The following is a 224,551-nucleotide window of genomic DNA, read 5'->3' as shown; positions in this document are numbered from 1 at the left end:
AGCGTACGGGCCGTGCGCACGTCGCCCTCGAACGTGTCGGTCCCCTCCCTGTCCATGGAGCGCGGCGGGGCGGCGCCGCACGCGGCGGCGAGCACGACGAGTGCGACGACGATCAGAGCACGGGTCACGGGCCTCACGCATCCCAAGGGTGAACGGGTTCGTCGGTGTGCATGCGATCGATGGGGACGGGGGTCACGGGCAGCGGCCGCCGCGAGGTCGGCTCGGCCGCCCCCACCTCCCCGCGCCCCGGCCGGCGGAGGCGCGTGCCGAGCCCACCGGGCCACGACGTCGGTCACGGACGGCCCGGCGGGCAGGACTCGGTTCTCCACGCGCACATGCGGTACCCCGTCCACGGCCGCGTACACCGGCCGGCGCCACCGGTGGATCGTGCGTCGCCGCCGGCGTCCACGGCGGTCGTCCCCACGGAACGCGAGCGCCGGAACGTCCCTGCCCATAGGTGGAAATGTCGCACGCCACGGCCGACCGGGCCAGAGCCCGAAAGCAAGCGCGGACCGAATCGGCTCCCGCTTCCACAAGTCGCGGGTGACCGTACCGGGCGATAAACCCCAAACCGGACGCAGGAAAGCGGAGTTGTCCACAGGCCCGCTCACGCCATGGTCCGCCGATGGTTAAGGTGCGGGGATGCGCGTTTTGATTACCGGCGGGGCGGGTTATATCGGGAGCACGATCGCGTCGGCCTGCCTCGACGCCGGCATCGCCCCCGTGATTCTCGACAGTCTCGTGACAGGGCGGCGGGAGTTCGCCGAGGGGCGGGTGTTCTATGAGGGGGATATCAGTGACGGGCCACTGATTGACAAGATATTCGCGGAATATCCGGATATCGAGGCCGTCATCCACTGCGCGGCGCTCATCGTGGTCCCCGACTCGGTCTCCGACCCCATCGGCTACTACCGCGCGAACGTCACCAAGAGCCTGGAGTTCGTCGACCACCTGCTGCGCAACGGCTGCACCCGGATGATCTTCAGCTCCTCCGCGTCCATCTACCGCGCCGGTGACGACCACACGGTGACCGAGGAGTCGCCGCTCGACCCCCAGAGCCCCTACGCGCGGACGAAGGCGGTCTGCGAGGGCATGTTCGCCGACGTCGCCGCAGGACGGCCGATCAGGATCCTGTCCCTGCGGTACTTCAACCCGATCGGTGCCGACCCCCGGATGCGTACGGGCCTGCAACTACGCCGCCCCAGCCACGCCCTGGGCAAGATGATCGAGTCGTACGAGGAAGGCGTCCCGTTCCGGATCACCGGCACCGGCTACGCGACCCCCGACGGCACCGGCATCCGCGACTACGTCCACGTGTGGGACCTGGCCACCGCCCACGTGGCGGCCCTGGAACGGTTCGACGAGCTGGAGACCGACGTCATCAATCTGGGCACCGGCGCGGGCACCACGGTCCGCGAACTGGTCGAGGCGTTCAACCGGGTCGTTGAGCGTCCCGTCGAGGTCGTCGAGACCCCCGCCCGCCCCGGTGACGTGGCCGGGGCCTACACGCGCAGCGACCGGGCCCGCCGCCTGCTCGGCTGGCAGGCACGGCACTCGGTCGAAGACGGGATCAGGCACTCACTCGAATGGGCGAGCCTGCGCGACTCCCGGCTCGCCTGACCACCCACAACCACGCCCCCCACCCACGACCACAACCACAACCAGGGCCACAACCATAACCAGGGCCGCTGCCGTCCCGGCCGACCCGTCGGCCGGGGAGACCCTCTCCCGCCGAAGCGACGGGAGAGGGTCGAAGCGGCCGTTCCGCCCGAATCAGGCCGGGGCCGCCGAAGTGCCCGGAGGGCCTGGTCAGCCAGCCAGGCTGCCCAGCGGGATGGGCAGCTTGGAGATGTCGTCGCCGCCGTCCTTGAACTCGTCGGCGACCTCGTTCGTCGGCGCCTTGATCGACACGGAGGTGCCCCAGTTGGTGTAGCGCGTGTCCACGCTGATGCTGCCATCACCGCCGATGACGGAGCCGGGGAACGTCGTGACCAGCCGCGTCGGCAGGCCCGCCGAGTTCACCGTGATCTTCCACGAGATCGAGCTTTTCTTCGCCTTCGCGGTGGGCTCGCTCAGCCAGGTGGAACGCAGCCAGGGGGACGCCTTCCAGATGTCCCCGACCTTGGTCGTGCCCGCATAGCCGCTCGCGGTGGTCTTGGCGCCCTTGAGCAGGGTCTTGATCGTGGCGGGCTCGGCCAGGTTCAGCGGCTGCCCGAACGTGCCGGTGAGGCCGCCGGTCGGGCCCTTGGGGGCCTTGAACCAGGTCTCGCCCTCCGGGAGCAGGCCCTCCCACATGCCGCCCGACAGGTACGACGTGGTGCCGATCCTGATCGTGCGCTCTTCCCTGGCCAGCGACTTGATCATCTCACCGGTCTCGCCCTCGGGCAGCTCGCCGAGCTGGCTCAGGGAGATGTTGAACCTGCCGGTGCTGTCGGAGGCGGCGATCCCCGACTTGCTGAACTGCAGGGTGCCGCTACGACGGACGAAGATCTCGCGCGTCGTCCCGTCGATGATCGTGGTGCGCTCGCTGAACTTCACGCCCTTGCCGGGCTTGAGCTGCTTCTTGACGGCGACCGCCGGATCCTTCGGCGCGGCGGCCATCGCGGGCGTGGCGGTCACCAGAGCGGCGGTCGTGGCTAACGCCACGCCCGTGAGGATTCGCTTCATACGGATTCTTCCTTTGTTGTTGAGGGGGAAATACTGCTGTTTCCCTGGCACGTCGAAGCCGGCATGCGGCCCCGTGGAGCGGCTCGGCGGGCCCGGTAACCTACTGGGCCCCGCCGAGCGAGTTCAGCGAGCCGTTCGGGATCTCCTGCGGCACCTGCGTGTCGGCCCCCAGCTCGCTGAAGTCGACCACCTCGTCGGCGGGGGGAGCCTTGATCGTGATCTTGGCCCCCCAGCCCGTGAACCGGGTGTTCACCGTGGAGGTGGTGGATCCGAGCACACCGAAGTCCATCGTGTACTGGCTGCGGATCCGGTCGACCAGGCCCTTGGAGTTCACGTCGAGAACGTAGTTGATCTTGATTTCGGCGAACTTCCCCGGAACCTTCTCGCCGCTGAGCTTGCCGAGGTCGCCGAAGTCGATGACGCCTTGGTACGTTCCGCCCTTGAAACTCTTGGCCTTGGAGACGAGCCTCTTCAGCACCTTGGAGTCGAAGATGTTGAGCGGCTGGCTGGTGTAGACAGGGGCGCCTTCAGAGGTGTAGCGCACCCACTTCTTGCCTTCGGGCAGTTCTTCGCTGAACAGCCCGCCCTGGGCATAGGTGTCCTTGCCCACCGTGATCATCCGCTGCGGCAGCAGGCCCGCAGCGTCCTTCGGCCCGGTACGCAGGTCCGCGGCGACGACCCCCGAGCCGCCGAACCCGAAGGTCCCGTTCCTGGTCATGGACGTGCTGGTCTTGCTGTCAGTCACCGTCTTGACGCTCTCCGAGACCCGAACCCCGTGCCCGGTGACGTACTGCTTCTTCAGCGCCTTCACCGGATCGACGGGAGCCGCCTGCACGGGCGCGGCGGTCATGAGCGCGGCGGACGACGCCAGCGCCAGGCCCGCGAGAATTCGCTTCATAAAGGTTTCCTTCGGCATTTCAGCAAGAACGGAGGGTAAGCCTGCCATTTGAAGATCACGAGGATATATCGAGTGTTGGGTCTTATGCGGGCTAATCCGTGCAATTTCCGTGCAGGAGCCGTCCTGAAGAAGTGAGATCACCGTCACACCGCGGGAGAACCGTGACCCGATGACCTGGGCAGGTCAAGCTTCGGGCTAGGCTTCACTGGCGGAAACGCCCTGGCACGCGTCCCTGAGCGTAGGAGCTCGCCGTGAGAGAGCGACGAACGGAGCCACCGAACGGCGATGCGGACCGCGACCATCAGCGCAGATGCCCGGGCCGTCGAACATCAGTCGGACAAGCAAGGACGGACCCTCGTGGACCTGTTCGAACATCAGGCGAAGGAGCTCTTCGCTGACTACGGCATCCCGGTGCCACGCGGCATCGTCGCCCACACCGTGGAGGAGGTGCGGTCGGCGGCTCAGGAGCTGACCGGCCGCGTTGTCGTCAAGGCCCAGGTCAAGACCGGCGGCCGGGGCAAGGCCGGGGGCGTGAAGGTGGCCGACGACGCCGCGGACGCCGTCGCCAAGGCCGAGGCCATCCTCGGCATGGACATCAAGGGCCACACGGTCCACAAGGTGCTCGTGGAAGAGGCCAGCGCGATCGCGGAGGAGTACTACTTCTCCTTCCTGCTCGACCGCGCGAACCGTACCTTCCTCGCGATCTGTTCCGCCGCGGGCGGCATGGACATCGAAGAGGTCGCCCACACCTCGCCGGAGAAGGTCGCCAAGGTGCCGGTCTCGGCGCTGACCGGCATCGACCGCGCCAAGGCCCGCGAGATCGCGGTGGCCGGCGGCCTGCCGGAGAAGGCGCTCGACGGCGCCGCCGAGCTGATCGAGAAGCTCTGGTGCTGCTTCGTCGACGAGGACGCCACGCTCGTCGAGGTCAACCCCATGATCCTGTCGGCCGACGGCCAGGTGAAGGCCCTCGACGGCAAGGTCACCCTCGACGAGAACGCCGGTTTCCGCCAGACCGACCACGAGGCGCTGGCCGACAAGGCCAGTGAGGACCCGCTCGAGGCCAAGGCCAAGGAGAAGGACCTCAACTACGTCAAGCTCGACGGCGACGTCGGCATCATCGGCAACGGCGCGGGCCTGGTCATGTCCACCCTCGACGTGGTGGCCTACGCCGGCGAGGCGTTCCCCGGCAAGCCGTCCCCCGCCAACTTCCTCGACATCGGCGGCGGCGCGTCGGCTGAGGTCATGGCCGCGGGCCTGGAGATCATCCTCTCCGACCCCAGCGTCAAGTCGATCTTCGTGAACGTCTTCGGCGGCATCACCGCCTGCGACGCCGTCGCCAACGGCATCGTCTCGGCGTTCAAGCTGCTGGAGAGCCGTGGCGAGGCCGTGACCCACCCGCTGGTGGTCCGCCTCGACGGCAACAACGCCCTGCTCGGGCGGCAGATCCTGGCCGACGCCGCGCTCCCGCGGGTCGAGCTGGTAGACACGATGGACGAAGCGGCCAAGCGCGCCGCCGAGCTCGCTGCGGTAGGTGCGTGACCCATGGCCATCTGGTTGACGGAAAACAGCAAGATCATCGTTCAGGGCATGACCGGCGGTGAGGGTACCAAGCACACCCGCCGCATGCTCGCCTCCGGCGCCCGCGTCGTCGGCGGCGTGAACGCCCGCAAGGCCGGCACCACGCACGAGGGCCTGCCCGTGTTCGGCACGGTCAAGGAGGCCATCGAGCAGACCGGCGCCGACGTGTCGGTGGTGTTCGTGCCGCCGGCGTTCACCAAGGACGCGGTCATCGAGACCATCGACGCCGAGATCCCGCTCGTGGTGGTGATCACCGAGGGCGTGCCGGTGCACGACTCGACCGCGTTCTGGGCGTACGCGGTGGACAAGGGCAACAAGACCCGCATCATCGGCCCCAACTGCCCCGGCATCGCCTCCCCCGGCGCCTCCAACGCCGGCATCATCCCCGCCGACATCACCACCGCCGGCCGCATCGGCCTGGTCTCCAAGTCCGGCACGCTCACCTACCAGCTCATGTACGAGCTGCGTGACTTCGGCTTCTCGACCGCCGTGGGCATCGGCGGCGACCCCGTCATCGGCACCACGCACATCGACGCGCTGCAGGCGTTCCAGGAGGACCCCGGCACCGACGCGATCGTGATGATCGGTGAGATCGGCGGCGACGCCGAAGAGCGGGCCGCGGCCTACATCGAGCAGAACGTCACCAAGCCGGTCGTGGCCTACGTGGCGGGCTTCACCGCGCCCGAGGGCAAGACCATGGGCCACGCGGGCGCCATCGTGTCCGGCTCGGCCGGCACCGCGCAGGCCAAGAAGGAGGCCCTGGAGAAGGTCGGCGTACGCGTCGGCAAGACCCCCTCCGAGACCGCGCGGCTCATGCGCGAGATCATGCAGGCTCGCTGACCGCTTCTCCCGGTCGGGCAGGAGGCCCCGTGCCGCGCGGACGCACGCGCGGTGCGGGGCCTTTCGCTTGCCCGCGACTCCGCCCCGCCCCCAATTTGCGGTGGACCTCGGCTGGGATGAACCTTTCACCCCCGGGCCGATGCCCTCTCAGCCCGTGGGGACGACCTGGAAGGCTTCCGCGTAGCGGTCTTCGCCGAGCCCGGCCTCCTTCGCCCACGCGGCGAAGCGGCTCCTGACGAAGTCGGCGAAGCCCTCGACGTGGGAGACCTGGCTCACGTGTGACCGCAAGGCCGCGAGCTTGCGGTCGATGGTCTCCGTGATGTCCACCCAGTGGTCAGGGGTGGCGCCGCCGTTCAGCCACACCTCACGTACGGTCCACGCCTCCAGCCCCTCCTCCTCGATCAGCTCCGGGAACGCGTACGGATTGCGCGCGTCCGGATACACCGCGTCAAGGGTCGCGCCGCCCACGGCGCGGTGGTCGGGGTGGCTGGGGGCGATGGACCTGTAGTTGCGGTCGGGGTGGTGGGTGATGACGAGGTCGGGCCTGACCTGGCGGATCACTCGGGCGATGGCCTTCCTGAGCTCCAGGGACGGCACCACCCGGCCGTCGGATTGACCGAGGAAGCGTACGTCGCTCACGCCCACCGCCTTGGCGGCGGCCAGTTGCTCGGACCTGCGCAGCTCCGCCATGCCGGAATTGTCCAGGGTGCGCTCGTTGCCGCCCGCGTCGCCGTCCGTGACCAGCAGGTACGTGACCTCCACGCCCCGGTCCACGAACAACGCCACGGTCCCCGCCGAGCCGAAGTCGGCGTCATCGGGATGGGCGGTCACGACCAGCACCCTGTTGATCTCGCTCTCCGGCAGCATGACTCCCCTTTCCCGGCCTTCCACCGATCACAACCGGCCGCCCGCCGACGGCATTCCGGGCAACCGCCGATGGCATTCCGGGCGCCGATTGTCGGTGGAGCGTCTTAACCTAGGTAGGTGCCGACCCAAGTCTCTGTTGACCACCCCTTGCTCGACGGTCTCAACCCGCAGCAGCGCGAGGCCGTGATTCATCATGGCAGTCCGCTGCTCATCGTGGCGGGGGCGGGATCCGGGAAGACGCGGGTGCTGACGCACCGCATCGCCTACCTGCTGGCCGAGCGTGAGGCGCATCCGGGCGAGATCCTGGCGATCACCTTCACCAACAAGGCCGCCAAGGAGATGAAGGAGCGCATCGACAAGCTGGTCGGGCCGCGTTCCAAGGCGATGTGGGTGATGACGTTCCACAGCGCGTGCATGCGGATCCTGCGGCGCGAGGCCAAGCGGCTGGGGTTCCCGTCGAGCTTCTCGATCTACGACCAGGCCGACTCGCAGCGGCTCATGGCCATGGTGTGCCGGGAGATGGAGCTCGACCCCAAGCGTTACCCGCCGCGCTCGTTCTCGGCGCAGGTCAGCAACTTCAAGAACGAGCTGGTCGACTACGAGACGGCGCTCGACAGGGCGGGCTCGCACCTGGAGAAGACGCTCGCGCAGGCGTACAAGAGCTACCAGCTCAAGCTGACCGAGGCCGGCGCGATGGACTTCGACGACATCATCATGAACACGGTGACGTTGTTCCAGCTCTTCCCCGAGGTGGCCGAGCACTACCGGATGCGGTTCAGGCACGTGCTGGTCGACGAGTACCAGGACACCAACCACGCCCAATACATCCTGATCAGGGAGCTGGTGGGGCATCCCGAGCTGCGCACGGCCGACGGTGAGCTGGTGCGCTCGGGCGGCGACATGTCCGAGCTGTGCGTGGTGGGCGACGCCGACCAGTCCATCTACGCCTTCCGGGGCGCGACGATCCGCAACATCCTGGAGTTCGAGCGCGACTATCCCGACGCCCGCACGATCCTGCTGGAGCAGAACTACCGCTCGACCCAGAACATCCTGGCCGCCGCCAACGCCGTGATCGCGCGCAACGAGTCGCGCAAGCCCAAGAACCTCTGGTCCGACCAGGGCGACGGGCCCAAGATCGTGGGTTACGTGGCCGACAACGAGCACGACGAGGCCATGTTCGTGGCCCAGGAGGTCGATCGGCTCAGCGACGAGGAGGGCGTCAAGCCGGGCGAGGTCGCGGTCTTCTACCGCACCAATGCGGCCTCCCGGGTGTTCGAGGAGATCTTCATCCGCACCGGGCTGCCGTACAAGGTGGTCGGGGGCGTGCGCTTCTACGAGCGCAAAGAGGTCAAGGACCTGCTGGCCTACCTGCGGGTGCTGGCCAACCCGGCCGACGTGGTGTCCCTGCGGCGCGTACTCAACGTGCCCAAGCGCGGCATCGGCGAGCGGGCCGAGGCCATGATCGAGGCGCTGTCCTCGCGCGAGCGCATCTCGTTCTGGGACGCGCTGCGCCGCGCCGACGAGGCCTACGGGATGGCCACGCGCTCGCTCAACGCCGTACGCGAGTTCGTCGCGCTCGTCGAGGAGCTGATCGCCAAGGCCGCGGGCGTGCCGCCGTCGGCGCTGGCCGAGGAGGTGCTGGTGGCCACCGGCTACCGCGCCGAGCTGGAGGCGTCGGAAGACCCTCAGGACGAGTCGCGCCTGGAAAACCTCAACGAGCTGATCTCCGTCGCCTCCGAGTTCGAGGAGGCCAACCCGGAGGGCACGCTGGTGGAGTTCCTGGAGCAGGTGTCGCTGGTGGCCGACGCCGACCAGATCCCCGACACCGACGGCGGGCAGGGGGTCGTCACGTTGATGACCCTGCACACCGCCAAGGGGCTGGAGTTCCCCGTGGTGTTCCTGACGGCCATGGAAGACGGCGTGTTCCCGCACGTCCGGTCGCTGGGCGAGCCCAGAGAGCTGGAGGAGGAGCGGCGGCTGGCCTACGTCGGCATCACCAGGGCGCAGAAGCGGCTCTACCTGACCCGGGCGGCCGTGCGCAGTTCCTGGGGGGCGCCCTCGTTCAACCCCGCCTCGCGGTTCGTCAACGAGGTGCCCGGGCAGCTCATCGACTGGCGTACCGACCCGGAGAAGTCCGCCTGGAGCGCCGCCACGCGGCGCGAGCCCGCCCGCACCCCTCCGGCGAAGAGCGGCGGCGGCGGAGGGCGCACGATGCCGAGCCTGACGCCCGGCGACCGGGTCTCGCACGACGCGTTCGGGCTGGGCACGGTGGTGTCGGTGGACGGGGTCGCGGAGAAGACCAAGGTCAAGATCGACTTCGGCAGTGACGGGGAGAAGACGCTGCTGCTGGCGTACGCGCCGCTGGAGAAGCTCTAGGGTCCCCTGAAAACCGTCACCCCCGGCATATGGGAGGGGCCGCTCCCCTTGGCGGAGGAGCGGCCCGTGACCGTACGCGCGGGTCAGCTCTTCAGCGCGCTGCCCTTCTTCCACTGGGTCCAGTTGAGCTGCCAGTAGCTCCACCCGTTGTTCCACTGGAGCTTGCGCTTGGTGCCGGTGATCTTCACGACGTCGCCGCGCTGGGCGATCGTGTAGAACCACTTGGCCCCGGCAGGGGTGGCGCGCACGCAGCCGTGGCTCTGGTTGGAGCGGCCGAGATACTGGTAGTACCCGGCGCTCTGGTGGACGTACTCACCGCTGTCGGAGATGCGTACCGCCCACGGGATCTCCTCCTTGTAGTAGCGCGGGTCCTTGGGGTCCGTCACGCCCATCCACGAGGAGGTCATCGTCTCCACGGCCTTCTTGCCCATGGTGAGGTGAACGCCGCTGGTGGTGAGATAGACGTCCACCCCGTTCCTGACCAGTCCGCCCTTGCCGGCGCTGATCGGGATCTTCTTGGCCAGCTTGCCGTTGCGGTAGACCTTCATCGTGTGCTTGCGGGTGTCGACCACGGAGATGTTCTTCGCGCCGACGGCGAAGCGGCGGGAGACGTCCTTGGCGGCGCTGTTGCCGGGCAGTCCGGACAGCCGCGCGCTGAAGAGCACTTTCTGGTTCGGCTGCCAGTACGTCTTCGTCCGGTAGATCACCTTGCGCTTCGACACCCAGCGCCAGGCCCCTTCCACCGGTTTCTCCGGCTCGACTTCGAGCAGCGCCTCGACGGCCGCCTGGTCTTTGACGTCACGGTCGAAGGTGACGATGATCGGGAAGCCTACTCCGACTTTCTCCGTCTTCTCCCCCATAGGGGTTATGTCGGCTATGCCCAGATTGGCCTTCGCCGGCGGTTCGGTCGGGGCCGCCGCCGCGGCGAGGGTCGCGGGCTCGACCTGTGCCTGTACGTTGACCTGCACCGGGACCTGTGCCCTGGCGGGCGCCTGGGCCACAGGTGCAGAGGTGCTCTCGGCCGCGCAGGCTGTCGCGGTCACGAGTGCGATCAGTGCCGGAAGCATCCGGGTGACGCGCTTCAAAGGGGTTACTCCTGGACTTTGTGCTTCGACTACCTCCTTATGTGACAAATGTTGAGGATGATTTGTGCGCGATTAGCCGATAACTATCTCGTAACGGTCCAATCCACACCAAACAAGGATCTACACCGGACCGAACGGACGCAGTCAGATGTCAGTCGCCAAATAGGGCCAGGAGCCCCCATATAGGACCAGACGGGGTCAGACGAGGCGGCGGGCGGTGGCCCAGCGCGACAGCTCGTGGCGGTTGGAGAGCTGGAGCTTGCGCAGCACCGACGACACGTGGGTCTCCACGGTCTTGACCGAGATGAACAGCTCCTTGGCGATCTCCTTGTACGCGTACCCGCGCGCGATCAGCCGCAGCACCTCCCGCTCCCGCTGGGTCAGCGAGTCGAGCTCGGGATCGATGGAGGGCGCCTCGGAGGAGGCGAACGCGTCCAGCACGAACCCCGCCAGCCGCGGCGAGAAGACCGCGTCGCCCTCGGACACCCGGCGGATGGCGTCGGTCAGCTCCTTGCCGCTGATGTTCTTGGTCACGTAGCCGCGGGCGCCGCCCCTGATCACCCCGATGACGTCTTCGGCGGCGTCGGACACCGACAGCGCCAGGAACCGGACCTGCGACCCCGAGCCCAGCACCCGGCGCAGCACCTCCTGACCGCCGCCCCCGGGCATGTGCACGTCGAGCAGGACCACGTCGGGCTGGTGCTCGGCGATCGCCTGGACGGCCGTCTCGACGTCTTCGGCCTCGCCGACCACCTCGATCGAGTCGCCCAGCTCGGCGCGTACGCCCGATCGGAACAACCGGTGGTCATCGACGATCAGTACGCGCGTCATGCCTTCTCCACCTTCATCGTCAACATCACTTCCGTGCCCTCACCCGGCGAGGTGCGCACCCGGGCCGAGCCGCCGTGACGTTCCATTCTCCCGATGATGGACTCCCTGATGCCCATCCGGTCGAGCGGCACCGCCTCGAGGTCGAACCCCTTGCCCCGATCCTTCACGAAAATCGTGACCTCTTCACCCTCGACTTCCGCGTACACGGAAATGGACGGACTCTCAGAGTATTTGGCCGCGTTGACCATCGCCTGCCTGGCCGCCTTCAACGTGGCGGCCAGCCTGCCCGCCGGGTCGAGGGCGAGGTCGCCGACGCAGACGACCTCGATGGGCACGCCGTGCGCGTCCTCCTCCTCCGCCGCGATCCGGCGTACGGCCGCGGCGACCGTGGCGTCGGCGTCCTGGGCCGGCTGGTAGAGCCAGTTGCGCAGCTCACGCTCCTGCGAACGGGCCAGGCGGGACACCTCGCGCGGATCGTGGGCGACGCGCTGGATGAGGGTGAGCGTGTGCAGCACGGAGTCGTGGACCATGGCCGCCACCTCGGCCCGCTCCTCCTGCCTGATGCGCTCGCGGCGCTCCTGCTGCAGCTCTTTCCACAGGCCGGCCAGCCAGGGGGCGGCGATCACCGCCAGGCCGCCGACCACCACGACGGTGAACAGCAGGCTGTCTCTGACCTGGGGCAGCTCGCCCTCCGCGGCCAGGAAGCCGATCGCGCCGATCACGACCAGGACGATGCCGAGCAGCGTACGCACCCGGTTCTTGCGCATGCTCAGCGTCGCGCCGCTCATCCAGCTCCGGCGGCGGTCCGGATCGGCCTGTTGCCAGAGGATCAGCGCGCCGATCCCGATCACCGCGAACGGCAGCAGGCCGATGCCTCCCTGCGAGGCCCCGGTCAGCCAGTTGAACGCGAACAGCGCCACCCCGATGGCGCTGAACGCGGCGAGCTGGCTCCAGTCGCGTTGCGGCGGACTCCCCTCGTGCGGCTCGCGCGGCGTGATCATCCACAGCACCGCGTACGCCACCGCACCGGCGCCCTGGACGACGGTGAGCAGCACGAACATCAGCCTGATCACCACGGGGTCGAGCTTGAGCTGCGTCGCCAGGCCCTGGGCGACACCGCCGAGCAGCCGCCCTTCCATCGGGCGCATCATCCGGCGGAAGGGCTTGTCGCCGCTCTGCTCGGCGAGTGTCTTCTGGTCAGCCATAACATGGACATAGTCACATGTCGGCGGGCATGCGAGCATCAGGGAACAACCCCCGGGTCAGGTCAGGGGTGTCCCGGATGCGGCGCACGGCGGGTTCGTCCACGATGGTAGCCATGACAGAAGCTCCGCCCCGGCAGCCGGCCGCTCCCCCCCGAGAGCTGCGACGTAGCGGTGAGGGACGCATCCTCATGGGGGTCTGCGCCGGGCTCGGGCGGCACACGGGGATCGATCCTGTGGTGTTCCGGGTGGGCTTCGCGGTGCTGCTGCTCGGCGCCGGGATCGGGCTGTTCCTCTATCTCGCGGCGTTCCTGCTGATGAAGGAGCCGAACGGCCGGCCGGGGATCATCGAGCAGTGGACGCGGCGCGACTTCGACGCCGAGACCGTGATGGCGCTGCTGACGGCGGTGCTGGGGTTCGGGCTGGCGATCAACCTGGCGACGGTGTGGCTGGACGCGGGCTCGCTGGTGGTCGCGGTGTTCCTGGCGGTGTCGTTGCTGGCCGCGCACTCCAGCGGGGTCGATCTGCTGGGACTGGCCCGGTCGATGCCGGAGCGGCTGATGCGGCGGCAGGGGGCTCCGGCGGCCTTCTACGAGAGCCCCGCCCCGGCCTCCCCCGTCCAGGCCCCGCGGCCCGGCCCCTCTGTCCCCACTCCGGAAACCCCCGATGACCCGCATGCCCCGCACGTCTCGCATGCCCCGCACGTCTCGCATGCCCCGCACGTCTCGGACGTGCCCGCTCCCGGGCGGGATTTCTCCGTCCGCGCCCCCGAGCCCGGCCCGATGGCGCCTCCGTCCGACGTGCCCCTGGACGCAGAGCCTCCGGCCGCAGAGCCTCCGACGAGCGAGCTGCCGAAGGTCGCACCCTCGAACGACACGCCCCCGCGTCAGGAGGCGGCCCCGGTGGCCGAGGCCGTGCCGCCGACCGTCGAGGAGCTGCGGGAGGCCGCCCAGGGCGTGCGCGACGCGGCCTACCAGGCCCGGCAGGCCCGCCAGGGCCACCGGCGCGAGGACCGGCGCGAGGACAGGGGGGCGCCGCCGGAGGCGGTGACCGCGCAGCACGCGTCGCCGTCGTACGAGCCCACCCAGCCCGCCCAGGCCACGCGCCAGGAGCGCGGCTACCGGCCCGACCCGCCGACCGCCGTCGACTACCGCCAGGGCGAGCCGTTCGCGCCGAACGGCCCCTTCAAGCCGCTCGACCCGGCCAGGCGGGCGAGCCAGGCCGGGCACGCCGGCCACGGGCCCTACGACCCGGCCCTGTATGTCCGCCCGATCCCGAGGCGGGAACGCGCGCGGCGGCCGAAGTCGTACATCGGCGCCATCACCATCCTGCTGGCAATCATCATTGGAGGGATCGTCGTGGCGGTCCAAGCCAGGTCGGCCGCCGGAGTGAGCCCGACCATCGTCGGCGGCGCCATGCTCATCACGATCGGCGCCGGGCTGCTCGTCGCCGCCTGGTGGGGCCGAGGGGCCGGCCTGGTGGCCGCGGGCACCGCGCTCGTGCTGATCGTGGGCATGGGGTTGATGCTCGGCGGCGTGCCCAGGAACCTCGGCTCCGTCGAATGGGTGCCCACCAGCGTCGCGGAGGCCGGTCAGGTCTACGATGTCGGGCTGGGCGACGGTCGCCTGGACCTGTCGGAGCTGAAGCTGCCGCCGGGGACGAGGGTGACGTTCAGCGCGGCGATCTCGGCCGGCGAACTCGAGGTGATCGTGCCGTCCACGGCCAGGGTCGAGGTGCACGCCAGCAACAAGGTCGGCGACATCGTGATCGGCCCGTCGCTCACGGGAGGCGTCGACGTACGCGTGAACAAGGTGATGGAGCCCGAGGTCGAGCCGAAGGGCAAGGTCTCCACGATCGTGCTGAACCTGAAGGGCGGCCTGGGCGACATGGAGGTGCGCAGTGCCGCGTGACGTCGAACGCCCCCGTCAACTGCACCGTACGGACTGGATGGCCCTGCTGAGTGGTGTGCTCTTCATCGTTCTGGGCATTTTGACAGTGACACGCACGATCACGCATACGCTGGTCCTGGTCGGGGTGACGGTGCTGGGATTGGCATTCGCAGGGTTGGTGGCGATCGTCGCGCGAATGGTCCGCGGTAAGTAAACCTTGACCGGAAATAACACCGGCGTAGGTTCGGAGTGTCCGCCTTTCCCCTGCTTCTGAGGGAGGACGTATGCCCCGAATCACCATCACCGTCGACGGGACCACGTACGAGGAGGACGTCGAGCCGCGGCTCCTGCTCGTCCACCTGCTCCGAGAACGACTGGGCAAGACCGGCACGCCCATCGGTTGCGACACCAGCAACTGCGGCGCCTGCACGGTCATGCTCGACGGGAAGAGCGCGAAGAGCTGCTCGGTGCTGGCCGTGCAGGCCGACGGCTGCGACGTCGTCACCATCGAGGGCCTGGGCGCGAACGGTTCGATGCACCCGATGCAGCGGGCCTTCCACGAAGAGCACGCCCTGCAGTGCGGCTACTGCACGCCCGGCATGGTCATGGCCGCGATAGACCTGCTCAGGGACGACCCCGAGCCGTCCGAGGAGACGATCAGGCACGGCCTTGAGGGCAACCTGTGCCGCTGCACCGGCTACTGCAACATCGTGCGCGCCGTACGCAGGGGCGCGCAGGACATGGGCCGGGCGGTGAGCGCGTCATGACCGTTCAGGAGATCGGACGCCCGCGCAGGCGGAAGGAGGACGCCAGGCTGCTGACGGGGCGCACGCAGTGGACGGACAACCTCTCCCGCCCCGGCCTGCTGCACGTGGCGTTCCTGCGCAGCCCGATGGCGCACGCCAGGATCACCGGGGTCGACGTGTCGGGGGCGCGCGACCTGCCGGGGGTGGTGGCGGCCTTCGGCGGCCAGGACTTCGCGGCCGAGCAGGGCAGCCTGCCGTGCGCGTGGCCGGTGAGCCCCGACATCGTCATCCCCGACCACCCGCCGATGGCCGTCTCCGAGGTCCGCTACGTGGGCGAGGCCGTGGCCTGCGTGATCGCGACCGACCGCTACCGCGCGGCCGACGCGCTGGAGGCCATCGAGGTCGACTACGAGCCGCTGCCCGCCGTGCTCGACATGCGGCAGGCGCTCACCGCCGACAGCCCCAAGGTGCACGAGGCGGGCAACAAGGCGTTCAGCGTGAAGATCAACTCCGGGGACATCGAGGCCGCGTTCCGCGACGCGCCCGTCGTCATCGACCGGACCTACGTCCAGCAGCGCCTCATCCCGAGCGCGATGGAGCCGCGGGCGGTCCTGGCCGACACCGACGGCGACTCGTTCACGTTGTGGTCGGCCACGCAGATCCCGCACATCCTGCGGGTCATGCTGGCCGTGGTGACCGGCATCCCCGAGCACAAGATCCGCGTGATCGCGCCCGACGTGGGCGGCGGGTTCGGCTCGAAGCTCCAGGTCACCGCGGAAGAGGTGCTCTGCCTGCTGCTCGCCCGCAGGCTCGGCAGGCCGGTGAAGTGGACGGAGTCCCGCTCCGAGGGCAACCTGACCGTCCACCACGGACGCGACCAGCTCCAGCACATCCGGCTGGCCGCCGAGTCCGACGGGCGCATCCGCGGGTTGCAGGTGGACCTGCTGGCCGACATGGGCGCGTACCTGATGCTGGTGACGCCGGGCGTGCCGATGCTGGGCGCGGCGATGTTCAACGCGATCTACAAGATGGACGCGTACGAGTTCGGCTGCACGGGTGTGTTCACCACCAAGATGCCCACCGACGCCTACCGGGGCGCGGGCCGTCCTGAGGCCACGTTCGGGATCGAGCGGGTGATGGACGAGCTGGCCGTCCGGCTGGACCTGGACCCCGTGGAGGTGCGCAGGCGCAACTGGATCAGGCACGACGAGTTCCCGTACACCACGATCTCGGGGCTGACGTACGACTCGGGCAACTACGAGGCGGCCACCGACAAGGCGCTGTCCCTGTTCGGCTACGACAAGCTGCGGGCAGAACAGGCCGACCGGCGTGACAGGGGCGACCCGGTGCAGCTCGGGATCGGTGTCAGCACGTACACGGAGATGTGCGGGCTGGCTCCGTCCAGGATGCTCGGGGAGGCGAGCTACGCGGCGGGCGGCTGGGAGCACGGCTCGGTGCGCATGCTGCCGACGGGCAAGGTCGAGGTCATCACCGGCACGTCGCCGCACGGGCAGGGCCACGTGACGTCGTGGAGCCAGATCGTGGCCGACGCGCTCGGGGTGCCGTTCGACGACGTCACGGTGCTGCACGGCGACACGGCGATCGCGCACAAGGGCATGGACACCTACGGCTCGCGCTCGCTGGTCGTCGGCGGGATCGCGGTGCTCAAGGCGTGCGAGAAGGTCAAGGACAAGGCCCGCAAGCTGGCGGCGCACGTGCTGGAGTGCTCGCCCGACGACCTGGAGTTCCAGGCTGGCGCGTTCAAGGTGCGCGGGACGGACGCGCGGAAGACCATCCAGGAGCTGGCCTACGCCGCGTTCACGGCGCACGATCTACCCGACGGGGTGGAGGCGCGGCTCGACTCCGAGGCCACGTTCGACCCGGAGAACTACTCCTTCCCGCACGGCACCCACCTGTGCGCGGTGGAGGTGGACACCGAGACGGGCATGGCGCGGATCCGCTCGTACGTGGCGGTGGACGACATCGGCAAGGTCGTCAACCCGCTGATCGTCGAGGGCCAGTTGCACGGCGGCATCGCCCAGGGCATCGCGCAGGCGCTGTTCGAGGAGGCCGTGTACGACGCAGAGGGCAACCTGCTGACCACCACGATGGCCGACTACCTGCTGCCGTCGGCCGCCGACCTGCCCGGCTTCACCCTCGACAGGACCGAGTCCCCGGCGACCAGCAACCCGCTGGGCGTCAAGGGCGTGGGCGAGGCCGGCACGATCGCCTCGACCCCGGCCGTGGTGAACGCCATCGTGGACGCCCTTCGCCCGCGCGGCGTCGACGACGTCCAGATGCCGTGCACGCCCGAACGGATCTGGCGGGCCCTCGAAGAACGGGCACGGGAAGGAGCGCGGCGATGATCCCCGCCCAGTTCGACTACGTGCGCCCAGGCTCGGTCGCCGAGGCGTGCCAGGCGCTGGCCTCGGACGAGGACGCCAAGGTGCTGGCGGGTGGCCAGTCGTTGCTGCCGTTGCTGCGGCTGCGGCTGGCGTACCCGTCGACGCTGGTGGACGTCGGCCGGCTGACCGAGCTGAGCGGCGTGCACGACCGCGGCGACCACGTCTACATCGGCGCGCTGACCACGCACGACGAGATCATGCGCTCGCCCGTGCTGAGGGCGGCCTGCCCGCTGCCTGCGCTGGCCGCGGCCCAGGTGGCCGACCCGGCCATCAGGCACCGGGGCACGTTCGGCGGCTCGCTGGCCCACGCCGACCCGGCCGGTGACCTGCCCGCCGTGGTGCTGGCCCTGGACGGCGTGCTCGTGGCCGCCTCGGCGGAGGGCGAGCGGGAGATCCCGGCCGCCGAGTTCTTCGTCGACTACCTGGAGCCGTCGCTGCGCCAGGGCGAGCTTCTGGCCGGGGTGAAGCTCCCGAAGCTCGGCGGGGGCTGGGGCTTCCACTACGAGAAGTTCCACCGCACCGCGCAGGCGTGGGCCATCGTGGGCGTGGCGGCCGCCGTCAGGCGCTCCAACGGCTCGATCGCCGAGGCCAGGATCGGGCTGACCAACATGGGGCCGACGCCGGTGCGCGCCGTGGCCACGGAGGCGGCCCTGCGGGACGCGGAGCCGGGCGACCAGGTACGCCAGGCGTGCCAGGAGGCTGCGGCCGGCACTTCGCCGCCCGCCGACCTGCACGCCCAGCCCGACTACCGCAGGCACCTGGCGAAGGTCCTGACCCGTCGGGCGGTGCTGGCCGCGGCGGGATCGCCCTGATCCCGCCGCCCGGGGACGCCCTCCTTCCAGGGCGTCCCCCACGCGGGCGGCCCCGTCGCGACATAGGGTCACAGGCATCGGAGGAAGGAGCGGATCGATGGCGATGCGGTTCGAGCACGAGTTCACTGTTCCCATTCCGATCCAGCGGGCCTGGGCGGTGCTGCTCGACGTCGAACGAGTCGCGCCCTGCCTGCCCGGGGCGACGCTCGACGGCTTCGAGGGCGACGAGTTCACCGGCAGGATGAAGGTCAAGGTCGGCCCGATCGTGGTCACCTACCGGGGCACGGCCAGGTTCGAGGACGTCGACAAAGACTCCTACGCGCTCACCATCCAGGCGTCCGGCAAGGAGGCCAGGGGCTCGGGCACGGCCTCCGCCACGGTCAGGGCGCGGATGCGGCCGCGCGGCGAGGCCACGCTGGTGACCGTGGAGACGACCTTCAACGTCACCGGGCGGCCCGCGCAGTTCGGGCGGGGTGTGATGGCGGAGGTCGGCGGCAAGCTCATCGAGAAGTTCGCCGCGAACCTGGCCGATCTGCTCGCCGAGTCCACCGTGGAGCCGACGTCCGTGGGAGAGCCTCTCGGGGGTGCGCCTCTCGGTGGCGGTCCGGTCGGGGGTGCGCCGGTCGGGGCGCGGGCGGAGGAGGGACGGCACCTGAGCGCGGTGCCGTCGCCCGAGCAGGACGCGCATCCCGTGGGCACGCTGCGCACGTCGCGCACGCCCGACGAGGAGGCGCTCGACCTGCTGGAGATCGCCGGGCAGCCGCTGCTGAAGCGGCTGGCGCCCGTCGCGGGTGCGCTCGTAGCGCTGCTCGCCATCATCTGGGTGATTCGTCGGCTTACGCGCTGATTTTCGGCAAATAATCAATAAAGTCCGGACACTTCATCCCGCATGGGGGAAGTGCGATTCCCGCCGGGAAAGGTCGAGCGGGAGGACTTGGGGATGCCGGACGTCACCGTCGTCGTCATCACGTACAACGACGCTGCCCGCCTGCCCAGAGCCGTGCGTTCCGTGCTCGGGCAGTCGCTGCGCGACCTGGAAGTGATCATCTGCGACGACGCCAGCACGGACGGCACGCCGCAGGTGGCCCGGCGGCTGGCCGAACGCGATCCCCGCGTGCAGTACCTGCGCAGACCCGGCAACAGCGGCGGCTGCGGAGCGCCGCGCAACGACGGGATCGCCGCGGCGGCGGCGCCGTACGTCATGTTCCTGGACAGCGACGACGAGCTGCCCCGGCACGCCTGCAAGAGCCTGCTCGCCGAGATCGAACGGACCGGGGCCGCGTTCGTGTCGGGGCAGATCTCGCGGCTGTCCGAGTCGGACGGGCGGCTGCGGCCCTACTACCCGTCGTTGTTCGCCAGGCGGCGGGTGGTCGAGGGCGTCAGGGCCGAGCCCGAGCTGTTCCTCGACTGCTTCAGCACCAACAAGCTCTACGACGTGGCCTGGCTGCGCGAGCACGGGCTGCGCTTCCCCGAGCACATCCACTACGAGGACCACGTCTTCGGCGCGGAGCTGTACGCGGTGGCACGCAGGTTCGCGATCGTGCCGTGGGTCGTCTACCACTGGCACCGGGCGCCGGGGAACGACTCGATCTCGCAGGGCGTCGACGACCTGGAGAACGTGCGCCAGCGGGTGATCGCGGCCCGGCTGAGCGACGACGTGCTGCGCGAGCGCGGGGCCGCCGACCTGGTGCCGTACCGGCAGTACCGGTTCCTGCGGCAGGACCTGCGCGTCTACCTCAACCCGCTGCCGCTGCGGGACCTGGTGTGGGTCAAGGAGTTCGCCTCGGTGGTGCGGCCGTACCTGGAGGAGATCCAGGACGAGGTGTACGAGCGCGTCGACCCGCTGGACCGGGTCTGCTGCCGGCTCATCCTGGACGACAGGTTCGAGGACCTGCGGCTGGCGGCCGGCTCGCTGAACGGGCCCCGGGCCGCGCCACGGGCGGCCGTGCAGCTCGGCGGACGGACGTACTGGGGCACCTCGGCCTCCCCGGGGCTGGACATCACGCCGCTGCGGCTGGCCGAGCTGCCCTACACCTCCTCCCGGCTGCGGCACGAGGTGACCGACCTGGCCTCGGACGGCCGGCGGGTGCGGATGACCGTGCGGACCTACGACCCGTTCGGCGTGCTGCCGCCGGAGCGGCGGGCGTTCCTGCAGCTCGGCGGGCGGCGAGTGCCCATCGAGCCGGAGCCGTCGGACGAGGGCGGCTACGTCAGCCACGTCACCTTCGTTCCTTCGGGCAGGTGCGACCCGTGCATCGGCTTCACCCGGCTCTCCGACGGGCACACCACGACCGACCGGCTCATCGCCGACCCGCGTACCGAGCCGATCGAGCTGCGCGGCTGCACGGTCAAGGTCGAGGGGTACGCCGGATACCTGTGCGTGCGGCCCGACTCCATCGCCCGCGCGGTGTGGCGGCGGGTCAAGCGGCGGCTGCTGCGGAGCGTCAGCACGCCGGCGAACAAGCTGCGGGCGTACAAGGTGCTGATCAGGGTGCTGCCGCGACGCCAGGACCTGGCGCTGTTCGAGTCGGACGTCGGCAAGGGGTACGGCGGCAGCCCCCGGGCCATCTACGAGGAGCTGCGGCGGCGCGGGCTGCCGATCCACGTCGTCTGGTCGGTGGCCAAGGGGCGCGGGAGCTTCCCCTCCGACGCGCGGCTCGTCCGCCGGGGAAGCTGGCGCTACGTCTACACCATGGCCAGGGCCGGGATCTGGGTCGACAGCCACGGCTTCCCGCTCGACTACCCCAAGCCCGCCGGCACGCGCTACCTGCAGACCTGGCACGGGCAGGGCATCAAGTCGATCGGGTTCGACGCGCCCGACCTGCGCGGCGACTTCGACCGGCCGCGCGACAGGTGGCGGGCCGCCGTCGCGCGCTGGGACGCGCTGATCTCTCCGAGCGCGGAGTTCTCGCGGGTGTTCCTGCCGTCGAACGGCTACACGGGCAAGGTGTACCGCTGCGGGACGCCCCGGTGCGACGCGCTCGTGCGGGGCGGGGCGGCGCGCGAGGTGCTGCGGGCGCTGGAGGTGCCGCCCGGACGACAGGTGCTGCTCTACGCGCCCACCTACCGGGACCGGGTGAAGGGCAGCGGCCGATCCGTACGGGCGGACCTGGCGCTGATGGCCGACGAACTGGCCGACGAGTGGGTGGTGCTGCTGCGTACGCATCCGGTCGAGCGCTACGAGCCGCCCGAGCACCTCAGGCACTTCGTCCGCTCCGCGAGCGCGTACCCCGAGATCAACGATCTGATGCTGGCCTCTGACGCGCTGCTGACCGACTACTCCTCCGTCATGTGCGACTACGCGCTGACGGGGAAGCCCATGGTGTTCCTCATCGACGACTGGGACGACTACCGCCTGTCGGAGCGCGGCGTCTACCACGACCTGCCGTCGATCGCGCCCGGCCCGTGCGTCGCCACGACCGAGGAGCTGGTGACGGCGCTGCGCCGGCTGCCCGAGCTGCACGAGTCGCACGCCGGCCGGTACGCCGCCTTCCGCGACCTGTGGTGCGCCGACGAACGCGGCGACGCGACGGCCAGGATCGTCGCCGACTTCTTCGAGGGGCCCCGATGAGCGTCGTGTTCGCCTGCCTGGACGCCGACACGCTCGGCGGTGTCCAGCGGGTCACCCACACCCTGGCCCAGGGACTGGCCAGGCGCGGCCACGAGGTGCACGTGATCGGGCTGCAGCGGACGGGCACCCCGTTCCGCTACGTCCAGCGTCCCCGCTACCACCGGCACCTGATCAGCCAGTTCCCCTCGGACTGCGCGCTGGCCCGCAAGCGGTACGACCGCCGGCTCAAGGCGCTGCTCGGGGAGATCGGGACGGGCTACGCGGTGCTGACCTCGCCGTCGGTGGTGGCCCGGGTGTCGCGGCTGCTGCCGCGCGGGTTCCGCCCGATCGGGCAGTACCACGGCTCGTACGACCACGCCGAGAGCTGCTGGCACCTGGCCTCGATCCGGCGTCACTACCCCGGCCTCGACCAGGCGGTCTTCCTCACCGAGCACGACGCGCGGCGCTTCTCCGAGCACGCGCTGCTGCCCAACGCCCACGCGCTGCCGAACCCGCTGGCCGAATGGCCCGACGAGGTGTCGCGGCTGGAGTCGCCGCGGGTGCTGGGCGTGGGACGGCTGGAGGGGGTCAAGCGGTTCGACCGGCTGATCAGCGCGTTCGCCCGGTCGGGGGCGCCGGAGCCGTGGGAGCTGCACCTCGTCGGGGAGGGCGGCGAGCTGGACCGGCTGCGTACGCACGCCGAGCGGGAAGGGCTGGGCGGCCGGGTGGTGTTCAGGGGCGCGGTGCCCGCCGCGCGGATGTCCCAGGAGTACCTGGGGGCCTCGGTCGTGGGGCTGACCAGCGAGCACGAGGGGCTGCCGATCGTGTTGCTGGAGTCGGGGGCGCACGGGGTGCCGGCGGTGGCCTTCGACGTGTCCGGCGGCGTACGGTCGGCCGGTCCTGTGCTGGTGCCGCCGGGGGACGTGGACGCGTTCGCGGCGGAGCTGGGGCGGCTGGTGCGGGACGAGGAGGAGCGGCGGCGACTGGGGGCCGGGGCGCGGGCGCGGGCGGAGGCGTTCCGGCTCCACCACGTGCTGGACGGGTGGGAGTCCCTGTTCGCCCACGTCGACCGCTGACCTCCCGGGGGGGTGGCCTCCCGCCCGGCTGGTGCGAAGAGTCCCGGTCATACGGGACGCGGGCGGGAGGGGACGGCCCCGGCTACACGGGCTCGGTCAGCTCCTTGCGCTGCTGCGGGATGCCGGCGAGCGAGCGCTGGCGGGTGGTGAGCATGGCGGCCACCGGGCCGGGCTCACGCATCCGGTTGAGCCGGTCGCGCATGCCCTTGCGCATCCTGCTGGCCTTGCGCTTCTGCATGGTCTTCTGGCAGGCCGTGATGTGCTCCTTGGTCGGCCTGGGCGCGCCGCTCAGCTCGTACCCCATCGACTCGAGGCGGTCGCCGAGCATGTGCTCGCACAGGGCGATCTCCCAGTCGTCGAGCCTGGCGGCCCAGCTCCCGACCCGGCTGCGGGTGACCTCGCGGTGGGTGTTGCTGTGCCAGACCTTGTGCTGCGGCACCGCCCCGATGGCCGCCTCGCGCGGCGAGATCATCGACGTCGAGAAGTCCTCCTCCAGGAAGTGGCAGAGCTTCTTCAGCTCGGTCATCGGGTCGTCGGTGAGGTCCTCGTAGCGCAGCTCGTAGTAGGTGTCCTCGGCCAGGGTGCGCCGCAGCCGGCCGCCCGCGTCGATGGCCTCGGCCCAGGTGGAGACGGCGTGGAAGGAGTCCAGCGTGTACCAGGGCATCTCCTTCAGCGAGGCCACGCAGTCGCGGCCGTCCCTGATGAGGTGGACGAACTGGGCGTCGGGGAAGAGCCGCAGCAGCATGTCCACCTGCTTGACGTAGCTGGGCCGCTTGTCGCCCCAGCGGGCCTTGTCGAAGCGGTCGGCGTACATGCGGAAGGCGGTGCCGAACACGGAGCCGAGTGAGCCCGGCCCGTCCACGGCCTGCTGGACGAACTCGTCCTTGTCGATCTTGAGTTCGCGGAACTTCGTGCTGCGGTCGGTCGCGATCCACTGCGCCAGGGCGCGGCGGCGCTGGTCCACCCGCAGGTCGCCCCACGTGCGACGCCGGTAATAAGCGGGAACGAGGAAGCGCGTCTCCGGCGGCACCGCCAGGCGGGGGTGCGAGTGGAGCATGAGCTGGAGCATCGTGGTGCCGGACCGCGGGCATCCGATGACGAAGACTGGCCGGTCTGACATTTCGTTCTAACCCCCGAAAACTTAGACGAGAACGTGCTCTCGGCTCTCCTGGGACGACCCCACGCTGTGCCTGCGCGTGAAGAGCCACATCCGGTAGACAAGGAAGACCTCGTTGGCGAGCAGCAGGAGCCCGGACGCCACGGCGAGCGGGATCAGCGCCCATGCCCCCGCAAGGGGCGCGATCACGAACACCGCGGCGTGAAACTCGATGCCGCTCACCAAGTGCGAGCGGACGCGATGGCGGGCCAGGAACCTGTTCAGCCGCCGGAAGAACCGGAAGAAGCCCCGCGGCCGGGACGCCCGCCCCAGCGAGTCCGGCTCCAGCGGATCGGCGAGCAGCGGGTCGGCCAGCACGGGATCGGCCAGCACCCGGTCTGCCAGCACGGGATCGGCGAGCAGCGGGTCGGCGAGCAGGGGATCCGGCTCCGGCTCCTGCCGCTCCTCCCTGACGGCCTCACGGACCCGCTTCATCTGCGGCGCGTTGACGTACCTGAACAGGTCCAGGACGGCCACCGCCGCGCCGAGCACGACGTAGCGCACGTCGCCGGTCAGCGCGTACTGCCCGTACGCCAGCCCGCCCGCGCAGAGGACGACCCTGATCCGGTCCCCCACGTAGTCGAGCCAGAGGCCGAAGGGGGTCCCCGTGCCCTTGAGCCTGGCGATTTTGCCGTCCACGCAGTCGATCATGAAGCTCAGATAGAAGAAGCATGCGCCCGCTATGAGCTGATTCGCCGCGAAAAAGGCCGCCGACGCCGCGCCGAGGACCAGCGACAGCACGGTGAGCCCGTTGGGCGTCAGCCGGGTGTGGTTGGCGACGGGAAGGGTGACCCGGCAGGCGACCGGGTCCACGAAATACACGGTCCACCAGGAATCTCTCCGCTTGCGTGTCTCGTAGACGTCATCGAGCGAATAGGTCCTCATGGATCCCAGCATGACCACGCGACGCGCCGGAGCGATTACTGTCTGGAACTACTGGGGGATGTCCATGCCGCTTCTTGACCAACCCGGCACGGAAAACCGCCACGCCGTGTTCGCCTCGCCGTCCCTGGCCCAGCCCTTGAGCACCAGGCCGCGGATCTCGGCCCGCACCTGGAGGCGCCAGGGGCCGTCGCCCTCGAGGCGGCCGGGGTCGACGGCGGCCACGACGCCGTAGCGGCCCTTGCGCCGCGTCTCCAGCGGGATCCGGCGGCGGCCGTCGCTGAGCCACATGCCGACCTTGGGGACCTTGCGGTCGACGCGGTGGACGCCCACGTAACCGCTCAGGCGGTACTCGGTGCCCGTCCACTCACACTCGTCGACCCGGGCGATCAGCTTGAGCTCGTCGCGGGCGTCGAACACCTCGTCGGGGACGCGCAGGCGGCGGTCGCGGAAGAAGGGGTAGTCGCCGTACCAGTTGGTGGTGCGCCAGCCGCGCGGCACCACGCGGGTGACCTCCTCCCGCCCGCGCCGGAACTCGCGTACGGCGCGCAGCTCCCGTACCAGGCCCCGCCTGAGCAGGTGCAGCTCCAGGCGGCGCAGCGAGGGGGCGGTGGCCAGCACGTGCGGGCCCAGCTCGGCCATCCACGAGCGGCCCAGCTCCAGCAGCGGCCCGCAGTCGCCCTCGCACTGCTCCAGCGCCTGGAAGAGGAAGACGGTGTCCTTCTCCAGCACGAGGGAGTCGAAGCCGTCGAGCAGTTCGGGCGCCCGCTCGTCGAGGAAGGCGCGCACGGCGCGGATGGCGGCCAGCCGTTCCCGCAGGTTGGGCAGCTCGGAGCGGCGCTGCGTGATCGAGATCTCCCCGTCGTCGCGCTTGCGCCAGTGGTAGACGACCTCGCCCAGCATGTCCACGCCGGTGGCCAGCACGTGGGCCTGCATGGCGACGGGCACGTCCTCGTAGATGCCCGAGGGGAAGCACAGGCCGGCGCGTTCCCAGAAGTCGCGGCGGTAGACCTTGTTCCAGACGGTACGGTCTCTGATCAGCACCTGTTTGTCGGTGATGTGGGTGCACAGCTCGGGGCGTCTGAACACCTTCTCGTGCAGGATCGACTCCTCCAGCTCGCCGTCCACCAGCCGCCGCACGGCGCCGCACGCCAGGTCGGAGCCGGTCTCGGCGAGCCTGCCGACGAGCTGCTCGTACGCCTGCGACGGCACGACGTCGTCGCTGTCGGCGAAGGCCAGGTAGGTGCCGCGGGCCTGCCTGATCCCCTGGTTGCGGGCCGGTCCCGGCCCGAGGTTGCGCTGGCCGACGAGGACGAAGCGGCTGTCCCTGGCGGCGAAGTCCTCGGCGACGCGCCTGCTGCCGTCCACGGAGCCGTCGTCCACGAGGATCACCTCCATGTCGTCCATGGTCTGGGCGGCCAGTGACTTCAGGCACTCGGTGATGTACGGCTCTACGTTGTAGAACGGGACGACGACGCTGAGCAGGGGGATCATGCCGAATTCGCTCCTTGCCTCGGTATGGGGTCGAGGGCAGCATGCCCCGGCGGCCGTCCCGATTCCTGGTCCGATGGCTGTCCCTGATGAGCTCTTTACCCCACGCGTAATCCGCTACGTTGTGCAAGGGATGAAGCACGGACAGTAGGGGGACGCGATGCTGAGAGACGTCCGGAACGAGGAGCTGCCGGTCATCCGCCGTTGGCGCAACCACCCGCGCGTACGCGCCGCCAGCTTCACCACCCACGAGATCAGCCGCGACGAGCACGCCCGCTGGTGGGCGGAGACCCTCGCCGACGCGACGCGGCGCGTGCTGATCTACGACCACGACGGCGCCCCCGCCGGGGTGGTGCACTACACGGACGTGTCGCCTGGAACGGCCCGCTGGGGCTTCTACCTCGACCTCGACGGCCTGGAGCGGGCCGGGACGCTGCTGCGGGCCTGGGTCGGGCTGGAGCGGGCGGCCATCGAGCACGCCTTCGGTCCGCTCGGGCTGACCACGCTGTGCGGGGAGGTGCTGACCGGCAACGAGCCGGTCATGCGGCTGCACCGGCGGTTCGGGTTCGTCGAGGTGGACGTCTACCAGCGGGAAGTGGACGGGGTGCCGCGCGACGTCGTGGCCATCGAGCTGAGGAGGGAGCACACATGATCTCCATCGGGGGACGCGCGATCGGGCCGGGGCATCCGCCGTTCGTCGTCGCGGAGTTGTCCGGCAACCACAACGGCAGCCTGGAGCGGGCGCTGGCCATCGTGGACGCGGTGGCCGAGGCGGGGGCGCACGCGCTGAAGCTGCAGACGTACACGCCCGACACGCTCACCATCGACTGCGACGAGCCCGCCTTCCGCGTGGCCGCCGAGCACGAGCTGTGGGGCGGGGAGAACCTCTACCGGCTCTTCGAACGCGCCCACACGCCGTGGGAGTGGCATGAGCCGATCTTCGAGCGGGCGCGCCGACGCGGCCTGCTGGCGTTCTCCGCGCCCTTCGACCCGACGGCGGTGGAGCTGCTGGAGAAGCTGGGCGTGCCGGCGTACAAGATCGCCTCGTCGGAGGTCGTGGATCTGCCGCTGATCCGGCTCGCGGCGGCGACGGGCAAGCCGATGATCATCTCTACGGGGATGGCCTCGGTCTCCGAGATCGACGCCGCCGTGTCGGCCGCCCGCGAGGCCGGGTGCGCGCAACTGGCCGTGTTGTCGTGCACGGCCACGTACCCGGCGCCGCCGTCGGAGAGCAACGTGCGCTCGCTGCCGCTGCTGGCGGCGCTGACGGGCGAGGTCGTGGGCCTGTCCGACCACACCCCGGGCATCGGGGCCGCACTGGCGGCGGTGGCGCTGGGGGCGTGCCTGATCGAGAAGCACGTCACCCTGTCGCGGGCCGACGGCGGGGTGGACTCGGCCTTCTCGCTGGAACCGGCCGAGCTGGCGGCGCTGGTCACCGAGAGCGAGCGGGCCTGGCGGGCGCTGGGCGAGGTGGCGATCGGGCCGCGGTCGTCCGAGCGGGAGGGGCTGCGCTTCCGCCGCTCGCTGTACGTCGTGCGCGACGTGAGCGCGGGCGAGCCCGTGACCCCGGAGAACGTCCGCTCGATCCGCCCCGCGGGCGGCCTGCCGCCCGACGCCGCCGCGGAGGTCATGGGCCGCCGCTTCGCCCGCGACGTGTCCTTCGGCACCCCGCTCACCTGGGACCTGATCTGACCCGGCCCGCTCAGGAGCCGATCCGGCGGAGTCCGAGGAGGGCGTCGGCGACGCGTTCCCTGCCCCGGCCGTCCACCAGGCCGCCGCCCCGCCTGCCGTGCTCCTCGCGGACGGCGGGGTCGGCGAGCAGCCGGGCCAGCACGCCCACGGCCCGCTCGTCGGGAGCGGGGCCGAGCCCGGCCGCCACGCCCCGGCCCACCAGCTCCTCATAACCGACGAGCTGGTTGTCGGCCACCCAGCTCAGCGCCGTGGGGACGCCGAGGTGGAGCAGCTCCCAGACGGCCGAGCCGGCCGCCGTCACCACCAGGTCGGCCCCGGCCATCAGCTCGGGCAGCCGGTCCGTCGGCGGGATCACGGTGATCGGGCCGTCCGCCTCGAACGGCAGCGGGCTGACGACCGTGGCCAGGAAGGGGCGGCCGGTGGCGGTCAGCGCCCGCGCCCAGGCCGGGGCGACACCCGCGCTGTCGGTGCCGCCGAAGAAGCACAGCACATGCGGCACCCCGCCGGGACCGGGTGTCCGCGTGCGGCGTCGTACGCTGTCGCGCAGCAGCACGTAGCGGGCCCCGGCCAGGCGCCGGTCCTGCGCGGGGAAGGGCCGCCGCTCGGCGCCGAGGTTCTGGTCGAGGTAGAGGTCGGCCTCCTGGCCCAGCGGGTCGCCGTCGACGATGGCCAGCACGGCCGTCCCCGCGGCCCTGAGCGCCGTGCCGGTCGGCGGCGGCAGGTCGTACGAGTCGAGCACCACGGCGTCGAGACCCAGCTCGCGGGCGAGCGCCGCCAGCCCGGCGGGCTCACGGGGCGCCGGTGCCAGCCGCAGCCCGCGCTCGCGGAGCTGGGCCGCCGCCCACGGCGAGTCGCGTACCTCGCCCAGGAAGAGCACCTCGACCCCCCGGGAGCACAGCTCCTCGGCCAGGGCCACGCACCGTACGAGGTGGCCGACCCCGCGCTCCGCCCCCGCGTCGCACCGGAACCCGACCCGACGGGCGCGGCCCCCGCCCGTCACGCGTCCTGCAGGGACTTCTGCCGTACGTGGGCGTTGAGCCCGCTCACGTCGGGCCGCTCGCGCAGCCAGCCGACCAGCGTCCTGGCCGGGAGGCAGCGGTCGCCCAGCGCGGCCACCACCGCGCGGATCAGCCGCCAGTCGTCCTCGGTGTCGAGGGTGACCCGCAGGTCGTCGGCGACCGGCCGGTAGGCCAGGCCGAGCAGCCGCGCGTCGCCGGGGTGCTCGTAGAGGTAGGAGGTCACGTGGGTGCGGTGGAAGCCGGTGGCCTCCCGGTCGGCCCTGTCGAGCGCGGCCCGGCCGGCGATCTCCACGTCGAGCCCGCGCGGCAGCGTACGGGCCAGGCTGGTGCTGAGGTAGTCGAGCCCGGGCACGGCGCGGAAGACCAGCGCCGCCTCCCTGATCACCTCGGGGTCGAGCAGCGGGCAGTCGGCGGTGAAGCGCATGACGGCGTCGCACCGCCGCCCCGCGAGCGCCTGCGTGAACCTGGTCAGCACGTCGTCGACGGGCCCCCGGTGCCAGGCCACGCCCAGCCCGCGGCACTCGGCGACCACCGCGTCGTCGGCCGGCTCGGTCGTGGTGGCCACGAGGAGGTCGTCGAGCGCCCCCGCCTCGCGCGCCGCGCGTACGACCCACGCCAGGACGGACCGGCCGCCCAGCTCCCGCAGCACCTTTTCCGGCAAACGCGTCGAGCCCATGCGCGCCTGAATAATTCCGACAATACGCACCGAAGCCCCATTCCCCCGTGTGACTCTGCGTCGTCGTGCGATCGCGCTATGCTACCGCCTGCCACGACGACTACAGCGCGCACGCACGATTCAGGGGGCCACGGTGAGCATACTGAGTGGATCGTCGATTCTGATCACCGGAGGCACGGGGTCATTCGGCAAGGCGTTCATCCGCCACGCGCTCGACTCGCTCGGAGTCCGCCGTCTGGTGATCTTCTCCCGCGACGAGCTGAAGCAGTACGAGACCCGGCAGCTCTTCGCCGACGACGAGCGGCTGCGCTGGTTCATCGGCGACGTCCGCGACCGCGACCGGCTGACCCGCGCCATGCACGGCATCGACCACGTCGTCCACGCCGCCGCGCTCAAGCAGGTCGACACCGCCGAGTACAACCCCTTCGAGTACGTCCGCACCAACGTGGCCGGCTCCCAGAACGTCGTCGAGGCCGCGATCGACTGCGGCGTGCGCAAGGTCGTCGCCCTCTCCACCGACAAGGCCTCCAGCCCGATCAACCTCTACGGCGCCACGAAGCTGGTGGCCGACAAGCTGTTCGTCTCGGCCAACCACTACGCCGCCGCCCACGAGACCCGCTTCTCCGTGGTCCGCTACGGCAACGTCGTCGGCAGCCGCGGCTCGGTGGTCCCGCTGTTCCAGCGGCTGGCCGAGCAGGGCACCAGCGTGCCCATCACCGACAAGCGCATGACCAGGTTCTGGATCACGCTGGAGCAGGCGGTCAGGTTCGTGGTCGACTCGTTCGACCTGATGCAGGGCGGCGAACTCTACGTGCCGCGCATCCCCAGCATGCGCATCACCGACCTGGCCGAGGCCCTGGCCCCGCACAGCCCCGTCTACGAGATCGGCGTGCGTCCCGGCGAGAAGCTGCACGAGGAGATGATCGGCCCCGACGACAGCCGCAGGGCGCTGCGCCTGGCCGACCGCTACGTGGTCCAGCCCACGATCGCGACCTGGGGCTACGTGCCGCCGAACGGCGGCGAGTCGCTGCCCGAGGGATTCTCCTACCGCTCCGACACCAACGAGCAGTGGTTGTCGGTCGACGACCTGCGCGGCATGGTGACCGGCTGATGCTGCCCTACGGACGCCAATCGATCAACGACTCCGACATCGAGGCGGTCTCCGAGGTGCTGCGCGGCGACTGGCTGACCACCGGGCCCGCGGTCGCCATGTTCGAGAAGGAGCTGGCCCGGTGGACGGGCGGCGTGCCGTGCGTGGCGGTCACGTCCGGCACCGCGGCGCTGCACGTCGCCTACGTGGCCGCCGAGGTCGGGCCGGGCGACGAGGTGATCACCTCGCCGCTGACGTTCGTGGCCACGGCCGCCACGGCCGCGCTGCTGGGCGCGCGGGTGGTCTTCGCCGACGTGCAGCCCGACACCGGCAACCTCGATCCCGACGCCGCCGCCGCGCTGGTCACCGGCCGCACGCGGGCGGTCACGGCGGTCGACTACGCCGGCCACCCCGCCGACTACGACGAGCTGCGGCAGGTCACCGACCGGGCCGGGGCGGTGCTGGTGGGCGACTCGGCGCACTCCATCGGGTCGGCGTACAAGGACCGGCCGGTGGGGGCGCTGGCCGACCTGACCGCGTTCTCCTTCTTCCCGACCAAGACCGTGACGACGGCCGAGGGCGGGGCCGTCGCGGCGGCCGACCCCCAGCGGCTCCTGCGCGCCACCCGCTTCATGAACCACGGCCTGGTCAGGGACCCCGCCGAGCAACGCGCCCCCGGCGAGGGCAACTGGCACCAGGAGGTGCACGAGTTCGGGCTCAACTACCGGCTGCCCGACGTGCTGTGCGCGCTCGGGATCAGCCAGTTGCGCAGGCTCGAACGCTTCCGCGAACGCCGCGCCGAGCTGGTCGCCCGTTACAACGCGCTGCTGCGCGACGTGCCAGGGCTGGAGCTGCCCGCCCAGCGCGCCTACGTACGGCCGAGCTGGCACCTCTACCCCGTTCGGGTCCGCGACGGGCGCCGGCGCGAGGTCTACGAACGCATGCGGGCCGCCGGGATCGGCGTGCAGGTCAACTACCTGCCCGCGTACTGGCACCCGGTGTTCGAGGACCTCGGCTACCGGCGTGGCCTGTGCCCCCTGGCCGAGGCGTACTACGCCGAGGAGCTGTCGCTGCCGCTCTACCCCGACCTGTCCGACGCCCAGCACGACCAGGTCGTCGAGACGCTGACCGGCATCCTGACCTGAGCCGCGCCCCCGCGCGCCCGCCGGTCAGCGTTCGGCCAGGAGCAGGCAGCCGTCCTCGGCGCGGTCGATGAGGAAGCGCCGCTCGTCGACGGTCGCCACCGTCCGCTGCCGCGTACGCACCAGCGGCCTGATGGGCCTGCCCTGGTCGATGACCACGTCCCACCACGACTCGTGGCCGATGCTCTCGTCGATGTCGGCCAGCGGCACCCGCGCCAGGAAGTCCTGACCGGTCAGCGCCACCGGGAAGTACATCTCCTCCCCGTCGCTCCTGCGCCGCAGCCTGACCACCGGCTCGCCGTCGCCGACGTCGGACATCTCACCGGAGAACACCAGGTCTCCGCCGTCCACCCGGCACTCGCCGATGAGCGCCTGGGCCGTGCGCAGGCGTACGCCCCAGGCGCCCTTCGCGTTGCGGCCCGGCACCAGCCACACTCCCGACCTGCGGCGCGGCGCCGGGGTCAGCGGCGGCAGCCAGCGCGGCCCCGCCACCCTCCCCTCCAGCCGCAGCCCGTGCCCCCTGACGCGGACGTACAGGTCCCAGTGGCCGTGCCTGGCCAGCCGCGCCCGCGACAACACGTCCGGGTCGAAGGCGAACCTGAACGGGAAGGCGTGCTCCGGCACCAGGTCGCCGCCCTCCACCTCGACGTCCTCCCACGTCGGGACGCTCTCCTCGTCGGAGAGCTGCACGATCTCGCCGGTGCCGCGCTCCTGCAGCCAACTCCGCACGCGCACCCGGCTCAGCTCGCCCACGTCGAACCTGCCGAGCGCAGCCCGCCCCGAGCCGTGCAGCACGCCGTCGCGCCAGTCGACGCTCACCAGCCTGGCCTGCAGGCTCAGCTCGCCGGAGACCTCCGACAGATGACCGGGCAGCGCCGGATGTCGCCCGTACCAGCGTTTGCGCAGCCACCCGGCCGAGCCGACCCTGGGTTGCAGACGGCCGTCGCGCACCTGGGCGAAGAACCCGGCCAGCTCGTCGAGGCGGCGCCGGTGCAGCAGGTGGACCAGGAGGCGCTGCTCGTACGGGAGGCTCTGCCACGCCTCGCGCGACACGCCGTCGAGGTAGCGGACGGCCAGGTCCACCAGGTCGGGCTCGGCCGAGACGCCCATGCCGGCCAGGGCCTCCACCGCGACGCTCATGTCGATGTCGAGCGTGTCGCGGTCGAAGTCGGGCTTGAGCTGCGGCGCGTCACCGGCCAGCAGGGCGGCCGTCTGCGACACCGACAGCAGCCGGTCGCGCAGGTTGCCCGGCTCCAGGCAGCGCTGCGTGATCGAGGCGCCGGGCTCGTCGCGCTGCCGCCAGTGGTAGACGACCCTGGCCAGCACGTCCACCGAACGGGCTCCGACGTGGGCGGCGATGGCGACGGGCTGGTCCTCGTACATGCGCTCGGGGAAGCTCAGGCCCAGGCGGTCCCAGAAGGAGCGGCGGTAGACCTTGTTCCACAACATGCGGTCGCGGATCAGCAGCGGGCGGCGGGTGATGTGGGTGCGCTGGGCGGGCTTGGCGAACGCCTCCCGGTGCGCCCACGACGGGATGAGCAGGTTGCGGTGCAGGCGCATGACGTTTCCGCAGGCCAGGTCGGAGCCGGTGGTCTCCAGCGAGGACACCAGGCGCTTGAACGCGTCGCGCGGCACGGTGTCGTCGCCGTCCACGAAGGCCAGGTACTCGCCGCCGGCGCGGCGTACGCCGACGTTGCGGGCGTGGCCCACCCCGTGGTTGTCCTGCCTGACGAGGGTGATCCGCGGGTCGTCGGCCCGCATGGACTCCACCACGGCGGCCCCCTCGTCGCCGCTGCCGTCGTCCACGCAGATCACCTCCAGGTCGTCCAGCGTCTGGGCGCAGACGGAGTCAAGGCAGGGTCCGATGTACTTCTCGACGTTGTGGAACGGGACGATCACCGAAAGAACCGGCACGAGCACTCCTCATCGTTTCGTCAGCCGGACAGCAGGCGTATGACGCGGCGGGCGACCTTGCGGGGACGGGCCAGGCGGCGGGAGAGGCGGTATCCGAGTGTTCTGCGGTAGGCCGTGGCCTTGCGCTGGGTCCTGCGCAGCTTGGCCTTGGCCCTGACCAGCTCGCGCTCGCGGTAGGAGAGCTTGGTCTCCAGGCGGGCGATCCTGGCCAGCGCCGCGGTGAGCTGGTCGGCCAGCCGGTCGCGGGCGCCCAGCAGGTCGCGGTAGGTCGGGGCGTGCTCGGCCACCTCGGCGGGCCGGCCCAGCTCGGCGTCCAGCTTGCGGGCCCGGTCGAGGTCGCCGGGGTCGCACGGACGCTCGGCCATGCCGCACAGGGTGAGCGTGAGCTGGTCGGCCTCCAGCGGCCACGGCCACGGGTGGTGGTGGCCGGCCGCGACCAGCCTGACCGCGAAGCGCCACAGGATCCGGCACAGCGCCACGCGCGGCTCGGGGGGCGTGGCCGGGCCCGCGGGCGGGTTGACGGCGGCGAAGCGCCTGCCGTCGTAGACCAGGCTGTCGGTCGCCGCCGACCACGCGGCGGGGTCTGTCCGCCCCTCGGACTCCAGCCAGGCGGCCAGCGCGGAGAGCAGCTCGCGGACCGTCCCGACGTCCTCGCGGGCGCACGCCTCGACGAGGATCTCCTCGACCACGCGACCGGCCGGGATCGGCCGCTCCTCGCCGCCGGGCAGGCGTCTGGTGCCCCCGGCGGTCAGCTCGTACAGGGCCTGGCCCTCCTCGATGAGGCCCAGCGGCAGCGCCACCGCAGGGGCCGCGGCCGCGGCGCGCGGGGGCCGGAAGGCCACGGCCAGCCACAGCGGGGCCAGTTCCTCCCCCAGCCCGTGCCGGAACACCTGCCGGCTCAGCCGCAGCGGATCGGCCACCAGCATCCGGTCGCCCTCCCTGGCGCTCAGCGCGAACGTCAGCGCCTCGGGCAGCTCGAACCCCAGCGCCTCCCTGGACAGCAACGAGCGCGGCGACTGCCGGTCGGGGTAGGCGGAGTAGCAGCGCTGCACGCTCAGCCCCGCCGACTCCAGCCCGAGGTCGAGCGCGGCCGGGCCACCCGGGTAGCCGGGGTCGAAGCCGTGCGGCGCCCACTGGTCGTCGGCGCACTCGCGGCCGGCCGGGCGGGCCTCGATGAAGCGGTCGACGCCCAGGTCGTTGTGCACGCCGAGGACCATCCGCCCGCCGGGCGCGACGAGGTCGGCCAGCGCCTCCAGCGACTCGTTCCAGGCGGCGGCGGGCGCCTCGGCCGAGTGCGTACGCAGCAGCCCGTCGAGGGCCAGCACCAGATCGTACGGCTCGTCGGCGTCGAGCACCTCCAGCCGCCCGCAGAACACCTCCAGCCCCGGATGCCGCTCGCCCAGCGCGCAGGCGTCAGGGTAGGAGCGCAGCAGCACGGCCGCCGTGCCCGCCCGCGCGACCACCTCGTCGACCAGCCCCTGCGGATGCGGCCCGACCAGCAGCACCCTGCCGCCCTCCGGGAGCAGCCGCCTGAGCAGCTCCAGCGCCGCGCCCCGCCAGTCCGTGACGCCGCCCACGCTGGACAGGTCGGACCACAACAACATCTCCCCGCCGATCAACCGGACGTTGTCGGGTGCCTCGTTCATGCGCATCGCATCCGCTTCCAGCCGAACATTCGCCGTAGTTCCTCCGGTGTCGCCTGATACTCGAATCCCAGCTCCCGCCGCGCCGTCTCGGCGGCGAGTTCGGGGTCGACGCGCGTGCCGTGCAGGTCGGGCCAGAGCCGCAGGCGGCGGGCCGTGCCGCCGTACTCGGGGCGTTCGTCCTCGTACTGCATCGGGTCTCCGTACACGGCCACCTCGCATCCCACCGAGGCGCCGTAGAACAGCGCGCTGCCGAGCCTGTTGGAGGCCACCCTGCGGTGGCGCCGCAACTCGACCAACTGCTTGCGCAGGAAGTCGCGGCCCTTTCCCTCCCAGCGGGATCCGCGCTCGCCATGACAGATAACCCGGAATCCCCTCGATTCGTACGCTTGCCGAATGTCCGGATTTGCGAATTCCAGCCAATAAAGGCAGATCGTGACCGGACCAGTCTCGACATTTCGGATTTCGTCGGCGAGCCGGGCGTGGTCACCGCTGACGGAATACTTTTCCCAGCCATGAAAGGGATACCAGATCGTACCCTCGCGATCGGGCCTGACGCCGAGGTCGGGCTCTAGGTAAAGAAGGTAGATCCACGGGGCCCCGATCAGATAGTGCCCCCTGCGCCCCATCGACCATCCCCTGCGGCGCAGCACGTCCGACCAGACGAAACGGGGATACCCCGGGCTGCACCAGTGGTCGTTCGGGGGAAATCCATGCAGATAGTTCCATCCGTGCTGGAGGAAACCTTGAATACGTTTTGGCGCCTCGTCCTGGAGGCCGCAGTATCTGCCGAGTATGCGGGAGTGCCCGTACCAGTGATTGGATTCGTCCATCATTCCCCCCGTACGGTTGCCGTGTCCCATCCGACATTCCCAGCCCCCATCCCGGGTCACGCCTCGTTATACGGTTCCATTACTGAGGGCGGGGCCTTGGTTTCTCATGCCACACGATTACCGCTACACTTCGACGTGGCTTGAGCACAGAGAGTGAGTGATCATGAGTCATCTCGACCGTCTGCGGGCCGTGTTCCGCATGACGCTCAACCTTCCGCCCGACCGGCCCGTCGACGGCCTCCAATACCGGTCCATCCCACAGTGGGACTCCCTGGCCCACATGGCGCTCATCGCGGCGATGGAGGACGAGTTCTCCATCATGATCGACACCGACGAGATGATCGACATGAGTTCGTTCGCCAAGGCGGTCGAGCTGCTGGAGAAGCATGGCATCGGCGCCGCCGCAGTCTGAGCCCGCCGTCGCCCCCGCGCCGCGTGGCGCCCGCGAGGCCCTCGCGGCCCCGTTCGGGGCCCCCGCGCCAGAGCCGGAGACAGCGGAAACCAGGGTCGCGCTGGTCACGGGCTCGACGGCGGGCATCGGCCGGGCGGTGGCCGCCGCCCTCCTCACGACCGGGCACACCGTCGTGCTGCACGGCCGCGACGAGGAGCGGGCCGCCAAGACCGCCGCCGCGCTGGGCGCGGAGACCGGCGGCCCGGCCGACTCCGTCCACGGCGACGTGGCCGACGCCGGCCAGGTCGCGGCCATGATGCGGCAGATCTACCAGCGCCACGGCCGGCTCGACGCCCTCGTGGTCAACGCCGGCGCCCACGCCGCCGGCCTGCTCGGCATGACCGCCCGCGACACGATCGAGCAGCTCTTCCGGGTCAACGCCCTCGGCGCCACCCACACCCTGCAGGCCGCGCTCCGGCTGCTGCGCCGCGGCACGTGCCCGGCCGTGGTGCTGGTCTCCTCGGTCATGGGCCGAGCGGGCGGTCCCGGCCAGGCGGTCTACTCCGCCACCAAGGCCGCGGTCATCGGCCTCACCCTGGCCGCGGCCAAAGAACTGGGCCCCGCGGGCATCCGGGTCAACGCCGTGGCCCCCGGCTACATCCAGACCGCCATGCTCGCCACGCTCGACGACGAGGCCCGCACCGCCACGGTCGCGGCCACCCCGCTCGGCCGCCTCGGCGAGCCGTCCGACGTCGCGCGGGCCGTGGCGTTCCTGGTCTCGCCCGAGGCGGGCTTCATCACCGGCCAGGTGCTCGGCGTCGACGGCGGGCTGGTGCCGTGATGTTCCCGCACCCCAAGGCCAGGCTGATCGCCGCGGGAGACCAGGAAGGGCTCGGCGGCGACGACCTGGCGGGCTACGTCAAGCGCACGGCGGAAAACCTCGACGCGCTGCCGCCGGGGCCGCTGTTCTGCGGCATGCGCAACAACCTCGCCTCCGTCTTCTGCTACCTCGGCGCCTGGCACGCCGGCCGGCCGATCGCGCTGCTCGACCCCGACCTGCCGGCCGGCACCCTGGCCGAGCTGTCCGAGCGGTTCAGGCCGGGCGCGATGATCGGGTTCACCCACCCGCTCGACGACCCGCCGCCGCGCCGCCGCGACGGGCCCGATCCCCATCCCGACCTGGGCGTGCTCCTGGCCACCTCAGGCTCGACGGGCAATCCGAAGCTCGTCCGCCTCTCGCGCCGGGCGGTCCTGGCCAACGCCGCCGCCATCGCCGCCGCACTGTCCATCGGGCCGGGCGACATCGCGCCCACGAGCCTGCCGCTGCACTACAGCTACGGCCTGTCGGTGCTCAACAGCCACCTGGTCGCGGGCGCCACCGTGGTGCTGACCGAGGCGGGGCTGCTGGAGCGCTCGTTCTGGGCCGACCTGGCCTCATACGCGTGCACGTCCCTGGCCGCGGTCCCCTACCAGTACACGATGCTGCGCCGCATGCGCTTCGACCGCTCGAAGTTCCCCGCGCTCACCACGCTCACGCAGGCCGGCGGGCGGCTCGCGCCCGAGCTGGTCAGGGAGTTCGCCACGCAGGTCGACCGCCTCTACGTGATGTACGGCCAGACCGAGGCCACGGCCCGCATGACCGTCCTGCCCCCCGGCCGGCTCGCCGACAAGCCCGGCTCCGTCGGGGTCGCGGTGCCCGGCGGGCGGCTGGAGATCGCTGACGGCGAGGTCGTCTACCACGGCCCCAACGTCATGATGGGCTACGCGGAGACCGCCGACGACCTGGCCAGGGGCGACGACCTGGGCGGGGTGCTGCGCACGGGCGACCTGGGCCGCCTCGACCACGAGGGGTTCCTGCACGTCACCGGGCGGCTCAAGCGCATCGCGAAGGTCTTCGGCACCCGGGTCAACCTCGACGACGTCGAGCGTCTCCTGCGCGGCTCGGGGCCGGCGGCGGCCACCAGCGGCGACGACCGGGTGACGATCTGGACCGAGACGCTCGACGCCGCCGCCCGCGTGCGCCTGGCCCGGCGGCTGGCGGGCGAGCTGCGGCTGCACTGGAGCGGGTTCGACGTGCGGCACATCGAGCACCTGCCGCTGCTGGCGACGGGCAAGGTCGACTACCGGGCGCTGGAGTCCCTCGGATGACCGGCCCCGCGCCGTCCCCGCCACCGGCGAGCGTCTTCACGCTGACCGGCCCCGAGCGGGAGGCCGCGCTGCTGCCCGAGCTGGCGGCGCTGACCGAGCGGCACCGCGAGGCGTGCGCGCCCTACGGCCGGATCCTGCGGGCCATCGGCTCCGCGCCGCCCTACGAGCGGGTGGCCGACCTGCCGTGGCTGCCGGTGCGGCTGTTCAAGACGCACGAGTTGCGCAGTGTGCCGCGTGAGGAGGTGTTCCGGGTCCTGACCTCCAGCGGCACCACCGGGCAGGAGCCGAGCCGGATCCACCTCGACCGGGCGGCCGCGGCCGCGCAGACCCGCAGGCTCGCCGACACGTTCCGTTCGCTCCTGGGCGAGCGGCGGCTGCCGATGCTGATCGTCGACACGCCCGCCGTCGTCCGCGACCCGTCGCTGAGCGCCCGCGGCGCCGGGGTGCTGGGCATGATGAACTTCGGCCGCGACCACACCTTCGTCCTCGACGAGCGGGGAGTGGCCCACGTCGAGGCGGTCAAGGCGTTCCTGGCGCGGCACGGGCAGCGGCCGTTCCTGGTCTTCGGGTTCACGTTCATGGTCTGGCTGCACCTGCGCGGGCTGGGTGCCGACCTGTCGCAGGCGACGCTGATCCACTCCGGCGGCTGGAAGCGGCTGGCCGAGCAGGCGGTCGACAACGCCGGGTTCCGGCGGCGGCTGGCCGACGAGTGCGGGCTGAGCAGGGTGCACAACTTCTACGGGATGGTCGAGCAGATCGGCACCGTCTACCTGGAGGGTCCCGACGGCGACGGCCTCTACTGCCCCGACTTCGCCGACGTCGTGATCCGCGACCCGGAGACCTGGCGGGAGACGCCGACGGGCGTGCCGGGGTTGGTCGAGGTGGTCAGCACGTTGCCCACGTCCTACCCGGGGCACGTGCTGCTGACGGAAGACCTGGGCGTGGTACGCGGCGTCGACGACGGCGCGTGGCCGGGCAAGCGGTTCGAGATCCTGGGCAGGCTGCCCCGGGCCGAGGCCCGAGGCTGCAGCGACACCGTGGGGCAGCGCTGATGCCGGGCGACCGCACCCCCGACACCGCCGTTGGGATCAGGTTCCCGGCCAGTGGGCCGACGACGGTCGAGGAGCTGCTGCGGGGGCTCGGCGACGGGCTCCGGGTGGGCGACGAGCGGATCAGGGAGTTCCTGGCGGGCTTCGGCCGGCGGCTGCTGCGGCCCGCGCTGGCGCGACGCCATCCCGAGCTGGGCTCGCTCGGCTTCTTCCTGCGGCCCAGCGAGCTGGCCCGTACGGTCGAGGGGCTCGGCCGCGAGCACGTACGCGTCCCGCGCGGCCTGATCTTCCACATCCCGCCCGCGAACGTCGACACCGTCTTCGTCTACTCCTGGGCGCTGTCGGCCCTGACGGGCAACCGCAACGTCGTACGCCTGTCGCCCCGCTCCGGCCCGGTCGCCGAGGCCATCCTGGACACGCTGCACGAGGCGCTGGCCGACGCCGATCCAGCCGTCGCCACCACCGTCGCCGCCACCCAGCGCATCGTCTCCTACGACCGCTCCGAGGCCGTGACCGCCGCACTGTCGGCCGCCTGCGACCTGCGGGTGGTGTGGGGCGGCGACGGCACGGTACGCGCGATCCGGCGGCACCCGCTGGCCCCGCACGCCCGCGACCTCACCTTCCCCGACCGTTCGTCGTTCGCGGTGCTGCGGGCGGCGGCGTGGTTGTGCGCGCCGCGGGCGGCCCGGGTCACGCTCGCCGAGGGGTTCGTCAACGACACCTACTGGTTCGACCAGGCCGCCTGCTCCTCCCCTGGCACCGTCTACTGGGTGGGGGCCGAGGGCGACTGCGACACGGCCCGCGACGACTTCACCGACCACGTCGAGCGGGTGGTGACCGCGCGCGGGCTGGGGGTCGACGCGGCGATGGCCGTGGAGAAGCGGGTCTCCACCTACGGCCTGGCCGCCGACGGGCTGGCGGAGAGCGTGGAGTTCCGCGGCAACGCGCTGGCCTGCGTGCGCCTGTCTGCCGCGGCCGCGCCCCGGCGGTGGCTGGGCGCGGGGACGTTCGCGCACGCCAGGCTGGAGTCACTGCCCGAGCTGGCCGGGCTGGTCGAGCGGCGCGACCAGACGATGACCCACTTCGGGTTCGGCCAGGCCGAGCTGGAAGAGCTGGCCAGAGGGCTGGCCGGGCGCGGGGTCGACCGGATGGTGCCGGTGGGCAGCGCGCTGAGCTTCCACCGGGTGTGGGACGGCGTCGACCTGCCGGCCGAGTTCACGCGACTGGTGACCGTGATCAGATGACGCTGGCGCCGCCCGAGAGCACGCTCGTCCGCCTGTCGAAGTCTCCGGGGCGCAGGGTCGGCTCGCGGTGGGCGCCGGCGGCCCTCGTGTGCGCCGGGGCGGCAGCGGTCTTCCTGTGGTGCGGGGTCTCCGCACGTGACCTGGGCCTGTTCGCCGCCTACCTCGGGGCGGGCGTGGCACTTCCCGGGACGTTGCTTTGGCGCGGGCTGACCGGGGGCGGGCGGTCCCTGCCCGAGGATCTGGCGGCGGGGCTGGCGCTCGGTTACGCGGTGGAGGTGCTGGCCTACCTCCCCGCGCGGGCGGCCGGGCTGCCGCTGCTCGTGCTGGCGCCGCCCGTCGCCGTCGTGGGCGCGTTCGTGTGCGTGCCCAGGTTGCGGCGGCACTGGCGGGGGCCGGAGCTGCGCGAGCGCATGCCGGTGTGGTGCGCGTGGTTGCTCGCCGGGATCGTGGCCTTCCTGCTGGCGTGGAGCACGATGTTCCTGTTCCGGGTGCCGATGGCGGCTGCGTACGTGGACCTGCCGTACCACCTGGCTCTGGTCGGCGAGGTCAGGCACCACGTCCCGCCCACGCTGCCGTCGGTGCTGGGCGAGCGGCTCAGCTACCACTGGTTCGTCTACGCCGACCTGGCCGCCACGAGCTGGGTCACCGGCATCGAGCCGGTCACGCTGGTCTACCGGCTGGCCACGCTGCCGATGGCGGCGGCGACGGCGGTGCTGGTCGTGGTGGCGGGGCGGCGGCTGGGCGGGAGCTGGGGTGCCGGGGCGGCGGCGGCCGGGGTGACGTACTTCCTGTTCAGCCCCGAGCTGGTCGAGGACGTGGTGTTCACCTCGCGTTCGATGTTCACCACCTGGGCCAGCCCGACGCAGACGTTCGGGGCGCTGTTGTTCGCGGCCGTGGTGGTGTTGCTCGCCCGGCCCCACCCCTGGCCCCGGCCCCAATGGGCGGCGCTCGCGCTGCTGCTGGCGGTGCTGACCGGGGCCAAGGCCACCTACCTGCCGCTGTTGCTGGCGGGGTCGCTGCTGGTCGTGGCCGTGCGGGCGATGGTGGAGCGGCGGGTGCCACGAGAGTGGGCGGGAGTCGCGGCGCTCACGCTGGGCTGCCTGCTGTTCGCCCAGTTCGTGGTGTTCGGGCAGGGGGGACAGGGCACGGCGCTGTCACCGTTCGCGGCCATGCGGGAGCTGTGGGGGCAGGTGGCGGGGATCGGGCCGCCGGAGCTGGCCTCCGCCCCGCTCCTGCCGCTGGTGCTGCTGACCGGGGTGCACCTGTTCTGCCTGGCCTGCGTGTGGGGCGGGGTGGCGGGGCTGGGGCGGCGGGCGCTGGAGCCGCCGATGCTGCTGTTGCTCGGGGTCGGGGCCGCGGGCATCGGCGCGGCGGTGCTGCTCGGGCATCCGTCGCAGTCGCAGCTCTACTTCCTCGAAGCGGCCCGGCCCTACCTGTCGATCGCCGCCGTGTGCGGGGTGCTGGCGGCGCCGCGCATCCCCTGGACGTCGGCCGCGGGCCTGGCCGGGCTGGGGGCGGGGGGTGCGTTGGTGGCCTCGGCGCCGGACTTCCCTGGGCCGCCGCTGGTGCGGGTGGTGCTGCCGTACCTGGTGCTGGGGGCCGGGGCGCTGCTGGTGTGGCGGCGCGGGTTCGTGCTGGCGGTGGTCGCGCTGGTCGCGGGGTACGCGGTGCCCGGCTCCGTACGCGAGGTGGCCGGGCACGTGATGCCCGGGGAGGAGGAGCGCGACGAGCTGATCCCCAAGGGCGCGCTGGAGGCCGGGCGGTGGCTGCGCGAGCACTCCGCGCCCGGCGACGTGGTGGCCACCGACCTGCACTGCCGGTATCCGTGGTGGCGGCTGTGCGACAGCAGGCACTTCTGGGTGTCGGGGTTCAGCGAGCGGCGGGTGCTGGTCGAGGGGTGGGCGTACGCCGAGAGCACGCTGTCGCGGGCCGAGCCGTTCGTCCGGCCGTACCTGGAGGTGCCGTTCGCCGACCAGCGGCGGCTGAGGGAGAACGACGCGGTGTTCCGTACGCCGACGGCGAAGAACGTCCGACACCTGGCCCAGAAATACGGCGTCAAATGGCTCTTCACCGGGATAAATCCGGAGCTGGGGAAATACGCGCGCCTGCGCTTCAGGAACGCGACCTCCTCCGTCTACCAGCTCGGCTGACCGAACTCGGCCGAAGGTAAAGGAATCTCCGGCTGCCGGAATGGCCGGGTGAAACCGCCCGCGCCGCACCGAACGTGCCCAGCAACATTTCCGTGGACCCACGCCCGCGAGCGAGATCAGGGGAGTCTATGGACACGCGTGCCGTCATGGAGCCGAGACCGCGCGTCCTCGACCCGGTGGCCCGGCCCGCGCCCCGGCCGGCGCCCCGGCTCGCGTACGTCGACATCGTCATCCCCGTGCTGAACGAGGAACGCGCCCTGCCCGGCTGCGTACGCACGCTGACCCGCCACCTCGACGCCCGCTTCCCGCTGCCGTGGCGCATCACGATCGTGGACAACGGCAGCACCGACGCCACCTGGCCGGTCGCCACCGGGCTGGCCAAAGAGTACGAGAAGGTGCACGCCCTGCGGCTGGACGTCAGGGGCCGGGGCGCGGCCCTGCGCGCGGCCTGGCGCGACAGCCCGGCCGACGTCGTGGCGTACATGGACGTCGACCTGTCCACCGGCCTCGACGCCCTGTTCCCGCTGGTCGCCTCGGTGGCCGGCGGCCACTCCGAACTCGCCATCGGCACCCGGCTCGCGCACGGGGCGCGTACGCGTCGCTCGCTGCGCCGCGAGGTGGTCTCCCGCGGCTACAACGCCCTGCTCAAGTACGGCTTCGGGGCCCGCTTCAGCGACGCCCAGTGCGGTTTCAAGGCCGCCAGGACCGACGTGGTCAGGCCGCTGATGCGCAAGGTCGAGGACGACTCCTGGTTCTTCGACACCGAGTTGCTGCTGCTGGCCGAGCACAACGGGCTGCGGGTGCACGAGGTGCCGGTGGACTGGATCGAGGACGCCGACTCCCGCGTGAAGCTGGTCAGGACGGCCGTCGACGACCTCAAAGGGCTGGCCCGGGTCGCCTGGTCGATGGCCCGGGGACGGGCCGCGGTCGAGGTGGCCAGGCCCGAGCCCGAGCCCGCGCATCCGGACGCCGTGCTCGCCGGGCCGCGAGCGGTGACGGTGGCGAAGTTCGCGTCGTTCGCCATCGGGGTGGCTTCTGGGGTGATTTATGCGCTGGCTTATCTGCCTCTGCGCGAATTCTGGTCCCCGGCGATGACGAATGTCGCCGCGCTCGCCCTGGCCGGGATCTTCGCCGCCGCGGCCGACCGGCGGTGGACGGCCGCGCCATGGACGGCCGCACGATGCGCCGCACGATGGGCCGCGCGGAAGACGGCCGCGCGGTGGGGGGCCGGGTGGCGGATCGCGGCGCGGTTCCGCGCGGCGCTGCTCGTGATGGTCGCCTACGCCCTCACCACGATGGCGGTGCTGTCCGTGCCCGCCGGGTCCGGGCGGCTCGCGGAGATGGGGGCGGTCGCGGTCGCGTACGGCCTGCTGGTGCTGCTGCGCGTCACGGCCCTGGACCGGTGGCTCGAGACCCGCACAGAGGCACACGCGCAAGCGCGGACAAGGAAGTGACGGATGGAAAGCTCTGAGATCGCCCGCCTGATCGCCCTGGAGAGCACCCACTGGTGGTACCGCGAGCGCCGGGCCATCCTGCGCAGGGAGCTGCGCGGGCTGGGCCGTCCCGGCCGGGCGCTGGACGTCGGCGCCGCGGGCGGCGGGAACACCAGGGTGCTGGCCGAGGCCGGATGGGACGCGACCGCCGCCGACCACTGCCCGGAGGCGGTGGAGACCGCCCGGCGGCGCGGGCTCAAGGCGGTGCTGGCGGACGCGCGGTCGCTGCCGTTCGAGCCGGGGAGCGTGGACCTGGTGACCGCGTTCGACGTGCTGGAGCACATTCCCGAGGACGACGTGGTCGCCGCGGAGATCGCCCGCGTGCTGGCGCCCGGCGGGCACGCGCTGATCGCGGTGCCGTGCGACATGTCACTGTGGTCGCCCCACGACGACGCCGTCGGCCACGTACGCCGCTACGCCCGCGAGTCGCTCACCCACGTGGTCGAGCAGGCCGGGCTGACCGTCGACCGGGTCTGGAGCTGGAACGTCCTCCTGCGCCCCCTGGTGGCCCGGCACCGTCGCCGCTCCACGGGCACGGGCAGCGACCTGCGCAGGACGCCGTTCCTGGTGAACGCGGGCCTGTCGGCCGTCGTCCGGGCCGAGCGCTATCTCCCGGTCAGGTCGTTCAGGGGCGTCACGCTGTTCATGAGGGCCCGCCTGACCGCGTCCGTACCTCTCAGCAGGGCTTGACCTCCGGAGTACGATCTTCAGGAAAACGAGATGTCATCGTCGCGTGATCGTCCCGCATTGCCTTTAGGCTGTGGCTTGTGGTGATTCATGCCTTAGTCGCAGCCTCTCTGGCTTTCTCCTCCGTTCCCGCCCAGACCGCCACCGTCGACTGCGCCCGGGTCAAGTGCCTGGCGCTGACCTTCGACGACGGGCCGGGCGCCCAGACCTCCGCGCTGCTCAAGGCGCTCTCGAAGGCGGGCGCGAAGGCCACGTTCTTCCTGGTCGGCAAGCGGGTGGAAGAGCGGCCCGAGGTGGCCAGGCAGATCGTCGCCAAGGGCCACGCGATCGGCAACCACACCTACTCGCACGCCGCGCTGCCCGCCCACTCCGACAACGACATCCTCGACGAGCTGAAGGTCACCCAGGAAGTGATCGAGGAGGCCACGGGGCGGCGGCCGACGATGTTCCGGCCTCCGTACGGGCAGACCGACGAGCGCGTGCTCAGCCTGGCGGCACAGACCGAGCTGGCGGAGATCCTCTGGACGGGCACCACGCTCGACTGGAGCCTCCGCGACACCAAGAAGATCAAGGCGGCCGTGCTCAAGCTGGCCAAGCGCGACGGCGTGATCCTCATGCACGACGTGGTCCCGCAGACCGTGACGGCCATGCCGGGCATACTCAAGGAGCTCAAGAAGCGCGGGTACCACCTCGTCACGGTCCCCACGCTGCTGCGTGGCAAGGGCCCGACGGCCGGGAAGAGCTACTTCTAGCGCTCCCGCAGTACGAGACGGGAATCCATGGCCAGTACCACCAGCCCCAGGCCGTGGGTCGCGCTCGCGACCTTCCTGGTCGCCCAGGTCGTGCTCGGATGCTGGTGGGCGGCGTTCCACCCGGGCCTGTTCAGCCGCGACTCGGTCCTCTACCTCAGCCACACCCTGGCCGGGCCGTGGGTGAGCGACCACTCGGTGGTCTACGACGGGCTGTTGTGGCTGAGCTTCACCGGGACCGGCGACCTGGGCGCGGTCACGTTCGCGCAGACCACCGCCATGGCCGGGGCGCTGACCTACCTGGCGCAGGGGCTCAGGGAGCTGGGCGCGCCGCGCGTGCCGACCACGGCGATCGCCATGCTGATGCCGCTGGCGCCGCCGATGGGCGCGTTCACGGTGTCGTTGTGGAAGGACGTGCCGTTCACGATCTGCGCCGTGGCGATCGCGGGCGTCTGCGCGCGGATCGCCGCCCGGCGGGCCGTCACCGCGCCCGCGCTGGCCGGGCTGGGGGTGTCGTTCGCGGCGCTCGGGCTCTTCCGCGCGAACGGCTTCCTCGTCGTGGGCGTGACCGTGCTCGCGCTGGCGGTCGTCGTCAGGACCGGGCGCGTACGGCTGCTGTCGGCCGGCGCCGCCGCCGTCGCCCTGCCCCTCCTGCTGACGAACCTGGTCTACCCGTGGTTCGGCATCGCCGCCCCGTCGAAGACGTACATGTACCACACGGCCTTCGCCGACATCGCGGTCGCCTACCGCCAGCGTCCCGAGCTGTTCACCCCCCAGGACATCGGCCTCATGACCTCGGTGGCACCGCTGAAGCGCTGGTGGGAGGGGGGCACCTGCGCCACGGTCAACCCACTCATCTGGCGGCGGGGCTTCGACTGGACGCAGGCCGACGCGCACGCCACCGGGCTGCTGGAGCTGTGGCGGCGGCTGCTCGTCACCCAGCCGGGGACGGTCGTGGAGACCCGGCTGTGCCGGGGGGCGATCGCCTGGCGGCCGGTGCAGGACGAGACGGTGACCGGGGGGATGACGTACCGGTTCTCGCTGCGGCCGAACGCCGACACCTACGTGGGGCCGGGCGAGGTGGCGGACTTCCCCGGGCGGGCGGTGTTCTCGCTGCGCCCGCTGTCCACGGAGCTGAACCAGGTGGCCGGACCGTGGCTGACCGGGGCGCTGGCGCCCGTGTACGACTGGGTGCTGTGGCGGGGGGCGACGTGGGCGTACGTGTCGTACCTGGCCGTGGGGCTGGCGGCGTGGGCGCTGCGGAACCGGTACGTGCTGGGGGTGGCGGCGGTGGTGGCCGGGCAGCAGCTCACGGTCCTGGCCAACATCTCCGCCCAGGACTTCAGGTATCTGGCCACGCCCATTCTCGTGGGGGCGCTGCTGGTGCCGCTGCTGCTGGGGAGCGTGGGGCGGCTCGTCCGTACGCGGAGGGCCGGTCGCGCCGCAGGCGAGTGAGCGGGACCGGTCCCGGCCCGGTCACTCCAAGCTCACGCCCATGAACTCCGCGACATCCCCGCCGCCGGGCGCGAGGTGGACGCCCCGGATGGTCACTCCCACTCGATGGTGCCCGGAGGCTTGCTGGTCACGTCGAGCACCACCCGGTTGACCTCAGGCACCTCGTTGGTGATGCGGGTGGAGATGCGCGACAGCACGTCGTACGGCACCCGCGCCCAGTCGGCCGTCATCGCGTCTTCGGAGGTCACCGGCCGCAGCACCACCGGGTGGCCGTAGGTGCGCCCGTCACCCTGCACGCCCACCGACCGGACGTCGGCCAGCAGCACCACCGGGCACTGCCAGATCTGCCGGTCGAGCCCGGCGCGCGACAGCTCCTCGCGGGCGATCGCGTCGGCCTCGCGCAGGATGGCCAGGCGGTCGCGGGTGACCTCGCCGACGATGCGGATGGCGAGGCCGGGGCCGGGGAAGGGCTGACGCCAGACCATGGCGGCCGGCAGGCCCAACTCCTCGCCCGCCCGGCGCACCTCGTCCTTGAACAGCGCCCGCAGCGGCTCGACCAGCTTGAACTGCAGGTCTTCCGGCAGGCCGCCGACATTGTGGTGGGACTTGATGTTGGCGGTGCCGGTGCCGCCGCCCGACTCGACCACGTCGGGGTAGAGCGTGCCCTGCACCAGGAAGTCGACCGGGCCGTCGGCCATGATGGCGCGCTGCTCGTCCTCGAAGACGCGGATGAACTCGCGACCGATGATCTTGCGCTTCTCCTCCGGGTCCGTGACGCCCTCCAGGGCCTTCAGGAACCGCTCTGAGGCGTCGACCACGCGCAGCTTGACGCCCGTGACGGCCACGAAGTCGCGCTCGACCTGCTCGGCCTCGCCCTTGCGCAGCAGGCCGTGGTCGACGAAGACGCAGGTCAGCCGGTCGCCGATGGCCCGCTGCACGAGCGCGGCGGCCACCGCGGAGTCGACCCCGCCCGACAGCGCGCAGATCGCCCGGCCGTCGCCGACCTGGCGGCGTACGGCCTGGACGGAGTCTTCGACGATGTTGAGCATCGTCCACGAGGGACGGCAGCCCGCCGCCTCCAGGAAGTGTCTGAGCACCGCCTGCCCGTGCTCGGAGTGCAGCACCTCCGGGTGGAACTGCACACCGTAGAGGCCCCGCTCGACGTGCTCGAACGCGGCGACCGGCGTCTCACTGGTCGAGGCGGTCACCGCGAAGCCCTCGGGGGCCGCGGCCACGCTGTCACCGTGGGACATCCAGACGGTCTGACTGGCGGGCAGCCCCGCGAAGATGACGCCCTCGTGGAGCACCTGGAGCGAGGTGCCGCCGTATTCGGCGACGCCCGTGCGGGCCACCTCGCCGCCCAGCGCCTGGGCCATGGCCTGGAAGCCGTAGCAGATGCCGAACGTGGGCACGCCCGTGGCGAACAGCCCAGGCGGCACCGGAGGAGCGCCCTCGGCGTAGACCGAGGAGGGGCCGCCGGACAGGATGATCGCCTTCGGCTTCTTCGCCATCATCTCCTCGACCGGCATGGTCGACGGCACGATCTCGGAGTAGACGTGGCACTCGCGCACCCGCCTCGCGATGAGCTGCGCGTATTGTGCGCCGAAGTCGACCACGAGCACTGTGTCGAATTCAGACACCGTGAGAACCCCCCAAAGGCGATATGCGGTGACCCCAGTCTATCCGCCTTGGCACTTACACCTGGCCTGGCTCCGGATGACGTGCTAACACAGAAGAATGGATCTTGTCTGGCCCGCGACCGTGTGGGCCCTGTGGATCGCCACGCTGGCCGCGGCCGTCAAGGTGTGCGGCCGGGACAAGAATCGGCGCCGGGCGACCGGGGAACAGCCTCCCGGCCCCGTGGCCGAGCTTTTACGCGGTATGCGGGCTCAGGAGGTGTTCCACTCGGCGCTGTTCGACCTCGCCCGGCGCGGCTGGGTGACGATCGAGGGCGACCGGCTGTCGGACGGCCCGCCCCCGGGCGAACCGCCTCGCCCCTACGAGCGCTGGGTGCTGCGACGGGTGCGCGCCCGCCTGGCGGGCGCCCCCGAGGCTCCGGTGACCACCCTCATGCCCTCCGGCTCCGACCTCGACGGCGGTTTCGTCCCGCTCGTCCGCCAGTGCGCCATCGACCTGGGGCTGGCGCGGCGGCGCTGGCCGAGCGTGATCGTACCGGTGCTGCTGGCGGCCGGGCTCGTCCTGCCCTGGTACGCCACGATCACGGCGGCCGGGCTGTCGTGGCCCGGACTGATCGCGACCACGGCGTCACTGGTGGCGGGGATCGGGCTGCTCATGGGCGGCCGGGGCTTCGTGCCCACGGCGGCCGGCCGGGAGCTGATCGAGTCCGCCCCCATCGGCCCGCGGGAAGAGTGGATCTTCACCGGCAGCGGATGGCAGGGCGGCCAGATCGAGCCCGCCGAGACGCCACCGCGCGGCTCGGGCCGCCAGGAGGTCACCGGGCACGTCGTCAAGCGGTGGACGGACGACCAGCGCTGCTACATCGCCCTGCACGACGGCAGTTCGCCGAAGGCCACGTCCTTCCAGGTCGAGTCGGGTCTCTACCACGACGTGCTGCCGGGCGACTCCGTACGGCTCCTGGTCAGGCCGCGCAGCGGCACGGTGGCGCGGGTGCTGGCCCACGACCGCCACTGGTAGCGGCGTTCACCGATGACCCGCACTGTGCGGCGGGTCGTCGGGCGGGTTGCCGGACAGGCGACCGGGCAGGTTGCCGGACAGCAGGGTCTCGGTCTGCAGGCGCAGGCGGGCGGCGTACTTGGGGTCGGTCAGCAGCAGGAACCGTTCCTCCCTGATGGCCGTGACGACCAGGTCGGCCACCTCCGACGGCTCGATGCCGTGCTCGGCCGCCCTGCTGACCCGCTCGTGCGCGTCCACCTCGTCCTGCGTGGGGGTGGAGACCAGGCCGGGCGGCCGGACGCGGTCGGAGTCGCCGATGCCCGTCCTGACCGCGCCGGGGCACAGCGCGCTCACCCGCAGCTTGGACCCCGTGGCCGCCAGATCCTGGGCGAGCGCCTGCGACGCGGCCAGCGCGGCGTACTTCGTCACCGAGTAACCGCCCGACCCCGACGCCGCGAACAGCCCCGCCACCGAGACGGTGTTGACGATGTGCCCTTCGGTGTCCTGCTCGATCATGCGCGGCACGAACTCGCGGATGCCGTGCAGCACGCCCCACAGGTTCACGCCGAGCAGCCAGGTGAGGTCCTCCTCGTCGCGCGTCCACAGGTGGCCGCCCTGGAAGACCCCGGCGTTGTTGCACAACACGTGTACGGCGCCCAGCTCCCCGAAACACCGGTTGGCCAGGTGCCGTACGGACGACGCGTCGGACACGTCGGTGATCTGCGTGAGCACCTTGGCGTCCCCGGCCAGCGCGGCCGTCCGGGCCAGCCCGCCGTGTTCCACGTCGGCGAGCATCAAGGTCATCCCCTCGGCCGCGAATCGGAGGGCCAGCGCCCGCCCGATACCACTGGCCGCACCCGTCACCACCGCGACCTTGCCGGAGAGTTCGCGCACGGAAACAGACCTCCCTAGCGATCTCACAGACGCCAGGACGTTTTCGGGATCAGTCCGAGACGCTACAGGACGGCGTCGATCAGCCCCAAGGGCGGCGAGCCGAGGTCGAGCAGCGCCTTGTGGAAGCGCTGCAGGGTGAACCCGGCGCCCCATTCCTTGCGGGCTCGCTCGCGCAGGTCGAGGATGAGCAGTTTGCCCCACGTGTAACGCCCGTACGTCGGGTCGAACGTGGCCCGCCGCGCCTCCGACAGCGCAGCAGGGCCGGCCAGGTGTGTGTCGGCCGCGAAGCGCCGGGCGCCGTCCTCGACCGTCATCTGCCCGGTGTGCACGCCGATCGCGCAGGCCAGCCGGGTGACCCGGATGAGCGCCTCCACCCACACGCCGATCTCGAAGCGCGGGTCACCGGCCTCGAAGCCCTCCTCGACGCACAGCTCCTCCGCGTAGTGCGCCCAGCCCTCGATGAACGCCAACGACTGCAGCAGCCTGCGCACCTCCGAGGGCGCCCGCCGCAGCGCCCTGGCGTGCGAGAAGTGCCCCGGGGCGACCTCGTGCACGTTGATGGCCGGCAGCGTCGTACGGCTGAAGACCTCCAGCCACTCCTCCTGGTCCTGCTCGGGCCAGGAGGCGTCGGGCGGCGTGATGTAGTACCAGGACGGGCCCTCGGGCTCGCCCGGCGAGTTCCACGCCATCATGGCCATGGCCCAGCGGCGCGACTCCGGCGCCAGCCCGACCAGGCACTCGCCGTCGTGGTAGGGCACGAGGTCCTTCTCGCGGGTGAAGGCGATGGCCTTCTCGGTGCCGATCCGCGCGGCCTCGATCACGCCGTCGGCGTCGGGGTGGTCCTTGACCAGCTCGCGTACGACGTCGAGCGGCGCCCTGCCCCGCTCCCCCAGCTTCGCGCACGACTCGGCGAGCAGCGCCATCAGCCGGTCGCGCTCGGCGTCGGCCCGCTCGGCCAGCCTGCCGAGATCGACGGGCAGCCCCTCAGCGGTGCCCATCAGCCTGGCCAGCGCCTCGCCGCCGAGCGCCGCGTCGGGGTCGCCCTCGTCCGCGGCCCGTTCGACGTGCGCGACGAGCCTGCCGTGCGCCGCGAGCGCGGCCTCGTCCGTGACGCCCGCCGACAGGCCCTTGACCGCTCCGATCAGGGACTTCGCCACGGGTGCGGGAACCTGGTCTAGCGAGGCGAGCGCGTGGTCCACGGCCTCGGGCCAGAGCGCCAGGTGGGCCGCCCTGGCCGCGGCGCGCTCCTCCTCGGGGCCGTAGTCGCGGTCGTAGCAGGCCAGGTCGAGGTTGGACAGGTGGATCAGGGGGTTCTTGCGGTGCAGCTCCAGCTCGCCGAGCTGGGTGCGCAGACTCTCCTCGAACACCTGTAGGTGCCTGGCGTCGTGCGCGTCCGCAGGCGCGGCTCCGTGGCCGAGCCGGGCCAGCCCGGTCCGTACGCCGTCGGGCGACAGGTCCTGGATCTGGCCGTCGTACTCGTGCCTGCCGCCGCCCTCGCGCGCCTCGGCCACGATCAGGTCGGTGATGGCGCGCAGCCTGGCGTCAAGTTCTGTCATGCCGCCGACGCTAGCGCACGCCCTTCCTTGCCTTAAGAGGAAAAATCGCGAAGCGCACCGATCGTCCGAGAGGGCAGGATGACCTTCATGCCCCTCCGCGTCACCACCCTCGCCGAACGCCCGGAATTCGCCTCGACGTTGTGGGAGATGGACCATACCTGGCACGAGTTCGTACTGAACGATCCCCTCGCGGACCTGTACTACGCGGTCGCCACAACTGTGTACCCCGACTACGTGCTCGTGGCCGACGACTCCGCCGAGCCGGGGCGGCTGGCGGCCCGGGGGTGCATGATCCCGTACGCGTCGGACGGGGACCCGCTGCCCGACGACGGCTGGGACGGCGTCATCCGCTCCGGCCATCTCGCCCGCGAGCGGGGTCGCCAACCGGACGCGATCTCCGCCCTGGAGATCACCGTCCGGCGCGACCTGCAGGGCAAGGGCCTGTCGGCGGCGATGGTGGCGGCGATGCGCGACCACGCCGCCCGCCTCGGCCACCGCGAGCTGGTCGCCCCCGTACGCCCGAACCGCAAACACCTCGAACCCCACACCCCGATGACCGAGTACGCCTTCAGGACCCGCGCGGACGGGCTGCCGTTCGACGATTGGCTCCGGGTGCACGTACGCGCGGGCGGGAAGATCGTCAAGGTGGCGCCGCGCTCGATGGCGGTGCCGGGCACGCTGGCGGAGTGGCGAGGCTGGACGGGGCTGCCGTTCGACCGTACGGGGGCGGTCGAGGTGCCGGGGGCACTCACGCCGGTGCACTGCGACACGACCCACGACCACGCCGTCTACATCGAGCCGAACGTCTGGGTCACCCACCCCTTAACCTGAACGACCCCCACCCCACGACACCCACAACCTGGCCTGAACCAGGCCCACCCCATCTCCCCCACATCTCAACCTGAACCGCTCCCGCCCCAGCCCACCACACCCTGACCTGAACCGCTCCCGCCCCGTGTCGCCCACTACTCAGCCGTTATTGGACTGACATGCGCACTCCCCCGTGTCAGCCGCCGCCCGCCGAGCTGACCAGCCGCCGCAGCTCCTGCTCGTGTCGTGCGACGTCCAGCCCGCGCTCCGCCGCCCACGTGTCGTCGTGGCAGGTCGCCAGGTGCCGTTCCGCCGCATCGCCGATCAACGACACCACGGTGCCTGACTCTCCCCTGGCCCGCATGCGCTCGACCAGCTCCAGCGCCGCCCACAGCGCCGTGCCCGACGAGGCGCCCACCGGCAGGCCGGTGACCTCCCGGAGGTGCCGGGCCGCCGCCACCCCCGCCGCGTCGGGGACCGGGACGACCATGTCGACCAGCTCGGGCCGGAACCCGGGCTCGACACGCGGTCGCCCGATGCCCTCGATCCGCGACGGCATGCCCGTGGCGTAGTCGGGCACGTCGAGCGTCCAACCCGGGAAATATGCCGAATTCTCGGGATCCGCCACCGCGACCCGACACCGCCGTCCCCCGCCACCGGGGACGCCTCCGCGCGTGGTGAAGTCATCGGAGCCGCCACCAAGCGCCTGAACCCCACGCTCGTCGAAGTCGCCACGCCACGCCTCGGGGGAGTCACCAGGCTGCGCCCAAACCGAACTCTCAGAGGAGTCACCGAGATGCGCCCGGACCGAACGCTCGTCGAAGTCGCCACCATGAGCCCGGACCCAGCGCCCGAGCGTGGCCGACGTCGCCCCCGTGCCCCCGCCCACCACCACCCAGTCAGGCCGCACCTGCCCGAACAGCTCCTCGGCCAGATCATGCTCAACCGCCCGCCCGAACTGATCGAGGAAGTGCCCCTCAACCCGCCGAGCCGCGTCGTAGATGGCCAGTGGCGGCGTCACGAACCGGCACTCCCCGCCCAACTCCTCCACCGGCCGGGCACGTGCCGGGCTGTGCTTGCCCGGCATGACCACGATGTACGGCAACCCCAGCCGCCGCCCGAACCACGCCTGGGCCACGGCCGCGTTCCCGCCCGTCGCCTCGACCACGGTCGTGCCCTCGGTGACCAACCCGTCAAGGATCGCCCGCCGGAACAGCGCCCTGGCATGCCGGTGCCGCAGGCTGCCGGTCGGCTGCCTGGACTCGTCTTTCAGCAGCAGCCTGATGCCCGGGAAAGGCAGCGGGAAGTCGATCAGCGGGGTGGGCTCCCCCGCCGCCAGCACGTCGAGGGCTCGCGCAGTCCAACTCACGCCCCCACCTTGCCAGGCCGACCGCCGACAAACCGCCCACGTTCGCCAGAAGCCAACAGCGCCCACCAAGACCGCTGCCCAGAAGCCACCAGAACCAGGCACGAGCAGCGACCGAGACCCCCAGAACCACCAGCATCCGGACAGGAGCAGCGACCAAGACCCTTCGGACCGCCACCGTCCAGGCCGGAACGACGACCGAGACCTGCGGACCACCACCATCCAGGCAGGAGAGGCAGACCGAGACCTGCGAGAACCGCCACCATCCCGGCGAGGGCTGAGCTGATCAGCGGATGCTGGTCCGCTCGCCGGGAGCGAGGAGCCGCAGGCGCTCCCCGTACCCCGCGAACGCCCTCTCCACCGTCTCCCGCCCCTGCGTGAAGTGCGTCCAGTGCTCGAAGTGCAGCGGCACCACGTGCCGAGCACCGAGGATCCCGGCCGCCGCGACCGCGTCCTCGCTGGTCAGCGTCAGATACCCGTCGACGAGCGGCGTCCTTGCGCCACCGGCGAACAGCAAGGCCACGTCCACCGGCCCCACCCGCTCCGCCACGGCGCGTACGACGTCCAGCGAGGCATTGTCCCCGCTCACATAGACGGTCGGCAGCCCCTCACCCGAGAGCACGAACCCGGTCACCTCCCCGACGAGGTGCTCGGTCCCGTCGGGCCCGTGCTGCGCCGGGACCCCGGTCACCCGCAGCCCGCCACCACCCACCTCGACGGACGTCCAGTTGGGCAGCGCCCGCACGGGCGCACCGATCCGCGACGCCGCAGAGCCCGTCGAGAGCACCAACGGCACCGTCCCCAGATACTCCCGCCCGGCCCGATCGAGATTGTCCGGATGCTGATCGTGCGACAACAGCACAGCATCGACGGACCCCACCTCGTCGGCCCCGAACGCCGGCCCCTCCGTCTTCGTGAGCGCCCGATTCCCGATCGGATAGTCCCCGGGCGCGTCGAAGGTGGGGTCGGTCAGCAACCGCACCCCACCGATCTCCATTACGGCCGTCGGCCCTCCGCCATAACGAATCTCCATGCCCTGCATGGACACCCCATCCCCACCGCCTATTCCCCCGAACGACCCCGCCGCAGGAACACGTCTTGATCTTCTCGATGGCTTGCGGGAGCCGCACGGCATGACCTCGTCGACGACGTCCTCGCCGACATCCCACTGCGTGCCGACGTGGGCGTACTCGAGAATCGTGTCGAGCGGCCGGAAGATTCCGCGGAACTACCCGCCGGTAGTTTTTGCAGTTCCGTGGCGTAGCGACAGAATCTTTACATGGCATCCTTCGCGCCCCTCCGCCCCGGAGATCCACAACGCCTGGGGAGCCTGGATCTCCTCGGCCGGCTCGGCGAGGGCGGACAGGGCGTCGTCTACCTCGCCAAAGACCACGCGGGCAGCAACGTGGCGGTCAAGTGGCTGCGGCCCGACCTGTCGGGCGACCAGGTGAGCGTCGAGCGGTTCCTGCGCGAGGTGCAGGTCGCCCAGCAGGTCGCGCCCTTCTGCACCGCCGCCGTCCTGGGCACGGGGGTCGAACAGGACCGGCCGTACATCGTCAGCGAGTTCATCGAAGGGCCCTCCTTACAGCAGGTGGTGCAGGAGGAGGGGCCGCGTACGGGCACCGTGCTGCACCGGCTGGCCATCGGCACCGCGACCGCGCTGGCCGCCATCCACCAGTCCGGCATCGTGCACCGCGACTTCAAACCGGCCAACGTGATCATCGGGGCAGACGGGCCACGGGTGATCGACTTCGGCATCGCGCGGGCGCTCGACGCCACCTCCACGATCAGCAGCATGGTCGTGGGGACGCCGTCGTACATGCCGCCCGAGCAGATCATGGGGCACACGGTGGGGCCGGCCGCCGACATGTTCTCGTGGGCCGGGGCGATGGTGTTCGCGGCGTCGGGACGAGCGCCGTTCGGCAGTGACACCATGCCCGCGGTGATCAACCGGGTGCTCAACCAGGAGCCCGATCTGAGCGTGCTCGACGGTACGCTGCGCGACGTCGTGGCCTCCTGCCTGTCGAAGGACCCGGCGCAGCGGCCCACGGCCGAGCAAGTGATCATGAGGCTGCTCCAGCAACCGGCCCCGAACGCGGGGATGAACGCAGCCCCCAACGCGACCCCGGACACAGCCCAGAATGCGGGCATGCTGGCCAGGGCCGCCGCCGAGGCCGCCCACGCGCCCCCTCCCGGCCCTCACTCCGGCCCTCACTCCGGCCCTCAGCCCGGACCGCAACACGGGCCGCAACACGGGCCGCAACACGGGCCGCAACACGGGCCGCCTTCCGGGCCGCTGTCCGGCCCCGTCCCGTATCCGGAGTCGACGCCGTATCCGGGCAGGTTCGCGCAGCAGGCGCCCGCCCCTCGGCGGCCGTGGCACAACACCCCCACCATCCCGCCCCCGGGGCAGCCGGCCAGCTACCCCCAGCACCCGCGCAAGAGCGCCAGGGGCCCGCTGATCGCCGGTCTCGCGGTGGCGGCGGCGCTGGTGGTGCTCGCCGGGGTCATCGTGGTCATCCAGCTCGACAAGTCGTCGGCGGGGAACCTGGCGTCCTCCTCCTCGCCCGCGCGGACGCGGACCGGCACCACGGCGAAACCGTCCGCCCCCCAGGCGAGCGTGCCGCCCCGGGGCACCGCGAAGACGATCGTGGGAGCCGACATCACCCTGTACGAGCACCCCTCCGACGCCATCGTCCTGACCTCCTACGAGATCTACGACAAGGACAAGAAGGAGTGGACCGACTACGCCAGGGCCTCCCAGTGGGGCTCGTTCACCAAGTACGCCGGCAACGCGGAGTCGATGGTCTCCCCCGACGGGCGCTACCTGGCCTCCAGGGGCAAGCGCTACACCAGTGACGACTACGACTACATCGTCATCACCGACCGGCAGACCGGCCGGCGTACCACCATCAAGACCGTCAAAGACCCGCTGATCAGCAGCATCAGGTCCTGGTCGAACGACGGCTCGCGCATCCTGCTCAACATCGAGCACAAGATCGCCGACGACGAGTGGGTCTACCCCGGTTTCGTGCTCGTGGACGTGGCCGCGAAGAAGGCCAAGGTCGTCAACGTGAACGACACCTCCGTACGCGAGCACGCCTTCGGCCTCGGCCCCGACGGCAAGAGCGCCATCAACTACTACGGCGACGAGAACGACGCCGCCCTGCGCTATTTCGACGCCAACGGCAAGGCCACGCGCTCCCAGCCCGGCATCGGCCGGCTCTACGTCGGCACGCTGGACGTCTTCTCGCCCTCCGGCAAGTCCTTCGTCACCAACTGTCCGGGCGGCAGCGACGGTGACCACTGCATCTGGGACGTGGCCTCCGGCGAGCAGGAGCACAGGTTCTACTCCGACTGCGACAAGGTCCTCGGCTTCTACGACGAGACCCACCTCTACTGCTGGGAGAACGACAACGCCGAGGAGAAGGACGAGCTCCAGGTCGTCGACTTCGACGGCAAGATGGTGCGCAAGCTGATGGAGACCCCTGACGACGTCAGGTTCAGCCCCGCCTTCACCGTCAACCCGAACCGGGGCTCCTGAACCATCCCGCCCCCGCATTCGTCATGGAGGGCATGAAGACGTTGATCCGCACGGCGGTGACCGCCGCGGCGCTCGCGACCGTCACGGCCGCCTGCACCTCTTCGACGGGAGGGACCCCCGACCGGCAGCCGCCCCCGAAGGTGAACCTCGGCGCCGTCCGCCTGGTGGCCTACACGAGCTGCGACGACCTGCTGTCCGGCCTGCGGGAGAAGACCGCCGAGAACGTCACCGCGTACGGCTTCGGCAACGCCATGCCCATGGCCTACATGGAGGACGCGTCGAGCATGGCCTCCCAGGCGAAGGGCAGGGCCGACACGCCCGAGCACTCCACGACGAACGTGCACGAGGCCGGCGTGGACGAGCCCGACCTGGTCAAGACCGACGGCGACCGGGTCTTCACGGTCACGGACGGCACCCTGCGGATCATCGACACGGCCACCAGGAAGGTCACGGCGTCGCTCAAGCTCACCGAGGGCGACGGCGGCGCGGGCGTCCCCGGCGACCTGCTCGTCTCGGGCGACCGCGCGCTGGTGCTCATGCGCGGCGGTGACGTCATGTACAAGTCGATCGCCCCGCCGGGAGACACCCGGTACGTGCTGGTCGACCTCGCGGGCGAGCCCAAGGTGCTGAGCACGGTCAAGCCGCAGGGCTCGTACGTGGACGCCAGGATGGTCGGTTCCACGGTCCGGATCGTCACCCGCAGCCAGCCCGACATCACCTTCCCTCAGCCGCAGGGCGAAACCTCGGAGGCCGAGCTGGTCAAGGCGAACCAGGCCACGGTCCGGCGGGCGCCGGTGGAGGCGTGGCTGCCCAAGATCGAGATCACGGACGCCTCGGGCGCGGTCAAGAAGGACACGGTCGCGTGCGAGCGGGTCAGCCACCCCGTCGAGTACACCGGCACCTCGATGCTGACCGTGCACACCATCGACCTGGCGCGGGGCGTCACCGCCGCCGGGACCGACCCGATCAGCCTGGCGGCCGACGGCGACACCGTCTACGGCACCGGCCAGAGCCTGTACGTGGCCAGCAACCCGCAGTGGTGGTTCCCGGTGCGCCCGCTCCCGGTCGTCGTGCCCCCGACGACGACGCCCGCCCCGAGCGACACGGCCACCGCCCAGACCCCGGCCCCGACCCCGAGCGCCCCCGCCACCACCCAGCCCCCACCCGACGGCGCCACCGCGGCCCCCGCCGAGGAGCCGACCCCCGACGAGCCCGCCGTGTCCATGTCGGCGAACGCGTCCCGGCCACCGGACCCGCGCCCCACCCCCACGGTCCCGCCCGAGGAGACCGAGGTGCACAGGTTCGACCTCTCCTCCCCGGGCGCGCCCAGGTACGTGGCCTCGGGCAAGGTGCCGGGCCGGCTGCTGAACCAGTACTCGCTCTCCGAGTACGACGGCCACCTCCGCCTGGCCACCACCCTCAACTCCCAGGACGGCTCGACCAGCTCCAGCACCGTCTACGTGCTCAAGACCGACACCATGGCCAAGGTCGGCGAGGTCGGCGGTCTGGGCAAGGGCGAGCGCATCTACTCGGTCAGGTTCATCGGCCCGGTCGGCTACTGCGTCACCTTCCGCCAGGTGGACCCCCTGTACACACTCGACCTGCGCGACCCGGCGGCGCCCAAGGTCACGGGCGAGCTGAAGATCACCGGGTACTCGGCGTACCTGCATCCCGGCGCGGAGGGCCGGCTGATCGGCATCGGGCAGGAGGCCAGCGAGCAGGGCAGGACGCTGGGGACGCAGGTCTCGTTGTTCGACGTCAGCGACCCCGCCGCGCCGCGCCGGATGTCGCAGTTCTTCCAGAAGGACTCGGGCTCGGGCGCCGAGTGGGACCCGCACGCGTTCCTGTACTGGCCGAAGACCGGCCTGTCGGTGATCCCGCTGACCCAGCAGGAGGAGTCGGGCGCGCTGGTGCTCAAGATCGACGATTCGGGCGTTCGGCGGCTCGGCATGATCACCCATCCGACCCAGGAGGGCGATTACGCATACCAGCCGGGCATCCAGCGCTCACTGATCATCGGCGCCTCGATCTGGACGTTCTCCTACGAAGGCGTGCAGGTCAACGACATGACCACGCTCGCCTCACAGGGCTGGATCCCACTTCGTTAAGCCGCTAAACATGCCGGTTCGCCCTAGCGAACCGGCATCTTTTTTATGGACTTATCCGGACACATGATGAAAAATTTGCTGACACTATCATGTCGGGCCGGGCGGATCCTGTCACAAACGAGGGCCACCGGTCCATCGACCAGAAAGGGCCCCACGCTGCCATGCGATCACGCACCCCCCTGCTCGCGTTGCTCGTCAGCGCGCTTGCGTTACTCGCGGCGCCACTGCCCGTGTCAGCAGCCGCCCCTGAAGGCACCTACATCGTCCAGCTCAACCCGTCACTGAAGGCACCGCACAACGCCGCCGAGACCCAGGTGGCCCAGCACGGCGGGGAGCTCATCGGCGTCTACGAGCACGCGTTCAAGGGCTACACCGCCCGCCTGAGCGCAAGCGCCGCCGAGAAGCTCAAGAACGACCCGAGCGTGCTCACCGTCGAGCCCGACGCCGAGGTGCACGCGTTCGTCCAGACCGTGCCCACCGGCATCCAGCGCATCTTCGCCCCCGGTAACCCCAACATCGACATCGACAGCACCGACGACGTCCGCATCGACGTCGACGTCGCCGTGGTCGACACCGGCGTGGACAACACCCACCCCGACCTGAGCGTGGCCGCCATCGCCAACTGCGTGACCGGCGTGTGCGTCAACAACTCCGGCGTCGACGACAACGGCCACGGCTCCCACGTCGCCGGCACCGTGGGCGCCATCGACAACACCATCGGCGTGGCGGGCGTCGCGCCCGGCGCCCGCATCCACGGCGTGAAGGTCCTCAACTCGGCCGGGTCCGGCACCCTGTCCGCCATCGCCGCGGGCATCAACTGGGTGGTGGCACGCGCCTCCACCATCGAGGTCATCAACCTGAGCCTGGGCTGCAACGGCTGCACCAGCAGCGCGATCAGCACGGCGATCACGAACGCGGTCAACGCCGGCATCGTCGTCGTGGTGGCCGCGGGCAACAGCCGCATCAACACCTCGACGTTCTTCCCCGCCAACCACCCCGACGTGGTCACCGTCTCCGCGACGACCGACAACGACGGTCTGCCCGGTTTCGCCGGAGGCAGCACGCTCTCGTGCCGCAGCGAGATCGACCTGGACGACACCCTGGCGTTCTACTCCAACTTCGGCGCGACCGTGGAGATCACCGCGCCGGGCACCTGCATCTACTCGACCTACCGCAACGGCGGCTACGCCACGAGCAGCGGCACCTCGATGGCCAGCCCGCACGTGGCCGGCGCGGCGGGGCTGCTCACCCGTGGCACTCGCAAGCCGACGACGCGGGCGGGTGCGCTGGCGGTGCGCAGCACGCTGATCTCCACCGGCAACCTCAACTGGACCGACGACTCGAACGACGGCTTCAAGGAGCCGCTGCTGGACGTCAGCGACGCGACGCGCTACTAGCCGTCCGTCGCGACGTGCGGCCGTGACGGTCGTCACGTGAGGAAGTGAAGGAGAACCATCCAGGAACGGGCGGTCCGCGGAGCCCACGGCACCGCGGACCGCCCTTCCGCATCGCCCCTGCTCACGCGCTGGCCCCGCTCACCTGGCGGGGCACGCTCACGTGTGCTCGGGCGCGACCACGGGGACGATCTCCGGAGCCCCCAGCCTGATCGCGTCGGCCTCCTGGTCGGAGTCCTGCTCCTGCGAGCGGCGCTCGGCCTCGACCCGCTTGGTGTAGTACTCGACCTCCCGCTTCACCTGCTCGCCGTCCCAGCCGAGCGGTTCGGCCAGCAGTTCGGCGGCCTCCTGCGCCACCGCCAGCCCGCGGTGGAAGGTCTCGATGGAGATGCGGGTACGCCGGGTCAGCACGTCGTTGAGGTGCCGGGCGCCCTCGTGGCTGGCCGCGTAGACGATCTCGGCCCGCAGATAGTCGTCGGCCCCCGACAGCGGGCGGCCGAGCGACGGGTCGCGCTCGATCAGCTCGAGCACCTCGTCGATCAGCGAGCCGTACCGCTGGAGCAGGTGCTCGATCCTGGCCACGTGCAGCCCGGAGCTCTGCGCGATCCGGTAGCGCGAGTTCCACAGCGCCTGGTAGCCCTCGGCGCCCACGAGCGGTACGCGGTCGGTGCACGAGTGCGGCACCCGCTGGTCGAGCCCGTGCGCCACGGCGTCCACCGCGTCCTTCGCCATGACCCGGTAGGTCGTGTACTTGCCGCCCGCGATCATCACCAGGCCCGGCACGGGGTGCGCCACCACGTGCTCCCTGGAGAGCTTGGAGGTCTCGTCCGACTCGCCCGACAGCAGCGGACGCAGCCCCGCGTAGACGCCTTCGACGTCGTCGCGGGTCAGCGGCACGGACAGCACGGCGTTGACGTGGTCGAGCAGGTAGTCGATGTCGGTGCGGGAGGCGGCCGGGTGGCTCTTGTCGAGCGTCCACTCGGTGTCGGTGGTGCCGATGATCCAGTGGCGGCCCCAGGGGATCACGAAGAGCACCGACTTCTCGGTACGCAGGATGATGCCGGTCAGCGAGTGGATGCGGTCTCTCGGCACGACGAGGTGGATGCCCTTGGAGGCGCGTACGTGGATCTGGCCGCGCCCTCCGACCAGCTCCTGGATGTCGTCGGTCCACACGCCGGTGGCGTTGACGACCTGCCGGGCGCGCACCTCGAACTCGTGGCCGGACTCCAGGTCGCGCACGCGTACGCCGGTGACCCGCTCGCCCTCCCGCAGGAAGCCCACGACCTGCGCCCTGGGCGCGATGTACGCGCCGTACGTGGCCGCGGTGCGCAGAAGGGTCATCACGTAGCGGGCGTCGTCGACCTGGGCGTCCCAGTACTGGACGGCGCCGGTGAAGGCGCTCCTCTTCAGCGCCGGGGCCAGGCGCAGCGCCCTCGCCCTGGACAGGTGCCGGTGGCCGGGCACGCCGCGAGTCACGCCGGTGGCGAAGCCGAGCGTGTCGTAGAGGGCCACGCCCGCGCCCATGTAGGGGCGTTCCCAGCCGTAGTGGGTCATCGGGAACAGGAACGGCACCGGCCTGACCAGGTGCGGTGCGATGCGCTGGAGCAGCAGCGCGCGCTCCTGCAGGGCCTCGCGTACCAGCTCGAAGTTGAGCTGTTCGAGGTAACGCAGGCCGCCGTGGATCAGCTTGGACGAGCGCGACGAGGTGCCGGAGGCGAAGTCACGCGCCTCGACCAGGGCCACGTCGAGCCCACGGGTCACGGCGTCGAGCGCGATGCCCGCACCCACGACGCCGCCGCCGACCACGACCACGTCGAGTTCCTGGGCCGCCATGCGCTCCAGCGCCTCGGCGCGCTCCGCGGGCCCGAGCCGGGCCGCGCTCCTTCCCGACGTCATAAATCCCCCTGGTACGGCATTGTCGCCTGTGCTCGATACCTACCCGCGCGCCCCGCTTTCTGTAACTCCCGCCGGGCGGCGCCTCCCCGTCGCGGGCCGGGCGGGTCAGGCGCGGATGACCTTCACCCCGGCGTCGGTGAGCCGGCCCGTCAGCTCGTCGGAGAGCCGCCCGTCGGTCACGAGCGTGTCGATCTGGCCGATCGGGCAGATCCGCGAGAAGGCCCGCTGCCCCACCTTGGACGAATCGGCCACCACCACGACCTGCGCGGCCCGGCTGATCAGCAGGTGGTTGACGCTGGCCTCCCCCTCGTGGTGCGCCGAGGCCCCCAGCTCGACGTCGAGCGCGTCCACCCCCAGGAACGCCACGTCCAGCGTCACCTGCTCCAGCACCCCGGTGGCCAGCGGCCCGATCAGCTCGTACGACTGCGGCCTGGCCACCCCGCCGGTGACCACGATCTTGACGTGCTGCCGGACGGTCAGCTCGGCGGCGATGTTGAGCGCGTTGGTGACGATCGTGAACCCGCTCTCCAGCGTGGCCGCCGTGGCCAGCGTACGGGCCAGCTCGGAGGTGGTCGTGCCGCCGTTGAGCCCCACGATGGCCCCCGGCGGGACCAGCTCGGCCGCCGCCACCGCGATCCGGTGCTTCTCGTCGGCGTGCCGGGCGGTCTTGTAGCGCAGCGGGAGGTCGTAGCTGACGCTCTGCGCCACCGCGCCGCCCCGCGTACGCATGAGCATCTGCTGCTGGGCGAGCTGGTCGAAGTCCCGTCTGATCGTCGCGGTGGAGACGTCGAGCGCCTGCGCGGCCTCCTCCACCGACAGCCTGCCCTCCTGTGACAGCAGCTCCAGGATGGCGTTCCAGCGGTCGTAGCGGGACACGAAGAGCCTCCTTGGGCCTCTCTCGAGGACGAGGTCAGGAGCAAGCGTGGCACAACCTGGGGTGCCAGGGCCACTGGTGTTCATTGCTGCACTTTCGTACTATGAAAACGACAGAAACAATCAGATCTGGGGAGGTAATCGGTGACCACCCACACCGAGGCCGAGATCGCGTCCCAGCCGGCGTGCTGGCGGCGCGCCGCCGCGAACGTTCCCGCCGACGCGCTGCCACGCCACGGCGAGCGGGTCGCCGTCGTCGGCTGCGGTACGTCGTGGTTCATCGCGATGGCGTACGCGGCGCTGCGCGAGCGGGCCGGGCACGGCGAGACGGACGCGTTCGCCGCCTCCGAGTTCCCCACGGGCCGCCGCTACGACCGGGTGCTCGCGCTTTCGCGCTCGGGCACCACGACCGAGGTCCTCGACCTGCTGGCGCGCACGACCGCGCGGACCACGGCCGTCACCGCCGACCCGGAGACGCCGATCATGCGGGCCGCCGACGAGGTCATCGTGCTCGACTACGCCGACGAGCGGTCGGTCGTGCAGACCAGGTTCGCCACCACGCAGCTCGCCATGCTCCGCGCCGGGCTGGGCGAGGACCTCGCGCCGGCCGTCGCCGACGCCGAACGGGCCGTGGCCGAGCCGCTGCCCGCCGAGCTGGTCGGCGCCGAGCAGTTCAGCTTCCTGGGCGCGGGCTGGTCGGTCGGCCTGGCCCAGGAGGCCGCGCTGAAGATGCGCGAGGCGTCCCGCTCGTGGACGGAGGCGTACCCGGCGATGGAGTACCGGCACGGCCCGATCAGCATCGCCGGGCCCGGGCGGGTCACGTGGATGCTCGGCGCGGCCCCCGAGGGCCTGCGCGCGCAGGTCGAGGCGACCGGCGGCACGTTCGTCGAGTCCGGGCTCGACCCGATGGCCGAGCTGATCCGCGCCCAGCGGGTGGCCGTGGCGCGGGCCTTCGCCAAGGGGCTCGACCCCGACGAGCCCATGCACCTCACGCGATCTGTGATCCTTTCTTCATGAGCCTTACTCTTGCCGACGCCCGGATCGTGACCCCCGACGGAGTTCACGAGGGGTGGCTGACCATCGAAGACGGCCGCATCACGCACGTCGGCCACGGATCCGCCCCCGGTCCCGGCCTCGGCCTGGGCGGGCGGCACGTCGTACCGGGGTTCGTGGACATCCACAACCACGGCGGCGCGGGCGGGTCGTTTCCCACCGGCGAGCTGGACAAGGCACGTGACGCCGTGGCGCTGCACCGTCGCCACGGCACCACCACGACCATGGCCAGCCTGGTCACCGACTCGATCGAGGGTCTCACCAGGGCGGCCTCGGCGCTGGCCGAGCTGTGTGACGAGGGGCTGGTGGCCGGGATCCACTTCGAGGGGCCGTACATCTCCAGGGCGCGCTGCGGCGCGCACGACCCGACGATGCTGCGCGAGCCCTCGCCCGAGGAGTTCGCGCGGCTGGTCAAGGCGGGGCGCGGGCACGTACGCATGGTGACCATCGCGGCGGAGCTGCCCGGCGCGCTCGACACGATCAGGGCGGCCGTCGCCGAAGGCGTGATCGCCGCCATCGGCCACAGCGACGCCGACTTCGAGCAGACGATCGCCGGCATCGAGGCGGGCGCGAGCGTGGCCACCCACCTCTACAACGCGATGCCGCCGCTCGGCCACCGCGCCCCCGGCCCGGTGGCCGCGCTGCTCGACGACGAGCGGGTGACGGTCGAGCTGATCAACGACGGGGTGCACGTGCATCCGGCCATGCTGCGCCTGGCGTACGAGGTGGCGGGGCCGGGCCGGACCGCGTTGATCACCGACGCGATGGCGGCCACCGGCCTGGGCGACGGTGACTACGGGCTGGGCCCCATGCAGGTCCGGGTCGAGGGCGGCGTGGCCAGGCTGGTCGAGGGCGGCTCGATCGCGGGCTCCACGCTCACCATGGACGTGGCGTTCCGGCGCAGCGTCCAGGAGGTGGGCATGTCGCTGCCGGACGCGGTGCAGGTGGCCTCGCTGACCCCGGCCCGGGTGCTGGGCCTGGCCGACCGCGTCGGCTCGATCGCCGTCGGCAAGGCGGCCGACCTGGTGGTGCTCTCCGACTCCCTGGAGGTGGACGGCGTGCTGAAGGACGGCGTCTGGATCACGGAGCCCTGATGATCCTCACGGTGACGCTCAACCTCGCTCTCGACGTGACGTACCAGGTTCCCGGCGTCGACTGGGACGGCGTCAACCGGGTCAGCGCGGTGCACAGGCGGGCGGGCGGCAAGGGCGTCAACGTGGCCAGGGTGCTGGCCGCGCTCGGCCAGGACGTCCTGGTCAGCGGGCTGGCGGGCGGGCCGACCGGGCGGGCGATCGAGGCCGACCTGCGCGCGGCGGGGCTGCCGAGCGCGCTGACCGGCATCACCGCCGACTCCCGCACCACGCTGGCGGTCTCTGAACCGCCCGAGACCGGCGCGGGGCGTACGGCGCTCTTCAACGAGCCGGGGCCCGAGGTCACGCCCGCCGAGCTGCGGGCCTTCCTGACCACGTACGAAGCGCTGCTGGCGACGGCTCGGGCGGTGGTGATCTCGGGCAGCCTGCCGCGCGGGGTGCCCGCCGACACCTACGCCGCCCTGGCCGCCGTCGCCGCGGACCGGGGCGTCCCCGCCATCGTGGACGCCGACGGCGAACCCCTGCGCCACGCCCCCAAGGGCCGCCCCTCCGTCGTCAAGCCCAACGCGGACGAGCTGTCCAGGGCCGTTCCCGGCGGCACCCCGGCCGAGGGCGCCCGGGTGCTGCGCGAGCAGGGAGCCGAGTCGGTGGTCGTGTCCATGGGCGAGGAGGGTCTGCTCGCGGTCACCGGCGGGGGGACGTTCAGGGCGCGGATGCCGTACAAGGTGGCGGGCAACCCGACCGGGGCGGGTGACGCCCTGGTCGCCGGGCTGGCGCTCGGCCTGGTGGAGTCGGCCCCGTGGCCCGACCGGCTCCGGCGGGCCGCCGCCCTCGGCGCGGCGGCCGTGGCCACGCCCGTGGCCGGCGAGTTCGACCCCGACCTGTACGCCGCCATCCACCCCCAGATCACCATCACGTAAGGAGCCCGGCATGCCCCTCGCCGCCATCGGCGACATCGTCAGCCAGTCACCCGCAGGGGTGGGCGCGTTCAACGTGATCCAGCTCGAACACGCCACCGCCATCGTCACCGGCGCCGAGGCCCTGAGGCTCCCGGTCGTGCTGCAGATCAGCGAGAACTGCGTGCGCTACCACGGCGCCCTGGAGCCGGTCGCGCTGGCCGCGCTCGCGGTGGCGAGGAGGGCCGAGGTGCCGGTCGCGGTCCACCTCGACCACGCCACCGACCGGGCGCTCGTCGAGGAGGCGGTCGCGCTCGGCCTCGGCTCGGTCATGTACGACGCCTCCGCCCTGCCCGACGAGGACAACGTCGCCGCCACGGCCGAGGTCGCGGCCTGGTGCCACCAGCGCGGCGTCTGGGTGGAGGCCGAGCTGGGCGAGGTCGGGGGCAAGGACGGCGTGCACGCGCCCGGGGCCCGTACCAAGCCGCACGAGGCGGTCGACTACGTGACCAGGACCGGCGTCGACGCGCTGGCCGTGGCCGTGGGCACCTCGCACGCGATGACGACCAAGGACGCCGTGCTCGACCTGGAGCTGATCGCCGAGCTGCGCGCGGCCGTACCGGTGCCGCTGGTGCTGCACGGCTCGTCGGGGGTGCCGGACGGCGTGCTGCGCGAGGCCGTACGCCAGGGCATGAAGAAGATCAACATCGCCACCCACCTGAACAAGGCGTTCACCGGCGCGGTACGCGACTACCTGACCCACGACGAGCGCGTCGTCGACTCCCGCAAATACCTCAAGGCGGGCCGGGACGCGGTGACGCGCGAGGTGTCCCACCTCCTGGGCGTCCTCACGAGCTGAGCCGAGCCAGGACCCTCTCGACCTGGCGACGGAAGGTCCCGGGCGGGTTGCGGGGACCCTCGTGGGACAGCAGGAACAACCAGACGAGCGCGTGCGCCTTGCGGCAGTCGCGCAGCCGCCGCTCCTCCGGCGGGGTCAGCTCGAACCTGCGCGCGATCTCCACCTCGCCGTCCACCCACATCGAGACGTGCTCGGCCAGTTCCGCCAGCTCGAACGCCACGTCGCTGCGCCCGGAGTCCTCGAAGTCGACGATGCGTACGCGGCTGCCGTCCCAGAGGAAGTTGGCCAGGTTGCCGTCACCCGCCCCGAAGGCCGGCCTGATGCCCGTCTCACCCGGCGACCAGCCCTCCAGCCACCGCAGCCCCTCCTTGACCGCCCGGTCCGCCAGCGGGTCCCTCGACTGCCAGGCGGCACAGCGGCGCCTGACCCAGTCGACGAGCGCCTCGCGCTGCCAGGGGCGTACCGGCAGGCCGCGCAGCACCTGCTCGGGCACGGCGGCGTGCAGCTCGGCGAGCGCGTCGGCCATGGCAGAGACGTGCACGGCACGCGCGAGCAGCCCCCGCAGCGGCACCCCGCCGATCCGGGACATGGTGACCACGTCACCGTCGTACGCGATCGGCTCGGGAGCCAGGCCGGGCGCGTGCTCGGCCAGCAGGTTCAGTGCCCGCCACTCGCGGTCGGCCGCGCCGGGCTTGCTGTCCAGGTATCGCTTGACGACCCGGTCGCCCTCGTACGACAGCTCGTGGGTGTGCTGAAGATCAGCCATGCCCGCATGTTAGGGCACCGGCCATGCATCGGCCCTGGTGACGGGCCCGTGCTGATGGTCTCTGCGCTGATGACCTCTGGCCGGCCGCGTTCACCAGGGCACGGGCCGCCCGTCGCGGAAGAACCCGCCGCTGGGCCCGTCGTCGGGCAGGTCCACCGCCCACAGCACGCTGCGCGCCCCCTCGGCCACCGGCCGCCCGCCGGGACCGCCCATGTCGGTCGCCACCCACCCGGGGCACACGGCGTTGACCAGGATCCCCTCGCCGTGCAACTCGGCCGCCAGGATCCTGGTCAGCGCGTTCAGCCCGGCCTTGGACACCGCGTACGCCGGGTTGCCCGCCCCCATCGAGGCCAGCGACCCCAGCTCGCTGGAGACGTTCACCACCCGCGCGTGCCCCGAGGCCCGCAGCAGCGGCAGCAGCGCCAGCGTCACCTGCCACGCGCCCAGGAGGTTCGTCTCCAGCGCCTCCCTGACCACCGTGAGATCCGCGTCGGAGGCCCGCTGCCAGGTGTCGTAGTGCGTGGCCGCGTTGTTGACCAGGACGTCGACCCGCCCATGAGCGTCCGCCAGCTCCCTCGCGAAGCTCCGCGCGGACCCGGGATCCGCCACGTCGAGGCGGCGCGCCTCCACCGTCCCGCCGCCCAGCTCGCCGGCCGCCTTCTCGGCCTTGCCCAGGTCACGGGCGGTCAGCACCACGAGGTCGCCGTTGAGTGCAAGCTGCCGGGCGATCTCCCGCCCGATGCCCCGGTTGCCTCCCGTGACCACGCACACCCGTGGCACCGCCATCACGTCCTCCCCCGCAGGAACTCCCGCTCCACCTCGTTGCCGGAGCGGGCGACGGCCGCCTCGTACGCCTGGGCGGCCGCCGCCGTACGCCCTGCCCGCCGCGGCAGGTCGGCCCGTACGGCCTGGAACAGGTAGTACCCATCCACCTCATCGAGCCCGTCAAGCAGCCGCAAAACCGTCGCGGACCCCTCGACCTCGGCCACCGCCCGCTTCAGCGCGCCGCATGGCCTCCACCGTGTTCTTGGCGACCAGCAGCGAGGCGCCCGTCGCCTTCCGGTAGATCGCGATCGCCGTGACCGTCTTGCCCTGGCGCAGCGCCCGGTGGAAGTCCGACGGAAGCCCCTGCCCGTCCGGGGTCTGGGCATCGACGCCCAGATACCGCTGGAGTTCGGCCACCTGCTGCTCGAGCCGGGCGATTCTCTCCTCAACGGAATCCATGGCAGAAACCCGACGCCGCGGCCTCCGCCGCCGAGAACGCACGGCGGAGCCACGGACGTCGCAGAGCGATCAGCGCTGGATCGGCGCGACGACGACCTCCACCCGCTGGAACTCCTTGATGTCGGAGTATCCGGTCGAGGCCATGGTGCGCTTGAGCGCCCCCATGAGGTTCATCGACCCGTCGGCCACGCTGGAGGGCCCGTGCAGGATCTGCTCCAGCGTCCCCACCGTCCCGAACGCGACCCGCCGCCCGCGCGGCAGATCCGGGTGGTGCGCCTCCGAACCCCAGTGGAACCCGTGCCCGGGCGCCTCGGCCGCGCGGGCCAGCGGCGAACCCACCATCACGGCGTCGGCCCCGCAGGCGATGGCCTTGGCGATGTCGCCGGAGGTGCCCATGCCGCCGTCGGCGATCACGTGCACGTAGCGCCCGCCGGACTCGTCCATGTAGTCGCGCCGCGCCGCGGCGACGTCGGAGATCGCGGTGGCCATCGGCACGGCCACGCCCAGCACGTTGCGCGTCGTGTGCGAGGCGCCCCCGCCGAAGCCCACCAGCACGCCGGCCGCGCCGGTGCGCATCAGGTGCAGGGCGGCGGTGTAGGTGGCGCAGCCGCCCACGATGACCGGCACGTCGAGCTCGTAGATGAACTGCTTGAGGTTGAGCGGCTCGGCCCGCCCCGAGACGTGCTCGGCGGAGACCGTCGTGCCGCGGATGACGAAGATGTCGACACCCGCGTCGATCACGGTCTTGTGGTATTGCACCGTGCGCTGCGGCGACAGCCGCACGGCGGTGGTCACCCCGGAGGCGCGGATCTCCTCGATGCGGCGGCCGATCAGCTCTTCCTTGATCGGGGCCGCGTAGATCTCCTGGAGCCGCTTGGTGGCCGCCGCCTGGTCGAGGGCGGCGCACTCCTCCAGCAGCGGCAGCGGCTCTTCGTAGCGCGTCCAGAGCCCTTCGAGGTCGAGCGGCGCCAGGCCGCCCAGCCGGCCGATCTCGATGGCGGTGGCCGGCGAGACCACGCTGTCCATGGGAGCGACGACCACGGGCAGCTCGAACCGGTAGGCGTCGATCTGCCAGGCGATCGAGACCTCCTCCGTGTCGCGGGTGCGCCGCGAGGGCACCAGGCCGATCTCGTCGAGCGCGTACGCCCGCCGACCGGTCTTGCCCCGGCCGATCTCCACCTGCTGAGTCATGCGCTTACCTTCTGTGATAGTTCGGAGCTTCCACGGTCATCTGAATGTCGTGGGGGTGACTCTCCTTGAGGCCCGCCGCCGTGATCGGCATCAGCTCGCAGTCGGTGTGCATCTGGTCGATCGTGCGGCAGCCGGCGTACCACATGCCCTGACGCAGCCCGCCGATGAGCTGGTGGGCGACGGCCGCCACCGGGCCGCGGTAGGGGACCTGCCCCTCGATGCCCTCGGGGATGTACTTGTCCTCGCCGCCGACCTCGGCCTGGGCGTAGCGGTCCTTGCTGAAGGAGGTGCCACCGCGCTCGCGGTTGCGTACGGCGGCGAGCGACCCCATGCCCCGGTACGACTTGAACTGCTTGCCGTTGATGAAGATCAGATCACCGGGCGACTCCTCGCACCCGGCGAGCAGCGAGCCCAGCATGACCGTGTCGGCTCCGGCGGCGATCGCCTTGACGATGTCGCCGGAGTACTGCAGGCCGCCGTCGCCGATCACCGGCACCCCGGCGGGGCCGGCCGCCTTCGACGCCTCGTAGATGGCGGTGACCTGCGGCGCGCCTACCCCGGCCACCACGCGGGTGGTGCAGATGGAGCCGGGGCCCACGCCCACCTTGACCGCGTCGGCGCCCGCGTCGATCAGCATCTGGGCGCCGGCCCTGGTCGCGATGTTGCCGCCGATGACGTCGACCTTGCTGTTGGCCTTGACCTTGGCGATCATGTCGGCCAGGCCCCTGGAGTGGCCGTGCGCCACGTCGACGACCACGACGTCGACCCCGGCCTCGATGAGCGCCTTCGCGCGCAGCTCGGCGTCGCCGCCGACGCCCACGGCCGCCCCGACCACGAGCCGGCCGTCGGCGTCTTTGGTGGAAAGCGGATACTGCTCACTCTTGGTGAAGTCTTTGACCGTGATCAGGCCGCGCAGCCTGCCCTCGCCGTCGACGAGCGGCAGCTTCTCGATCTTGTTCTGTCTGAGCAGCGTGAACGCGTCGTCACGCGAAACCCCCACCGGGGCGGTGACCAGCGGCATCTTGGTCATGACCTCGCGGACGGGCCGCGAGTGGTCGTGCTCGAAACGCATGTCGCGGTTGGTCACGATGCCGACGAGCGTGCCGGACACGTCGGTCACCGGCACCCCGGAGATCCGGTACGTGGCGCACAACCGCTCCACGTCGGCCAGCGTGTCGTCGGGGCTGCACGTCACCGGATTGGTGACCATGCCGGCCTCTGACCGCTTGACCAGGTCGACCTGCTGGGCCTGCTCGTCGACCGGCAGATTACGGTGAAGGACGCCGATGCCGCCCTGTCGTGCCATGGCGACCGCCATGCGGGCCTCGGTCACGGTGTCCATGGCCGCGGAGACCAGGGGGATGGACAACGTGATGCCTCGGGACAGGCGGGAGCGGGTGTCGGCCTCACCGGGCTGCAGGTCGGAATAAGCGGGCACCAGCAGCACGTCGTCGAAGGTCAATCCCATTTCGGTGAACTTGGACATGCCGCGGCCCCTCCTGCCTTGAGCTGATTGAGCCAAGTCTAGGGCCTGTCTCCAAAAAGCACTGATGCCGGGAGGACGATGACCCCCACAGTCCGTCGTACTCCCGGCATCCGCCGCGCCGGTGGATGGGACGGTCGGTGATCCACCCCATCCTCCGGCCACCGGCACCCCTGGCGGGCGGCGCCCCACGCCACCGGACCCCCCTCCGCGTCCTGATGGCCTGCGCCGCCGGGCCCATGAACCGGGTGCCGACGCTAGGTAAAGCCTGCGTTACGCAACGGCGCATTCGCAATGTGAATATGTGCAACTGCACGAAGCTGCACGCCGCTTGGAACGAGTCAGCCCAACGAGCGGACAGCGACGGACTTCGGAGCTATCCTCGCGACACGCCCGTGAACCCCCGACGGAGCCGCCCGTAATGCACAACCAGCCCCAAATCGCGTCCGATCCCTTTGAGACGCTGGGTCTCGATCCGGCCCAGACCGCGCTCTACTCCGCGGTGCTGCGCCTGCACAAGGCGACGCGCTCCGATCTGGCGCAAGCGATGGACGGCCCCGTCGACCTGGTCGGCCGCCAACTGGACGATCTCGTCAAGCTCGGCGTGATCGACGTGCAGTCGGGCCAGTATCTCGCCAGGCACCCCGCGGCGGCGCTGGGCCGGGTGATCGCCGACCGCCTCGACCACCTGGCCGAGGAGAGCCGCAGGATCGATTCGGCGCTCGGTTCCATCCGCGGCCTGATCCGCGACTACGACGCCGGCCGCGACTACCGCAGCGGCCCTTTCACGGTGGAGATGGCGAGCGGGGCCGACATCCTGTACGAGAGCGTGGTCGGCATCGCCGTGCAGTCGCAGTCGCCGCCGTTGAAATTAGTCACGGCGATTCCGGACGAGCGCACCATGACGGATTTTGCCCGGAAATTTGCGGATCCATGGATTGATGCGCAAAAACGAAATCTGCTCACCGTTCATGCGATCATTCCGGTCTCCACTCTCCTGCTGCCCGGCGTCCGCGACCAGCTCACCAGCCTGATCGACGCCGGCGGCATGGTGCGCACGCTCGACCGGGTGCCGAGCTGGTTCATGACCGTCGGGCCGGACGTGGCGGGGCTGCCCGCGCACTGGGGCGGCAACCTGCCCGACCACGCCTACAACTTCTACCTCGTCCGCACTTCGGTCGTCGTGGGCGTGCTGTGCTCCCTGTTCGACGAGCTGTGGGCCCGCGCCGTGCCGCTGCCGTGGAGCCACCGGGGCGATGGCGTGACCCAGGTGCTGCGCCTGGCCGCGCAGGGCCTGTGCGACGAGTCGATCGCCCGGCAGCTCGGCGTCTCGGTACGCACCGTCCGCGCGAGGTTCGCCGACGCGATGACCGAGTTGGGCGCTCAGTCCCGCTTTCACGCAGGTGTCGAGGCAGCCAGACGCGGATGGCTGAGGTAATCCCCACCGCGCGGGCCGCTTCGGTCATAAGGTGGGAAGGTGCTGGAAGACGTCCCCCGCGATCCGTTCGCGGACGACCCGAACGACCCTTCCTCGGCGATGGGCGCACTCGACGACGCCGAGCCACTGACAGCGGCCGAACGCGACGAGGCCATCACCGACCTCGCCGACGTCGAGGTCTTCCGCTCCCTGCTCGAACCACAGGGAGTGCTGGGGCTCGTGCTCGACTGCCCGGAGTGTGGTGAGCAGCACTTCTTCGACTGGGAGCTGCTGCGCGGCAACCTGAAACAGATGATCGAGAAAGGCCAGCCTCAGGTGCACGAGCCGGCCTTCCACCCCGACCCCGCCGACTACGTGAGCTGGGACTACGCCAGAGGCTACGTCGACGGCGTCATCGACACGGAAGAGCGCCGCTGATCGACGTCATCGAGCAGCGCGGCCAGCAACCGCACTGCTCGATCGTCCGAATCGGGCCGCTCGCCACGACCGAGCGCGTCGAGCAGCGCATCGGTCTCGTCCTCTGGCGTCAAGCTGACTCCAGCTCGGCCATCTGCCGCAGTCTGGCCAGCGCCCGATGCTGGGCGACGCGAACGGCTCCTGGTGACATGCCGAGTACATTACCGGTCTCCTCGGCGGACAGCCCCGACACCACCCGCAGGAGCAGCAACTCCCGCTGGTTGTCGGGCAGCCTGGCCAGGAGCCTGCGGGCGTGCTCGACCTCGATGTAGCGGACCACCGTCTCCTCGGGCCCCGGCCCGTCGTCGGGCCCGTCGGGCAGATCCTGGGTCGGTACGGCCGAGCGCACCGAACTGCGCAGCGCATCGGCCACCTTGTGCGAGGCGATCCCGAACACGAACGACGCGAAAGGGCGCCCCATGTCGCGATACCGCGGCAACGCGGACAACACCGCGATGCACACCTCCTGGGCCACGTCATCGGCAATGTGATATTGCCCAGAAACCCTGCCCAGCCTGGCACGGCAATACCGCACCACCATCGGACGCAACTCGCCGAGCAGGGATTCGATCGCACTGCGATCTCCCTGCACAGCGAGGCTCGTCAGTTCCCTTAGGTCGGAGTCATCCGTCCGTGCCGGAAGTCTCGACGCGAGCCTTACCCCAATTTTGGCGTCGGCGACGCTTCCCTCGCTCACGATAGGCATGATGCCCGCACTGATCGGGCCTGTCGTCATGGCGAACGGCTACGGATTGGTCACATTGAAGCGACGATAACGACCAGTAATCGGCCGACCACACTAAGGCTTATCATTGACATAATGTTTCATGGGATAACCCGGAATGCACGATATTTGTCAGACCCCAGACGCTTATCCCGCGTTCCCGGTTTACTCGGCTAATCAACCCTTTCTCCACACTTCCCCACACCCCCACCTGCGGCATCGAAGACCGAACCCTTCCCCTCATTCACCCCTGACCTCCAGGGGCTCCAGATCCCCGCGCCTGAAGGCACCCCGTGTCGGAGGGCACCCGTGGCTGAGGGCGCCGCTGACGGCCACGTGGGTGACCGCCTACGGGCCACCCGGCCTGGTCGGCCTGGTCGGGGCCACCCGGCCCTGGTCCAGGCTCGTCCAGGCTTCAGGAGCCCGTGGGCGGGCCGGAAATGCCGTACGGCCCGCACCCCAGCGGGTGCGGGCCGTACGGACGGTGGAAGAGAGCGGTCAGTGGCCGTGGCCGTGACCGTGACCCTGGCCGGCGGCCGGGGCCTCCTCCTCGGGCTTGTCCACCACGAGCGCCTCGGTGGTGAGGAGCATGCCCGCGATCGAGGCCGCATTCTGCACGGCCGAGCGGGTGACCTTCACCGGGTCGCTGACGCCCTGGTCGAGCAGGTTGCCGTATTCGCCGGTCGCGGCGTTGAGGCCGTGACCCGGCTCCAGCTCGGCCACCTTGTGCGTGACCACGTAGCCCTCGAGGCCGGCGTTCTCGGCGATCCACCGGGCCGGCTCGACCAGGGCACGGCGCACGATGGCGACGCCCGTGGCCTCGTCGCCCGTCAGGCCGAGGTCGTCGATGTCCTTCGAGATGTGGATCAGCGCGGAGCCACCGCCGGAGACGATGCCCTCCTCGATCGCGGCGCGCGTCGCGGAGATCGCGTCCTCGAGGCGGTGCTTCTTCTCCTTCAGCTCCACCTCGGTGGCGGCGCCGACCCGCAGCACGCACACACCGCCGGCGAGCTTGGCCAGGCGCTCCTGCAGCTTCTCGCGGTCCCAGTCGGAGTCGGACTGCTCGATGGCGAGCCTGATCTCCTTGACGCGGTCCTCGATGGCCGCCTGGTCACCGGCGCCGTCGACGATCGTGGTGTTGTCCTTGGTCACCACGACGCGGCGGGCCGTGCCGAGCACCTCGAGGCCGACGTGCTCGAGCTTGAGGCCGACCTCCTCGCTGACGACCTGGCCGCCGGTGAGGATGGCGATGTCCTGGAGCATCGCCTTGCGGCGGTCGCCGAAGCCCGGGGCCTTGACGGCCACGGAGGTGAAGGTGCCGCGGATCTTGTTGGTGACGAGCACCGCCAGGGCCTCGCCCTCGACGTCCTCGGCCACCACGAGCAGCGGCTTCTTCGTCTGGGCGATCTTCTCCAGCAGCGGCAGGAAGTCCGCGATGGAGGAGATCTTGCTCTGGGTGAGCAGGATGTAGGCGTCCTCCAGGACCGACTCCATCCGCTCGGGGTCGGTCACCATGTAGGCCGACAGGTAACCCTTGTCGAACTGCATGCCCTCGGTGAACTCGAGCTCCATGCCCATGGCGTTGGACTCTTCGACGGTGAGCACACCGTCCTTGCCCACCTTGTCGAACGCCTCGGCGATCAGGTCGCCGATCTGCGCGTCCTGAGCGGAGATCGTGGCCACATTGGCGATCTCCTTCTTGTCCTCGACCGGCCGGGCGCTGGCGAGCAGCTTGTCGCTGATCGCCTTGGCGGCCTTGTCGATGCCGCGCTTGAGCGACAGCGGCGAGGCGCCGGCCGCCACGTTGCGCAGGCCCTCGCGGACCATGGCCTGGGCCAGGACGGTCGCGGTGGTGGTGCCGTCGCCCGCGACGTCGTTGGTCTTGGTGGCAACTTCCTTGGCGAGCTGGGCGCCGAGGTTTTCGTAGCGCTCCTCCAGCTCGATCTCACGAGCGATGGTGACACCGTCGTTCGTGATCGTCGGCGCACCGAACTTCTTGTCGATGACGACGTTGCGGCCACGCGGGCCGAGGGTAACCTTCACGGCGTCCGCGAGGGCGTTCACGCCGCGCTCAAGCGCGCGGCGGGCACCCTCGTCGAACTCCAGGATCTTCGCCATTGCTGAGAGTCCTCTCCTGGCGTCGAAAGCCCCGGCCGCCCTCAAGGGCGCCCGGGGCCCGACACATCCGGCCTACTTCTCGATGATCGCGAGAACGTCGCGGGCGGAGAGCACGAGGTAGTCCTCGCCGCCGTACTTGACCTCGGTGCCGCCGTACTTGCTGTAGAGGACGATGTCGCCCTCCGAGACGTCGAGCGGAATCCGCTTGTCGCCGTCCTCGTCCCAGTTGCCCGGGCCCACCGCGAGGACCTTGCCCTCCTGCGGCTTCTCCTTGGCGGTGTCAGGGATGACCAGGCCGGAAGCGGTGGTCTGCTCGGCCTCCAGCGGCTGAACCACGATGCGGTCGCCGAGCGGCTTAACGGGAACCTTGGTGGCGGTCGTCACGATCGGACCTCCCCTTCAGATTTGAATGATCTAGAAGAGGCGACCAGCCCGGCCTGCCGTCGCGGGTGTCAGACCTGCCTCGTCGCACGTTGGCACTCTCAAGGGGAGAGTGCCAACAGGAAACATATGCAAGAGGGGCTTGACAGTCAACACGAACGCGTCTGCTGAGAGCGATCAGACGGGCGAGCGCCCCAGCGGGACGGACCTGCGCGGCGGTGGCCCCGTGACCCAGTCTTCCACGTGCGCGAACGTCCCACACCCGCACCTCGCCGCTCCCGCGCCGTTCCGTCACGGCGGAGCCCTGCGGCGGGTCCCTGACGGTCTCTCATGACAGGGCGGGCGTGCCGTGGCGCTAACGTCGGGTGACGTGGACCTCGACGCCTTCAAAGAGTTGCTGACCCCGCGCGGCCGAAGGGCTCTCGCGGAGGCCGGGGAGCTGACGGGCGCCGACCCGGTCGCCGCCGCCACCACCATGCGCAAGACGTACGACGCCGGGCTCACCTCCGCCGCCCTCACCCAGGCGGGGCTCAGAGAGCGGGCCAGGGCCAAGTTCGGCGCGGACGCCGGGCGGATGTTCTTCACGCCGCACGGCCTCGAGCAGTCCACCCGCGCCGAGGTCGCCGAGCACCGCGCCCGCCGCCTGCTCGCCCTGCACGACGGCGCCCCGCACGGCGGCGCCCCGCGCGTCGTGGACGCCTGCTGCGGCATCGGGGGCGACCTGGTCGCGCTGGCCCGCGCCGGGTGCACGGTGAGCGCCGTGGACACCGACCCGCTGACCGTCGCCGTGGCCCGGGCCAACGCGGAGGCGCTCGGCCTGGCCGACCGGGTGACGGTGGGCGTCGCCGACGCGGCCGAGGTGCGCCCCGAGGACCACGACGTGCTGTTCGCCGATCCGGCCCGGCGCACGGGCAGGGGCCGGACGTTCGACCCGATGGCCTACTCGCCGCCCTGGCCCGTGGTGCTCGGCCTGGTCTCCCGCGCGGGTCTGGCCTGTCTCAAGGTCGCCCCCGGCCTCCCGTACGAGTTCATCCCCGAGGGGGCCGAGGCCGAGTGGATCTCGTACAAGGGGGAGGTCAAGGAGGCCGCGCTCTGGACCGGGCAGGGCGGAGGCAGGCGCGCCACCCTGCTGCCCGGGGGCCACACGCTGACGGCCGCCGGCGTCCGCGCCCCGGTCGGCCCGCCGGGCCGCTACGTCTACGAGCCCGACGGGGCCGCCGTCCGCGCGCACCTCGTGGGCGAGGTCGCCGAACTGGTGGGCGGGCGGCTGCTCGACCCGATGATCGCGTACGTCACGGCCGACGCCCCGGCGACCACCCCATGGGCCGCCGGATACGAAGTGGAGGACGTCCTCCCCTTTTCCCTGAAAAAGCTCCGCGCCGCCCTTCGAGAACGACAAATCGGTAATGTCACCATCAAGAAGCGCGGCTCCGCCGTCGACATCGAACGCCTGCGCGCCGATTTGCGGCTCAGCGGCCCGAATTCCCTGGTCATCATTCTGACCAGGATTCTCGACAAACCCTCAGTAATCCTCTGCAAGGACCTCCCACCTGCCCGAATCACCGAATCCGGCCATCCGTACGATAATCGCGATCTTTCAATTCAGCCCTGACGGACCTTGATCGAAAGGCTAAGGTGGGCGGGCGGGAGTTCACCCTCTATCGCGGTTAGCCGCGTTCTCGCTTTCCCATATGAACCTGACCTACCCCACCGCTGCGCAGCAGACCGTCGGCGAGCGAAGGAGCTTTCGGTGGACCATTCCAATCACACCACCCTTCTCCAACCGGGCGCGTACAACGCCGACGTCGTCCCCAAGAGGATGCGCGACCTGCTCGCCCGCGCCGCCCAGGACCACGTCTACGAGCAGCGCACCCAGGGAGCCGTGCTCGACGAGATCCGCCAGCGGCTCGAAGGCATGGAGTGGCTGCTGCGCGAGGTGCGCGAGCGCGAGCTGGGCGGGCTGAGCGGCACCCTGGAGACGGTCAGCGGGCGGCTCGACGAGATCTCCGCCAAGCCGCCGATGTGGGCGGAGGGCCTGGCGCAGCACATGGAGGCCGTACGCGACCACGTCGACGCCGTCGGCGAGCGCGTGGGCGACGTGGACGCCCGGGTGGCGCCGGTGTCCGACCTGCCGAACCTGTGGACCGATCTGGGCACCATGGGCGAGGGCGTGGAAGAGGCGCTCAACCGGCTGCAGTCGGTGCTGGAGACCACCGACGGCATCACCAAGGGGATGTCCGACTTCGCCGCCGTCCTGGCCGGGCTCAACTCCAGCATGGAGGCCGCCGCCAGCCGCTTCACCCGGCTCGACAAGTCGATGGCCGAGCTGACGTCCCGTACCGACCGGGTCGAGGTCGTGGTCGGCGATCTCTCGGAGAGCGTCACGGAACGCCTGCACGAGACGGTCGAGCAGGTCACCGGCAGGGTCGAGGCCGCCGGGCAGCTCCTCGCCACCCGCCTCGACGCCACGGAGCAGCACTTCGGCACCCGCCTCGACGAGACCGGCGAACGCCTGAGCGCGCGTCTCGACGAGACGGACCGGCGGGTCGGCGGCCGGCTCGACGAGACCGACCAGCGCCTCGCCACGGCCCTCCTGGAGGCCGACGAGCGCCTCGTGGCCCGGCTCAAGGAGGCCGACGAGCAGTTCACCGCCCGGCTGACCGGCGTCGAGCAGCGCCTCGTCACCCGCCTCGACGAGACCGACCGGCACGTCGCCGTGCAGCTCGGCGAGAGCGAGCAGCGCCTGGCGGCCCGGCTGAGCGGCGTGGACGCCCGGCTCGACCGGGCCGAGGGCAAGCTCACCGGCCTCGACACCAGGCTCACCGGGTTCGACAGCCGCCTGGAGTCCGCCGACGAGTGCCTGGCCGACATCGACACCAGGCTCGACGGGTTCGACAGCAGGATCGGCGGCGTGGACAAGCGCCTCACGTCCATGGACGGCCAGCTCGGCGCGGTCGACAAGCGGCTGGGCACCCTCGACGGGCACCTGGGCCGCCACGACGACCGCTTCGACGCCCTCGACGTACGCGTCGACGCCCGCTTCACCTCGCTCGACGAGCGCATGGCGACGAACGACCGGCACGTCGGCGAGATCGCCACCCGCAACGAGGGCCGCTTCAACAAGCTCGACGGCCAGATCGACGCCATCGACGAGCGGCTGGTCGAGGCCGAAGAGCACATGAGCAGCCGCTTCGACACGATCGACGGCCACTTCGGCGGGCTCGACACCCGCTTCCGCGGCCTCGACACCCACCTCGACGGCCTGGCGACGCGCGCCGAGCAGGCCGGCGAGCGCCTGGAGTCGGTGGACGACCGCATCGAGGCCGTCGGCGAGCGCGTCGACCGCCTCCCCGCCGCGCTGGACATCCAGGAGCAGGTCGGCGAGCTGCTCAGGTCTCACATCGGCGAGCAGGCCGATCAGGCCGAACGCCTGACCGCCGCCACCGAGGCGCTCACCGACCTCGTCAGGTCCCGTCCCGACTGCGACGAGGTCGCCGGCACGGTGACCGGCATCGTCCAGCCGGCCGCCGACGACCTGACCAAGCGCCTGGCCGCGCTGGAGGAGACCATGCTGGCCCTCGCCGAGGCCCTCCTGCGCCCCACCCGCCCGAAGGACTGACGAGCCGCTCCCACTGCCGTGGCGGCCCGCGTGCGGCCGCCACCGGCCCGGCACCCGGCCCGCCGCCGCAGTGCCCGTGGCGGACGGTCTCAGACGTGCACGGTCGTGACGGGCAGCGAGGAGTCGGCCGGGATCTCCAGCGTGGAGGGCGTGACACCGGCCGCCACCAGGTCGGACCCGAGTGCGGCCACCATGGCGCCGTTGTCGGTGCACAACCCGGGCCTGGGCACCCGCAGCCGTACGCCGGCCGCGTCGCACCGCTCCTGCGCCAGCGCCCGCAGCCGCGAGTTGGCCGCCACGCCACCGCCGATCAGCAGGTCGTGCACGTCGTATTTCCGGCACGCCTGCAACGCCTTGCGGGTCAGCACGTCGACCACGGCCTCCTGGAAGGAGGCGGCCACGTCGGGCACGTGGATGGACTCGCCCGACGCCTCACGGGCCTCGACCCAGCGCGCCACGGCCGTCTTGAGCCCGGAGAAGGAGAAGTCGAGCGTGCCGTCGTCGATCTTCCCGCGCGGGAAGGCGATCGCCGCGCGCGCCCCGTCGCGGGCGGCCCTGTCGATGTGCGGCCCGCCGGGGAACGGCAGCCCGAGCACCCGCGCGACCTTGTCGAACGCCTCCCCCGCCGCGTCGTCGACGGTGGAGCCGAGCGAGATCACGTCGTCGGCCACGTCGGGCACGAGCAGCAGCGACGAGTGCCCGCCCGAGACCAGCATGGCGATGCACGGCTTGGGCAGCGGGCCGTGTTCGAGCTGGTCGACGGCGACGTGGGCGGCCAGATGGTTGACGCCGTAGAGGGGCACGCCCAGGCCCAGCGAGTAGGACTTGGCCGCGGCCACGCCGACCAGCAGCGCCCCCGCGAGCCCAGGACCGGCCGTCACGGCGACGGCGTCGATGTCGGAGAACTTCAGCCCGGCCTCGGCCAGCGCGGCCTCCACGGTGGGCGTCATGGCCTCCAGGTGGGCGCGGGAGGCGACCTCGGGCACCACCCCGCCGTATCTGGCGTGCTCGTCCATGCTGGAGGCGATCGTGTTGGCCAGCAGGGTGTGCCCTCTGACGATGCCGATGCCGGTCTCGTCGCAGGACGTCTCGATGCCCAGGACCAGGGGTTCGTCAGTCACCCAGCCCCCTCCTCATCATGATCGCGTCGGTGCCGTCGTCGTAGTAGCGGCGGCGGGTGCCGATCTCCTCGAACCCGAAGTGCCGGTAGACCGCCTGCGCGCGCGGGTTGTCGGCGCGTACTTCCAGGAAGATCTCCCGCGCGCCCCTGCGGCCCGCCTCGGCCAGCAGCGCGGTCAGCATGGCGCTGCCGATGCCCGTGCCCTGGTGTCTCTCCAGGACGGCGATGGTCTGCACGTCGGCCTGGTCGGCCGCGGCGGCGAGCCCGGCGTAGGCCACGATCTCGCCGTCGACCAGGGCCACCACGTAGTGGCGGGTGCGGGGCATCTCGGCCAGCTCGCCGCGCATCATGCCCTCGCTCCACGCGTCGAGCGGGAACGTGGCCCGCTCGATCGCCATGACCTCCGGCAGGTCGGCCTCGGTCATCAGCCTGAGCATCACGCCGTCACCCTCTTGGGCGCTCCCGGCAGCGCCGCGTCGGGCCTGCGCAGGTAGATCGGGCGGGGCGGGTCGAGCGGGACGCCCGCGCCGAGCCGCTCGGCCGCCAGCCCCGCCAGCGCGCCCGCGTAGGGGTAGGGCGGCGCGCCCGCGCCCCCGCCCAGGAGGTCGGCGTAGAGCTGCGCGCCGGCGCCCAGGACCGGCAGCCCCGCCACCGGGACGTCGGCGGGCCGGTCCACGAAGGGCCCGTCGAGGCGGGTGCGCAGGTCGGAGTAGCGGGCCCAGAACACCTCTTTGCGCCGCGCGTCGGTGGCCACGAGGAAGGGCTCGGCGAGCCCGCCGGCGTAGGCGACGGCGTCGAGCGTGCAGACGCCGTACGCCGGCACGCCCAGCGTGGTGGACAGGCCCTGCGCCGTCATCAGCCCGACGCGCAGCCCGGTGTAGGGGCCGGGGCCGCTGCCCGCCACGATGGCCGTCACCTCGCGCAGCGACGCGCCCGCCTCGGTGAGCACGCGTTCGATCGTGGGGACGAGCAGCTCGCCGTGCCGCCGGGCGTCGATCGTGGTCGACTCGGCGAGCACGCGCTGCCCGTCGTGCAGCGCGGCGGTGACGGCGGGCGTCGCGGTATCAAAGGCCAGGACCAGCACGACTGTTTAGCCTACCCGCCGCGCGGGTCACACCCAGCCGGTACGCCGTTTCAGCCACTCCAGGGCCACCACGCCCTGCCCCCGCTGGAACGCCCTGAGCGTGGGCAGTCCCGGCGGGTCGGGCAGGCGGGACTGGCGAACGAGATAGCCGGTCACCGCGGCCAGCACCGAGGTGACCTCGTCGCCGGGCGGGTCGAACACCTCCTCCGCCGCCGGGCCGCCCTGCATGCCCACCGAAGGCAGCATGCCGACCAGGTCGAACCAGGGCGCGCCGAGGCAGGCCCACGGCCAGTCCACGATGTAGACGCGGTCGCCGGTGAGCAGGACGTTGTCGGCCCGCAGGTCGGCGTGGACCAGGGTGTCGCCCGCCGCCGCGGCGACCCAGCCCGACTCCAGCTCGGCCAGCTCGCCCAGGTGGCGCAGCGCCCAGGGGTCGAGGCCCGCGGTGTCCTCCCGCGGCAGACGCCGCCAGCCCTGGAACGACTCCCCGAACACCTCGGCGATCGGGGGCGCCTCGATGGGTGACGGGGTGAGCGCCCGCGACATGTCCTCGACCGCCGTCAGCACCCGGTCGAGCTCGTCGCGCCGCCAGGGCTGCTCGGGATGGCGGCCCTCGACGTCCTCGAAGACCAGCACGACCCAGCCCTCCAGCTCGAACCCGGTCAGCAGCCTCGGGGCGGGCACGGTCTCCGGGAGGGCGGCGGCGATCTCGAGCTCGGAACGGTAGATGCGCACGCTGTCGGGGTTCGGCTCGGGGCCGACCGCTTTGACGAAGGCGCGCGTGCCGTCCGTCGTACGCAGCCGCACGGCGGCGGCCGGGGAGAAGCCGCCCGCCTGGGTGACGGCCTCGGCCACGGGCCCGCCGAGGAACTCCTCGACCGCCGCCCGCGCCTTCGGGTGCACCTCGTGCCAGGGCACGCGGGCTCCTGCGGCGGGCGGACTGGAAACAGGCGGGTTGGAAGTGGGCGGGTTGGAGGCTTGGGCGCCGGGATCGGCGGAGGTGCCGGTCATCTGCTCTCAGACCTGGGAGGCGTACACGATGATGTTGTCGAGGTATTCGCCCTTGGCGTAGTCGAACTTGCCGCCGCACGTTACCAGCTTGAGTCCGTCCTCGACGTACACGCGCTGGGCGGGGAAGTCGTCCTTGTGCACCTGTTCGATCGAGTCCACCTTGTAGCTCACGACCTTGCCGTCGCTGCGCTCGACCTTGACGGTCTCTCCCTTGCGTAACTGCCTGAGCTTGTAGAACACGGCGGGCGCGGTCTTGGTGTCGACGTGGCCGATGATCACCGAGGCGCCCTTCTCGCCGGGCACGGCGCTGCCGGTGTACCAGCCGGCCACCTTCGGCTTCTCGTACGGCGGCAGCTCCACCTCGCCGTTCTTCAGCAGGTCGAGCTCCATGAGCGGGGCCTCGACCTCGATCGAGGGGATGTCGATGGACTCGGGCACGACCGCGGCCTGCGCGGGGGTGGTGGTGCCGGTCTGCATGCCCTTGCCGAAGGCGACCAGCAGCAGGCCGGTGACGGCGCCGGCGAGCACCACCCGTCCTGGGCGGGCCATACGTTACGCCCGGTTGCGTCGCTTGATCGCGATGCCCGCGCCCGCGGCCAGGGCCAGTGCGAGCACCGCGCCGACGGGCCCGAGCGGGATCGAGGACTCCTCCGAGGCGTCCTGCGCGTACGTGCCCCCGCCGCCGGCCCTGGGCGCCTTGGTGGGCACGGTGGTGGACGGCTCGTCGTCGTCAGCGGCCGCCACGACCTTGAGCGTGGCCCGGCCCAGGTCGTTGGTGCCGTCGCACTTCAGGTCGACCCGGTAGTCGCCGCGCCGGACCGTTCCCGAGACCTGCGCCTCGCCGCGCACCCAGGGCGAGCCCGCGGCGGACGTCGCGGTCGGGGTGGGGGTGATCGAGGCCGCGGGGACCGGGTTGAGCGTGACGCCGTTCACGAACGCCCTGGACGTGGCCGTGCCGGTGTGGGCGGGCCCGCCGGTCGGGACCGGGCAGTTGGCCAGGATCCACACCGTGGAGGTCTCACCGGCGGTGACGCGGTCGGGGTTGAGCTGGACCAGGACGGTCCGCCTGGCGGCGGCCGACGGGCTGCCCGCGGCGGTCGGGGAGACGCTGCCCGAAACCGTCGGGCTCGGTGTGGTTGTGGGATCGGTATCGGCCGAGGCCGTGCAGCCGGTCAGACCGACCATGACGATGGCTCCCGCGTACGCGACTCGCCTGACCCTGAGCACAGGCCGCACCCCACTTTGCCGTCTTGCAACCCAGCATCCACCAAGAGAATGGATGTCGCCCCTCCTGATACCCAGAAAATCTGGGCAAATCCCTGACCAACGATCATGATTCAGATCTCCGGCCCGGTACGTCAAGGGTGCCAAATTTGCCAGACTTTGACGGAGGTTTCAGTCTTGCAGCGGATCAGACGGCGTGTCGGCCCATCTGGAGCCCACGCCGCGCACGGTCACGATCCGGGCCTCGTCGCCGGCCTCGCGGTCGATGTGGATCTCCAGCCGGTCGTCGGCCAGCCCTTCGACCAGGCCCTCGCCCCACTCGACGACGGTGACCGACTCTTCGAGTGAGGCGTCGAGATCGAGGTCGTCGACCTCCAGGTCGCCGCCCAGCCGGTACGCGTCCGCGTGCACCAGCGGCGGCCCCTGCCGCAGCGACGGGTGCACCCTGGCGATCACGAACGTGGGCGAGGTGATCGGGCCGCGTACTTTGAGCCCTTCGGCGATGCCCTGCACGAGCGTGGTCTTGCCCGCACCCAGCGGGCCGGACAGGACCAGCAGGTCTCCCGGCCGCAGCAGCGCGGCCAGGCGGGCGCCGTAGGCCCGCATGTCGTCGGCGGTGGCCAGCCTCACTAGAGCTCCACCCTCTTCAGCAGGTCGCGCAGCGCGTCGTTGACGACGCCGGGACGTTCGAGCTGGATCAGATGCGACGTGTCGGGCACCTCGGTGAGGTGGGCCTTGGGCAGCGCGGCGGCGATGGCCCTGCTGTGCTCGGGCGGGGTCAGCCAGTCGCGCTCGCCGACCACGATCGCGGTGGGCACCGCGTCGAGCACGTGGAGGGCGGAGAGCTTGTCGTGGTTCATCAGCGCCGGGTAGAAGTCGGCGACCACCTCGGTGGGCGTCGCCCTGATCATCGACTCGGCGAAGTCGACGACGGTGGGGCTGATGTTCTTGGCGTCGCCGAAGCCGATGTAGCGGGTGATCAGGAAGGCGATGTCGCTGCCCGCGCTGCGGGTGCGGTCGACCAGCGCGCCCCCCTTGCCCAGGATCGACACCGTGGAGGGTGCCACCCTGTGCACGACCTTGGACAGCATCGCCGGCAGGCCCAGCGTCAGCTCGGCCAGCTTGCCCGCGGAGGTGGCGATGAGCGCCGCCGCGCGGATCTTCCCGCCGAACAGGCCGGGATGGCGGTCGGCCAGCGCCATGATCGTCATGCCGCCCATGGAGTGGCCGACCAGCACGCACGGGCCGGGCACGTACTTCTCGATCACCTCGGCGAGGTCGTCGCCCAGCCGGTCGATCGAGCTGCCGTCGGCCCCGGCCCGCTGGGAGCGGCCGTGGGAGCGCTGGTCCCACAGCACGATCCGGTAGTTTTCCCGCAGGTCCTTGCGCTGGTAGTGCCACGACTCGAGGCTGAGGCAGTAGCCGTGGCAGAACACGACCGTCAGCGGCGCGTCTTCCGGCCCGTCGATCTCGATGTGCAGCACCTTGCCGTCGGAGGTGACGAGGGTGCGCTGCCTGCCACGCAGCTCACCGAACGGCTCGCTGGCCTCGGTGTCGGGGCGCAGCCTGATGCGGCCGACCGCGTACCGCTTGGCCAGCGCCGCCGCCGCGACGCCGGCGGAAGCCGCACCGACGAGCGCGCCGGCGATCCCGACCCTGCGCCGTGTTGTCGTCGTCATGTCCCCGATCCTTCTCCGCTCATCGCCACCGGGAGGTGTCCTGCGCCACGTCTGGTGACCTGGGGCACGTCACCCTTGGTGAACCTGGGCCGCATGCGCGTCACCCGTGGTGGACCCTGGGCACGCGCGAACCGATTCTCGTCACGATCTCATGTGTGATCGTGCCGAGGGTATCCGCCCACTCCTGAGCGGTCGGCTCCCCCCCGTCACCTGGGCCGAAGAGCACGACCTCGTCGCCCGCCGACAGGGGGTCGTCACCCATGTCGATCATGAACTGGTCCATGCACACCCGGCCGGCGATCCGTCTGCGGCGCCCGCCCGCCAGCACCTCTGCCCGGCCCGTCGCGTGCCTGAGCACGCCGTCGGCGTAGCCGAGCGGCACGAGACCGAGGGTGGTCTCGCGGGTGGTGGTGTAGAGGTGGCCGTAGGACACTCCCGAGCCCTCGGTGACGCGCTTGGCCAGCCCGATCCTGGCCACGAGCGTCATGGCCGGGCGCAGGCCGAAGTCGCCCAGCTCGGGGATGGGGCTCAGGCCGTACGTCGCGATGCCTGGCCTGACCAGGTCGTAGCGGGTGGCGGGCAGCGTGAGCGCGGCGGCCGAGTTGGCGAGGTGCCTGATCACGTGGGAGCCGGCCGCCCCGGCCTGCTCGGCCAGCTTGAGCGCCGCGTCGTACGCCTCGATCTGCTGGGCGATCGACGGGTGGCCCGGGATGTCGGCGCACGCGAAGTGGGACCAGAGCCCGACGATCTCGACGACGCCCTCGGCCCGCAGCTCCATCGCCCTGGCCAGCAACCCCGGCCAGGCGGCGAGCGGCGAGCCGCCCCTGCTCATGCCGGTGTCGGCCTCCAGGTGCAGCCTGGCCGGGCGGCCCGCGCTCCTGGCGGCGGCGGCGATCTCGTCGAGCAGCCGGGTGTCGGCGGCCGACAGCTCGACGTCGGCGGCCAGCGCCTCGCCGAGCGGCTCGCCTGGAGTGATCAGCCAGGACAGGATCGGCGCGGTCACCCCGGCCGCGCGCAGCGCCAGCGCCTCCCTGACGAACGCCGTGCCGAGCCTGCTCGCCCCGCCCCGCAACACGGCCTCGGAGGTGGGCACCAGCCCGTGGCCGTAGGCGTCGGCCTTGACCGCGCCCATGATCTCGGCCCCGCCCGCCAGCTCTTTGACCAGGGCCACGTTGTGCCTGATGGCGGCCAGGTCGACGCGGGCCTGGGCGGGGGTCGTCATCGGGTGGTACATCCTTCCAGTGTGGCAGCTCACCGCGGGTGGTCGAGCGCGATTCCCCAGCTCGGCCGTCAGGGACCCGCGCTGGTCACGGCCCGAATGGCGGCCGGTACGGCGGCGGCCACGTCGGCGGCGGCCAGGGGAGCGCCGTCCGCGGCCAGCCGTCCGGCCAGCCCGTGCAGGAAGGCGCCGCAGGAGGCGGCGTCGTAGCAGCTCAGGCCCTGGGCGAGCAGCGCGCCCGCCACACCGGAGAGCACGTCGCCGGTGCCGCCCGTGGCCAGCCAGGACGTGCCGGTGGTATTCACCCGCACCGGCCTGGCGTCCTCGGCCACGAGCGTGGTCGAGCCCTTGAGCAGCACGGTCACGCCCAGCTCCGCTGCCGCCCTGCGGACGTGGTCGAGCCTGGCCGCCTCGATGTCGTCGCGGTCGGCCCGCAGCAGCCTGGCCAGCTCGCCGGCGTGCGGCGTGATCAGTACGGGAGCCTCCCGCCGCAGCAGCCCGCGGTCCTCGGCCACCAGCGTCAGCCCGTCGGCGTCGATCAGCACGGGAACGTTGGACGCGAGCACGCTCGCGGCCAGCTCGTGGGCCCAGCGGTCGACGCCGAGGCCCGGCCCGAGCACCCATGCCTGCACCCGGCCGACGTGTTCGATCGTGGGCTCGTCCAGCAGCGTGACGACGGCCTCCGGCCAGTGCGCGCGCACCTGGTCGGCGGGGGCCCGCCGGCCCGCGTACCTGACCATGCCGGCCCCGCCCCGCAGCGCGCCGCCCACGGCCAGCACGGCCGCGCCGGTGAACAGGTCGCCGCCCGCCGCGACGCCCAGCACGCCCCTGCGGTACTTGTCCGACTCCTTGCCGGGGCGCGGCAGCAGGTCGTCGACGTCGTTGGCGGTGATCGCGGCGACGTCGGGGTCCGGCAGGTACGCCCCCAGCCCGATGTCCACCAGCTCGACCTCGCCCGCGGCGGCGGCGCCTGGATCGACCAGCAGCCCCGTCTTGTACGCCCCCATGGTCACGGTCACCCGCGCGCGGACGGCCGCGCCCGCCACCCGCCCGCTGCTCGCGTCGACCCCACTGGGCACGTCGACCGCCACGATCGTGCCCCTGGCGGCGTTGGCCTCCTCGGCGAGCCCCGCGTACGGCTCCCGCAGCGCCCCCGACGCCCCGATCCCGACGAGCCCGTCGATGATCAGGTCTGCCTTCGCGATCGCCGACCGGTCGACGACCCGCCCACCGGCCGCCAGCAGCGCCCGCAGCCCCGCCTCGTGCGTTCTGGCGCCCGCCGTCACGGCGCCCACCCACGCCCCGCGCCTGGCCAGCCGCTCGCCCGCGTAGAGCGCGTCGCCGCCGTTGTCGCCGCTGCCGACGAGCAGCACCACGCGCCGGCCGTAGACGCGGCCCAGCAGGTCGGCGCAGACGGCGGCGAGCCCGGTGGCGGCGCGCTCCATCAGCGTGCCCTCGGGCAGCCGCGCCATGAGCGCCCGCTCGGCTCCCCGGATCTGGTCGGCGGTGTACGCGGTTCGCATGATCCGACGCTATCCCTCCGCGATCACATAGGCCACGGCCACGCCCGCGTCGTGGCTGAGCGAGATGTGCCAGCGCTTGACCCCCAGGCCGTAGGCCACCTCGGCGACCTTGCCCGAGACCCGCAGCTCGGGTTTGCCCAGCTCGTCACAGCGCACCTCGGCCTCCAGGTGCCCCAGGCCCCTGGGCGCCCCGAGCGCCTTGGCCACGGCTTCCTTGGCGGCGAACCTGGCCGCCAGCGAGTGCACCGGCAACGGCTGCTCGACCTCGGTGAAGAGCCGCTCCTTGAGCTGCGGTGTGCGCTCCAGCGCGGCCTCGAAACGGGCGATGTCCACGACGTCCACGCCGATACCCAGGATCATCGTCCCAGCGTATCCAGCTCTCTCCCGGAGGGCCGAGATCCTTTTCCCCGAAACCGCTCGCGGTAATCCCATGTCTTTGTCCACAGGCTGTGGATCCTTGGGGACACCCCGGCCATGATCCGGTCGGTCGTTCATCGTTACGCTGCCAAGGTGAACAACGGCTACGTGGAACTGAGCAGGGAGCAGTGGAGCGAGCTCCGCAAGACCACGCCCTTGACTCTCACCGCAGACGAGCTGGAAGAGCTGCGCGGGGTCGACGACCCCATCGACCTGACCGAAGTCACCGACATCTACCTCCCCCTGACCCGGCTGCTCAACCTGCACTTCACCGGGTCCAAGCAGCGCAGCAGCGTGCTGAGCGCGTTCCTCGGCCACCCCGGGCAGCGCGTCCCGTACATCCTGGGCATCGCGGGCAGTGTCGCGGTCGGCAAGTCGACCACGGCCAGGCTCCTGCACACCCTGCTGGCCCGCTGGCCCGAGCACCCGCACGTGGAGCTGGTCACCACCGACAGCTTCCTTTACCCCAACGCGGTGCTGGAGGCCAAGAAGATCATGCATCGCAAGGGCTTCCCCGAGAGCTACGACAGGCGGGCGCTGGTCAGGTTCGTGGCGGAGGTGAAGGCAGGGGCGGCTGAGGCGCACGCGCCCGTCTACAGCCACCTCGAGTACGACATCGTCCCTGGCACCACCCAGGTCGTGACAAGTCCGGATATCTTGATCATCGAGGGCCTCAACGTGCTCCAACCGGCCCCGCCCACGTCCCTCGCCGTCACCGACTACTTCGACTTCTCCATCTACGTGGACGCCAAGGTCGAGGACATCCGCACCTGGTACGTCGAACGCTTCCACAAACTCCGCCGCACCGCGTTCGAGGACCCGAAGTCGTACTTCCGGCACATCGCCGAACTCTCCTACGAGGAGGCCACGGACTTCGCGGTCAACGTCTGGCGCGACATCAACGAGCGCAACCTCGTCGAGAACATCGCCCCCACCCGGGGCCGGGCCGACCTGGTGCTCAAAAAGGGCGCAGACCACTCCGTCCGGCGGGTGCGCCTCCGCCAGACCTGAACGCCTCCTCGAACAGGTAGCGCGCGAACCTGCCCGCGCACTCCTGGTCGTCGATGTCGGCGAACCAGCACTCCTCACCGTGGTCATGGCACCAGAACCGGATCATGTGAGCAAGCCTCGCGTATGGGCGTCAACACCTCGTCAACGTCCGATGGACGACAATGGCCCCGTGCTGCATCTGCGACTGATCGTCCCGGCCGCGCGCGTCGACGAGGCGACGGCGGTGTTGGAGAGCTGCCCAGGCGTCACCAACATCGTCGTCCTGCCTGGCGCGGGCCGCGCGCCGCGCGGTGACGTGGTCCTCTGCGACGCGGCCAGAGAGTCGGTCAACGAGGTACTCGACCGGCTCAAATGGGTGCAGGACGAGGGCTCCATCGCCGCCGAGCAGGTGGACCTGTCGCTGTCGAAGGCGGCGGAGGAGGCCGTCGAGGAGGCGCCGGGCGAGCCCGACGACGCGGTGATCTGGGAGCAGTTGTCGCACCGGGTCTACGCCGAATCCCGGATCACCTGGGCCTACCTGGCCTTCCTCGCCATCGCCACGCAGATCGCGGGCATCGGCGTGCTGCAGAACTCCCCCATCCTCATCGTCGGCGCGATGGTGCTCGGCCCCGAGTTCGGCGCGGTCGCGGCCATGTGCTTCGGGCTGCTGCGCCGCAAGGGGCATCTGGTCGTGACCGCGTTCAAGACGCTGGTCGTCGGGTTCACGGTGGCGATCGCGATCACGTTCGCGTGCGCGCTCGTCTCCGCCTGGCTGGGCTGGATCGACGCGGACAACCTCCACGAGAACGCGGAGGTGCACTTCATCGTCGTACCCGACCGCTGGTCGTTCATCGTGGCCCTGCTGGCGGGCGTGGCAGGGGTGCTGTCGATCACCGCGGGCAAGTCGTCGGCCCTGGTCGGCGTCTTCATCTCGGTCACCACGGTGCCCGCGGCCGGCTACGTGGCCGTCGCGCTGGCGCTGTCGGAGTGGGCGGAGGTCGCGCCGTCGGTCTCCCAGCTCGCGGTCAACATCCTCGGGATGATCATCTCGGGCACCCTCACCCTCTGGGTCCAGCGGCGATTCTGGCCTCAAGTAGGACGTCGTTCATCCGTCTGAACGAGGCGACGCCGCTCGGTGCGGCGGTAGGGTCCGGCTCATGCACATCCTCGCCACCGAGGGGCTGACCAAACGCTTCCCCACCGTCACCGCGGTCGACGGGCTCTCCTTCACCGTGGGTTCCGGGGTCACCGGTCTGGTCGGGGCGAACGGCGCCGGCAAGTCGACGCTGATCAAGATCCTGCTCGGCCTGCTGCCGCCCTCCGACGGCACCGCGCGGGTGCTCGATCTGGACGTCACCGCGCAGGGCGCCGAGATCCGCCGGCTCGTGGGCTACATGCCCGAGCACGAATGCCTGCCCCCCGACGTCTCCGCCACCGAGTTGGTCGTCCACCTCGCCCGGATGTCCGGGCTGCCACGCACCGCCGCCCGCGAGCGCGCCGCCGACGTGCTGCGCCACGTCGGCCTCGCCGAAGAGCGCTACCGCCCTGTCGGCACCTACTCCACCGGCATGAAACAGCGGGTCAAACTGGCCCAGGCGCTCGTCCACGACCCCAAGCTGATCTTCCTCGACGAGCCCACCAACGGCCTCGACCCGCGTGGCCGCGACGAGATGCTGACGCTGATCAGGCGCATCGGCACCGAGTTCGGCATCAGTGTCCTGGTCACCTCCCACCTGCTCGGCGAGCTGGAACGCATCTGCGACCACGTGATCGTCATCGACGGCGGGCGGCTGCTGCGCTCGTCGGCGATCGGCGACTTCACCCAGGCCACGCAGACGGTGACGGTCGAGGTCGACGAGGGGCTCGACGAGCTGACCACCCGGTTGGTCGGCGACGGGCAGACGGTCTCGCGGCAGGGGCGCCTGCTGGTGGTCAAGGTGCTGGGGCCCGAGACGTACGACGCCGTCCGCGACGCCACCGCCGAGCTGGGTCTGTGCCTGATCCGCCTCGAACAGGGACGTCACCGCATCGAGGACGTCTTCAGGGACGAGGTCGCGCATGTCTGAGATCTACGACATCGGCTACCGGCACTACGACGGCCCCAGGCTCGGCCGCGGCCACGCCACCAGGGCGCTGGCCGTGCACAGCCTGCGCGGCATCTTCGGTCTCGGCCGCCCGGCCCGCACCAAGATCGTGCCGTTCGCCCTGGCCGGCATCATGATCATGCCCTCGATCGTGAACATCGCCATGATGGCCCTGCTCCAGCGGGGCGGCATCGCCTACAGCAGCTTCGCGGTCGTCATGCAGGCCGTGGTGGCGATCTTCCTGGCCTCCCAGGCGCCCACGGTGGTCGCCCCCGACCTGCGCCACCGCGTCCTGCCGCTCTACCTGTCGCGGCCGGTCTCGATCGCCGAGTACGTCGGCGCCAAGGTCGCGGCGATGACCGTGGCGGTGTTCGCGCTGATCGCGGTGCCGCTGACGCTCACCTACGTGGGCGAGCTGGTCGTCGACATGCCCGGCCCGCCGGCCACCGGCGAGTTCTTCGGCGCGCTGCTCATGGCGTTCGTGCTGGCGGTGCTGCTGTCGGCGTTCGGGCTGGCGCTGGCCTCCCTCACGCCGCGGCGCGGGCTCGGCGTGGCCTCGGTGATCACGGTGTACCTGCTGTCGTCCGCCTCGGTCCCGCTGATCTTCGCCACGCTCGCCTCGGCCGGCAACGAGGCGGCGGGCTCCTGGGCCTGGCTGCTGAACCCGTTCTGGCTGGTGGACTCCGTACAGCACTGGTTGTTCGGCACGCCGGTGAACGCCATCGAGAGCGACTACCCGAGCGGGCCGGCCTCGGCGCTGTTCCTGGTCGCGCTCATCGGCCTGGCCGTGCTCGCCCTGGCGCTGCGCTACAGGAAGGCGGCCGCGCGATGAAGATCGAGCTCTCGCAGGTGTCCCGCTGGTACGGCAACGTGGTGGCGGTCAACGACGTCACCATGACCATCGGCCCCGGCGTCACGGGCCTGCTCGGCCCGAACGGCGCGGGCAAGTCGACCCTCCTGCACATGATGGCCGGGTTCCTGGCCCCGTCGGGCGGCTCGGTCACGCTGGACGGCACCCGCGCCTGGAAGAACCACCAAATTTACCGAAATATCGGCTTGGTTCCGGAAAGGGAGGGCGTCTATGGCTTCCTGACCGGCTGGCAGTTCGTCCTGTCGGCCGCCCGGCTGCACGGCCTGGCCGACCCCGTCGAGGCCGCCCGCAAGGCGCTGGCCACCGTGGAGATGGAGGAGCCGAAGGACCGGCGGGTGGAGACGTACTCCAAGGGCATGCGCCAGCGCGTCAAGGTCGCCGCCGCGCTCGTCCACGACCCGCCCGTGCTCCTGCTCGACGAGCCGTTCAACGGCATGGACCCGCGCCAGCGCCTGCACCTCATGGACCTGATCCGCGGCATGGGCACGGCCGGCAAGACGATCCTGTTCAGCTCCCACATCCTGGAGGAGGTCGAGCGGGTCGCCCAGCACATCGAGGTCCTGGTGGCGGGCCGGCACGCGGCGTCCGGCAACTTCCGCGAGATCAGGCGGCTGATGACGGACCGGCCCCACCTGTTCATGATCCGCTCCAGTGACGACAGGAGGCTCGCCGCCGCCCTCGTACGCGACGACTCGACCGGCGGCATCACGCTGCGCCCCGACGGCCTGGAGGTCCAGGCCACCGAGTTCCGCCGCTTCGCCCGCCTGCTGCCGCAGGTGGCGCGGGCCGAGGGCGTGAGCCTGCACCAGGTCTCCCCCGCGGACGAGGACCTGGAGAGCGTCTTCTCCTACCTGATCAACAGGAGCACCTGAATGAACACCGTGGTAGCCGGCATCACCTACCGCGCCCTGCTGGGCCGCCGGCGCATCATCCTGCTCCTGCTGCTCCCGCTCGCGCTGGTCGGCCTGGCCGTGTTGTTCCGCGTCCTCGAGGGCGGCGACCAGCGCTCCGCCGTGCTGCTGCTGCAGAACTTCGCCATCGGCACCATGCTGCCGCTGCTGGGCCTGATCGCGGGCACCGGCGTCATCGCCCCCGAGATCGACGACGGCACGATCATCCACCTGATGTCCAAGCCGATCTCGCGGCCGGTCATCGTCGGGACGAAGTTCGTGGTCGCGGCCTCGCTGCTGGCCGTGTTCGCGGCCGTGCCGACGTACGTGGCGGGCTGGCTCCTGGTGCGCGACGAGGCGGGCATCGCGGCCGGGTTCGCCCTGGGCTCGCTGGTCGCCGGCATCGCCTACGCGGCCGTCTTCCTGCTGCTCGGCATCCTCACCCGGCACGCGGTCACGATCGGCATCGTCTACGCGCTGGTCTGGGAGAGCCTGGTGGGCAACCTCGTCCCTGGCGCGCGCAAGTTCTCCATCCAGCACTGGGGACAGTCGATCGCCGACCAGTTCTCCGACTCGCCCTTCTTCACGGCGGACGTCACGCTGGGCTTCGCCGTACCAGCCCTGCTCGTCGTCACCGTCGGCGCGGTCGTCTTCGCCGGGCAGCGCCTGCGGGTCTTCTCGCTCACAGGCGACGAATAAGAGCCGTACTCGCTCGAAGAGAGCGTCACGGCCCGCGGGATCCCCGCGGGCCGTGACGTCAGGCGTTCAGACGCAGGCCGTGCGCACGACGTCGGCCAGCCGCCCCGCCACCTGCGTGGCGTGCTCCTCCGACGCCGCCTCGACCATGACCCGGATCATCGGCTCGGTGCCGCTCGGCCGGATCAGCACCCGGCCCGTCTCGCCCAGCTCGGCCTCCGCCTCGGCGACGGCGGCGACCAGCTCGGGCACCGTGGCCTTGCCCTTGTCGACGTCCTTGACGTTGATCAGGATCTGCGGCAGCGGCGTCATCACGGCGGCCAGCTCCTTCAGCGGCACGCCGGACTTGGCCACCACGCCCAGCAGGTGGAGCGAGGTGAGCAGGCCGTCGCCGGTGGTGGCGTGGTCGAGCATGATGACGTGGCCCGACTGCTCGCCGCCCAGGTTGTAGCCGTCGGACTTCATGCGCTCCAGCACGTAGCGGTCGCCCACCGCGGTCTCCACCACGGTGATGCCCGCATCGCGCATGGCGAGCTTGAAGCCCAGGTTGGACATCACGGTCGCGACCACGGTGTCCTTGGCCAGCAGGCCCTCACCGTGCATGGCCGCGGCCAGGATGGCCATGATGTGGTCGCCGTCGATGATCTCGCCCGTGTGGTCGACCGCCAGGCAGCGGTCGGCGTCGCCGTCGTAGGCCACGCCCAGGTCGGCCCCGCGCGAGATGACCACCTGCTTGAGCTTGTCGAGGTGGGTCGAGCCGTGGCCGGCGTTGATGTTGAGGCCGTCGGGCCTGGCGCCGATGGCCTCGACCCTGGCGCCCGCGCGTACCAGCGCCTCGGGCGCCACCATGTGGGCGGCCCCGTGCGCGCAGTCGACCACGACGTCGAGGCCGTCGAGCGCGGCGATCATCGTGGTCAGCACGTGGGAGATGTAGCGGTCGGCCTCACCGTACGCGTCGCGCACGCGGCCCACGCCGGAGCCGACCGGAAAGCTCCACTCCTCGCCCAGCCGTCGCTCGATCTCGTCCTCGACCGCGTCGGACAGCTTGAATCCGCCACGCGCCAGGAACTTGATGCCGTTGTCGGGCGCCGGGTTGTGCGACGCCGACAGCATGACGCCGAGATCGGCGCCGAGCGCGGCCGTGAGGTGGGCGACGGCCGGGGTGGGCAGCACGCCGAGGCGCAGCACGTCCACTCCCGACGCCGCGAGGCCCGCGACCACCGCGGCCTCGAGAAACTCTCCCGAGGCACGCGGGTCGCGGCCCACGACCGCCACCGGACGGCGCCCGGTAGCGGCGAACGCGCCTGCATCGCCGAGGACATGCGCCGCCGCCACGGACAGATCCATGGCGAGCTGGGCGGTGAGGTCGCGGCCGGCGACCCCACGTACCCCGTCGGTGCCGAAAAGGCGCGCCAACTTCAGCGCTTGCTGTACTGCGGAGCCTTGCGGGCCTTCTTGAGGCCGTACTTCTTCCGCTCCGTGGCGCGGGCGTCACGGGTGAGGAAGCCGGCCTTCTTCAGCGGCGGCCGGTTGATCTCGACGTCCAGGATCGCCAGGGCGCGGGACAGGCCCATGCGCAGCGCGCCGGCCTGGCCGGTCACGCCGCCGCCGTCGATGCGCGCGATGACGTCGAACGCCTCCTCGGCACCGAGCACGACGAACGGCTCGTTGACGATCTGCTGGTGGACCTTGTTCGGGAAGTAGACGTCCAGCGAACGTCCGTTGATCGTCCACTTGCCGGTGCCGGGGACGATGCGCACGCGGGCGATCGACTCCTTGCGGCGGCCGGTGCCGTACGAGTTGCCCGTGGTCACGGGCTTGCGCACGGGAGCGTCGGCGCTGGCGGCGGACTCGGTGGTGTATTCGGACGGGAAGTCCTCGCTGGAGGTGTCCTCCAGCTCGGCCTCGACGACCGTCTCGACACCGGTGGGCTCAGCCACGGTTCTCCTCTAACTCTTTCGAACTACTACTGGGCGATCTGGGTGATCTGGAACGGCACCGGCTGCTGGGCCTGGTGCGGGTGCTCGGAACCCGCGTAGACCTTCAGCTTCTTGGCCATCTTCCGGCCGAGGGAGTTCTTCGGCAGCATGCCCTTGACCGCCTTCTCGACGGCCTTGTCGGGGCGCTTCTCCATGAGCTCGCCGTACGTGACGGAACGCAGACCGCCCGGGTAGCCCGAGTGGCGGTACGCCTTCTTCTGCTCAAGCTTGTTGCCACTCAGCGCGATCTTGTCCGCGTTGATGACGATGACGAAGTCACCGGTGTCGACGTGGTTGGCGAAGATCGGCTTGTGCTTGCCGCGGAGCAGGATCGCGACGTGACTGGCCAGCCGGCCCAGCACGACATCGGTCGCGTCGATGACGTACCACTGACGCTGGACGTCGGCGGGCTTCGGTGAGTACGTGCGCACGGTCGTAGCCTTCTTTATGCTCGCGTCTTCGGCGCTGTCGGAAGTGACAGCCACATGGGTCGGTCGGTGCGGGCACACGACGGCCCGGACCTTCCGTCTCCGCTTACGGGAGATGACGCCGGACGCGCCGCGCATTGGTCACGCTGGACCTATGCACACAACGAACCTAAGCTACCCGCCCGGAGGCGTGGAGGTCAAAGGACCGGTAACTGTGGCAGGAGTCTACCTGACCGCAGAACGGTTCGGTTTCGTTTCCCTGGGACCCCTTCATTCCCAGGACCCGACATCCCTATCGTTGACGGCGGTATGTGGCAGACCTCTCACACCCGGCAAACCCAGCGCGGCCTTCGGCGCCGGAGTCGCCTGGGGGTGCTGGCCTGCCTGATGGCGGTGCTGTTCACGGGTGTGCTGATCGGCCGGCTGACCGACGACGCCGAGCCCGCCCCCCACGTCTACCTCAACCAGACCGCCCCGCCCGCCGCCGCCACCGCCAACCCCGCGCCGACGTCCGCCAGGAAGGCCCAGCCACAGGCCGAACGCATCCCCCGCGGGGTCACCACCAAGAAGCGCCCGAGCGAGGCCGCCGCCGCCACCCCCAAGGCGAGCAGGACGCCCGAGGGCCAGATCCCGGGCTTCAACACGACGGACAACCCCGCGGCGGTGCTGAGCGACGGGGACGACTCGGTGCGGCTGATCGGGGGCCTGGCCTCGCAGGTCGTCTCCCTCACGAACGACGCCAGGTCGCAGCGCGGCTGCGGGCCGCTGCGGGTGGACGGAGGGCTGACCCGCTCCGCGCGTACGCACTCGCTGGAGATGGCGCGCGACGGGCAGCTCTCGCACAACTCCCCCGACGGCTCGTCGCCGTGGGACCGGATGGAGCGGGCCGGCTACCGCTGGGGCGCCGCCGAGAACATCGGCGCCGGTTACAGCACCGCCGACGAGGCGGTACGCGGCTGGATGGCCAGCCCCGACCACCGCAAGAACATCCTCGACTGCCGGCTGAAGGCCATCGGCGTCGGGGTCGCGTCCGGCCCCGGCGGACCATGGTGGACTCAGGACTTCGGGACCCAATGACGAACATCACGGTAATGTCGCCGCATGGTTTCCAACGGTAGTGGGGAACGCGAGGACGGCATGGGGAGCGCCCCCTACGGCATGGGGGGCGGTCCGAGAGAGCCGGGCGGCACCCCGAGGCGTGGCGCGCCGGCGTTCATGAACGACGACCCCGCGAGCGGCGCACCGGCGGGCGACACGTCCCCGGGCAGCCTGTTCACCGGCGGCGGCCCGGCGGGCAACGGCCCCGCGGGCTCCCCCGGCGGCCGCGGGTTCGGCGGCGATCCCTCCTTCGGCGGCAACCCCTCCGACAGCGGCGGACTCGGCGGCGGCGGATTCGGTTCCGAGAGCGGCGGCTTCCGCGGCAGGTCTGGCGGCTTCGGCGGCGACTCGGGCTCGTTCCGCAGCGCGCCGGATGGATTCGGCGGCGACTCGGGCGCGTTCCGTCGCGGACCGGATGGACTCGGCGGCGACTCGGGCGCGTTGCGCGGCGGACCGGACGGCTTCGGCGGCGACTCGGGCGCGTTCCGTCGCGGACCGGACGGCTTCGGTGGCGGACCGAGGGGCGACGGCCCCGCGTCCGGCGCTCACGGTCCTGGCGGGCCCGGGGGCGGTGGCCCGGCCGCTGGCGGCCCCGGCAGCCTCTTCAACAGCGGCGGCCCCACGGGCGGGCCGCCGCCGCAAGGGGGCACGTTCGGCGACGCCTTCAGCGCCCCCGGCCCGGGTGGGCGCGGTCCTGGCGGGCACGGCCCAGGTGGACAGGGTCCTGGCGGGCAAGGTCCGGGTGGGCAAGGTCCGGGTGGGCCCGGTTCAGGTGGGCCCGGTTCAGGCGGACAGGGTCCTGGCGGACAGGGTCCGGGTGGTCAGGGTCCTGGCGGGCCGGGAGCCGGTGGCCCAGGAGCAGGTGGTCCTGGAGCGGGTGGTCCTGGAGCGGGTCGCCATGGAGCACCCGGATCAGGTGGCCCCGACCCCCTCGGCGCGGCCTTCGGCGACCTCGGCGATGACGACGACGCGCCACCGGCCACCGGCCGACGGTCCCGCCGCTCCCGTAGAGACCGGGGCTCCGCCGCCCCCGAGGGTGACGAGACCCTGACCTCGTCGGCCGCACCGGAGTCGACGCAGGCGCCTCAGAGCAGGGTCGGCTGGAGCCCGTACGACGAGGGCCGGCGCTCGCGCGGCCCGCTGTGGGCCACGATCGGCGGCGTGCTGACGCTCGGCCTGCTCGGCGGCGGCCTGGTCATGATGTTCAACGCGGATGACCCCGCCTCGACCGAGACCGCCGCGGTCCGCCAGACCACGGCCCCGCTGCCGTCACCCCCATCCGGCAAGTACGGCTTCGCCGCCGACCGCAAGACCGACCCCGACCCGATCTCCGTCTCCGAGATCTTCGGCAAGAAGAAGAAGCTCACGGTCTCGGGCCGCGGCTACGAGATGACGATCACCAGCAAGGACAAGAAGTGCACGGACGGCGCCCTGGGCGACGCCCTCCAGAAGGCGCTCAAGTCCGCCAAGTGCACCCAGTTCGTACGCGCGAGCTTCCGCGACAAGGACGGCAAGGTCATCGGCACGGTCGGCGTGGCCAACCTCGGCTCCAGCAAGCAGGCGAGCGCGGTGGCCAAGGTCGGCGACAAGGAGAACTACGTCAAGCCGCTGGCGGGCAAGGACTCCGTCACCAAGAACCTCGGCGCGGGCAGCGGCGGCGCGCAGATCTCGACGTACGGCCACTACGCGATCCTGGTCTGGTTCCAGAACAAGGACGGCACGAAGCCCGACTCGAAGGGGACGAAGCGGATTTCCGAGGCGATCACCGACATCACCAAGGCCACCGTTTTCCCGGCCCTGGACAACCGAACCCTCACCGGAAGTTCCGCGGGCTGACCGGCTTTGAGTGGTAAAGGCCCCCAAAAGGGACGCCTGATGCCTCTGGGAACACCCATACCGACATTACGATCTCGCGAGTCTCGCTAGGCTCCAGCTATGCGTGGCCAGGAACCCGGGTCTGAGCACGATCGCAGGGAGGCCGAAGGCTCGGCCGCCCCAGCGGCGCCACCGCCGAGCTTCGGCCAGACCGACGGGCGAGACGTTCCAGCGGCGTTGGCTCCATCCGATGAGGCGGCGGATGTCGAGGCACGCCCCACCGTTCCCGCGCGCCCGGGATCGGTGCCCAATTTGCCCGATTCGGACCGGTCGTCCGGCACCCGGTCATGGGAGGTGCCGGGCGACGACGCCGCCCCGTACGACTGGTTCGCCGACCCCACCCACCCCGAGGCCGACCAACCACAGCCGCTCGCCGCTCCCACACCGCAGCCTGTGGACCAGCAGCCTCCCGGCGACCAACCCTCCCGCCCGCCCTTCGGCACCCCGCTGTCCGACCCCGCGCACCCCGGCCGCCCGCCCTTCGGCGCCCCACCGGCCGCTGCCGGGCAGCCCGCCGCCCAAGGCGGCCATCCGCCTTTCGGGGCACCGCAGCCGGGCACGACGGCGTTCAGCGGTCCTGAGGGCGAGCGCCCGTGGCCCGCGCACCCGCACACCACCCTGCCCCCGGGCGACCTGACCCGACCGGGGCGCATCCCCGACGTACGCCCCTGGAACGACCCGCAGGGCGCACCCGCCCAGCCCCCCGGAGGCCAGGCGCACCCTGTAGCCGGGCCGCCCGCACCGACCGAGCCCGGCAACCGGCCCACCGAACACGGCCAGACCCGACAGGGCATCTCCAGCAACCGCCCCATCGAACAAGGCAGGCCCGACCAGGCGGACTCCGGCAACCAGCCACCCCACCACGCCGATCCCGCCAACTGGCCCGCCGAACACGCCGACCCCGGCAGCCGACCCGCCGACCACGGAAGGCCCACCGACCGGCCCACCGACCACGGAAGGCCCACCGACCGGCCCACCGACCACGGAAGGCCCGCAGACTGGCCCGCCGACCACGGAAGACCCGCCGACTGGCCCGCCGAACGCGGCGAACACGGCGACCCCGCCAACTGGCCCGCCCGGCCGGTCGTGCCCGGGGCGCCGCCGTGGGAGCCGCCGCCCGCGTTCACCGCCGCCGCGGCGGGCATGCCGGTGTGGCCCGCCCCCGTCAGCGCCCCCCACGCCCTGCCGCCGTGGCCGGCCGCCACGGGCGAGCTGGAGGCCGAGCCCGACAACGACGAGCCGTCCCTTCCCCCGCCCTTCAACCCGAACGCCGCCGACACCGACCCGAACGCCACCGCGGTCGGCCTCACCCGCCCCTCGGCCCCCTTCTTCGCCCCGAACGCCACACCAGGCGACCCCACCGACCAGCACGCCCCGGCCCTCCACCCAGGCGACGAGCCCACCAACCCGGCAACCGCCCGGCCCGGCACCCCCCACCCAAGCCCGCCCGTCCAAACCCCCACCGGCCACGGCCCCACCGTGCCCGGAGCCACCGCACCGGGAGTCATCCGGCCCACAGACGGCCACCCTGGCCAAGGACAGCCCGGCCAGGGGCAGCCCGGCCAGGGGCAGCCCGGTCAAGGGCAGCCCGGTCAAGGGCAGCCCGGCCAGGGACAGCCCGGTGACGGCCGCTCTGGCGAGGCCCGGCCGGGCACCCGCCCCGAAAACGCCGCCCCTGACGCCACGGCCGCCCACCCAGCGGAAACCGGCCCTCGGCCGAGCACACCCCAGGCCCGCACCGCTCACCCCACGAGCCCCGACGACACCGACCCCAACGGCACCGTCCCCGGCGGCACCGTCCCCGGCGACGCGCGGCCGCGAGACACGGATCCTGGCCGCACCCAGCCCGCCGACCAACGGCGCACCACCCCCCACCTCCCCGCCCCCATAGCGACCACCGCGCCGGGCACGAATGAGCAGCGCTCAGGCGCCCGTCCGGCCCACTACTTCGACCCGGCCGCCGCCAAGCGCGACGCCGCCACGGCAGGCGACCACGACACCAACCCCTCCCTCCAACCTCCGGAGCCGGGCGACGTACCCGTCTGGCCGCCCACTCCCCCGTCCGGCGACAAACTGCCCGAACTGCCGTTCTCCCGAGACACCTGGGGCCACAAGCCTCAGACCAGCCTCGACCGCCTGGCTCCCCCGGCAGGGGGCGGCGGGCTGGCCCTCCCACCTGGAGCGTTCAAACAACCGCCGTTCCAGACCCCGCCACCGCCTCCGCCACCCGCCAGGAGCAAGCGCGCGCTGCTCGTGACGCTGGGCGCGCTGGCCCTGGCAGGCGTGGCGACCGGCGGCTTCTTCGCCTTCCAGACCGTGAACGCCTCGGCGCCCCGCACGGCCGCCGCCCGGCCCACGGCGACCGCGCCGCCCCCGGCCGACGTCGAGCAGTCCGCCACCCCGCCCGCGGACGTGCCCGGCGCGTCCGTCCTCAACTCCGAGGAGACCGACCCGCAGAAGTTGTCGCTGTCGGAGGCGTTCCCGAAGAAGAAGGTGAGCGCAGCGGGGACGACGTTCACGCGGGTTAAGGCCGACATGGAGACGACGTGCGACAAGGCCGCCACCGGAGAGTTCGCCGGCGCGCTGAAGGAGCAGAAGTGCACCCGGGTGCTGCGGGCCACGTACGTCGACAGCAAACACCGCTACGCCGTCACCACCGGCATCGCCGTCCTGCCTGACAAGGACGCCGCCGCCACCGCCGACCAGGCGAAGAACCTCTCCCGCAACGTCTGGTTCCGCCCGCTCCCCGGGCCGGCCGGGTCGGGCGGCGAGCGCGTGCACATCGCGGGCGGCTACGCGGCGGGCCTGGTCTGGGGCCGCTACATCGTCTTCAGCTACGCCACCCACGCCGACGGCCACACCCCGGAGGCCAAGGAGAAGACACTACCCAAGGTCAGCGGCGCCTTCAGGGACCAGACCTCACAGGTACTCGAACGCCGCATCACCAAGGGCTGACCCCAGCACGAAGCCCCCAGAGACCAGCCGAAGGAGCCGGTCGGTCCAGCCCGCGACCGGCTCCCGCAGGTTACTCGGGGACCGTCCGCACCCGCCGGGTGGCCTCGGCGCGGGCGGCGAGGTCGGCGTCCGCCGGATAGCCCACCTCCTCCAGGCACAACCCGTGCGCCGGCGCCACGTGCACCCCCGAATCCCGTACGCCCCGCGCCAGCACCTGCCCAGGCCACTCCACCGGACGCCGCCCGTCACCGGCCGCCAGCAGCGACCCGACCAGCGCCCGCACCATCGAGTGGCAGAACGCGTCGGCCACCACGGCCGCCTCCAGCACCCCGTCGGGCCGCCGGGCCCACTCCAGCCGCTGGAGTTCCCTGATCGTCGTGGCCCCTTCGCGCCGCTTGCAGAACGCCGCGAAGTCGTGCTCCCCGAGCAGCCCGGCGGCGGCGGCGTTCAGCGCCCCGAGATCCAGCGGCCGGTCGTGCCAGACGACCTCCCGCCGCAGCAGCGGGTCGACGCCGCCCGGCGCGTCACCCACCCGGTACGCGTACCGCCGGAACATCGCCGAGAACCGGGCGTCGAAGCCCTCAGGAGCCACGCAGACCCGCTGAATCCGTACGTCTGGCTCCAGGACCCCGCCCAGCCGCCGCACGAGCGCAGAGAGCCGCTCATCGACGCCCAGGGGCCCTCTGTTCCCGTCGAGCTCCCCCAGCGACTCCTCCGGCACGTCCACGTGGGCGACCTGCCCCCGCGCGTGCACCCCCGCGTCGGTACGCCCCGCCACGGTCAGCGCGGCCGGCCCGCCGAGGCGCAGGATGCGGCCGAGCGCCTGCTCGATCTCCCCCTGGACCGTACGCAGCCCCGGCTGCCTGGCCCAGCCGGAGAAGTCGGTCCCGTCGTACGCGAGGTCGAGGCGGAGCCGTACCACGATGATCCTCCCTGAATGTCGAAACGGGCCCGGACCCCCGCGAGGGGATCCGGGCCCGTCTCATGCGGCCTGGAAAGATCAGGCCCCGTCCTTCTTCGCCTCACCCTCGGCGGCGTCGGCCTTGTCGTCGGCCTTGGCCTCGGCCGGCTCAGCGGCCTCGGCGGCCTCCGGGGCCTCAGCCGCCTCGGCCTTGGTCTCCTCGACGGCCTCCTCGACAGCCTCAGTGGCGGCCTCGGCGGCGGGCGCGGTCTCCTCGGCGGCGGGCGCGGCAGCGGCGGCCGGGGTCTCGACCTGGCGGGTCGTGACGCCGTTCAGCGGCTCGGTCACCAGCTCGATGACCGCCATCGGGGCGTTGTCGCCCTTACGCGCACCGATCTTGGTGATGCGGGTGTAGCCACCCGGACGCTCGGCGAACGTCGTCGCGATCTCGGTGAAGAGGTGGTGCACGACGCCCTTGTCCCGAACGACGGTCAGGACCTGACGCCGGTTGTGGATGTCGCCCTTCTTCGCCTTGGTGATCAGGCGCTCGGCCAGCGGACGCAGGCGCTTGGCCTTCGTGACCGTCGTACGGATCTTGCCGTGGCGGAACAGATCGGTGGCGAGGTTCGCCAGGATCAGCCGCTCGTGCGCCGGGCTGCCGCCAAGACGTGCACCCTTGGTGGGCTTGGGCATGGTCTTTCTCCTCCTGGGTCAACCCGCCCCGGCCGTACCAGGTACCGGAGTCGGGCCGGACCGCGTTCGTTCTGCGCGCGATCCGTTATCGAGCCGCGAAGTGCGGGAATCAGTACTGCTCGGTCTCGACGTACGCGCTGTCGTCGTCGTCGTAGCCGCCACCGGCCACCGCGCTCGGGTCGAACCCGGGCGGGGAGTCCTTGAGGGCCAGCGACATCTCGTGCAGCTTCTGCTTGACCTCTTCGATCGACTTGGCGCCGAAGTTCCGGATGTCCAGCAGGTCCTGCTCGCTGCGGGCGACGAGCTCACCCACGGTGTGGATGCCCTCGCGCTTGAGGCAGTTGTAGGAGCGAACGGTGAGGTTCAGCTCCTCGATCGGCAGCGCCAGGTCGGCGGCCAGGGCGGCGTCGGTCGGCGACGGGCCGATGTCGATGCCCTCGGCCTCGACGTTCAGCTCTCGGGCCAGGCCGAACAGCTCGACGAGGGTCTTGCCGGCGGAGGCCACCGCGTCACGGGGCTTCATCGCGGGCTTGGTCTCGACGTCGAGGATGAGACGGTCGAAGTCGGTACGCTGCTCGACTCGGGTCGCCTCGACCTTGTAGGTGACCTTGAGCACCGGGGAGTAGATCGAGTCGATCGGGATGCGCCCGATCTCCTGGCCCGGCTGCTTGTTCTGGGCGGCGGAGACGTAGCCGCGACCGCGCTCGACGGTCAGCTCCATCTCCAGCTTGGCCTTGCCGTTGAGCGTCGCGATGCGCAGCTCGGGGTTGTGCACCTCGACCCCGGCCGGCGGCGCGATGTCGGCGGCGGTGACCTCACCCGGGCCCTGCTTGCGCAGGTACATCACGACCGGCTCGTCGTGCTCGGAGGAGACGACCAGCTCCTTGAGGTTGAGGATGATGTCGGTGACGTCTTCCTTGACCCCGGGAACGGTCGAGAACTCGTGCAGCACGCCCTCGATGCGGATGCTCGTCACGGCCGCACCCGGGATGGACGACAGCAGCGTGCGGCGCAGCGAGTTGCCGATGGTGTAGCCGAAGCCCGGCTCCAGCGGCTCGATGACGAATCGGGACCGGGTCTCGTCGATCGACTCTTCGAGAAGAGTCGGACGCTGAGCGATCAGCATGTGCGGGTCTCCCCTTTTTTCGTGTGACGCCCGCTATATGACGCCACTCCGATGAAAAGCGTAGCCGGGGTGCGGAGGTCCGTACCCCGGCCGAGGCTCACTTCGAGTAGTACTCGACGATGAGCTGCTCCTGGACCTGGGTGTCGATCTGCTGGCGAACCGGCAGTTGGTGAACCAGGACGCGGAGCTTGTCCGGCACGACGCCGAGCCACGCGGGCACGGTGCGCTCGCCGGCGGTGGCGCGGGCCACCTCGTACGGCAGGAGGTTCCGCTTGGTCTCGCGGACCTCGATGATGTCGTGCTCGCGCACGCGGTACGACGGGATGTCGACCTTCTTGCCGTTCACCAGGAAGTGCCCGTGACGGACCTGCTGGCGGGCGGCGTCGCGCGACTGCGCGAAACCGGCGCGGTAGACGACGTTGTCGAGACGGCTCTCCAGGATCTGGAGCAGCACCTCGCCCGACTTGCCGGTACGGCCGGCGGCCTCCTCGTAGTAGTTGTGGAACTGCTTCTCGAGGACGCCGTAGATGCGGCGGGTCTTCTGCTTCTCGCGAAGCTGAAGCTGGTACTCGGACTCCTTGGGACGTCCGCGACCGTGCTCACCCGGCGGGTAAGGACGGATCTCGATGGGGCACTTGGCGGACTCGCACTTGCTGCCCTTGAGGAAGAGCTTGGTCTTCTCGCGACGGCAGAGCTTGCAGTCAGCGCCCGTGTAACGAGCCATTTCTCTGAATCTCCTGGGCTAAGTCAGACGCGGCGGCGCTTCGGCGGCCGGCAACCGTTGTGCGGAACCGGGGTGACGTCCTGGATCGAGCCCACCTCGAGGCCGGTGGCCTGCAGCGAGCGGATCGCGGTCTCGCGGCCGGAGCCGGGACCCTTGACGAAGACGTCGACCTTGCGCATGCCGTGCTCCATGGCGCGGCGGGCGGCGTTCTCGGCGGCCATCTGAGCGGCGAACGGGGTGGACTTACGGGAGCCCTTGAAACCCACGTGGCCGGCGCTGGCCCAGGAGATCACGTTCCCGTTGGGGTCGGTGATCGAGACGATCGTGTTGTTGAACGTGCTCTTGATGTGGGCGTGCCCGTGAGCGACGTTCTTCTTCTCCTTGCGGCGCACCTTCTTCGGTGCGCCCTGGCGGCTCTTAGGAGGCATCCTTTGCCTTCACTCCTGAGGTCTTCGGTCCCGCGGCTGCGTTTGATCGTGGCGCTCGCCCGGCCCGCACCGGTCACACACAGGTGCCGTACGGGCCAGAGCGCTTGCCGCTCCGGATGTGGACTACTTCTTACCGGGCTTCTTCTTACCGGCGACGGTCTTCTTCTTGCCCTTACGGGTGCGCGCGTTGGTCTGCGTGCGCTGACCGTGCACGGGCAGGCCCTTGCGGTGCCGGATGCCCTGGTAGCAACCGATCTCGATCTTGCGTCGGATGTCGGCCTGGACCTCGCGGCGCAGGTCACCCTCGATCTTGTAGTTCGCCTCGATGTAGTCACGCATCGGGACGAGCTCGGTGTCGGAGAGCTGGTGCACGCGAAGGTCGCCGCTGACACCGGTGGCCTGGAGGATCTCCTGGGCGCGGGTGCGGCCGATTCCGTAGATGTAGGTGAGAGCGATCTCCAGCCGCTTCTCGCGGGGGAGGTCGACGCCAACCAGGCGAGCCATGGTCGGGCATTCTCCTTCGTTTCGGCGGAGGTCTTGCGCCGTACTACCCCTCCCCAATGCCCGGGGTGAGGGCCCCGGCCTCCGACCGGGGGTCTCCCGAGTGGTTCAAGCCCTTGACGGGCCCGCCTGCTCGGGTGTGCGACGCGAACACTGATGCAGGCTCCTCATGCGTCGAGCCCGCTCCCTGACGGGGCGGACTCGGAGAAGCCTTGCGGCGACTAACCCTGACGCTGCTTGTGGCGCAGGTTGTCGCAGATCACCATGACGCGACCGTGCCGGCGGATCACCTTGCACTTGTCGCAGATCTTCTTGACGCTCGGCTTTACCTTCATTGTCCTTCGTGTCCTCAGACGTCTTTACTTGTATCGGTAGACGATCCGCCCACGACTGAGGTCGTAGGGGCTCAGTTCAACGACAACCCGGTCGTCAGGAAGAATCCGGATGTAGTGCATCCGCATTCGTCCGCTGATGTGGGCCAGGACCTTATGGCCGTTGTCGAGCTGCACCCGGAACATGGCGTTCGGGAGCGATTCGACCACAGTGCCCTCGATCTCGATGGCGCCGTCTTTTTTGGCCAAAATTCCTCGCGTTTCACTGATCGATCGTCTGAGGCTCCGGTTCACTACGCAGCCGCGACCTTCACGCTTCGAAGAGAGCGACGATCAGCAAAGACCGCCGACGCGTGATAGTCATAGTGAGCCGACTAAGGAGTGTACGACACCTGAGCCAAAAACGCGAAACGCGTGCCAGGTGTCCTGACACAACCATCAAAGAGTTTACCCTACGCGGCGAGCCCCACGCGCCGAGCACGAGACACCAGGGCGCGGCGACCCGCCGCTAGGGGCGCTTCGGCTTGTTGTCGCCGAAGATGGTGCTCATCAGCAGGATCACGCCCCACGGGCCCATGACCCACAGCGGCCACGGATAGACCAGGTCGCTCGACGTGAGGCTCACGATCAGCCAGATCACCCAGTTGACCCCGCTGGCCACGGCCCAGGCGCCCCAGGCCGCCCGCATGCCCGAGTGCAGCTCCCGCTTCTCGGCAGCCTTGACGGGCAGGTGGCGCAGGTCCACGTCGGGAAGGTCGGACGTCAGCCTGGCCAGCTCACCATAGGTCTTGCTCTGGTAGAGGTGCTCCAGCCGCTCGTTGAACTCGTCCATCGTGATGCGGCCCTGCGCGGTGTGCTCGCGAAGGATGGCGGCGACACGGTCGCGGTCGGCGTCGGAGGCACGCATCTCGGGGCTGTTCGCCATCCCACCCACTCCCGGTTAGTTCTGTGGTTGAGCCAGACGCCCTTCGCCCCCGTCTAGGGCGGTAAGCACCCAAGGACCATTATGTGTCACGGCGACGCTGTGTTCGAAGTGTGCGGAGTGCTTCCCGTCGATCGTCACGACGGTCCAGTCGTCGGCCAGTACGCGGGTCCGCTCGGTGCCCAGGTTGACCATCGGCTCGATGGCCAGGCACATGCCCTCTTCCAGCACCGGGCCGCGGCCGGGTTTGCCGTGGTTGGCGATCCACGGGTCCATGTGCATCTCGGTGCCGATGCCGTGGCCGCCGTACTCCGGAGGGATGCCGTAGCGGCCCTGGCGCCTGACGTACCGCTCGACCTCGTGGCCGATGTCGGACAGGTGGCGGCCGGGCCTGAGCGCGGCGATGCCGTGCCACATGGCCTCCTCGGTGACCCGCATCAGCTCGGTCAGCTTCGGGTCCACCTCGCCGACCGGGACCGTGATGGCGGAGTCGCCGTGCCAGCCCTCCAGGATCGCGCCGCAGTCGATGGAGATGAGGTCGCCCTCGCGCAGCTTGCGGACGTCGGTCGGGATGCCGTGCACGACCTCGTCGTTCACCGACGCGCAGATCGTCGCGGGGAAGCCCTGGTAGCCCTTGAACGACGGGATCGCGCCCTCGTCCCTGATCGCCTTCTCGGCGATGACGTCGAGGTCGAGCGGCGTCATGCCGGGCTCTACTGAGCGCCTGAGCAGGTCGAGCGTGCGGCCCACCACCAGCCCTGCCGCCCGCATCTTCTCGAGCTGCTCCGGCGACTTGATCTGAATGCCGTGTTTGTTGCGTTTGAACATCTTCAGCCCCCCTGGGTCAACGGGCCACAATGGGGGCCCAATTCCCCCACAATAGCCGCGAGGTGGCACGGAAACCCGTGCCACCTCCGCGAATCGGTGCGTACCCGGCTAACCCACAAAGGGCCCAGCTACTCCATGAACGGCCGGATCGCGTCCATGGCCCGCTGGGTGATCTCTTCGACCGGCCCGGTCGCGTCGACGCCCACCAGGATGCCCTCGTCGGCGTAGTAGGAGACCAACGGGGCCGTCTGCACCTGGTAGACCTCCAGGCGGTGCCTGACGGTCTCCTCCTTGTCGTCGTCACGCTGGAAGAGCGCGCCCCCGCACGCGTCGCACTTGTCGTCCTTCTTGTCGTCGAACTCGACGTGCCAGATGCGGCCGCACTGGCTGCAGGTGCGCCGGCCGGCCAGCCGCCTGACCACCTCGTCGTCGTCGACGACCAGCTCGAGTACGACGTTGAGCGCCTGACCCCAGTCCTTGAGCATGTCGCGCAGGATCTCCGCCTGCGCGACGTTCCTCGGGAAGCCGTCGAGCAGGAACCCGTACTGGGCGTCGTCCTCGGAGAGACGGTCACGGACCATGGCGATGGTGACCTCGTCGGGCACCAGATCGCCACGGTCCATGTAGGTCTTGGCCAGCTTGCCAAGGTCCGTGCCGCCCGAGACGTTGGCACGGAAGATGTCACCTGTCGAGATCTTCGGGATGGACAGGTTCGATGCGATGTACTGGGCCTGTGTCCCCTTACCCGCTCCGGGGGGCCCGACCAGAACGAGACGCACTACCGCAGGAAGCCTTCGTAATTACGCTGCTGCAGTTGGCTCTCGATCTGCTTCACCGTGTCCAGACCGACGCCTACCATGATCAGAATGCTCGTCCCTCCGAACGGGAAGTTCTGGCTCGCACCGGCCACCGCCAGCGCGACGATCGGGACCATGGAGATCAGACCCAGATAGAGCGCGCCAGGCGCGGTCAGACGGGTGAGCACGAAGTTCAGGTATTCAGCCGTCGGACGGCCGGGGCGGATGCCCGGAATGAAACCACCGTACTTCTTCATGTTGTCGGCGACTTCAGTGGGGTTGAACGTGATGGACACGTAGAAGTACGTGAAGAAGATGATCAGCAGGAAGAACGTGGTCATGTAGATCGGCGTGTCGCCCGTGGCCAGGTTCTGCGAGATCCAGGTGATCACCACGTTGTCGCTCGTCGAGAAGAGCGAGGTGATGAGCTGCGGCAGGTAGAGCAGCGAGGACGCGAAGATGACCGGGATGATGCCGGCCTGGTTGACCTTCAGCGGGATGTAGGTGGAGGTGCCGCCGTACATCCTGCGGCCGACCATGCGCTTGGCGTACTGGACCGGGATGCGCCGCTGGGCCTGCTCGACGAAGACGACCGCGGCGATCATGAAGATGCCGACCACCATGACCACCGCGAAGGTGAACTTGTTGGCCTGGAAGATGTTGGCCAGCTCGGACGGGAAGACCGCGACGACCTGGGTGAAGATCAGGATGGACATACCGTTGCCGACACCGCGGTCGGTGATCAGCTCACCGAGCCACATGATCACCGACGTACCGGCGGTCATGATGACCACCATCGTCACGATCATGAAGATGTTGTCCGGGTCGAGCAGGACTTCCTGCTGACAGTTCGGGAAGAGCTGGCCGGTACGGGCCAACGCGATGAAGGCGGTCGACTGGAGGATGGCGAGCCCGATGGTCAGATAACGCGTATACTGCGTGATCTTGACCTGGCCGGACTGGCCCTCCTTCTTCAGCGCCTCGAGTCGCGGGATGACCACGACGAGTAGCTGCAGAATGATGCTTGCGGTGATGTACGGCATGATGCCCAGCGCGAACACCGACAGCTTCAGCAGCGCACCGCCGCTGAAGAGCTGGACCATCCCGTAGATATTGCCGCTTGTGCCACTACGGGCCTGGTCGAAACAGGCGGCGAGGTTCTGGACGTGGACTCCCGGGGTCGGCAGAACCGATCCGAGACGGAAAAGCGCGATGATGCCCAGGGTGAAGAGCAACTTCTTGCGCAGGTCCGGTGTCCGGAACGCCCGGGTAAACGCGGTCAGCACGGTCCCTCCTGCGCGCCTTTACGGCGGTGTGAGTTAGCGATGGTGCGGGGATCTGCCATCTGAAGTCTCATGTCAAACGAGCCGGACAGAAGCCTGCCGTCTCGCGAACTCTAACGCACTACGGGCGTGGGGGCCCATTGTCAAAGCCCCCACGCCGCGTAATAGCTCTTACAGCTCGGTAACGGAACCACCGGCAGCGGCGATCTTCTCCTTCGCGGTGGCCGAGAAGGCGTGCGCCTGCACGGTGACCGCGACCGAGATCTCGCCGGTGCCGAGCACCTTCACGAGCTGGTTCTTGCGAACAGCACCCTTGGCGACCAACGCCTCGACGGTGACCTCGCCACCCTCGGGGAACAACTCGCCGATCCTGTCGAGGTTGACGACCTGGTAGGTCGTCTTGAACAGGGCGTTGGAGAAGCCCTTGAGCTTCGGCAGACGCCTCTGCAGCGGCACCTGGCCACCCTCGAAACCGAGGGGGACCGTCGTACGGGCGTGGCTGCCCTTGGTGCCGCGACCGGACGTCTTGCCCTTCGACGCCTCGCCGCGACCCTTGCGGATCTTGGCCTTGTTGGCGCCGGGAGCGGGACGCAGGTCGTGAATCTTGAGCGGAGCCTTGTCAGTCATGACTAGTCGACCTCTTCCACCTCGACGAGGTGCGTCACCACGGAGACCATGCCGCGAATCTCGGGCCGGTCCTCCTTGACGACGACGTCGCCGATTCGCTTCAGGCCAAGCGAACGCAGCGAGTCACGCTGGTTCTGCTTGCCACCGATCTTCGAGCGAACCTGAGTGATCTTCAGGCGTGCCACGACTAGCTCACCGCCTTCGCCGCCGCGGCCTCGGCCAGACCTTCGGCGCGAGCCTTGAGCATGGCGGGCGGGGCGACGTCCTCGATCGGCAGGCCACGGCGGGCGGCGATCTCCTCGGGCCGCGACAGGCCCTTCAGAGCCGCCACGGTGGCGTGCACGATGTTGATCGGGTTGTCGGAGCCGAGCGACTTGGACAGCACGTCGTGGATGCCCGCGCACTCCAGCACCGCGCGCACCGGGCCACCGGCGATGACGCCGGTACCGGCCGAGGCCGGACGCAGGAAGACGACCCCGGCCGCCTCCTCGCCCTGCACGGTGTGCGGGATCGTGCCCTGGATGCGAGGCACCTTGAAGAAGTGCTTCTTCGCCTCCTCGACGCCCTTGGCGATGGCCGCGGGGACTTCCTTGGCCTTGCCGTAGCCGACGCCGACCAGGCCGTTGCCGTCACCGACGATGACGAGGGCGGTGAAGCTGAAGCGACGACCACCCTTCACGACCTTGGCCACTCGGTTGATCTTCACTACGCGCTCGATGTACGAGACGCCCTTCTCGGCGGCGCCGCCACGGCGGTCGTCACGACGGTCCCGCCGCTCGCCACCGGTGCCGCCACCGCGACGCGGAGCTGCAGCCATCAGTGGTTCCTCATCTCAGTTGCCATCATTTGCGTTCCCCGGGCCCGCATCAGAACTCGAGCCCGCCCTCGCGCGCGCTGTCGGCCAGCGCCGCGATCCGACCCGCATACCGGTTGCCGCCGCGGTCGAAGACGACCGCGGTGATCCCGGCTTCCTTGGCCCGCTGAGCGAGGAGCTCGCCGACCTTCTTCGCCTTCTCGGTCTTGTCGGCCTCCATCGCGCGCAGGGTGGCGTCCATGGTGGAGGCGCTCACCAGCGTGTGGCCGACGGAGTCGTCCACGATCTGGACGAACAGGTGACGCGACGAGCGGTTGACGACCAGGCGCGGACGCTCGGACGTACCGACGACGAACTTGCGGACGCGGCGGTGACGGCGGGCCCGCGAGACGGTGCGGGCAGCCGTGTGCTTGCTGAACGCAGTCTTCGGAGCCATGCCTACTTACCAGCCTTTCCGACCTTGCGGCGGATCTGTTCGCCCTGGTAGCGCACGCCCTTGCCCTTGTACGGGTCAGGCTTGCGCAGCTTGCGGATGTTGGCCGCGACCTCGCCGACCTTCTGCTTGTCGATGCCGTCCACGTGGAACAGGGTCGGCTTCTCGACGCGGAAGGTGACGCCCTCGGGGGCGTCGACGATGACCGGGTGACTGAAGCCCAGCGAGAACTCCAGTTGACCCGGGCCCTTGGCCTGGACGCGGTAACCCACGCCGACGATCTCGAGGCTCTTGGAGTAGCCCTGAGTGACGCCCTGCACCATGTTGGCGATCAGCGTCCGGGACAGGCCGTGCAGGGCACGCACCTTGTTCTCGTCGTTCGGGCGGGAGACGGCGATGGCGCCGTCGTCGTCGCGTCCGACCTTGATGGGTTCGGCGACCTTGTGAGTGAGCGTGCCCTTCGGGCCCTTGACCTGAACGTCCTGGCCGTCGATCGTGATGTCCACGCCACTCGGCACAGGGATGGGCAGCCGTCCGATTCTCGACATGCTGTGTTCCTCCCCTCTACCAGACGTAGGCGAGGACTTCCCCGCCCACACCACGCTTGCCGGCCTGCTTGTCCGTCATGAGACCGTGGGACGTCGAGATGATCGCGACGCCCAGTCCGCCCAGGACTCGAGGCAGGTTGTCCTTCTTCGCATAAACCCGCAGACCGGGCTTGGAGACCCGGCGCACGCCCGCGAGCGAACGCTCACGGGTCGGCCCGAACTTGAGCTCCACCACGAGGTTCTTCCCGACCTTGGCGTCTTCGACGGTCCAGGCCTGGATGTAGCCCTCCTGTTGGAGGATCTCGGCGATATGCGCCTTGATCTTCGAATACGGCATCGACACGCTGTCGTGGTACGCCGAATTCGCGTTGCGCAGACGAGTGAGCATGTCTGCGATCGGGTCGGTCATCGTCATGGCCAGTGGCCTTCCTCGCCGCGGTTTCCAGTCGGCCAAGCAGCGCTCTGCCGGTGGACCTTCGGCGCGGTCACGGACGCGTAGCACGCGCCCTGTTCAGCTATGGAAACTTGAAAGCCCGTGTGGGCGGCACAGGGCCGCCCACCAGGTTACCTACCAGCTCGACTTGGTGATGCCGGGCAGCTCGCCCCGGTGCGCCATCTCGCGGAAGCACACGCGGCACAGCCCGAACTTGCGGTAGACGGCGCGCGGCCGGCCGCAGCGCGAGCATCGCGTGTACGCCCGGACCTCGAACTTCTGCTTGCGCCCCGCCTTGGCGATCAGCGACTTCTTCGCCATTGGTCAGGCCTCCTTGAACGGGAAGCCGAGGAGCTTCAGCAGCGCCCGGCCCTGGTCGTCGTTCTTCGCGGTGGTCACGATCGTGATGTCCATGCCCCGCGGCCGGTCGACCTTGTCCTGGTCGACCTCGTGGAACATGACCTGCTCGGTCAGGCCGAACGTGTAGTTGCCGTTGCCGTCGAACTGCTTGGGCGACAGGCCGCGGAAGTCCCGGATACGGGGCAGGGCCAGCGCCAGCAGGCGGTCGAGGAACTCCCACATGCGGTCGCCGCGCAGCGTGACGTGCGCGCCGATCGGCATGCCCTCACGCAGCTTGAACTGGGCGATGGACTTGCGCGCCCGGACGACGGCCGGCTTCTGGCCGGTGATCGCGGTGAGGTCGCGAACGGCGCCCTCGATCAGCTTGGAGTCGCGAGCGGCCTCGCCGACACCCATGTTGACCTTGATCTTCGTGAGCGCCGGGACGTCCATGACGTTCGCGATGCCGAACTGCTCGCGGATCTGGGCCGCGATCTCCTCGCGGTACTTCGTCTTCAGCCGCGGCGTCGGACGCTCGGTCTCGGTGGTCGTGGCAGTCATCAGCTATCCCCACCCGTCTCCTCGGCGCCGCCTTCTGCCTTCTGCTCGGCGGGCTTCTTGTCGGCGGGCTTGTCGTCCTTGAGCCTCTTCACGTTCGAGACGTGGATCGGCGCCTCCATGGACTGCACGCCGCCGGTCTTGGCGCCGCGCGGACCCTGGTGGGTCTCCTTGGAGTGCTTCTTGATCATGTTGACGCCCTCGACCACCACGCGGCTCTCGCGCGGCAGAGCGGCGATCACCCGGCCCTTGGCGCCCTTGTCCTTGCCGGCGATGACCTGAACCAGGTCGCCCTTCTTCACGTGCAGCTTCGACATCACAGCACCTCCGGGGCGAGCGAGATGATGCGCATGAACTTCTTGTCGCGCAGCTCGCGGCCGACCGGGCCGAAGATACGGGTGCCACGAGGGTCACCGCTGTCCTTGATGATGACCGCGGCGTTCTCGTCGAAGCGGATGTAGGAGCCGTCGGGCCGGCGGCGCTCCTTGGCCGTGCGGACGACGACGGCCTTGACCACGTCGCCCTTCTTGACGCCCGTGCTGCCGGGCAGCGCGTCCTTGACAGTGGCGACGATGACGTCGCCGATACCGGCGTAGCGTCGGCCCGAGCCACCGAGAACGCGGATGCAGAGAATCTCCTTCGCACCCGTGTTGTCGGCGACCTTGAGCCGCGACTCCTGCTGGATCACGTCTTACTCCTGTTAGTCGCGCCGGTTCTCATCGCTGAGCCTGGCGGAACCCGTCATTGTCTTGTTCCCACGGCCACAGCGCCCCTCAGGGCGCCGCACCGCAGGCGACGCGAGACCGGGCGGCCTCGCGTCCTTGGACACCGTCATGGGGGCTCTGAGAGCCCCCACGAGGCGCGGTATATCCGAGAGTGCCTACTTGGCCTTCTCGAGGATCTCCACGACCCTCCACCGCTTGGTGGCGGAGAGGGGGCGGGTCTCCATCAGCAGCACGCGGTCGCCGACGCCGCAGGCGTTGGCCTCGTCGTGTGCCTTGTACTTGGTCGTACGGCGGATGACCTTGCCGTACAGACGGTGCTTCACCCGGTCCTCGACGGCGACGACGACGGTCTTGTCCATCTTGTCGCTGACGACGAGGCCCTCGCGGACCTTGCGGAAGTTCCGCTGGCCCTGCTCGGCGGCCTCGGGGGTGGTCTCAGTGGTCTCGGTCTCAGCCATCGCTCGTCTCCTTCTCGACCGTGACGATGCCCAGCTCGCGCTCGCGCATCACGGTGTAGATACGGGCGATCTCGCGGCGGACGGCACGCAGCCGCCCGTGGCTCTCCAACTGACCGGTCGCCGCCTGGAAGCGGAGGTTGAACAGCTCCTCCTTCGCCTCCTTCAGCTTCTGGACGAGGGTGTCCTCGTCCTCGAGCCGCAGCTCGCCGGCGGTCAGGCCCTTAGCCATCACGCCTCACCCACTTCACGCTTAACGATCTTGCACTTCATCGGCAACTTGTGAATCGCGCGCTGAAGTGCCTCGCGAGCGATCGGCTCCGCCACGCCCGACAGCTCGAACATCACGCGTCCGGGCTTGACGTTGGCGATCCACCACTCCGGCGAACCCTTACCGGAACCCATGCGGGTCTCGGCCGGCTTCTTCGTGAGCGGACGGTCGGGGTAGATGTTGATCCACACCTTGCCGCCACGGCGGATGTGACGGGTCATGGCGATACGGGCCGACTCGATCTGGCGGTTGGTCACGTACGAGTGCTCAATCGCCTGGATGCCGAACTCGCCGAACACGACCCTGGTGCCGCCCTTGGCGGCTCCGCTGCGGTCAGGCCGGTGCTGCTTGCGGTGCTTGACCCTGCGCGGGATCAGCATGGTCAGCTCCCTTCAGCACCCGGCTGAGCAGCCGGGCCGGTCTCAGGGGCGGCCTGCGCGGCCGCCTCGTTACGGGGGGCGCGGCCGCCGCCACCACGACGGGGACGGTCACCGCCACCGCGACGGGGACGGTCACCGCCACCACGGCGGTCGTCACGCTCGCGACGCTGGCCGGCGCGGGCGCCCGCGGCGGCCGCCTCGCGCTCGGCGCGGCTGGTCGGAGCCTCGCCCTTGTAGATCCAGACCTTCACGCCGATGCGGCCGAAGGTCGTACGGGCCTCGTAGAAGCCGTAGTCGATGTCCGCGCGGAGCGTGTGCAGCGGCACCCGGCCCTCGCGGTAGAACTCCGACCGCGACATCTCGGCGCCGCCCAGACGACCGGAGCACTGGACACGGATGCCCTTGGCGCCGGACTTCATGGCCGACTGCATCGCCTTGCGCATGGCACGGCGGAACGAGACACGGCTGGACAACTGCTCGGCCACGCCCTGCGCGACGAGCTGCGCGTCGATCTCCGGGTTCTTGACCTCGAGGATGTTGAGCTGGACCTGCTTCTTGGTCAGCTTCTCCAGGTCACCGCGGATGCGGTCGGCCTCGGCTCCGCGACGGCCGATCACGATGCCCGGACGCGCGGTGTGGATGTCCACCTGCACGCGGTCGGTGGTGCGCTCGATCTCGACCTTGGAGATGCCGGCCCGCTCCATGCCCTTCTGCAGCATGCGGCGGATCGACACGTCCTCGGCGACGTACGACTTGTACAGCTTGTCGGCGTACCACCGGCTCTTGAAGTCGGTCGTGATGCCGAGGCGGAACCCGTGCGGGTTAACCTTCTGGCCCACTATCGGGTCCTTCCCTTCGGCTCGCGGGACTCCACGATCACAGTGATGTGGCTCGTCCGCTTGTTGATCCGATAGGCGCGACCCTGTGCACGCGGACGGAACCGCTTCAGCGTCGGGCCCTCGTCGACCCACGCGCGGCTCACGAAGAGCGTGCTGGGGTCGAGATCGAAGTTGTGCTCAGCGTTCGCCATAGCGCTGCTGAGCACCTTGTAGATCGGCTCGCTCGCCGACTGGGGAGCGAACTGCAGCACGGCCTGCGCCTCCGAAGCGGGCAGCCCGCGAATAAGGTCCACCACACGGCGGGCCTTGAGGGGCGTGACACGGACGAACCGCGCCTGAGCCCTGGCTTCCATCGCCTTCTCCTACTTCCGGGACGCTTACCGCCGGCTGCGGCGGTCTTCCTTGACGTGGCTGCGGAACGTCCGCGTCGGGGCGAACTCTCCGAGCTTGTGACCGATCATCGACTCGGTGATGAACACCGGGACGTGCTTGCGGCCGTCGTGCACGGCGATCGTGTGCCCGAGCATGTCGGGAACGATCATGGAGCGCCGCGACCACGTCTTGATGACGCTCTTGGTCCCCTTCTCGTTCTGGACGTCCACCTTCTTCTGCAGGTGGTCGTCCACGAAGGGACCCTTCTTAAGGCTACGTGGCATCTCGGCTGCTCCTACCGCTTCTTCCTCTTGCTCCGACGTCGGATGATCAACCTGTCGCTGGCCTTGTTGGCCTGGCGGGTGCGGCCCTCGGGCTTGCCCTTCGGGTTCACCGGGTGACGACCACCGGAGGTCTTGCCCTCACCACCACCATGCGGGTGGTCGACGGGGTTCATCGCGACACCGCGAACGGTCGGGCGCTTGCCCTTCCAACGCATACGGCCGGCCTTGCCCCAGTTGATGTTGGCCTGCTCGGCGTTGCCGACCTGGCCGACCGTCGCCCGGCAGCGCACGTCCACGAGGCGCATTTCACCGGACGGCATACGCAGCGTGGCGTACTGGCCTTCCTTGGCGAGCAACTGGATCTGGGCGCCCGCGGAGCGGCCGAGCTTGGCGCCGCCGCCCGGACGGAGCTCCACCGCGTGGATGAAGGTACCGGTCGGGATGTTGCGCAGCGGCAGGCAGTTGCCCGGCTTGATGTCGGCACCGGGGCCGTTCTCGATACGGTCGCCCTGCTTGAGGCCGGTCGGCGCGATGATGTAGCGCTTCTCGCCGTCGGCGTAGTGGAGCAGAGCGATGTTGGCGGTGCGGTTGGGGTCGTACTCGATGTGAGCGACCTTGGCCGGGATGCCGTCCTTGTCATGCCTACGGAAGTCGATGATCCGGTAGGCGCGCTTGTGACCGCCGCCCTGGTGGCGTGCGGTGACTCGGCCGTGTACGTTGCGGCCGCCCTTGCTGTGAAGGGGCGCAAGCAGCGACTTCTCGGGCGTGCTGCGGGTGATCTCGGAGAAGTCCGAGACACTCGATCCGCGGCGACCCGGGGTCGTCGGCTTGTACTTACGGATGCCCATCTTTTTCGTTCATCCTTCGTCGGTTACATGGGTGAGCCCGCCGCACCGAAGCGCGACGGTCTCAGCCCCGCGCGGGCCGTACGGTCCGCACTCACTTCTCTGGCCGCTCAGCCGATCTGACCGAAGATGTCGATCCGATCGCCCTCCACCAGGCTCACGATCGCGCGCTTGGTGTCGGGACGCTTGCCGAAACCGGTACGGGTGCGCTTGCGCTTGCCCTGCCGGTTGATGGTGTTCACGCTGGTGACCTTGACCCCGAAGATCTGCTCGACGGCGATCTTGACCTGGGTCTTGTTCGCGGTCTTCCTCACCAGGAACGTGTACTTGTTGTGCTCATCGATCAGGCCGTAGCTCTTCTCGGAGACGACCGGCTTGATGATGATGTCGCGCGGGTCGGCGATCTTCTCCATCAGGCGTCTTCCTTCCCGCCGCTCAGTCGCGTGACGACCTGGTCGTACGCCTCCTGGGTGAAGACCACGTCGTCGTGCACGAGCACGTCGTAGGTGTTGAGCTGCCCGGCGTCCAGCAGGTGGACCTCGGGCGCGTTGCGCAGGCTCAGCCAGGTCAGCTCGTCGTCGGAATCGACCACGACGAGGACCCGCGGAGCCTGGGTGATCTTGCGCAGGGCCTGCAGGGCGGCCTTGGTCTTGGGCGTCTCGCCCGTGACCAGGGAGTTCACCACGTGCACGCGACCGCCGCCGGCCCGGTCGGACAGGGCGCCGCGCAGGGCGGCGGCCTTCATCTTCTTGGGCGTACGCTGCGCGTAGTCGCGCGGCACGGGGCCGTGGACGACGCCACCGCCGGTGAACTGCGGCGCCCGGGTCGAGCCCTGGCGGGCGCGGCCGGTGCCCTTCTGGCGGTACGGCTTCTTGCCGCCGCCGGAGACCTCACCACGGGTCTTGGCCTTGTGGGTGCCCTGCCGGCGAGCGGCGAGCTGGGCCACGACCACCTGGTGGATCAGCGGAATGTTGACCTTGGCGCCGAAGACGTCTTCGGGCAGGTCAACCGTGCCGGCCTTCGCGCCGCTGGCGTCGAGGACGTCGATAGTGGTGCTCACTTGGATGCCCCCTTCTTGGCGGCGGTGCGGACGAGGACCAGGCTGCCGTTGGCGCCGGGGATCGCACCCTTGATCAGGATGAGACCGTTCTCGACGTCGACGGAGTGAACCTTGAGGCTCTGCACGGTGGTGCGGACGTTACCCATCCGACCAGCCATGCGCAGACCCTTGAATACGCGGCCCGGGGTGGCGCAGCCACCGATGGAACCCGGCGAACGGTGCTTGCGCTGCGTACCGTGCGACGCGCCCAGACCACCGAAGCCGTGCCGCTTCATGACACCGGCGAAGCCCTTGCCCTTGCTCTTGCCCGTCACGTCGACGAACTGGCCGGCCTCGAAGGTGTCGGCCAGCAGCTCCTGGCCCAGGGTGTAGTCGCTCGCGTCGTCGGTGCGGATCTCCGCGAAGTAACGGCGCGGGGTGATGTCGTGCTTACGCAGGTAGTCGCCGAGCGGCTTGTTGACCTTCCTGGGGTCGACCTGCCCGAAGCCGAGCTGGATGGCGGAGTAGCCGTCCTTGTCAGCGGTGCGGACGCGGGTCACCACGCACGGACCGGCCTCGACCACGGTCACCGGAACCATCCGGTTGTCCGCGTCGAAGACCTGGGTCATGCCGAGCTTCTTGCCCAGGACGCCCTTGATCGTCTTAGCCATGTCAGTGCGTTCCCTCAGAGCTTGATCGAAATGTCGACACCCGCAGGGAGGTCGAGCCGCATGAGCGAGTCGACCGTCTTGGGGGTCGGGTCGATGATGTCAATCAGCCGCTTGTGCGTGCGCATCTCGAAGTGCTCGCGGCTGTCCTTGTACTTGTGCGGCGAGCGGATGACGCAGTACACGTTCTTCTCGGTCGGCAGCGGCACCGGGCCCGCGACCTTCGCGCCAGTCCGCGTCACCGTCTCGACGATCTTCTTGGCCGAGCTGTCGATGACCTCGTGGTCATAGGCCTTGAGCCGGATGCGGATCTTCTGTCCCGCCATAGTGGCCTCGGTGTCCTTCGCTGTCGTCTGAAAAAGTATCGTGCGGCCTGTTACCGCTGTGTGTTCATGCGGTTGAAAGCCCGCATTTACCCCACGAGGCAGACGAAGTCGAACTGCCTTTTCTTCCGTGATCCGGCAGTGACTTCGGTCACGTGTCACCACAGCCGGCCGAAGCCACTGCTGGATCACGGCGCCTTACATGGGGCCTGTTCACGAGTGCGGCGGTCGGTCCCGGAACCCGAGGCCGACCGCCGCCCCGACGGTCTAGCTACTTGAGGATCTTCGTGACCCGACCGGCGCCGACGGTGCGGCCACCCTCACGGATCGCGAACTTGAGACCTTCCTCCATGGCGATGGGCTGGATCAGCTCAACGCGCATCTCGGTGTTGTCGCCCGGCATGACCATCTCGGTGCCCTCGGGGAGGTTCACCACACCGGTCACGTCAGTCGTACGGAAGTAGAACTGCGGGCGGTAGTTGTTGAAGAACGGCGTGTGGCGACCGCCCTCGTCCTTGGACAGGATGTAGACCTGACCGTTGAACTCGGTGTGCGGGGTCGTCGTGCCCGGCTTGATGATGCACTGGCCGCGCTCGACGTCGTCGCGCTTGATGCCGCGCAGCAGCAGGGCGGCGTTGTCACCGGCGTGACCCTCGTCGAGCATCTTGTTGAACATCTCGATGCTGGTGACGGTGGTCGTGGTCTTCTCCGGCTTGATGCCGATGATGTCGACCTGCTCGTTGACCTTGACGATGCCGCGCTCGATACGGCCGGTGACGACCGTGCCGCGACCGGTGATCGAGAAGACGTCCTCGACCGGCATGAGGAACGGCTTGTCCGTCTCACGCGGCGGCTCGGGCACGTTCTCGTCCACGGCGTTCATCAGCTCGAGGATGCTGTCGGCCCACTTCTCGTCGCCCTCGAGAGCCTTCAGGGCGGAGACGCGGACGACGGGCAGGTCGTCGCCGGGGAACTCCTGAGCGGACAGGAGCTCACGGACCTCGAGCTCGACCAGCTCGAGGATCTCCTCGTCGTCGACCATGTCGGCCTTGTTGAGCGCCACGACGATGTAGGGGACGCCGACCTGGCGGGCCAGGAGGACGTGCTCCTTCGTCTGCGGCATCGGGCCGTCGGTGGCGGCGACCACGAGGATCGCGCCGTCCATCTGAGCCGCACCGGTGATCATGTTCTTCACGTAGTCGGCGTGACCGGGGCAGTCCACGTGAGCGTAGTGGCGCTTCTCGGTCTGGTACTCGACGTGCGCGATGGAGATCGTGATGCCGCGAGCCTTCTCCTCCGGCGCCTTGTCGATCTTGTCGAACGGGGTCGCCTTGTTCAGCTCGGGGAAGCGGTCGTGGAGCACCTTGGTGATCGCCGCGGTCAGCGTGGTCTTGCCGTGGTCGATGTGCCCAATGGTGCCGATGTTCATGTGCGGCTTGGTCCGCTCGAACTTGGCCTTAGCCACTGGTTCTCTCCTTGAGAATCTGACTGACTTTCGTCTACACACTCGGGCCCGGGAACTCCCGAACCCCTTGGCGGCGGGGTGGCTCTCACCACCCCACCAGGGACCAGGACAGAAGCCTGGTCCGACCGCTCACGCGGCCGGACCGGACTACTCGCCCCGGGCCTTCGCGACGATCTCCTTGGCGATGCCCGGAGGCACCTCCGCGTAGGAGTCGAACTGCATGCTGTAGCTCGCGCGCCCCTGCGTCTTGCTACGCAGGTCACCCACGTAGCCGAACATCTCAGACAGCGGCACGAGCGCCTGGACGACCTTGGCCCCGGCCCGGTCGTCCATTGCCTGGATCTGCCCGCGGCGACCGTTGAGGTCACCGATGACATCACCCATGTAGTCCTCGGGCGTGGTGACCTCGACGGCCATCATCGGCTCGAGGAGCACGGCGTCCGCCTTGCGCGCGGCCTCCTTGAAGGCCATCGAGCCAGCGATCTTGAACGCCATCTCCGAGGAGTCGACGTCGTGGGCCGCACCGTCGGTCAGCGTCACCTTCACGCCGACCATCGGGTAACCGGCCAGCACGCCGAACTCGGCGGCCTCCTGCGCGCCGGCGTCGACCGACGGGATGTACTCCCTCGGGACGCGGCCACCGGAGACCTTGTTCTCGAACTCGTAGCCGTCGTTGCCCTCGCCCAGCGGCTCCAGATTGATGATCACCCGCGCGAACTGGCCGGAACCACCGGTCTGCTTCTTGTGGGTGTAGTCAATCTTCTCCACCTTGCGGCGGATGGTCTCGCGGTAGGCGACCTGCGGACGGCCGACGTTGGCCTCGACCTTGAACTCGCGACGCATACGGTCGACGAGGATCTCGAGGTGAAGCTCGCCCATGCCCCAGATGACCGTCTGGCCGGTCTCCTCGTCACGACGGACCTGGAAGGACGGGTCCTCCTCGGCCAGCCGCTGGATCGCGGTCGACAGCTTCTCCTGGTCGCCCTTGGTCTTGGGCTCGATGGCGACGTTGATGACCGGAGCCGGGAACGTCATCGACTCGAGCACGACCTGGTTGGACGGGTCGGACAGGGTGTCGCCAGTCGTGGTGTCCTTCAGACCCATGACCGCGACGATCTGGCCGGCGATCGCCGTCGGGCGCTCCTCGCGCTTGTTGGCGTGCATCTGGTAGATCTTGCCGATCCGCTCTTTCTTACCCTTCACAGAGTTGACGACCTGTGAACCGGTCTCGAGCGTGCCCGAGTAGACGCGGATGTAGGTGAGCTTGCCCAGGTGCGGGTCGCTGGCGATCTTGAAGGCCAGAGCGGAGAACGGCTCCGTCGGGTCCGCGTGCCGCTCGATGACCTTGTCCTCGTGACCGACCGCGTGGCCCTTGAAGGCCGGGATGTCGGTCGGCGCCGGAAGGTAGGCGACGATCGCGTCGAGCAGGGGCTGCACACCCTTGTTCTTGAACGCGGTGCCGCACAGGACCGGGTTGATGGCGCTGGCCAGCGTGGCGCGGCGGATGGCCGCGACCAACTGCTCCTCGGTGGGCTCGGTGCCCTCGAGGAAGAGCTCCATCAGCTCGTCGTCGTTCTCGGCCACGGTCTCGATGAGCCGGTCGCGCCACTCACGGGCGGCCTCGGCGTGGTCGGCCGGGATGTCGACGGTGTCGTACATCTCGCCCTTGGCCGCCTCGGCGCTCCAGATGAGCCCCTTCATCCCGATGAGGTCGATGACGCCCTTGAAGTCGGCCTCAACACCCCACGGAAGCTGGATCACAGCCGGGGTCGCGCCCAGACGGCTGATCATCATGTCGACGCAGCGGTGGAACTCCGCGCCGACACGGTCCATCTTGTTCACGAAGCAGATGCGCGGGACGTCGTAGCGGTCGGCCTGACGCCACACCGTCTCCGACTGCGGCTCGACCCCCGCGACGCCGTCGAACACGGCGACGGCACCGTCGAGCACGCGGAGCGAACGCTCCACCTCGATGGTGAAGTCGACGTGACCCGGGGTGTCGATGATGTTGATGGTGTGACCGAGCCACTCGCAAGTCGTCGCGGCAGACGTGATCGTGATGCCGCGCTCCTGCTCCTGCTCCATCCAGTCCATCGTGGCAGCGCCCTCGTGGACCTCACCGATCTTGTAGTTGATACCGGTGTAGAACAGGATTCGCTCGGTCGTGGTGGTCTTGCCCGCGTCGATATGGGCCATGATCCCGATGTTTCGGACCTTGGCCAGGTCAAGAGCGGTCTGGGTGGCCACTTCTCTCGCGTCCTCGTCGTCTCGTCGAACCCACTACCAGCGGTAGTGAGCGAAGGCCTTGTTGGACTCGGCCATCTTGTGGGTGTCCTCGCGCTTCTTCACGCTCGCCCCGAGGCCGTTGCTGGCGTCGAGGAGCTCGTTCATGAGGCGCTCGGTCATGGTCTTCTCGCGGCGGGCGCGGGAGTACTGCACCAGCCAGCGCAGGGCCAGGGTGGTGCTGCGCGCCGCGCGCACCTCGACCGGCACCTGGTAGGTCGCGCCACCGACGCGACGGCTGCGGACCTCGAGGGTCGGCTTGACGTTGTCAAGCGCGCGCTTCAGGGTGACGACCGGGTCGTTGCCGGTCTTCTCCCTGCAGCCCTCGAGGGCGCCGTAGACGATCGACTGCGCGATGGAACGCTTGCCGTCGAGGAGCACCTTGTTGATCAGGGCGGTCACCAGCGGCGAGCTGTAAACCGGGTCAGCCATGAGCTGACGACGGCCAGGAGAACCCTTACGAGGCATGGTTAGCTCTTCTCCCTCTTCGCGCCGTAGCGGCTACGGGCCTGCTTGCGGTTGCGGACACCCTGGGTGTCGAGCGAACCGCGGATGATCTTGTAACGAACACCGGGCAGGTCCTTCACACGACCGCCACGCACGAGCACGATGGAGTGCTCCTGCAGGTTGTGGCCCACACCGGGGATGTAGGCCGTGACCTCGATGCCGTTCGTGAGTCGAACGCGGGCCACCTTGCGCAGTGCCGAGTTGGGCTTCTTCGGGGTCGTGGTGTACACGCGCTGGCAGACGCCGCGGCGCTGCGGACTCCCCTTGAGGGCAGGAGTCTTGGTCTTGGAGACCTTGTCCTGCCGGCCCTTACGGACCAACTGCTGAATAGTGGGCACTGCCACTCCGTTTCGTGCCTTGGCCGGTACTACGTCATGGATCTTGCGTTTTCGCAGGCGCTGCCGGTGTCATGACCTGCTGGTTTTCCTTGTCTCGGTGCCCCCGCGCTCGGGCGTGTCGCGCTACTGCGCAGACACATCCGCGAGGATTACGAGCCAGGAAGCCGTCCTGCGCCCAAAACTGGGCGCACGGCCGAGAGCCCGCTACAAGACGGGCACGATGTCCAAGACTACCCAGGCCCATGCGACACGTCAAAACGGCGCGACAAAGCGGGCAAGCGTTGTCGCTCTGGGTCGCCTGGGACTGTTCAGCCAGCCCATCTGCAGCTCCGAGGTCATGATATAGCCCCTCGGAGTGTTCCGCTCCCCACATCGCAAACCGCCACCCACCCGTAACCCGTCCTTGCCGTGTCGCTCAACCCTCCGTCGCCGGAGGACCGCAGGAGGACGACAGGAGGACCGCCGGAGGACCCGCACTAGACGGCCACGGACACGGCCGCACGCCGCCCCGTCCGTCCTCAGGGCGTTCTGCGGCCCGCGAGGCCGGCGGGCCCATGGGCCGCGAACGCGACGCGCCCGGGACCTCTCGCGACGAGAGACCCGGGCGCGTCGCCTACCAGCGACTAGGACTTCACCGGTTGTACTGGCCGAAGTCGTACTCCTCCAGCGGCACGGCCTCGCCGCTGCCGGTGCCGAAGGTGTAGTCGGCCGCCGAGCCGTCGTAACCGCCGACGGTGTACATGGCGGCCTTGGCCTCCTCGGTCGGCTCCACCCGGATGTTGCGGTACTGCGGCATGCCGGTACCGGCCGGGATGAGCTTGCCGATGATGACGTTCTCCTTCAGGCCGAGGAGCGAGTCGGACTTGGCGTGGATCGCCGCGTCCGTCAGCACCCTGGTCGTCTCCTGGAAGGAGGCCGCCGACAGCCACGACTCGGTGGCCAGCGACGCCTTCGTGATGCCCATGAGCACCGGACGGCCGGCGGCCGGCGAGCCGCCCTCCGCCACCGTCTCGCGGTTCATCAGCTCGAAGCGCGGCCGCTCCACCAGCTCGCCGGGCAGCAGGTCGGTGTCACCGGACTCCAGCACGTTCACGCGCTTGAGCATCTGCCGCACGATGATCTCGATGTGCTTGTCGTGGATCGACACACCCTGCGACCGGTAGACCTGCTGGACCTCCGCCACCAGGTGCAACTGCACGGCCCGAGGGCCGAGGATGCGCAGCACCTCGTTGGGGTTGACCGCACCGGCGACGAGCTGCTGCCCGACCCCGACGCGCTGCCCGTCCTGCACGAGCAGGCGCGAACGCATCGACACCGGGTAGGCGATCTCCTCCGACCCGTCGTCGGGGGTGACGACGATCTTCCTGGTCTTGTCGGTCTCGTCGATCCTGGCCCGGCCCTCGGCCTCGGAGATCGGGGCGACACCCTTGGGGATGCGCGCCTCGAACAGCTCCGTGACACGGGGCAGACCGTGGGTGATGTCGGCGCCGGCCACACCACCGGTGTGGAACGTACGCATCGTGAGCTGCGTACCGGGCTCACCGATCGACTGGGCGGCGATGATGCCGACCGCCTCGCCGACGTCCACGAGCTTGCCGGTGGCCAGCGAGCGGCCGTAGCAGGTCGCGCAGACACCGATCTTGGCCTCGCAGACCAGCGCGCTGCGGGTGCGCACGGTCTCGACCCCGGCCTCGACCAGCTTCGTCACGTGGATGTCGTTGATGTCGACACCCGCCGGGACGACGATCTTGCCGTCGACCTCGACGTCCTCGGCCAGGATGCGGCCGTGCACGTTGGACTCGGCGTTCTCCGCCTTGACCAGGTTGCCCGTCGCGTCGCGGTCGGCCACGTTCAGCGGGACCGCGCGGTCGGTGCCGCAGTCGATCTCGCGGACGATGACGTCCTGCGCCACGTCGACCAGACGACGGGTCAGGTAACCCGAGTCGGCGGTACGCAGCGCGGTGTCGGCCAGACCCTTCCGCTGACCGTGGGTGGAGATGAAGTATTCCAGCACCGACAGGCCCTCGCGGAACGAGGCCTTGATCGGCCGCGGGATCGTCTCACCCTTGGTGTTGGACACCAGGCCGCGGATGCCGGCGATCTGCCGGACCTGCATCTTGTTACCACGGGCGCCGGAGTTGACCATCATCCAGACCGGGTTGGTCGCCGGGAAGGCGTTGACCATGTCGGTCTCGACGTCGGCCGTGGCGTGCGTCCAGATCTCGATGAGCTCCTGGCGGCGCTCCTCGTCGGTGATCAGACCGCGCTCGTACTCGCGCTGGACCTTGTCGGCCCGGCGCTCGTAGTTCTCCATGATGTCGGTCTTGTTCGGCGGCGCGACGACGTCCTCGATCGAGATCGTGACACCGGAGCGGGTCGCCCAGCGGAAGCCGGCGTCCTTGAGCGCGTCGAGCGAGGCGGCCACCTCGATCTTGGGGTAGGTCTCCGCCAGCTCGTTCACGATCGTGGACAGTTGCTTCTTGCCGACCTGGAAGTCGACGAAGGGGTAGCTGTCCGGCAGCGTCTGGTTGAACAGGCACCGCCCGAACGTGGTCTCCAGCCGGATCGAGTCGCCCTGCTCCCAGCCCTCGGGGGCCACCCACTCGCGCGGCGGCAGGACGTCCTTCATCCGGAGCTGGATCTTCGCCTGGATGTCCAGCTCGCGGCGGTCGAAGGCCATCTGCGCCTCGGCGATCGAGCCGAACACGCGGCCCTCGCCCAGCGCGCCCTCCTTCATGGTCGTCAGCCAGTAGAGGCCGATGACCATGTCCTGGGTGGGCATGGTGACGGGCTTGCCGTCGGCCGGCTTGAGGATGTTGTTGGTCGAGAGCATCAGGATGCGTGCCTCGGCCTGGGCCTCAGCCGACAGCGGCAGGTGCACGGCCATCTGGTCGCCGTCGAAGTCCGCGTTGAACGCGGTGCAGACGAGCGGGTGGATCTGGATGGCCTTGCCCTCGACGAGCTGCGGCTCGAACGCCTGGATGCCCAGGCGGTGGAGCGTCGGAGCGCGGTTGAGCAGCACCGGGTGCTCGGTGATGACCTCTTCGAGCACGTCCCACACCACGGGGCGGGCGCGCTCGACCATCCGCTTCGCCGACTTGATGTTCTGGGCGTGGTTGAGATCGACCAGCCTCTTCATCACGAACGGCTTGAACAGCTCCAGCGCCATCTGCTTGGGCAGACCGCACTGGTGCAGCTTGAGCTGCGGGCCGACGACGATGACCGAACGGCCGGAGTAGTCGACTCGCTTGCCCAGCAGGTTCTGGCGGAAGCGGCCCTGCTTGCCCTTCAGCATGTCGCTGAGGGACTTCAGCGGCCGGTTGCCGGGACCGGTGACCGGGCGACCGCGACGGCCGTTGTCGAACAGCGCGTCGACGGCCTCCTGCAGCATCCGCTTCTCGTTGTTCACGATGATCTCGGGCGCGCCGAGGTCGAGCAGACGCTTGAGGCGGTTGTTCCGGTTGATGACCCGGCGGTACAGGTCGTTGAGGTCGGAGGTCGCGAACCGGCCACCGTCGAGCTGCACCATCGGGCGCAGGTCCGGCGGGATGACCGGGATGCAGTCGAGCACCATGCCGCGCGGCGAGTTGGTCGTGTTGAGGAACGCCGACACGACCTTGAGCCGCTTGAGCGCGCGGGCCTTCTTCTGGCCCTTGCCGCTGCGGATGGTCTCGCGCAGGTTTTCGGCCTCGGCGTCGAGGTCGAAGCTGATCAGCCGGTCCTGGATCGCCTGCGCGCCCATGCCGCCCTTGAAGTAGCGGCCGAAGCGGTCGCGCATCTCGCGGTAGAGCAGCTCGTCACCCTCGAGGTCCTGGACCTTGAGGTTCTTGAAGCGGCTCCAGACCTCGTCGAGCCGGTCGAGCTCGCGCTGGGCCCGGTCGCGGAGCTGACGCATCTCGCGCTCGGCGCCCTCGCGAACCTTGCGGCGCTGGTCGCCCTTGGCGCCGGCGGCCTCCAGCTCGGCCAGGTCGGCCTCGAGCTTCTTCTGCCGGGACTCGACGTCGGCGTCACGGCGCTGCTCGATGTGCTGCCGCTCGACGGAGATCTTCGCCTCCAGCGAGGGCAGGTCACGCTCACGCATCTCGGTGTCGACAACCGTGATCATGTACGCCGCGAAGTAGATGACCTTCTCCAGGTCCTTCGGGGCCAGGTCGAGCAGGTAGCCCAGACGCGACGGGACGCCCTTGAAGTACCAGATGTGCGTGACCGGCGCGGCCAGCTCGATGTGGCCCATCCGCTCACGACGCACCTTGGCCCGGGTCACCTCGACGCCGCAGCGCTCACAGATGATGCCCTTGAAGCGGACGCGCTTGTACTTGCCGCAGTAGCACTCCCAGTCGCGGGTGGGGCCGAAGATCTTCTCGCAGAAGAGCCCGTCCTTTTCCGGCTTGAGGGTGCGGTAGTTGATGGTCTCGGGCTTCTTGACCTCGCCGTGCGACCACTGACGGATGTCGTCGGCCGTCGCCAGCCCGATCCGAAGCTCGTCGAAGAAGTTGACGTCCAGCATTTGTGCGATCTCCCCCTCAGACTTCTTCCACGCTGCTCGGCTCACGCCGGGACAGGTCGATCCCGAGCTCTTCCGCGGCGCGGAAGACGTCCTCGTCGGTGTCGCGCATCTCGATGGACATGCCGTCGCTGGAGAGCACCTCGACGTTGAGGCACAGCGACTGCATCTCCTTGATGAGCACCTTGAAGGACTCGGGGATGCCCGGCTCCGGGATGTTCTCGCCCTTGACGATGGCCTCGTAGACCTTGACCCGGCCGAGGACGTCGTCGGACTTGATGGTGAGCAGCTCCTGCAGCGCGTAGGCGGCGCCGTACGCCTCCAGCGCCCACACCTCCATCTCACCGAAGCGCTGGCCACCGAACTGGGCCTTACCGCCGAGCGGCTGCTGGGTGATCATGGAGTAGGGACCGGTCGAACGAGCGTGGATCTTGTCGTCGACCAGGTGCAGCAGCTTGAGAATGTAGATGTAGCCGACCGCGATCGGATACGGGAACGGCTCGCCCGAGCGGCCGTCGAACAGCCGCGCCTTGCCCGTCGACTGGACCATCCGGTCGCCGTCGCGGTTGGGCACGGTGTTGTCGAGCAGCCCGACGATCTCTTCCTCGTGGGCGCCGTCGAAGACCGGGGTGGCCATGTTGGTGCGCGGGGCGACCTTCTCGAAGCCCTTGTCGCGCAGCCGTCCGGCCCAGGCCTCCTCGATGCCGGAGATGTCCCAGCCGCGGGCGGCGATCCACCCCAGATGGGTCTCCAGCACCTGGCCGACGTTCATCCGGCCGGGCACGCCCAGCGGGTTGAGGATGATGTCGACCGGCGTGCCGTCCTCCAGGAACGGCATGTCCTCCACCGGCAGGATCTTGGAGATGACGCCCTTGTTGCCGTGCCGGCCGGCCAGCTTGTCACCGTCGGTGATCTTACGCTTCTGCGCCACGTAGACGCGCACCAGCTCGTTGACGCCCGGCGGCAGCTCGTCGCCCTCCTCGCGGCTGAACACGCGCACCGCGATGACCTTGCCCTGCTCGCCGTGCGGCACCTTCAGCGAGGTGTCACGCACCTCACGGGCCTTCTCCCCGAAGATCGCGCGCAGCAGCCGCTCCTCCGGCGTCAGCTCGGTCTCACCCTTCGGCGTGACCTTGCCGACCAGGATGTCACCCGGCACCACCTCGGCGCCGATGCGGATGATGCCCCGCTCGTCGAGGTCGGCCAGGACCTCCTCCGACACGTTGGGGATGTCGCGGGTGATCTCCTCGGGACCCAGCTTGGTGTCACGGGCGTCGACCTCGTGCTCCTCGATGTGGATCGAGGACAGGACGTCGTCCTGGACCAGGCGCTGGGACAGGATGATCGCGTCTTCGTAGTTGTGGCCCTCCCACGGCATGAACGCCACTAGGAGGTTCTTGCCCAGCGCCATCTCACCCTTGTCGGTGCACGGCCCGTCGGCGATCACCTGGTTGACCTCGACCCGGTCGCCCTCGGCGACGATGGGCTTCTGGTTGAACGAGGTGCCCTGGTTGGAGCGCTTGAACTTGGCCACGCGGTAGGTGGTGCGCGTGCCGTCGTCGTTCATGACCGTGATGTAGTCGGCGGAGACCTCCTCCACCACACCGGCCTTCTCGGCGCTGATGACGTCGCCGGCGTCGGTCGCGGCACGGTATTCCATGCCGGTGCCGACCAGCGGCGCCTCGCTCTTGAGCAGCGGCACCGACTGGCGCTGCATGTTGGAGCCCATGAGCGCGCGGTTGGCGTCGTCGTGCTCGAGGAACGGGATCATCGCGGTGGCCACCGACACCATCTGGCGCGGCGACACGTCGATGTAGTCGACCTCCTCGGCACGGGCCAGCTCGGTCTCGCCGCCCTTGGTGCGCACCAGCACGCGCGGCTCGGCGAACGACCCGTCGGAGTTGAGCGTCGTGTTGGCCTGCGCCTTGACGTACCGGTCCTCCTCGTCGGCGGTCAGGTAGTCGATCTGGTCGGTGACCTTGCCGTCGACCACCTTGCGATAGGGGGTCTCGACGAACCCGAACGCGTTGATCCGGCCGTAGGAGGCCAGCGAGCCGATCAGGCCGATGTTGGGGCCTTCAGGGGTCTCGATCGGGCACATCCGCCCGTAGTGGGACGGGTGCACGTCACGGACCTCGAAGCCCGCCCGCTCACGCGACAGACCACCGGGACCCAGCGCGGACAGCCGTCGCTTGTGGGTCAGACCGGCCAGCGGGTTGGTCTGGTCCATGAACTGCGACAACTGCGAGGTGCCGAAGAACTCCTTGATCGAGGCCACCACCGGGCGGATGTTGATCAAGGTCTGCGGCGTGATCGCCTCGACGTCCTGCGTGGTCATCCGCTCGCGCACGACCCGCTCCATGCGGGCCAGACCCAGGCGGACCTGGTTCTGGATCAGCTCGCCGACGCTGCGCAGGCGGCGGTTGCCGAAGTGGTCGATGTCGTCGACCTCGACGATGGCCTCGCCCTTGGCGCCCGGCATCGACTCCTCGCCCGCGTGCAGGCGCACGATGTACTCGATCGTGGCGACGACGTCGTCCTCGGTCAGCGTGCCGTGAGTGATCTCCGCGTCAACGCCCAGCTTCTTGTTGATCTTGTAACGACCCACCTTGGCGAGGTCGTAACGCTTGGGGTTGAAGTAGAGGTTCTCCAGCAGGGTCTGCGCCGACTCCTTGGTCGGCGGCTCACCGGGCCGCAGCTTGCGGTAGATGTCGAGCAGGGCGTCGTCCTGGCCGGCCGTGTGGTCCTTCTCCAGGGTCGCCCGCATCGACTCGTACTGGCCGAAGCGCTCGATGATCTGCTCGCTGGTCCAGCCCAGCGCCTTGAGCAGCACCGTGACGGCCTGCTTGCGCTTGCGGTCGATGCGCACGCCGACGCTGTCGCGCTTGTCGATCTCGAACTCGAGCCAGGCACCCCGCGACGGGATGACCTTGCAGCCGTAGAGGTCCTTGTCGGACGTCTTGTCGACACTGCGGTCGAAATAGACACCGGGCGAGCGGACCAACTGCGAGACCACGACCCGCTCGGTGCCGTTGATGATGAAGGTGCCCTTCGGCGTCATGAGCGGGAAGTCGCCCATGAACACCGTCTGGCTCTTGATCTCACCGGTGGTGTTATTGATGAACTCCGCCGTCACGAACATCGGGGCGGAGAAGGTCATGTCCTTCTCTTTGCACTCGTCTACGGAGTACTTCGGCGGCTCGAACCGGTGATCACGGAACGACAAGGACATGGTCCCCGAGAAGTCCTCGATGGGACTGATCTCTTCGAAGATCTCTTCGAGGCCCGACTGGGTCGGGACGTCCTTGCGCCCGGCCTGGCGAGCCGCCTCTACCCGGGCCTTCCACTTCTCGTTTCCGAGCAGCCAGTCGAACGACTCGGTCTGCAGGGCGAGAAGGTCAGGAACTTCGAGAGGCTCCTGGATGCGCGAAAAAGAGACGCGACGGGGACCAGCGGGTACGGCGGAGGCGTTGCGCGAGGCTGCCAACAGATGTCCTTCCGAGGGCTCGCGGCGGACTGACTACACGCACGCCAGACAACCTCGCAACGTGAGCAAGCATCGCGGGTCGTCAAAGGGCAGCGCAAAGGGGCAGTGTAGCCGAACGGCACACGCCTGTCCACTTCACCCTCGCTGCATGCTCCACGTTGGTCGCAGCATCGCCCGTTCAGGCGGAAACGTCAAGCCCGCAAGCCCGACTTTTAGCCGACTCAGGGCCCGGACGCTGGGTTTTCTCCCCTGTGTGACTGATCGCCTACCGCCAGGCCCAAGACGATACCCGCGAACGGGGGCGGTTAACGCTCCGTCACACCGAGGGGCGAACCCATGCCGACAACCGGTGTAGCTGTGACTGAAGTACCCCGATCAAGGGCCGTGCTAAACCCGATTTTTGGTAACAATTGAAGGAAGCGGCACGCCCGCGATCATTCGGGGCCTCACGCGCTCCCCAGCAGCGTGGACAGGGCCGACACCAGCCAGCGAGATCCTTGCCGCACCATGACGAACCTGGCTCGGTTCTGGGCGAACTCTTGCTGAAGCCCTACTTTGCCGGGGATCTCCATGACCGTACCAGTGTTCACGAACAGCAGAACCTCTACCCGGTCCGGCTCGGCCCGCTCGACCCCCGCGCCCGCCACTGCCACGGTCCGCACGATCTTCTGCGCCTTGGCCTTGGTCACCAGGGTCTTGGTCAGCTCCTTGTAGTGCCGGGTCAGCTCGCCGGTGGTGAACGTCCCCGCCCTGGTCAGGTCCTGCTCCACCGTCCGGTAGTCGTACGACAGCAGGTCGGGCGCCGCCTTCCTGGCCGCGGCCACCGCCTCGGCCCGAGCCGCGTCCGCGCCGCGCAGCTCCTGCAGGTTGAACCACATGGTCGGCACCAGTACGCCCCCCGCCACGACCAGCACGCCCAGCAGCGCGATCGTGAAGATCCTCACGTCACCTGCACCACCTTCGACACCAGCCACAGGCGGCCGGCCTTGCCCAGGTCCATCTGCCAGCGGTAGTAGCGGTCCTGGGGCGCGCTCTTGGAGCCGTCCCAGCGGATCTCCACGTCGGCCACGACGAGCACCCTGGCCGTGGTGGCGGTCATCGATACCATGCCGGTCGCGCGCAGCACGCCCTGTTGGACGACCTTGTTCTCCAGGGTGGTCGACTTGAGCTTGGCGGCGTTGGCCTCGTACTCGGCCCTGGCGGAGCCGGTGGAGGACTCGAGGATGCGCCGCATGTCGGCGTCGACGGTCTTGTAGTCGAGCGAGATCAGGTTCTTGGCGTGCAGGCCCGCGGCCAGCAGCACGGCCTGCCCCTCGCCCGCCCTGCCCTGCTCGTCGCGTGCCAGGGCGGCGATCCACACGCCCGCGCCGACGAGCACCGCCAGCAGCCCGCTGAGCGCCGCGATCAGGATGCGGGCGGGCCGTACGGCAAGTCCTGCCACGTCTGCTCACCCCTCTTCCGGCTGGTCGCTGCCGGATCATAACGCGACACCGAGCCCCGAAGTCCGCGAATCGACGGAGCCGGTTGGGCAGCGGCCCCCTCGCCTCCCGCCGTCCGCCGCGATCGGGCCGGGGTCCCCAAGGCCGTCCCCGCCCTGACGCCTGCGCGGCCACGACCACCAGCAGGCCGATCGGGACATTCCCCACAAATGCCTTCAGGCGGCCCTCAGCGGCTCGCTGAGCGCCCGGCACGCGTTTTGGGCCCTTCGGGGTCCTCCGGGGGCTCGGGACGCGTTCCGGGCCTCGGGCCCGATTCCGCGGCCCACCCGGAATCGGCGGCTCAGGACACGGTTCCAGGGCCGCCGTCCGGGACTCGGAGCGCGGTCCCCGACCCACCGCCGGGACCCAGCCCGCCGTCGGGCCGGTCCGCCGTCAGACCCAGCCCACCGTAGGGGCCCGACGCACCGTAGGGGCCCAACGCACCGTAGGGGCCCAACGCACCGTAGGGGCCGGTCCGCCGTCGAGACCCGGCCCGCAGTAGGGGCTCAGCCCGCCGTAGGGGCCTGGGAGGCGGTTGCCCGGCCGGAGGTCGGCGCTCTCCGGCCCGAGGGCCGCGACCCTGCGGCTACGCGATGCCGTGCGGGTGGGCGTTGATCAGGCGGGAATACTCCTCGAGCCAGTTGCGGCCCCGTTCGTCCACGAACGACCCCTGCGGCGGGATCACCCCGTTGGCCGCCAGCCAGGCGCCGGGCGGCCGCTGGGTGCCGCGGATCCGGCCGGAGGTCGGCATGAGCTGGGGCGGGATCGGCGGCAGCGGGCCGGGGTCGTGCCCCATCCGCGCCTCGGCCGCCAACTCGGAGACGTCCTTCTCCTCGGACATGCCGATGGGGCCGTGCCTGCGGGCGTTCAGGAACTGCCGCACCACCGGCTCGTCGCTCGACAGCAGCATCTCGCGCGAGCCGAACATCACCAGCTCGCGCCGGAACAGCAGCCCGATGTTGTCGGGGACCGTCCTGGCGGTGTTGATGTCGTGGGTCACGATCAGGAACGTCGCCTCGATCTCGGCGTTGATGTCGACGATGAGCTGGTTGAGCAGCGCGGTGCGCACCGGGTCGAGGCCGGAGTCTGGCTCGTCGAACAGGATGATCTCCGGGTCCAGCACGAGCGCCCTGGCCAGGCCCGCGCGCTTGCGCATGCCGCCGGAGATCTCGCCAGGCAGCTTGGCCTCGTCGCCCTGCAGGCCGACCAGGTCGATCTTCTCCATCACGATCCGGCGGATCTGGGCCTCGGACTTCTTGGTGTGCTCGCGCAGGGGGAAGGCGATGTTGTCGTAGAGGTTGAGTGAGCCGAACAGGGCGCCGTCCTGGAACAGGACGCCGAAGAGGCGGCGCAGCTCGTACAGCTTGCTCTCGGGGCAGTCGGCCAGGTCGTGGCCGTCGATCCAGATGTGCCCGCGGTCGGGGCGCAGCAGGCCGACCAGGGTCTTGAGGAACACCGACTTGCCGGTGCCCGAGGGGCCGAGCAGCACCGAGATCTCGCCCGCGGGCAGCGTGAGCGAGACGTCCTCCCAGATGACCTGCCGGCCGAACGACTTCGTCAGCCCGTCGACCACGACCTCGACGCCCACTGTCACCTTCCCGATCGCAGGGAGTACTCAGGGGTTCACGTGCCGCACACCATACTTCGGCCGCGCCCTCACCGTAAGGGCGTTCCGAGGAACGGGAACGGGATCCAGCGGCTTGTTACCGGGCGGTTATGAGACGTCCTGTCCAGTAAGTGCGCGCAGGCTGGGACGCAGCAGGCGGGCGATCTCCTCCTGGGGCACCCCGCGCAGCTCGTCCAGCTCCAGGAGCTGGTGGCCCACGGCCACACCCAGCATGACCAGCGTCATCAGCGCCGCGCGCAGGCGGGCGTCGTCGCCGGGCAGAGCCTCGGCGAGCCGGTCGATCTGCCGGCCGAGCACCTGCCGCGCCGAGGCGGCGGCCTCGGGGTGGGTCAGCATGGAACGCATCATGGCCAGGGAGCCCTGCGGCAGCTCGCCCATCTTCACGGTGAGGCTGCCGAGCAGGTGCTCGACCACCTCTTCCGCTCCCAACTCATCGCCGGGGGCCGGCATCACCCGCACGGCGTGCCGGAACAGCTCCTCCTTGCTGCCGAAGTACTGCATCACCAGGGCCGGATCGACCCCGGCCGCCCTGGCGACGCCCCGGATGGTGGCGCGCTCGTAGCCCACGTCGGCGAAGAGCGATCTGGCGGCGTCGAGGATCTTCGCCTCGGTCCTGCGCCGCCTCTCGGCCCGCGGCAGCACTCTCTCACCCACGCGACCGACTCTACATGCGTTGACCGAGCGCGTACTTTCGCTCTACGCTCGTTGAGTCAACGTGTGTTGAGTGAAGTAGAGGGATCGGACATGACCATCGAAGAGATCGTCACGGCGTACCACGCGGCCATGCTCCACAAGTCGGCCGACGAGCTGGCCGACCTGTACGCGGAGGACGGGTTGCACGAGTTCCCGTTCGGCGGCCTGCCGCCCTTCGCGGGGAGGGAGGCGATCCGTACGGGCTATCACGGGATGTGGGGGGCCAGTGCGTTCGAGGCCCGGGAGGTACGCCGGGACGCGCTGCACCGCACGGAGGACCCGGAGGTCGTGGTGGTGGAGCAGACCGTGTTCGTGGTGGCGGGAGCCCGGCCGATCACCGTGCCCGGACTGTTGGTGCTGCGCGTCAGGGACGGCCGGATCGTCCACGCCAGGGACTACATGGACACCAGCGCCATCGCCCAGGTCCGCGCGGCCGCCACCTGACAGGCCCGATTCCGTGAACCTGGGTGCCCAGCGCCCCCGACCCCGCGCAACCACTCACCCACCGGCCCGATTCCGTGGACCTGGGTGCCCAGCGCCCCCGGCCCCGCGCAACCACTGACCCACCGGCCCGATTCCGTGGACCTGGGTGCCCAGCGCCCCCGACCCCGCGCAACCACTGTCCGACCGGCCCGATCCCGTGGACCTGGGTGCCCAGCGTCCCCGGCCCCGCGCGACCACTGACCCACCGGCACGACCTCGGTCCCAACGCCCCCGACCCGCGCAACCACTGACCGACCGGCCCGACTCCATACGGCCTCGGCCCCGTGCGACCGCTGACCCACCGGCCCGACCTCGGACGGCGGCCCCGGATGCCGGGGGCTCAGGAGGCAGTCGGTTGCGCGGGGTCAGCCCGCCCGGGTGAGGTCGAAGACCGTGGTGCCGCCGACCGTGGAGGGTGTGAAGGTCTCCTGGACCCAGGCCGCGATCTGGGCCGCGTCGTCGCTGCCTCCCGTGCTCCGGCCCGACCGACCGCCCATGCCGGTGCCGAGGAAGTAGTGGATCTTCTGCTCGGCGACGTACTGCTGGAACTGCTCCAGCGTCGGCGCGGGATCGGTGCCGTTGAAGCCGCCCACCGCCATCACCGGCTCTCCGGTGGCGAGCTGGTATCCGGCCGCGTTGTTGGAGCCGACCGTCGCCGCCGCCCACGTGTAGGCCGAGGCGTCGGACTTCAGCAACGCTGTCAGCTCGGCGGACGGAGCGGCCGCGTTGAGCAGCCCGCCCATGCCGCCCCCGCCCATGCCGCCGCCCATGCCCCCGCCTCCCCTGCTGCCGCGACCCGCCCCGCCGCCGCCCTGCGCGCTCCCGTCGGCGCCGGGACCCTGCGGCTGGCCACCGGGCTGCCACTGGCGCGGCGGTTGCCCGCCACCCCCCGGACGCTGGAACCCGCCGCCGGACGCCCTCCCGAATCCCCCACCGGTGGCCGGCCCTGCGGTCGGAATGGCACCCGTGTGCGGTGACGCGGCCGTGTCCACCGCGTACGCCGCCGGCCCCGCCAGACACGCGACCACGGCGACGGCGAGCACGGCCAGTGCGCGCCGGGTGAACAGCAGGGCCAGCGCCGCTCCCAGCCCCGCCACCAGCACGGCCGTACCCAGCCAGGCGTTCCAGTCGGCGCTGCGCGACAACAGCACGTACGCCCACACCGCCGTCACCGCCGTCACCAGGGCCAGGCCCCTGCGCGCCCCGCGTTCCCAGAGCACGGCCACCCCCATGCCCACCAGCGCCGCGATGGCCGGAGCCAGCGCCACGGTGTAGTAGGCGTGGAAGATGCCCTGCATCAGGCTGAACACCACCCCGGTCACGACCAGCCAGCTCCCCCACACCCAGAACGCGGCGCGTACGGGATCGGCCCGCGGCGCCCTCCGGGTCAGCCACGTGACCGCGACCAGCAGCGCGAGCGCGGCCGGCAGCAGCCAGGAGATCTGCCCGCCCGCCTCGGTGTCGAACATCCGCAGCCACCCGGCCTCCTGGTTGAGGTTGCCCAGGCCGCCGTAGTCGTCGCCGTTGAGCCGTCCGAGGCCGTTGTAGCCGAGCGCCAACTCCAGGACGCTGTTGGTCTGGGAGCCGCCGATGTAGGGCCGGTCGGCCGCGGGCACCAGCGCCACGGCCAGCAGCCACCACCCGGCCGAGACGAGCATGGCCGCGCCGGCCAGCGACAGTTGGCCGACGCGCCGCCAGAAGGCCACCGGCGCCGTCACGAGATAGACCAGCGCGAACCCCGGCAGCACCAGGAACGCCTGCAACATCTTCGCCAGGAACGCGAACCCGATCGCGCTCCCCGCCAGCACCAGCCACCGCGTGGAGCCGCGCTCCTGCGCCCGGACCACGCAGTACGCCGCCACGCTCAGCAGCAGGACGAGCAGCGCGTCGGGGTTGTTGAACCGGAACATCAGCACGGCCACGGGCGTGACCGCCATCGCGGCACCCGCCAGCAGCGCCGCCCAGGGGGAGAACAGCCGCCGCACGGAGGCGTACACCATCGCCACCGCGCCGACGCCCATGAGCGCCTGCGGCACGAGGATCGCCCAGGAGTTGAGCCCGAACAGCCGCACGCTGAGCACCATCGGCCACAGCGAGGCGGGCGTCTTGTCGACGGTGATCGCGTTGGCGGCGTCGGAGGCCCCGAAGAAGAAGGCCTTCCAGCTCTGACTGCCGGCCTGCACCGCCGCCGAGTAGAAGGAATTGGCCCACCCCGAGGCGTCCAGACCCCAGATGTAGAGCACGCCGGTGCCGACGAGCAGCGCGGCCGGCGCCCAACGAGACTTCGCTTCGGTAACCACACTCGCACGCTAGGCAAGCCGCTTGGCCCGGCGATGAGACGAACATGAGAATCTTCTGAGCCGCCCGCCACCGCCCACCCCGCCGCGCACGCCGCCGCCCACCCCGCCGCGCACGCCGCCCCGCCGCCCAGCACCCCCGCACCCCCGCACCCCCGCACCCCCGCACCCCCGCACCCCCGCACCCCCGCACCCCCGCGACGAAACCGACCCCCAGGAACGCGAAAAGAGGCGGCACACCCGGCACCAGGGTGTGTCCGCCTCTTTCCGAAGAGCTCTTGCGTGAAGTGAAGAGGGAAGTTACTTCACGGTCACGGTGGCGCCGGCGCCCTCGAGGGCAGCCTTGGCCTTCTCCGCCTGCTCCTTGTTGACCTTGCCGTCGAAGACCGCCTTCGGAGCACCGTCGACCAGGTCCTTGGCCTCCTTGAGGCCCAGGGACGTGAGGGCGCGGATCTCCTTGATGACCTGGATCTTCTTGTCGCCGGCGGCCTCGAGGACGACGTCGAACTCGTCCTGCTCCTCAGCCTCGGGGGCGGCGGCCGCGCCGGCGGTGGGAGCGGCGGCGACCGCGACCGGGGCGGCGGCCTTGACGTCGAAGGTCTCCTCGAAGACCTTCACGAAGTCGGACAGCTCGAGCAGCGTCATCTCCTTGAACGCGTCGAGCAGCTCGTCGGTGCTGAGCTTCGCCATGATCGTTTCCTTACGTTTAGGGCTTACTGAAAACTAGGAACGGGACCGCGGTGTGTGCGGCAACCCCCGTGCTACTCGCCGCCAGCCTCTTGGCGCTTGGCGCGCAGAGCCTCGGCCAACTGAGCCATCTGCGTGGGCAGAGCGGCGAACATCGCGGCAGCGGCGCTCTGCTTCGCCTTCATGGCACCGGCGAGCTTCGCGAGGAGGACCTCGCGGGACTCGAGGTCGGCGAGCTTGGTGATCTCGGCGGCGTCGAGGGCCTTGCCCTCCAGCACGCCGCCCTTGATCACCAGAAGGGGATTGGCCTTGGCGAAGTCACGCAGACCCTTGGCCGCCTCGACAACGTCTCCGCTGACGAAGGCGATCGCGGTCGGACCCTTGAGCAGGCTGTCGAGGCCCGACACGCCGGCCTGGTTGGCCGCGATCTTGGTCAGGGTGTTCTTCGCCACGGCGAACTTCGCATTCCCACCGAGAGAGACGCGCAGCTCCTTGAGCTGGGCAACGGTGAGACCGCGGTACTCGGTCAGAACGGCGGCGGCGCTGCCCTCGAACTCGCGCTTGAGCTCGGCAACCGCTGTCGCCTTATCCGCCTTCGCCATGGGCCTCCTTCCAGATGTGCCACCGGCGAAGGGCCCTGACATGAGAACAGCCCCGGCGCAGGGCGCACGGGGCTCACGCACACGGATCAACCATGTGGGAAACTCGCATCACACCTGCGCAGGCCATCCACTTGACGTGGATCCTTCGGTCGCCGGGTTTAGAGCACCCGACGACGACCGGCGGTCTTCGGCAACGACCAGACTACGTGCTGGCCGCCGAGTTTCCAAATCGTTCTCAGTTGGTCGTGCCCTTGGGCAGCTCTCCGACCTGGTCGGCGGGCGGGGCCTGGATGTTGACGGCCTCGTTGTAGCCCTTGAAGAACAGGGTGGCGTCGAGCGTGGCGCCCTCCTTGGAGCCGTTCAGCGCGAGCTTGCGCGGCAGCCCGTCGGCGGCCACCCAGATGTCGAACTTGACGTCCTTCAGCTCGGCGAGACCCTGGCGGGCCCGCTCCTGCTTGTCGGCGGGCAGTTGCTGCACGGCGGCCTCCACGGGGAAGGTGCCGCTGTAGTGGGTCGTGTCCTCGCCGTTGACGCTCTCGTTCCCGACCGACTGGACGTCCTGCGAGGCCGTGACCAGCTTGGTCACGCTCCCGAGGTCGAACTGCTGGATCTGGCCGAGGTACTGGTCCACCTGACCGGAGTCGCCGGCCTCGCTCAACGGGACCTTGATCCACGGCTTCGTGGCCCCGAGGACCTGGTTGAGCGCCTCGACCTTGACGTAGACGGTGTCGCCCTGCAGCACGGCGCGCGCGCCGCCCGGCAGGTTGCGACCGGCCATGCCGACCGTGTCCAGGGTGAGGTCGGCGGCGAGTTCGGGCTTGCTCTGGTAGAGCATGCGGCCCTGCACCTTGCCGTTGCCCTCCTGGGGCTGCGTCACGTTCACCACGGCGTCCACCGTGTAGCTGGTGACCTCGGCGGTCTTCTGCGCGGCCTGGGTGAGCACCTCGGAGGCGGCCAGGTTGATCTGGATGGGCTGGGCGTTCGATCCACAACCGGCTACCGCGGCCACCACGAGTGCGGCTCCGGCCGCGGTCATACTTATCGTGCGCTTCAGCATGCTTTGACCCTACGTTTAAGTTCTCCTCTGTGGCGCCTTCCCCATACAAATCGGGGAAAACCCAGGGTTGTCCCGCACATCCCGTGCACATTTCCCACACAGACCGGCTCAGCGGACCGCGTGCGGCCGGCCGGACAGGGCGGGGAAAGGCGAACGCCCCCGCCCGGCGGACCGGACAGGGGCGTAGAAATCCGACGCCGAAGACGGCACGGAGATCGGCGCGGAGGGCTCAGACCTCCAGCTCGGCCGTGAGGCCGCGGGTGACGTTGGGGTCGACCGGGACGCCGGGGCCCATCGTCGTGGAGAAGGTGACCTTCTTCAGGTAGCGGCCCTTGGCGGCCGACGGCTTGAGACGCAGCACCTCGTCGAGGGCGGCGGCGTAGTTCTCGATGAGCTGGCGCTCGTCGAACGACGTCTTGCCGATGATGAAGTGCAGGTTGGCCTGACGGTCCGTACGGAACTCGATCTTGCCGCCCTTGATCTCCGTCACGGCCTTGGCGACGTCGGGCGTCACGGTGCCGGTCTTCGGGTTGGGCATGAGGCCGCGCGGGCCGAGCACCCGGCCGAGGCGGCCGACCTTGCCCATCAGGTCGGGCGTGGCCACCACGGCGTCGAACTCGCCGAGCCGGTTGCCCTTGGCGATGTCGTCGATCAGCTCGTCGGCGCCGACGATGTCGGCACCCGCCTCGCGGGCCGCCTCGGCACGGTCGCCGGTCGCGAAGACCAGGACCCGGGCGGTCTTACCGGTGCCGTGCGGAAGGTTGACCGTGCCGCGCACGATCTGGTCGGCCTTGCGAGGGTCGACGCCGAGCCGGAGGGCGACCTCCACGGTGGAGTCGAACTTGGTGGTCGACGTCTCCTTGGCCAGCTTGGCCGCCTCGACGGGCGTGTAGAGCTTGTCGCGGTCGACCTTGGCGGTCGCGTCTTTGTGCGCCTTGCTGCGCTGCATGTGTCACTCCTTGTGGTGTCCGGACCGGTGATGACGGCCCTCCCACGATGTCGGGAAAGGTGTTACTCGACCGTGATGCCCATCGACCGGGCGGTGCCGGCGATGATCTTCTCGGCCGCCTCGATGTCGTTGGCGTTGAGGTCGGGCATCTTGGTCTCGGCGATGCTGCGAAGCTGCTCGCGGCTGAGCTTGCCCACCTTGTCGCGGTGCGGGACCGCGCTGCCCTTGTCGAGCCCCAGAGCCTTCTTGATCAGCTCGGGCGCCGGAGGCGTCTTCGTGACGAAGACGAAGCTACGGTCTTCGAAAATGGTGATCTCAACGGGGATGATGTTGCCCCGCTGGGCCTCCGTCGCAGCGTTGTACTGCTTGACGAAGTCCATGATGTTGACGCCGTGGGGACCGAGGGCGGTACCCACCGGCGGCGCCGGAGTGGCCTGGCCAGCGGGAAGCTGGACCTTCACCAGTGCGGCGATCTTCTTCTTCGGAGGCATTAGTCCTTCTCCGGGTCCTGATTGCGATGCCTGTCAGAGCCGCGGGACGCGCCCCTGACACGTCGGAGGCCGCCCTTCGCGAGGGGCGGCCCGCCGAACGTCTAAGTGTATGTGATCGTCTTAGATCTTCGAGACCTGGTTGAACGAGAGCTCCACCGGAGTCTCCCGGCCGAAGATCGAGACGAGCACCTTGAGCTTCTGCGACTCGGGGCTGATCTCACTCACCGAGGCGGGCAGCGTGGCGAACGGGCCGTCCATGACCGTGACGGACTCGCCGATCTCGAACTCGACCGTCGGACCCGCGGACGCCTTGCTGGCGGCCTTCTTGGTCTCCTCGGTCGGCTCGGGCGCCAGCAGCTTGGCGACCTCGTCGAGGCTGAGCGGGCTCGGCTTGTTGGACAGGCCCACGAAGCCGGTCACCCCGGGCGTGTTGCGCACGGCGGCCCAGGACTCGTCGGTCAGCTCCATGCGCACCAGCACGTAGCCGGGCAGCACCCGCTCCTTGACCGGCACCTTCTTGCCGCTCTTGAACTCCTGGACGGTGTGCGTGGGCACCTCGACCTGGTAGATGTAGTCCTCCATGTTGAGCGAGACGTTGCGGCTCTCGATGTTGGACTTCACCCGGTTCTCGTAACCGGCGTAGGAGTGGATGACGTACCACTCGCCGGGGAGGCCGCGCAGCGAGCTCTTGAACTCCTCGACGGGGTCGACGTCGGGAAGAACCGAACCGTCCTCGACGGCGGCACCCTCGACTTCGGGGGCCTCGTCGCTCTCCTCGACCTCGGCCTCCTCCAGAGCCGCCTCGACGGACTCCTCGGTGGCTTCTTCCAGCTCGTCGCCCCACTTGTCGCGGGACTCGTCCGCCGGAACTGAAGACTCGGACACGGTGACTCTTCCTCTTTCGTGATATCGAACGGCGACTCCGTCAGGCGTCCACCGATGGCGTCTCGGTCAGGATCCGCCGAAGACGCGCAGGACCACCCATCCCAGGGCGCTGTCGAGCCCGTACACGATCGCAACCATGATCAGAACGAATATCAGAACGACCGTGGTATAGGTGACGAGGTCTTTGCGTGTCGGCCAGATGACCTTACGCAGCTCGTTGACGACCTGCCGATAGAAGAGGGCAGGAGAAGTACGTGTCTTCTTCTCGCCACTAGGCTTGTCTGCGGTCTCGCCGCGCGTGTCGATCGCCACAGTCCTCACCTGATCCGTCGTATCCAACGCAGTTTTGCGGCGCGCTTACACGCCCAGTATTGCGCGGACCGCACTCGCAGGGCACGAGGGACTCGAACCCCCAACCGCCGGTTTTGGAGACCGGTGCGCTACCAATTGCGCCAGTGCCCTATGTCGTAGACCAGACTACCCTGATCGTCTCACTGCCTGGGACCGAACCGCGCGTAGACATGCGGAAGGACCACGCGAAAGCATACGGGTCATCGCCCGGTACGTCGAACCAATACCCGATCACCCAGGTCACGAGCACATGGGAGCATGGACCCATGTCCACCCGACCGCGCATCTCCGCGAGAATCTCCGCGATTTCCGAGTCCGCCACCCTCGCCGTCGACGCCAAGGCGAAGGCGATGAAGGCGGCAGGACGCCCCGTCATCGGCTTCGGCGCGGGCGAGCCCGACTTCCCGACGCCCGGCTACATCGTCGAGGCGGCGATCGAGGCGGCCCGCGACCCGCGCTTCCACAAGTACACGCCCGCCGGCGGGCTGCCCGAGCTGAGGAAGGCCGTCGCCGACAAGACGCGGCGCGACTCCGGCTACGCGGCCGAGGCGTCGCAGGTGCTGATCACCAACGGCGGCAAGCAGGCCGTCTACGAGGCGTTCGCGACGCTGCTCGACCCGGGCGACGAGGTGCTGGTCGTCGCGCCCTACTGGACGACCTACCCCGAGGCGATCAAGCTGGCGGGCGGCGTGCAGGTCGACGTCGTCACCGACGAGTCCACCGGCTACCTGGCGAGCGTCGAGCAGCTCGAGGCCGCGCGCACCGAGCGGACGAAGGTGCTGCTGTTCGTCTCGCCGTCCAACCCGACGGGCGCCGTCTACTCGCGCGAGGAGACGATCGCGCTCGGCCGCTGGGCGGCCGAGCACGGGCTGTGGGTGGTCACCGACGAGATCTACGAGCACCTCGTGTACGGCGGCGCCGAGTTCACCGCCATCGGCACGGCCGTCCCCGAGCTGGGCGACCGGGTCGTGATCGTCAACGGCGTGGCCAAGACCTACGCGATGACCGGTTGGCGGGTGGGCTGGCTGATCGGGCCGCCCGACGTGGTCAAGGCCGCGACCAACCTCCAGTCGCACGCCACCTCCAACGTCTCCAACGTGGCCCAGATCGCGGCGCTGGCGGCGGTGTCCGCCGACCTTTCGGCGGTGGAGGAGATGCGTACGGCCTTCGACCGGCGCAGGCAGACGATGGTCCGGATGCTCAACGAGATCCCGGGCGTGTTCTGCCCCGAGCCGAAGGGGGCGTTCTACGCGTACCCATCGGTCAAGGAGCTGATCGGCAAGGAGCTGCGGGGCAGGCGTCCTCAGTCGTCCGCCGAGCTGGCGGAGCTGATCCTGGAGGAGGCCGAGGTGGCCGTGGTGCCCGGCGAGGCTTTCGGCACGCCGGGCTACTTCCGGCTGTCGTACGCGCTGGGCGACGACGACCTGGCCGAGGGCGTCAGCCGGCTGGGCAAGCTGCTCTCCGAGGCCCGCTGACCGATCGCCTCTCGCATCGCGGTCAGCGCCCGGTGACGTCGGCCGAGGCGTCGGCCGTGATGTCGGTGGCGATCGGCCTGATCTCGCTGGTGAGGCCGGGTGTCGCGCCGATGTACACGGCGGTGCCCGGCCGCTCCAGCCACATGAAGCTGCGCACCCCCGTACGCGTGGTCCAGTGCAGCGCCGGTTTGCCCCGGTAGGCCGCCAGCGACGACCTGGCCACCAGCGTGGCGAACTGTTCGGCCGTCCTGACCCCGCACACCACCCCGACGTACATCCGTTCGTCCTGGTCGCTCCAGATCCGGCCGCTGACCTCCAGCGGGCTGCTGAGCGAGTCGAGGCGGGCGAACGTGCCCGCCGGGGCGAGCCCAGAGGGCGAGCCGGGAATGCGCACCTCGGTCTCGTCGCACGCCAGCGAGATCGTGTCCTCGCTGGTGACGGCGGGTCTGGGCGGGGGCAGGGTGGGCCGCGGCTCCGGCCCTTCGTCGGCGACGGCGCCGCACCCCGTGAGCGCGGGCATCGTGAGCGCGGACACGAGGAGCACCGCCGCCAGCCACCGCACAACGACCCTCCATGACTCGTGGTAAACCAGCGAAAAGGCTCCTAGTCTCCTACAGGAGCCCTGACGGAGGCGGCAATAGCGACGAGTTCGCGGCGGAGCGAGTCGCTGACCCTGATCCAGGCGCCGACCCCGGGGCGTTCGAGCCAGGCGATCACCCTGCCGCCGTCCGGGTGCCTGCCGACCACGGCGGGCCTGCCGCGCACGGTGGTGGCGCGGGCGTCCAGGGCCGCGATCCGCCTGCGGTAGCCGTCCCAGTCGGCGGCCACCGCGCCGTGCTCGACCTGGGCCTCGACGAACCTGCCCGCCGAGCCGAACCGGGCCGGGCCCGCGCCGCCCGCGCGGCGGGCCAGTCGTTCGGGCAGATAGGTGAGCCAGAAGTCGCCGGAGACGACCCCGAGCGTCGCTGCCCTGCCCGGCCTGCCGTCGGCGGGGTTCGCCGGACGGGCGGGCACCGGCGCGGCTTGCACCGGTGCGGTTCGAGGTGGTGCGGTTCGGACCGGTACGGGTTCGGGCGTCGGCGCGGCGGCGCGTTGCGGGCGTCCGAAACCCGAGGAGAAGAGCGCGTAGATGATCAGGGACGTGGCGGTGAGCGCCAGTGCCGCGAGCGTCGCCCGCCGACCCTCTCCCATGTCATGCCCTTCTGGGACCATGCGTCGTCGTTCCCGTACGCGCCCCCGTTGACCTGCGCGCGAACCGCACCGGGGGTTGAGTGGCAAGATATGCGAATGCCACGGCCCCTGCACGCGCTTCCCAAGGCCCATCTTCACCTGCACTTCACCGGCTCGATGCGGCACGCCACACTGATCGAGCTGGCCAGGGAGCAGGGGCTGCACCTGCCCGACGCGCTGGAGCAGGACTGGCCGCCCAAGCTGCGGGCCACCGACGAGCGCGGCTGGTTCAGGTTCCAGCGCCTGTACGACATCGCGAGGTCCGTCCTGACCCGGCCCGAGTACGTCTACCGGCTGATGCGCGAGACCGCCGAGGACGAGGTGGCCGCCGGGTCGCGGTGGCTGGAGATCCAGGTCGACCCGTCGGGCTACGCGCAGCGCTTCGGCGGCCTGACGGCCACGCTGGAGCTGGTGCTGGACGCGGTCGAGCAGGCGGCGGCGCACGCGGGCATCGGGATGGCGGTGATCGTGGCGGCCAACAGGACCCGCCATCCGCTCGACGCGAACACGCTGGCCCGCCTGGCCACCCAGTACGCCGACAGGGGCGTGGTCGGCTTCGGCCTGTCCAACGACGAGCGGCGCGGCGCGGCCAGGGACTTCGAGCGGGCGTTCAGGATCGCCAAGCGCGGCGGGCTGCTGTCCGTGCCGCACGGGGGCGAGCTGATGGGCCCGCGCAGCATCGCGCAGTGCGTGGACGACCTCGGAGCCGACCGGGTCGGGCACGGGGTGCGCGCGGCCGAGGACGAGTGGCTGATGCGGCGGCTGGCCGACCGGCAGATCTGCTGTGAGGTCTGCCCCACCTCGAACGTGGGCCTCGGGGTGGCGGAGCGGGCCGCCGACGTGCCGCTGCGCAGGTTGTTCGACGCGGGGGTGCCGATCGCGCTGGGCTCCGACGACCCGCTGTTGTTCGGCACCCGATTGCTGCGCCAGTACGAGCTGGCCAGAGACGTCTACGGGTTCGACGACGCGGAGGTGGCGGAGCTGGCCCGCCAGTCCGTACGGTCGTCCGCGGCCCCGGAGTCGGTGCGCAAGGACCTGCTCAAGGGCGTGGACGACTGGCTGGTGAAGTCACTGTCCGCGGGCCCGTCCCACGGGGCGTCAGCGGAGTGACGTGGCGATGCGGACCGCCTCGTCCTTGTCGCGCGCGCCTTCGAGGCGGTGGTTGAGCGCGCCCTGCTGCCAGATGAGCGTGGGGCCCGCCTGGCGCAGCGGCACGTCGGTGCCGTCCTCGCGCTCGATGTAGCCGAACGGGTGCGCGCCGGGGATCCACCAGGCGTCGCGGCCGTTCACCACGGCGTGGTCGGGGAAGGGCGGGCCGAGATTCTTGAAGAAGTATCCGGCGAGGGCGCCGTCGAACTGGTCGAGCCTGGTGCCGTCCGGCCAGAACATCGACACCACCCTGCCGTGGTCGGCGACCGTGATCCGCTGCGGGGGGCCGAGCGCGGCCGGCGTCCTGACCTGGAACCGCACCTGGCCAGGGAGGTCGGCCGGGGACACGGTGCGTTCGCCCGGCAGGGGGGCGGTGGTGGCGACGGGAGGGGGCGGGGTGTCGCCGATCCGCAGCTCGATCCCGGCGAGACGGAGGATCTGCGCCACGGCGGCGCGGCCTTGGGGGGTGGCGGCGGTGAGGGTGACCACGACGACGACCACGGCCGCCACGATCGCCCATCTCGTCCGCCGACCGGCCCGCCCTGCCAATCGACCTGCCCGCCGACCTGCCGGCCGACCGTGCGGCGCGGGCGTGTGCGGCCGTGCGGGGACGGCGGTCGGCCCGTGCGCCGGATCCGGCTGTTCGAGGCGGGCACGGACGGCGGCGGCCACGTCGGCGGGAGGCGGGCCGGGGACGTCGAGCAGGTCTCCGAGCGCCGCGAGTTCCGCTTCGAGGGCGTCGTGGGGCTCCGGGACGCCCGGCTCGGGGTCACGCGAGTTCATTGCCCACCTCCTCCCTCAGCCGGGCCAGCCCTCTGTGGGTGCTGGACTTGACGGTGCCGACGGGCCAGTCGAGCACCTGGGCGGTCTCCGCCTCGCTCAGTTGTAAGAAGTACCGGCACACGACGGCCTGACGTTCCCGTTCCGGCAGCCCGCGTACCGCCGCCAGCAGTCGCGAGCGCCGGTCGGTGGCAAGGGCCGCGCTCTCGGGGTCGTCGGGCGCCCGCGGGTCGGCGACGGCGCCGAGCCGCAGCGTCAGCTCCGACCTGCGCCCGCGCGACCTGGTCAGGTTGTGGGTCTCGTTGGCCACGATACGCAGCAGCCACGGGCGGAACGGCGACTCCCTGCGGAAGCTCGCCAGGTGCCGGAACGCCTTGACGAACGCCTCCTGCACCACGTCCTCGACCTCGTCACCGGCGCCCAGCAGGGCGGCGGTGCGATGGGCGAGCGCGCTGTAGCGGGCGACCAGCGCCTCGTAGGCCACCAGGTCGCCCCGCAGCGCGCGGGCGATCGCCTCGTCGTCGTCCATGACGAGTCAGATTTCACCGCACCGCAGGCGATGCGGGGAAGGGTGTTTCGCTGATCGTGTCATCCTGGTGACTGGCCCGGGCACTAGACTCGGGCAATCCATGTGCCCCTCGAAGGAACGGGATTATGTCTTCTGGGTATGACCGTGTGGTCCAACCGGCGGCCGGTGACGAGGCCCTGGAGAACCACCTCGGTGGTGACGAGGCCAAGAACTACCGGCAGTACGAGTTCGACATGGTCGCCCCGCATGTCGGCCGCTCGATGCTCGAGATCGGCTCGGGGCTGGGCCACTTCGCCGAGCAGTTCCTGCCGCGCCTCGACCGCCTCGTGGTCAGCGACTTCGACCCCTACTGCGTCGAGCAACTGGACAAGCGCTTCGCCGACCGCGACGACATCAGCGTGCTGCAGTTCGGGCTGCCGACGGACATCCCGCTCGAGGACAAGGTCGACACCGTCGTCATGATGAACGTCCTGGAGCACATCGAGGAGGACGCCGAGGCCCTGCGCTCGCTGGCGCGGGTGACCCAGCCCGGCGGGCGGATCATCATCTGGGTGCCCGGCTACCCGCAGCTCTACGGAGACTTCGACCGCAAGGTCGGCCACGTCCAGCGCTACACGCCCAAGACGCTGGGCGCCACGGTCGCCAAGGCCGGGCTCGACGCCGAGGTGCTCAAGCCGATCAACTTCCTGGGCGGCATCGCGTGGTGGGCGGCCGTGCGCAGGGGCGGCGTCGGATACCCCGACCCGCGGCTGGTCAAGATCTACGACCGCACCGTGGTGCCGCTGACCCGCTTCATCGAGCGGTTCGTCCGGCCGCCGTTCGGCCAGACCGTCTTCTGCGTGGCCCGGGTGCCGAAGCAGCGGTGACCCGCCCCGGCCGCGTACGGCCGGGCGGGCTACGCGGGGCTACTTGATGGAACCGGCGGTCAGGCCGCCGACCACCTTCCGCTCGATCAGGGCGAACAGGATGATCACCGGGATCGTGGCGATCACCGATCCGGCGAAGAGGTTCTGCCAGTCCACCTGGTACTGCCCGATGAACGAGTTCAGCGCGACCGTGAGCGGCTGGTTCTCCGGGGTCGTGGTCAGGGTCAGCGCGACGACGAACTCGTTCCAGGCCGCGATGAACGTGAAGATCAGCGCGGTGATGACGCCTGGCATGGCCAGCGGCAGCGTGATCCTGAACAGCGCCCCGAAGCGGCCGTTGCCGTCGAGGAAGGCGGCCTCCTCCAGCTCACGCGGGATCGAGGCGAAGTACGCGTTCAGGATCCACACGGCGAACGCCAGGTTGAAGCCTCCGTTGACCAGGATCAGCGACCAGATCGAGTCCACCAGCCCGAACTGGAAGAACTCCCGGTAGATGCCCACCAGCATGGCCGTGGGCTGGAACATCTGCGTGATCAGCACCAGGACCAGGAACGCCGTGCGCCCCCTGAACGCGTGCCTGGCCGAGTAGTACGCGGCGGGCAGCGCCACCAGCAGCACCAGGATCGTCGAGCCGCCCGCGACCTTGAGCGTCACCCACAGGTTCCCGGCCAGGCCGCTGGTCCAGAAGTTGGCGAGGTTCGACCACACCCACTCCTCGGGCCAGAACGACACCTCGCGCAGCGAGTCCTGCGCCCGCAGCGAGGTCAGCAGCATGACGATGTACGGGAACAGGAAGACGAACCCGACGACGTACGCGGCGGCGGCCACGATCGTCGTCCTGAGCCTGGGCAGGCCGCGCGACGGGCGGGCCTTGGCCCTGGTGGGCCTGCGGCCCGGCCCGGCCGCCTTGGGCAGGGTCTCCACGGCCATCACGCCACCTCCCTGTTCCAGCGCGACACCTTGAGGAAGATCGCGGTGAGCACGAGCACCATGCCGAAGTTGACGACGGACATCGCGGCCGACTCGCCGATGTCCGAGCCCTTGAGGATGAACATGAAGATGGTCGAGGTGGCCGTCGAGTAGCCCGGCTGGCCGTGGGTCATCGCCCAGATGATCGGGAAGTTGTTGAAGACGTTCATCACGTTGATCAGCGCGGCCACGGTCAGCGCGGGACGCAGCAGCGGCAGCGTGATCGACCAGTACGTCCTGAACCTGGTGGCCCCGTCCATCCTGGCCGCCTCGTAGACGTCGCCGGGGATGGTCGAGAGCCCGGCCAGCAGCGCGTACGTGGTGAACGGCACCGAGACGAAGACGGCCACGAACACCAGCCACGGCATCGCGCTGGAGGCGTCACCGAGTTGGTCGGCGGCGGCGCCGCCCATGGCGTCGATCAGGCCCAGCTTCACCCTGATCTGGTTGATCACGCCGACCTCGGGGTCGAGCATCCACTTGAAGATGATCGCCGTCATCAGCACCGAGGCGGCCCAGGGCGCGATCAGCGCCCACCGGACGATCTTGCGGCCGGGGAAGCGCTGGTTGAGCAACTGGGCGAGGGCGAGCGAGATCAGCACGGTGAGCGCGACGACCGCGACCACCCAGATCACGCTGCGGACCATGATGTCGGCGAAGTCCTGCTCCCCGAACAGCTTCGTGTAGTTGTCGGGGAAGTTGTTGTCCTGGACCACCCCGAACCGGCTGATCTTGAGGAACGACGACCTGATCATCTCGACCACGGGCCACAGGACGACCAGCACGATCAGCACGATGGCGGGCCCGACCCACGCGAGGGGTTCGAGGGCGCGCAACCTTCTCATCAGACACCTTTCCAGGACAGTACGGCCGACGATGGTCGTCGGCCGTACCCGGGTCCCGCTGGATCAGCCGGCCGCTTCGGCGGTCTTCTGCAGGTCACCGAGGACCGCGGCCGGGTCGTCCTTGACGGCCCCGCCGATGGTCTGCTTGATCGCCGGGTTCACCTCGGCCCACTTGGGGTCCTGGAAGGGGTAGAAGCTGGCGTTGGGCAGCGCGTCGAGGAACGGCTTGAGCTTCTCGTCGCCCGCGAGCTTCTGGATGCCGCCGTTGGTGACGGGCAGCAGCTTGTAGGTGTCGGAGATCTTCTGGGCGGCGTCGCCGGTGTAGAAGAAGTCGAAGAACTTCTTGATCTCGGCGGCGTGGCCGTTCTTGTTGAACGCCATGATCCAGTCCATGACGCCGAGCGTGGTGTCGAGCGGGCCGGACTTGCCGGGAATGGGGGCGACGCCGTAGTTCGTCAGCCCGGCGGCGTCGAAGATCGGGATGGACATGGGGCCGCCGTTGACCATGCCGACCTTGCCGGCGCCGAAGTCCTCCCAGACCGTCTTGCGGTCCTTGGTGCCCGGGTTCGGGGTGGTCAGACCGGCGTCGACCAGGCCCTTCATGTACGTGAACGTCTCGACGTTCTGCGGCGAGTTGATCGCCCACTTGCCGGAGGCGTCCTTGTAACCCCCGCCGTTGCCCAGCATCCACAGGAACGACTCGCCCTGGGCCTCCTCCTGCCCGAGCGGCAGGCCGAACGGCTGCGTCACCCCGGCCGCCTTCAGCTTCTCGGCGGCGGCCTTCAGCTCGTCCCAGGTCTTGGGCGGCTCGGTGATGTTCGCCTTGGCGAACAGGTCCTTGTTGTAGAACAGGGCGCGGGCGGAGGAGACGAACGGGATGCCGTACGCGGCGCCGTCGACCTTCCCGAACTCGGCGAACTTCTGCAGCATGTCGCCGGAGACGTTCGGCGACAGGACCTCGTCCACCTTGTACAGCAGGCCGTCCTTGACGAAGCCCGAGTAGTCGCCGGTCTGCAGGATGTCGGGCACCTGGCCGTTCTGGACCATGGTGGCGACCTGCTTGTCGATGTCGTTCCAGTTGATGACCTGGACGTCGACCTTGATGTTCGGGTTGGCGGCCTGGAACTGGTCCACGACGCCCTTCCAGAAGGTCTCGCCCGAGTTCGGCTTGCCGGGGCCGTCGCCGTAGTCGGCGGCGACCATCTTCAGCGTGACCTGGCCACCGCTCGACGCCTGGGTGTCGCCGCCGCCGGAACCGCCAGATCCGCAACTGGACAGGACCAGCATCGTGGCAAGGCCGAGAGCGGCGCCGCCCACAAGCTTGATGTTCACTGCAGATACCGCCTTCTCGTCGGACGGGTCACGCTGGTCCGTACCAGCCAACGGACCCCGCCCAGGGGGATGAGGAGCGGGAACGCCGAAGGCCACCCGCGTTTGCGCCAGAGTAAGCCGCAGTTAAGCAGCCGGTCTATACCGGCTCGTCTCGGTTTGGCAACACTCGGGTGGGATGGTGGGCGGGTCCGGTCTAGACCGCAGGTCAGAGAATCTTTCTCCGTACGCTCTCGCCGCCCTCCGGCGTGCCGATCCACGGGCCCTCGATCGAGGGGTCGAGGATGCCCTCCTCCAGGAACGTGTAGCGGCCCTCGAGTACGTAGCCGGCCAGGCGTACGTCCTGGTTGTCGCTGTTGTCCCAGAGGCGGGCGAACAGCGCCTCCACGCGGCGCCTGGCCTGGTGGCAGAAGGTGTCGGCCAGCTCGTACGGTCGGCGTCCCAGGTCTCTGGAGTCCTCCTCGGCCTTGAGGCAGACGGCCGTCATCGCGTACAGCTCGGCCCCGATGTCCACGATCCGGCCGAGGAACGACTGCTTGTGCTCCAGCCCGCCCTGCCAGCGGGACATCCCGTAGAAGGTGGACCTGGCCAGCTTCCTGCTGGTCCGCTCCACGAAACGCAGGTGGGCGGCGAGCGGGCCGAACTCGGCGTACGCGGTGGGCAGGTTGCCCGAACCGGCCACCAGCGTGGGCAGCCACCTGGCGTAGAAGCGTCCGGCCCGGCGCAGGGCCTGCGCGCGCTCATGACGGTCGGCCTCGGGGTTGATCAGCTCGCCGGCGGCCGACAGGTGCGCGTCCACCGCCTCCCGGGTGATCGCCAGGCGCATGATCTCGGAGGAGCCCTCGAAGATGCGGTTGATCCGGGAGTCGCGCAGCATCTGCTCGGCGGGCACGCCCCGCTCGCCCCTGGCCACCAGCGACTCGGCGGTCTCGTAGCCGCGCCCGCCCCGTATCTGGACGAGTTCGTCGAGCGCCTCGTACGACAGCTCCGAGGAGTACAGCTTGGCCAGCGCCGCCTCGATCCTGATGTCGTTGCGCTGGTCGTCGGCCAGGCGGCCGGTCAGCTCGCTCACGGCTTCGAGCGCGTACGCGGTGGCGGCGATGAAGGCGATCTTCGTGGCCACGGCCTCGTGCCGGCCGACCTCGCGCCCCCACTGCACCCGTTCTTTGCCCCACTCGCGGGCGATCTTGACGGCCCACTTGGCGTTGCCCGCGCACGTGGCGGGAAGCGACAGGCGGCCGGTGTTGAGCGTGGTGAGCGCGATCCTGAGCCCCTCGCCCTCCTTGCCGATGAGGTTCCTGGCGGGCACTCTGACCTGGGTGAACTCGGTGACGCCGTTCTCGATGCCGCGCAGGCCCATGAAGGTGTTGCGGCGCCTGACCGTGATGCCCGGCGTGTCGCCCTCGACCACGAACGCGCTGATCTTCTTGCCGGTCCTGGCCATGACCACCAGCAGGTCGGCGATGACGCCGTTGGTCGTCCACAGCTTGACGCCGTCGAGCACGTAGTCGTCGCCGTCGCGGACGGCGGTGGTGGCCAGCCGCGCCGGGTCGGAGCCGACGTCGGGCTCGGTCAGGAGGAACGCCGAGATCTCACCCGCCGCGCACCTCGGGAGGAACTCCCGCTTCTGCTCCTCGGTGCCGAACAGCTTGAGCGGCTGCGGCACCCCGATCGACTGGTGCGCCGACAGCAGCGTGGCCAGCGCCGGGCAGTACGAGCCGACGAGCATGAGAGCGCGGCAGTAGTACAGGTACGGCAGGCCGAGCCCGCCGTACTCCTGCTTGATCGTGATGCCGAACGCGCCGAGCCCCGCGAGCCCCTTGACCACCTCGTCGGGGATCTGGGCGGTGCGCTCCACGAGGGCCGGGTCGACGTGCGCGTCGAGGTAGCGCCGCAGCGACCGGACGAACTCCTCTCCCCTCTTCGCCGCCTCCGCAGACACCGTGTCAGGCACCGTGTCTGACACCGTGGGCGCCGGATGCACCAGATCCAGCCGGAAGTCACCGAGGAAGAGCTGCTTGGCGAAGCTGGGCCGCGTCCATTCCTTCTCGCGTGCCTGCTCTCCGACCTCCCTGGACTCCGCGTACTCCGCGTACTCGGTGTGCTCGGTCTTGGTGTGCTCGGTCATGGCACCTCCCGACGCCTGCGCGGTCTGTGCCTTGAGTACTGCCCGCCTGACGGCGCCTTGTCGCCGTTCACCGACCCAATTTGTAGGAACGCCGAGCGTTGGCCTTCAACACGCCGAGCGCCACCAGCGCCAGCACGGCGGGCACCACGAGGTAGGCCCCGCAGAACGCCAGCCCGAGCAGCGACATCCCGGTCCCGATCGCGGCGGTGGTGCGCAGCCGCCCGGCGGGCAGCAACCGCACCGCCGCCGCCACGCCCACCGACGTGACCGCCGCCAGGCAGGCCGAGGTCGCCCGCATGAGCAGGTCCAGCTCCACACCCCGCACGAGCACGGGCCACACCAGCACGGGCAAGCTGAGCGCGAGCACCAGCCCGAGGCTCCGGTACGGCGTCCCGCCCGGCCCGCCGCCCTCGGCGAACCAGCCCGGGAGCGCGTTGTCCCTGGCCAGGGCCGCCCCGAGCCGGGCCGCCCCGGCGAGGTAGGTGTTGACCGCCCCGAACGTCAGCAGCACCGCCGCCACCCCGGTGACGGGCCGCGCCGCCGGGCCGAGGCCGATCTCCAGCATCGCGGTGAGCGGCACGCCGGTCATGTCCGCGCCGAGCACGCCGATGGAGGTGACGGAGACCCCCGCGTACAACACGCCGATCACGGCGAGGGTCACCACGGTGGCCCTGAGCAGCCCTCTCTTCCCGTCGGCGAACTCGGCCGACAGGTGGCTGGCCGCCTCCCAGCCGACGAACGCGAACATCAGCACACCGGCCGCGCCGGCCACGCCCGCGGCGCCGTACGGGGCGAAGGGGGTGAAGTTGGCCGCGTCGGCGTGCGGGGCGGCGATGATCACCGCGCCGGCCAGCAGCGCGACGAGCAGGGTCACCAGGCCGAGTTGCAGCCGTCCCGACGTGCGCAGCCCGGCGACGTTGGCCGCGAACGCGGCGGCCAGGATCAGGCAGGCGGTCAGGGTGGCGTCCACGCCCAGACTGGCTTCGACGTACTGGCCGCCGATGAGCGCCCCCGCGACGGTGCCGATGGGGACGGCGCCGTAGAACCACCATCCGGCGACCGCGGCGGCGTGCCTGCCGAACGCCAGGCCGACGAAGGCGGCCACGCCCCCGCCGCCGGGATAACGCGCGCCGAGAACGGCGAAGGTCAGCGCGACGGGGACGCTCAGCGCGAGCATCCCCGCCCAGGCCAGTACGGAGGCGGGCCCCGCCGCGGCGGCGGCGAGGTGCGGCAGCACCAGCATCCCCGGCCCCAGCACCGCACCCACGAGCAGCGCGGCACCCTGCCCGGCTCCCATATGTCCACTCATAGCGCCAGAAAGTACTTCAATCATTCGGCCATACCCGGCTCTGCCGAACATTCGGCCGGAATGCCATGGGAACCTGACGGTGTGGATGAACTTGATTCGGAGATCGTGCACCTCCTCCAAACGGATGCACGTCAATCCAACCGAGAGCTGGCCAGGCAGCTCGGCATCGCACCCTCGACCTGCCTCGAACGGGTCAGGTCGCTCACCCGCCGGGGCGTGATCCGCGGCTACCACGCCGACATCGACCCCGCCGCGCTCAACCGCGGCGTCCAGGCGATGGTCTCGGTCCAGGTGCGGCCCCTGAGCCGGGCGGTGATCAACGCGTTCAAGGCGTGGGCGGCGGAGATGCCGGAGGTCCTGAGCGTGTTCGTGCTGGCCGGTGGCGACGACTTCCTGCTGCACGTGGGCGTCCAGGACCTCGACCGCCTGCACGGGTTCCTGCTCGACCGGCTGAGCAAGCGCAAGGAGATCGTCGGCTTCCGCACGTCGGTGGTGTACCAGCAGGTGCAGAAGACCGTGCCGAGCCGCCTGGAGGAGACCTGACTTTCGTCAGGGGTCCTTCTGGACGGTCGGCCGATACGTGAAGGGGCTCGGGCTCCCTAGGTTTCTCGGGTGAGATCCCTCCTGGCCCTCCTGGCCGTCACCGTCCTGATCGTCACCGCCCCGATCGCCGCCTCGGCGGCTCCGGGGCTGACGCCCGCCGCCGTCGACACCTACCTGCGCGAGGCGATGGAGGCCACCGGCGCGCCGGGCGTCTCCGTGGTCGTGACGCACGACGGGGAGGTCGTGCACGCCGCCGGGTACGGTCACGACGCCGAGGGCCGCCCGGTCACCGAGGACACCCCCATGCGGGTGGCCTCGGTGAGCAAGTCGTTCACCGCCATGGCCGTGATGACGCTCGTGGAGCGCGGCGCGATCGAGCTGGACGAGCCGGTGGCCGCCCAGTTGCCCGGCTTCGCGATGGCCGACCCGCGGGCGGCCCGGATCACCGTACGGCACCTGCTGAACCAGACCTCCGGCCTGTCGGACCGCACGGTGGACATCGCCGCCACCGAACGCGCCACCTCGCTGGCCGACCACACCGCCGCCCTGGCGGACTCCCGGCTCGCCGCCGACCCCGGCACCCGGTACGAGTACTGCAACGTCAACTACGACCTGGCCGCCCGGCTGGTCGAGGTGGCGAGCGGGCAGCGGTTCGGCGACTACCTGCGCGAGCGGGTGTTCGGGCCGCTCGGCATGACCTCCAGCGCCGTCTCCGACCAGGTCGTCCGCCCGGCGGACGGCCACAACTCGCTCTTCGGCGTCTGGCTGCCCCGGCCGGAACCCGCCGGGTTCCTCGACGGCAGCGGCTCGGGCGGGGTCATCACCACCGCGGCCGACATGGGCAGGTGGCTGATCGCGCAGACGGGCGACGGCCGGCCGCTGGTGACGCGGCAGAGCCTGGAGGCCATGCACCGGCCCACGGAGCTGCGCCCGTACGGGATGGGGTGGGGGGTCGAGGAGGACGGGCGGCTCGTCCACTCGGGGAACCTGTTCACCTACAACGCCGTCGAGGCCGTCTCCCCGAAGACCGGCTACGGCTTCGCGGTGATGACGAACGGCGCGGCGCTGTACGAGCCGACGTACGACATCATGCTCGGCCTCGTGGCGCTGAGCGAGGGCAGGACCCCGGCGGGCCCGGGGAACGACCGGCAGCTCATCGAGGCGGTGCTGGGCGCGATCGCGCTGCTCGCGGGCGGTCTGGGCGTCCTGGGCGCGGTGCGGGCCCGGCGCTGGGCGGCCAGGCGGTCGGGCTCGCCGTGGTGGCGGATCGGGCCGCGGCTGGTCCCCGCGCTCGTCCCGGCCGCGGTGCTGGCGGCGTATCCGGACCTCGTGTCGGTGCTGGTGAACGGTCGGACGGTCACCTGGGCCCAGCTCACCACCTTCCCCGCCCCTCTGTCGATCACGGTGCTCGTCGCGGCCCTGGCCGGTTCGGGAGTGGCGGCCGTCAGGATCCTGGCGCTGCGCAAGCTCCGCGCTCCCGACGGCGCGATCGCCGTCGACCTCGCGCGCCGTTAATTCGGTTGCGCGTGCTCCAGCCGTCCCCCTAACCTCGAGGACATGCGCCTTTACCTGTAATTCGCGGGGCTTCGTGCCCGCCACTCAGCACTGTCCATCCATGAGACGCGGCAGCCTGAGCTTGTCGACCGGCCCTGTTTTGCGCCGCGTCGTGAGTTACGTAGAGGAGCTTCCCTTATGCGCGTTCGATCGTCCAACAAGAAGAGCCAGCCCCATCTGCCCGTGGTGCGGCCGATGCCCAAGATGCCGCAGCGGCCGATCATGCCGCCCCGGCGCATCCCGCCGAAGGGCCGATGAGCAACTACCGGGATGGTAGTTAGCGGAGCGCCGCCTCCCCCGTACGCCTGGAGGCGGCGCTCCACCTTTCACAGCCGTTCGATGATGGTGACGTTGGCCTGGCCGCCGCCCTCGCACATCGTCTGCAGCCCGTACCGGCCGCCGGTGCGCTCCAGCTCGTGCAGGAGCTTGGTCATCAGGATCGCGCCGGTGCCGCCGAGCGGGTGGCCGAGCGCGATGGCGCCGCCGTTGGGGTTGACCCGGGCCGGGTCGGCGCCCAGTTCGTGCGTCCAGGCCAGCGGCACCGGGGCGAACGCCTCGTTGATCTCGACCATGTCGATGTCGCCGATCGACAGGCCGGCCCTGCTCAGCGCCCGCTGCGTGGCCGGGATCGGCGCGGTCAGCATGTAGACCGGGTCGTCGCCCAGGAGGGCGAGCTGGTGGATGCGGGCCCGCGGGGTCAGCCCGTGGTCGCGTACGGCCTGCTCGGAGGCGATGAGCACGGCGCCGGAGCCGTCGGAGATCTGCGAGGCGGTGGCCGCGGTGATCTGCCCGCCCTCCTTCAGCGTCTTCAGCCCGGCCATCTTCTCCAGCGTGGTGTCGGCCCTGGGGCCCTCGTCGTCCTCGACGCCGTTGAGCGGCGCGATCTGGTCCCTGAAGTGGCCGTTGGCGATGGCCTTGGCGGCGCGCTGGTGGGACTCGAAGGCGTACTGCTCCAGCACGTCTCTCGTGTAGCCCCACTTCTCGCACATCAGCTCAGCGCCGCGGAACTGCGAGATCTCCTGGTTGCCGTACCGCTCGACCCATTTGTCGCCGAACGGGAACGGCATGCCCTTCTCCAGCGCGGCCGTGATCGAGGAGCCCATGGGCACGACGCTCATCGACTCGACCCCGGCCGCCACGACCAGGTCCTGGGTGCCGGACATGACACCCTGGGCGGCGAAGTGGATCGACTGCTGCGAGGAGCCGCACTGCCGGTCGATCGTGACACCGGCGGTGGTCTCGGGCAGCCCGGCGGACAACCAGGCGTTTCTCGCGATGTCCATGCTCTGGGGGCCGAACTGCATGACGCATCCCATGATGACGTCCTCGACCGCGGCGGGGTCGACGCCGGTGCGGTCGATCAGCGCCTTCAGCGTGTGGGCGGCCAGGTCAGTGGGGTGGACGGTGGACAGGCCGCCCTTCTTCTTGCCGACGGGGGTGCGGACCGCCCCGACGATGTACGCCTCTGCCACGGTGCCTCCTGGAAACCGAGCATTATTCGGTTACTAGGTTCAGCGTACAACAGAACGACGTTCTGGCGCTGCTCGCGGCAGGGCGGTCAGGCGTCCTCGCGCCCCTTCGCCTCCTTCTCGCCGCCGCTCTCGCCGTCGTTCTGGCCCTCGCTCTCAGCGTCGCTCTCGGCGTCGCTCTCGCCGTCCTCAGCGTCGTCCCCGGTGCTCACGTCCTCCGGGGCCTCCGCAGCGTCCTTCGGGGCCGCGGACGACACGAGATCCTCGGCGGCGTCGATCCTGAACCGCCACCGGTCCACGGCGATGCCGTTCAGCGCCTCCGACAGCTCCAAGGCGAGCGCGCCGAGCTTGACGGGCTCGTCGCCGCGCAGCTCGATCGCGGTCAACTCGGTGGCGAAGGGCAACAGCTCCTGTACGGCCGGGGGCTGCCCCTTCTCCGGCACCAGCACGGCCCGGATGTCGCCGGCCGTGAACGCCACCCCCTCCTCCTCCTGCTCCAGCAGGGGCGCGAGTTCCTCGGCCGTGGGCCGTACCGGCAGGATGACCGCGGGGCCGCCCTCACCGTCGTCGGCCGGATCGCTCACCTCGCCCCGGCACACCGCGAGCCCGCCGAGCCGGAACGCCAGCCCCTCGGCCAGGAACCGGTCGAAGAAGTTGACCGGCAGCGGCCCCTCGGCGGCCACCCGCACCGCCCACCCCTTCTCCAGCTCACCGCCGGTCAGGGCGGGCTCGGCCTCGACGGGCGCGCACACGCGTGCGTCGGCCGCCACGATCTCGTCGCCCTCGCGCCGGGCGCCGGGGTCGGCCAGCCGGACGATGCGCAGCAACTCGTCGGGGTCCGGTTTCGCGGGAACGACGGCCGTCGGGCCAGTACGCAGTCTCCGCTTCGTCATCCAGCCCATGCCCGCCTCCGGCGCTCAGCTTCGATAGGAGCTTGTCATCGTCGCGTAGACGATCACGTTGTCGGTGTAGTGTCCGGTGGACCGGTTGTAGGTGCCACCGCAGGTGATGAGGTGAAGCTGGGCGTTCTCCTGCGCCCCGTAGACCCGCTGGGTCGGGAACGTCTTCTTGCTCGCCTGCTCGATGCCGCCGACGGTGAACACCGCGGTGGTCTTGTCCTGGCGCTTGACCTCGATGGTGTCGCCGTTCTTCAGCTCGGGCAAGCGGGCGAACACGGCGCTGCGCGTCCGGGTGTCCTTGTGCCCGAGCAGCACGGCGGGGCCCGCCTCACCAGGGGTGGACATGTTCCGGTACCAGCCGACCAGGTTGTGGTTGTCGGACGGGGGCACCTCGATCGTGCCGTCCTTGGCCAGCCCCACGGACTTGATCGGCGCGTTGATGCCGAGCCGCTTGACCACGAGCCTGACCGGGGTGGAGGGCAGCATGGGCGGCGCCGGGGTGATCTGCGGCAGCGGTGGCGGCACGTCGGCCGGAGCCTGGAAGTACGCCTGCTCCGGCTGGACGGTCTGCTTCGGCTGCGTCTGCAGGTTCAGGGCCTCACGGCTGCCCTCCAGGCCGTACTCCTGGGGAGACCTCAGCACGATCAGCAGCCCGGCCACCACCGTCACCACACCGGCGATGGCGGCCACGACCAGGACGGTCCTGAGCGCGGCGCCGCCCTTGTCCTCGGGCGGCGGAGCGGGCGCGGGGTCGCCGTACGGATAGTAGCCCGACACAGCTCGTCAGCCCTTGATCGAACGGCGTCGAATGACCAGCCCACCCACGGCGGCCGCCGCCACCAGCGCTGTGCCGGTCAGGATGAACACCCGCCCGTCAGGCCCCATCATCCCCCCGGCCCCGGTGTCCGCCCCGGCCTTGGGAGTCTCAGAACTCCTGGTGGTGCTGTTGGACGAGGACGGCGTAACGGTCACCGTCGCGGTGCGGGTCGTGGTGGGGCGCGGGGTGGTGGTGGTCGGGCTGGGCGAGGTGGTGCCCGTGTTCGTGTTCGTCGAGGTCGGGCTCGCCGTGGTAGTTCCCACGACGAAGTTCGCCGAGGGACCGCCGGAAGCACCCGGCTGGCAGTTGTACCACGTCGTGCCGCCCACCTGGAGCGCGAACGCGCCGCCCTTGAGCGCGACCGTGCCGGAGGCGGTGGGCGTCACCACCATGGTCATGGTGGGAAGTGGCATCGCGCCATCAGACGCCACGGCCGTTGGAACGGTGGCAGTCGCGCCCACGGGGATGGGCACCGCAGGGATCGGCGTGCCGCTGGGGCTGACGGTTCCGGCGGCCACGACCGCGCTGCTGGGGGTCATGCTGGAAATGACGGGCAGGTGGCTCGCACTCGCCGTCGGCTGCTGCACATCCCAGGTGACGGTCACGGTGGCACTGGGCGTGACGGTCGTGGTCGGGCCCCTCAGCTCCATGCGGAACGGAATGGTCTCCGTCGCCGTCGGCGTTCCGGCGGGGCCCGCCGCCGTACAGGTGTAGACCACATCGACGGGAGCGGCGGCCATTGCCGCCACCACCGGTATCGCGCCGAAGATGCCTGCGCCTAGGACGGCCATGGCGGATGTCTTGAGGGCGAGGCGGCGCCCCGCCTTGGACGTCAGCACTTCCATCTCCAATTCAGCGCAGTATCAACGATCGTGCCAGAATCCCAGCAGTTGGTCACGGTTAGGTAGAGATCCTACGAACTGTCCCCGTCAAGTTCCCGTAAACCGCCAATTCTGCACCAACTTTCCCTCATGTCTTCTTCTTTGACAACGTTGCGTACACGACGATGTTGTCTGTGTAGTGATGCGTCGTCTTGTTGTAGACCCCGCCGCACGTGATGAGCCTGAGCTGGGAGTTGTCGGTGTTGCCGTACACCCGCTCGGTCGGGAACGCGGTCTTGCCGGCCTGCTCGATCCCGCTCACCGTGAACCGGGTGACCTTGCCGTCCGACCGGTAGACGTAGATCTGGTCGCCCTTCGCCAGCTCCCTGAGGCGGTCGAAGACGGCGGGGCCGCTGCGGGTGGCCACGTGGCCGTTGATGATCGACGGGCCGAGTTCGCCGGGCACGGGCGAGAGTTTGTACCAGCCCGTCTGGTTCGGCTTGCCGAGCGGCGGGGTGCCGAGCCGGCCCTTGGCGTCCAGCGCGACCGAGCCGACCGGGGCGTTCACCTTGATCTTGGGGATCTTGATGCGGGTCGGGTGGGCCTTGGCGGCCTTGGTCTTGGCCGTGGGGATCGGCGAGACGACCGGGACGGCGGGCAGCGGCGGCGGCGCGTCCAGGCGGGCCGGGGTCAGGGGGACGTTCTTGCCGCCGGGGCCGACCGTCGGCGAGAGTGCGAACGCGCCCGCGTTCGCCACCTCCACCTTGCTCGGCGCGTCCTGGGCCGCCACGAGCGGCTGCGAGCCGTCATCGATCTTGGGCGCCAGCGAGAGCAGGCTCACCATGACCAGGCCGACGCCGCCGAGCGACCCGGCGATGAGCAGGCCGGGCAGCGCCCGCTGCATCGGCGTCTTCTGCCCGGACGATGGCGGGCTCTCCCCGGACGGTGGCGGGCTCTCCGGCGTCAAAGCCCTCTGCCCTGACCGAGGCGGGCTCTCCGGCGTCGGTGTCTGGTGCCCGGCCATCGGGGCGTGCTCAAGCGTCGCCTGCCGGGACGGCAGCGCGTTCTCCGGCTGCGGTGCTTCGTGGTCGGCCATCAGCGCGTTCCTCCCGCGTGTCCGGCCTGGCGGCGGCGCAGCAGCAGCCCGCCCCCGGCGCTGCCCAGCACGACGGCCATGCCGCCGGCCATGAGCCCGTACGGATGACCCGCCGCGTCCGGGGCCACCCCGGTCTCCACGCCGCCGCTGGGTGTGTCGGCGACCTGGGCCTTGTAGTAGTTGGTGGCGGTCGGTCCGGTGCTCTTGGGCGTGGACGAGGTCGAGGACGAGGTCGACGACTGCGGCAGCACGATCACCCGGTCACCGCCGACGGTGGCGTCGGCGGGAGGCGTGGAGTCGCCGGGGTCGTCCTGGCCCGGGTCGTCCGTCGAGGTGCCGGTGGGGTCGGGCTTCGGCCGTACGGTCACCTCGACCGACGGCGGCGTGCCGACAGGACTGCACTTGGCGGCGTGGTAGCCGGTCGGCGTCTTGGCCGCCTTGGTCGAGACCTCGAACGAGTCGAGCCACATCAGGCCCTCCTCCGCGGCCTTCACCAGCCTGATCGTGTGCTCGCCGTACGTCAGCGCCGGCGAGTCGTACAGGACCTTGCCGCCGTCGAGGTCGTCGTTGACCGGGTTGTCCTCGGCGTCGCGCGACGGGTTCACCGTGGCGACCTTCTTGTCGTCGAGGTAGACGTCGACCGGGCTGGAGTCCTTGTCGGTCGGGCCCATGTAGCGCACGCTGGTGCCGACGAAGGTGAGGGAGGCACTGGCGTCCTTCTGGCGGGCCTCGTGCAGGTCGTTGTGCTGGTGGTTCTCCGACTCGGGGAGGTCGTCGCGCGACTCCCACTGGTCGTCGCTGTAGACGATCCGCAGGTCGCTCGGGTTGTCGGCGTCGTCCCCGTCGTTGACGACCGCCACGCCGTCGGGCGGGGTGAAGTCGAGTTCGATGTCCCCCGGCGTGATCGTGATGACGCCCGCCTCGTCGGTCAGGGCGGGGTCGCTCAGCGTCTGGGGCGGCGTGAGCGGGTCGTCGGGGCGCAGCGGGCCGTGCGCGTCGGAGACGCCCCGGGGCATGAGGACGTTCACCTCGTCCTTGCGGTGTTCGACGTAGCCGGTGGCGTGCACCTGGCCACCGGCGGCGAAGTAGCCGGGCGCCTGGAGGCGGCCGGGCTCGGCGGTGTCGTAGCCCAGCTTCCAGGTGAGGTTGAGCGGGTCGCCGACCGTGAGGTCCGTGGCGAAGGCGAGGTCGGTGGTGAGCCGGACGGGGCCGTGCCGGACGATGCTGCCGTCGTTCTCGATCGCGGCGCACTTGTAGTCGATGGACAGGTCTGCGGGCGCGGCCGACGCCGGTACGTTCGGCAGCACCACGAAACCTAAGCTCGCCACGGACCCCACGGATGCGGCGATCAACGCCCTGCGCCACCGTCTCACGGAGACTCCGATCACCCACGAACAGACCGAAGGTCGATCCTAGAGTCGAAAAACTCTCAACACCCGTCGAACGCCGCGTCCCCCGGCACTTGTGATGAACCCGTGTCCACGGCGTTCGACACCGGGTATACCTGGCAGTAACAGAACAGAATTCTGCCGCTGGAGGCGACCGATGCAGCGTGACCTCTTCGACGCGGAACACCTGCTCTTCCGCGAGACCGTACGCGAGTTCATGACCCGCGAGGTCGTGCCGCACCACCCGCGATGGGAGCAGGACGGCATCGTCCCGCGCGAGGTCTGGAAGAAGGCCGGGGAGCTGGGCATGTTCGGGTTCTCGGTGCCGGAGGAGTACGGCGGCGCGGGCATCAGGGACTTCCGCTACAACGCGGTCGTCGTCGAGGAGATCATCGCCAACGGCGCCACCGGGCTGGGCTTCTCGCTGCACAACGACGTCATGGCCCCGTACCTGGTGGATCTCACCGACGAGGAGCAGCGGCAGCGCTGGCTGCCGGGCTTCGCGAGCGGCGAGCTGATCACCGCCATCGCCATGAGCGAACCCGGGGCCGGCAGCGACCTGCAGGGGATCAGGACGACGGCCGTCCGCGACGGCGACCACTACGTCGTCAGCGGGCAGAAGACGTTCATCACGAACGGCGTCAACGCCGATCTCGTCGTCGTGGTCGCCAGGACCGACCCCGAGGCGGGCGCCAGGGGCATCTCGCTGGTCGTGGTGGAGCGGGGCATGGAGGGGTTCGGGCGCGGACGGAACCTGGAGAAGGTCGGCATGAAGGCCCAGGACACGGCGGAGCTGTTCTTCGACGGCGTACGCGTGCCCGTCGCCAACCGCCTCGGCCCGAACGAGGGCGAGGGCTTCGTCCAGCTCATGAACAACCTGCCCCAGGAACGCCTGTCGATCGCCGTGGCGGCGGTGGCCGCGGCGGAGACCGTGCTGGCCCAGACGATCGAGTACTGCCGGACCCGCCAGGCGTTCGGCCGGAACATCGGCTCGTTCCAGAACACCCGGTTCGTGCTGGCGGAGCTGGCCACCGAGACCGAGATCGCCCGCCACTACGTCGACAAGTGCATCCTGGCGCTCAACGCGGGCCGCCTCACCGCCGTGGACGCCGCCAAGGCCAAGTGGTGGACGACCGAGCTGCAGACCAGGGTCATCGACCGCTGCCTCCAGCTCCACGGCGGCTACGGCTACATGATGGAGTACCCGGTCGCCAAGGCGTGGCTCGACAGCCGCGTACAGACGATCTACGGCGGCACCACGGAGATCATGAAGGAGATCATCGGCCGGTCATTCGGATTCTGACCGGTCACCGCGCGGCGGGCCGGGTCAGACCGCATACTGGACACCATGGACGCCGGCCTGATCCTCCTGGTCTTCCTGGCGCTGCTGGTCGCCTGGGCACTCAACCGCGTACGCCGGGCCATCCGCCTCGGCCCGGTCGGCTACGCCGGCGTGATGATCGTGTTCGTCATCGTCATGTTGCTGCTCTGGGGGCAGACCAAGATCTAACCGCCGAGCACGACCCGGGTGACCAGCTCGGGGTCGTCGCTCATCGGCAGGTGCCCGCACCCCTTGAGGAGCTTGACCCGCTGCCCCGACCAGCGCGCCGCGCGGATGGCCTGGCGGCGCAGCAGCAGCCGGTCGTGCTCACCCCACGCGATCGTGATGGGCGACTTCGGCGGGGCGGGCGGCATCAGGCCGCCGAACGACTCCAGCGTCTCGTCGAAGCCGGCCGCCTCCCCCAGCGCCCGCGTGGCGGCGACCAGCGCGGCCGGGTCGAGCCTGGAGGGATGGGCGACCAGGACCCCGGCGGAGACCGCGCGCAGGTAGCGGCTTTCCGCCGTCTTGACCAGCGTCTCCACCGGCATGGAACGGGCCGAGGCACGCAGGGCGCGCAGCACCGCCTGGCAGTAGACCAGCTCAGAACGCGTCCAGAAGCCCGCGGGGGACAGCGCGGTGGCCGTCCGTACGACACCGCGCGAGGCCAGCTCCAGCGCGATGTAGCCGCCCAGTGAGTTGCCCGCCACGTGCGGCTCGCGCACGCCGAGCAGGGCGCAGAACGACTCGACCGCGTCGGCCAGCGACTCGGCCGTGTAGGGGATGCCCTCGGGCAGCCCGGGAGAGGCCCCGAAGCCGGGCAGGTCGATCGCGATCACCGTACGTGCCACGGCCAGCCGGTCGATCACCGGCAGCCACCCCTGCCAGTGGTGGCCGATGCCGTGGATGAGGATCAGCGGCGCGCCCGTGCCCCGTCGTTCGAAGGCCAGCTCCATGGCGCCAGTGAATCACTCACCTGCCACGGGTGGGAATCTCGAACCAGACGGCTTTGCCTTCCCTGGTGGGACGCGAGCCCCAACGCCGGGCAAGCTGGTCGACCAGGTAAAGGCCGCGACCGCCCTCGTCGTTCTCCCCGGCGCTGCGGATGCGGGGCAGGCGCAGGTCCTGGTCGAACACCTCGACCCAGACCGACTCCTCGCCCCTGCGCAGCCGCAGCGTGAACTCCTTGTCGCCGACCACTTCGTCCTCGAAGCCCGGCATGTCCCAGGACTCCTCGAACGGCAGCGGCGGCCCCTCCACGACCAGCTCCCTGCGCGGCACCCCGGCGGTGGCGGCGTGCAGCACCACGTTGGTGACGACCTCGGAGACGAGCAGGCAGGCCAGCTCGGCCCGCTCTTCGGGCACGTTCCAGCTCGCGAACGCCTCCGCGGCCATGCGCCGCGCCTCGCCCACCATGATCGGCTGGGCCGGGAACGTGCGCGCCTCGACGTCGAGGTCGACGTCGCTGGAGCGGACCACGAGGATGGCCATGTCGTCGTCGATCTCGCCGGGCACCGCCACCGTGGCGGCGTCGGCGATGCGCTCGACCTCCGCTTCGGAGACCTTGGCCAGCTCCTCGCAGAGCACGCCGAGCGTCTCGTCGTCGCTCGGCATCCGGCCGTCGCGGGTCGGGCGGCGGTCGATCAGGCCGTCGGTGTAGAGCAGCAGCGCCGCGCCGGGCGGCAGCGTCCGCGTCTCCTCCTTGTAGACCAGGTCGGCGTGCAGGCCCTTGGCGCGCACGCCGAGCGGCTGGCCGACCTCCTCGATGTCGAGCTCGACGCACTGGCCGTCGACCAGCAGCAGCGGCGGGGCGTGCCCGGCGTTGGCGAAGGAGAGCTGCCTGGACCAGGCGTCGTAGACCAGGTATTGGCAGGTCACGATGGGCGGGATGCTGATCTCGGCGCCGTTGTCGTCGTACTCGGGGGTGGCGATGATGCGGGTCCACTCGTCGAGCCTGGCCAGGATGTCGGCCGGGGACTTGTCGTCCTGCGCGAAGGCGCGCAGGGCCGCCCGGAGCTGGCCCATGATGGCCGCGGCCTTGGCGCCCCTGCCCTCGACGTCGCCGATCACGATGCCGACGCGGCCGGCGGACAGCGGGATGACGTCGTACCAGTCGCCGCCGACCTGGGTCTGGATGCCCTGCCCGTGGGAGGCCAGCGGGGCGGCCGGGTAGTAGCGCACGGCGATCTGCAGCCCGTCGAGCTGCGGCAGCGCGCGCGGCAGCAGGTATTTCTGGAACGACTCCGCCGTGTGGCGCTCTTCCTCGAACAGCAGCGCGTTGTCGATCGCGAGCGCGACCCGGGTGGCGATGGCGCCCACGAAGTCGCGGTCGAAGGCGTCGTAGTGAGGGCTGCGGCGGTCGGTGAGGTTGGACAGGCCGAGGTACATCAGGCCGAGCGTCTCGCCGCGCACCAGCAGCGGCGCCACGATGGCGGAGGTCATGCCGACCTCACCGCACAGGCGCGCGCTGCCCTCGTGGGGCGCCGGGTAGCGGTTGCCGGCGAAGTCTTCGACGAGGATCGTCTCCTGGCGGCGCAACGCGGTCTCGGCGTAGTGGCCGGAGGGGTAGCGGATCTCCGCGCCCACCGGCTTCCACGTTCCCGACGGCGGCGTCCACCCCTGCACGTGCTGAGAGACCCTGCGGACGAGCCGGTCGCCCTCGGTCAGCTCGATGAAGCAGTGGTCGGCGAACTGGGGGACGAGCATCTCGGCGACCCGCTTGAGCGTCTCCTCGACGTAGAGCGAGCCCGCCAGCCGCTCGCCGATGCGCTCGAGCAGCCCGAAGCGGTCTTTTTCCCGCTCGTTGCTGCGCAGCGCCTCGCGGGCCATGACGACGATCCCCGACACCGACCCGGACGGGTGGCGCAGCGGCACGGCCTGCGCGCGGACGTAGACGATGGTGCCGTCGCCGCGCCTGACGTCGAACGTGCCCTCCCACACGCCGCCCTTGAGCACGTGCTTGGCCAGCTCGATCGCCTGCGGATGATCCTTCTCCAGGATCCCGAGCGAAAGGATCGACCCGTCGCGCGCGGCGGGCCTGCCCTGCCGGCCGAAGAGGCTCTCGGCGAACGGGTTCCAATAGAGCAGATTGCTGAACCGGTCGGTGACGACCACCGCCATCTCGGCCTGGTCGAGCACGGATCCGGCAGCAAGGTGATCAGCCGTTTCCTGTGACAGATCCCCCCATCGCGTCATCCGGAGACCACTCCTCGAGGTGGCGTGTATGCAAAGCGGACCACGGGCGCTCCTGCAACAGTCTTGGCCAGGGGAGGAGAGTGGAGGGCCTCCCAGGAGGGATTCAACCAACTGGCCGCGCGCGCGTCAGCGCTTGGAGACAAAAACGTGCGCGGCGACATCGCGCGGAAGCTCCGCGGGCGTGTCCTTCGCGTCTCCGTCACCTGTCACCCGTACACCGTCGTCGCTCGCCGCGAGCGTCACCTCGCGTCCGGGTTGTATCCCAACTTGCTTGAGTTTAAGCATCACAGCAGGATCACTTTGCACTTGTTCACTGATTCGCCGCACGACAACGGGTGTGTCACGGCTGCCCGCGAGGTCGCTCATCGTCGTCAGCGTGTCGGCGGCGCTCTCGGCCGGCTCTCTGGCGCCCAGCTCGGCCAGCCCGGGGATCGGGTTGCCGTGGGGGCAGACGGTCGGATTGTCGAGCAGCGTCACCAGGCGTGACTCGACGGACTCGGACATCACGTGCTCCCAGCGGCACGCCTCGATGTGCACCTCTTCCCAGGGCAGCCCGATCACCTGCGTGAGCAGGCATTCGGCCAGGCGGTGCTTGCGCATGACGCGGGTGGCCAGCGTGCGGCCGAGGTCGGTCATCGACAGGTGCCGGTCACCTTCGACGCGGACCAGCCCGTCGCGCTCCATGCGGGCGACGGTCTGGCTGACGGTGGGGCCGCTCTGCTGGAGGCGCTCCGCGATGCGGGCGCGAAGAGGGACGATGCCCTCCTCTTCGAGCTCGTAAATCGTGCGGAGATACATCTCCGTGGTGTCGATCAGGCCGTGTGCGGTCAAGACTCCTCCCAACTGAATGGTACGCCGGTCGTGGCGGGGACTGAGCCCATCCGCTGCGGGCACAGGAGTCGCCGGGAATCACAGAGAACCCTATGGGGAGAACGACCGACCATGGCAAAAGTCGGCAACAACGGGGCGGCCGAGTTCCTTCCCGCCCGGCTCGCCCCCGCCGCGCGGAGGCGGGAATCGCACGGGAAGATGTCCATCTGACCAACGCCGCCAAAAACTTCTCTTTTACGCCGCGCGGTAAAAGGCGCATTCATGACAGGCCCACGGCCGCGCGCCCGACGGGGACGCGGGCGTCCTGGCCGACCTCCGGACGGCGCTAACGGGCCCGGTAGTTGCGGAATCCGGCCACCGAGAGCCCGACGACCAGCACGGTGACGGCGCAGGCGATCCCGCCGCCCACCCAGGCGCCCGTCATCCCGAACGCCGTCGCGGTCGCCCCGGCCCGCAGCTCGCCCAGGCGCGGCCCGCCGGCCACGACCACCATGAACGCCCCCTGCAGGCGTCCGCGCATCTCGTCCGGGGCGTACAACTGGAGGATCGACTGCCGCCAGACCGAGGAGATGACGTCCGCCACCCCGCCGACGGCCATGAACAGCACCACGAGCCACAGCTCGTGCGAGAGCCCGGCGGCGGCCACGGCCAGGCCCCAGACGGCGATGACGATCGACAGCGCGACCCCCTGCCGCCTGACCCGGCCGACCCAGCCGGAGAACAGCGCCCCGGCCACGGAGCCGATGGCCATGGCCGAGGTCATCCAGCCGAGCGCGTCGAGCGAGCCGCCGAAGCGCTCGGCCGTCATCTCGGGGAAGAGCGCCCTGGGCATGGCGAACACCATCGCGATGATGTCCACGACGAACGACATCAGCAGCACCGGGCTCCTGACGACGAATTTGAGCCCCTCCGCCACGGCCCCCACCCCCGGACGGCTCACCTCCCCCAGCGGGGGCAGTGAGGGCAGTCTGAGCGCCGCGTAGAGGCTGCCGGCGAACAGGACGGCGTCCACCGCGTACGCGCCCGCGAACCCGCCGTGGCCGAGCAGGACCGCGCCCACCATCGGCCCCACCACCGCGCCCAGGCTGAAGACCAGCGAGTTGAGCGCGTTGGCGGCGGGCACCAGCTCCGGCTCCAGGATCCTGGGGATGATCGCGCCCCTGGTCGGGCCGGTGATGGCGAAGCCGGTGGAGTTGATCGCGACCGCGAGGAAGATCAGGTAGACGTTGTCCAGGCCGAGCAGCGCCTGCACGAGGATGAACAGCGTGGCCGCCCAGGCGATCAGCGAGCCCACGATGAGCAGCTTGCGCCGGTCGACGGCGTCGGCGACGGCTCCGCCCCACAGACCGAAGACGATCAGCGGGATCAGGTTGGCCAGGCCGAGCAGCCCAACGTGCAGCGACGACTGGGTGATCTCGAAGACCTGCTGTCCCACGGCCACGACGGTCACGCCGACGCCGATGTGTGACACGGCCTGGCCGAGCCAGATCCGCCGGTACGCGAGGACGCCCAGCGGCCGGGTGTCTATGAGATGACGTTTGACCAGTTCCCCGAATGCCACTTCAGGAACATTAGGGGGCAAGTCTCTCTATGACCCAGCCGGGTCGCGTACGCCGGTAACGCAACCGGTCGTGCATCCGGTCGAGCTGCCCCTGCCAGAACTCCAGCTCGACGGGGGCCACCCGGTAACCGCCCCAGAAGTCGGGCACCGGCGGATCCTCCGGCCAGCGCGCCGCCAGCTCCTCGTAGCGGGCGTCCAGCTCCTCCCTCGACCTCACCACCGCCGACTGGCGCGAGGCCCAGGCGCCGATGCGCGACCCGTACGGACGGGAGGCGAAGTACGCGGCCGACTCCGCGTGGGACAGCCGCGTCACGGTGCCCTCGACGCGCACCTGGCGGCGTAGCGGGTGCCAGGGGAACAGCAGGGACGCGCGGGGATTCTCGGCCAGGTCGCGCCCCTTGCGGGACTCGTAGTTGGTGTAGAAGACGAATCCGCGTTCGTCGTAGCCCTTGAGCAGGACCGTCCTGGCGCTCGGGCGTCCTCCGGCGGAGGCCGTGGCCAGGACCATGGCGTTGGGTTCCGGCAGGCCGGCGTCGAGCGCGTCCTGGAACCATTCGGTGAACTGCGCGATCGGGTCGGACGCGAGGTCTGATTCGAGCAACGGCTCGCCCTCGTACGTACGGCGAAGCCCCGCCAACGTGGGCGGGCGCGGGGTGGCATCCACGAGACGGTATTCTTGCGCGCCCGTGTGGCGGATCCCAGACAACCCTCCCACCAGCGGGTTTGTCCTAACGGCGGGTCCCGAGACCGACCGTGACCTGCTAGGGGGTTAAATTGACCCGCCGGTATCTCGACATCAACATAGCGGAGGAGCTCGGGGAGGGCGGACATGTATCCATGCCGATCCCGGAGCGGCCGCGACATTGGCACAGCATCGCGTTGCCGAAACATGGCAAGAAAGGGAGGCGGCCGAGTATGTCCGACTTCAAACCCGGGCTCGAAGGCGTCGTAGCTTTCGAGACCGAGATCGCGGAACCGGACAAAGAAGGGGGCGCCCTTCGATACCGGGGCGTCGACATCGAAGAGCTGGTGGGCCGTGTCCCGTTCGGGCACGTGTGGGGCCTGCTGGTCGACAACAAGTTCCAGCCGGGCCTGCCCCCGGCTGAGCCCTACCCCATTCCTGTCCACTCCGGTGACATCCGCGTAGACGTACAGAGCGCGCTGGCCATGCTGGCTCCGGCCTATGGCTTCAAGCCGCTGCTCGACATCAGTGACGAGGAGGCCCGCGACCAGCTCGCGCGCGCCTCGGTCATGGCCCTGTCCTTCGTGGCGCAGTCCGCGCGGGGCCTCGGCCTGCCGATGGTGCCGCAGAGCCGGGTCGACGAGGCCAAGACCATCGTCGAACGCTTCATGATCCGCTGGCGCGGTGAGCCTGATCCCAAGCACGTCAAGGCCATCGACGCCTACTGGACCTCCGCGGCCGAGCACGGCATGAACGCCTCGACGTTCACCGCCCGCGTCATCGCCTCCACCGGGGCCGACGTGGCCGCCGCGCTCTCCGGCGCCGTCGGCGCCATGTCGGGCCCGCTGCACGGCGGCGCCCCCGCCCGCGTCCTGCACATGATCGAGGGTGTGGAGCAGCTCGGCGACGCCAAGAAGTACGTCCAGAGCGAGCTGGACAAGGGCAACCGCCTCATGGGCTTCGGCCACCGCGTCTACCGCGCCGAGGACCCCCGCGCCCGCGTGCTGCGACGCACCGCCAAGGAGCTCGACGCGCCCCGCTACGAGGTCGCCGCGGCGCTGGAGCAGGCCGCCCTGGAGGAGCTGCACGCGCGCAAGCCCGACCGCGTGCTGGCCACGAACGTGGAGTACTGGGCCGCCGTGGTGCTCGACTTCGCCGAGGTGCCCTCCCACATGTTCACCTCGATGTTCACCTGCGCGCGCACGGCCGGTTGGGCCGCGCACATCCTGGAGCAGAAGCGCACGGGCAGGTTGGTCCGCCCGAGCGCCACCTACATCGGCCCGGCCTCGCGCCCACTCAGCGAGCTGACGGGCGCCGACGAGGTCGTCGGCAAGTACTGATCTCCTGCCACGGCTACCGCGCGGCCCTCTCCTAGGCCCGCGGTAGCCGTTTCGCTGCCCGGCGGATTTTCCCTGCACGACCGGGTGATCTGAACCGGTTTGGGAGAGAATCTCCAGGTCTCAGAATCCGGACCGCGTACGAGCCATTCCACGCCGGTCGGTAGGCTCCGTTACGTGGCTGACATCGTGATTCCCGCTGACATCAAGCCCACCGACGGCCGGTTCGGCTGTGGGCCCTCGAAGGTTCGCACCGAGCAACTGGCCGCGCTCGCCGCCTCCGGCGCGAGCCTCATGGGCACCTCGCACCGCCAGAAGCCGGTCAAGAACCTGGTCGGCCGCGTGCGCTCCGGCCTGGCCGACCTGTTCTCGCTGCCGGAGGGCTACCAGGTGGTGCTGGGCAACGGCGGCACCACCGCGTTCTGGGACATCGCCGCCTTCGGGCTGGTCCGCGAGAAGTCCCAGCACCTGTCGTTCGGTGAGTTCTCCTCGAAGTTCGCCACGGTCACCAAGAAGGCGCCGTGGCTCGCCGAGCCGAGCGTCATCACCTCGGAGGTGGGCACCCACCCCGCCGCGGTCACCGAGGACGGCGTCGACGCCTACGCGCTGACCCACAACGAGACCTCGACCGGCGTGGCCATGCCGATCGGGCGCGTGGGCTCCGACGACTCGCTGGTGCTGGTCGACGCCACCTCCGGCGCCGGCGGCCTGCCCGTCGACCTCGCCGAGACCGACGTCTACTACTTCGCGCCGCAGAAGAGCTTCGCCTCCGACGGCGGCCTGTGGATCGCGATCATGTCGCCGCGGGCCCTGGCCAGGGTCGAGGAGATCGCCGCGAGCGGGCGGTTCGTGCCGGAGTTCTTCAGCCTGCCGGTCGCGATCGACAACTCCGCCAAGGACCAGACCTACAACACCCCGGCGGTGGCCACCCTGTTCCTGCTGGCCGACCAGCTCGACTGGATGAACGGCAACGGCGGTCTGGCCTGGACCACCGCCCGCACGGCCGACTCCGCCTCGCGGCTCTACACCTGGGCCGAGAAGTCGGCGTACGCCACGCCGTTCGCCGCCCCCGAGTTCCGCTCGCAGGTGGTCGGCACGATCGACTTCAACGACGACGTCGACGCCGCGGCCGTGGCCAAGGTGCTGCGCGCCAACGGCATCATCGACACCGAGCCCTACCGCAAGCTGGGCCGCAACCAGTTGCGCATCGCGATGTTCCCGGCCATCGACCCGGCCGACGTCGAGGCGCTGACGGTGTGCGTCGACCACGTGGTCGAGCGCCTCTAGCCCCTTCTCACGGCCCGTCCCGCGGGCCGGTACGTCGGGGAGGGCCCACGCGTCCTCCCCGACGCTCCGCGCGAACCCGGCAGGCACGCGCGCTCTGGGGACCCCAGGCTCGCGATTACCAGGACACGTTCTTGCCCGACAAACCCCCCTTCGGCCAGGGCGCCGGACGGCCGAAGAGCCTCGGCCATCTCATGTTCGCCAGCCGCTGGCTCCAGGTCCCGCTCTACCTCGGCCTCATCGTGGCCCAGGCGGTGTACGTCTACCAGTTCGTCCTGGAGCTCTGGCACCTCATCGACACCGTGTTCCTGCACGGCACCCCGGCGGCCGGCGCGCCCGCGCCCGAGGTCGTGGTCATGCTCACGGTGCTGGCGCTCATCGACGTGGTGATGATCTCCAACCTGCTGATCATGGTGATCATCGGCGGCTACGAGACGTTCGTGTCGCGCATCGACCTCAACGACCACCCCGACGAGCCGGAGTGGCTCTCCCACGTCAACGCGAACGTGCTGAAGGTCAAGCTGGCCACGGCCATCATCGGGATCTCGTCGGTGCACCTGCTGCAGACGTTCATCCGGGCGGGGTCGACGCCGAACGACAAGATCATGTGGCAGATGCTGATCCACCTGGCGTTCGTGCTCTCGGCGGTCGGCCTGGCCTACATCGACCGTCTCCTGTCCACCTCACCGGCCGAACACACCCGCTCCCACCTGTAGGGCGCGACGTCGCTCCGAAGACGGCCTAGAACGGGTAGGAGGCCCGGGGCGGGGGCAGGGCGCGCCTGCGGCGCAGCACCCAGGCGGCCACCACGCCGCCGATGAGCCCGAACAGGTGGCCCTGCCAGGAGATGCCCTCCTGGTTCGGCAGCAGCCCGGCCAGGATCCCCCAGTACGCCACCCCCACGCCGATCCCGATCGCGATGTCCAGCAGCCGCCGGTCGAACAGCCCGCGGGCCAGGATGTAGCCGAAGTAGCCGAACACCAGCCCGCTGGCCCCCACCGTGTACACCTCCGGGCTGGTCAGCCAGGTGCCCAGCCCGCCGATCAGGATGATCAGCACACTCGCCCACAGGAACTTGCGCAGGTCACGCAGCCCCGCCAGGAAGCCCAGGATCAGCAGCGGCAGGGAGTTGGCCACGAGGTGCCCGAAGCCGACGTGCAGGAACGGCGCGAAGATGATCCCGACCAGCCCGTCGGGCTCCCAGCCCACGATGCCGAACTGCCGGTCGAGCGAGCCGCCGAGGAAGAAGTCGACCCCTTCCACGAACCACATCACGGCGAGCATGGCCGCCATGACGAGGAGCGCGCTGAGCGCACCGGACAGGAGGGCTCCGGCGCCGCGCTTGGCCGAACCGAACCTGGAACCCGAATAGTCGCTCATGCGCTCTCCCGGTACGTCGTCTCCTCTCTCTTTACCGTAACCAGGAAGTGCGGCGCGCGCGTCGAACGAGCCCCTCCCGTCTCATGACCTGGACGGGAGGGGACCGGTCACTCGCCCTTCCACCGGGGCGCGCGCTTCTCGGCGAAGGCCGCCGCGCCCTCCATGGCGTCCTTGGAGCCGAAGACCGGGCCGACGATCGCGCCCTGCTTGCCGAACATCTCCTCCAGCGACCAGTCCTGCGACTCGACGATCACCCTCTTGGTGGCGACAAGCGCCAGCGGGGCGTTGGCCGCGATCTTGCGGGCCAGCTCCAGCGCGCCCTCCAGCGCGGCGCCCGGCTCGGTGATGCGGTTGACCAGGCCCAGCTCGTACAGGCAGGAGGCCGGGTAGTGGTCGCCGGTCAGGGCGATCTCCATGGCCACGTGGTACGGGACGCGGCGCGGCAGCCGCATGACCCCGCCCGCCCCGGCCACCAGCCCGCGCTTGGGCTCGGGCAGCCCGAACCTGGCCGCCGTGGAGGCCACGATGACGTCGCAGGACAGCGCCAGCTCGAACCCGCCGGCCAGCGCGTACCCCTCCACGGCGGCCACCAGCGGCTTCTTCGGCGGCTGCTCGGTCAGCCCGCCGAATCCGCGGCCCTCCACCACCGGGAAGTCGCCGGCCAGGAAGCCCTTCAGGTCCATCCCCGCGGAGAACGTGCCTTCCGCACCGGTCAGCACGAAAGCCGAAATGTCGGGACGGGCGTCCAGGGTGTCCAGCGCCTCGGCGATGCCCCGCGCCACCGCCCCGTTGATGGCGTTGCGCGACTTGGGGCGGTTGATGGTGAGAATCGCAACATTGCCGGACTCTTCGACGAGCACTTCGTCAGACACGAGACCTCACTTGGGCTGGAAGCGGATTCCGCCGTCGAAGCGGACGACCTCGGCGTTCATGTAGTCGTTCTCGATCAGCGACCTGACCAGGTGGGCGAACTCGTCGGGCCGCCCCATGCGCTTGGGGAAGACCACCGGCGCCACGAGCTTGGCCTTGAAGTCCTCGGCGTTGGCCGAGAAACCGTAGATGGGGGTGTCGATGATGCCGGGGCAGATCGTGTTCACCCGTACGCCGATCGCGGCGAGGTCACGCGCGGCCGGCACGGTCATGCCCACGATGCCGCCCTTCGAGGCCGAGTACGCCAGTTGCCCGGTCTGCCCCTCCAGCGCCGCCACCGAGGCCGTGTTGATCACCACGCCGCGCTGCCCGTCGGCGTCGGCCGGCTCGGTCTTGGCGATGGCGGCGGCGGCGATGCGCATGAGGTTGAACGTGCCGATCAGGTTGACCTCGATGACCTTGCGGTAGGAGGCCGGGCTGTGCGGGTTGCCCTCACGGTTGACCGTGCGCTCGGCCCAGCCGATGCCGGCGCTGTTGACCACCACGCGCAACGGCTTGCCGGTGGCCACGGCCGCGTCGACGGCGGCCTGCACCTGCTCGTCGTCGGTGACGTCGGTCTTGGCGAAGACGCCACCGATCTCATCGGCAACCGACTTGCCGCGCTCCTCGTTGAGGTCGGCGACGATCACCGTGGCTCCGGCGCGGGCCAGCTCGCGGGCCGTGGCCTCCCCGAGGCCGCTGGCACCGCCGGAGATGATTGCTGCAGATCCGTTCACGTCCATATGCTGGACCCTAACCCGCCGACCGAATGAAGTTCTACTCGGGGGCGGTTAAATCTCACCCACGGCGGTGTCGACGTCGGAGTACACCTTGATCCGGCGGTCGAGCCCGGTCGTGCGCAGGATGCGCGCCACCGGGGCCTGCGGCGCGGCCAGTGACACGCCGCCGCCCTCTCCCGTGGCCAGCCGCCAGGCCTCGATCAGCACCGAGAGCCCGCTGGAGTCCATGAACGACAGTTGCTGCAGATCGAGCACGAGCCTGGCGCCGTCCTGCTTGATGGCGTCACGCACCTCGTCGCGCAGGAACGGTGCGGTGAACAGGTCAAGCTCTCCCTCGACGGCCACCACCACGGCGTCGCCCAGGGCGTGTCGCGCAAGCCGCAGCTTCATTGGCCCCTCCTCGATGAGCCACTGTACTTCGACATCCCCGGATACCGGGCATGCACAAACTACGAAAAGCCGGATGCCGGAGGACAAGGCTGGCCTAAACGCACACCAAACGCCCCGTCAAGAACCATGCTCGAGGTTTCTACCCATCTCGCCGCCGATGCCCCCATCAAATGGCGGGAATCGCGAAACCGTACGGGAGCTCCAGGCGGTGCCGGGCCAGCAGGTCGGCGTCGGCCAGCAGCTCGCGCGTGGGACCGTCCGCGGCGATCACGCCGCCGGAGAGTATGAGCGAACGCTCGCACAGCTCCAGCGCGTACGGCAGGTCGTGGGTGACCATGAGCACCGTCACGTCCAGGGAGCGCAGGATCTCCGCCAGCTCCCTGCGCGCGGCCGGGTCGAGGTTGGACGAGGGCTCGTCGAGCACCAGGATCTCCGGCGCCATCGCCAGCACCGTCGCCACCGCCACCCTGCGCCGCTGCCCGAACGACAGGTGGTGCGGCGGCCGGTCGGCGGCCGCCAGCATGCCCACCCGCTCCAGCGCGTCCTTCACCACGCGCTCCAGCTCCTCGCCGCGCAGGCCCGCGTTGGCCGGGCCGAAGGCCACGTCGTCGCGGACGGTGGGCATGAAGAGCTGGTCGTCGGGGTCCTGGAAGACCAGGCCGACGCGCTGCCTGATCTCCTTGAGCGTGTTCTTGCGCACAGGGGTGCCGGCCACGGTGACACTCCCGTGCCCTGCGGTGAGAATCCCGTTGAGATGCATCACGAGGGTGGTCTTGCCGGCGCCGTTCGGACCGAGCAGGGCCACGCGTTCGCCGCGGGCGATCGACAGGTCCACGCCGAACAGCGCCTGCGTGCCGTCCGGATAGGCGTACGCGAGCCGCTGGACGTCGAGAGAGTTCACCACGTTAGTCCCCAGATCACGAGGGCGACGCCGGGCAGGGCCAAGGCAGTGCCCCATTGGCGTACAGAAGCCGAAATATCATGAAGCATCGGCATGGTGCCGGAGTACCCCCGGCTCAGCATGGCGAGGTGCACCCGCTCACCCCGCTCGTACGACCGGATGAACAACGCCCCCGCCGAGCGCGCGATCACCGGCACCTGCCGGAAGGTCCGCGCCTCGAACCCCCGCGACTCCCTGGCCACCCGCATCCGCCGCATCTCGTCCACGATCACGTCCAGGTACCTGAGCATGAACATGGCGATCTGCACCAGCAGGGTCGGCAGCCGCAGCCGCTGCGCGCCGACGAGGATCACCCGCGGCTCCGTGGTGGCCGCCAGCAGGATGGAGGCGACCACCCCGAGCGTGGCCTTGGCCAGGATGTTCCAGGCCGCCCACAGGCCCGGCACGCTCAGCGAGAGCCCCAGCACCGTGGTCCGCTCCCCCAGCCCGATCACCGGGATGAGGAACGCGAACAGCACGAAGGGCACCTCGATGACCATCCGCCGCAGCACGTACGTTACCGGCACCCTGGCCGCCACCGCGACGCCCCCGAGCAGCACGGCGTACGCCGCGAACGCCCAGAACCGCTCGCGCGGCGTGGCCACCACCACCAGGGCGAAGGCGAAGACCGCGAGCAGCTTGCACTGCGGCGGCAGCCGGTGGACGACCGAGCCGCCCGGCAGGTAGAGCTGGTGATGATGCCCGGCGCCCATGTGTCACGCCATGGTCTTGTCGCTGGTCTTGTCGCTGGTCTTGTCACGGCTCCGCGCGGCGTAGCCGACGACCCCGGCCAGGAGCAGCACCAGCCCGACGCCGAGGACCCCCGCCACGCCGACCGGGATCCCGCCCACGTCACCGTAGTCGGCCAGCGCCCAGTCGCCGAACAGGTGGTCGGCCGCCTGGTCGATGAAGCCCTTGTTCTCGGCCACCGCCTCCAGCCCGTCGGGTGAGGAGGAGGCGAAGAAGGACACGGCCCCGGCCAGCACCAGCGTCACGCCGACCCCGCCGAGCAGGAACGGCTTGAGCGCGCCGCGGGTCGCGACCGGCGCGGGCGACTCGCCCACGGTCGTGCTCTCGCCCTCGGCGCCGCGCAGGACCAGCGGCCTGGTCAGGCCGCGGGCGCCGTACACGAGGTCGGGCCGCACGGCCAGCACCGCGCCCACGGTCACGGCCGTGATCAGGCCCTCGCCGATGCCGATCAGCAGGTGCACGCCGCCCATCGCGGCCGCCACCGCGCCGACCTCGATCGGCGCGGTCCCGCCGATCCAGAACAGCAGCGTGAAGGCGAGCGCGGAGGCCGGCACCGAGATCAGCGCCGCCAGGAACGCCGCCACCGCGACCTTCCCCCTGGCCAGCCTGGTGACCAGCCGGAAGACCCCCCAGCCGACCAGCACGGTGACGATGCCCATGATCGTGACGTTGACGCCGAGCGCGGTCAGCCCTCCGTCGGCGAAGAAGACGCCCTGCACCAGCAGGACCACGGCCATGCACAACACCCCTGTGTACGGCCCCACGAGTATCGCGGCCAGCGCCCCTCCCAGCAGGTGGCCACTGGTGCCCGCGGCGACGGGGAAGTTGAGCATCTGCACGGCGAAGATGAACGCCGCGACGAGCCCGGCCATGGGCGCGGTCCGGTCGTCGAGCTCGCGCCGCGCCCCGCGCAGGCAGACCGCGACGCCGGCGGCGGCCACGACCCCGGCCGAGATTGAAGTCACCGCGTTGAAGAAGCCATCGGGTACGTGCACGGCATGCCTCCAGCCAGCAAGGACAGACAAACGGTCCTACTGTAGGACATCGTCTTGCACCTGCATATAGATGGCAATTACCGCAAGATTCTCTTAACCACAGATTCGGCTGTCAGCCGCCGTACGACCGCGCTCAGCCGCCCCTTGCCCGAGGTAGCGTACGGCCGGACCGTTCTGAACAGAGCGGTGCCCCACCACTTGCGCGGCGCCGCCACGGCCGTCGCGTCGGCCTCGATCCTGAACAGCGCGGGCGGCCCGCCCAGATCCAGCTCCAGGTAGGCGTCCCAGGTGCCCGGCGCCAGCCGGCCCACCGCGGGCCTGGCCGCGAAGCCGCCGCCGGGCAGCGCGACCACCCGGTCGCCGCGTTCGCAGCCGCTGCGCCGCTCGCGCCACACGATCCGCCTGATCGCCGAGGTCGCAGGGGTGGTGCCGACCACGGTCACCTCGCCGTCGATGAGCAGCCGGTGCCCCATCGCCCACCGGGTCCTGACCAGCCGCGCGGTGCCGGGAACGGCCACCACGTGACCGCCCATGTCGATGCTCAGGTTGCTGTTGTCCCTGGTGAAGTAGGGCAGGACCACGACGCCGCCGACGAGCCGGGGCCGCGGGCGGGCGATGCCGCTGTCGCGCTCGGCCCCGAGCCGCCCGAGCCGGATCACGCCCTCGATCTCGACCGCCACCCTCAGGTCCCAGACGCCGGGGTCGAGCGCGGCCACGTCCACCCGTACGGTGAACTCCCCGCCCTTGCGCTCGGCCGGCACGACCAGCTCCCTGGCGGGATCGTGCCGCGCGCGCAGCACCACGGCCAGGCCGTCGTCCCGGGTGATGCCGTCGAGCCGGGCCGCACCGGTCACCACGAGCCGGTCGCCCTCCCAGCGCACCCCGGTCAGCCTGCGCCGCATGGTGGCGCTCTCGATGCGGGCCAGGCGCACGAGGCGGTCGATGTCGTCGAGCGCGCTCGCCCGCTGCCTGTCGATGGTGTTGAGCCGCTCGTGCACGCCGGGGGTGTACCACCGCTCGCACAGCGCGGCGACCTCCCGCGCGATGTCCTTGCGCCGGATGTCGTCGCTCTCCAGGAACACGGTCCCGAGCTGGGCGAACACGTCGAGCCTGAAGTGCCTGCGCAGCAGGTGGTCGCGGAGCGGGCCTGGCTCGACGTGCCGGGCCATCAGCTCGATCGGCCCGCGGATCATGGCCAGCCAGGCCAGCGGGTCGCGGCTGCCGGCCTGCTGCATGATGCTGCTGCCGTCGGGCCTGTCGACGAGGTGGTAGCAGTCGTAGTCGGCCACCACGGAGATCGGCCCGGCGTGGCAGTAGGCGTGGGCGGTGAAGAGGATGTCCTCCCCCACGAGCATGCCCTCGCCGAACCTGATGCGGTGGCGTTCGAGCAGCTCTCGCCTGAACAGCTTGAAGCAGCTCAGGCTGTTGTAGACGGTGCTGTCGCCGAGGCCGACCCGGTCGGCGCTGTGCTGGAACATCGACACCGGGGCCCGCCTGCCGTGCCCCACGATCTTGCCGAGGACGATGTCGGAGTCGTTGCGGTCGGCCACCGCCAGCATGCGTTCGAGCGCCTCGGGGCCGAGGTGGTCGTCGGCGTCGCAGAAGAACACGTACCGGCCGGTGGCGTGCTCGATGCCGACGTTGCGGGGACGGCCCGCGCCCCGGCCGCCGTCGAGGTGCACGACCTTGACGCTGCCGGGGTGGTAGGCGGCGTAGAGGTCGAGCAGCTCGCCGCTGCCGTCGGTGGAGCCGTCGTCGACCACGACCAGTTCCTTCTTCACCCGCTGGACGAGCGCCGACGTGAGGCACCGGTCGAGGTAGGGCCGGCAGTTGTGCACGGGGATGACGACGCTGACGTCGACCGCGTCGTCATCGTTGCCAGTCCCCCGCATCGCCACCACTCCATAGTCACGTTACGTCGTCAGTCCGTCTCAGTATGTGACGAGCGCGGGGCGCCGTGCGGGTCTATCGCGCGTCTTCATCCGCTGCTTTTGCCAAGAACGGGAGAACGCGGCATTCCCCCAATAAGCCATGGCAGCGCCGCCAAATAGCCCATTCGGCCCGCACCGAACGCGTTTCAGTGAGGCTGATTTCCTACCCGGGAGAAGAATCATGTCCGCCGGGTGCATTCCGGCACCACCGTTCGCGTCGAGTGATCCCCCTGCGCGCCCCGCGCGTCTACAGTTAGGCAACCTTGACCGGGAGGTGGCGGGAAATGGGATCGGAGCTCCACAGCGGGACGGCCGTCGGATCGGCCGTGGATGCCGCCGAGTTCATCGTCTCGTCGGCGCGGCTGACGGAACTGTACGAGTGTGCGGTCCTGCTTCGCCGTACGCGGATACGCGCGGAACAGATCGTGAACGATGCTCGCGCCCTCGTGGCCGAGGTCGAACTGCAGGGCGACGCCGAGCGCGCCTTCACCCTGCGCGGCCAGCTCGACCAGGCGGACGAGAAGTATCGCCAGGTGCTGAACGCGTACCGGCTGATCTGCCGCAAGATCGAGGAGGAGCGGCAGGACATCGTGCGGGCGCACATGGAACCAGGCCGGTCGCGAGGCTTGTCAGGGGTTGCCTGACGGGCTAGTGTCAGGCCATGCCTGACTGGAAGGACAAGGTCCGCTGCTCGTTCTGCCACAAGAAGAGCTCGGACGTGAGCAAGGTGATCGCCGGACCAGGGGTGCACATCTGCGACGAGTGCATCAATCTGTGCAACGAGATCCTGGAGGGGGAACGGCTGGCCGCCTCGACCGAACCACGCCTGCCGATGTGGGAGACCATGTCGGAAGAGCAGATACTCGACCACCTCCCGAAGATCGCCGCCGTACAGGCGCAGGTGGACGACAACCTGCGCGACTGGGTGGCGCACCTGCGCACCCGGGACGTGAGCTGGGAACGCATCGGCGCCTCGCTCGGCATGACCCGGCAGTCCGCGTGGGAACGTTTCAGGAGCGAGACCTGAGCCGTACGGGAGCGCGATTCGCGGCTTCGAGTGAACCGTTGTGGCGTCTGATACGTCCTACGGTCAGGGAGGCCCGGCATGCGCGTCCTGGACGGTCTCGCGACGCCCGATCTCGACCGGCTCCACCTGGAGCTGGTCCTGATCCAGGCGCTGCACGAAGAGGCGGAACGACTGGCCGCCGAATGAACGGGCTCCAGCTCCCCGGCACCTCCCGGGGAGCTGGAGCAGGGGGACCGCCTGACCGGGGCGCTTCCGGGAGGGCGGCGTAGGATTGCGGGTCATGCTGCGCTGCGCCGTACTCGACGACTACCAGGACGTGGCACTCGGATTCGCCGACTGGTCACGGGTGCGGGCCAGGAGCTACCGCGAGCACTTCACCGGGCACGACGACCTTGTGGCGGCGATCCACGACTGCGAGATCGTGGTCATCATGCGGGAGCGCACGCCGTTCACCGCCGACCTGTTCGCCCGGCTGCCCAACCTGCGCCTGCTGATCACCACCGGCCCGCGCAACGCCTCCATCGACCTGGCCGCCGCGCGCGAGCACGGCGTCACGGTCTGCGGCACGGCGAGCGGTCCGACCCCGCCGGTCGAGCTGACCTGGGCCCTGATCCTCGGCCTGGCCCGGCACCTCGTGCCGGAGGCGACCGCCATGCGTGCGGGCGGCCCGTGGCAGCACACGATCGGCGCCGGCCTGTCCGGGCGCACGCTCGGGCTGGTCGGCCTGGGCAAGATCGGGGCGCGGGTGGCGGCCGTCGGGCGAGCGTTCGACATGGACGTGACGGCCTGGAGCCAGAACCTGACCGAGGAACGGGCCACGGCGGCCGGCGCGCGGCCGGCCCCCGATCTCGACGCGCTGCTGTCCTGCTCCGACATCGTGTCCGTCCACCTCGTGCTCGGCGACCGGACGCGAGGGCTCATCGGGGCGCGTGAGCTGTCGCTGATGAAGCCGACCGCCTACCTCGTCAACACGGCGCGGGCGGCCATCGTCGACCAGGACGCGCTGGCGTCGGCCCTGCGCGAGGGGAGCATCGCGGGGGCCGGGCTCGACGTGTTCGAGGCCGAGCCGCTGCCCGGCGGGCACGAGTTCCGTACGCTGCCGAACGTGCTGGCCACGCCGCACCTGGGCTACGTGACGGAGCAGAACTACGGGACGTACTTCCGCGAGGCGGTCGAGGACATCGACGCCTTCCTCGCCGGAGCCCCGATCCGCCTCCTGACCTGAGCCCTGGCCGGGGCGCCGATCCGCCTCCTGACCTGAGTGCCGTGCGTCACCCCGCCTCCGTTCCCGGTCTGCTCCTGGCTCTGAAGGCCGCCGTCTTCACCCGGTTCTGGCAGGCCGTGGAGCAGAAGCGGCGGGTGCCGTTGCGGGAGACGTCCACGTAGACGCGGTCGCAGTGCGGGGCCGTACAGACGCCGAGGCGGTCGCTGAAGTCGCTGCCCAGCACGATCGCCAGCCCCGTCGCGCAGCTCGCCGCCCAGTCGCCGGCCATGGTGCCGCCGGTGCCGTGGAAGTGCAGGTGCCAGGGCTCGCCGTCGTGCCGTTCGAGCCTGGGCCTGGCGTCGGTCTCCCGCAGCAGCGCGTTGACCTCCGTGGCAGCGGTGTCGAGGTCGCCGGCGGCGACCGCGGCGAAGACGGCACGCAGCCGACCGGCGACCGCGGCCAGCTCCGCCCCCTCCGCCTCGGTGATCTCACGATGGGAGGAGTAGACGCCGCGCAGGCCCTCGACGGCGGCGACGCCGAGGGCCCGCGGCACGGGGAAGGCCCGCCCGCGCCGCTCGCCCGGGGTCAGCGCGTTGACGAGCGCCACCGCGACCCTGATCACCGCATCGGTGTGACTGTTGTAGTCCAATTGACCGGTTACACCTTCGTATCCTATGTTGTAACTGTCCAAATCATAAATGACAGTTACGGAGCGACGTTCATGATTACTCACGATGCCGCACTCGACTGGATCGCGCGCTGGGACCGCCAGCAGGAGGGCTACCTGCCCGACCGGGAGGAGCGCTTCACCGCCTTGATCGACGCCGTGGAGGCGCTGGGGCGGCCCGACCCCCTGGTGATCGACCTGGGCTGCGGCCCCGGCTCGCTGTCCGCCCGGCTGCTGGCGCGGCTGCCCCAGGCCGAGGTGATCTCCGTGGACGCCGATCCGCTGCTGATCGGGCTGGGGCGGGCCGCGTACCCGAAGCTCACGTTCGTCTCGGCGGACCTGCGGACGAGCGGGTGGACACACCTGCTCGGCCTCGGCCGACCGGCCGACGCGGCGGTCAGCACCACCGCGCTGCACTGGATCTCCGAGCCCGACCTGAAGGGCATGTACGCGGAGCTGGCAACCGTTCTGCGGCCCGGCGGCCTGCTGCTGAACGGTGACCACCTGGACACCGAGGACACCACACCCACCCTCTCGCGACTGGAGCACGCGGTGCACGAGCGTCAGGCAGAGCGGACGTTCGGCGCGAACCGGCCGGAAGAGTGGCGGGCCTGGTGGGACGCGATCGCGGCGGACCCGGCCTTCGCCGAGCTCGACGCGGAACGCACCACGGCAGGGGCACACCACCACGGCTCGGAGTCACGCCTCCTGTCGCAGCACGTCGGTGCGCTGCGCGAGGCCGGGTTCTCGGAGATCGGGACGTTGTGGCAGCGGGGCAACAACCGTCTGCTGTGCGCCGTACGGGGATGAGGGGCGCTACCTCATGATCCTGTCCAGCAGGCCGACCAGGCCCAGGGCGGTGGCGACCCCGATGGGCACCGACGCGAGTGGCGACCCGACCACCAGCCCGCCCACGAGCGCGGCGATCAGGATGACCACCCATCGCTGCGGGATACGTTCGGGCTCCTGGTCGGAGGCGGCCCTCGGCTCTTCCGGTTGCTGACGCTGCCTGGGTAATCTCATGTCCAGCGGTCTCCTTTCGCGGCATTTCGAAGAGCACCGCGAGAGCGGCCTTTCCGGGCTGTCGGGCTGCGGAAGGGCCGCTCGCATTCGCGGGTTCACGACGATCGAGGATCGCACAAGATTTCTTCGCGGAAAATGCCGTGTCCCTCTCGGGTGGAGATTTCTTATACGCGGGCAGCGGCCTTTGTCACGTCGTCGCACTCCAGCGATACCGCCGCTCCCACACTTCTTTGCATTTTCTGCAATCCTCTGCGCACGATTCACTCCATGAAGGAAATCATCGAGGAGTTGGCGAGAGTGCTCGTCCCCGAGCCGGTCAGGCAGGACGACGAGAGCGACAAGGAATACACGGGCCGGGCGAACGCCGCGCGGAAGGCGCGTAAGGCCGTGGTCGGGGAGCTGACGATGGCCGCCGAGGCGTCGCCCACCGAGGATCCGGTGCTGGCGCGGCTCGCGGAGTTGAGGGCACAGCGGGGCGAAATACAGCGACAAATACGACTTATCGCGACTTATGCGCGCGAATTCGTACGGCCGGAGCCGTACCGGCTGCGCGCTCTCGCCGATGCGGCCGGGGTGTCGATCTCCACGATACGCAACTCGTACGACATAGAGGATAAGCTCACCGTCGCCACTCGAATCGGCAGAAAAGACATAAAAGACACCGTCCGCCCCAGTGTCGACGACCAGGGCTGGCGTCTCCCGGCCCGCCCCACTTACGCGGAATGACGCGCGTACCGAGGAGAACCGGTGTCACCCGGCCGTCGGCGGGCTCGTGACCGGATCTCTTATGAGGCCAGAGAGTCGCGTCCGCGCGCGAGGGGAGGCCGCCGCAACCAGGTGGCCCACCGCCAGAGCCACTCCATCGGCCCGAACCGGTACCGCCGCAACCACCACCCCGACACCACCCGCTGCGCGCCCAGCACCCCGGCCGCGACCAGCACCACGGTCACCGACGACCACGACTCGGGCGCCGCACCCGGAACCCGGCTGATCACCAGGACGATCACGGTGGCACCCAGGTAGTTGGTCAGCGCCATCCGGCCGAGCGGCGCGAAGACCGTCTGCAGCACCGGCCGGACGGGCGTCCTGAGCAGGAGGAGCACCCCGCACACGTACGCGCCGGCGACGAGCAGCCCCGCCACGGCGAACACGCTGCTGAACGCCGCCCCGCCCGGCTCCTCGCCCAGCCTGACCTGGAGCCACACCGCGGGGACGGCCAGCGCCGCGAACCCCGTTCCCAGCACCGCGGGCCCCCACGTCGCCCGTTCCATCCGCGCGGTCACTCCGTACCGGGTCAACACCGACCCCAGCAGGAACAACCCGGGCACCAGCACGACGCCGTTGCTCCCCAGCACCAGCGGCACGGCCAGCAGCACCCCGGCCAGCCCCGCCACCGCCCACCGCGGCAACCAGGTGGACGGCAGCAGCACCACCAGCCCGACCACGGCGTAGATCGTCAGAATGTCGCCTCGCCAGAGCACGAACATGTGCACGAGCCCGATGGCCAGCAGCACCAGCAGGCGGCGCGCCAACACCACCCTCGGCCGCCCCGCCCGCTCCCCCGCCTTTCCCCGCACCGCCGTCTCGCGCACCGCCGTCTCGCGCACCGCCGTCTCCAGCATCAACGAGAACCCGAGCCCGAACAGCAGCGAGAAGATCGGGAAGAACCGCTGGTCGACGAACAACCCCAGCCAGGCCGACCCGTCCTCCCCGCCCGTGGCGAGCACCGCGTCGGCGTTCACGTTCGCGATCGGCTTGATGTTGGCCAGCAGGATCCCGCACAAGGCGAACCCGCGCAGCACGTCGAGCGCGGCGATCCGCGGCCGGGCGGCGGGACGGGGCGGGCTCGCGTGCGCTTCACGACAAGGGTCCGCTTCACGATGAGGATCCGCTTCACGATGAGGATGATGAGACATGGCCCCATCGTGGTGGCCCGCTCCGGCCCTGGCCTGACCCAAAGGCAGGGTTCCCGGCCGTACTTTCGGCCAGTTCACCGTCCGATGGGCACGGTTCTCCGTCCGCAGGGAGATCATCCGAAAAGATGACAAGCGTTGTCGGGTATTACGGCTAGCTTCGGACCATGAGCACCACTTTGCAGGGCAAGGTCGCGTTGGTGGCCGGAGCGACCCGTGGCGCCGGCCGCGGCATCGCGGTCGAACTCGGCGCGGCCGGCGCCACGGTCTACGTGACCGGCCGCACCACCCGCCAGAACCGCTCCGAGTACAACAGGCCGGAGACCATCGAGGAGACCGCGGACCTGGTGAACCAGGCCGGCGGCGTGGGCATCCCCGTCCAGGTCGACCACCTGGCGCCCGATCAGGTCAAGTCCCTCGTCGACCGCATCGCGCGCGACCACGGCCACCTCGACGTCCTCGTCAACGACATCTGGGGCGGCGAACTCCTGGCGAAATGGGACACCCCGCTCTGGGAGCACGACCTCGACGCCGGGCTACGCCTGCTCAGGCTGGCCATCGACACCCACATCATCACCAGCCACTACGCCCTCCCGCTCCTCATCGCCCGGCCGGGCGGCCTGGTGGTGGAGATGACGGACGGCACCAAGGACTACAACGACCACAACTACCGCGTCTCCTTCTTCTACGACCACGCCAAGAGCGCCGTGATCAGACTCGGCTTCGCGCAGGCCCACGAGCTGCGCCCGTACGGGTGCACGGCGGTGACGCTGACGCCCGGCTGGCTCAGGTCGGAGATGATGCTCGACCTCTTCGAGGTCAAGGAGGAGAACTGGCGCGACGCCACCACCCGCGAACCGCACTTCGTCATCTCGGAGAGCCCCCGCTACGTCGGCCGCGCCGTCACCGCCCTGGCCACGGACCCGGACGTCATGCGCTGGACAGGCCAGTCGTTGTCGAGCGGCCAACTGGCCCACGAGTACGGCTTCACCGACGTGGACGGCTCGCAGCCGGACGCCTGGCGCTACCTGGTAGAGATCCAGGACCCCGGCAAACCCGCCGACACGACCGGCTACCGCTGACGGGAGCCACCGGCCCGGGTCAGAGCCCGAGCGACCGCCGGCCATGAGCCGGTGTCCGGACAGTATCCGGTCGTGTGGTTGCTGATCTCCCCGACGGCCCACCCGCCGTCCGCACGCTGGAACCCGTTCTCACCCGCACCCAGCACCGGCCCACGCGACATGCTCACCGCGGCGTGGCACCAGCCGCCGCACACCCTCCAGGTCGACCACGACCTTCGCCCTCGGCCGAACCGCCGCCTTCACCTCGACCGGCCCCACGTACCGATAGCACCAGTCACACCAGCACGCCCAACCCCAACAAGACCCAGTGACACGCACCCGTCGACGGCCCCGAACGAAGCACCAGGAGAAGCCACCGGCCAACGCACAGATCTCCGAATACGGAAGCCACCTCGCACAGAACCGGCTGAGACGACGAACTCCCCCGAAGACCACAGGACGGACCGCCGAACAGCCCGCCAGTTCCCTCACCCGATGGCGGGTGAACCGTAGGAGTGCGGTCGACGGGCCGCGCTGCCGCTCAACAGCGCCGTCCTTCGACCGCCTCCTGCGGACTACAGAGGCCGTCCCCGATCGTGACGAACCTTCGACGCAGACCTTCTGCACGATCTTCACGTGGGGGATGCCGCTCGGCACCTCACCGTCGGGCCGGACGAAGATCACCTTCGCCCACCCCGTCAGCATGGCGTCTCCCGGAAGCCGTATGGCCGCGATCCGGTTTCGCACACGTACGAAACCAGCGGCCGTCGGCCCTCACCCCACACGTTGAGGGCGCTCAAGCGCTCCTCGCGAAGATTAGCTGAGCTCCTCAGGCCACCACCACTTGCGGTTCTCGTTCCTCGGCTCTTCCCTGATCGGCTCTTCCCTCATCGGCTCCTCCTTCACCGGCTCCTCCTTCACCGGCTCCTCGTACCTGTGCTCGTGCCTGAACGGCTCGTGCCGGAACCGGTCGTGCCTGAAGTCGTGGTGCCGGTGGAAGCGGTGGTGGCGGTTGTGCGAGCGGTTGTCGTTGTCGACGATCACGTCGAGCCTCGGGGGACGCCAGCGATGCGGAACGTGCAGGATCGGCTTCTCCCTCGGGACGTACTTCGTCTTCGTGACGTGGCGGGTGGGCGCCGGCTTGGACGGCGGGCCCCCGGCCTCGACGGCGGGGAAGCCCGCGCTCGCGGAGGCCACTCCCAGGTCCAGCGGAAGGAGCATGGTGCCGGCGAACGCGCCGGCCAGCGCTACAGCAGCGAGCCGCCCATGGCGGGGCGCCCGCGACTGCCGAATCTTTGTGTTCACGGTCTCTCGTTTCCGTTCATGGATTAATCGGCCAGAGTCCGGCACCCACTCTTCTAGCGGGCACCTAGACGGAAGCAGACGTACCCATGCAGATATTCTCAGTTACCTCCTTAAACCCAAACAACCCGTCAAAGCCCACCGATCCCATCAATAACAGAGCACCCGCCAGCCCGGACGACACCCCCTCGGCCACCACCACCCAACATCCCCATCCACCCCGCCAACGCACCCCTCGCAGACCACATCACCCCAGGCCCAGCCGTCACTCGACATCCCGGCCAAGCTCCCGGCCCACCTCCGGCCGGGACGCCACGACACACAGCAGCAGAACCCCAACCCGAGGCCCGGAAAGCCCCTTGCCCGAGACACTCACACACCCACCCACAAAGCCCCGCACCCCAGCCCCGCACCCCCCAAAACGTACATACGGGAATAAGCGCCACCCCACTTCAAGAGCACCTAATCCCCCGTCAATCCACAGGCATCCGACCCACCAAACTCCCACCCACTTTTGGCACACAAATCGTGATGGAAGAATTCATCCCCGCTTGCTCCTAGACACCGCCGCGAAAACCACCCACCATGTCCGCCCACCGGAACGACGCCACCTGACCCATCAGCGCCACAAACACTCAGCAATCCCCTCGAACGTGGCGTCCACGGACATAACCACCACCACAATCAGAGCAGCACCACTACCTGCAGCCCAACGCGTGAGGCACCATGAGTGCAGTCCACGGTCAGGTTCCGCCGGACAGGACCGCCACCGCCCGAACCTCCCACTCACCACGCCCTTCACCTCCGACCACCTCCCGCCAGCAGCTCAGAACAACCCCGCACCCGACCACCGCCCGACCCGGACACCCGTTTGCGCGCCCACGCCTATCCTTCGAAAAAACAGCGACAAGAAGCGAGCGAAATCCCGATCAGCGCGAAGTGCGACGTTCACCCGATCGCAATGCCGCTTTATGGCCATCCGTCACCGAGCAAGCGCAATTCCTGTTGCTTATAAAGGCGCGCGAGGCGTTTACCCCGATCGGATGATGTGCTTGACTCCTGCGCTGTAGCCGAGCCCTCCGGGAGGGTCCATGGGGGAGTTCGTCGGGATCGACCCCGGCGGGGCAGGCCAACTCATGCACCGGCTGACCAGTGGCAAGAACGTCCTCGCCCAGGCCAGGCCAGGGCTGGAGGCGGCGGTCGCCGAGGCGGGCGCGTCGTGGACCGGTCAGCCGGGAGTGGCCGCCATGCACCGGTCCTGGGCGTTCTTCGATGACACGCAGCGGGATCTCAAGTGGCGGATGGACACGCTCCAGCAAATGGTCCCGGCCTCGGGAAACGGTCTGTTGACCGGATTCCTCACCTTCGACAGCGAAGCGGAAGCCGCCCTGCGGGGAAAGGCCGATGCGGCGCCGATCGCCACGGCTATCAAGCGGCATGACGTCGAGAACTCGGTGAAGAGCTGGCGCGACGTGACGGCCGCCGTGTCGGCGACGAAGGGAAAGCTGAGCGATCCGGCCTACGCGGCCGCCCTGCTGGCCGCACTCGGGCCGGACAGGTTCCGAGCGCTGTTCATGCACTGGATGAAGGACAAAGGCCCGGCGGCCATGGACATGGGTCTTCCGCCCGCAGTCCTCCAACAGGGTCGCGAAAGTCTGGGCCCACTGGCCGAGGCGTACGCGAACGCCGAGCGTGCCGGACGCCTCGGGACGGAATGGCGCGGAACGTTCATGGACGCGACCGATCCCGGCGTGCTGACAGCGCTGGTCGCGCTGTCCAAGCCGTCGAGCACGCTGCTCAACCAGGTGGCGCGTCGCGTCCTGCGCCGTCCGCTGAGCGCAGACGCGCCCACGAGCCCGAACTGGAATCTCGACGTACTGGTGAACGCCTACGACGCCGACCCCCAGTCGCTCCAAACCCTACTGGCCGAGCACCCCGACGCCGCCGGCTCACTTCTGCACCCCGGCCGTTTCCGGCAAACCAGACTCCCCGACTTCGAGCAGCGGTTGGCCGACGTACTGGACAGGGCCCTGAGACCAGGTGCGGGCATTGATCACGTACGCGAGCGGGCCTGGTTCAACCTCATCAGCGGCATCGGCGCCGACGGCACTCCCTGGCTCGGCGGCCAATGGCTGCAGAACGCCTTGATCCTTCCCGAGTTCGAGGACTCACCCGTCACCCAGGTCCTGGCCAGGCAGGTGGCGCCGTACCTCGGCGAGCTTGCGCGCGTACAGGCAAAGGAGTCGTCACCGAAACTCACCTCGCTGTATCCACCACCCCCCTGGGACAACCTCGACCCCGACGTGGCATCCCGCTTCTTCGGCGCCATGATGCAGGACAAGACGGCCGCCGACTCGTTGTTGAATTCCTGGCAGAAATACACCACGAGAATGGACATAGGTCGATTCCATCCGTTCGACAGCGACGAAAAGATGCGCGCCGGATTCGTGACTCACAGCGCCCTGTCGAGCGGGGCCGCGAACCTGCTCCTGGACGGTTCCGCACATGCGGAGTGGAGCGACGACGAGTACGCCGACTGGATCGCCGGCGCCCTGCTCATACCCGTCGACTGGCTCTCCAACAAATACTGGCCCATCGACCACCCCACCACCGCCACAACCCGAGACCAGGGCCAGGATGCCACCAAAGATGGCCTGAAGGAGATCATCACCGACTACTTCGACGGCAGAACACCTGATACCGCCGAGTCGGTTGCCGAAAAGATCGTCATCACACAAACCACGTGGGTGATCGAATCATTGCGCCAGCACAAGCAAGAGTCCTTGACAGACACAGACCAGGACATGGCTGAAAAGGCGTTCCGAGGAAGGCTTTTCGACGCCCTTGTCGATGCGTTGAAGAGACGGGGAGGCTGAGCATGACCTTTCCCAATCGGAACCAACTGCTCAGGCAGGCTGCCGACAAGGAATCGCTCGCCACCAGCCTGACCCGCTACGCCAAGCTCCTGGAGGATGTCTTCGTCGACAGTCTGGCCAATCCTCAGACTGTCGAGGCATTCTGGAAGGGGCCCGCCGCAGATCGATTCAAAACCCATGCGGCCCAACTAAGGCGCGAGATGGAGCTCCTCCGGGAGAATTGCACCTCTACGGCCGACCACCTGCGCAGACAGGCGGAACTCATGCGCAAGGAGGCATCACAGCTACCCTGACTAAACGCGGCGATCAACGGTCTTGATCGTAGCAACCGGTCTTACCCACGATCATTATCTGCGGCTTCGGGTCCTTGCGTACAGTCAGAATGAACGTCAATCCCGTGTCCGCGTTGCGCATAACCGACATGCCCAGGCTTGAGTCCCCCAGGTCTCGTTGTCCTATTACCGTGTCGTAGCCCATGAGGCCCAGCAGCCCTCGCATCAAACCGGCGGAGTTGTCCGGCATGTACGAGGCCAGCTGACCGGAGAGATCTCCCTGAGCCCGGAAGAATCGCTGTACCTGGCCTGGCGTACAGCCTGATTCCGTATCCTTGTCCGCGCGCTCTGTCACTGCCACTTTTCCGGAAGCGGCAACTTCGCGGGAGGCCATGAGTTTGTCGCCGTCCGCGATGAGCTGTTTCGTGGCCTCTTCCAAGGTGGGTTTGCCGGGGCCCTCTGTGCAACCCGTCACAGCTATCAGGGCGACGAGCGTCGCGGCGACAGTCAGCCGACGAATATCTGGGCGCACGCCCCGGACACTACCCAACCCCTACTTCCACGTACAGCTCACATGCATGTTACGCCTGAAACCCTCACCCACTTGCGCGCATATCAGCCCCTTCAGTACGCCCTTATGAAGAGAGCAGCCACGACGCGAGATCGCTCCGGCGCCGCGTAAACGGTGAATGCCTCGCGCGACCGCGTTGCGAACGCACCGAAATTCGTCCGACAAGCTGCAGCTTCGGACCGAGCCGGCGGGAGTCGGCTCCGTGTTCCGGCCCGCCGAGGGCGCTGAACCTCCCCTGGAACAAGCCGACATCTGGATCAACGCTCATGACTGCGTTCCTCAAGACCCCTTCCAACACGGCGCTTGCCTCGGTTCCGCACATGCACACGTCGCCGATGGCGAGGCCAGCGGGCGTTTGAAGGCCGCCGTGGAGAGGTTGGAAGTGGGCCGCGTTCCGTTCGTCCGTGATCGCGGTTCATCTTGACAGTTGATCTCGTATGCACAAGATTGTTGCGTCCCTCCGACCAATTTCCAGGGGATCGTGATGAAGCGGACCGTCGTGGGTGTAATCCTGATCGCGGGTTTGGCAGGGTTCGTCGCCGCCCCTGCGCAGGCCGCGCCCGGCGCCAACCCGGAAACCGCGCTCCGGGCGGCGTTGATCCGTGGCAAGGGCGTGAACATCGTGTCCACCGCAAAGGTGGATCACGGTCGCGGCGTGTACTACACCTTGAATCTGGATGGCATGGTGGGGTTCGGGCCGCAAGGCGAGATCGCCTCTGATACGTCCCAGCGCCTGCAGTACAGCAAGGCAACGATGAGCGCTCTGAAGGAACTCGACATGGCGGAGGACGCCGCCCTGGAAGAGATGCCCCTGAGGGTGATCTCGTCAGGCTACGACGACTACGTCTCAAGCCCCCGCTTCGCCGACGTACTGCCGCAGGGCACGAACTGGGTGCGCTACTCCCCCACCGATCTGCCTGCCAGCAATCCGTTGCTGGAGGTTCTGGAGCCCGCCACGCTCAAGGCGCTGCTGGCGCACCGCACGTCCTGGCGGGGCGGGGTGGTGAAGGGCACGATCAAGGCCGACAAGCTGGACAAGGTATCTGGTTCCTTTGCCTCGCGCTTCCACGGCTATTCCGGGAGCAAGCCCGTCAGCGCCATCTCCTACACCCTCCACCTGAGTACGGCTGGACTGGTGGAGCGAGTTGCGGTCAAGGGAATCCTGCACCACTGGAAGGGTTCCGTGCTCCGCGTCGAGGCGGACACTCGCTACTCCGCTTGGGGGCGGCAGGTCACCGTCGCGCCACCCCTGAAGGGCGAGGTACTCGACCAGGAGCAACTCGAAGGCAAGGTGCCCTACCAGGTGCCTGGTGCCTGGAATTAGCCACTTGGCGATCGAGTCGGTGCCCGCCGCTAGCCCCTCAAACAGTAATAACCACAAAAGCCCAGCTCAGACGGCCGAACCGGACGATGGTCTACGGCGGGGCGGGTGGGGCGCGGGCTTGGTTCTGACCGGCTTCCGCTCGGCATTCACCGGGCGCGCCCACAACCGCTCGTTCTCTTCAGAGGATTTCACACCGGTCCATCAGAAATGGGCATACTTCCTGACGAACAGGTAGTACACCCAGGCAAGTGCCCGGCAGTACCCGTTGTAATTCGGCGGCAACTGGCTGTCGCACGCGAGGTGCATATCCGCGAGGAGGAGCCGATCCGCATATTGCCTCTTGGCGTAACCGTCCCAGCCGACGTGCTTGTAGTTCCGGTATGCGAAGTCATGGCGGGTCCAGGCCCTGGTGAAGTCCACCCGTTTCGGCGGCTCGATGAGGTTTTTCGACGGCACCGGTGGACGGGTCTGCGAGTGAGTGCACTCGTTCGACTTCCAGTTGAAGTTGTAACTCTCGTAACGGCTGTCGTCCCGCGCCGCCCAGAACATGTCGCGGCTGGACTTGGTGTTCAGGGTCATCAGGTACATGAGGCTGCGTTTGCTGGTCCACAGCGTGGCGAAGGCGACATTGCTGTCCGCGCTGCCCGCCCTGTTCACCGCCGTCACCTTGAAGTCGTAGTCGCCCCACGGAACGTACTTGAAGGTGATCGAAGTCTTCACGATGGGATAGCTCGCCCGCTTCCAGGAGGCGAGGTCGGTCCGGCGATAGTAGAGCCAGTAGTAGACGTCGCGGGTCGAGCTGGGGTTCCAGTTGAGTGTGACGTATCCCAGGTGGCCCTCGGCGCGTAAGACGGTGGGCGATTGCGGCGGGGACAGTTTCGGCCCGCCACGCACCACGTTGGTCGCCGAACTCTGGCCGAAGGAATTGGCCGCGACGACCTTGAAGTCGTAGGGCTGGTCGTTCCACAGGGGATAGCCGATCCGCGCCCGTGGCTTCAGGGTCGGGAGCGGCAAATAGAACCAGGTGCTGGAGTCCGCCGATTTGAAGAACAGCCAGTAGTAGACGCGACCGGTCGGACTTGGAGCCCAGGCCAGATCCACATAGCCGCTGCTGGTGCCGAGGAACGCCAGATCGGCCGGGGGAAGGGGGAGGCCGGGGCCGGGCATGGCTGTGACCATGTTGGTCGGGCTGCTCGCGCCGACGCCGTTGACCGCGACGACCCGGAAGTCGTACCAGAAGTGGTTCCACAGGGGTGCGGTCACCGTTGTCCTGGTCATGGTCGCGGGGGTCGTCTCCGGCAGAACGTACCAGCCGCTGCGGTCATGGGGTTTGAAGTGGATCTGGTAGTAGACGGGGAAGGACGGGGTCGCATTCCATTCGAGCCGGACATATCCATCGCCGGTGCCGTCGACCCGCAGGCCGGTCGGCGGTTTGGGGAGAGAGTCGGCCGCCCTGGCAAGTTCCTGGCGCGCGACTGAAGTGGAAGCGGATGACGTGGGCGCGGCTGGGCTGGACAACGTGGCAGTGGCGGACGTGGCGGTCACGCGGACCCGGTCCGACAACGGCCCGTCGCCGGCCGCATTGGTCCCGACGAGGGCGAACTCGTACTCGTGCCCGCCCGTGAAAGGCCCCACCTGGGCCTGCGCCGTGGTCGCGGGATACTCGAACCTCCGCAGCGCCGTCTCTCCCGCCGTGACGTCGCGGTAGGAGACCCAGTAGAAGGCGCCGTCGATGGCCGTCCAGGTGAGGTCGACCCTCCCGTCGGGCTGCGGGGTCGCGGTCAGCCCGGTGGCCTTCGGCGGCAGCGGCGGCAGCGGCCGGGCGCTCACCACCGCGCTCGCCTCGCCCTCGCCGCCCGCGTTCTCGGCGGTCACCTTGAACTCGTAGGTGTGCGTGTTGGTCAGCAGGCCCAGCTCAGCACGAGGCTCGAACGCGGGATAGGCGAGTTTGACGAACGTGCTCTCCCCGGCGGTGACGTCGCGCTGGTAGACCCAGTAGGTACCGGCGGTCCGCACGGCCTGCCAGGTGATCGTGACCTTCCCGTCGCCGGCCGTCGCGGCGACGCCCGTGGGCGAGGCAGGCGGCGGCACGTCGGCCACCGCCTTCGCCACGTCGCCGGCCGGGCCCTCGCCTCCGTCGCCGACCGCCGTCACCTTGAACTCGTAGGTGTTGCCGCTGATCAGCCGGTCCACCGTGGCTGTCGTGGTATCGACGGGGGCGTCCAACTTGGCGAAGTCCGTCTGCCCAGAGGTGACGTCGCGCCGGTGGACCCAGTACGCACCGGCCCGCTCGACCGCCTTCCAGGTGAGCTTGATCGTGCCGTCGGTCCCGGCGGTCGCGGTCAGGCCCGCCGGACCGCCGGGCGGACGCATGGCGACCGTGGCGCTCGCCACGTTACTCGCCGGCCCCTCGCCGCCCGCGTTGACGCCGACGACCTTGAAGTCGTAGGTGGTTCCCGAGCTGAGCTGCCTGGTCCGCAGGGTGGTCGTGTCGCTGGGCAGGTCGAGCGGCGTGAACTCGGCGGCGACAACGTCGGCGCCATCTCGACGGCTCCGCCAACAAACCTGATCATGGGAATTGCTTGAGGGGTGCCGATAATCTCGGCAAGGCTGCCACCGTTATCGAACGTACGTTCCCATGATGCTTTCTGGAGGCTACATGCGTTTATCCAACGGACCGCTGATCACCCGATTAAGCCGCCGACTGACCGTCATCGGCAGTGTCCTCGCCCTGGCTGCCAGCCTCACGACCGCCCTCGGGAGTCCCGCCACGGCCGCCGATGCGACAACGCCACTCGGCGCCATCACCGGTAGCGCCGATGTGGCCGTGGGCGGCGGCAAGGTCTTCGTCGCCGCGGACGATCGTATTGTCGTCGCCAACACCGCGGGCGAGCTCACGAGCGCCATCACCGACGTGTCCAGGGTGACCAGCCTCGCCGTGACCCCCGACGGTAGCCGCCTCTACGCCGCTCTGCCCGATGCGCGCGAGATCGCCGAGATCGACACCGGGGATCTCACCATCCTGAGGCGGATCGATCTGTCCGCGCACCCGTGCCCGAAGTTTCTGTCGCTGTCCGGCACCCGCCTGTGGGTCGGCTACGGCTGCGGTGGGCACCAGGGCAGCGTCCTCAGCCTCGACGTGTCGGCCGCAGCACCACAGCCCGAACCAGCGGCGATCCGCACCGCCTTCGCCCCCATGGTCGCGGCGGCCGGGAACACGTTGGTGGTCGGCGATCAAGGAGTCAGCCCCACCAGCCTGTACGTGTACGACGTGAACGGCGCCTCGGTAACTTCTCGTGGCACGATCTCCGGTCACGACCACCACCTGAGCGTGCTGCACGACCTCACTGTCACGCCGGACGGCTCAACGATCATCACCGCGATGGCCAGTCCGTACCAATTCGACGCCTGGGACGCCACCACCCTGGCTCGGGTGCACGCCTACGGCCCCGAACAGGACTTCACCGGCTGGCCGGCGTCCGTCGCGGTCAGCGCGGACGGCACCCGCCTCGCCGCAGCGCGTTCGTCCGTCTATCCGGCATCACTCGCGTTGTACGACACAGCGACGGAGGAGAGGACCCACTGCTACGGCAACCCGACCGGGGACCTGCTTCCGGGAAGTCTCGCCTTCTCCGGCACCGATCTGTTCGGTGTGCTGGAGAATTCCACGAAAAGTGGCCGATTCCTGTGGCGCGTGCACGGTGCGACTCTTGAGGAGTCCACCCTGACCCTGACGGCTCCGGCCACGGGTAAGGCGTTCGCGCCCATCACCATGACCGGTCGGCTCTCGCTGCCCGGCGGTGCGGCACCAGGCGGGCAGCCGCTCGTGGTGACCCGCCGGCTGCCCGGCGGCACCAGCGATACGCTCCCCGGGTTCGCGACCGAACCGGACGGCACGTTCACCGTCACCGACGCCCCTCCGAGGACGGGGACGATCACCTATGACGTGGTCTGGGACGGCGGTCCTGAGATCCGGTGGAGCGGGAAGACGGCGACTGTCGAGGTGTCCAGGAACGATCCCGAAATCACCTTGTCCGCACCCAGGACGGGCATCGTCGGCCAGCCGCTGCAGATCAACGGTGTCCTGGATCTTGCCGGTCAGGCTCCCCCACCGGGCACCACATTGCAGGTGAATCGCGAGGTGATCAGCCCGGACGGTTCGGTCGTCACCCCTCTGCCCGCGGTGACGCCGACCAGTGACGGCTCGTTCGGCTTCACCGACACGCCTGCGGCGCCCGGCAGGTACTCGTACAACGTCACATTCAGCGGCGACAGCGCCTTCTACCCGACGGACGCTGTGACCCGCTACATCGTCGTCGAAGCGGCATCCTGGTAACCGCCGCTCTTCGTCGCACCCCGCCGTCGCCGCGTGCACTGTCCTGACAAACACGAAGCCCCTGAGCCGGAATCACCAGTTCAGGGGCCGCTTGTTGCAGAGCCGACGAGGGGAATCGAACCCCTGACCTTCTGTTTACAAGACAGATGCTCTGCCGATTGAGCTACGTCGGCACGGCCTACCAGTGTAGACGCTAGGGACGCCTGTGACGAGCCACTTCATACAGCGCCACCCCCGCCGCCACCCCCGCGTTGAGCGACTCGGCGGCCGCTCGCATCGGGATGCGGGTCACCACGTCGCACTGCTCACGCACCAGGCGCGACAGGCCCTTGCCCTCCGAGCCCACGACCACCACCAGCGGCTCGGACAGCAGCTCGACGTGGTCGAGGTCGATGTCGCTGCTGCCGTCGAGGCCGACGATGAACAGCCCGGCGTCGCGGTATTCGCGTAGCGCCGCCGTCAGGTTGGAGGCGCGGGCCACGCGGAGGTTCGCCAGCGTGCCGGCGGACGTCTTCCAGGCCCCGCCCGTGACGCCGGCCGAGCGGCGGGACGGGATGAGCAGGCCGTGGGCGCCGAAGGCGGTGGCGGAGCGGGCGATGGCTCCGAGGTTGCGGGGGTCGGTGACCGAGTCGAGGGCGACGATCAGCGGCACCTCGGCGGCGTCTTGGGCGAGCTCCACCAGCTCCGCGGGGTGCGCGTATTCGTACGCCGGGATCTGGAGGGCCACCCCCTGGTGAACGGCGCCCTCCGTCAAGCGGTCGAGCTTGTCGCGGGTGACCTCGAGCAGGGCGATGCCGCGCTCAGCCACGATCTTGATGGAGTCGCGTACGCGGTCGTCGTTGTCGATGCGCTGGGCGACGTAAAGAGCGGTGCACGGCACCCCCGCCTGCAGCGCCTCCAGCACCGGGTTGCGACCGCCGATGTATTCGGGGGCGTCGTCAGAGCGCCGCTGCGACCTGACAGGAGCAGCGCGCCGCTCGCCCCCGTGCTCCTCCCTGGCGATGCGCTGGGTGCGGGCCTTGTCTTTGTACCAATGCCGCATTTCGGCAGGCGGCGTCGCGCCCCGGCCCTCGAGTGCCCGGCGGCCCTGCCCTCCGGCGCCCTTGGACGGGCCCTTCTTCTTCGCGGGCCTGCCCGAAGCCCTACCGCCTGCTGCCATGACATCTAGGGTACTCGGGAGATCGGCCACCTCGGCCCACACCGCAAACTGCCCGCAAAGAGCCGGCTGCTACTGGCGGGTGAGCTCCCAGCGAGCCCCGTGCGGAGTGTCCTCCACCGTGATCCCCGCCGCCGTGAGCTGGTCTCTGATCGCGTCGGCGGCCGTGTAGTCCTTACGCTCCCTGGCCGCCTTGCGCTGCTCGAGCGCCACCGCCACCAGGGCGTCCACGATCGGCGACAGGTCGGACCCCGCGCCGCGCCATTGCGGCGAACGCGGGTCGAGGCCCAGCACGTCGAGCATGTTCTGGGTCTCGGCCAGGAGTCGCGCCACGGCCTCCTTGTCGCCCCGGGACAGCGCCACGTTGCCCTCGCGCACCACCTCGTGCACGACCGCCAGCGCCTGCGGCGTGCCCAGGTCGTCGTCGAGCGCGTCGGAGAACGCCTGCGGCAGCGGCGCGTCGGCGTCGACGTCGTGGATGACCTCGGCGGCCCGCGTCACGAACCCCTCGATCCGCTGGTACGCCGCCGCAGCCTCCTGCAGCGCCTCCTCCGAGTAGTCGATCGAGGAGCGGTAGTGGGGCGCCGCCAGGTAGTAGCGCAGCTCCACGGGCCGCACCTTCTGCACCATCTCGGGGATCAGCAGCGAGTTTCCGAGCGACTTGCTCATCTTCTCGGCGCCGATCTTGAGCATGCCGTTGTGCATCCAGTAGCGAGCGAAGCCGTCTCCGGCCGCCTGCGACTGGGCGATCTCGTTCTCGTGGTGCGGGAAGATCAGGTCGATCCCGCCACCGTGGATGTCGAACGTCGAGCCCAGGTATTTCGTCGCCATGGCCGAGCACTCCAGGTGCCAGCCGGGCCGCCCAGGACCCCACGGCGTCGGCCATGTCGGCTCGCCCGGCTTCTCGCCCTTCCACAGGGCGAAGTCGCGCGGGTCGCGCTTGCACGACTCGTCGTCGGTGTCGGCCGCCGCCCGCATGTTCTCCAGCTTCTGGTTGGACAGCGAGCCATAGCGGTCGGCGTAGGACTGCACGGCGAAGTAGACGTCGCCCCCCGACGCGTACGCGTGCCCGCGCTCGATCAGCCGCTCCATCAGCGTGATCATCTCGGGCACGTGGCCCGTGGCGCGCGGCTCGACGGTCGGGGGCAGGCAGCCCAGCGTGTCGTAGGCCCAGGTGAAGGCCCGCTGATTACGCTCGGCCACGACGAACCAGGGCACGCTCTCCTCGGCCGACACCCTGATGATCTTGTCGTCGATGTCCGTGACGTTGCGGCAGAACATCACGTCGTACCCGGAACGCGTCAGCCAGCGCCTGAGCACGTCGAAGTTCACGCCCGACCGGATATGTCCGATATGCGGAGGAGCCTGCACGGTTGCCCCACACAGGTAAATCGACGCCCGGCCGGCTTCGACCGGAACGAATTCACGGATGGCGCGCGTGCTGGTGTCGTAGATGTGCAGGCTCACAACGGCAAGGCTAACGCCTCGGCGGCGTCATCACGTCGATAAATCAGCCTCGCAAGTACACCTTGTCAGGCGAGATACGCACGATGAGCCGCTCGGCGCCCGGCTTGTCCTCCCATGGGAGCCCTCGGTACTTCTGCGACAGCTCTTCGATGAGCGCGCCCTCGGGGTCGGGCGTCAACGTCACCCGACCGCGGATCTCCACGTAGCGGTACGGATTCGCGGGATCGATGACCAGCAGGCTCGCCCGCGGGTCACGCTCGAAGTTCCGGGGCTTCCTGCGCCCCTCGACGGTCGAGAAGAGCACGTCGTCACCGTCCGTACGCACCCACACGACCGACGACTGCGGCCCGCCATCCGGGTTCAGACTCGTCACCGTCGCATAATTCGGCGCGTCCAGGAGTTTGCGGACATCTTCCGACAGCTCGCCCATAAGGTGCCTCCCTTGATCGGTCTCGGCCCTATTCTTCTGTAGGCTCGAAACTGCCATGGACGTGACACCCCCCTCTCTGCTTCGTCGCCTGGGCATCGCCCTGGCGGGGCTCGCCGTCGCCGCCCTCGCCGGGGCCGCGTGCGCGCTCTCCTTCGACGACCTGCGTACGCTGGCGCTCGCCGGTGCGGCCAGCCCCAACCTGGCCTTCGTCTACCCGGCGGCCTACGACGCACTGCTGGTGGTGGCACTGATCGGCGTGCTGCTGCTGCGCCCGGCCCGGCTGCTGGTGCGTCTGCAGGCCGCGTTCGTGCTGGCCCTGCTCATCGTGGCGGCAGCGGCGGCGAACGTGGCGGCGGCCTTGCGCGTCACGTTCGACCCACTGCAGACGGCCGTGGGCGTGGCCCTGGCGCCCTGGGTCATGCTGTCCCTGGCGCTGTGGCTGTGGTTACTGCTGATCAAGCACGTACAGGCCCGCCGCGCCGCGGGCGGTGCCGAGGACGACGACCGTGCCGCGGAGCTGGACATCGTGCCGTTCCACCGCCCCCAGCCACACGCCGGGACACCGCCCCGGCTCCACGCGGAGGTCCCGCCGCCCGTCCTGGCGCCCACACCGCTGGTCGGCCCCACGACCGCCCCCGAGACGCCGTCGATCTCGGCGCGCGTGTCCGAGTGGCCGGTGCAGGAGGAGGACAAACACCCCGAGCCGGCCCCCCAGCCCGAACGCGCCTCCCACGCCGAAGCCGCACGCGAACCCCAGCCCGAACGCAGTCCCCACTCCGAACGCGACGCCCAGCCCGGGCTTGACCCCCGGCCTGAGCTTGACCTCCAACCTGGGCCTGCCCCCCGACCTGGGCTTGGGCACCAAGCCGAACGCGATCCGGAGCCCCGACACACCGACCCCGCACGCGCGGAGTCCGAGCGCGCGCCGGAGCCCCACCCGCAGCCCGAACCCCAGCCCGAACCGCGCTCCCACCCGCAGCCGGAGCCGCTGCCCGAGCCCGAACCGGACCCTGAGCCTGAGCCTGAGCCGGAGTCTCAGCCCGCGTCTCGGCCGGAGCCCGACCCACAGCCCGTCCGGGAAGCGGCACCCGCTCCCGCCCCACGGCTCGACCTGGAACGATCACTCGACCAACCACCACCACTCGGCCGGGTGCGGCAGCCCGCCCCCGAGCCACGCCCCGAACCACGCCCCGAACCTCCGACGCGCCCCGTCCGCTGGGGCGACCGCGTCAAGCCGACCGACGTCCTGGTCCACCCCCGCCCAGGCGACGAGAGCGACAGGGACGCCGACACCCAGCCGCACCCCGTCATCGACGACGACGCCCCCGACCCGGAGCACGGCCCTGAGGCCGCCGACGGGGAGGAACTCGTGGCGGCCGCCGCCGTGACCACGAACACGCGCACGAACGCCGACGAGTTGGAGGACACCGCCCCTCACCCGGTGATCCACGACGACACCCCGGCCCCCTCCGGCCGCCTGCGCAGCACCCCCCGCCCCCCGGAAGACTGACCGCAAGAAAGCTGACCGCCCCAACTCGAACGACCACCAAGCCAAGCGTCCCCCCAGCTCGAACGGGCACCAGGCCAAGCGCCCCTCAGCTCGAACGTTGACCAGGCCAAGCGCCCCCAGGTCAAACGTCTCTCAGGTGAAGTGCCGCGAGACCAACCGCCGGAGAGCCGAGCCGCAGAACCGAGCCGGAGGGCCGCGCCTGAGAGGCGAGCCGGAGAAGCGAGCCCTTCAGAGGCAGGAAGACCCGCCCGAGAACGGCCGCAGGCGGGCCCACGCCTCCCGCCCGAGAACCGAGCCCCGGGCGGGCCACGCCTCCCGCCTGCTCACACGTCCCACCTGCCCGCACATCCCGCCTCCCGGCACAATCCCACCTGCCCCCCACATCCCGCCTCCCCGCACATCCCACTTGCCCCCACGTCCCGCCTGCCGGGCAGCAGCAGGGGTCCGATCAAGCCGATCGCGGCGCCGATCGCGATGGCGAGAGGGACGCAGAGAGGGACGCAAGAGCGCGACGCAGGGCAGAAAGGGACGGCGAGAGGGGCGGCGGGGGACGCCGATCGTGACGGCGGTAAACGGTGGGTTCAACGGGTCACGACATGAAACCTCCCCGGAAGGGTGACTGGTTCACTCTCACGGGGAGGTCGCTGCCCCATCTACGGGGTTCGTCCGCCGACGTTGGCGAAGGAGCGGGACAGGTCAGGTCGGGGTCTTTCCGCTGCGTCCGCCGCGCCCGAGACGCCCGATGCCCAGGCGCGTCACGAGGAGCACACCGACGATGGCCAGGACGAGCTGGATGAGGTGCTCGAGCCAGTTGATCCCTCTGGTGTGGGTCAGGCCGACCGCCGACGCGATCAGCGTGCCGATCAGTGCGGCCACGATGCCGACGATGATGGTCAGGCCGACGGACATGTTCTGCCTGCCCGGCACCAGCAGCCGGGCCAGCGCGCCGATGACGGCGCCGATGATTATCGCGGAAATGATCGCGCCGATCATGTGTAGCTCCCCCCGAAGACGTTCACATGTCGTGAGGAAACGTACCCTCAGGGCGGCAAACTACCCTTGGGAAGGCGGCGGCCCGTACCGCGCCAGTGACGAACCGCCGCCTCCGAATTCGACGGGCTGGACGACGGCCCGCCGGGACACCCTCACGTATCCCTCCATGAGACGCCCGGCGTTCAGGAAAGGTTGACCACCAGTGCGGTCGCGATGGCCGCCACGCCCTCGCCACGGCCGGTCAGGCCCAGACCGTCGGTAGTGGTGGCGGAGACGCTCACAGGGGCCCCTACGGCCGCGCTGAGGGCCTTCTCGGCCTCTTCCCTGCGCGGCGCCAGCTTGGGACGGTTGCCGACCACCTGGACGGCCACGTTGCCGATCTCGAACCCGGCGGCGCGGACCTGGCGCGCGGTCTCCTCCAGCAGCGCGGCGCCCGAGGCCCCCTTCCAGCGCGGGTCGGCGGTGCCGAACAGCCGCCCCAGATCGCCCAGCCCGGCCGCGGACAGCAGCGCGTCGCACGCGGCGTGGGCGGCGGCGTCGCCGTCGGAGTGACCCTCGAGCCCGATCTCGTCCGGCCAGCGCAGGCCCGCGAGGCTCAGCTCGCGCCCTGAGTCGTCAGAAGCGAACGGGTGGACGTCGACCCCGACGCCCACCCGTGGAAGATTCGTGTTCAGGAGTTGAGAACCTCGTCGAGAAGGGCCTCGGCCTTGTCCTCATTGGTCTTCTCGGCCAGGGCCAACTCACTGACCAGGATCTGACGAGCCTTGGCGAGCATACGCTTCTCGCCCGCGGACAGACCACGCTCACGGTCTCTCCGCCACAGGTCCCGAACCACCTCGGCGACCTTGTTCACATCGCCGGAGGCGAGCTTCTCCAGATTGGCCTTGTAACGACGAGACCAGTTGGTCGGCTCTTCCGTGTGCGGCATGCGAAGGACATCGAAAACCCGCTCAAGGCCTTCCTGGCCGACAACATCGCGCACACCGACGAGTTCCGCGTTTTCGGCTGGCACCTGGACGGTAAGGTCGCCCTTGTCGACCTTGAGCACCAGGTAGGTCTTTTCCTCACCCTTGATGGATCGCGTCGTGATTGCTTCGATCCGAGCAGCCCCATGGTGGGGGTAGACGACAGTGTCGCCGACCTGGAAAGTCATGTGACAAGTACCCCTTCCGCTGTACTCCAGGGTACCACGCATCCACAGCCTCCCGGAACAGTGAAATCCTCATAACTGCAGGTCAAGGGCGCATATTGGGGCTTGACAAGCACGCAACAGTATGAATCGCATTTCTGGACATAGCGAATGACCTGCGGGGGTGTGGATATGACCTTGCATTGGGGTGGATATGGTGGGCGCTGCCCATCACGCACGCGCGACACCTGCGCAAGACCAAGGAGAACCCGCCCGTGACCAGCCGTCGCTGGATTGTCGTAGCAGCCGCGTTCTTGGCCGCGCCCGTGCTCGCGGGCTGCGGGGCTGGATTCGACGCCACCACCAACAAGCCGTACGCACCGAACGAAGCGCAAGCCTTGATCGAGAAGGGCAAGTACGGTAACCAGAGCGGCATCAACATCCCTCAGGCGTTCATCCTCGGCCCCGACTCCGGAGCCCAGCTCCCCTGGCGCGGCTCGGCCCCCATCTACCTGAACATCCTCAACACGGGCGCCCCCGACACCCTCCAGGCCGTCTCCGCCGGCACCCTGGGCTCGGTGAAGGTCACGGCCCCGATCCAGCTCCCGAGCAACCAGCTCGTCAACACCGGCAAGCCCACCCCGCAGCTCATGCTGGAGTCGATCTCCAAGAGCCTCAGGGGCGGCGAGACGATCAAGCTGGACCTCCAGTTCGCCAACGCCGGCGTCGTGTCCATGAACGTGCCTGTGGTCACGCGCAGCCGCGAGTTCGCGGAGTACCCGCCGGCACCGGGCGCCACGCCGGCGCCCACGCCCTCCGCGACGCCGTCCGCGCCCGCGGAAGAGGCCCACTGACCGCGTCACACCCGACCGAGTCACGCCTGAACGAGGACGTGCGGAAACCCCGGTACCGCTTCGGTACCGGGGTTTCTCACTCCTCGACCGCGTCGAACTTGTAGCCCAGGCCGCGCACGGTCAGGATGCAGCGCGGGTTCGACGGGTCGGACTCGATCTTGGCGCGCAGCCGCTTGACGTGCACGTCCAGCGTCTTGGTGTCGCCCACGTAGTCGGCGCCCCAGACGCGGTCGATGAGCTGGCCCCTGGTCAGCACCCGCCCCGCGTTGCGCAGCAGCACCTCCAGCAGCTCGAACTCCTTCAGCGGGAGCTGTACCTGCTCACCGCGGACGGCGACGACGTGGCGGTCGACGTCCATCCGCACCGGGCCGACGGCCAGCACGGCCGTCTCCAGCTCCTCCACGACGTCGCCCTGGCGGCGCAGGACCGCGCGGATGCGGGCCACCAGCTCGCGCGAGGAGAACGGCTTGGTGACGTAGTCGTCGGCGCCCAGTTCGAGGCCCACGACCTTGTCGATCTCGCTGTCCTTGGCCGTGAGCATGATGACCGGGACCTTGGAGCGCTGCCGCAGCGAGCGGCACACCTCCGTGCCGGGCAGGCCGGGCAGCATCAGGTCGAGCAGCACCAGGTCGGCACCGTTGCGGTCGAACGTGTCGAGCGCCTCGGGCCCGGTCGCGGCGACCGACACCTCGAAGCCCTCCTTGCGCAGCATGTAGGACAGGGCGTCGGAGAAGGACTCCTCGTCCTCCACGACGAGAACCCGGGTCATGAGCCCTCCTCCGCCGGCCTCATGACTCGGAGAGTGCCGCGTCCAATGGTTCCTTCGCTTCGCTCGGTCACGAGGCTGCCTCCAGGGGAATCGAGGGTGGTACTGCCACCGCCGACCCGCCGAAGGCGGGCAGGCGGAGCGTGAAGGTGGAGCCGGACCCTTCCTTGCTCCAGACTGACACCTCGCCGGCGTGCGCGGCGGCGACGTGCTTGACGATGGCGAGCCCGAGCCCGGTGCCGCCGGTGATGCGCGAACGGGCCGCGTCGACGCGGAAGAACCGCTCGAAGATGCGTTCGAGCGCTTCTTCCGGGATGCCGATGCCCTGGTCGCTGACGCTGATCTCGACGGTGTCGCCCGCGGGCCGCACGCTGACGACGACCCTCGTGTGCTCGGGACTGTAGGCGACGGCGTTGTCGATCAGGTTGCGCAGGGCGGTGACGAGCAGCTCGTCGTCGCCCCAGATGCGCAGGCCCTCCGAACCTCCGGTGACCAGCGCGATGTCCTTCGCGGACGCCCTGGTGTTGCAGTGGTCGATGGCGTCCTGGATGGACTCGTCGATGGAGACCTGGCCCGGCGTGGGGATGGGCTCGGCGCCCTGGATCCTGCTGAGCGTGATCAGGTCCTGGATGAGGTAGTTGAGCCGGGCGGCCTCGAGTTGCATGCGCCCGGCGAAGCGGCTGACCGCCTCGGGGTCGTCGGCGGCGTCCTGGATCGTCTCGGCCAGCAGGCTCATGGCGCCGACCGGGGTCTTCAGCTCGTGGCTGACGTTGGCGACGAAGTCGCGGCGCACCGCCTCGACCCGGCGCCGCTCGGTCTGGTCCTCCGCGAGCACCAGCACCTGGCCGTACGAGCCGAGTGGCGCCACGCGGACGGCGAAGTTGGTGGTCTCCTGGCCGAACTTGTGCCCGGCGACGTCGATCTCGCTCTCGCGGATCTCGCCGTCGCGGCGTACCTGCCGCGCCAGCGCGAGCAGCTCAGCGGCCATCAGCCGGTCGCCCTTGACCAGTCCGAACGCGCGGGCAGCCGAGCTGGCGCGCAGGACACGGTCGTGGGCGTCGAGCACCACGGCGGACGAGGGCAGCACGGCGAGCACGGACGCCACGCCCTGGGGCAGCGCGGCACCGGTCTCCACACCGTCCGTCGCCGCGGCGCGGCTCGGGGCCTCGATCTGGTTCCGGTAGAACAGGACCGCCAGCGCGCCCACCACGAACCCGGCCAGGGCCGCGAAGCTCATGGCCATCTCACTCATGCCTCCGATGGTAGGTGGCGTTTCCGCAGGGACAGACCCCCTCATCAGGGGATGAACGGCCCTTTCCTGGAAAGTTCATCTTGCTGTAGGGGTTCGTTCATTGGCTGCCCCGTAGTGTGACAACATGCGCGACGCGTACCATGAGGAACTTGATTTACTGACCGACAAGCTGGTTGAGATGACCCGCCTTGTCCGTTCGGCCATCTCCCGTGCCACGACGGCTCTCCTCGACGCCGATCTCCAGCTCGCCGAGAGTGTCATCTCCCGCGACGAGGAGGTGAACGCGATCTTCGCCGACGTCGAGTCGTCGATCTTCGATCTCATGGCCAGGCAGCAGCCGGTCGCGGTGGACCTGCGGATGGTCATCACGGCGCTGCGCATGGGCACCGACCTCGAGCGGATGGGCGACCTGGCCGTGCACGTGGCCAAGGTGGCGCGGCTGAGGCACCCCGACTCCGCCATCCCGCCCGCGTTGCGCTCCACGATCCTCGAGATGGGGCAGATCGCCGAGAACCTGGTCACCAAGGCCGGGAGCTGCGTGGCCTCGCGCGACGTCGAATCCGCCCTGGAGCTCGAGCAGGACGACGACGCGATGGACCGGTTGCACCGGAAGCTGTTCAGGAACATCCTGGCCAAGGATTGGCAACATGGGGTGGAGCCGGCGATCGACATCACGTTGGTCGGCCGGTATTACGAGCGGTACGCGGATCATGCGGTGCGGGTCGCCCATGACGTGGTCTACCTGGTCACCGGGGCTCGCCCAAGTTAACAGGCCGGTGGGAGGTCCGTGAGGCGAACGCCCCGACTTCCCGCCGCCGCCATCTCCCCAGACCATCCCTGCCCGCCCCGCCGGACCGGGCAGGGATGTTTCGTGTGCCGGTTCGGGCGGCTCCCCGGCCTGTGTGAGCCGCCCCCCGTCGGCTCACACAGGCAGGGATGCCCGGAGGCGTCAGCGGCCCTGGTTGGCCACGGCTTCGATGGCGGACTTCGCGGCCTCGGGGTCGAGGTAGCGCCCGCCGGGGGTGGTCGGCCGGTAGTCGGCGTCCAGCTCGTACAGGAGCGGGATGCCCGTCGGGATGTTGAGGCCGGCGATCTCCTGCTCGCCGACGCCGTCGAGGTGCTTGACCAGGGCGCGCAGCGAGTTGCCGTGGGCCGCCACCAGCACCGTGCGGCCGGCCGCCAGATCGGGGACGATCTCGTCGTACCAGTAGGGGAGCATGCGGTCGACGACGTCTTTCAGGCACTCGGTACGGGGCATCAGCTCCGGCGGCAGCAGGGCGTAACGGGGGTCGCCGGCCTGGGAGAACTCGTCGTCGTCCGCGATGGGGGGCGGGGGCACGTCGTAGGAGCGCCGCCACAGCATGAACTGCTCGTCGCCGAACTCCTCCCTCGTCTGGGCCTTGTTCTTGCCCTGGAGGGCGCCGTAGTGGCGCTCGTTGAGCCGCCAGCTACGCTTCACGGGGAGCCAGCGCAGGTCCGCCTCGGCCAACGCCAGTTGGGCCGTCTGAATGGCCCTGGTGAGGAGGCTGGTGTGGACGACGTCCGGGCGCAGCCCGGTCTCCTGGAGGAGCTTGCCGCCGCGGCGGGCCTCGTCCTCGCCCTTGGCCGAGAGGCTCACGTCCACCCAACCGGTGAACAGGCCCTTCGCGTTCCAATCACTCTCGCCGTGCCTAAGCAGCACCAAAGTCGCCATGCGGCCAATCCTATGGTTCGCGCGAGTGCGGGCAGGCTGGGGTCGGCTCAGCGGTCGGGGTCGGCGAAGCGGGCGAACGCCTGGAGGTTGGCGAGGGACTCGCCGCGCTTGGCGCGCCACTCCCACTCCCGCCTGATCGACGACGCGAACCCCAGCTCCAGCGCGCGGTCGAACCACTCGTCCGAGTACGTCAGCACGCACCCCAGCAGCCGGTCCATCTCCTCCTCCGTGACGGCCGTCAACGGCGTCCGCCCCACCAGGTAGACGTCGCCCGCCGGGTCGAGGGAGAAGTGCACCCCGTACATCGAGCCGTTCCTGCCGAGCAGCCAGCGGTAGAACTCGGTGTGGTTCTCGTCGGGCTGACGGCAGAAGAACGCCTCGATGTGCAGCACCCGCTCGCCCACGATCAGCCAGACCATGGTGGCGAGCTTGTGCTGTCCTGGCAGTCTGGCGAGGAACGCCCCCGGCCGCGGCTCGTCGTAGGAGACGTCCGCGGCCTTGAGCGCGGCTTCGACGACATCGCGCATGCCGACCACAATAGGGGCCGCCCACAACAGGGAACGCGGTGAAAACCACGACAAAGGCCGCCACGGACCGGGACGGGGGTCAGAAGTTCGACACGGCCACGGGGACTTTGTGCAGGTTCGCGATGGCGGCGGCGTACGCGTCCATCAGGCGCGCGGCCGTGGCCTGCCAGCCGAACGCCGCCGCGTGCGTACGCGCGCCCGCCGAGAGCTGGTCGCGCAGCCGGGGCGCGGCGACGAGGCGGTGCAGCGCCAGCGCCCAGTCGGCCGGGTCGTGGCCGTCCACGAGCAGCCCGGACACCCCGTCGCTGACCGCCGTACGCAGCCCGCCGACCGCGGCGGCGACCACCGGCGTGCCGCACGCCTGCGACTCCAGCGCCACCAGCCCGAACGACTCGCTGTGGGAGGGGACGACGGTGACCGAGGCCGCCCGGTACCAGTCGGCCAGCTCTTCCTGGGGGGCGGGGGGCACGACGCGGACGACGTCCGAGATCCCGAGTTCGGCGGCCAGGTCGGTGAGCCGCGAGGGCTGGGCCAGGCCGTTGCCCGAGGGGCCGCCCACGCAGGCGACCACCAGGCGGCCGCGGAGCGACGGGTCGTCGATGAGCATCCTGGACGCGGCCCGCAGCAGCACGTCGGGGGCCTTGAGCGGCTGGACGCGGCCGACGAAGAGCAGGACATGGGCGTCCTGCGGGAGGCCGAGCCGGCGCCGGGCGGCGCCCTGGGAGGCGGGCTGGAAGACGGTGAGGTTGACGCCGGGGTTGACGACGGCGACCCGCTGCTCGGCGGCGCCGTACAGCTCGATCAGGTCGCGGGCCTCGTCGGCGGTGTTGGCGACGAGGCGGTCGGCGATCTCGACGACCTGCTGCTCGCCGACCACGCGGGCCGGGGGTTCCGGCTGGTCGCCCTGGGCGAGCAGCCGGTTCTTGACCTTGGCCATGGTGTGCATGGTGTGGACGAGGGGCACACCCCAGCGCTCCTTGGCCAGCCAGCCGACCTGGCCGGACAGCCAGTAGTGGGAGTGGATGACGTCGTAGCGGCCTGGGTCGTACATGGCCTCCGTTCGCAGCACCCCCGACAGGAACGCGCAGAGCTGGCCGGGCAGGTCTGCGCGGTCCATCTCCTCGTACGGGCCGGCCGTGAGGTGTCGTACGAGCACGCCGGGGGCGAGTTCGGCCACGGGCGGCAGGTCGCGGGCGGTGGCCCGGGTGAAGATCTCCACCTCCACGCCGAGCTGGGCCAGTAGCTTGGTCGACTCGACGATGTACACGTTCATGCCGCCGGCGTCGCCCGTTCCGGGCTGGTCCAGCGGCGATGTGTGCATGCTGATGGTCGCGACCCGGTTGACCCGTCGTCGCCTCACTCGACACCACCTCCAAACGCTTTACAACCATCCCGATTTTTTCGACATTCCCGTCAAACGGTGACAACCGGGGGTGCATGACCGCCACTGTTTCCTCCTGGCAGGATGTGGGGCATGCGGAAGACGGCAGTGGTGACGGGTGCGAGCGGCGGGATCGGGGAGGCGACCGCGCGACGGCTCGCCGCCGAGGGGTTCGAGGTGGTGGCGGGCGCCCGGCGCCGCGACCGGCTGGACCGGCTGGCCGCGGAGGTCCCCTCGATCAGGCCGGTGACGCTCGACGTGACCGCGCAGGAGTCGGTGGACGCCCTGGCCGCGTCCCTGGAGCGGTGCGACGTGCTGGTCAACAACGCCGGAGGCGCCTTCGGCATGGAGCCGGTGGCCGAGGGGCGGCTGGACGACTGGCAGCGGATGTACGACGTGAACGTGCTCGGCTCCCTGCGCGTGACCCAGGCGCTGCTCCCCAAGCTCGTCGAGTCGGGGGACGGCGTGCTGGTGATGCTCACCTCGACGGCCGGGCTGAGCGCGTACGAGGGGGGCGGCGGCTACGTCGCGGCCAAGCACGCGCAGCGCTCGATGGCCGAGACGCTCCGCCTGGAGCTGGTCGGGCAGCCGGTGCGGATCGTCGAGATCGCGCCGGGCATGGTGCGGACCGAGGGCTTCGCGGTCACCAGGTTCAGGGGCGACGAGGCGGCCGCGGCCCGCGTCTACGAGGGCGTGCCGGGCCCGCTGACCTCCGACGACGTGGCCGACGCGATCGCCTGGTCCGTCACCCGGCCCTTCCACGTGAACATCGACCGCCTGGTCATCCGCCCCCGCGCCCAGGCCGCCCAGCACAAGGTGCACCGCGTCAGTGGCTGAGCCGGTGGGAGCCCCGCGCGGGTGAGCGGGTCGGGGAGGGCGGCGGGCAGGCCGGTCGGGGCGGTCACGCGGGGCACGACCGGCCACAACCGGCTGCGGCGCGGCGACCGCTGGATCGCCGCCGTGCACGGCCGCCTGCTGCGCTCGGCCGGCCGGCCGCTCGTGGTCGACCTCGGCTACGGCGCCTCGCACACCACGACGCTGGAGCTGTTCACCCGCCTGCGCCGGGTGGCGCCGGGCGTGGAGGTCGTGGGCATCGAGATCGACCCGGCGCGGGTGGCGCTGGCCGAGCCGTACGGGCGGGAGGGGCTGAGCTTCCGGCTCGGCGGCTTCGAGCTGCCCGTCCCGCGCCCGCCCACGCTGGTACGCGCGTTCAACGTGCTGCGGCAGTACGACGAGGACGAGGCGTGGCACTACTGGGACGTGCTCCGCGCCGGCCTGGCCCCCGGCGGCGTCCTGGTCGAGGGCACCTCGTCCGAGAACGGGCGGCGGGCCGTCTGGGTGGGGCTCTCGCCCGGCGGGCCGGAGACGATCACGTTCTCCGCCCGTTTCGAGGCGTTCGAACGACCTTCCGACCTGGCCGACCGGCTGCCCAAGACGCTCATCCACCGGAACGTGCCGGGTGAGCGGATTCACGCGTTCCTGAGCGACTTCGACCGCGCCTGGGCGGTGAGCGCCCCTTACGGGGCTCATGGGCGGCGGCAGCGGTGGCTGGCCGCGATAGGGCTGCTGTCGGAGTCGTGGCCGGTCCCGGCCCGGCCGCCGCTGGGCGGCGCCGCGCGGTGGCGGCTCGGCGAGCTGACCCTCCCCTGGTCGGCCGTCGACCCCCGCTGACCGCCGCAGGCACGCCTCCCGGCGGGAACCGTCAGAGGCGGGCCTCGAAGGCGGCGTACGCGTCACGGTCGAACAGCACGAATCGAACGTCCTCGACCGCCGTGCCCGACTGCCGCACCGCGTCGAGGGCGATGCGGGCGGCGTCGTCCATCGGCCAGCCGAAGATGCCGGTGGAGATCGCGGGGAAGGCCACCGACCTGGCCCCCAGCGACTCGGCCACCCGCAGCGACTCCCGGTAGCAGGAGGCCAGCAGCTCCGAACGGTCCTCCGACGCCGAGTGGACGGGGCCGACGGTGTGGATGACCCACCTGGCGGGCAACCGTCCGGCGGTCGTGGCCACGGCCCGCCCGGTGGCCAGGCCCCGGCCGTACCGGGAGGCCCGCAGCGCGCGGCACTCCTGGAGGATCTCGGGCCCGCCCCTGCGGTGGATGGCGCCGTCGACGCCCCCGCCGCCCATGAGCGAGGAGTTGGCCGCGTTCACGACGGCGTCGGCCCGCTGCTCGGTGATGTCGCCCTGGACCAGCGTGATCTCCATGCCCCCGACAGTGTCAGTGCCGGGCCGCGAGCGGCAAGCGACGGCGAGGTCCCCGCCTTCGCCGAGCGCGTACCGCAAAAAGACGGTCAGCCGTCGGTCATGAAAAGATTGCGGGACTTCACGTCGACCCCGACGTGAAGAAGTCGTGGCACCCGAATGCCAGCTCGACAGGTTGTAGAGCTAGTCTGAATGACGTGAAGGGTCTTGGCGAGCTTGAGCGCAGCATCATGGACATCCTCTGGGCGGAGAGCAGCGCGCTGACCGCCCGCGAGGTCGGCAGGCTGATCGCCGACCGCGACCTCGCCCCCACCACGGTCATGACCGTTCTCGACCGCCTCACCCGCAAGGGCTTCCTCGAGCGCAGCCGCGACGGCCGCGCGTGGAGATATCAGCCGGCCGAAAGCCGTGACGCGTACATCGCCGAGCTTATGCTGGAAGCCTTGGACCTGACGGGCGACCGCTCGGCCGCCCTGACCCGCTTCGCCCAAGCCGTGTCGGGCACCGAGGCGGAGATCCTGCGCAGAGCCCTCACGGAGCTGGAGGAAGAGTGATCACGGCAGCGGCCCTGGCAGCGCTCGCCACAGCGTGCGCGGTCGGCTCCTGGCGTTTCACCACGGCCCGCTGGACCTCGCGGGCCCCCCGGCTGGCCATCATTCTCTGGCAGTCCCTCGGCGTGTCCTGGGGGCTGGCCACCACGGGCGCGATGCTCGCCTACGCCGTCCAGCCCTACGGGGTCGGCGTCCTGCCCGGGCTGATCGCGTTCGCGCAGGGCGAGGCTCCCGCGCAGGCGTGGGACCCGCTGCACGTGCTGGCCCTGATCGCGGGGCTCACCGCGCTGGCCGTGCTGATCGCGGTGCTGCTCACCGCGGGCGTGCAGGCGTTGCGGGCCCGGCGCAGGCACCGGATGCTGCTGGCGCTGATCTCCCACGACGACCCCGGCGTGCCGGGCGTGCGGGTGCTGGCGCATCCCAGCGCCGCCGCCTACTGCGTGCCCGGGCTGCGCTCGCAGGTCGTGGTCAGCGAGGGCGCGCTCAAGCTGCTGTCCGAGGGCGAGTTGGAGGCCGTCCTGGCGCACGAGGCGGCGCACGTACGCGAGCGGCACGACCTGGTGCTGCTGCCGTTCGCCGCGCTGCGCAGGGCGCTGCCCTGGTCGAAGGTGGTGGCCGACGCGCAGGCGCAGGTCGAGCTGCTGATCGAGATGGCCGCCGACGACCGGGCCCGCCGCTACTGCTCGCCGCGCAGGCTGGCCACGGCGCTGCTGCGGTTCGGCACCGCCGGGGCCATGCCGACGCCCCACGGCATGCTGGGCGTGCACGTCCACAACGTCATGGCCAGGGTGGACCGCCTGATCAAGCCGGGCCCCGAGCTGGCCGCGTCCGTCCGCTACGGCTTCATCGCGCTGTCGGTGACGTTGGTCACCAGCGCCCCGTTCCTGTGGGTCATCCAGCTCTGACGCTTGCTCCTGTTAATCGCTGTGTTTGCAAAAGCAAGCACTGCGAGGCAGACTAGAGGTATGGCACTACCCAAAGTCGGCTCGATCGGTGAATACATCCGCGAGCAGCGGCAGCAGGCGAAGATCTCGCTGCGCCAGCTCGCCGCGGCGGCCGGGGTGTCCAACCCCTACCTGAGCCAGATCGAGCGCGGCCTGCGCAAGCCGAGCGCGGAGATCCTCAACCAGATCGCCAAAGGTCTGCGCATCTCCTCACAGGCGCTCTACGTGCAGGCGGGCCTTATCGAGGACCGCGAGCCGCCGAGCGACGTGATCACCGCGATCAGGGCCGACGCGAATCTCAGCGAGCGGCAACGCCAAGTGCTGATCGACATCTACGACTCGTTCCGCAAGGAGAATCCCGCCGAGGATGAGCAGACCTCCCAGAACGCTCACCCCCGGCACGACTCCGAGGCGGACGACGAGCCGCTGCCCGAGGAGTTTCTCGCCGCTCTCGAGCCCTTCGCGGCGCACTCGGGCGACAGCGACGCCACACACGAAACCAAGGAAGGTTAACCCATGACGCTCGCCACCGAAGTCAGGAAGCTCACCGAGTCCAAGCCGTTCTACGCGGTCGCAGGCGTCGGCGACTTCGCCGTCGAGAAGCTGCGCGAGCTGCCCGGTCAGCTCCAGAAGCTCCAGTCGCGCCGCTACGACCTGGCCAAGGAGCTGCCGGGCAAGGCCCGCGAATACGCCGACAAGGCCGAGGGCTTCGCCAGGGAGTTCCCCGACAAGGCCCGCGGCTACGCCGACCAGCTCAGCCACAGGGCCACCGAGGTCTACGAGGACTTCGCCACCCGCGGTCGCCGGGTCGTCAGCAAGACGAGCGGCGACGCCGCCCTCGAACTCGAAGAGGTGTCGGAGAAGGCCAGGCCCGCCCAGCCGGCCAGGAAGACCCGCACGACGAAGGCCAAGGTCTGACGCCGTCCCGAAGGTCCGTCTCCGTCCGGGAGACGGGCCTTTTCGTTCAGGGGTGCCCGCGTGAGCGGGCCGCCTATTAGGCTGAAGCCGATTCATCACGGCATTGGGCGGAGACGACAACATGACGATGATCTACGGGGTCTTCAACTTCCTGTTCCTCGCGCTCGCCGTGGGCATCCTGGGCATGTCGGTCTACGCGCTGGTGCACGCGCTGCGGGTGCAGCCCGCGGCGTTCATCTCGGCGGGCAAGCTGAAGAAGAACCTGTGGCTGCTGATCCTCGGCCTGGCCACGCTGTTCTCTGCCGCCGGGGCGCTCAGTTACCTCGATGCGTTCATCCAGGTCGGCGGTGCCATGTTCCTCGGCATCGGGCTCGGACTGTTCTCGATCGTGGCGGTCATCGCGGCCACGATCTACATCGTGGACGTCAAGCCCGCCGTCAAGGGCATGGGCGGCCGGGGCGGCAGCGGCCCGTACGGGCCCTGGTAGGTCACGCCAGCTCGCCCGCCAACCAGGCGGCGATGCTCTCGTGCCCGGCGAGCGTGGGATGCACGCCGTCGGGCAGGGTCGCCCCCGGCGGCCAGCGTTCGCCCAGGGGGTCGAGGAACGACACCCCGCCACCTCGGCGGCCTGCGCCAGCGCGTCGCGCACCGCGTACGCCTTCCTCGGCGTCCTGCCCATGAAGATCGGGCCCACGACGACGGTGCGGGTGTCCGGCCAGTGCGTACGCACCTTAGCCAGCAGGCGTACGGCCGCCTCGCGCACCTGAGCGGCGCCGCAGCGGCGGTCGTTGTGGCCACCCGAGATGACCAGCAGACCGGGCGCCGGACGCCAGGCCAGCTCCACCTCGAACGAACGCTCGAACGTGCGGCCCGCCCGGCCCTCGTTGCAGAAGCCGGTGCCGCTCGCGCCGGCGATGACCGGCAGGCCGCCCAGCAGCCGGGCGGTCTGCGAGGCGTACGACTGACGGCGTGGCACCGGGCCCGACCCGACCGTGAAGCTGTCGCCGACGAACATCACCACCGGCGTCTCCCGCTCGGCGGGGGGCGGCGGCACCGCGCCCCCCGCCGAGGTGCTGCCGCACGCCGATCCGGACAGCATCGCGATCAGCAGGGCGAACCGCGTCAGGCCATGCATGACCACCTCAGGGCGCTAGGCTGCCGATATGAGCGACGATCTCCACGGGCGCACGCGACGCCTGGAATTGTCCGACCAGAATCTGCGCGACTTCGAGGCCGTCGTGCTGGACTCCACGCCCGAGGGAATCGTGCTGAGCCGATCGGCATTCTATCCGGGCGGCGGCGGGCAACCGGCGGATCACGGGGTTCTGATCTGGCAGGGTGTCGAAACGCGCATCGTCGGAGCGCGCAAAGGGGACGATCTCTACCTGATCCCGGCCGAGGGCGATCCGATCCCGCCGGTGGGGGCCGTGGTCGAGGGCGCGGTGGCCGACGAGCGGCGCTCGGCGCTGATGCGTACGCACTCGGGGCTGCACGTGTTGTGCGGCGTGGTGTTCAGGGACTATGGCTGCCTGGTCACCGGCGGCAACATGGACCCGCTCAGCGCGCGCATGGACTTCGACCTGCCTGAGGTGCCGCCGGGGTTCAAGCAGGCCGTCGAGGACGCCTGCAACGCCGAGATCACGGCCGACCGGCGCATCGACGTCAAGGTGCTGCCCCGGGGCGAGGCGTTCGCGATCCCCGACATCATCCGCACCGCCACGAACCTGGTGCCGGAGACCGTCCAGGACGTGCGCGTCGTCGACATCGTGGGCCTCGACACCCAGGCCGACGGCGGCACCCACGTGGCCTCCACGAAGCAGATCGGGCACATCAGGGTCGCCAAGATC

Annotated in this window: 226 protein-coding genes, 2 tRNA genes and 1 pseudogene (2 of these 229 cut by a window edge); 83 read left to right on the top strand and 146 right to left on the bottom strand. The window is 70.0% G+C overall.

The annotated features are described in order from the left end of the window. On the bottom strand, positions 1-128 hold the 5' end (the start) of the coding sequence (locus tag ACZ6S0_RS11920) for a neutral zinc metallopeptidase (RefSeq protein WP_465915729.1). The gene continues 511 nt to the left of window position 1, outside the view; only the first 128 of its 639 coding nucleotides appear in the window; it begins with the start codon at positions 126-128; its stop codon lies off the left edge, out of view. Positions 129-642: 514 nt separating this feature from the next. On the opposite strand from ACZ6S0_RS11920, the gene galE reads away from it, so the two are divergent. Then, positions 643-1,620: a UDP-glucose 4-epimerase GalE gene (gene galE, locus ACZ6S0_RS11915; protein ID WP_465915728.1), complete on the top strand. Its 978-nt coding sequence runs from the start codon at positions 643-645 to the stop codon at positions 1,618-1,620. 189 nt (positions 1,621-1,809) lie between these two features. On the opposite strand, the gene ACZ6S0_RS11910 is transcribed toward galE, so the two are convergent. Both ACZ6S0_RS11910 and ACZ6S0_RS11905 read right to left on the bottom strand, forming a co-directional pair. After that, positions 1,810-2,667, bottom strand: coding sequence for a hypothetical protein (locus tag ACZ6S0_RS11910; protein WP_465915727.1), 858 nt, complete (start codon positions 2,665-2,667; stop codon positions 1,810-1,812). A 100-nt stretch (positions 2,668-2,767) separates the two neighbouring features. Then, the gene (locus ACZ6S0_RS11905) at positions 2,768-3,565 is read right to left on the bottom strand and encodes a hypothetical protein (protein ID WP_465915726.1); all 798 of its coding nucleotides are present in this window, start codon (positions 3,563-3,565) and stop codon (positions 2,768-2,770) included. 357 nt (positions 3,566-3,922) lie between these two features. On the opposite strand from ACZ6S0_RS11905, the gene sucC reads away from it, so the two are divergent. Both sucC and sucD read left to right on the top strand, forming a co-directional pair. Continuing rightward, positions 3,923-5,104 (top strand): ADP-forming succinate--CoA ligase subunit beta, encoded by a 1,182-nt coding sequence (gene sucC / locus ACZ6S0_RS11900; protein ID WP_465915725.1) that lies wholly within the window; start codon positions 3,923-3,925, stop codon positions 5,102-5,104. A gap of 3 nt (positions 5,105-5,107) precedes the next feature. Continuing rightward, on the top strand, positions 5,108-5,983 hold the full coding sequence (gene sucD, locus ACZ6S0_RS11895) for a succinate--CoA ligase subunit alpha (RefSeq protein ID WP_465915724.1): 876 nt from the start codon (positions 5,108-5,110) through the stop codon (positions 5,981-5,983). Positions 5,984-6,130: 147 nt separating this feature from the next. On the opposite strand, the gene ACZ6S0_RS11890 is transcribed toward sucD, so the two are convergent. Next, a complete protein-coding gene (locus tag ACZ6S0_RS11890) occupies positions 6,131-6,850 on the bottom strand; it encodes a PIG-L deacetylase family protein (protein ID WP_465915723.1) in 720 nt (239 codons plus the stop codon). 117 nt (positions 6,851-6,967) lie between these two features. On the opposite strand from ACZ6S0_RS11890, the gene pcrA reads away from it, so the two are divergent. Then, positions 6,968-9,226 carry a DNA helicase PcrA gene (gene pcrA / locus ACZ6S0_RS11885; protein ID WP_465915722.1) on the top strand — a complete coding sequence of 753 codons (2,259 nt, stop codon included), beginning with the start codon at positions 6,968-6,970 and terminating at the stop codon, positions 9,224-9,226. A gap of 83 nt (positions 9,227-9,309) precedes the next feature. Here pcrA and ACZ6S0_RS11880 read toward each other — a convergent pair whose 3' ends face one another. From ACZ6S0_RS11880 to ACZ6S0_RS11870, 3 genes are all read right to left on the bottom strand, one after another. Beyond that, positions 9,310-10,311, bottom strand: coding sequence for a L,D-transpeptidase (locus tag ACZ6S0_RS11880; protein WP_465915721.1), 1,002 nt, complete (start codon positions 10,309-10,311; stop codon positions 9,310-9,312). 198 nt (positions 10,312-10,509) lie between these two features. Further along, complete coding sequence (locus ACZ6S0_RS11875) at positions 10,510-11,142, bottom strand: response regulator transcription factor (protein WP_344896572.1); 633 nt, start codon at positions 11,140-11,142, stop codon at positions 10,510-10,512. Continuing rightward, entirely contained in the window at positions 11,139-12,347 is a 1,209-nt protein-coding gene (locus tag ACZ6S0_RS11870) for an ATP-binding protein (RefSeq protein ID WP_465915720.1), read from the bottom strand. The genes ACZ6S0_RS11875 and ACZ6S0_RS11870 overlap by 4 nt, the downstream gene beginning before the upstream one ends. Positions 12,348-12,460: 113 nt before the next feature. On the opposite strand from ACZ6S0_RS11870, the gene ACZ6S0_RS11865 reads away from it, so the two are divergent. The 8 genes from ACZ6S0_RS11865 to ACZ6S0_RS11830 all read left to right on the top strand — a co-directional run bounded on the left by ACZ6S0_RS11865 (position 12,461) and on the right by ACZ6S0_RS11830 (position 22,822). Next, positions 12,461-14,254 (top strand): PspC domain-containing protein, encoded by a 1,794-nt coding sequence (locus ACZ6S0_RS11865; RefSeq protein WP_465915719.1) that lies wholly within the window; start codon positions 12,461-12,463, stop codon positions 14,252-14,254. Further along, positions 14,244-14,447: a hypothetical protein gene (locus ACZ6S0_RS11860; RefSeq protein WP_344896563.1), complete on the top strand. Its 204-nt coding sequence runs from the start codon at positions 14,244-14,246 to the stop codon at positions 14,445-14,447. Before ACZ6S0_RS11865 ends, ACZ6S0_RS11860 begins: the two co-directional genes overlap by 11 nt. Positions 14,448-14,517: 70 nt before the next feature. Then, positions 14,518-15,000: a (2Fe-2S)-binding protein gene (locus ACZ6S0_RS11855; RefSeq protein WP_465915718.1), complete on the top strand. Its 483-nt coding sequence runs from the start codon at positions 14,518-14,520 to the stop codon at positions 14,998-15,000. Beyond that, positions 14,997-17,345 (top strand): xanthine dehydrogenase family protein molybdopterin-binding subunit, encoded by a 2,349-nt coding sequence (locus tag ACZ6S0_RS11850; RefSeq protein ID WP_465915717.1) that lies wholly within the window; start codon positions 14,997-14,999, stop codon positions 17,343-17,345. Before ACZ6S0_RS11855 ends, ACZ6S0_RS11850 begins: the two co-directional genes overlap by 4 nt. Further along, positions 17,342-18,196, top strand: a complete 855-nt coding sequence (locus ACZ6S0_RS11845) for an FAD binding domain-containing protein (RefSeq protein WP_465915716.1) — start codon at positions 17,342-17,344, stop codon at positions 18,194-18,196. The genes ACZ6S0_RS11850 and ACZ6S0_RS11845 overlap by 4 nt, the downstream gene beginning before the upstream one ends. 97 nt (positions 18,197-18,293) lie before the next feature. Continuing rightward, entirely contained in the window at positions 18,294-19,043 is a 750-nt protein-coding gene (locus tag ACZ6S0_RS11840) for an SRPBCC family protein (protein WP_465915715.1), read from the top strand. A gap of 93 nt (positions 19,044-19,136) precedes the next feature. Next, positions 19,137-21,767, top strand: coding sequence for a bifunctional glycosyltransferase/CDP-glycerol:glycerophosphate glycerophosphotransferase (locus ACZ6S0_RS11835; RefSeq protein WP_465915714.1), 2,631 nt, complete (start codon positions 19,137-19,139; stop codon positions 21,765-21,767). Then, the gene (locus ACZ6S0_RS11830) at positions 21,764-22,822 is read left to right on the top strand and encodes a glycosyltransferase (protein WP_465915713.1); all 1,059 of its coding nucleotides are present in this window, start codon (positions 21,764-21,766) and stop codon (positions 22,820-22,822) included. The genes ACZ6S0_RS11835 and ACZ6S0_RS11830 overlap by 4 nt, the downstream gene beginning before the upstream one ends. A gap of 82 nt (positions 22,823-22,904) precedes the next feature. On the opposite strand, the gene ACZ6S0_RS11825 is transcribed toward ACZ6S0_RS11830, so the two are convergent. The 3 genes from ACZ6S0_RS11825 to ACZ6S0_RS11815 are packed head-to-tail and all read right to left on the bottom strand — an operon-like array spanning position 22,905 to position 26,354. Further along, entirely contained in the window at positions 22,905-23,942 is a 1,038-nt protein-coding gene (locus ACZ6S0_RS11825; protein ID WP_465915712.1) for a sulfotransferase family protein, read from the bottom strand. A gap of 21 nt (positions 23,943-23,963) precedes the next feature. Further along, positions 23,964-24,863 carry a CDP-alcohol phosphatidyltransferase family protein gene (locus ACZ6S0_RS11820; protein WP_465915711.1) on the bottom strand — a complete coding sequence of 300 codons (900 nt, stop codon included), beginning with the start codon at positions 24,861-24,863 and terminating at the stop codon, positions 23,964-23,966. 48 nt (positions 24,864-24,911) lie between these two features. After that, entirely contained in the window at positions 24,912-26,354 is a 1,443-nt protein-coding gene (locus tag ACZ6S0_RS11815) for a glycosyltransferase family 2 protein (RefSeq protein WP_465915710.1), read from the bottom strand. Positions 26,355-26,511: 157 nt separating this feature from the next. Here ACZ6S0_RS11815 and ACZ6S0_RS11810 point away from each other — a divergent pair, with 157 nt between their 5' ends. Together ACZ6S0_RS11810 and pseI are read left to right on the top strand one after the other, a co-directional pair. Then, positions 26,512-27,003 (top strand): GNAT family N-acetyltransferase, encoded by a 492-nt coding sequence (locus ACZ6S0_RS11810; protein ID WP_465915709.1) that lies wholly within the window; start codon positions 26,512-26,514, stop codon positions 27,001-27,003. Next, positions 27,000-28,043 (top strand): pseudaminic acid synthase, encoded by a 1,044-nt coding sequence (gene pseI / locus ACZ6S0_RS11805; RefSeq protein ID WP_465915708.1) that lies wholly within the window; start codon positions 27,000-27,002, stop codon positions 28,041-28,043. Before ACZ6S0_RS11810 ends, pseI begins: the two co-directional genes overlap by 4 nt. A gap of 10 nt (positions 28,044-28,053) precedes the next feature. On the opposite strand, the gene ACZ6S0_RS11800 is transcribed toward pseI, so the two are convergent. After that, on the bottom strand, positions 28,054-29,043 hold the full coding sequence (locus tag ACZ6S0_RS11800) for a PseG/SpsG family protein (protein ID WP_465915707.1): 990 nt from the start codon (positions 29,041-29,043) through the stop codon (positions 28,054-28,056). Beyond that, entirely contained in the window at positions 29,040-29,768 is a 729-nt protein-coding gene (locus tag ACZ6S0_RS11795) for a cytidylyltransferase domain-containing protein (protein WP_465915706.1), read from the bottom strand. The genes ACZ6S0_RS11800 and ACZ6S0_RS11795 overlap by 4 nt, the downstream gene beginning before the upstream one ends. 103 nt (positions 29,769-29,871) lie before the next feature. Between ACZ6S0_RS11795 and pseB the strand changes: the two genes are divergently transcribed. Beyond that, positions 29,872-30,849 carry a UDP-N-acetylglucosamine 4,6-dehydratase (inverting) gene (gene pseB, locus ACZ6S0_RS11790; RefSeq protein ID WP_465915705.1) on the top strand — a complete coding sequence of 326 codons (978 nt, stop codon included), beginning with the start codon at positions 29,872-29,874 and terminating at the stop codon, positions 30,847-30,849. Then, positions 30,849-31,973: a DegT/DnrJ/EryC1/StrS family aminotransferase gene (locus tag ACZ6S0_RS11785; RefSeq protein WP_465915704.1), complete on the top strand. Its 1,125-nt coding sequence runs from the start codon at positions 30,849-30,851 to the stop codon at positions 31,971-31,973. The genes pseB and ACZ6S0_RS11785 overlap by 1 nt, the downstream gene beginning before the upstream one ends. 24 nt (positions 31,974-31,997) lie before the next feature. Here ACZ6S0_RS11785 and ACZ6S0_RS11780 read toward each other — a convergent pair whose 3' ends face one another. From ACZ6S0_RS11780 to ACZ6S0_RS11770, 3 genes are read right to left on the bottom strand one after another with little or no spacing between them, the layout of a single operon-like run. Continuing rightward, entirely contained in the window at positions 31,998-33,884 is a 1,887-nt protein-coding gene (locus ACZ6S0_RS11780) for a glycosyltransferase family 2 protein (RefSeq protein WP_465915703.1), read from the bottom strand. A gap of 20 nt (positions 33,885-33,904) precedes the next feature. Next, positions 33,905-35,530, bottom strand: coding sequence for a methyltransferase domain-containing protein (locus tag ACZ6S0_RS11775; RefSeq protein WP_465915702.1), 1,626 nt, complete (start codon positions 35,528-35,530; stop codon positions 33,905-33,907). Then, complete coding sequence (locus tag ACZ6S0_RS11770) at positions 35,527-36,390, bottom strand: hypothetical protein (RefSeq protein WP_465915701.1); 864 nt, start codon at positions 36,388-36,390, stop codon at positions 35,527-35,529. Before ACZ6S0_RS11770 ends, ACZ6S0_RS11775 begins: the two co-directional genes overlap by 4 nt. Positions 36,391-36,523: 133 nt before the next feature. Here ACZ6S0_RS11770 and ACZ6S0_RS11765 point away from each other — a divergent pair, with 133 nt between their 5' ends. From ACZ6S0_RS11765 to ACZ6S0_RS11720, 10 genes are all read left to right on the top strand, one after another. Beyond that, on the top strand, positions 36,524-36,772 hold the full coding sequence (locus ACZ6S0_RS11765; RefSeq protein ID WP_344896507.1) for an acyl carrier protein: 249 nt from the start codon (positions 36,524-36,526) through the stop codon (positions 36,770-36,772). Further along, entirely contained in the window at positions 36,747-37,592 is an 846-nt protein-coding gene (locus ACZ6S0_RS11760; RefSeq protein ID WP_465915700.1) for an SDR family NAD(P)-dependent oxidoreductase, read from the top strand. The genes ACZ6S0_RS11765 and ACZ6S0_RS11760 overlap by 26 nt, the downstream gene beginning before the upstream one ends. Further along, positions 37,592-38,899, top strand: a complete 1,308-nt coding sequence (locus ACZ6S0_RS11755; RefSeq protein WP_465915699.1) for an AMP-binding protein — start codon at positions 37,592-37,594, stop codon at positions 38,897-38,899. Before ACZ6S0_RS11760 ends, ACZ6S0_RS11755 begins: the two co-directional genes overlap by 1 nt. Then, positions 38,896-39,951, top strand: a complete 1,056-nt coding sequence (locus ACZ6S0_RS11750; protein ID WP_465915698.1) for a LuxE/PaaK family acyltransferase — start codon at positions 38,896-38,898, stop codon at positions 39,949-39,951. Before ACZ6S0_RS11755 ends, ACZ6S0_RS11750 begins: the two co-directional genes overlap by 4 nt. After that, a complete protein-coding gene (locus tag ACZ6S0_RS11745) occupies positions 39,951-41,192 on the top strand; it encodes an acyl-CoA reductase (protein WP_465915697.1) in 1,242 nt (413 codons plus the stop codon). Before ACZ6S0_RS11750 ends, ACZ6S0_RS11745 begins: the two co-directional genes overlap by 1 nt. Beyond that, a complete protein-coding gene (locus ACZ6S0_RS11740) occupies positions 41,189-43,342 on the top strand; it encodes a hypothetical protein (protein WP_465915696.1) in 2,154 nt (717 codons plus the stop codon). Before ACZ6S0_RS11745 ends, ACZ6S0_RS11740 begins: the two co-directional genes overlap by 4 nt. Before the next feature lie 128 nt (positions 43,343-43,470). Next, positions 43,471-44,796, top strand: coding sequence for a glycosyltransferase (locus tag ACZ6S0_RS11735; RefSeq protein ID WP_465915695.1), 1,326 nt, complete (start codon positions 43,471-43,473; stop codon positions 44,794-44,796). A gap of 3 nt (positions 44,797-44,799) precedes the next feature. Beyond that, a complete protein-coding gene (locus tag ACZ6S0_RS11730) occupies positions 44,800-45,525 on the top strand; it encodes a class I SAM-dependent methyltransferase (protein ID WP_465915694.1) in 726 nt (241 codons plus the stop codon). A gap of 80 nt (positions 45,526-45,605) precedes the next feature. Next, positions 45,606-46,274 carry a polysaccharide deacetylase family protein gene (locus ACZ6S0_RS11725; RefSeq protein WP_465915693.1) on the top strand — a complete coding sequence of 223 codons (669 nt, stop codon included), beginning with the start codon at positions 45,606-45,608 and terminating at the stop codon, positions 46,272-46,274. Between the two features lie 27 nt (positions 46,275-46,301). Then, positions 46,302-47,726 carry a hypothetical protein gene (locus ACZ6S0_RS11720; protein ID WP_465915692.1) on the top strand — a complete coding sequence of 475 codons (1,425 nt, stop codon included), beginning with the start codon at positions 46,302-46,304 and terminating at the stop codon, positions 47,724-47,726. 92 nt (positions 47,727-47,818) lie between these two features. Here the strand turns inward: ACZ6S0_RS11720 and guaA are convergent, their stop codons facing one another. Beyond that, a complete protein-coding gene (gene guaA / locus ACZ6S0_RS11715; RefSeq protein WP_465915691.1) occupies positions 47,819-49,366 on the bottom strand; it encodes a glutamine-hydrolyzing GMP synthase in 1,548 nt (515 codons plus the stop codon). A 97-nt stretch (positions 49,367-49,463) separates the two neighbouring features. Between guaA and ACZ6S0_RS11710 the strand changes: the two genes are divergently transcribed. Then, positions 49,464-50,381: a DUF2207 domain-containing protein gene (locus tag ACZ6S0_RS11710; RefSeq protein ID WP_465915690.1), complete on the top strand. Its 918-nt coding sequence runs from the start codon at positions 49,464-49,466 to the stop codon at positions 50,379-50,381. 6 nt (positions 50,382-50,387) lie between these two features. Here the strand turns inward: ACZ6S0_RS11710 and ACZ6S0_RS11705 are convergent, their stop codons facing one another. Beyond that, positions 50,388-51,254, bottom strand: a complete 867-nt coding sequence (locus ACZ6S0_RS11705; protein ID WP_465915689.1) for an SDR family NAD(P)-dependent oxidoreductase — start codon at positions 51,252-51,254, stop codon at positions 50,388-50,390. 62 nt (positions 51,255-51,316) lie between these two features. Further along, the gene (locus ACZ6S0_RS11700) at positions 51,317-52,810 is read right to left on the bottom strand and encodes a DUF885 family protein (RefSeq protein ID WP_465915688.1); all 1,494 of its coding nucleotides are present in this window, start codon (positions 52,808-52,810) and stop codon (positions 51,317-51,319) included. A gap of 87 nt (positions 52,811-52,897) precedes the next feature. Here ACZ6S0_RS11700 and ACZ6S0_RS11695 point away from each other — a divergent pair, with 87 nt between their 5' ends. Continuing rightward, complete coding sequence (locus ACZ6S0_RS11695) at positions 52,898-53,641, top strand: N-acetyltransferase (RefSeq protein WP_465915687.1); 744 nt, start codon at positions 52,898-52,900, stop codon at positions 53,639-53,641. Positions 53,642-53,816: 175 nt separating this feature from the next. Here ACZ6S0_RS11695 and ACZ6S0_RS11690 read toward each other — a convergent pair whose 3' ends face one another. Then, the gene (locus ACZ6S0_RS11690; protein WP_465915686.1) at positions 53,817-54,989 is read right to left on the bottom strand and encodes a PLP-dependent cysteine synthase family protein; all 1,173 of its coding nucleotides are present in this window, start codon (positions 54,987-54,989) and stop codon (positions 53,817-53,819) included. Between the two features lie 283 nt (positions 54,990-55,272). Further along, on the bottom strand, positions 55,273-56,019 hold the full coding sequence (locus ACZ6S0_RS11685) for an MBL fold metallo-hydrolase (protein ID WP_465915685.1): 747 nt from the start codon (positions 56,017-56,019) through the stop codon (positions 55,273-55,275). Positions 56,020-56,265: 246 nt separating this feature from the next. Here ACZ6S0_RS11685 and ACZ6S0_RS11680 point away from each other — a divergent pair, with 246 nt between their 5' ends. From ACZ6S0_RS11680 to ACZ6S0_RS11670, 3 genes are all read left to right on the top strand, one after another. Beyond that, positions 56,266-58,530: a serine/threonine protein kinase gene (locus ACZ6S0_RS11680; protein WP_465915684.1), complete on the top strand. Its 2,265-nt coding sequence runs from the start codon at positions 56,266-56,268 to the stop codon at positions 58,528-58,530. Positions 58,531-58,562: 32 nt separating this feature from the next. Continuing rightward, positions 58,563-60,638: a beta-propeller domain-containing protein gene (locus ACZ6S0_RS11675; protein WP_465915683.1), complete on the top strand. Its 2,076-nt coding sequence runs from the start codon at positions 58,563-58,565 to the stop codon at positions 60,636-60,638. Positions 60,639-60,799: 161 nt separating this feature from the next. After that, positions 60,800-62,035, top strand: coding sequence for a S8 family serine peptidase (locus tag ACZ6S0_RS11670; protein WP_465915682.1), 1,236 nt, complete (start codon positions 60,800-60,802; stop codon positions 62,033-62,035). A gap of 156 nt (positions 62,036-62,191) precedes the next feature. Here ACZ6S0_RS11670 and ACZ6S0_RS11665 read toward each other — a convergent pair whose 3' ends face one another. Together ACZ6S0_RS11665 and ACZ6S0_RS11660 are read right to left on the bottom strand one after the other, a co-directional pair. Next, positions 62,192-63,928, bottom strand: coding sequence for a glycerol-3-phosphate dehydrogenase/oxidase (locus tag ACZ6S0_RS11665; RefSeq protein WP_465915681.1), 1,737 nt, complete (start codon positions 63,926-63,928; stop codon positions 62,192-62,194). A gap of 105 nt (positions 63,929-64,033) precedes the next feature. Further along, positions 64,034-64,804, bottom strand: a complete 771-nt coding sequence (locus ACZ6S0_RS11660) for a DeoR/GlpR family DNA-binding transcription regulator (protein ID WP_465915680.1) — start codon at positions 64,802-64,804, stop codon at positions 64,034-64,036. A 141-nt stretch (positions 64,805-64,945) separates the two neighbouring features. Here ACZ6S0_RS11660 and ACZ6S0_RS11655 point away from each other — a divergent pair, with 141 nt between their 5' ends. From ACZ6S0_RS11655 to ACZ6S0_RS11640, 4 genes are read left to right on the top strand one after another with little or no spacing between them, the layout of a single operon-like run. Then, positions 64,946-65,818 (top strand): SIS domain-containing protein, encoded by an 873-nt coding sequence (locus tag ACZ6S0_RS11655; protein WP_465915679.1) that lies wholly within the window; start codon positions 64,946-64,948, stop codon positions 65,816-65,818. Then, on the top strand, positions 65,815-66,948 hold the full coding sequence (gene nagA / locus ACZ6S0_RS11650; protein WP_465915678.1) for an N-acetylglucosamine-6-phosphate deacetylase: 1,134 nt from the start codon (positions 65,815-65,817) through the stop codon (positions 66,946-66,948). Before ACZ6S0_RS11655 ends, nagA begins: the two co-directional genes overlap by 4 nt. Beyond that, positions 66,948-67,865 carry a 1-phosphofructokinase family hexose kinase gene (locus ACZ6S0_RS11645; protein WP_465915677.1) on the top strand — a complete coding sequence of 306 codons (918 nt, stop codon included), beginning with the start codon at positions 66,948-66,950 and terminating at the stop codon, positions 67,863-67,865. The genes nagA and ACZ6S0_RS11645 overlap by 1 nt, the downstream gene beginning before the upstream one ends. Positions 67,866-67,875: 10 nt before the next feature. Further along, entirely contained in the window at positions 67,876-68,700 is an 825-nt protein-coding gene (locus tag ACZ6S0_RS11640; RefSeq protein ID WP_465915676.1) for a class II fructose-bisphosphate aldolase, read from the top strand. Here ACZ6S0_RS11640 and ACZ6S0_RS11635 read toward each other — a convergent pair. The 6 genes from ACZ6S0_RS11635 to guaB form a co-directional block, all read right to left on the bottom strand. After that, entirely contained in the window at positions 68,690-69,466 is a 777-nt protein-coding gene (locus tag ACZ6S0_RS11635; protein WP_465915675.1) for a phosphotransferase family protein, read from the bottom strand. The two genes, ACZ6S0_RS11640 and ACZ6S0_RS11635, sit on opposite strands and share 11 nt — an antisense overlap. Before the next feature lie 90 nt (positions 69,467-69,556). Then, positions 69,557-70,252, bottom strand: coding sequence for an SDR family oxidoreductase (locus tag ACZ6S0_RS11630; protein ID WP_465915674.1), 696 nt, complete (start codon positions 70,250-70,252; stop codon positions 69,557-69,559). Beyond that, positions 70,252-70,425: a hypothetical protein gene (locus ACZ6S0_RS11625; RefSeq protein ID WP_465915673.1), complete on the bottom strand. Its 174-nt coding sequence runs from the start codon at positions 70,423-70,425 to the stop codon at positions 70,252-70,254. Before ACZ6S0_RS11625 ends, ACZ6S0_RS11630 begins: the two co-directional genes overlap by 1 nt. Then, complete coding sequence (locus ACZ6S0_RS11620) at positions 70,412-70,690, bottom strand: hypothetical protein (protein ID WP_465915672.1); 279 nt, start codon at positions 70,688-70,690, stop codon at positions 70,412-70,414. The genes ACZ6S0_RS11625 and ACZ6S0_RS11620 overlap by 14 nt, the downstream gene beginning before the upstream one ends. A 69-nt stretch (positions 70,691-70,759) precedes the next feature. Continuing rightward, on the bottom strand, positions 70,760-71,881 hold the full coding sequence (locus tag ACZ6S0_RS11615) for a GuaB3 family IMP dehydrogenase-related protein (RefSeq protein WP_465915671.1): 1,122 nt from the start codon (positions 71,879-71,881) through the stop codon (positions 70,760-70,762). Between the two features lie 4 nt (positions 71,882-71,885). Then, positions 71,886-73,367, bottom strand: a complete 1,482-nt coding sequence (guaB, locus tag ACZ6S0_RS11610; RefSeq protein ID WP_465915670.1) for an IMP dehydrogenase — start codon at positions 73,365-73,367, stop codon at positions 71,886-71,888. Positions 73,368-73,785: 418 nt separating this feature from the next. Between guaB and ACZ6S0_RS11605 the strand changes: the two genes are divergently transcribed. Together ACZ6S0_RS11605 and ACZ6S0_RS11600 are read left to right on the top strand one after the other, a co-directional pair. Then, positions 73,786-74,802 (top strand): helix-turn-helix transcriptional regulator, encoded by a 1,017-nt coding sequence (locus ACZ6S0_RS11605; protein WP_465915669.1) that lies wholly within the window; start codon positions 73,786-73,788, stop codon positions 74,800-74,802. Between the two features lie 39 nt (positions 74,803-74,841). After that, on the top strand, positions 74,842-75,219 hold the full coding sequence (locus tag ACZ6S0_RS11600; RefSeq protein ID WP_080043188.1) for a DUF5319 domain-containing protein: 378 nt from the start codon (positions 74,842-74,844) through the stop codon (positions 75,217-75,219). On the opposite strand, the gene ACZ6S0_RS11595 is transcribed toward ACZ6S0_RS11600, so the two are convergent. From ACZ6S0_RS11595 to groES, 4 genes are all read right to left on the bottom strand, one after another. Continuing rightward, on the bottom strand, positions 75,180-75,332 hold the full coding sequence (locus ACZ6S0_RS11595; protein ID WP_465915668.1) for a hypothetical protein: 153 nt from the start codon (positions 75,330-75,332) through the stop codon (positions 75,180-75,182). The genes ACZ6S0_RS11600 and ACZ6S0_RS11595 overlap by 40 nt on opposite strands. Then, entirely contained in the window at positions 75,329-75,964 is a 636-nt protein-coding gene (locus ACZ6S0_RS11590; RefSeq protein ID WP_090930520.1) for a sigma-70 family RNA polymerase sigma factor, read from the bottom strand. Before ACZ6S0_RS11590 ends, ACZ6S0_RS11595 begins: the two co-directional genes overlap by 4 nt. Positions 75,965-76,480: 516 nt before the next feature. Beyond that, positions 76,481-78,100: a chaperonin GroEL gene (gene groL / locus ACZ6S0_RS11585; RefSeq protein ID WP_465915667.1), complete on the bottom strand. Its 1,620-nt coding sequence runs from the start codon at positions 78,098-78,100 to the stop codon at positions 76,481-76,483. Between the two features lie 72 nt (positions 78,101-78,172). Further along, the gene (gene groES / locus ACZ6S0_RS11580) at positions 78,173-78,484 is read right to left on the bottom strand and encodes a co-chaperone GroES (protein ID WP_425568798.1); all 312 of its coding nucleotides are present in this window, start codon (positions 78,482-78,484) and stop codon (positions 78,173-78,175) included. 367 nt (positions 78,485-78,851) lie between these two features. On the opposite strand from groES, the gene ACZ6S0_RS11575 reads away from it, so the two are divergent. Both ACZ6S0_RS11575 and ACZ6S0_RS11570 read left to right on the top strand, forming a co-directional pair. After that, entirely contained in the window at positions 78,852-80,093 is a 1,242-nt protein-coding gene (locus tag ACZ6S0_RS11575; protein ID WP_465915666.1) for a class I SAM-dependent methyltransferase, read from the top strand. Positions 80,094-80,231: 138 nt separating this feature from the next. Continuing rightward, positions 80,232-82,100 (top strand): hypothetical protein, encoded by a 1,869-nt coding sequence (locus tag ACZ6S0_RS11570; RefSeq protein WP_465915665.1) that lies wholly within the window; start codon positions 80,232-80,234, stop codon positions 82,098-82,100. Between the two features lie 89 nt (positions 82,101-82,189). Here the strand turns inward: ACZ6S0_RS11570 and tsaD are convergent, their stop codons facing one another. The 11 genes from tsaD to ACZ6S0_RS11515 form a co-directional block, all read right to left on the bottom strand. Continuing rightward, positions 82,190-83,221 (bottom strand): tRNA (adenosine(37)-N6)-threonylcarbamoyltransferase complex transferase subunit TsaD, encoded by a 1,032-nt coding sequence (tsaD, locus tag ACZ6S0_RS11565; protein WP_465915664.1) that lies wholly within the window; start codon positions 83,219-83,221, stop codon positions 82,190-82,192. Continuing rightward, entirely contained in the window at positions 83,214-83,657 is a 444-nt protein-coding gene (gene rimI, locus ACZ6S0_RS11560) for a ribosomal protein S18-alanine N-acetyltransferase (RefSeq protein ID WP_465916130.1), read from the bottom strand. Before rimI ends, tsaD begins: the two co-directional genes overlap by 8 nt. After that, entirely contained in the window at positions 83,657-84,304 is a 648-nt protein-coding gene (gene tsaB, locus ACZ6S0_RS11555; protein ID WP_465915663.1) for a tRNA (adenosine(37)-N6)-threonylcarbamoyltransferase complex dimerization subunit type 1 TsaB, read from the bottom strand. The genes rimI and tsaB overlap by 1 nt, the downstream gene beginning before the upstream one ends. A gap of 27 nt (positions 84,305-84,331) precedes the next feature. After that, a complete protein-coding gene (locus ACZ6S0_RS11550) occupies positions 84,332-85,222 on the bottom strand; it encodes an aminoglycoside phosphotransferase family protein (protein WP_465915662.1) in 891 nt (296 codons plus the stop codon). 99 nt (positions 85,223-85,321) lie between these two features. Then, the gene (locus tag ACZ6S0_RS11545) at positions 85,322-85,864 is read right to left on the bottom strand and encodes a class F sortase (protein ID WP_465915661.1); all 543 of its coding nucleotides are present in this window, start codon (positions 85,862-85,864) and stop codon (positions 85,322-85,324) included. 3 nt (positions 85,865-85,867) lie between these two features. Beyond that, entirely contained in the window at positions 85,868-86,542 is a 675-nt protein-coding gene (locus ACZ6S0_RS11540; RefSeq protein ID WP_465915659.1) for a hypothetical protein, read from the bottom strand. Positions 86,543-86,710: 168 nt separating this feature from the next. After that, complete coding sequence (gene tsaE, locus ACZ6S0_RS11535; protein ID WP_465915658.1) at positions 86,711-87,169, bottom strand: tRNA (adenosine(37)-N6)-threonylcarbamoyltransferase complex ATPase subunit type 1 TsaE; 459 nt, start codon at positions 87,167-87,169, stop codon at positions 86,711-86,713. After that, complete coding sequence (locus ACZ6S0_RS11530) at positions 87,169-88,218, bottom strand: alpha/beta hydrolase (protein ID WP_344896373.1); 1,050 nt, start codon at positions 88,216-88,218, stop codon at positions 87,169-87,171. Before ACZ6S0_RS11530 ends, tsaE begins: the two co-directional genes overlap by 1 nt. A gap of 100 nt (positions 88,219-88,318) precedes the next feature. Further along, positions 88,319-89,440 (bottom strand): alanine racemase, encoded by a 1,122-nt coding sequence (gene alr, locus ACZ6S0_RS11525; RefSeq protein WP_465915655.1) that lies wholly within the window; start codon positions 89,438-89,440, stop codon positions 88,319-88,321. Between the two features lie 68 nt (positions 89,441-89,508). Next, positions 89,509-90,960, bottom strand: a complete 1,452-nt coding sequence (locus ACZ6S0_RS11520; protein ID WP_465915654.1) for an NAD(P)H-hydrate dehydratase — start codon at positions 90,958-90,960, stop codon at positions 89,509-89,511. Positions 90,961-90,969: 9 nt separating this feature from the next. Beyond that, positions 90,970-91,320: a holo-ACP synthase gene (locus tag ACZ6S0_RS11515; protein ID WP_465915652.1), complete on the bottom strand. Its 351-nt coding sequence runs from the start codon at positions 91,318-91,320 to the stop codon at positions 90,970-90,972. A gap of 165 nt (positions 91,321-91,485) precedes the next feature. Here ACZ6S0_RS11515 and coaA point away from each other — a divergent pair, with 165 nt between their 5' ends. The 6 genes from coaA (at position 91,486) to ACZ6S0_RS11485 (ending at position 96,911) form a co-directional block, all read left to right on the top strand. Continuing rightward, positions 91,486-92,388, top strand: a complete 903-nt coding sequence (coaA, locus tag ACZ6S0_RS11510) for a type I pantothenate kinase (RefSeq protein WP_465916128.1) — start codon at positions 91,486-91,488, stop codon at positions 92,386-92,388. Between the two features lie 169 nt (positions 92,389-92,557). Next, entirely contained in the window at positions 92,558-93,484 is a 927-nt protein-coding gene (locus tag ACZ6S0_RS11505) for a DUF389 domain-containing protein (protein ID WP_465915651.1), read from the top strand. Between the two features lie 40 nt (positions 93,485-93,524). Next, positions 93,525-94,433: an ABC transporter ATP-binding protein gene (locus ACZ6S0_RS11500; protein WP_465915649.1), complete on the top strand. Its 909-nt coding sequence runs from the start codon at positions 93,525-93,527 to the stop codon at positions 94,431-94,433. After that, positions 94,426-95,283, top strand: a complete 858-nt coding sequence (locus tag ACZ6S0_RS11495) for an ABC transporter permease (protein WP_465915647.1) — start codon at positions 94,426-94,428, stop codon at positions 95,281-95,283. Before ACZ6S0_RS11500 ends, ACZ6S0_RS11495 begins: the two co-directional genes overlap by 8 nt. Next, a complete protein-coding gene (locus ACZ6S0_RS11490; RefSeq protein WP_465915646.1) occupies positions 95,280-96,194 on the top strand; it encodes an ABC transporter ATP-binding protein in 915 nt (304 codons plus the stop codon). The genes ACZ6S0_RS11495 and ACZ6S0_RS11490 overlap by 4 nt, the downstream gene beginning before the upstream one ends. After that, positions 96,195-96,911, top strand: coding sequence for an ABC transporter permease (locus ACZ6S0_RS11485; protein ID WP_465915644.1), 717 nt, complete (start codon positions 96,195-96,197; stop codon positions 96,909-96,911). A 66-nt stretch (positions 96,912-96,977) separates the two neighbouring features. Here the strand turns inward: ACZ6S0_RS11485 and glmM are convergent, their stop codons facing one another. The 3 genes from glmM to rplM are packed head-to-tail and all read right to left on the bottom strand — an operon-like array spanning position 96,978 to position 99,318. Beyond that, complete coding sequence (glmM, locus tag ACZ6S0_RS11480; protein ID WP_465915643.1) at positions 96,978-98,324, bottom strand: phosphoglucosamine mutase; 1,347 nt, start codon at positions 98,322-98,324, stop codon at positions 96,978-96,980. A 2-nt stretch (positions 98,325-98,326) separates the two neighbouring features. Next, positions 98,327-98,848 carry a 30S ribosomal protein S9 gene (gene rpsI / locus ACZ6S0_RS11475; protein WP_465915641.1) on the bottom strand — a complete coding sequence of 174 codons (522 nt, stop codon included), beginning with the start codon at positions 98,846-98,848 and terminating at the stop codon, positions 98,327-98,329. A gap of 26 nt (positions 98,849-98,874) precedes the next feature. After that, positions 98,875-99,318, bottom strand: coding sequence for a 50S ribosomal protein L13 (gene rplM / locus ACZ6S0_RS11470; RefSeq protein ID WP_237103907.1), 444 nt, complete (start codon positions 99,316-99,318; stop codon positions 98,875-98,877). A gap of 306 nt (positions 99,319-99,624) precedes the next feature. Between rplM and ACZ6S0_RS11465 the strand changes: the two genes are divergently transcribed. From ACZ6S0_RS11465 to ACZ6S0_RS11450, 4 genes are all read left to right on the top strand, one after another. Continuing rightward, positions 99,625-100,392 carry a CAP domain-containing protein gene (locus tag ACZ6S0_RS11465; RefSeq protein ID WP_465915640.1) on the top strand — a complete coding sequence of 256 codons (768 nt, stop codon included), beginning with the start codon at positions 99,625-99,627 and terminating at the stop codon, positions 100,390-100,392. Positions 100,393-100,921: 529 nt separating this feature from the next. Further along, positions 100,922-101,464, top strand: coding sequence for a hypothetical protein (locus ACZ6S0_RS11460; RefSeq protein ID WP_465915638.1), 543 nt, complete (start codon positions 100,922-100,924; stop codon positions 101,462-101,464). A 110-nt stretch (positions 101,465-101,574) separates the two neighbouring features. Continuing rightward, the gene (locus ACZ6S0_RS11455) at positions 101,575-102,249 is read left to right on the top strand and encodes a hypothetical protein (protein WP_465915637.1); all 675 of its coding nucleotides are present in this window, start codon (positions 101,575-101,577) and stop codon (positions 102,247-102,249) included. A gap of 291 nt (positions 102,250-102,540) precedes the next feature. Continuing rightward, positions 102,541-105,243, top strand: a complete 2,703-nt coding sequence (locus ACZ6S0_RS11450) for a hypothetical protein (RefSeq protein WP_465915636.1) — start codon at positions 102,541-102,543, stop codon at positions 105,241-105,243. A 70-nt stretch (positions 105,244-105,313) separates the two neighbouring features. On the opposite strand, the gene truA is transcribed toward ACZ6S0_RS11450, so the two are convergent. From truA to ACZ6S0_RS11235, 43 genes are all read right to left on the bottom strand, one after another. Beyond that, positions 105,314-106,165, bottom strand: coding sequence for a tRNA pseudouridine(38-40) synthase TruA (gene truA, locus ACZ6S0_RS11445; protein ID WP_465915633.1), 852 nt, complete (start codon positions 106,163-106,165; stop codon positions 105,314-105,316). 78 nt (positions 106,166-106,243) lie between these two features. Then, the gene (rplQ, locus tag ACZ6S0_RS11440; protein ID WP_465915631.1) at positions 106,244-106,837 is read right to left on the bottom strand and encodes a 50S ribosomal protein L17; all 594 of its coding nucleotides are present in this window, start codon (positions 106,835-106,837) and stop codon (positions 106,244-106,246) included. 109 nt (positions 106,838-106,946) lie between these two features. Further along, positions 106,947-107,963, bottom strand: coding sequence for a DNA-directed RNA polymerase subunit alpha (locus ACZ6S0_RS11435; protein ID WP_043623495.1), 1,017 nt, complete (start codon positions 107,961-107,963; stop codon positions 106,947-106,949). 97 nt (positions 107,964-108,060) lie between these two features. Beyond that, positions 108,061-108,687 (bottom strand): 30S ribosomal protein S4, encoded by a 627-nt coding sequence (gene rpsD, locus ACZ6S0_RS11430; RefSeq protein ID WP_344896332.1) that lies wholly within the window; start codon positions 108,685-108,687, stop codon positions 108,061-108,063. Between the two features lie 23 nt (positions 108,688-108,710). Next, positions 108,711-109,115 (bottom strand): 30S ribosomal protein S11, encoded by a 405-nt coding sequence (rpsK, locus tag ACZ6S0_RS11425; protein WP_020542285.1) that lies wholly within the window; start codon positions 109,113-109,115, stop codon positions 108,711-108,713. 123 nt (positions 109,116-109,238) lie between these two features. Next, positions 109,239-109,619 carry a 30S ribosomal protein S13 gene (gene rpsM, locus ACZ6S0_RS11420; RefSeq protein ID WP_138698169.1) on the bottom strand — a complete coding sequence of 127 codons (381 nt, stop codon included), beginning with the start codon at positions 109,617-109,619 and terminating at the stop codon, positions 109,239-109,241. A 218-nt stretch (positions 109,620-109,837) separates the two neighbouring features. Then, positions 109,838-109,951, bottom strand: coding sequence for a 50S ribosomal protein L36 (gene rpmJ / locus ACZ6S0_RS11415; protein ID WP_003956441.1), 114 nt, complete (start codon positions 109,949-109,951; stop codon positions 109,838-109,840). A 24-nt stretch (positions 109,952-109,975) separates the two neighbouring features. Further along, complete coding sequence (gene infA, locus ACZ6S0_RS11410) at positions 109,976-110,197, bottom strand: translation initiation factor IF-1 (protein WP_012887858.1); 222 nt, start codon at positions 110,195-110,197, stop codon at positions 109,976-109,978. A 259-nt stretch (positions 110,198-110,456) separates the two neighbouring features. Beyond that, positions 110,457-110,873, bottom strand: coding sequence for a DUF1707 SHOCT-like domain-containing protein (locus ACZ6S0_RS11405; RefSeq protein ID WP_465915626.1), 417 nt, complete (start codon positions 110,871-110,873; stop codon positions 110,457-110,459). 15 nt (positions 110,874-110,888) lie between these two features. Then, a complete protein-coding gene (gene map / locus ACZ6S0_RS11400) occupies positions 110,889-111,698 on the bottom strand; it encodes a type I methionyl aminopeptidase (RefSeq protein WP_465915624.1) in 810 nt (269 codons plus the stop codon). A gap of 128 nt (positions 111,699-111,826) precedes the next feature. Beyond that, positions 111,827-112,477: an adenylate kinase gene (locus tag ACZ6S0_RS11395; protein WP_344896319.1), complete on the bottom strand. Its 651-nt coding sequence runs from the start codon at positions 112,475-112,477 to the stop codon at positions 111,827-111,829. Continuing rightward, positions 112,477-113,781, bottom strand: a complete 1,305-nt coding sequence (gene secY, locus ACZ6S0_RS11390; protein ID WP_465915621.1) for a preprotein translocase subunit SecY — start codon at positions 113,779-113,781, stop codon at positions 112,477-112,479. Before secY ends, ACZ6S0_RS11395 begins: the two co-directional genes overlap by 1 nt. Positions 113,782-113,949: 168 nt before the next feature. After that, a complete protein-coding gene (gene rplO / locus ACZ6S0_RS11385; protein WP_465915619.1) occupies positions 113,950-114,405 on the bottom strand; it encodes a 50S ribosomal protein L15 in 456 nt (151 codons plus the stop codon). Between the two features lie 2 nt (positions 114,406-114,407). Further along, a complete protein-coding gene (gene rpmD / locus ACZ6S0_RS11380) occupies positions 114,408-114,590 on the bottom strand; it encodes a 50S ribosomal protein L30 (protein ID WP_080043226.1) in 183 nt (60 codons plus the stop codon). 2 nt (positions 114,591-114,592) lie between these two features. Next, positions 114,593-115,222: a 30S ribosomal protein S5 gene (rpsE, locus tag ACZ6S0_RS11375; protein ID WP_344896307.1), complete on the bottom strand. Its 630-nt coding sequence runs from the start codon at positions 115,220-115,222 to the stop codon at positions 114,593-114,595. Between the two features lie 49 nt (positions 115,223-115,271). Further along, entirely contained in the window at positions 115,272-115,655 is a 384-nt protein-coding gene (gene rplR / locus ACZ6S0_RS11370; RefSeq protein WP_344896304.1) for a 50S ribosomal protein L18, read from the bottom strand. A gap of 2 nt (positions 115,656-115,657) precedes the next feature. Further along, positions 115,658-116,200 (bottom strand): 50S ribosomal protein L6, encoded by a 543-nt coding sequence (gene rplF, locus ACZ6S0_RS11365; protein WP_465915616.1) that lies wholly within the window; start codon positions 116,198-116,200, stop codon positions 115,658-115,660. Positions 116,201-116,216: 16 nt separating this feature from the next. Continuing rightward, positions 116,217-116,615 carry a 30S ribosomal protein S8 gene (gene rpsH, locus ACZ6S0_RS11360; RefSeq protein ID WP_219467986.1) on the bottom strand — a complete coding sequence of 133 codons (399 nt, stop codon included), beginning with the start codon at positions 116,613-116,615 and terminating at the stop codon, positions 116,217-116,219. Positions 116,616-116,768: 153 nt separating this feature from the next. Next, entirely contained in the window at positions 116,769-116,954 is a 186-nt protein-coding gene (locus ACZ6S0_RS11355) for a type Z 30S ribosomal protein S14 (protein WP_020542298.1), read from the bottom strand. 3 nt (positions 116,955-116,957) lie between these two features. Further along, the gene (rplE, locus tag ACZ6S0_RS11350) at positions 116,958-117,533 is read right to left on the bottom strand and encodes a 50S ribosomal protein L5 (protein ID WP_465915614.1); all 576 of its coding nucleotides are present in this window, start codon (positions 117,531-117,533) and stop codon (positions 116,958-116,960) included. Then, positions 117,533-117,838 (bottom strand): 50S ribosomal protein L24, encoded by a 306-nt coding sequence (gene rplX, locus ACZ6S0_RS11345; protein WP_465916127.1) that lies wholly within the window; start codon positions 117,836-117,838, stop codon positions 117,533-117,535. Before rplX ends, rplE begins: the two co-directional genes overlap by 1 nt. Positions 117,839-117,846: 8 nt before the next feature. Then, the gene (gene rplN / locus ACZ6S0_RS11340; protein ID WP_214326898.1) at positions 117,847-118,218 is read right to left on the bottom strand and encodes a 50S ribosomal protein L14; all 372 of its coding nucleotides are present in this window, start codon (positions 118,216-118,218) and stop codon (positions 117,847-117,849) included. Positions 118,219-118,410: 192 nt separating this feature from the next. After that, positions 118,411-118,713, bottom strand: coding sequence for a 30S ribosomal protein S17 (gene rpsQ / locus ACZ6S0_RS11335; protein ID WP_344896289.1), 303 nt, complete (start codon positions 118,711-118,713; stop codon positions 118,411-118,413). After that, positions 118,706-118,942 (bottom strand): 50S ribosomal protein L29, encoded by a 237-nt coding sequence (rpmC, locus tag ACZ6S0_RS11330; RefSeq protein ID WP_106253417.1) that lies wholly within the window; start codon positions 118,940-118,942, stop codon positions 118,706-118,708. The genes rpsQ and rpmC overlap by 8 nt, the downstream gene beginning before the upstream one ends. Next, a complete protein-coding gene (rplP, locus tag ACZ6S0_RS11325) occupies positions 118,942-119,361 on the bottom strand; it encodes a 50S ribosomal protein L16 (protein ID WP_055506387.1) in 420 nt (139 codons plus the stop codon). The genes rpmC and rplP overlap by 1 nt, the downstream gene beginning before the upstream one ends. Before the next feature lie 2 nt (positions 119,362-119,363). After that, on the bottom strand, positions 119,364-120,200 hold the full coding sequence (gene rpsC, locus ACZ6S0_RS11320; RefSeq protein ID WP_465915610.1) for a 30S ribosomal protein S3: 837 nt from the start codon (positions 120,198-120,200) through the stop codon (positions 119,364-119,366). Further along, positions 120,200-120,553, bottom strand: a complete 354-nt coding sequence (gene rplV / locus ACZ6S0_RS11315; RefSeq protein WP_049572697.1) for a 50S ribosomal protein L22 — start codon at positions 120,551-120,553, stop codon at positions 120,200-120,202. Before rplV ends, rpsC begins: the two co-directional genes overlap by 1 nt. A gap of 24 nt (positions 120,554-120,577) precedes the next feature. Continuing rightward, positions 120,578-120,856, bottom strand: coding sequence for a 30S ribosomal protein S19 (gene rpsS, locus ACZ6S0_RS11310; protein ID WP_465915608.1), 279 nt, complete (start codon positions 120,854-120,856; stop codon positions 120,578-120,580). Positions 120,857-120,867: 11 nt separating this feature from the next. Beyond that, positions 120,868-121,704 (bottom strand): 50S ribosomal protein L2, encoded by an 837-nt coding sequence (rplB, locus tag ACZ6S0_RS11305; protein ID WP_465915606.1) that lies wholly within the window; start codon positions 121,702-121,704, stop codon positions 120,868-120,870. 107 nt (positions 121,705-121,811) lie between these two features. Then, positions 121,812-122,114: a 50S ribosomal protein L23 gene (gene rplW / locus ACZ6S0_RS11300; RefSeq protein WP_344896273.1), complete on the bottom strand. Its 303-nt coding sequence runs from the start codon at positions 122,112-122,114 to the stop codon at positions 121,812-121,814. Next, entirely contained in the window at positions 122,114-122,761 is a 648-nt protein-coding gene (rplD, locus tag ACZ6S0_RS11295) for a 50S ribosomal protein L4 (RefSeq protein WP_465915604.1), read from the bottom strand. The genes rplW and rplD overlap by 1 nt, the downstream gene beginning before the upstream one ends. Continuing rightward, positions 122,758-123,411 carry a 50S ribosomal protein L3 gene (gene rplC, locus ACZ6S0_RS11290; protein ID WP_344896267.1) on the bottom strand — a complete coding sequence of 218 codons (654 nt, stop codon included), beginning with the start codon at positions 123,409-123,411 and terminating at the stop codon, positions 122,758-122,760. Before rplC ends, rplD begins: the two co-directional genes overlap by 4 nt. A 14-nt stretch (positions 123,412-123,425) precedes the next feature. Next, positions 123,426-123,734: a 30S ribosomal protein S10 gene (rpsJ, locus tag ACZ6S0_RS11285; protein ID WP_012887830.1), complete on the bottom strand. Its 309-nt coding sequence runs from the start codon at positions 123,732-123,734 to the stop codon at positions 123,426-123,428. A gap of 268 nt (positions 123,735-124,002) precedes the next feature. Next, a complete protein-coding gene (gene tuf, locus ACZ6S0_RS11280) occupies positions 124,003-125,196 on the bottom strand; it encodes an elongation factor Tu (protein ID WP_465915601.1) in 1,194 nt (397 codons plus the stop codon). 147 nt (positions 125,197-125,343) lie between these two features. Then, on the bottom strand, positions 125,344-127,392 hold the full coding sequence (gene fusA, locus ACZ6S0_RS11275) for an elongation factor G (protein ID WP_465915599.1): 2,049 nt from the start codon (positions 127,390-127,392) through the stop codon (positions 125,344-125,346). Positions 127,393-127,476: 84 nt separating this feature from the next. After that, positions 127,477-127,947, bottom strand: a complete 471-nt coding sequence (rpsG, locus tag ACZ6S0_RS11270) for a 30S ribosomal protein S7 (RefSeq protein WP_020542314.1) — start codon at positions 127,945-127,947, stop codon at positions 127,477-127,479. Positions 127,948-127,949: 2 nt separating this feature from the next. Continuing rightward, complete coding sequence (gene rpsL / locus ACZ6S0_RS11265; protein ID WP_049572713.1) at positions 127,950-128,324, bottom strand: 30S ribosomal protein S12; 375 nt, start codon at positions 128,322-128,324, stop codon at positions 127,950-127,952. A gap of 631 nt (positions 128,325-128,955) precedes the next feature. Beyond that, entirely contained in the window at positions 128,956-132,831 is a 3,876-nt protein-coding gene (locus ACZ6S0_RS11260; protein ID WP_465915598.1) for a DNA-directed RNA polymerase subunit beta', read from the bottom strand. 16 nt (positions 132,832-132,847) lie between these two features. Then, complete coding sequence (gene rpoB, locus ACZ6S0_RS11255) at positions 132,848-136,315, bottom strand: DNA-directed RNA polymerase subunit beta (RefSeq protein ID WP_465915597.1); 3,468 nt, start codon at positions 136,313-136,315, stop codon at positions 132,848-132,850. Between the two features lie 446 nt (positions 136,316-136,761). Further along, a complete protein-coding gene (locus ACZ6S0_RS11250) occupies positions 136,762-137,259 on the bottom strand; it encodes a hypothetical protein (RefSeq protein ID WP_465915596.1) in 498 nt (165 codons plus the stop codon). Next, positions 137,256-137,756 (bottom strand): hypothetical protein, encoded by a 501-nt coding sequence (locus ACZ6S0_RS11245; RefSeq protein ID WP_465915595.1) that lies wholly within the window; start codon positions 137,754-137,756, stop codon positions 137,256-137,258. Before ACZ6S0_RS11245 ends, ACZ6S0_RS11250 begins: the two co-directional genes overlap by 4 nt. A gap of 623 nt (positions 137,757-138,379) precedes the next feature. After that, on the bottom strand, positions 138,380-139,381 hold the full coding sequence (locus ACZ6S0_RS11240; protein WP_465916125.1) for an ABC transporter ATP-binding protein: 1,002 nt from the start codon (positions 139,379-139,381) through the stop codon (positions 138,380-138,382). A gap of 126 nt (positions 139,382-139,507) precedes the next feature. After that, positions 139,508-140,074, bottom strand: a complete 567-nt coding sequence (locus ACZ6S0_RS11235; RefSeq protein WP_465915594.1) for a TetR/AcrR family transcriptional regulator — start codon at positions 140,072-140,074, stop codon at positions 139,508-139,510. A 90-nt stretch (positions 140,075-140,164) separates the two neighbouring features. Here ACZ6S0_RS11235 and ACZ6S0_RS11230 point away from each other — a divergent pair, with 90 nt between their 5' ends. Further along, positions 140,165-140,557, top strand: coding sequence for a nuclear transport factor 2 family protein (locus ACZ6S0_RS11230; RefSeq protein WP_465915593.1), 393 nt, complete (start codon positions 140,165-140,167; stop codon positions 140,555-140,557). A gap of 404 nt (positions 140,558-140,961) precedes the next feature. Here the strand turns inward: ACZ6S0_RS11230 and ACZ6S0_RS11225 are convergent, their stop codons facing one another. The 9 genes from ACZ6S0_RS11225 to ACZ6S0_RS11185 form a co-directional block, all read right to left on the bottom strand. Then, positions 140,962-142,896, bottom strand: coding sequence for a mannosyltransferase YkcB-related protein (locus ACZ6S0_RS11225; protein ID WP_465915592.1), 1,935 nt, complete (start codon positions 142,894-142,896; stop codon positions 140,962-140,964). Positions 142,897-143,193: 297 nt separating this feature from the next. Continuing rightward, positions 143,194-143,583, bottom strand: coding sequence for a 50S ribosomal protein L7/L12 (rplL, locus tag ACZ6S0_RS11220; RefSeq protein ID WP_465915591.1), 390 nt, complete (start codon positions 143,581-143,583; stop codon positions 143,194-143,196). Between the two features lie 71 nt (positions 143,584-143,654). Next, on the bottom strand, positions 143,655-144,182 hold the full coding sequence (gene rplJ, locus ACZ6S0_RS11215) for a 50S ribosomal protein L10 (protein ID WP_465915590.1): 528 nt from the start codon (positions 144,180-144,182) through the stop codon (positions 143,655-143,657). A 235-nt stretch (positions 144,183-144,417) separates the two neighbouring features. Further along, complete coding sequence (locus ACZ6S0_RS11210) at positions 144,418-145,239, bottom strand: SCO4651 family lipoprotein (RefSeq protein WP_465915589.1); 822 nt, start codon at positions 145,237-145,239, stop codon at positions 144,418-144,420. Positions 145,240-145,468: 229 nt separating this feature from the next. After that, on the bottom strand, positions 145,469-146,188 hold the full coding sequence (gene rplA / locus ACZ6S0_RS11205) for a 50S ribosomal protein L1 (RefSeq protein WP_465915588.1): 720 nt from the start codon (positions 146,186-146,188) through the stop codon (positions 145,469-145,471). Positions 146,189-146,250: 62 nt separating this feature from the next. Continuing rightward, positions 146,251-146,679, bottom strand: coding sequence for a 50S ribosomal protein L11 (rplK, locus tag ACZ6S0_RS11200; RefSeq protein ID WP_344872555.1), 429 nt, complete (start codon positions 146,677-146,679; stop codon positions 146,251-146,253). A 120-nt stretch (positions 146,680-146,799) separates the two neighbouring features. After that, a complete protein-coding gene (nusG, locus tag ACZ6S0_RS11195) occupies positions 146,800-147,564 on the bottom strand; it encodes a transcription termination/antitermination protein NusG (protein WP_344872554.1) in 765 nt (254 codons plus the stop codon). A 66-nt stretch (positions 147,565-147,630) separates the two neighbouring features. Then, positions 147,631-147,876 carry a preprotein translocase subunit SecE gene (secE, locus tag ACZ6S0_RS11190; RefSeq protein ID WP_344872553.1) on the bottom strand — a complete coding sequence of 82 codons (246 nt, stop codon included), beginning with the start codon at positions 147,874-147,876 and terminating at the stop codon, positions 147,631-147,633. 77 nt (positions 147,877-147,953) lie between these two features. Next, positions 147,954-148,026: transfer RNA gene (locus tag ACZ6S0_RS11185), tRNA-Trp, on the bottom strand. Between the two features lie 155 nt (positions 148,027-148,181). Between ACZ6S0_RS11185 and ACZ6S0_RS11180 the strand changes: the two genes are divergently transcribed. Next, on the top strand, positions 148,182-149,390 hold the full coding sequence (locus ACZ6S0_RS11180; protein WP_465915587.1) for a pyridoxal phosphate-dependent aminotransferase: 1,209 nt from the start codon (positions 148,182-148,184) through the stop codon (positions 149,388-149,390). 22 nt (positions 149,391-149,412) lie between these two features. Here the strand turns inward: ACZ6S0_RS11180 and ACZ6S0_RS11175 are convergent, their stop codons facing one another. Together ACZ6S0_RS11175 and ACZ6S0_RS11170 are read right to left on the bottom strand one after the other, a co-directional pair. After that, complete coding sequence (locus tag ACZ6S0_RS11175) at positions 149,413-149,952, bottom strand: hypothetical protein (protein WP_465915586.1); 540 nt, start codon at positions 149,950-149,952, stop codon at positions 149,413-149,415. 41 nt (positions 149,953-149,993) lie between these two features. After that, a complete protein-coding gene (locus ACZ6S0_RS11170) occupies positions 149,994-150,581 on the bottom strand; it encodes a hypothetical protein (protein ID WP_465915585.1) in 588 nt (195 codons plus the stop codon). A 96-nt stretch (positions 150,582-150,677) separates the two neighbouring features. Here ACZ6S0_RS11170 and ACZ6S0_RS11165 point away from each other — a divergent pair, with 96 nt between their 5' ends. Then, positions 150,678-151,730 carry an adenosine deaminase gene (locus ACZ6S0_RS11165; protein ID WP_465915584.1) on the top strand — a complete coding sequence of 351 codons (1,053 nt, stop codon included), beginning with the start codon at positions 150,678-150,680 and terminating at the stop codon, positions 151,728-151,730. Here the strand turns inward: ACZ6S0_RS11165 and ACZ6S0_RS11160 are convergent. Continuing rightward, the gene (locus ACZ6S0_RS11160; RefSeq protein WP_465915583.1) at positions 151,719-152,552 is read right to left on the bottom strand and encodes a hypothetical protein; all 834 of its coding nucleotides are present in this window, start codon (positions 152,550-152,552) and stop codon (positions 151,719-151,721) included. The genes ACZ6S0_RS11165 and ACZ6S0_RS11160 overlap by 12 nt on opposite strands. Beyond that, positions 152,539-153,078, bottom strand: coding sequence for an RNA polymerase sigma factor (locus tag ACZ6S0_RS11155; RefSeq protein ID WP_465915582.1), 540 nt, complete (start codon positions 153,076-153,078; stop codon positions 152,539-152,541). The genes ACZ6S0_RS11160 and ACZ6S0_RS11155 overlap by 14 nt, the downstream gene beginning before the upstream one ends. Before the next feature lie 125 nt (positions 153,079-153,203). Between ACZ6S0_RS11155 and ACZ6S0_RS11150 the strand changes: the two genes are divergently transcribed. Beyond that, positions 153,204-153,944, top strand: a complete 741-nt coding sequence (locus ACZ6S0_RS11150) for a class I SAM-dependent methyltransferase (protein WP_465915581.1) — start codon at positions 153,204-153,206, stop codon at positions 153,942-153,944. A gap of 39 nt (positions 153,945-153,983) precedes the next feature. Here ACZ6S0_RS11150 and ACZ6S0_RS11145 read toward each other — a convergent pair whose 3' ends face one another. The 5 genes from ACZ6S0_RS11145 to ACZ6S0_RS11125 all read right to left on the bottom strand — a co-directional run bounded on the left by ACZ6S0_RS11145 (position 153,984) and on the right by ACZ6S0_RS11125 (position 160,524). Next, positions 153,984-154,874 (bottom strand): carbohydrate ABC transporter permease, encoded by an 891-nt coding sequence (locus tag ACZ6S0_RS11145; RefSeq protein WP_465915580.1) that lies wholly within the window; start codon positions 154,872-154,874, stop codon positions 153,984-153,986. Then, positions 154,874-155,758 (bottom strand): carbohydrate ABC transporter permease, encoded by an 885-nt coding sequence (locus ACZ6S0_RS11140; RefSeq protein WP_344872535.1) that lies wholly within the window; start codon positions 155,756-155,758, stop codon positions 154,874-154,876. Before ACZ6S0_RS11140 ends, ACZ6S0_RS11145 begins: the two co-directional genes overlap by 1 nt. 63 nt (positions 155,759-155,821) lie before the next feature. Continuing rightward, positions 155,822-157,090, bottom strand: coding sequence for an extracellular solute-binding protein (locus ACZ6S0_RS11135; protein WP_465915579.1), 1,269 nt, complete (start codon positions 157,088-157,090; stop codon positions 155,822-155,824). Between the two features lie 205 nt (positions 157,091-157,295). After that, entirely contained in the window at positions 157,296-159,215 is a 1,920-nt protein-coding gene (locus ACZ6S0_RS11130; protein WP_465915578.1) for an acyl-CoA dehydrogenase family protein, read from the bottom strand. A 67-nt stretch (positions 159,216-159,282) separates the two neighbouring features. Further along, positions 159,283-160,524, bottom strand: coding sequence for an APC family permease (locus tag ACZ6S0_RS11125; protein ID WP_465915577.1), 1,242 nt, complete (start codon positions 160,522-160,524; stop codon positions 159,283-159,285). Positions 160,525-160,605: 81 nt separating this feature from the next. On the opposite strand from ACZ6S0_RS11125, the gene ACZ6S0_RS11120 reads away from it, so the two are divergent. Further along, the gene (locus ACZ6S0_RS11120) at positions 160,606-161,067 is read left to right on the top strand and encodes an Lrp/AsnC family transcriptional regulator (RefSeq protein ID WP_344872527.1); all 462 of its coding nucleotides are present in this window, start codon (positions 160,606-160,608) and stop codon (positions 161,065-161,067) included. 69 nt (positions 161,068-161,136) lie between these two features. Continuing rightward, a complete protein-coding gene (locus ACZ6S0_RS11115; protein WP_465915576.1) occupies positions 161,137-162,582 on the top strand; it encodes a serine hydrolase domain-containing protein in 1,446 nt (481 codons plus the stop codon). A 365-nt stretch (positions 162,583-162,947) separates the two neighbouring features. On the opposite strand, the gene ACZ6S0_RS11110 is transcribed toward ACZ6S0_RS11115, so the two are convergent. From ACZ6S0_RS11110 to ACZ6S0_RS11100, 3 genes are all read right to left on the bottom strand, one after another. Continuing rightward, positions 162,948-164,093, bottom strand: a complete 1,146-nt coding sequence (locus ACZ6S0_RS11110; protein WP_465915575.1) for an acetyl-CoA C-acetyltransferase — start codon at positions 164,091-164,093, stop codon at positions 162,948-162,950. An 86-nt stretch (positions 164,094-164,179) separates the two neighbouring features. Further along, positions 164,180-164,983, bottom strand: coding sequence for a hypothetical protein (locus tag ACZ6S0_RS11105; RefSeq protein ID WP_465915574.1), 804 nt, complete (start codon positions 164,981-164,983; stop codon positions 164,180-164,182). Positions 164,984-165,007: 24 nt separating this feature from the next. Continuing rightward, the gene (locus ACZ6S0_RS11100) at positions 165,008-165,766 is read right to left on the bottom strand and encodes a class F sortase (protein ID WP_465915573.1); all 759 of its coding nucleotides are present in this window, start codon (positions 165,764-165,766) and stop codon (positions 165,008-165,010) included. Between the two features lie 31 nt (positions 165,767-165,797). Between ACZ6S0_RS11100 and ACZ6S0_RS11095 the strand changes: the two genes are divergently transcribed. After that, the gene (locus ACZ6S0_RS11095; RefSeq protein ID WP_465915572.1) at positions 165,798-166,520 is read left to right on the top strand and encodes a hypothetical protein; all 723 of its coding nucleotides are present in this window, start codon (positions 165,798-165,800) and stop codon (positions 166,518-166,520) included. A gap of 255 nt (positions 166,521-166,775) precedes the next feature. On the opposite strand, the gene ACZ6S0_RS11090 is transcribed toward ACZ6S0_RS11095, so the two are convergent. Both ACZ6S0_RS11090 and ACZ6S0_RS11085 read right to left on the bottom strand, forming a co-directional pair. After that, a complete protein-coding gene (locus ACZ6S0_RS11090; protein WP_465915571.1) occupies positions 166,776-167,723 on the bottom strand; it encodes a class F sortase in 948 nt (315 codons plus the stop codon). Further along, positions 167,723-169,051, bottom strand: coding sequence for a hypothetical protein (locus ACZ6S0_RS11085; protein WP_465915570.1), 1,329 nt, complete (start codon positions 169,049-169,051; stop codon positions 167,723-167,725). Before ACZ6S0_RS11085 ends, ACZ6S0_RS11090 begins: the two co-directional genes overlap by 1 nt. A gap of 217 nt (positions 169,052-169,268) precedes the next feature. Between ACZ6S0_RS11085 and ACZ6S0_RS11080 the strand changes: the two genes are divergently transcribed. Both ACZ6S0_RS11080 and ACZ6S0_RS11075 read left to right on the top strand, forming a co-directional pair. Next, complete coding sequence (locus ACZ6S0_RS11080; protein ID WP_465915569.1) at positions 169,269-170,414, top strand: acyl-CoA dehydrogenase family protein; 1,146 nt, start codon at positions 169,269-169,271, stop codon at positions 170,412-170,414. 45 nt (positions 170,415-170,459) lie between these two features. Then, complete coding sequence (locus tag ACZ6S0_RS11075) at positions 170,460-170,621, top strand: hypothetical protein (RefSeq protein WP_465915568.1); 162 nt, start codon at positions 170,460-170,462, stop codon at positions 170,619-170,621. Here ACZ6S0_RS11075 and ACZ6S0_RS11070 read toward each other — a convergent pair. The 5 genes from ACZ6S0_RS11070 to pdxH all read right to left on the bottom strand — a co-directional run bounded on the left by ACZ6S0_RS11070 (position 170,618) and on the right by pdxH (position 176,680). Continuing rightward, positions 170,618-171,385, bottom strand: a complete 768-nt coding sequence (locus tag ACZ6S0_RS11070; protein WP_465915567.1) for an alpha/beta fold hydrolase — start codon at positions 171,383-171,385, stop codon at positions 170,618-170,620. The two genes, ACZ6S0_RS11075 and ACZ6S0_RS11070, sit on opposite strands and share 4 nt — an antisense overlap. Positions 171,386-171,401: 16 nt before the next feature. Further along, entirely contained in the window at positions 171,402-173,624 is a 2,223-nt protein-coding gene (locus ACZ6S0_RS11065) for an ATP-binding SpoIIE family protein phosphatase (protein WP_465915566.1), read from the bottom strand. A gap of 126 nt (positions 173,625-173,750) precedes the next feature. Next, a complete protein-coding gene (locus ACZ6S0_RS11060; protein WP_465915565.1) occupies positions 173,751-174,455 on the bottom strand; it encodes a metal-dependent transcriptional regulator in 705 nt (234 codons plus the stop codon). A gap of 325 nt (positions 174,456-174,780) precedes the next feature. Continuing rightward, the gene (locus ACZ6S0_RS11055) at positions 174,781-176,016 is read right to left on the bottom strand and encodes an MFS transporter (protein ID WP_465915564.1); all 1,236 of its coding nucleotides are present in this window, start codon (positions 176,014-176,016) and stop codon (positions 174,781-174,783) included. Between the two features lie 10 nt (positions 176,017-176,026). Then, positions 176,027-176,680, bottom strand: a complete 654-nt coding sequence (pdxH, locus tag ACZ6S0_RS11050) for a pyridoxamine 5'-phosphate oxidase (protein WP_344872500.1) — start codon at positions 176,678-176,680, stop codon at positions 176,027-176,029. A 251-nt stretch (positions 176,681-176,931) separates the two neighbouring features. Between pdxH and ACZ6S0_RS11045 the strand changes: the two genes are divergently transcribed. From ACZ6S0_RS11045 to ACZ6S0_RS11035, 3 genes are all read left to right on the top strand, one after another. Further along, positions 176,932-178,038, top strand: coding sequence for a citrate synthase 2 (locus ACZ6S0_RS11045; RefSeq protein WP_344872498.1), 1,107 nt, complete (start codon positions 176,932-176,934; stop codon positions 178,036-178,038). Positions 178,039-178,212: 174 nt separating this feature from the next. After that, positions 178,213-179,322 carry a phosphoserine transaminase gene (gene serC, locus ACZ6S0_RS11040; protein WP_344872496.1) on the top strand — a complete coding sequence of 370 codons (1,110 nt, stop codon included), beginning with the start codon at positions 178,213-178,215 and terminating at the stop codon, positions 179,320-179,322. 131 nt (positions 179,323-179,453) lie between these two features. After that, positions 179,454-180,035 (top strand): TIGR00645 family protein, encoded by a 582-nt coding sequence (locus tag ACZ6S0_RS11035; RefSeq protein WP_465915563.1) that lies wholly within the window; start codon positions 179,454-179,456, stop codon positions 180,033-180,035. Positions 180,036-180,060: 25 nt separating this feature from the next. On the opposite strand, the gene ACZ6S0_RS11030 is transcribed toward ACZ6S0_RS11035, so the two are convergent. The 8 genes from ACZ6S0_RS11030 to ACZ6S0_RS10995 form a co-directional block, all read right to left on the bottom strand. Further along, positions 180,061-180,699, bottom strand: a complete 639-nt coding sequence (locus ACZ6S0_RS11030; protein ID WP_465915562.1) for a rhomboid family intramembrane serine protease — start codon at positions 180,697-180,699, stop codon at positions 180,061-180,063. Between the two features lie 107 nt (positions 180,700-180,806). Further along, entirely contained in the window at positions 180,807-181,571 is a 765-nt protein-coding gene (locus ACZ6S0_RS11025) for a crotonase/enoyl-CoA hydratase family protein (protein ID WP_465915561.1), read from the bottom strand. Positions 181,572-181,577: 6 nt separating this feature from the next. After that, positions 181,578-182,351: an SDR family NAD(P)-dependent oxidoreductase gene (locus ACZ6S0_RS11020; protein WP_465915560.1), complete on the bottom strand. Its 774-nt coding sequence runs from the start codon at positions 182,349-182,351 to the stop codon at positions 181,578-181,580. A 48-nt stretch (positions 182,352-182,399) separates the two neighbouring features. Beyond that, positions 182,400-182,738, bottom strand: coding sequence for an STAS domain-containing protein (locus ACZ6S0_RS11015; protein ID WP_043624827.1), 339 nt, complete (start codon positions 182,736-182,738; stop codon positions 182,400-182,402). Between the two features lie 166 nt (positions 182,739-182,904). After that, positions 182,905-183,642, bottom strand: a complete 738-nt coding sequence (locus tag ACZ6S0_RS11010; protein WP_465915559.1) for an energy-coupling factor ABC transporter ATP-binding protein — start codon at positions 183,640-183,642, stop codon at positions 182,905-182,907. Then, positions 183,636-184,391, bottom strand: a complete 756-nt coding sequence (cbiQ, locus tag ACZ6S0_RS11005) for a cobalt ECF transporter T component CbiQ (RefSeq protein ID WP_465915558.1) — start codon at positions 184,389-184,391, stop codon at positions 183,636-183,638. The genes ACZ6S0_RS11010 and cbiQ overlap by 7 nt, the downstream gene beginning before the upstream one ends. A gap of 3 nt (positions 184,392-184,394) precedes the next feature. After that, positions 184,395-185,423, bottom strand: coding sequence for an energy-coupling factor ABC transporter permease (locus ACZ6S0_RS11000; RefSeq protein ID WP_465915557.1), 1,029 nt, complete (start codon positions 185,421-185,423; stop codon positions 184,395-184,397). A 77-nt stretch (positions 185,424-185,500) separates the two neighbouring features. Beyond that, complete coding sequence (locus tag ACZ6S0_RS10995; protein ID WP_465915556.1) at positions 185,501-187,315, bottom strand: glycosyltransferase family 2 protein; 1,815 nt, start codon at positions 187,313-187,315, stop codon at positions 185,501-185,503. 365 nt (positions 187,316-187,680) lie between these two features. Between ACZ6S0_RS10995 and ACZ6S0_RS10990 the strand changes: the two genes are divergently transcribed. The 3 genes from ACZ6S0_RS10990 (at position 187,681) to ACZ6S0_RS10980 (ending at position 189,606) form a co-directional block, all read left to right on the top strand. Continuing rightward, on the top strand, positions 187,681-187,998 hold the full coding sequence (locus tag ACZ6S0_RS10990) for a hypothetical protein (protein WP_465915555.1): 318 nt from the start codon (positions 187,681-187,683) through the stop codon (positions 187,996-187,998). A 17-nt stretch (positions 187,999-188,015) separates the two neighbouring features. After that, the gene (locus ACZ6S0_RS10985; protein ID WP_465915554.1) at positions 188,016-188,381 is read left to right on the top strand and encodes a ClpX C4-type zinc finger protein; all 366 of its coding nucleotides are present in this window, start codon (positions 188,016-188,018) and stop codon (positions 188,379-188,381) included. Between the two features lie 280 nt (positions 188,382-188,661). After that, complete coding sequence (locus tag ACZ6S0_RS10980; RefSeq protein ID WP_465915553.1) at positions 188,662-189,606, top strand: D-2-hydroxyacid dehydrogenase family protein; 945 nt, start codon at positions 188,662-188,664, stop codon at positions 189,604-189,606. 46 nt (positions 189,607-189,652) lie between these two features. Here ACZ6S0_RS10980 and ACZ6S0_RS10975 read toward each other — a convergent pair whose 3' ends face one another. Beyond that, entirely contained in the window at positions 189,653-190,234 is a 582-nt protein-coding gene (locus ACZ6S0_RS10975; protein WP_465915552.1) for a CGNR zinc finger domain-containing protein, read from the bottom strand. A gap of 72 nt (positions 190,235-190,306) precedes the next feature. Here ACZ6S0_RS10975 and ACZ6S0_RS10970 point away from each other — a divergent pair, with 72 nt between their 5' ends. Next, complete coding sequence (locus ACZ6S0_RS10970; RefSeq protein WP_465915551.1) at positions 190,307-191,062, top strand: class I SAM-dependent methyltransferase; 756 nt, start codon at positions 190,307-190,309, stop codon at positions 191,060-191,062. Between the two features lie 6 nt (positions 191,063-191,068). On the opposite strand, the gene ACZ6S0_RS10965 is transcribed toward ACZ6S0_RS10970, so the two are convergent. After that, a complete protein-coding gene (locus ACZ6S0_RS10965; RefSeq protein ID WP_465915550.1) occupies positions 191,069-191,275 on the bottom strand; it encodes a hypothetical protein in 207 nt (68 codons plus the stop codon). Between the two features lie 267 nt (positions 191,276-191,542). Here ACZ6S0_RS10965 and ACZ6S0_RS10960 point away from each other — a divergent pair, with 267 nt between their 5' ends. After that, positions 191,543-192,001 carry a hypothetical protein gene (locus ACZ6S0_RS10960; protein ID WP_465915549.1) on the top strand — a complete coding sequence of 153 codons (459 nt, stop codon included), beginning with the start codon at positions 191,543-191,545 and terminating at the stop codon, positions 191,999-192,001. 59 nt (positions 192,002-192,060) lie between these two features. Here the strand turns inward: ACZ6S0_RS10960 and ACZ6S0_RS10955 are convergent, their stop codons facing one another. Next, positions 192,061-193,077 (bottom strand): DUF418 domain-containing protein, encoded by a 1,017-nt coding sequence (locus ACZ6S0_RS10955; RefSeq protein WP_465915548.1) that lies wholly within the window; start codon positions 193,075-193,077, stop codon positions 192,061-192,063. 278 nt (positions 193,078-193,355) lie between these two features. Between ACZ6S0_RS10955 and ACZ6S0_RS10950 the strand changes: the two genes are divergently transcribed. After that, positions 193,356-194,270: an SDR family oxidoreductase gene (locus tag ACZ6S0_RS10950; RefSeq protein ID WP_465915547.1), complete on the top strand. Its 915-nt coding sequence runs from the start codon at positions 193,356-193,358 to the stop codon at positions 194,268-194,270. 795 nt (positions 194,271-195,065) lie between these two features. Here ACZ6S0_RS10950 and ACZ6S0_RS10945 read toward each other — a convergent pair. Next, positions 195,066-195,554, bottom strand: coding sequence for a hypothetical protein (locus ACZ6S0_RS10945; protein WP_465915546.1), 489 nt, complete (start codon positions 195,552-195,554; stop codon positions 195,066-195,068). A gap of 1,088 nt (positions 195,555-196,642) precedes the next feature. On the opposite strand from ACZ6S0_RS10945, the gene ACZ6S0_RS10940 reads away from it, so the two are divergent. Both ACZ6S0_RS10940 and ACZ6S0_RS10935 read left to right on the top strand, forming a co-directional pair. Further along, the gene (locus ACZ6S0_RS10940) at positions 196,643-198,427 is read left to right on the top strand and encodes a hypothetical protein (RefSeq protein WP_465915545.1); all 1,785 of its coding nucleotides are present in this window, start codon (positions 196,643-196,645) and stop codon (positions 198,425-198,427) included. A 2-nt stretch (positions 198,428-198,429) separates the two neighbouring features. After that, positions 198,430-198,720, top strand: coding sequence for a WXG100 family type VII secretion target (locus tag ACZ6S0_RS10935; protein WP_465915544.1), 291 nt, complete (start codon positions 198,430-198,432; stop codon positions 198,718-198,720). A gap of 13 nt (positions 198,721-198,733) precedes the next feature. Here the strand turns inward: ACZ6S0_RS10935 and ACZ6S0_RS10930 are convergent, their stop codons facing one another. Further along, positions 198,734-199,231, bottom strand: a complete 498-nt coding sequence (locus ACZ6S0_RS10930) for a hypothetical protein (RefSeq protein WP_465915543.1) — start codon at positions 199,229-199,231, stop codon at positions 198,734-198,736. A 523-nt stretch (positions 199,232-199,754) separates the two neighbouring features. On the opposite strand from ACZ6S0_RS10930, the gene ACZ6S0_RS10925 reads away from it, so the two are divergent. Then, the gene (locus tag ACZ6S0_RS10925) at positions 199,755-200,594 is read left to right on the top strand and encodes a hypothetical protein (RefSeq protein WP_465915542.1); all 840 of its coding nucleotides are present in this window, start codon (positions 199,755-199,757) and stop codon (positions 200,592-200,594) included. Between the two features lie 201 nt (positions 200,595-200,795). Here ACZ6S0_RS10925 and ACZ6S0_RS10920 read toward each other — a convergent pair whose 3' ends face one another. Next, on the bottom strand, positions 200,796-202,988 hold the full coding sequence (locus ACZ6S0_RS10920) for a phospholipase A2 (RefSeq protein WP_465915541.1): 2,193 nt from the start codon (positions 202,986-202,988) through the stop codon (positions 200,796-200,798). A gap of 247 nt (positions 202,989-203,235) precedes the next feature. Here ACZ6S0_RS10920 and ACZ6S0_RS10915 point away from each other — a divergent pair, with 247 nt between their 5' ends. Beyond that, entirely contained in the window at positions 203,236-204,930 is a 1,695-nt protein-coding gene (locus tag ACZ6S0_RS10915; protein ID WP_465915540.1) for a WD40 repeat domain-containing protein, read from the top strand. 100 nt (positions 204,931-205,030) lie between these two features. On the opposite strand, the gene ACZ6S0_RS10910 is transcribed toward ACZ6S0_RS10915, so the two are convergent. The 4 genes from ACZ6S0_RS10910 to ACZ6S0_RS10895 all read right to left on the bottom strand — a co-directional run bounded on the left by ACZ6S0_RS10910 (position 205,031) and on the right by ACZ6S0_RS10895 (position 207,983). Then, a tRNA-Thr gene (locus ACZ6S0_RS10910) sits at positions 205,031-205,103 on the bottom strand. A gap of 20 nt (positions 205,104-205,123) precedes the next feature. After that, positions 205,124-206,089 (bottom strand): 23S rRNA (guanosine(2251)-2'-O)-methyltransferase RlmB, encoded by a 966-nt coding sequence (rlmB, locus tag ACZ6S0_RS10905; RefSeq protein WP_465915539.1) that lies wholly within the window; start codon positions 206,087-206,089, stop codon positions 205,124-205,126. A gap of 69 nt (positions 206,090-206,158) precedes the next feature. After that, complete coding sequence (cysS, locus tag ACZ6S0_RS10900) at positions 206,159-207,553, bottom strand: cysteine--tRNA ligase (RefSeq protein WP_465915538.1); 1,395 nt, start codon at positions 207,551-207,553, stop codon at positions 206,159-206,161. A 43-nt stretch (positions 207,554-207,596) separates the two neighbouring features. Next, complete coding sequence (locus tag ACZ6S0_RS10895) at positions 207,597-207,983, bottom strand: PPOX class F420-dependent oxidoreductase (RefSeq protein WP_465915537.1); 387 nt, start codon at positions 207,981-207,983, stop codon at positions 207,597-207,599. Between the two features lie 55 nt (positions 207,984-208,038). On the opposite strand from ACZ6S0_RS10895, the gene ACZ6S0_RS10890 reads away from it, so the two are divergent. Next, a complete protein-coding gene (locus ACZ6S0_RS10890; protein WP_465915536.1) occupies positions 208,039-209,493 on the top strand; it encodes a DUF2637 domain-containing protein in 1,455 nt (484 codons plus the stop codon). A 696-nt stretch (positions 209,494-210,189) separates the two neighbouring features. Here the strand turns inward: ACZ6S0_RS10890 and ACZ6S0_RS10885 are convergent. From ACZ6S0_RS10885 to ACZ6S0_RS10875, 3 genes are all read right to left on the bottom strand, one after another. Beyond that, entirely contained in the window at positions 210,190-210,486 is a 297-nt protein-coding gene (locus ACZ6S0_RS10885; RefSeq protein WP_465915535.1) for a GlsB/YeaQ/YmgE family stress response membrane protein, read from the bottom strand. A 182-nt stretch (positions 210,487-210,668) separates the two neighbouring features. Further along, positions 210,669-211,139, bottom strand: coding sequence for a 2-C-methyl-D-erythritol 2,4-cyclodiphosphate synthase (gene ispF / locus ACZ6S0_RS10880; protein ID WP_344872420.1), 471 nt, complete (start codon positions 211,137-211,139; stop codon positions 210,669-210,671). 17 nt (positions 211,140-211,156) lie between these two features. Beyond that, positions 211,157-211,639 (bottom strand): CarD family transcriptional regulator, encoded by a 483-nt coding sequence (locus tag ACZ6S0_RS10875; RefSeq protein WP_020544658.1) that lies wholly within the window; start codon positions 211,637-211,639, stop codon positions 211,157-211,159. A gap of 251 nt (positions 211,640-211,890) precedes the next feature. Between ACZ6S0_RS10875 and ACZ6S0_RS10870 the strand changes: the two genes are divergently transcribed. Then, positions 211,891-212,469 (top strand): copper chaperone PCu(A)C, encoded by a 579-nt coding sequence (locus tag ACZ6S0_RS10870; RefSeq protein ID WP_465915534.1) that lies wholly within the window; start codon positions 211,891-211,893, stop codon positions 212,467-212,469. 76 nt (positions 212,470-212,545) lie between these two features. Here ACZ6S0_RS10870 and ACZ6S0_RS10865 read toward each other — a convergent pair whose 3' ends face one another. After that, entirely contained in the window at positions 212,546-213,238 is a 693-nt protein-coding gene (locus tag ACZ6S0_RS10865) for a response regulator transcription factor (RefSeq protein ID WP_080043325.1), read from the bottom strand. 67 nt (positions 213,239-213,305) lie between these two features. Further along, the gene (locus tag ACZ6S0_RS10860; protein ID WP_465916123.1) at positions 213,306-214,478 is read right to left on the bottom strand and encodes a sensor histidine kinase; all 1,173 of its coding nucleotides are present in this window, start codon (positions 214,476-214,478) and stop codon (positions 213,306-213,308) included. A gap of 133 nt (positions 214,479-214,611) precedes the next feature. Between ACZ6S0_RS10860 and phoU the strand changes: the two genes are divergently transcribed. Next, a complete protein-coding gene (gene phoU / locus ACZ6S0_RS10855; RefSeq protein WP_465915533.1) occupies positions 214,612-215,256 on the top strand; it encodes a phosphate signaling complex protein PhoU in 645 nt (214 codons plus the stop codon). A 180-nt stretch (positions 215,257-215,436) separates the two neighbouring features. On the opposite strand, the gene ACZ6S0_RS10850 is transcribed toward phoU, so the two are convergent. The 3 genes from ACZ6S0_RS10850 to mshA all read right to left on the bottom strand — a co-directional run bounded on the left by ACZ6S0_RS10850 (position 215,437) and on the right by mshA (position 218,067). Beyond that, positions 215,437-216,180 carry a phosphoglyceromutase gene (locus tag ACZ6S0_RS10850; protein WP_465915532.1) on the bottom strand — a complete coding sequence of 248 codons (744 nt, stop codon included), beginning with the start codon at positions 216,178-216,180 and terminating at the stop codon, positions 215,437-215,439. Between the two features lie 47 nt (positions 216,181-216,227). Beyond that, positions 216,228-216,707 carry a type III secretion system chaperone family protein gene (locus ACZ6S0_RS10845; protein WP_465915531.1) on the bottom strand — a complete coding sequence of 160 codons (480 nt, stop codon included), beginning with the start codon at positions 216,705-216,707 and terminating at the stop codon, positions 216,228-216,230. 79 nt (positions 216,708-216,786) lie between these two features. Continuing rightward, positions 216,787-218,067 (bottom strand): D-inositol-3-phosphate glycosyltransferase, encoded by a 1,281-nt coding sequence (gene mshA, locus ACZ6S0_RS10840; protein ID WP_465915530.1) that lies wholly within the window; start codon positions 218,065-218,067, stop codon positions 216,787-216,789. A gap of 114 nt (positions 218,068-218,181) precedes the next feature. Here mshA and ACZ6S0_RS10835 point away from each other — a divergent pair, with 114 nt between their 5' ends. Next, positions 218,182-218,925: an SDR family NAD(P)-dependent oxidoreductase gene (locus tag ACZ6S0_RS10835; RefSeq protein WP_465915529.1), complete on the top strand. Its 744-nt coding sequence runs from the start codon at positions 218,182-218,184 to the stop codon at positions 218,923-218,925. 21 nt (positions 218,926-218,946) lie between these two features. Then, positions 218,947-219,759, top strand: coding sequence for a class I SAM-dependent methyltransferase (locus ACZ6S0_RS10830; RefSeq protein WP_465915528.1), 813 nt, complete (start codon positions 218,947-218,949; stop codon positions 219,757-219,759). A gap of 31 nt (positions 219,760-219,790) precedes the next feature. Here ACZ6S0_RS10830 and ACZ6S0_RS10825 read toward each other — a convergent pair whose 3' ends face one another. Beyond that, the gene (locus tag ACZ6S0_RS10825; protein ID WP_465915527.1) at positions 219,791-220,294 is read right to left on the bottom strand and encodes an O-acetyl-ADP-ribose deacetylase; all 504 of its coding nucleotides are present in this window, start codon (positions 220,292-220,294) and stop codon (positions 219,791-219,793) included. Positions 220,295-220,488: 194 nt separating this feature from the next. Between ACZ6S0_RS10825 and ACZ6S0_RS10820 the strand changes: the two genes are divergently transcribed. From ACZ6S0_RS10820 to ACZ6S0_RS10800, 5 genes are all read left to right on the top strand, one after another. Continuing rightward, positions 220,489-220,845 (top strand): BlaI/MecI/CopY family transcriptional regulator, encoded by a 357-nt coding sequence (locus tag ACZ6S0_RS10820; protein WP_465915526.1) that lies wholly within the window; start codon positions 220,489-220,491, stop codon positions 220,843-220,845. Continuing rightward, positions 220,842-221,747, top strand: coding sequence for a M56 family metallopeptidase (locus ACZ6S0_RS10815; RefSeq protein ID WP_465915525.1), 906 nt, complete (start codon positions 220,842-220,844; stop codon positions 221,745-221,747). Before ACZ6S0_RS10820 ends, ACZ6S0_RS10815 begins: the two co-directional genes overlap by 4 nt. Before the next feature lie 60 nt (positions 221,748-221,807). Then, positions 221,808-222,299: a helix-turn-helix domain-containing protein gene (locus tag ACZ6S0_RS10810; protein WP_465915524.1), complete on the top strand. Its 492-nt coding sequence runs from the start codon at positions 221,808-221,810 to the stop codon at positions 222,297-222,299. Positions 222,300-222,302: 3 nt separating this feature from the next. Beyond that, complete coding sequence (locus ACZ6S0_RS10805; protein ID WP_465915523.1) at positions 222,303-222,704, top strand: hypothetical protein; 402 nt, start codon at positions 222,303-222,305, stop codon at positions 222,702-222,704. 121 nt (positions 222,705-222,825) lie between these two features. Beyond that, the gene (locus ACZ6S0_RS10800; protein ID WP_465915522.1) at positions 222,826-223,191 is read left to right on the top strand and encodes a DUF2516 family protein; all 366 of its coding nucleotides are present in this window, start codon (positions 222,826-222,828) and stop codon (positions 223,189-223,191) included. Between the two features lies 1 nt (position 223,192). Here ACZ6S0_RS10800 and ACZ6S0_RS10795 read toward each other — a convergent pair whose 3' ends face one another. Next, on the bottom strand, positions 223,193-223,315 hold the full coding sequence (locus tag ACZ6S0_RS10795) for a hypothetical protein (RefSeq protein WP_465915521.1): 123 nt from the start codon (positions 223,313-223,315) through the stop codon (positions 223,193-223,195). Between the two features lie 71 nt (positions 223,316-223,386). Beyond that, positions 223,387-223,719, bottom strand: a pseudogene (locus ACZ6S0_RS10790) (SGNH/GDSL hydrolase family protein); the annotation flags it as partial. Between ACZ6S0_RS10790 and ACZ6S0_RS10785 the strand changes: the two are divergent. Together ACZ6S0_RS10785 and ACZ6S0_RS10780 are read left to right on the top strand one after the other, a co-directional pair. Further along, entirely contained in the window at positions 223,697-223,858 is a 162-nt protein-coding gene (locus ACZ6S0_RS10785; protein WP_465915520.1) for a hypothetical protein, read from the top strand. The pseudogene ACZ6S0_RS10790 and the gene ACZ6S0_RS10785 sit on opposite strands and share 23 nt — an antisense overlap. 9 nt (positions 223,859-223,867) lie before the next feature. Further along, positions 223,868-224,551, top strand: the 5' portion of a protein-coding gene (locus ACZ6S0_RS10780; protein WP_465915519.1) for an alanyl-tRNA editing protein. It continues 51 nt past the right edge of the window; only the first 684 of its 735 coding nucleotides appear in the window; it begins with the start codon at positions 223,868-223,870; its stop codon lies beyond the right edge, outside the window.

The organism is Nonomuraea sp. NPDC051298 (assembly GCF_055586305.1).
Note: the sequence above shows the minus strand (reverse complement) of the source record. Positions and strands in the feature narration are given on the sequence as shown.

Excerpts from the sequence above, each read along its gene's own strand:
- galE (WP_465915728.1), top strand. The coding sequence starts at position 643 with ATGCGCGTTTTGATTACCGGCGGGGCGGGTTATATCGGGAGCACGATC.
- ACZ6S0_RS11910 (WP_465915727.1), bottom strand. The coding sequence starts at position 2,667 with ATGAAGCGAATCCTCACGGGCGTGGCGTTAGCCACGACCGCCGCTCTG.
- ACZ6S0_RS11905 (WP_465915726.1), bottom strand. The coding sequence starts at position 3,565 with ATGAAGCGAATTCTCGCGGGCCTGGCGCTGGCGTCGTCCGCCGCGCTC.
- sucD (WP_465915724.1), top strand. The coding sequence starts at position 5,108 with ATGGCCATCTGGTTGACGGAAAACAGCAAGATCATCGTTCAGGGCATG.
- ACZ6S0_RS11890 (WP_465915723.1), bottom strand. The coding sequence starts at position 6,850 with ATGCTGCCGGAGAGCGAGATCAACAGGGTGCTGGTCGTGACCGCCCAT.
- ACZ6S0_RS11875 (WP_344896572.1), bottom strand. The coding sequence starts at position 11,142 with ATGACGCGCGTACTGATCGTCGATGACCACCGGTTGTTCCGATCGGGC.
- ACZ6S0_RS11870 (WP_465915720.1), bottom strand. The coding sequence starts at position 12,347 with ATGGCTGACCAGAAGACACTCGCCGAGCAGAGCGGCGACAAGCCCTTC.
- ACZ6S0_RS11865 (WP_465915719.1), top strand. The coding sequence starts at position 12,461 with ATGACAGAAGCTCCGCCCCGGCAGCCGGCCGCTCCCCCCCGAGAGCTG.
- ACZ6S0_RS11855 (WP_465915718.1), top strand. The coding sequence starts at position 14,518 with ATGCCCCGAATCACCATCACCGTCGACGGGACCACGTACGAGGAGGAC.
- ACZ6S0_RS11850 (WP_465915717.1), top strand. The coding sequence starts at position 14,997 with ATGACCGTTCAGGAGATCGGACGCCCGCGCAGGCGGAAGGAGGACGCC.
- ACZ6S0_RS11845 (WP_465915716.1), top strand. The coding sequence starts at position 17,342 with ATGATCCCCGCCCAGTTCGACTACGTGCGCCCAGGCTCGGTCGCCGAG.
- ACZ6S0_RS11840 (WP_465915715.1), top strand. The coding sequence starts at position 18,294 with ATGGCGATGCGGTTCGAGCACGAGTTCACTGTTCCCATTCCGATCCAG.
- ACZ6S0_RS11835 (WP_465915714.1), top strand. The coding sequence starts at position 19,137 with ATGCCGGACGTCACCGTCGTCGTCATCACGTACAACGACGCTGCCCGC.
- ACZ6S0_RS11830 (WP_465915713.1), top strand. The coding sequence starts at position 21,764 with ATGAGCGTCGTGTTCGCCTGCCTGGACGCCGACACGCTCGGCGGTGTC.
- ACZ6S0_RS11825 (WP_465915712.1), bottom strand. The coding sequence starts at position 23,942 with ATGTCAGACCGGCCAGTCTTCGTCATCGGATGCCCGCGGTCCGGCACC.
- ACZ6S0_RS11820 (WP_465915711.1), bottom strand. The coding sequence starts at position 24,863 with ATGAGGACCTATTCGCTCGATGACGTCTACGAGACACGCAAGCGGAGA.
- ACZ6S0_RS11815 (WP_465915710.1), bottom strand. The coding sequence starts at position 26,354 with ATGATCCCCCTGCTCAGCGTCGTCGTCCCGTTCTACAACGTAGAGCCG.
- ACZ6S0_RS11810 (WP_465915709.1), top strand. The coding sequence starts at position 26,512 with ATGCTGAGAGACGTCCGGAACGAGGAGCTGCCGGTCATCCGCCGTTGG.
- pseI (WP_465915708.1), top strand. The coding sequence starts at position 27,000 with ATGATCTCCATCGGGGGACGCGCGATCGGGCCGGGGCATCCGCCGTTC.
- ACZ6S0_RS11785 (WP_465915704.1), top strand. The coding sequence starts at position 30,849 with ATGCTGCCCTACGGACGCCAATCGATCAACGACTCCGACATCGAGGCG.
- ACZ6S0_RS11775 (WP_465915702.1), bottom strand. The coding sequence starts at position 35,530 with ATGAACGAGGCACCCGACAACGTCCGGTTGATCGGCGGGGAGATGTTG.
- ACZ6S0_RS11770 (WP_465915701.1), bottom strand. The coding sequence starts at position 36,390 with ATGGGACACGGCAACCGTACGGGGGGAATGATGGACGAATCCAATCAC.
- ACZ6S0_RS11765 (WP_344896507.1), top strand. The coding sequence starts at position 36,524 with ATGAGTCATCTCGACCGTCTGCGGGCCGTGTTCCGCATGACGCTCAAC.
- ACZ6S0_RS11760 (WP_465915700.1), top strand. The coding sequence starts at position 36,747 with ATGGCATCGGCGCCGCCGCAGTCTGAGCCCGCCGTCGCCCCCGCGCCG.
- ACZ6S0_RS11755 (WP_465915699.1), top strand. The coding sequence starts at position 37,592 with ATGTTCCCGCACCCCAAGGCCAGGCTGATCGCCGCGGGAGACCAGGAA.
- ACZ6S0_RS11750 (WP_465915698.1), top strand. The coding sequence starts at position 38,896 with ATGACCGGCCCCGCGCCGTCCCCGCCACCGGCGAGCGTCTTCACGCTG.
- ACZ6S0_RS11745 (WP_465915697.1), top strand. The coding sequence starts at position 39,951 with ATGCCGGGCGACCGCACCCCCGACACCGCCGTTGGGATCAGGTTCCCG.
- ACZ6S0_RS11740 (WP_465915696.1), top strand. The coding sequence starts at position 41,189 with ATGACGCTGGCGCCGCCCGAGAGCACGCTCGTCCGCCTGTCGAAGTCT.
- ACZ6S0_RS11735 (WP_465915695.1), top strand. The coding sequence starts at position 43,471 with ATGGACACGCGTGCCGTCATGGAGCCGAGACCGCGCGTCCTCGACCCG.
- ACZ6S0_RS11730 (WP_465915694.1), top strand. The coding sequence starts at position 44,800 with ATGGAAAGCTCTGAGATCGCCCGCCTGATCGCCCTGGAGAGCACCCAC.
- ACZ6S0_RS11720 (WP_465915692.1), top strand. The coding sequence starts at position 46,302 with ATGGCCAGTACCACCAGCCCCAGGCCGTGGGTCGCGCTCGCGACCTTC.
- ACZ6S0_RS11710 (WP_465915690.1), top strand. The coding sequence starts at position 49,464 with ATGGATCTTGTCTGGCCCGCGACCGTGTGGGCCCTGTGGATCGCCACG.
- ACZ6S0_RS11700 (WP_465915688.1), bottom strand. The coding sequence starts at position 52,810 with ATGACAGAACTTGACGCCAGGCTGCGCGCCATCACCGACCTGATCGTG.
- ACZ6S0_RS11695 (WP_465915687.1), top strand. The coding sequence starts at position 52,898 with ATGCCCCTCCGCGTCACCACCCTCGCCGAACGCCCGGAATTCGCCTCG.
- ACZ6S0_RS11685 (WP_465915685.1), bottom strand. The coding sequence starts at position 56,019 with ATGGAGATTCGTTATGGCGGAGGGCCGACGGCCGTAATGGAGATCGGT.
- ACZ6S0_RS11680 (WP_465915684.1), top strand. The coding sequence starts at position 56,266 with ATGGCATCCTTCGCGCCCCTCCGCCCCGGAGATCCACAACGCCTGGGG.
- ACZ6S0_RS11675 (WP_465915683.1), top strand. The coding sequence starts at position 58,563 with ATGAAGACGTTGATCCGCACGGCGGTGACCGCCGCGGCGCTCGCGACC.
- ACZ6S0_RS11670 (WP_465915682.1), top strand. The coding sequence starts at position 60,800 with ATGCGATCACGCACCCCCCTGCTCGCGTTGCTCGTCAGCGCGCTTGCG.
- ACZ6S0_RS11665 (WP_465915681.1), bottom strand. The coding sequence starts at position 63,928 with ATGACGTCGGGAAGGAGCGCGGCCCGGCTCGGGCCCGCGGAGCGCGCC.
- nagA (WP_465915678.1), top strand. The coding sequence starts at position 65,815 with ATGAGCCTTACTCTTGCCGACGCCCGGATCGTGACCCCCGACGGAGTT.
- ACZ6S0_RS11645 (WP_465915677.1), top strand. The coding sequence starts at position 66,948 with ATGATCCTCACGGTGACGCTCAACCTCGCTCTCGACGTGACGTACCAG.
- ACZ6S0_RS11640 (WP_465915676.1), top strand. The coding sequence starts at position 67,876 with ATGCCCCTCGCCGCCATCGGCGACATCGTCAGCCAGTCACCCGCAGGG.
- ACZ6S0_RS11635 (WP_465915675.1), bottom strand. The coding sequence starts at position 69,466 with ATGGCTGATCTTCAGCACACCCACGAGCTGTCGTACGAGGGCGACCGG.
- ACZ6S0_RS11630 (WP_465915674.1), bottom strand. The coding sequence starts at position 70,252 with ATGGCGGTGCCACGGGTGTGCGTGGTCACGGGAGGCAACCGGGGCATC.
- ACZ6S0_RS11620 (WP_465915672.1), bottom strand. The coding sequence starts at position 70,690 with ATGGATTCCGTTGAGGAGAGAATCGCCCGGCTCGAGCAGCAGGTGGCC.
- ACZ6S0_RS11615 (WP_465915671.1), bottom strand. The coding sequence starts at position 71,881 with ATGACTCAGCAGGTGGAGATCGGCCGGGGCAAGACCGGTCGGCGGGCG.
- guaB (WP_465915670.1), bottom strand. The coding sequence starts at position 73,367 with ATGTCCAAGTTCACCGAAATGGGATTGACCTTCGACGACGTGCTGCTG.
- ACZ6S0_RS11605 (WP_465915669.1), top strand. The coding sequence starts at position 73,786 with ATGCACAACCAGCCCCAAATCGCGTCCGATCCCTTTGAGACGCTGGGT.
- ACZ6S0_RS11590 (WP_090930520.1), bottom strand. The coding sequence starts at position 75,964 with ATGCCTATCGTGAGCGAGGGAAGCGTCGCCGACGCCAAAATTGGGGTA.
- groL (WP_465915667.1), bottom strand. The coding sequence starts at position 78,100 with ATGGCGAAGATCCTGGAGTTCGACGAGGGTGCCCGCCGCGCGCTTGAG.
- rimI (WP_465916130.1), bottom strand. The coding sequence starts at position 83,657 with ATGCTCAGGCTGATGACCGAGGCCGACCTGCCGGAGGTCATGGCGATC.
- ACZ6S0_RS11545 (WP_465915661.1), bottom strand. The coding sequence starts at position 85,864 with ATGGCCCGCCCAGGACGGGTGGTGCTCGCCGGCGCCGTCACCGGCCTG.
- ACZ6S0_RS11530 (WP_344896373.1), bottom strand. The coding sequence starts at position 88,218 with ATGACGACGACAACACGGCGCAGGGTCGGGATCGCCGGCGCGCTCGTC.
- alr (WP_465915655.1), bottom strand. The coding sequence starts at position 89,440 with ATGACGACCCCCGCCCAGGCCCGCGTCGACCTGGCCGCCATCAGGCAC.
- ACZ6S0_RS11520 (WP_465915654.1), bottom strand. The coding sequence starts at position 90,960 with ATGCGAACCGCGTACACCGCCGACCAGATCCGGGGAGCCGAGCGGGCG.
- ACZ6S0_RS11515 (WP_465915652.1), bottom strand. The coding sequence starts at position 91,320 with ATGATCCTGGGTATCGGCGTGGACGTCGTGGACATCGCCCGTTTCGAG.
- ACZ6S0_RS11500 (WP_465915649.1), top strand. The coding sequence starts at position 93,525 with ATGCACATCCTCGCCACCGAGGGGCTGACCAAACGCTTCCCCACCGTC.
- ACZ6S0_RS11495 (WP_465915647.1), top strand. The coding sequence starts at position 94,426 with ATGTCTGAGATCTACGACATCGGCTACCGGCACTACGACGGCCCCAGG.
- ACZ6S0_RS11490 (WP_465915646.1), top strand. The coding sequence starts at position 95,280 with ATGAAGATCGAGCTCTCGCAGGTGTCCCGCTGGTACGGCAACGTGGTG.
- ACZ6S0_RS11485 (WP_465915644.1), top strand. The coding sequence starts at position 96,195 with ATGAACACCGTGGTAGCCGGCATCACCTACCGCGCCCTGCTGGGCCGC.
- ACZ6S0_RS11465 (WP_465915640.1), top strand. The coding sequence starts at position 99,625 with ATGTGGCAGACCTCTCACACCCGGCAAACCCAGCGCGGCCTTCGGCGC.
- rplQ (WP_465915631.1), bottom strand. The coding sequence starts at position 106,837 with ATGCCCAAGCCCACCAAGGGTGCACGTCTTGGCGGCAGCCCGGCGCAC.
- ACZ6S0_RS11435 (WP_043623495.1), bottom strand. The coding sequence starts at position 107,963 with ATGCTGATCGCTCAGCGTCCGACTCTTCTCGAAGAGTCGATCGACGAG.
- rpsD (WP_344896332.1), bottom strand. The coding sequence starts at position 108,687 with ATGGCTCGTTACACGGGCGCTGACTGCAAGCTCTGCCGTCGCGAGAAG.
- rpsK (WP_020542285.1), bottom strand. The coding sequence starts at position 109,115 with ATGCCTCCTAAGAGCCGCCAGGGCGCACCGAAGAAGGTGCGCCGCAAG.
- rpsM (WP_138698169.1), bottom strand. The coding sequence starts at position 109,619 with ATGGCTCGCCTGGTTGGCGTCGACCTCCCCCGCGAGAAGCGGCTGGAG.
- rpmJ (WP_003956441.1), bottom strand. The coding sequence starts at position 109,951 with ATGAAGGTAAAGCCGAGCGTCAAGAAGATCTGCGACAAGTGCAAGGTG.
- ACZ6S0_RS11405 (WP_465915626.1), bottom strand. The coding sequence starts at position 110,873 with ATGGCGAACAGCCCCGAGATGCGTGCCTCCGACGCCGACCGCGACCGT.
- map (WP_465915624.1), bottom strand. The coding sequence starts at position 111,698 with ATGTTCAAACGCAACAAACACGGCATTCAGATCAAGTCGCCGGAGCAG.
- rplO (WP_465915619.1), bottom strand. The coding sequence starts at position 114,405 with ATGACTGACAAGGCTCCGCTCAAGATTCACGACCTGCGTCCCGCTCCC.
- rpsE (WP_344896307.1), bottom strand. The coding sequence starts at position 115,222 with ATGGCTGCAGCTCCGCGTCGCGGTGGCGGCACCGGTGGCGAGCGGCGG.
- rplR (WP_344896304.1), bottom strand. The coding sequence starts at position 115,655 with ATGGCTCCGAAGACTGCGTTCAGCAAGCACACGGCTGCCCGCACCGTC.
- rplF (WP_465915616.1), bottom strand. The coding sequence starts at position 116,200 with ATGTCGAGAATCGGACGGCTGCCCATCCCTGTGCCGAGTGGCGTGGAC.
- rpsH (WP_219467986.1), bottom strand. The coding sequence starts at position 116,615 with ATGACGATGACCGACCCGATCGCAGACATGCTCACTCGTCTGCGCAAC.
- ACZ6S0_RS11355 (WP_020542298.1), bottom strand. The coding sequence starts at position 116,954 with ATGGCGAAGAAGTCGCTGATCGCCAAGGCGGGGCGCAAGCAGAAGTTC.
- rplE (WP_465915614.1), bottom strand. The coding sequence starts at position 117,533 with ATGACTGCCACGACCACCGAGACCGAGCGTCCGACGCCGCGGCTGAAG.
- rpsQ (WP_344896289.1), bottom strand. The coding sequence starts at position 118,713 with ATGGCTGAGACCGAGACCACTGAGACCACCCCCGAGGCCGCCGAGCAG.
- rpmC (WP_106253417.1), bottom strand. The coding sequence starts at position 118,942 with ATGGCTAAGGGCCTGACCGCCGGCGAGCTGCGGCTCGAGGACGAGGAC.
- rplP (WP_055506387.1), bottom strand. The coding sequence starts at position 119,361 with ATGCTGATCCCGCGCAGGGTCAAGCACCGCAAGCAGCACCGGCCTGAC.
- rplV (WP_049572697.1), bottom strand. The coding sequence starts at position 120,553 with ATGGAAGCCAGGGCTCAGGCGCGGTTCGTCCGTGTCACGCCCCTCAAG.
- rpsS (WP_465915608.1), bottom strand. The coding sequence starts at position 120,856 with ATGCCACGTAGCCTTAAGAAGGGTCCCTTCGTGGACGACCACCTGCAG.
- rplB (WP_465915606.1), bottom strand. The coding sequence starts at position 121,704 with ATGGGCATCCGTAAGTACAAGCCGACGACCCCGGGTCGCCGCGGATCG.
- rplW (WP_344896273.1), bottom strand. The coding sequence starts at position 122,114 with ATGGAGAAGATCGCCGACCCGCGCGACATCATCATCAAGCCGGTCGTC.
- rplC (WP_344896267.1), bottom strand. The coding sequence starts at position 123,411 with ATGGCTAAGACGATCAAGGGCGTCCTGGGCAAGAAGCTCGGCATGACC.
- rpsJ (WP_012887830.1), bottom strand. The coding sequence starts at position 123,734 with ATGGCGGGACAGAAGATCCGCATCCGGCTCAAGGCCTATGACCACGAG.
- fusA (WP_465915599.1), bottom strand. The coding sequence starts at position 127,392 with ATGGCCCATATCGACGCGGGCAAGACCACCACGACCGAGCGAATCCTG.
- rpsG (WP_020542314.1), bottom strand. The coding sequence starts at position 127,947 with ATGCCTCGTAAGGGTTCTCCTGGCCGTCGTCAGCTCATGGCTGACCCG.
- ACZ6S0_RS11260 (WP_465915598.1), bottom strand. The coding sequence starts at position 132,831 with ATGCTGGACGTCAACTTCTTCGACGAGCTTCGGATCGGGCTGGCGACG.
- ACZ6S0_RS11230 (WP_465915593.1), top strand. The coding sequence starts at position 140,165 with ATGACCATCGAAGAGATCGTCACGGCGTACCACGCGGCCATGCTCCAC.
- rplL (WP_465915591.1), bottom strand. The coding sequence starts at position 143,583 with ATGGCGAAGCTCAGCACCGACGAGCTGCTCGACGCGTTCAAGGAGATG.
- rplJ (WP_465915590.1), bottom strand. The coding sequence starts at position 144,182 with ATGGCGAAGGCGGATAAGGCGACAGCGGTTGCCGAGCTCAAGCGCGAG.
- ACZ6S0_RS11210 (WP_465915589.1), bottom strand. The coding sequence starts at position 145,239 with ATGCTGAAGCGCACGATAAGTATGACCGCGGCCGGAGCCGCACTCGTG.
- rplA (WP_465915588.1), bottom strand. The coding sequence starts at position 146,188 with ATGCAGCGCAGCAAGGCGCACAAAGACGCGACCGCCAAGGTCGACCGC.
- rplK (WP_344872555.1), bottom strand. The coding sequence starts at position 146,679 with ATGCCTCCGAAGAAGAAGATCGCCGCACTGGTGAAGGTCCAGCTTCCC.
- ACZ6S0_RS11180 (WP_465915587.1), top strand. The coding sequence starts at position 148,182 with ATGTCCACCCGACCGCGCATCTCCGCGAGAATCTCCGCGATTTCCGAG.
- ACZ6S0_RS11170 (WP_465915585.1), bottom strand. The coding sequence starts at position 150,581 with ATGGGAGAGGGTCGGCGGGCGACGCTCGCGGCACTGGCGCTCACCGCC.
- ACZ6S0_RS11165 (WP_465915584.1), top strand. The coding sequence starts at position 150,678 with ATGCCACGGCCCCTGCACGCGCTTCCCAAGGCCCATCTTCACCTGCAC.
- ACZ6S0_RS11160 (WP_465915583.1), bottom strand. The coding sequence starts at position 152,552 with ATGAACTCGCGTGACCCCGAGCCGGGCGTCCCGGAGCCCCACGACGCC.
- ACZ6S0_RS11155 (WP_465915582.1), bottom strand. The coding sequence starts at position 153,078 with ATGGACGACGACGAGGCGATCGCCCGCGCGCTGCGGGGCGACCTGGTG.
- ACZ6S0_RS11150 (WP_465915581.1), top strand. The coding sequence starts at position 153,204 with ATGTCTTCTGGGTATGACCGTGTGGTCCAACCGGCGGCCGGTGACGAG.
- ACZ6S0_RS11145 (WP_465915580.1), bottom strand. The coding sequence starts at position 154,874 with ATGGCCGTGGAGACCCTGCCCAAGGCGGCCGGGCCGGGCCGCAGGCCC.
- ACZ6S0_RS11140 (WP_344872535.1), bottom strand. The coding sequence starts at position 155,758 with ATGAGAAGGTTGCGCGCCCTCGAACCCCTCGCGTGGGTCGGGCCCGCC.
- ACZ6S0_RS11130 (WP_465915578.1), bottom strand. The coding sequence starts at position 159,215 with ATGACCGAGCACACCAAGACCGAGCACACCGAGTACGCGGAGTACGCG.
- ACZ6S0_RS11125 (WP_465915577.1), bottom strand. The coding sequence starts at position 160,524 with ATGAGTGGACATATGGGAGCCGGGCAGGGTGCCGCGCTGCTCGTGGGT.
- ACZ6S0_RS11105 (WP_465915574.1), bottom strand. The coding sequence starts at position 164,983 with ATGACGAAGCGGAGACTGCGTACTGGCCCGACGGCCGTCGTTCCCGCG.
- ACZ6S0_RS11095 (WP_465915572.1), top strand. The coding sequence starts at position 165,798 with ATGACCAGCCCACCCACGGCGGCCGCCGCCACCAGCGCTGTGCCGGTC.
- ACZ6S0_RS11090 (WP_465915571.1), bottom strand. The coding sequence starts at position 167,723 with ATGGCCGACCACGAAGCACCGCAGCCGGAGAACGCGCTGCCGTCCCGG.
- ACZ6S0_RS11080 (WP_465915569.1), top strand. The coding sequence starts at position 169,269 with ATGCAGCGTGACCTCTTCGACGCGGAACACCTGCTCTTCCGCGAGACC.
- ACZ6S0_RS11075 (WP_465915568.1), top strand. The coding sequence starts at position 170,460 with ATGGACGCCGGCCTGATCCTCCTGGTCTTCCTGGCGCTGCTGGTCGCC.
- ACZ6S0_RS11070 (WP_465915567.1), bottom strand. The coding sequence starts at position 171,385 with ATGGAGCTGGCCTTCGAACGACGGGGCACGGGCGCGCCGCTGATCCTC.
- ACZ6S0_RS11065 (WP_465915566.1), bottom strand. The coding sequence starts at position 173,624 with ATGACGCGATGGGGGGATCTGTCACAGGAAACGGCTGATCACCTTGCT.
- ACZ6S0_RS11045 (WP_344872498.1), top strand. The coding sequence starts at position 176,932 with ATGTCCGACTTCAAACCCGGGCTCGAAGGCGTCGTAGCTTTCGAGACC.
- ACZ6S0_RS11030 (WP_465915562.1), bottom strand. The coding sequence starts at position 180,699 with ATGAGCGACTATTCGGGTTCCAGGTTCGGTTCGGCCAAGCGCGGCGCC.
- ACZ6S0_RS11020 (WP_465915560.1), bottom strand. The coding sequence starts at position 182,351 with ATGGACGTGAACGGATCTGCAGCAATCATCTCCGGCGGTGCCAGCGGC.
- ACZ6S0_RS11015 (WP_043624827.1), bottom strand. The coding sequence starts at position 182,738 with ATGAAGCTGCGGCTTGCGCGACACGCCCTGGGCGACGCCGTGGTGGTG.
- cbiQ (WP_465915558.1), bottom strand. The coding sequence starts at position 184,391 with ATGGGCGCCGGGCATCATCACCAGCTCTACCTGCCGGGCGGCTCGGTC.
- ACZ6S0_RS10995 (WP_465915556.1), bottom strand. The coding sequence starts at position 187,315 with ATGCGGGGGACTGGCAACGATGACGACGCGGTCGACGTCAGCGTCGTC.
- ACZ6S0_RS10985 (WP_465915554.1), top strand. The coding sequence starts at position 188,016 with ATGCCTGACTGGAAGGACAAGGTCCGCTGCTCGTTCTGCCACAAGAAG.
- ACZ6S0_RS10980 (WP_465915553.1), top strand. The coding sequence starts at position 188,662 with ATGCTGCGCTGCGCCGTACTCGACGACTACCAGGACGTGGCACTCGGA.
- ACZ6S0_RS10970 (WP_465915551.1), top strand. The coding sequence starts at position 190,307 with ATGATTACTCACGATGCCGCACTCGACTGGATCGCGCGCTGGGACCGC.
- ACZ6S0_RS10965 (WP_465915550.1), bottom strand. The coding sequence starts at position 191,275 with ATGAGATTACCCAGGCAGCGTCAGCAACCGGAAGAGCCGAGGGCCGCC.
- ACZ6S0_RS10960 (WP_465915549.1), top strand. The coding sequence starts at position 191,543 with ATGAAGGAAATCATCGAGGAGTTGGCGAGAGTGCTCGTCCCCGAGCCG.
- ACZ6S0_RS10950 (WP_465915547.1), top strand. The coding sequence starts at position 193,356 with ATGAGCACCACTTTGCAGGGCAAGGTCGCGTTGGTGGCCGGAGCGACC.
- ACZ6S0_RS10940 (WP_465915545.1), top strand. The coding sequence starts at position 196,643 with ATGGGGGAGTTCGTCGGGATCGACCCCGGCGGGGCAGGCCAACTCATG.
- ACZ6S0_RS10935 (WP_465915544.1), top strand. The coding sequence starts at position 198,430 with ATGACCTTTCCCAATCGGAACCAACTGCTCAGGCAGGCTGCCGACAAG.
- ACZ6S0_RS10925 (WP_465915542.1), top strand. The coding sequence starts at position 199,755 with ATGAAGCGGACCGTCGTGGGTGTAATCCTGATCGCGGGTTTGGCAGGG.
- ACZ6S0_RS10915 (WP_465915540.1), top strand. The coding sequence starts at position 203,236 with ATGCTTTCTGGAGGCTACATGCGTTTATCCAACGGACCGCTGATCACC.
- rlmB (WP_465915539.1), bottom strand. The coding sequence starts at position 206,089 with ATGGCAGCAGGCGGTAGGGCTTCGGGCAGGCCCGCGAAGAAGAAGGGC.
- ACZ6S0_RS10895 (WP_465915537.1), bottom strand. The coding sequence starts at position 207,983 with ATGGGCGAGCTGTCGGAAGATGTCCGCAAACTCCTGGACGCGCCGAAT.
- ACZ6S0_RS10890 (WP_465915536.1), top strand. The coding sequence starts at position 208,039 with ATGGACGTGACACCCCCCTCTCTGCTTCGTCGCCTGGGCATCGCCCTG.
- ACZ6S0_RS10885 (WP_465915535.1), bottom strand. The coding sequence starts at position 210,486 with ATGATCGGCGCGATCATTTCCGCGATAATCATCGGCGCCGTCATCGGC.
- ACZ6S0_RS10875 (WP_020544658.1), bottom strand. The coding sequence starts at position 211,639 with ATGACTTTCCAGGTCGGCGACACTGTCGTCTACCCCCACCATGGGGCT.
- ACZ6S0_RS10865 (WP_080043325.1), bottom strand. The coding sequence starts at position 213,238 with ATGACCCGGGTTCTCGTCGTGGAGGACGAGGAGTCCTTCTCCGACGCC.
- ACZ6S0_RS10860 (WP_465916123.1), bottom strand. The coding sequence starts at position 214,478 with ATGGCCATGAGCTTCGCGGCCCTGGCCGGGTTCGTGGTGGGCGCGCTG.
- phoU (WP_465915533.1), top strand. The coding sequence starts at position 214,612 with ATGCGCGACGCGTACCATGAGGAACTTGATTTACTGACCGACAAGCTG.
- ACZ6S0_RS10850 (WP_465915532.1), bottom strand. The coding sequence starts at position 216,180 with ATGGCGACTTTGGTGCTGCTTAGGCACGGCGAGAGTGATTGGAACGCG.
- ACZ6S0_RS10845 (WP_465915531.1), bottom strand. The coding sequence starts at position 216,707 with ATGCGCGATGTCGTCGAAGCCGCGCTCAAGGCCGCGGACGTCTCCTAC.
- ACZ6S0_RS10835 (WP_465915529.1), top strand. The coding sequence starts at position 218,182 with ATGCGGAAGACGGCAGTGGTGACGGGTGCGAGCGGCGGGATCGGGGAG.
- ACZ6S0_RS10825 (WP_465915527.1), bottom strand. The coding sequence starts at position 220,294 with ATGGAGATCACGCTGGTCCAGGGCGACATCACCGAGCAGCGGGCCGAC.
- ACZ6S0_RS10810 (WP_465915524.1), top strand. The coding sequence starts at position 221,808 with ATGGCACTACCCAAAGTCGGCTCGATCGGTGAATACATCCGCGAGCAG.
- ACZ6S0_RS10805 (WP_465915523.1), top strand. The coding sequence starts at position 222,303 with ATGACGCTCGCCACCGAAGTCAGGAAGCTCACCGAGTCCAAGCCGTTC.
- ACZ6S0_RS10800 (WP_465915522.1), top strand. The coding sequence starts at position 222,826 with ATGACGATGATCTACGGGGTCTTCAACTTCCTGTTCCTCGCGCTCGCC.